At 46.4% G+C, this 230,686-nt stretch carries 202 protein-coding genes and 15 pseudogenes (1 of these 217 cut by a window edge); 99 read left to right on the top strand and 118 right to left on the bottom strand.

Annotated features, from left to right (window positions below):
* The 3 genes from ON05_RS31315 to ON05_RS31305 form a co-directional block, all read right to left on the bottom strand.
* Positions 1–195, bottom strand: the 5' portion of a protein-coding gene (locus tag ON05_RS31315) for a heavy-metal-associated domain-containing protein (protein ID WP_050857505.1). Its footprint begins 24 nt before the window's first position; 195 of the gene's 219 nt are visible here — the first part of the coding sequence; it begins with the start codon at positions 193–195; its stop codon lies beyond the left edge, outside the window.
* 57 nt (positions 196–252) lie between these two features.
* Positions 253–669: a hypothetical protein gene (locus ON05_RS31310; protein ID WP_010476427.1), complete on the bottom strand. Its 417-nt coding sequence runs from the start codon at positions 667–669 to the stop codon at positions 253–255.
* A gap of 294 nt (positions 670–963) precedes the next feature.
* On the bottom strand, positions 964–1,521 hold the full coding sequence (locus tag ON05_RS31305) for a DUF2808 domain-containing protein (RefSeq protein WP_236619039.1): 558 nt from the start codon (positions 1,519–1,521) through the stop codon (positions 964–966).
* A 519-nt stretch (positions 1,522–2,040) separates the two neighbouring features.
* On the opposite strand from ON05_RS31305, the gene ON05_RS31300 reads away from it, so the two are divergent.
* The 6 genes from ON05_RS31300 (at position 2,041) to ON05_RS31275 (ending at position 7,293) form a co-directional block, all read left to right on the top strand.
* Entirely contained in the window at positions 2,041–2,775 is a 735-nt protein-coding gene (locus tag ON05_RS31300) for a transposase (RefSeq protein ID WP_010476429.1), read from the top strand.
* Positions 2,721–3,137 carry a hypothetical protein gene (locus tag ON05_RS31295; protein WP_236619040.1) on the top strand — a complete coding sequence of 139 codons (417 nt, stop codon included), beginning with the start codon at positions 2,721–2,723 and terminating at the stop codon, positions 3,135–3,137. Before ON05_RS31300 ends, ON05_RS31295 begins: the two co-directional genes overlap by 55 nt.
* A gap of 150 nt (positions 3,138–3,287) precedes the next feature.
* Positions 3,288–3,623, top strand: coding sequence for a four-helix bundle copper-binding protein (locus ON05_RS31290; protein WP_071826374.1), 336 nt, complete (start codon positions 3,288–3,290; stop codon positions 3,621–3,623).
* A gap of 107 nt (positions 3,624–3,730) precedes the next feature.
* Positions 3,731–4,243, top strand: a complete 513-nt coding sequence (locus ON05_RS31285; protein WP_010476432.1) for a DUF305 domain-containing protein — start codon at positions 3,731–3,733, stop codon at positions 4,241–4,243.
* Between the two features lie 115 nt (positions 4,244–4,358).
* Positions 4,359–6,413: a heavy metal translocating P-type ATPase gene (locus tag ON05_RS31280; RefSeq protein WP_010476433.1), complete on the top strand. Its 2,055-nt coding sequence runs from the start codon at positions 4,359–4,361 to the stop codon at positions 6,411–6,413.
* Positions 6,414–6,498: 85 nt separating this feature from the next.
* Complete coding sequence (locus ON05_RS31275; protein WP_010476435.1) at positions 6,499–7,293, top strand: glutaredoxin; 795 nt, start codon at positions 6,499–6,501, stop codon at positions 7,291–7,293.
* 74 nt (positions 7,294–7,367) lie between these two features.
* Here the strand turns inward: ON05_RS31275 and ON05_RS31270 are convergent, their stop codons facing one another.
* Positions 7,368–7,769, bottom strand: a complete 402-nt coding sequence (locus tag ON05_RS31270) for a cell wall metabolism sensor histidine kinase WalK (protein ID WP_236619042.1) — start codon at positions 7,767–7,769, stop codon at positions 7,368–7,370.
* A 160-nt stretch (positions 7,770–7,929) separates the two neighbouring features.
* Positions 7,930–10,314: a Tn3 family transposase gene (locus ON05_RS31265; RefSeq protein WP_010476438.1), complete on the bottom strand. Its 2,385-nt coding sequence runs from the start codon at positions 10,312–10,314 to the stop codon at positions 7,930–7,932.
* 49 nt (positions 10,315–10,363) lie between these two features.
* Here ON05_RS31265 and ON05_RS31260 point away from each other — a divergent pair.
* Positions 10,364–11,237, top strand: a protein-coding gene (locus tag ON05_RS31260; protein ID WP_085945213.1) for an IS630 family transposase whose coding sequence is annotated in 2 segments (ribosomal slippage) — positions 10,364–10,693 and positions 10,695–11,237 — 873 coding nt in all. Because the reading frame shifts where the segments join, the coding sequence is not laid out codon by codon here.
* 15 nt (positions 11,238–11,252) lie between these two features.
* Here the strand turns inward: ON05_RS31260 and ON05_RS31255 are convergent.
* Together ON05_RS31255 and ON05_RS31250 are read right to left on the bottom strand one after the other, a co-directional pair.
* Entirely contained in the window at positions 11,253–11,834 is a 582-nt protein-coding gene (locus ON05_RS31255; RefSeq protein ID WP_010476441.1) for a DUF4158 domain-containing protein, read from the bottom strand.
* Between the two features lie 178 nt (positions 11,835–12,012).
* On the bottom strand, positions 12,013–16,335 hold the full coding sequence (locus tag ON05_RS31250; protein ID WP_010476442.1) for an SNF2-related protein: 4,323 nt from the start codon (positions 16,333–16,335) through the stop codon (positions 12,013–12,015).
* A 131-nt stretch (positions 16,336–16,466) separates the two neighbouring features.
* Between ON05_RS31250 and istA (ON05_RS31245) the strand changes: the two are divergent.
* The 3 genes and pseudogenes from istA (ON05_RS31245) to ON05_RS31235 all read left to right on the top strand — a co-directional run.
* Positions 16,467–17,552: pseudogene (gene istA / locus ON05_RS31245) on the top strand (IS21 family transposase); the annotation flags it as partial.
* Between the two features lie 535 nt (positions 17,553–18,087).
* On the top strand, positions 18,088–18,795 hold the full coding sequence (istB, locus tag ON05_RS31240) for an IS21-like element helper ATPase IstB (RefSeq protein ID WP_071826376.1): 708 nt from the start codon (positions 18,088–18,090) through the stop codon (positions 18,793–18,795).
* A 214-nt stretch (positions 18,796–19,009) separates the two neighbouring features.
* Positions 19,010–19,591 carry a hypothetical protein gene (locus tag ON05_RS31235; protein WP_029315386.1) on the top strand — a complete coding sequence of 194 codons (582 nt, stop codon included), beginning with the start codon at positions 19,010–19,012 and terminating at the stop codon, positions 19,589–19,591.
* A gap of 359 nt (positions 19,592–19,950) precedes the next feature.
* Here ON05_RS31235 and ON05_RS31230 read toward each other — a convergent pair whose 3' ends face one another.
* Positions 19,951–21,276, bottom strand: coding sequence for a class I SAM-dependent methyltransferase (locus tag ON05_RS31230; RefSeq protein WP_039781031.1), 1,326 nt, complete (start codon positions 21,274–21,276; stop codon positions 19,951–19,953).
* Positions 21,269–21,412, bottom strand: coding sequence for a hypothetical protein (locus ON05_RS31225; RefSeq protein ID WP_262562496.1), 144 nt, complete (start codon positions 21,410–21,412; stop codon positions 21,269–21,271). The genes ON05_RS31230 and ON05_RS31225 overlap by 8 nt, the downstream gene beginning before the upstream one ends.
* A 162-nt stretch (positions 21,413–21,574) precedes the next feature.
* Here ON05_RS31225 and ON05_RS31220 point away from each other — a divergent pair, with 162 nt between their 5' ends.
* Both ON05_RS31220 and ON05_RS31215 read left to right on the top strand, forming a co-directional pair.
* Entirely contained in the window at positions 21,575–21,871 is a 297-nt protein-coding gene (locus tag ON05_RS31220; RefSeq protein WP_262562495.1) for a hypothetical protein, read from the top strand.
* The gene (locus ON05_RS31215) at positions 21,784–22,857 is read left to right on the top strand and encodes a transposase (protein ID WP_316964652.1); all 1,074 of its coding nucleotides are present in this window, start codon (positions 21,784–21,786) and stop codon (positions 22,855–22,857) included. Before ON05_RS31220 ends, ON05_RS31215 begins: the two co-directional genes overlap by 88 nt.
* A gap of 9 nt (positions 22,858–22,866) precedes the next feature.
* Here ON05_RS31215 and ON05_RS31210 read toward each other — a convergent pair whose 3' ends face one another.
* Positions 22,867–23,016 carry a hypothetical protein gene (locus ON05_RS31210; RefSeq protein WP_175307314.1) on the bottom strand — a complete coding sequence of 50 codons (150 nt, stop codon included), beginning with the start codon at positions 23,014–23,016 and terminating at the stop codon, positions 22,867–22,869.
* Between the two features lie 299 nt (positions 23,017–23,315).
* Between ON05_RS31210 and ON05_RS31205 the strand changes: the two genes are divergently transcribed.
* Positions 23,316–23,705 carry a hypothetical protein gene (locus tag ON05_RS31205; protein WP_010482037.1) on the top strand — a complete coding sequence of 130 codons (390 nt, stop codon included), beginning with the start codon at positions 23,316–23,318 and terminating at the stop codon, positions 23,703–23,705.
* Between the two features lie 73 nt (positions 23,706–23,778).
* On the opposite strand, the gene ON05_RS31200 is transcribed toward ON05_RS31205, so the two are convergent.
* The 3 genes from ON05_RS31200 to ON05_RS31190 form a co-directional block, all read right to left on the bottom strand.
* Positions 23,779–24,066, bottom strand: a complete 288-nt coding sequence (locus ON05_RS31200; protein ID WP_010482039.1) for a ribbon-helix-helix domain-containing protein — start codon at positions 24,064–24,066, stop codon at positions 23,779–23,781.
* A 305-nt stretch (positions 24,067–24,371) separates the two neighbouring features.
* Positions 24,372–24,992: an AAA family ATPase gene (locus tag ON05_RS31195; RefSeq protein WP_010482041.1), complete on the bottom strand. Its 621-nt coding sequence runs from the start codon at positions 24,990–24,992 to the stop codon at positions 24,372–24,374.
* A gap of 679 nt (positions 24,993–25,671) precedes the next feature.
* Positions 25,672–27,885 (bottom strand): IS1096 element passenger TnpR family protein, encoded by a 2,214-nt coding sequence (locus tag ON05_RS31190; RefSeq protein WP_010482042.1) that lies wholly within the window; start codon positions 27,883–27,885, stop codon positions 25,672–25,674.
* 142 nt (positions 27,886–28,027) lie between these two features.
* On the opposite strand from ON05_RS31190, the gene ON05_RS31185 reads away from it, so the two are divergent.
* On the top strand, positions 28,028–28,651 hold the full coding sequence (locus ON05_RS31185) for an NACHT domain-containing NTPase (RefSeq protein WP_010482043.1): 624 nt from the start codon (positions 28,028–28,030) through the stop codon (positions 28,649–28,651).
* A 74-nt stretch (positions 28,652–28,725) separates the two neighbouring features.
* Positions 28,726–29,924 (top strand): annotated as a pseudogene (locus tag ON05_RS38840) (ISAzo13 family transposase).
* Between the two features lie 128 nt (positions 29,925–30,052).
* On the opposite strand, the gene ON05_RS38835 reads toward ON05_RS38840, so the two are convergent.
* The 3 genes and pseudogenes from ON05_RS38835 to istA (ON05_RS38830) all read right to left on the bottom strand — a co-directional run.
* Complete coding sequence (locus ON05_RS38835) at positions 30,053–30,244, bottom strand: transposase (protein WP_201768011.1); 192 nt, start codon at positions 30,242–30,244, stop codon at positions 30,053–30,055.
* Positions 30,245–30,380: 136 nt separating this feature from the next.
* Complete coding sequence (gene istB, locus ON05_RS31165; protein WP_071826405.1) at positions 30,381–31,091, bottom strand: IS21-like element helper ATPase IstB; 711 nt, start codon at positions 31,089–31,091, stop codon at positions 30,381–30,383.
* Between the two features lie 550 nt (positions 31,092–31,641).
* Positions 31,642–32,646, bottom strand: a pseudogene (gene istA / locus ON05_RS38830) (IS21 family transposase); the annotation flags it as partial.
* Between the two features lie 244 nt (positions 32,647–32,890).
* Between istA (ON05_RS38830) and ON05_RS31155 the strand changes: the two are divergent.
* From ON05_RS31155 to ON05_RS31135, 5 genes are all read left to right on the top strand, one after another.
* Positions 32,891–34,396 (top strand): NACHT domain-containing NTPase, encoded by a 1,506-nt coding sequence (locus ON05_RS31155; protein ID WP_010481423.1) that lies wholly within the window; start codon positions 32,891–32,893, stop codon positions 34,394–34,396.
* A gap of 196 nt (positions 34,397–34,592) precedes the next feature.
* The gene (locus tag ON05_RS31150) at positions 34,593–34,835 is read left to right on the top strand and encodes a hypothetical protein (RefSeq protein WP_010481424.1); all 243 of its coding nucleotides are present in this window, start codon (positions 34,593–34,595) and stop codon (positions 34,833–34,835) included.
* The gene (locus ON05_RS31145) at positions 34,832–35,242 is read left to right on the top strand and encodes a type II toxin-antitoxin system VapC family toxin (RefSeq protein WP_010481425.1); all 411 of its coding nucleotides are present in this window, start codon (positions 34,832–34,834) and stop codon (positions 35,240–35,242) included. The genes ON05_RS31150 and ON05_RS31145 overlap by 4 nt, the downstream gene beginning before the upstream one ends.
* A 1-nt stretch (position 35,243) precedes the next feature.
* Positions 35,244–35,774, top strand: a complete 531-nt coding sequence (locus ON05_RS31140; protein WP_262562559.1) for a hypothetical protein — start codon at positions 35,244–35,246, stop codon at positions 35,772–35,774.
* Positions 35,758–35,883, top strand: coding sequence for a hypothetical protein (locus ON05_RS31135; protein ID WP_255345124.1), 126 nt, complete (start codon positions 35,758–35,760; stop codon positions 35,881–35,883). Before ON05_RS31140 ends, ON05_RS31135 begins: the two co-directional genes overlap by 17 nt.
* 278 nt (positions 35,884–36,161) lie before the next feature.
* Here ON05_RS31135 and ON05_RS31130 read toward each other — a convergent pair whose 3' ends face one another.
* On the bottom strand, positions 36,162–37,604 hold the full coding sequence (locus tag ON05_RS31130; protein ID WP_139026201.1) for a hypothetical protein: 1,443 nt from the start codon (positions 37,602–37,604) through the stop codon (positions 36,162–36,164).
* Between the two features lie 320 nt (positions 37,605–37,924).
* Here ON05_RS31130 and ON05_RS31125 point away from each other — a divergent pair, with 320 nt between their 5' ends.
* The gene (locus ON05_RS31125) at positions 37,925–38,986 is read left to right on the top strand and encodes a WD40 repeat-containing protein (RefSeq protein ID WP_010481428.1); all 1,062 of its coding nucleotides are present in this window, start codon (positions 37,925–37,927) and stop codon (positions 38,984–38,986) included.
* 1,028 nt (positions 38,987–40,014) lie between these two features.
* Positions 40,015–40,596 (top strand): phospholipase D-like domain-containing protein, encoded by a 582-nt coding sequence (locus ON05_RS31120; protein WP_039782193.1) that lies wholly within the window; start codon positions 40,015–40,017, stop codon positions 40,594–40,596.
* 14 nt (positions 40,597–40,610) lie between these two features.
* Here ON05_RS31120 and ON05_RS31115 read toward each other — a convergent pair whose 3' ends face one another.
* Together ON05_RS31115 and ON05_RS31110 are read right to left on the bottom strand one after the other, a co-directional pair.
* Positions 40,611–41,279, bottom strand: coding sequence for an ISAzo13-like element transposase-related protein (locus tag ON05_RS31115; protein WP_010474323.1), 669 nt, complete (start codon positions 41,277–41,279; stop codon positions 40,611–40,613).
* Positions 41,266–41,807 (bottom strand): annotated as a pseudogene (locus ON05_RS31110) (transposase). Before ON05_RS31110 ends, ON05_RS31115 begins: the two are co-directional and overlap by 14 nt.
* Before the next feature lie 220 nt (positions 41,808–42,027).
* Here ON05_RS31110 and ON05_RS31105 point away from each other — a divergent pair.
* The 4 genes from ON05_RS31105 to ON05_RS31090 all read left to right on the top strand — a co-directional run bounded on the left by ON05_RS31105 (position 42,028) and on the right by ON05_RS31090 (position 45,929).
* Positions 42,028–43,392 (top strand): DEAD/DEAH box helicase family protein, encoded by a 1,365-nt coding sequence (locus ON05_RS31105; RefSeq protein ID WP_071826395.1) that lies wholly within the window; start codon positions 42,028–42,030, stop codon positions 43,390–43,392.
* A gap of 7 nt (positions 43,393–43,399) precedes the next feature.
* Positions 43,400–43,600, top strand: coding sequence for a hypothetical protein (locus tag ON05_RS31100; RefSeq protein WP_010479629.1), 201 nt, complete (start codon positions 43,400–43,402; stop codon positions 43,598–43,600).
* On the top strand, positions 43,600–45,531 hold the full coding sequence (locus ON05_RS31095) for an AAA family ATPase (RefSeq protein WP_010479627.1): 1,932 nt from the start codon (positions 43,600–43,602) through the stop codon (positions 45,529–45,531). The genes ON05_RS31100 and ON05_RS31095 overlap by 1 nt, the downstream gene beginning before the upstream one ends.
* 62 nt (positions 45,532–45,593) lie before the next feature.
* The gene (locus ON05_RS31090; RefSeq protein WP_139026111.1) at positions 45,594–45,929 is read left to right on the top strand and encodes a hypothetical protein; all 336 of its coding nucleotides are present in this window, start codon (positions 45,594–45,596) and stop codon (positions 45,927–45,929) included.
* A gap of 101 nt (positions 45,930–46,030) precedes the next feature.
* Here ON05_RS31090 and ON05_RS31085 read toward each other — a convergent pair whose 3' ends face one another.
* Entirely contained in the window at positions 46,031–47,830 is a 1,800-nt protein-coding gene (locus ON05_RS31085) for an ATP-binding protein (RefSeq protein WP_010479624.1), read from the bottom strand.
* Positions 47,831–48,096: 266 nt separating this feature from the next.
* On the opposite strand from ON05_RS31085, the gene dndB reads away from it, so the two are divergent.
* Genes dndB through dndE form a run of 4 tightly spaced genes read left to right on the top strand, consistent with a single transcriptional unit; the run spans position 48,097 to position 53,257 of the window.
* On the top strand, positions 48,097–49,176 hold the full coding sequence (gene dndB, locus ON05_RS31080) for a DNA sulfur modification protein DndB (RefSeq protein ID WP_039781824.1): 1,080 nt from the start codon (positions 48,097–48,099) through the stop codon (positions 49,174–49,176).
* A gap of 58 nt (positions 49,177–49,234) precedes the next feature.
* Complete coding sequence (gene dndC / locus ON05_RS31075; protein ID WP_010479619.1) at positions 49,235–50,884, top strand: DNA phosphorothioation system sulfurtransferase DndC; 1,650 nt, start codon at positions 49,235–49,237, stop codon at positions 50,882–50,884.
* A 5-nt stretch (positions 50,885–50,889) separates the two neighbouring features.
* A complete protein-coding gene (gene dndD / locus ON05_RS31070; RefSeq protein WP_010479618.1) occupies positions 50,890–52,863 on the top strand; it encodes a DNA sulfur modification protein DndD in 1,974 nt (657 codons plus the stop codon).
* Positions 52,864–52,870: 7 nt separating this feature from the next.
* On the top strand, positions 52,871–53,257 hold the full coding sequence (gene dndE, locus ON05_RS31065) for a DNA sulfur modification protein DndE (protein ID WP_029315624.1): 387 nt from the start codon (positions 52,871–52,873) through the stop codon (positions 53,255–53,257).
* Here dndE and ON05_RS38230 read toward each other — a convergent pair.
* The 5 genes from ON05_RS38230 to ON05_RS31045 form a co-directional block, all read right to left on the bottom strand.
* A complete protein-coding gene (locus ON05_RS38230) occupies positions 53,246–53,467 on the bottom strand; it encodes a hypothetical protein (RefSeq protein ID WP_316964651.1) in 222 nt (73 codons plus the stop codon). The two genes, dndE and ON05_RS38230, sit on opposite strands and share 12 nt — an antisense overlap.
* Before the next feature lie 210 nt (positions 53,468–53,677).
* Positions 53,678–54,331: a phosphoadenosine phosphosulfate reductase family protein gene (locus ON05_RS38225; protein ID WP_236619132.1), complete on the bottom strand. Its 654-nt coding sequence runs from the start codon at positions 54,329–54,331 to the stop codon at positions 53,678–53,680.
* Positions 54,332–54,522: 191 nt separating this feature from the next.
* Entirely contained in the window at positions 54,523–55,737 is a 1,215-nt protein-coding gene (locus tag ON05_RS31055) for a cysteine desulfurase family protein (protein ID WP_010479614.1), read from the bottom strand.
* A gap of 129 nt (positions 55,738–55,866) precedes the next feature.
* The gene (locus ON05_RS31050) at positions 55,867–57,957 is read right to left on the bottom strand and encodes a recombinase family protein (protein ID WP_010479611.1); all 2,091 of its coding nucleotides are present in this window, start codon (positions 57,955–57,957) and stop codon (positions 55,867–55,869) included.
* A complete protein-coding gene (locus ON05_RS31045) occupies positions 57,926–58,138 on the bottom strand; it encodes a hypothetical protein (protein ID WP_010479609.1) in 213 nt (70 codons plus the stop codon). The genes ON05_RS31050 and ON05_RS31045 overlap by 32 nt, the downstream gene beginning before the upstream one ends.
* A gap of 488 nt (positions 58,139–58,626) precedes the next feature.
* Between ON05_RS31045 and ON05_RS31040 the strand changes: the two genes are divergently transcribed.
* Complete coding sequence (locus ON05_RS31040) at positions 58,627–60,816, top strand: DNA phosphorothioation-associated putative methyltransferase (RefSeq protein WP_010479607.1); 2,190 nt, start codon at positions 58,627–58,629, stop codon at positions 60,814–60,816.
* Positions 60,817–60,982: 166 nt separating this feature from the next.
* On the opposite strand, the gene ON05_RS31035 is transcribed toward ON05_RS31040, so the two are convergent.
* The 7 genes and pseudogenes from ON05_RS31035 to ON05_RS30985 form a co-directional block, all read right to left on the bottom strand.
* Entirely contained in the window at positions 60,983–61,624 is a 642-nt protein-coding gene (locus ON05_RS31035; RefSeq protein WP_010479606.1) for an SAF domain-containing protein, read from the bottom strand.
* On the bottom strand, positions 61,617–62,687 hold the full coding sequence (locus ON05_RS31030; RefSeq protein WP_010479604.1) for a hypothetical protein: 1,071 nt from the start codon (positions 62,685–62,687) through the stop codon (positions 61,617–61,619). The genes ON05_RS31035 and ON05_RS31030 overlap by 8 nt, the downstream gene beginning before the upstream one ends.
* A 13-nt stretch (positions 62,688–62,700) precedes the next feature.
* Positions 62,701–63,333, bottom strand: a complete 633-nt coding sequence (locus ON05_RS31025; protein ID WP_010479601.1) for a hypothetical protein — start codon at positions 63,331–63,333, stop codon at positions 62,701–62,703.
* Positions 63,334–63,337: 4 nt separating this feature from the next.
* The gene (locus ON05_RS31020; RefSeq protein WP_010479599.1) at positions 63,338–64,612 is read right to left on the bottom strand and encodes a CHAT domain-containing protein; all 1,275 of its coding nucleotides are present in this window, start codon (positions 64,610–64,612) and stop codon (positions 63,338–63,340) included.
* 42 nt (positions 64,613–64,654) lie between these two features.
* Positions 64,655–66,364 (bottom strand): tetratricopeptide repeat protein, encoded by a 1,710-nt coding sequence (locus tag ON05_RS31015; protein ID WP_175307286.1) that lies wholly within the window; start codon positions 66,362–66,364, stop codon positions 64,655–64,657.
* Between the two features lie 158 nt (positions 66,365–66,522).
* Positions 66,523–69,465, bottom strand: a pseudogene (locus tag ON05_RS38825) (Tn3 family transposase).
* 382 nt (positions 69,466–69,847) lie between these two features.
* The gene (locus ON05_RS30985) at positions 69,848–70,897 is read right to left on the bottom strand and encodes a YhcG family protein (protein ID WP_010480481.1); all 1,050 of its coding nucleotides are present in this window, start codon (positions 70,895–70,897) and stop codon (positions 69,848–69,850) included.
* Positions 70,898–71,199: 302 nt separating this feature from the next.
* Here ON05_RS30985 and ON05_RS30980 point away from each other — a divergent pair, with 302 nt between their 5' ends.
* On the top strand, positions 71,200–72,189 hold the full coding sequence (locus ON05_RS30980; RefSeq protein ID WP_010480483.1) for a CBASS cGAMP-activated phospholipase: 990 nt from the start codon (positions 71,200–71,202) through the stop codon (positions 72,187–72,189).
* A complete protein-coding gene (locus ON05_RS30975; protein WP_010480485.1) occupies positions 72,186–73,619 on the top strand; it encodes an SMODS domain-containing nucleotidyltransferase in 1,434 nt (477 codons plus the stop codon). Before ON05_RS30980 ends, ON05_RS30975 begins: the two co-directional genes overlap by 4 nt.
* Positions 73,620–73,668: 49 nt before the next feature.
* On the opposite strand, the gene ON05_RS30970 is transcribed toward ON05_RS30975, so the two are convergent.
* Positions 73,669–74,268 (bottom strand): tyrosine-type recombinase/integrase, encoded by a 600-nt coding sequence (locus tag ON05_RS30970; protein WP_010480487.1) that lies wholly within the window; start codon positions 74,266–74,268, stop codon positions 73,669–73,671.
* A 234-nt stretch (positions 74,269–74,502) separates the two neighbouring features.
* Positions 74,503–77,511 (bottom strand): type I restriction endonuclease subunit R, encoded by a 3,009-nt coding sequence (locus tag ON05_RS30965; RefSeq protein ID WP_262562552.1) that lies wholly within the window; start codon positions 77,509–77,511, stop codon positions 74,503–74,505.
* Between the two features lie 32 nt (positions 77,512–77,543).
* On the opposite strand from ON05_RS30965, the gene ON05_RS30960 reads away from it, so the two are divergent.
* Positions 77,544–77,726 carry a hypothetical protein gene (locus ON05_RS30960; RefSeq protein WP_139026162.1) on the top strand — a complete coding sequence of 61 codons (183 nt, stop codon included), beginning with the start codon at positions 77,544–77,546 and terminating at the stop codon, positions 77,724–77,726.
* A 249-nt stretch (positions 77,727–77,975) separates the two neighbouring features.
* On the opposite strand, the gene ON05_RS30955 is transcribed toward ON05_RS30960, so the two are convergent.
* The 11 genes from ON05_RS30955 to ON05_RS30905 all read right to left on the bottom strand — a co-directional run bounded on the left by ON05_RS30955 (position 77,976) and on the right by ON05_RS30905 (position 90,399).
* On the bottom strand, positions 77,976–79,421 hold the full coding sequence (locus ON05_RS30955) for a restriction endonuclease subunit S (protein ID WP_010480490.1): 1,446 nt from the start codon (positions 79,419–79,421) through the stop codon (positions 77,976–77,978).
* Entirely contained in the window at positions 79,418–81,520 is a 2,103-nt protein-coding gene (locus ON05_RS30950; RefSeq protein ID WP_010480492.1) for a DUF262 domain-containing protein, read from the bottom strand. Before ON05_RS30950 ends, ON05_RS30955 begins: the two co-directional genes overlap by 4 nt.
* Positions 81,517–83,664, bottom strand: coding sequence for a class I SAM-dependent DNA methyltransferase (locus tag ON05_RS30945; RefSeq protein WP_010480494.1), 2,148 nt, complete (start codon positions 83,662–83,664; stop codon positions 81,517–81,519). The genes ON05_RS30950 and ON05_RS30945 overlap by 4 nt, the downstream gene beginning before the upstream one ends.
* 398 nt (positions 83,665–84,062) lie before the next feature.
* Complete coding sequence (locus tag ON05_RS30940; RefSeq protein WP_236619162.1) at positions 84,063–84,836, bottom strand: hypothetical protein; 774 nt, start codon at positions 84,834–84,836, stop codon at positions 84,063–84,065.
* Between the two features lie 340 nt (positions 84,837–85,176).
* A complete protein-coding gene (locus ON05_RS30935) occupies positions 85,177–85,770 on the bottom strand; it encodes a VWA domain-containing protein (protein ID WP_010480496.1) in 594 nt (197 codons plus the stop codon).
* A gap of 100 nt (positions 85,771–85,870) precedes the next feature.
* Positions 85,871–86,548 carry a hypothetical protein gene (locus ON05_RS30930; RefSeq protein WP_010480498.1) on the bottom strand — a complete coding sequence of 226 codons (678 nt, stop codon included), beginning with the start codon at positions 86,546–86,548 and terminating at the stop codon, positions 85,871–85,873.
* Positions 86,541–87,296, bottom strand: coding sequence for a TraM recognition domain-containing protein (locus ON05_RS30925; protein ID WP_139026166.1), 756 nt, complete (start codon positions 87,294–87,296; stop codon positions 86,541–86,543). The genes ON05_RS30930 and ON05_RS30925 overlap by 8 nt, the downstream gene beginning before the upstream one ends.
* 158 nt (positions 87,297–87,454) lie before the next feature.
* Positions 87,455–89,086 (bottom strand): Tn3 family transposase, encoded by a 1,632-nt coding sequence (locus tag ON05_RS30920; RefSeq protein WP_262562551.1) that lies wholly within the window; start codon positions 89,084–89,086, stop codon positions 87,455–87,457.
* On the bottom strand, positions 89,053–89,727 hold the full coding sequence (locus tag ON05_RS30915; RefSeq protein WP_262562550.1) for a hypothetical protein: 675 nt from the start codon (positions 89,725–89,727) through the stop codon (positions 89,053–89,055). Before ON05_RS30915 ends, ON05_RS30920 begins: the two co-directional genes overlap by 34 nt.
* 178 nt (positions 89,728–89,905) lie before the next feature.
* A complete protein-coding gene (locus ON05_RS30910) occupies positions 89,906–90,229 on the bottom strand; it encodes a DUF4158 domain-containing protein (RefSeq protein WP_262562549.1) in 324 nt (107 codons plus the stop codon).
* Positions 90,220–90,399 (bottom strand): DUF4158 domain-containing protein, encoded by a 180-nt coding sequence (locus ON05_RS30905; RefSeq protein ID WP_262562548.1) that lies wholly within the window; start codon positions 90,397–90,399, stop codon positions 90,220–90,222. The genes ON05_RS30910 and ON05_RS30905 overlap by 10 nt, the downstream gene beginning before the upstream one ends.
* A gap of 229 nt (positions 90,400–90,628) precedes the next feature.
* On the opposite strand from ON05_RS30905, the gene ON05_RS30900 reads away from it, so the two are divergent.
* Complete coding sequence (locus ON05_RS30900) at positions 90,629–92,020, top strand: tyrosine-type recombinase/integrase (RefSeq protein ID WP_010471853.1); 1,392 nt, start codon at positions 90,629–90,631, stop codon at positions 92,018–92,020.
* Positions 92,021–92,038: 18 nt separating this feature from the next.
* Complete coding sequence (locus ON05_RS30895) at positions 92,039–92,839, top strand: pentapeptide repeat-containing protein (RefSeq protein ID WP_050857448.1); 801 nt, start codon at positions 92,039–92,041, stop codon at positions 92,837–92,839.
* A 59-nt stretch (positions 92,840–92,898) separates the two neighbouring features.
* Here ON05_RS30895 and ON05_RS30890 read toward each other — a convergent pair whose 3' ends face one another.
* Positions 92,899–93,744, bottom strand: a complete 846-nt coding sequence (locus ON05_RS30890; protein ID WP_010471850.1) for an Rpn family recombination-promoting nuclease/putative transposase — start codon at positions 93,742–93,744, stop codon at positions 92,899–92,901.
* 986 nt (positions 93,745–94,730) lie between these two features.
* Between ON05_RS30890 and ON05_RS30885 the strand changes: the two genes are divergently transcribed.
* A complete protein-coding gene (locus ON05_RS30885; protein WP_010471848.1) occupies positions 94,731–95,201 on the top strand; it encodes a hypothetical protein in 471 nt (156 codons plus the stop codon).
* Between the two features lie 453 nt (positions 95,202–95,654).
* Here the strand turns inward: ON05_RS30885 and ON05_RS30880 are convergent, their stop codons facing one another.
* Positions 95,655–95,924 carry a hypothetical protein gene (locus ON05_RS30880; RefSeq protein WP_236618903.1) on the bottom strand — a complete coding sequence of 90 codons (270 nt, stop codon included), beginning with the start codon at positions 95,922–95,924 and terminating at the stop codon, positions 95,655–95,657.
* Between ON05_RS30880 and ON05_RS30875 the strand changes: the two genes are divergently transcribed.
* The 3 genes from ON05_RS30875 (at position 95,817) to ON05_RS30865 (ending at position 98,329) form a co-directional block, all read left to right on the top strand.
* On the top strand, positions 95,817–97,325 hold the full coding sequence (locus tag ON05_RS30875) for an IS1096 element passenger TnpR family protein (protein ID WP_010471846.1): 1,509 nt from the start codon (positions 95,817–95,819) through the stop codon (positions 97,323–97,325). The genes ON05_RS30880 and ON05_RS30875 overlap by 108 nt on opposite strands.
* A 238-nt stretch (positions 97,326–97,563) precedes the next feature.
* Positions 97,564–97,962 carry a hypothetical protein gene (locus ON05_RS30870; protein ID WP_262562547.1) on the top strand — a complete coding sequence of 133 codons (399 nt, stop codon included), beginning with the start codon at positions 97,564–97,566 and terminating at the stop codon, positions 97,960–97,962.
* A 139-nt stretch (positions 97,963–98,101) separates the two neighbouring features.
* Complete coding sequence (locus ON05_RS30865; protein WP_236618902.1) at positions 98,102–98,329, top strand: tyrosine-type recombinase/integrase; 228 nt, start codon at positions 98,102–98,104, stop codon at positions 98,327–98,329.
* Between the two features lie 103 nt (positions 98,330–98,432).
* Here ON05_RS30865 and ON05_RS30860 read toward each other — a convergent pair whose 3' ends face one another.
* The 3 genes and pseudogenes from ON05_RS30860 to ON05_RS30850 form a co-directional block, all read right to left on the bottom strand.
* Positions 98,433–99,797, bottom strand: coding sequence for an FG-GAP-like repeat-containing protein (locus ON05_RS30860; RefSeq protein ID WP_262562546.1), 1,365 nt, complete (start codon positions 99,795–99,797; stop codon positions 98,433–98,435).
* 33 nt (positions 99,798–99,830) lie between these two features.
* Positions 99,831–99,902: pseudogene (locus ON05_RS30855) on the bottom strand (hypothetical protein); the annotation flags it as partial.
* A gap of 300 nt (positions 99,903–100,202) precedes the next feature.
* Positions 100,203–101,096: a tyrosine-type recombinase/integrase gene (locus ON05_RS30850; protein ID WP_010473866.1), complete on the bottom strand. Its 894-nt coding sequence runs from the start codon at positions 101,094–101,096 to the stop codon at positions 100,203–100,205.
* Positions 101,097–101,166: 70 nt separating this feature from the next.
* On the opposite strand from ON05_RS30850, the gene ON05_RS30845 reads away from it, so the two are divergent.
* Together ON05_RS30845 and ON05_RS30840 are read left to right on the top strand one after the other, a co-directional pair.
* Positions 101,167–101,631 carry a helix-turn-helix domain-containing protein gene (locus ON05_RS30845; RefSeq protein WP_039780240.1) on the top strand — a complete coding sequence of 155 codons (465 nt, stop codon included), beginning with the start codon at positions 101,167–101,169 and terminating at the stop codon, positions 101,629–101,631.
* Positions 101,632–104,610: a Tn3 family transposase gene (locus tag ON05_RS30840; protein WP_010473870.1), complete on the top strand. Its 2,979-nt coding sequence runs from the start codon at positions 101,632–101,634 to the stop codon at positions 104,608–104,610.
* A gap of 523 nt (positions 104,611–105,133) precedes the next feature.
* Here ON05_RS30840 and ON05_RS30835 read toward each other — a convergent pair.
* The 4 genes from ON05_RS30835 to ON05_RS30820 all read right to left on the bottom strand — a co-directional run bounded on the left by ON05_RS30835 (position 105,134) and on the right by ON05_RS30820 (position 112,419).
* On the bottom strand, positions 105,134–108,394 hold the full coding sequence (locus ON05_RS30835; protein WP_010473872.1) for an efflux RND transporter permease subunit: 3,261 nt from the start codon (positions 108,392–108,394) through the stop codon (positions 105,134–105,136).
* A 59-nt stretch (positions 108,395–108,453) separates the two neighbouring features.
* A complete protein-coding gene (locus ON05_RS30830; protein WP_010473874.1) occupies positions 108,454–109,899 on the bottom strand; it encodes an efflux RND transporter periplasmic adaptor subunit in 1,446 nt (481 codons plus the stop codon).
* 267 nt (positions 109,900–110,166) lie between these two features.
* The gene (locus ON05_RS30825) at positions 110,167–111,549 is read right to left on the bottom strand and encodes a cation:proton antiporter (RefSeq protein WP_039780242.1); all 1,383 of its coding nucleotides are present in this window, start codon (positions 111,547–111,549) and stop codon (positions 110,167–110,169) included.
* Between the two features lie 264 nt (positions 111,550–111,813).
* The gene (locus tag ON05_RS30820; RefSeq protein WP_010473877.1) at positions 111,814–112,419 is read right to left on the bottom strand and encodes a Crp/Fnr family transcriptional regulator; all 606 of its coding nucleotides are present in this window, start codon (positions 112,417–112,419) and stop codon (positions 111,814–111,816) included.
* A 324-nt stretch (positions 112,420–112,743) separates the two neighbouring features.
* On the opposite strand from ON05_RS30820, the gene ON05_RS30815 reads away from it, so the two are divergent.
* The 3 genes from ON05_RS30815 to ON05_RS30800 all read left to right on the top strand — a co-directional run bounded on the left by ON05_RS30815 (position 112,744) and on the right by ON05_RS30800 (position 115,595).
* Complete coding sequence (locus ON05_RS30815; RefSeq protein ID WP_010473879.1) at positions 112,744–113,376, top strand: TetR/AcrR family transcriptional regulator; 633 nt, start codon at positions 112,744–112,746, stop codon at positions 113,374–113,376.
* 745 nt (positions 113,377–114,121) lie between these two features.
* The gene (locus ON05_RS30805; protein WP_010473881.1) at positions 114,122–114,736 is read left to right on the top strand and encodes an N-acetyltransferase; all 615 of its coding nucleotides are present in this window, start codon (positions 114,122–114,124) and stop codon (positions 114,734–114,736) included.
* A 130-nt stretch (positions 114,737–114,866) separates the two neighbouring features.
* Entirely contained in the window at positions 114,867–115,595 is a 729-nt protein-coding gene (locus tag ON05_RS30800) for an HAD family phosphatase (protein ID WP_050857477.1), read from the top strand.
* A 461-nt stretch (positions 115,596–116,056) separates the two neighbouring features.
* Here ON05_RS30800 and ON05_RS30795 read toward each other — a convergent pair whose 3' ends face one another.
* Entirely contained in the window at positions 116,057–116,941 is an 885-nt protein-coding gene (locus ON05_RS30795) for a hypothetical protein (protein ID WP_010473885.1), read from the bottom strand.
* Positions 116,942–117,046: 105 nt separating this feature from the next.
* On the opposite strand from ON05_RS30795, the gene ON05_RS30790 reads away from it, so the two are divergent.
* Positions 117,047–117,922 carry a LysR family transcriptional regulator gene (locus ON05_RS30790; RefSeq protein WP_010473887.1) on the top strand — a complete coding sequence of 292 codons (876 nt, stop codon included), beginning with the start codon at positions 117,047–117,049 and terminating at the stop codon, positions 117,920–117,922.
* Positions 117,923–118,066: 144 nt separating this feature from the next.
* On the opposite strand, the gene ON05_RS30785 is transcribed toward ON05_RS30790, so the two are convergent.
* From ON05_RS30785 to ON05_RS30770, 4 genes and pseudogenes are all read right to left on the bottom strand, one after another.
* Entirely contained in the window at positions 118,067–118,516 is a 450-nt protein-coding gene (locus tag ON05_RS30785) for an ISAzo13-like element transposase-related protein (RefSeq protein WP_262562545.1), read from the bottom strand.
* A pseudogene (locus tag ON05_RS30780) lies at positions 118,506–119,067 on the bottom strand (hypothetical protein). The gene ON05_RS30785 and the pseudogene ON05_RS30780 overlap by 11 nt, the downstream one beginning before the upstream one ends.
* 400 nt (positions 119,068–119,467) lie before the next feature.
* Positions 119,468–120,109 (bottom strand): HAD-IA family hydrolase, encoded by a 642-nt coding sequence (locus tag ON05_RS30775; protein ID WP_010473893.1) that lies wholly within the window; start codon positions 120,107–120,109, stop codon positions 119,468–119,470.
* 274 nt (positions 120,110–120,383) lie between these two features.
* Positions 120,384–121,283 (bottom strand): helix-turn-helix domain-containing protein, encoded by a 900-nt coding sequence (locus ON05_RS30770; RefSeq protein WP_010473894.1) that lies wholly within the window; start codon positions 121,281–121,283, stop codon positions 120,384–120,386.
* A 67-nt stretch (positions 121,284–121,350) separates the two neighbouring features.
* On the opposite strand from ON05_RS30770, the pseudogene ON05_RS30765 reads away from it, so the two are divergent.
* Positions 121,351–121,770, top strand: a pseudogene (locus tag ON05_RS30765) (Tn3 family transposase); the annotation flags it as partial.
* Here the strand turns inward: ON05_RS30765 and ON05_RS30760 are convergent.
* Complete coding sequence (locus tag ON05_RS30760) at positions 121,770–122,144, bottom strand: helix-turn-helix domain-containing protein (RefSeq protein ID WP_010473896.1); 375 nt, start codon at positions 122,142–122,144, stop codon at positions 121,770–121,772. The pseudogene ON05_RS30765 and the gene ON05_RS30760 overlap by 1 nt on opposite strands.
* Before the next feature lie 130 nt (positions 122,145–122,274).
* Here ON05_RS30760 and ON05_RS30755 point away from each other — a divergent pair, with 130 nt between their 5' ends.
* Complete coding sequence (locus ON05_RS30755) at positions 122,275–122,865, top strand: isochorismatase family protein (RefSeq protein WP_010473897.1); 591 nt, start codon at positions 122,275–122,277, stop codon at positions 122,863–122,865.
* Positions 122,866–123,074: 209 nt separating this feature from the next.
* On the opposite strand, the gene ON05_RS30750 is transcribed toward ON05_RS30755, so the two are convergent.
* A complete protein-coding gene (locus tag ON05_RS30750) occupies positions 123,075–124,328 on the bottom strand; it encodes a hypothetical protein (RefSeq protein WP_010473898.1) in 1,254 nt (417 codons plus the stop codon).
* Positions 124,329–124,460: 132 nt separating this feature from the next.
* Between ON05_RS30750 and ON05_RS30745 the strand changes: the two genes are divergently transcribed.
* The 3 genes from ON05_RS30745 to ON05_RS30735 all read left to right on the top strand — a co-directional run bounded on the left by ON05_RS30745 (position 124,461) and on the right by ON05_RS30735 (position 126,612).
* A complete protein-coding gene (locus ON05_RS30745; protein WP_010473899.1) occupies positions 124,461–124,763 on the top strand; it encodes a HigA family addiction module antitoxin in 303 nt (100 codons plus the stop codon).
* A 560-nt stretch (positions 124,764–125,323) separates the two neighbouring features.
* Positions 125,324–126,187, top strand: coding sequence for a ParA family protein (locus ON05_RS30740; RefSeq protein ID WP_010473900.1), 864 nt, complete (start codon positions 125,324–125,326; stop codon positions 126,185–126,187).
* Positions 126,184–126,612: a hypothetical protein gene (locus ON05_RS30735; RefSeq protein ID WP_010473901.1), complete on the top strand. Its 429-nt coding sequence runs from the start codon at positions 126,184–126,186 to the stop codon at positions 126,610–126,612. The genes ON05_RS30740 and ON05_RS30735 overlap by 4 nt, the downstream gene beginning before the upstream one ends.
* A 230-nt stretch (positions 126,613–126,842) precedes the next feature.
* On the opposite strand, the gene ON05_RS30730 is transcribed toward ON05_RS30735, so the two are convergent.
* Both ON05_RS30730 and ON05_RS30725 read right to left on the bottom strand, forming a co-directional pair.
* Positions 126,843–129,821, bottom strand: coding sequence for a Tn3 family transposase (locus tag ON05_RS30730; RefSeq protein WP_010473902.1), 2,979 nt, complete (start codon positions 129,819–129,821; stop codon positions 126,843–126,845).
* A 150-nt stretch (positions 129,822–129,971) separates the two neighbouring features.
* Positions 129,972–130,862 (bottom strand): site-specific integrase, encoded by an 891-nt coding sequence (locus ON05_RS30725; RefSeq protein ID WP_010473904.1) that lies wholly within the window; start codon positions 130,860–130,862, stop codon positions 129,972–129,974.
* Positions 130,863–130,943: 81 nt separating this feature from the next.
* Between ON05_RS30725 and ON05_RS30720 the strand changes: the two genes are divergently transcribed.
* The 7 genes from ON05_RS30720 (at position 130,944) to ON05_RS30690 (ending at position 136,792) form a co-directional block, all read left to right on the top strand.
* On the top strand, positions 130,944–131,411 hold the full coding sequence (locus ON05_RS30720) for a double zinc ribbon domain-containing protein (RefSeq protein ID WP_262562544.1): 468 nt from the start codon (positions 130,944–130,946) through the stop codon (positions 131,409–131,411).
* Positions 131,412–131,451: 40 nt separating this feature from the next.
* The gene (locus ON05_RS30715) at positions 131,452–131,742 is read left to right on the top strand and encodes a DUF5131 family protein (RefSeq protein ID WP_236618965.1); all 291 of its coding nucleotides are present in this window, start codon (positions 131,452–131,454) and stop codon (positions 131,740–131,742) included.
* Between the two features lie 15 nt (positions 131,743–131,757).
* Positions 131,758–132,672 (top strand): hypothetical protein, encoded by a 915-nt coding sequence (locus ON05_RS30710; RefSeq protein ID WP_010473910.1) that lies wholly within the window; start codon positions 131,758–131,760, stop codon positions 132,670–132,672.
* Between the two features lie 411 nt (positions 132,673–133,083).
* Positions 133,084–133,761, top strand: coding sequence for a hypothetical protein (locus ON05_RS30705; protein ID WP_010473912.1), 678 nt, complete (start codon positions 133,084–133,086; stop codon positions 133,759–133,761).
* A gap of 76 nt (positions 133,762–133,837) precedes the next feature.
* On the top strand, positions 133,838–134,242 hold the full coding sequence (locus tag ON05_RS30700) for a hypothetical protein (RefSeq protein WP_010473913.1): 405 nt from the start codon (positions 133,838–133,840) through the stop codon (positions 134,240–134,242).
* A 45-nt stretch (positions 134,243–134,287) separates the two neighbouring features.
* Positions 134,288–134,764 (top strand): tetratricopeptide repeat protein, encoded by a 477-nt coding sequence (locus ON05_RS30695; protein ID WP_010473914.1) that lies wholly within the window; start codon positions 134,288–134,290, stop codon positions 134,762–134,764.
* A gap of 300 nt (positions 134,765–135,064) precedes the next feature.
* The gene (locus ON05_RS30690) at positions 135,065–136,792 is read left to right on the top strand and encodes an AIPR family protein (protein ID WP_262562543.1); all 1,728 of its coding nucleotides are present in this window, start codon (positions 135,065–135,067) and stop codon (positions 136,790–136,792) included.
* Between the two features lie 101 nt (positions 136,793–136,893).
* On the opposite strand, the gene ON05_RS30685 is transcribed toward ON05_RS30690, so the two are convergent.
* The 7 genes and pseudogenes from ON05_RS30685 to ON05_RS30655 all read right to left on the bottom strand — a co-directional run.
* The gene (locus ON05_RS30685) at positions 136,894–137,133 is read right to left on the bottom strand and encodes a hypothetical protein (RefSeq protein ID WP_029315222.1); all 240 of its coding nucleotides are present in this window, start codon (positions 137,131–137,133) and stop codon (positions 136,894–136,896) included.
* A 199-nt stretch (positions 137,134–137,332) separates the two neighbouring features.
* Positions 137,333–138,422, bottom strand: a protein-coding gene (locus ON05_RS30680) for an ISAs1 family transposase (RefSeq protein ID WP_085945185.1) whose coding sequence is annotated in 2 segments (ribosomal slippage) — positions 137,333–137,881 and positions 137,883–138,422 — 1,089 coding nt in all. Because the reading frame shifts where the segments join, the coding sequence is not laid out codon by codon here.
* A 300-nt stretch (positions 138,423–138,722) separates the two neighbouring features.
* The gene (locus tag ON05_RS30675; RefSeq protein WP_010473919.1) at positions 138,723–138,989 is read right to left on the bottom strand and encodes a hypothetical protein; all 267 of its coding nucleotides are present in this window, start codon (positions 138,987–138,989) and stop codon (positions 138,723–138,725) included.
* Positions 138,986–145,486 (bottom strand): strawberry notch C-terminal domain-containing protein, encoded by a 6,501-nt coding sequence (locus ON05_RS30670; RefSeq protein WP_010473920.1) that lies wholly within the window; start codon positions 145,484–145,486, stop codon positions 138,986–138,988. Before ON05_RS30670 ends, ON05_RS30675 begins: the two co-directional genes overlap by 4 nt.
* A gap of 380 nt (positions 145,487–145,866) precedes the next feature.
* Positions 145,867–147,024 (bottom strand): annotated as a pseudogene (locus ON05_RS30665) (ISL3 family transposase); the annotation flags it as partial.
* A 14-nt stretch (positions 147,025–147,038) separates the two neighbouring features.
* Complete coding sequence (locus ON05_RS30660; protein WP_010482672.1) at positions 147,039–148,322, bottom strand: IS256 family transposase; 1,284 nt, start codon at positions 148,320–148,322, stop codon at positions 147,039–147,041.
* 76 nt (positions 148,323–148,398) lie between these two features.
* Positions 148,399–148,926 (bottom strand): annotated as a pseudogene (locus tag ON05_RS30655) (transposase family protein); the annotation flags it as partial.
* 217 nt (positions 148,927–149,143) lie between these two features.
* Here ON05_RS30655 and ON05_RS30650 point away from each other — a divergent pair.
* From ON05_RS30650 to ON05_RS30630, 5 genes are all read left to right on the top strand, one after another.
* Positions 149,144–149,392: a hypothetical protein gene (locus ON05_RS30650; protein ID WP_139026217.1), complete on the top strand. Its 249-nt coding sequence runs from the start codon at positions 149,144–149,146 to the stop codon at positions 149,390–149,392.
* Positions 149,393–149,500: 108 nt separating this feature from the next.
* Positions 149,501–150,313 carry a ParA family protein gene (locus ON05_RS30645; RefSeq protein WP_010482061.1) on the top strand — a complete coding sequence of 271 codons (813 nt, stop codon included), beginning with the start codon at positions 149,501–149,503 and terminating at the stop codon, positions 150,311–150,313.
* Positions 150,306–150,857: a hypothetical protein gene (locus ON05_RS30640; RefSeq protein WP_010482063.1), complete on the top strand. Its 552-nt coding sequence runs from the start codon at positions 150,306–150,308 to the stop codon at positions 150,855–150,857. Before ON05_RS30645 ends, ON05_RS30640 begins: the two co-directional genes overlap by 8 nt.
* A 111-nt stretch (positions 150,858–150,968) precedes the next feature.
* Complete coding sequence (locus ON05_RS30635; RefSeq protein ID WP_010482065.1) at positions 150,969–151,394, top strand: LexA family transcriptional regulator; 426 nt, start codon at positions 150,969–150,971, stop codon at positions 151,392–151,394.
* Between the two features lie 82 nt (positions 151,395–151,476).
* A complete protein-coding gene (locus ON05_RS30630) occupies positions 151,477–152,664 on the top strand; it encodes a Y-family DNA polymerase (RefSeq protein ID WP_396150642.1) in 1,188 nt (395 codons plus the stop codon).
* A gap of 165 nt (positions 152,665–152,829) precedes the next feature.
* Here ON05_RS30630 and ON05_RS30625 read toward each other — a convergent pair whose 3' ends face one another.
* Entirely contained in the window at positions 152,830–153,021 is a 192-nt protein-coding gene (locus ON05_RS30625; RefSeq protein ID WP_010482068.1) for a hypothetical protein, read from the bottom strand.
* A gap of 156 nt (positions 153,022–153,177) precedes the next feature.
* Between ON05_RS30625 and ON05_RS30620 the strand changes: the two genes are divergently transcribed.
* On the top strand, positions 153,178–153,720 hold the full coding sequence (locus ON05_RS30620) for a hypothetical protein (protein WP_010482070.1): 543 nt from the start codon (positions 153,178–153,180) through the stop codon (positions 153,718–153,720).
* A gap of 117 nt (positions 153,721–153,837) precedes the next feature.
* On the opposite strand, the pseudogene ON05_RS30615 reads toward ON05_RS30620, so the two are convergent.
* Together ON05_RS30615 and ON05_RS30610 are read right to left on the bottom strand one after the other, a co-directional pair.
* Positions 153,838–154,635, bottom strand: a pseudogene (locus ON05_RS30615) (IS4 family transposase); the annotation flags it as partial.
* Between the two features lie 652 nt (positions 154,636–155,287).
* The gene (locus ON05_RS30610; RefSeq protein WP_010468230.1) at positions 155,288–155,830 is read right to left on the bottom strand and encodes an S-layer family protein; all 543 of its coding nucleotides are present in this window, start codon (positions 155,828–155,830) and stop codon (positions 155,288–155,290) included.
* A 501-nt stretch (positions 155,831–156,331) separates the two neighbouring features.
* Here ON05_RS30610 and ON05_RS30605 point away from each other — a divergent pair.
* The 3 genes from ON05_RS30605 (at position 156,332) to ON05_RS30595 (ending at position 159,192) form a co-directional block, all read left to right on the top strand.
* Positions 156,332–156,853 carry a DUF411 domain-containing protein gene (locus ON05_RS30605; protein ID WP_010468229.1) on the top strand — a complete coding sequence of 174 codons (522 nt, stop codon included), beginning with the start codon at positions 156,332–156,334 and terminating at the stop codon, positions 156,851–156,853.
* 132 nt (positions 156,854–156,985) lie between these two features.
* Positions 156,986–158,464, top strand: a complete 1,479-nt coding sequence (locus ON05_RS30600; protein ID WP_010474391.1) for a multicopper oxidase family protein — start codon at positions 156,986–156,988, stop codon at positions 158,462–158,464.
* Positions 158,465–158,556: 92 nt separating this feature from the next.
* Positions 158,557–159,192 (top strand): TVP38/TMEM64 family protein, encoded by a 636-nt coding sequence (locus ON05_RS30595; RefSeq protein ID WP_236618981.1) that lies wholly within the window; start codon positions 158,557–158,559, stop codon positions 159,190–159,192.
* 8 nt (positions 159,193–159,200) lie between these two features.
* Here the strand turns inward: ON05_RS30595 and ON05_RS30590 are convergent, their stop codons facing one another.
* The 11 genes from ON05_RS30590 to ON05_RS30535 form a co-directional block, all read right to left on the bottom strand.
* Positions 159,201–159,485: a PepSY domain-containing protein gene (locus ON05_RS30590; RefSeq protein ID WP_010474389.1), complete on the bottom strand. Its 285-nt coding sequence runs from the start codon at positions 159,483–159,485 to the stop codon at positions 159,201–159,203.
* A 447-nt stretch (positions 159,486–159,932) separates the two neighbouring features.
* Positions 159,933–160,445: a copper resistance protein B gene (locus tag ON05_RS30585; protein WP_262562541.1), complete on the bottom strand. Its 513-nt coding sequence runs from the start codon at positions 160,443–160,445 to the stop codon at positions 159,933–159,935.
* Positions 160,352–161,098: a copper resistance protein B gene (locus ON05_RS30580; RefSeq protein WP_262562540.1), complete on the bottom strand. Its 747-nt coding sequence runs from the start codon at positions 161,096–161,098 to the stop codon at positions 160,352–160,354. The genes ON05_RS30585 and ON05_RS30580 overlap by 94 nt, the downstream gene beginning before the upstream one ends.
* Positions 161,099–161,218: 120 nt before the next feature.
* On the bottom strand, positions 161,219–161,605 hold the full coding sequence (locus ON05_RS30575; protein ID WP_010476457.1) for a hypothetical protein: 387 nt from the start codon (positions 161,603–161,605) through the stop codon (positions 161,219–161,221).
* Positions 161,602–163,404: a copper resistance system multicopper oxidase gene (locus tag ON05_RS30570; protein ID WP_010476458.1), complete on the bottom strand. Its 1,803-nt coding sequence runs from the start codon at positions 163,402–163,404 to the stop codon at positions 161,602–161,604. The genes ON05_RS30575 and ON05_RS30570 overlap by 4 nt, the downstream gene beginning before the upstream one ends.
* A gap of 182 nt (positions 163,405–163,586) precedes the next feature.
* Positions 163,587–164,063: a DUF2808 domain-containing protein gene (locus tag ON05_RS30565; protein WP_010476459.1), complete on the bottom strand. Its 477-nt coding sequence runs from the start codon at positions 164,061–164,063 to the stop codon at positions 163,587–163,589.
* A 486-nt stretch (positions 164,064–164,549) separates the two neighbouring features.
* Positions 164,550–165,911, bottom strand: coding sequence for a two-component system sensor histidine kinase RppB (gene rppB, locus ON05_RS30560; RefSeq protein ID WP_010476460.1), 1,362 nt, complete (start codon positions 165,909–165,911; stop codon positions 164,550–164,552).
* The gene (gene rppA, locus ON05_RS30555) at positions 165,904–166,602 is read right to left on the bottom strand and encodes a two-component system response regulator RppA (RefSeq protein WP_010476461.1); all 699 of its coding nucleotides are present in this window, start codon (positions 166,600–166,602) and stop codon (positions 165,904–165,906) included. The genes rppB and rppA overlap by 8 nt, the downstream gene beginning before the upstream one ends.
* A gap of 4 nt (positions 166,603–166,606) precedes the next feature.
* Entirely contained in the window at positions 166,607–167,023 is a 417-nt protein-coding gene (locus ON05_RS30550; protein WP_010476462.1) for a heavy metal-responsive transcriptional regulator, read from the bottom strand.
* Between the two features lie 522 nt (positions 167,024–167,545).
* Positions 167,546–167,755: a DUF2933 domain-containing protein gene (locus tag ON05_RS30540; protein ID WP_010476463.1), complete on the bottom strand. Its 210-nt coding sequence runs from the start codon at positions 167,753–167,755 to the stop codon at positions 167,546–167,548.
* Positions 167,756–167,777: 22 nt separating this feature from the next.
* The gene (locus ON05_RS30535) at positions 167,778–168,476 is read right to left on the bottom strand and encodes an MBL fold metallo-hydrolase (RefSeq protein ID WP_010476464.1); all 699 of its coding nucleotides are present in this window, start codon (positions 168,474–168,476) and stop codon (positions 167,778–167,780) included.
* Between the two features lie 358 nt (positions 168,477–168,834).
* Here ON05_RS30535 and ON05_RS30530 point away from each other — a divergent pair, with 358 nt between their 5' ends.
* Both ON05_RS30530 and ON05_RS30525 read left to right on the top strand, forming a co-directional pair.
* Positions 168,835–169,170, top strand: a complete 336-nt coding sequence (locus ON05_RS30530) for a four-helix bundle copper-binding protein (protein WP_010476465.1) — start codon at positions 168,835–168,837, stop codon at positions 169,168–169,170.
* 107 nt (positions 169,171–169,277) lie between these two features.
* Positions 169,278–169,799 carry a DUF305 domain-containing protein gene (locus ON05_RS30525; RefSeq protein WP_010476467.1) on the top strand — a complete coding sequence of 174 codons (522 nt, stop codon included), beginning with the start codon at positions 169,278–169,280 and terminating at the stop codon, positions 169,797–169,799.
* 26 nt (positions 169,800–169,825) lie between these two features.
* Here ON05_RS30525 and ON05_RS30520 read toward each other — a convergent pair whose 3' ends face one another.
* Positions 169,826–170,830: an IS630 family transposase gene (locus tag ON05_RS30520; protein ID WP_010476469.1), complete on the bottom strand. Its 1,005-nt coding sequence runs from the start codon at positions 170,828–170,830 to the stop codon at positions 169,826–169,828.
* Between the two features lie 493 nt (positions 170,831–171,323).
* On the opposite strand from ON05_RS30520, the gene ON05_RS30515 reads away from it, so the two are divergent.
* Both ON05_RS30515 and ON05_RS30510 read left to right on the top strand, forming a co-directional pair.
* Positions 171,324–172,133 carry a glutaredoxin gene (locus tag ON05_RS30515; protein WP_010476471.1) on the top strand — a complete coding sequence of 270 codons (810 nt, stop codon included), beginning with the start codon at positions 171,324–171,326 and terminating at the stop codon, positions 172,131–172,133.
* A 27-nt stretch (positions 172,134–172,160) separates the two neighbouring features.
* Positions 172,161–172,939: pseudogene (locus ON05_RS30510) on the top strand (permease); the annotation flags it as partial.
* A 27-nt stretch (positions 172,940–172,966) separates the two neighbouring features.
* On the opposite strand, the pseudogene ON05_RS30505 reads toward ON05_RS30510, so the two are convergent.
* Positions 172,967–173,230: pseudogene (locus ON05_RS30505) on the bottom strand (response regulator); the annotation flags it as partial.
* A 6-nt stretch (positions 173,231–173,236) separates the two neighbouring features.
* Complete coding sequence (locus tag ON05_RS30500; protein ID WP_010476473.1) at positions 173,237–173,653, bottom strand: heavy metal-responsive transcriptional regulator; 417 nt, start codon at positions 173,651–173,653, stop codon at positions 173,237–173,239.
* Positions 173,654–173,918: 265 nt separating this feature from the next.
* On the opposite strand from ON05_RS30500, the gene ON05_RS30495 reads away from it, so the two are divergent.
* Complete coding sequence (locus tag ON05_RS30495; protein ID WP_010476474.1) at positions 173,919–175,304, top strand: ISKra4-like element ISAcas3 family transposase; 1,386 nt, start codon at positions 173,919–173,921, stop codon at positions 175,302–175,304.
* 345 nt (positions 175,305–175,649) lie between these two features.
* Here ON05_RS30495 and ON05_RS30490 read toward each other — a convergent pair.
* The 12 genes and pseudogenes from ON05_RS30490 to ON05_RS30435 all read right to left on the bottom strand — a co-directional run.
* A pseudogene (locus ON05_RS30490) lies at positions 175,650–175,733 on the bottom strand (DNA-binding response regulator); the annotation flags it as partial.
* 86 nt (positions 175,734–175,819) lie between these two features.
* The gene (locus tag ON05_RS30485) at positions 175,820–177,031 is read right to left on the bottom strand and encodes an MFS transporter (RefSeq protein ID WP_071826378.1); all 1,212 of its coding nucleotides are present in this window, start codon (positions 177,029–177,031) and stop codon (positions 175,820–175,822) included.
* 166 nt (positions 177,032–177,197) lie between these two features.
* Complete coding sequence (locus tag ON05_RS30480; protein ID WP_029315392.1) at positions 177,198–177,848, bottom strand: DUF1326 domain-containing protein; 651 nt, start codon at positions 177,846–177,848, stop codon at positions 177,198–177,200.
* A gap of 256 nt (positions 177,849–178,104) precedes the next feature.
* Positions 178,105–178,764, bottom strand: a complete 660-nt coding sequence (locus ON05_RS30475; protein WP_010476477.1) for an isoprenylcysteine carboxylmethyltransferase family protein — start codon at positions 178,762–178,764, stop codon at positions 178,105–178,107.
* Entirely contained in the window at positions 178,761–179,033 is a 273-nt protein-coding gene (locus ON05_RS30470) for a DUF2933 domain-containing protein (RefSeq protein WP_010476478.1), read from the bottom strand. Before ON05_RS30470 ends, ON05_RS30475 begins: the two co-directional genes overlap by 4 nt.
* 31 nt (positions 179,034–179,064) lie before the next feature.
* Entirely contained in the window at positions 179,065–179,763 is a 699-nt protein-coding gene (locus tag ON05_RS30465) for an MBL fold metallo-hydrolase (RefSeq protein ID WP_010476480.1), read from the bottom strand.
* Between the two features lie 286 nt (positions 179,764–180,049).
* Positions 180,050–180,979: a cupredoxin domain-containing protein gene (locus ON05_RS30460; protein ID WP_010476482.1), complete on the bottom strand. Its 930-nt coding sequence runs from the start codon at positions 180,977–180,979 to the stop codon at positions 180,050–180,052.
* Positions 180,980–181,045: 66 nt separating this feature from the next.
* On the bottom strand, positions 181,046–181,507 hold the full coding sequence (locus ON05_RS30455) for a hypothetical protein (protein ID WP_010476485.1): 462 nt from the start codon (positions 181,505–181,507) through the stop codon (positions 181,046–181,048).
* Between the two features lie 35 nt (positions 181,508–181,542).
* Entirely contained in the window at positions 181,543–183,801 is a 2,259-nt protein-coding gene (locus ON05_RS30450) for a heavy metal translocating P-type ATPase (RefSeq protein WP_010476486.1), read from the bottom strand.
* Between the two features lie 60 nt (positions 183,802–183,861).
* Positions 183,862–184,101 carry a heavy-metal-associated domain-containing protein gene (locus tag ON05_RS30445; RefSeq protein WP_236619045.1) on the bottom strand — a complete coding sequence of 80 codons (240 nt, stop codon included), beginning with the start codon at positions 184,099–184,101 and terminating at the stop codon, positions 183,862–183,864.
* A 58-nt stretch (positions 184,102–184,159) separates the two neighbouring features.
* Complete coding sequence (locus ON05_RS30440; RefSeq protein WP_010476488.1) at positions 184,160–184,570, bottom strand: hypothetical protein; 411 nt, start codon at positions 184,568–184,570, stop codon at positions 184,160–184,162.
* Positions 184,571–184,777: 207 nt separating this feature from the next.
* A complete protein-coding gene (locus ON05_RS30435) occupies positions 184,778–185,296 on the bottom strand; it encodes a DUF2808 domain-containing protein (RefSeq protein WP_050857510.1) in 519 nt (172 codons plus the stop codon).
* Between the two features lie 778 nt (positions 185,297–186,074).
* On the opposite strand from ON05_RS30435, the gene ON05_RS30430 reads away from it, so the two are divergent.
* The 6 genes from ON05_RS30430 to ON05_RS30405 all read left to right on the top strand — a co-directional run bounded on the left by ON05_RS30430 (position 186,075) and on the right by ON05_RS30405 (position 197,309).
* Entirely contained in the window at positions 186,075–187,034 is a 960-nt protein-coding gene (locus ON05_RS30430; RefSeq protein ID WP_010476490.1) for a LysR family transcriptional regulator, read from the top strand.
* 562 nt (positions 187,035–187,596) lie between these two features.
* On the top strand, positions 187,597–187,938 hold the full coding sequence (locus ON05_RS30425) for a DUF1830 domain-containing protein (RefSeq protein ID WP_316964649.1): 342 nt from the start codon (positions 187,597–187,599) through the stop codon (positions 187,936–187,938).
* A gap of 1,154 nt (positions 187,939–189,092) precedes the next feature.
* Positions 189,093–191,114 (top strand): heavy metal translocating P-type ATPase, encoded by a 2,022-nt coding sequence (locus tag ON05_RS30420; protein WP_071826379.1) that lies wholly within the window; start codon positions 189,093–189,095, stop codon positions 191,112–191,114.
* A gap of 458 nt (positions 191,115–191,572) precedes the next feature.
* Entirely contained in the window at positions 191,573–194,002 is a 2,430-nt protein-coding gene (locus ON05_RS30415) for a phosphoketolase (protein WP_010476498.1), read from the top strand.
* A 116-nt stretch (positions 194,003–194,118) separates the two neighbouring features.
* The gene (locus tag ON05_RS30410) at positions 194,119–196,647 is read left to right on the top strand and encodes a glycogen/starch/alpha-glucan phosphorylase (RefSeq protein ID WP_010476500.1); all 2,529 of its coding nucleotides are present in this window, start codon (positions 194,119–194,121) and stop codon (positions 196,645–196,647) included.
* A gap of 23 nt (positions 196,648–196,670) precedes the next feature.
* The gene (locus ON05_RS30405; RefSeq protein ID WP_010476501.1) at positions 196,671–197,309 is read left to right on the top strand and encodes a histidine phosphatase family protein; all 639 of its coding nucleotides are present in this window, start codon (positions 196,671–196,673) and stop codon (positions 197,307–197,309) included.
* Positions 197,310–197,382: 73 nt separating this feature from the next.
* On the opposite strand, the gene ON05_RS30400 is transcribed toward ON05_RS30405, so the two are convergent.
* Entirely contained in the window at positions 197,383–198,423 is a 1,041-nt protein-coding gene (locus ON05_RS30400; RefSeq protein ID WP_010476502.1) for a class I fructose-bisphosphate aldolase, read from the bottom strand.
* Positions 198,424–200,197: 1,774 nt separating this feature from the next.
* On the opposite strand from ON05_RS30400, the gene ON05_RS30395 reads away from it, so the two are divergent.
* The 4 genes from ON05_RS30395 to glgP all read left to right on the top strand — a co-directional run bounded on the left by ON05_RS30395 (position 200,198) and on the right by glgP (position 205,665).
* Entirely contained in the window at positions 200,198–201,736 is a 1,539-nt protein-coding gene (locus ON05_RS30395) for an NAD(P)/FAD-dependent oxidoreductase (RefSeq protein WP_010476503.1), read from the top strand.
* A gap of 47 nt (positions 201,737–201,783) precedes the next feature.
* A complete protein-coding gene (locus tag ON05_RS30390) occupies positions 201,784–203,016 on the top strand; it encodes an FAD-dependent oxidoreductase (protein ID WP_010476504.1) in 1,233 nt (410 codons plus the stop codon).
* Positions 203,017–203,099: 83 nt separating this feature from the next.
* Positions 203,100–203,807, top strand: a complete 708-nt coding sequence (locus ON05_RS30385) for a class I SAM-dependent methyltransferase (protein ID WP_010476505.1) — start codon at positions 203,100–203,102, stop codon at positions 203,805–203,807.
* Positions 203,800–205,665 (top strand): alpha-glucan family phosphorylase, encoded by a 1,866-nt coding sequence (gene glgP, locus ON05_RS30380; protein ID WP_010476507.1) that lies wholly within the window; start codon positions 203,800–203,802, stop codon positions 205,663–205,665. Before ON05_RS30385 ends, glgP begins: the two co-directional genes overlap by 8 nt.
* A 517-nt stretch (positions 205,666–206,182) precedes the next feature.
* On the opposite strand, the gene ON05_RS30375 is transcribed toward glgP, so the two are convergent.
* On the bottom strand, positions 206,183–206,308 hold the full coding sequence (locus ON05_RS30375) for a hypothetical protein (protein WP_262562538.1): 126 nt from the start codon (positions 206,306–206,308) through the stop codon (positions 206,183–206,185).
* A gap of 568 nt (positions 206,309–206,876) precedes the next feature.
* On the opposite strand from ON05_RS30375, the gene ON05_RS30370 reads away from it, so the two are divergent.
* Positions 206,877–207,050: a hypothetical protein gene (locus ON05_RS30370; RefSeq protein ID WP_175307247.1), complete on the top strand. Its 174-nt coding sequence runs from the start codon at positions 206,877–206,879 to the stop codon at positions 207,048–207,050.
* 244 nt (positions 207,051–207,294) lie between these two features.
* On the opposite strand, the gene ON05_RS30365 is transcribed toward ON05_RS30370, so the two are convergent.
* From ON05_RS30365 to ON05_RS30350, 4 genes are read right to left on the bottom strand one after another with little or no spacing between them, the layout of a single operon-like run.
* Positions 207,295–207,765 (bottom strand): putative iron-sulfur cluster-binding metallochaperone, encoded by a 471-nt coding sequence (locus tag ON05_RS30365; RefSeq protein ID WP_010476508.1) that lies wholly within the window; start codon positions 207,763–207,765, stop codon positions 207,295–207,297.
* A gap of 20 nt (positions 207,766–207,785) precedes the next feature.
* Positions 207,786–208,004 carry a mercury resistance system transport protein MerF gene (merF, locus tag ON05_RS30360; RefSeq protein WP_010476511.1) on the bottom strand — a complete coding sequence of 73 codons (219 nt, stop codon included), beginning with the start codon at positions 208,002–208,004 and terminating at the stop codon, positions 207,786–207,788.
* Complete coding sequence (locus ON05_RS30355) at positions 207,994–208,473, bottom strand: MerR family transcriptional regulator (protein WP_010476513.1); 480 nt, start codon at positions 208,471–208,473, stop codon at positions 207,994–207,996. Before ON05_RS30355 ends, merF begins: the two co-directional genes overlap by 11 nt.
* Before the next feature lie 40 nt (positions 208,474–208,513).
* On the bottom strand, positions 208,514–208,789 hold the full coding sequence (locus ON05_RS30350) for a thioredoxin family protein (protein ID WP_010476514.1): 276 nt from the start codon (positions 208,787–208,789) through the stop codon (positions 208,514–208,516).
* Positions 208,790–209,356: 567 nt separating this feature from the next.
* Here ON05_RS30350 and ON05_RS30345 point away from each other — a divergent pair.
* The 4 genes from ON05_RS30345 (at position 209,357) to ON05_RS30330 (ending at position 215,634) form a co-directional block, all read left to right on the top strand.
* A complete protein-coding gene (locus ON05_RS30345; protein WP_010476515.1) occupies positions 209,357–209,578 on the top strand; it encodes a thioredoxin in 222 nt (73 codons plus the stop codon).
* 556 nt (positions 209,579–210,134) lie between these two features.
* Positions 210,135–211,913 (top strand): efflux RND transporter periplasmic adaptor subunit, encoded by a 1,779-nt coding sequence (locus ON05_RS30340; protein ID WP_010476516.1) that lies wholly within the window; start codon positions 210,135–210,137, stop codon positions 211,911–211,913.
* Positions 211,914–211,977: 64 nt separating this feature from the next.
* Entirely contained in the window at positions 211,978–212,433 is a 456-nt protein-coding gene (locus ON05_RS30335; RefSeq protein ID WP_010476517.1) for a FixH family protein, read from the top strand.
* A 21-nt stretch (positions 212,434–212,454) separates the two neighbouring features.
* Positions 212,455–215,634: an efflux RND transporter permease subunit gene (locus ON05_RS30330; RefSeq protein ID WP_010476518.1), complete on the top strand. Its 3,180-nt coding sequence runs from the start codon at positions 212,455–212,457 to the stop codon at positions 215,632–215,634.
* 355 nt (positions 215,635–215,989) lie between these two features.
* On the opposite strand, the gene ON05_RS30325 is transcribed toward ON05_RS30330, so the two are convergent.
* From ON05_RS30325 to ON05_RS30300, 6 genes are all read right to left on the bottom strand, one after another.
* Complete coding sequence (locus ON05_RS30325; protein WP_010476519.1) at positions 215,990–216,292, bottom strand: DUF6876 family protein; 303 nt, start codon at positions 216,290–216,292, stop codon at positions 215,990–215,992.
* Positions 216,293–216,351: 59 nt separating this feature from the next.
* The gene (locus ON05_RS30320; RefSeq protein ID WP_029315278.1) at positions 216,352–216,531 is read right to left on the bottom strand and encodes a hypothetical protein; all 180 of its coding nucleotides are present in this window, start codon (positions 216,529–216,531) and stop codon (positions 216,352–216,354) included.
* A gap of 344 nt (positions 216,532–216,875) precedes the next feature.
* Positions 216,876–217,142 carry a sigma factor-like helix-turn-helix DNA-binding protein gene (locus ON05_RS30315; RefSeq protein WP_139025943.1) on the bottom strand — a complete coding sequence of 89 codons (267 nt, stop codon included), beginning with the start codon at positions 217,140–217,142 and terminating at the stop codon, positions 216,876–216,878.
* Positions 217,139–217,594 carry a hypothetical protein gene (locus ON05_RS30310; RefSeq protein WP_262562537.1) on the bottom strand — a complete coding sequence of 152 codons (456 nt, stop codon included), beginning with the start codon at positions 217,592–217,594 and terminating at the stop codon, positions 217,139–217,141. The genes ON05_RS30315 and ON05_RS30310 overlap by 4 nt, the downstream gene beginning before the upstream one ends.
* Before the next feature lie 307 nt (positions 217,595–217,901).
* Positions 217,902–218,174 carry a hypothetical protein gene (locus tag ON05_RS30305; RefSeq protein WP_262562536.1) on the bottom strand — a complete coding sequence of 91 codons (273 nt, stop codon included), beginning with the start codon at positions 218,172–218,174 and terminating at the stop codon, positions 217,902–217,904.
* A gap of 354 nt (positions 218,175–218,528) precedes the next feature.
* Positions 218,529–218,735: a hypothetical protein gene (locus ON05_RS30300; protein WP_262562535.1), complete on the bottom strand. Its 207-nt coding sequence runs from the start codon at positions 218,733–218,735 to the stop codon at positions 218,529–218,531.
* A gap of 1,674 nt (positions 218,736–220,409) precedes the next feature.
* On the opposite strand from ON05_RS30300, the gene ON05_RS30295 reads away from it, so the two are divergent.
* From ON05_RS30295 to ON05_RS30280, 4 genes are read left to right on the top strand one after another with little or no spacing between them, the layout of a single operon-like run.
* Complete coding sequence (locus ON05_RS30295) at positions 220,410–221,876, top strand: Mu transposase C-terminal domain-containing protein (RefSeq protein ID WP_262562534.1); 1,467 nt, start codon at positions 220,410–220,412, stop codon at positions 221,874–221,876.
* A gap of 56 nt (positions 221,877–221,932) precedes the next feature.
* The gene (locus ON05_RS30290) at positions 221,933–222,076 is read left to right on the top strand and encodes a hypothetical protein (RefSeq protein WP_262562514.1); all 144 of its coding nucleotides are present in this window, start codon (positions 221,933–221,935) and stop codon (positions 222,074–222,076) included.
* 28 nt (positions 222,077–222,104) lie between these two features.
* Positions 222,105–222,506: a TniB family NTP-binding protein gene (locus ON05_RS30285; protein ID WP_262562533.1), complete on the top strand. Its 402-nt coding sequence runs from the start codon at positions 222,105–222,107 to the stop codon at positions 222,504–222,506.
* Positions 222,424–222,837: a TniB family NTP-binding protein gene (locus tag ON05_RS30280; protein ID WP_262562532.1), complete on the top strand. Its 414-nt coding sequence runs from the start codon at positions 222,424–222,426 to the stop codon at positions 222,835–222,837. The genes ON05_RS30285 and ON05_RS30280 overlap by 83 nt, the downstream gene beginning before the upstream one ends.
* Positions 222,838–223,547: 710 nt before the next feature.
* Here ON05_RS30280 and ON05_RS30275 read toward each other — a convergent pair.
* The 6 genes from ON05_RS30275 to ON05_RS30250 form a co-directional block, all read right to left on the bottom strand.
* On the bottom strand, positions 223,548–223,769 hold the full coding sequence (locus tag ON05_RS30275) for a type II toxin-antitoxin system Phd/YefM family antitoxin (protein ID WP_316964647.1): 222 nt from the start codon (positions 223,767–223,769) through the stop codon (positions 223,548–223,550).
* A 51-nt stretch (positions 223,770–223,820) separates the two neighbouring features.
* Complete coding sequence (locus tag ON05_RS30270) at positions 223,821–224,132, bottom strand: hypothetical protein (RefSeq protein ID WP_010469764.1); 312 nt, start codon at positions 224,130–224,132, stop codon at positions 223,821–223,823.
* Between the two features lie 568 nt (positions 224,133–224,700).
* Positions 224,701–224,913: a hypothetical protein gene (locus ON05_RS30265; protein ID WP_262562531.1), complete on the bottom strand. Its 213-nt coding sequence runs from the start codon at positions 224,911–224,913 to the stop codon at positions 224,701–224,703.
* Positions 224,914–225,181: 268 nt separating this feature from the next.
* Entirely contained in the window at positions 225,182–225,424 is a 243-nt protein-coding gene (locus tag ON05_RS30260) for a hypothetical protein (RefSeq protein WP_262562530.1), read from the bottom strand.
* A gap of 11 nt (positions 225,425–225,435) precedes the next feature.
* Entirely contained in the window at positions 225,436–225,654 is a 219-nt protein-coding gene (locus tag ON05_RS30255; RefSeq protein ID WP_262562529.1) for a hypothetical protein, read from the bottom strand.
* A complete protein-coding gene (locus ON05_RS30250; RefSeq protein WP_262562528.1) occupies positions 225,621–226,079 on the bottom strand; it encodes a telomere resolvase in 459 nt (152 codons plus the stop codon). Before ON05_RS30250 ends, ON05_RS30255 begins: the two co-directional genes overlap by 34 nt.
* Positions 226,080–226,641: 562 nt before the next feature.
* Here ON05_RS30250 and ON05_RS38820 point away from each other — a divergent pair.
* From ON05_RS38820 to ON05_RS38815, 4 genes and pseudogenes are all read left to right on the top strand, one after another.
* A complete protein-coding gene (locus ON05_RS38820; protein ID WP_396150613.1) occupies positions 226,642–226,770 on the top strand; it encodes a hypothetical protein in 129 nt (42 codons plus the stop codon).
* A gap of 529 nt (positions 226,771–227,299) precedes the next feature.
* Positions 227,300–227,566, top strand: coding sequence for a 3'-5' exonuclease (locus ON05_RS30245; RefSeq protein ID WP_262562527.1), 267 nt, complete (start codon positions 227,300–227,302; stop codon positions 227,564–227,566).
* Between the two features lie 676 nt (positions 227,567–228,242).
* Positions 228,243–228,536 carry a hypothetical protein gene (locus ON05_RS30240; protein ID WP_262562526.1) on the top strand — a complete coding sequence of 98 codons (294 nt, stop codon included), beginning with the start codon at positions 228,243–228,245 and terminating at the stop codon, positions 228,534–228,536.
* A gap of 95 nt (positions 228,537–228,631) precedes the next feature.
* A pseudogene (locus ON05_RS38815) lies at positions 228,632–228,727 on the top strand (hypothetical protein); the annotation flags it as partial.
* An 18-nt stretch (positions 228,728–228,745) separates the two neighbouring features.
* Here ON05_RS38815 and ON05_RS30235 read toward each other — a convergent pair.
* A complete protein-coding gene (locus ON05_RS30235; protein ID WP_262562525.1) occupies positions 228,746–228,871 on the bottom strand; it encodes a hypothetical protein in 126 nt (41 codons plus the stop codon).
* Between the two features lie 795 nt (positions 228,872–229,666).
* Between ON05_RS30235 and ON05_RS30230 the strand changes: the two genes are divergently transcribed.
* The 4 genes from ON05_RS30230 to ON05_RS30215 all read left to right on the top strand — a co-directional run bounded on the left by ON05_RS30230 (position 229,667) and on the right by ON05_RS30215 (position 230,582).
* Complete coding sequence (locus ON05_RS30230; protein ID WP_262562524.1) at positions 229,667–229,900, top strand: hypothetical protein; 234 nt, start codon at positions 229,667–229,669, stop codon at positions 229,898–229,900.
* Positions 229,901–229,946: 46 nt separating this feature from the next.
* A complete protein-coding gene (locus ON05_RS30225) occupies positions 229,947–230,177 on the top strand; it encodes a hypothetical protein (protein WP_262562523.1) in 231 nt (76 codons plus the stop codon).
* A gap of 115 nt (positions 230,178–230,292) precedes the next feature.
* Positions 230,293–230,433, top strand: a complete 141-nt coding sequence (locus ON05_RS30220; protein WP_262562522.1) for a hypothetical protein — start codon at positions 230,293–230,295, stop codon at positions 230,431–230,433.
* Positions 230,397–230,582 carry a hypothetical protein gene (locus tag ON05_RS30215; RefSeq protein ID WP_262562521.1) on the top strand — a complete coding sequence of 62 codons (186 nt, stop codon included), beginning with the start codon at positions 230,397–230,399 and terminating at the stop codon, positions 230,580–230,582. Before ON05_RS30220 ends, ON05_RS30215 begins: the two co-directional genes overlap by 37 nt.
* Positions 230,583–230,686 lie beyond the last annotated feature (104 nt).

Raw genomic sequence — 230,686 nt, 5'->3', positions numbered from 1 at the left:
ATACCCTGCTTTTACTAGAGCATTCTGAATCGCTTCTAACGTGATGTACTGAGGAGCGTACTGGACGGTGGCTTGCTTCAACTCCGTGCTTACCAAGCATTCATGAACACCGGGCAGACTGCAAACCGCCCGCTCAATAACATCAGCGCAAAAGTCACAGGCGATGTTCTTTAGTCGGAGATGGCTTATTGTCATAATGACCAACCTTTCTATCTGCTCCCGTAATAAAAGCCTGTTGTTCACGGAGAAAAACTACTGCCCTTGGGGAGGATTACTCATGCGTTGTCCCGGCTTGTAATTGTGGTTGTGCATCATTCCTGGTTCCCGATTTGCCCCAGCGTTATTCTGTTTCACTTGCCCCATCATCTGCTGCATCTGCTCCATCATCTTTTGGTGATTTGCCATCATCTGTTGATGATGCTGACGCATTTCCTCGGGGGTCATCTGTGCCATGCGTTGTTGCATCTGTCCCATCATTTGCTGCATCTTCCCCATCATTTCTTGATGGTGCTGACGCATCTGCTCAGGCGTCATTGGCTTCTCAGGTGTCATCATTGGCCCAGTCGAGGGATTGGTCTGGGCCAGAGCTGGCAAGACGACCAAGGGTGACAATACTGCACCCGCCACCATTGTGGTGGTCAGAATCTTGTAGTGAAGCATCTTAAACATGGTTCACGTCCTCTCAATGAGTTTTAGGTTAGACCCTCGGGTTAACCAGAGGGTCAAGTAATCATCACAAAAGTTCTTGAAGATAGATTCAGCTCTTGTTTGCAAGCATTAATCCGACATGACACTCTAGGATCTTCCCCAGGTATCTGATGATTGAGGTAAATAAAACACTGCTGGTGAAGCATGGGAAGACTGTGGGTCAAACCAGCAAGAGTACTGAAGTCTTCTATCTATCAGTCAGCTTCCTAGAAGCGCCTGCATTCTCCCCTGTTTCGTGGAATTCCTAACAGTACTCTAGTCAGCGTAAAAGCTCAGTCGGGCATAGCCAAGAAACTGCCCTATGCTCTTGTCTCCTGCTGGATAAGCAGTCACACCAAAATGGTAAATTCCACCAAATGTGGGATTATTCTTCGCCTTGAGGGCAACTGTAATCGTTTCTCCTGGCTGGACAGGTGAGTCAAATACCACGGTCATTGCCCCTGGCTCAGTCGATCCTCCGACCGGAGTCAAAGAGAACTGAGTCCCCCGCGCCCATCTGCTTCCTTGAAATGCACGGGTCGAATTACCTCCATAACTGATAGTTTCTACGTTTTCTCGCTGGGCAATCTTAATTGCCTTGAGCGGTTCTCCAGCATTGGCAGGAATTTTGAGGGTGAAGTAGTAAGTGGATGGCACATTTTGTTGAGTATAGCTGCTTTCAGCTTCGATCAAGCGTGGAGGCGAGTTAAACGCTGTTCTACCATCGGGAAACTGAACAGCGGTTGAAGGGCTGGCCAACATGATGGACGGAGCAACGACACCTAGGAGTAACAAACTAGTACCCATTAAGCGCTTATGAAGTGATTTAGACATTTTCATACCTCCAAGTTTTTTAAGAATGATTTTTTGGGAGGTCTCAGACCACATTTATAAACAGGAAAAATGTATTTGATTAGTTTTTTTACATGAGAATGAATATCGCTCTTGTTGAAAGAAAAGCGAATTTTTTCCATACAAAATGTGGCGAACAAGAGCTTCATATATTTTTACTGATTATTGTCAGATTAGGTTCCCACTAAGTTGAGTGTGCCAAGCAAAAATGAGATCAAGATGATCTGTACTTTACACTTAATAATTCGTAACTCAATGAGGTGCTGTGGCCTCATGCCAGAACTTTGGCCATTTCAGACATTGTTTATTGTTGAGTCTGCAGCATATGTTCTTTGCTTAGCCTAAATCCATCTTAAATATGACTCTTCTCAGAAGGATCATCTGCTTGTCATACAAATATGAAATCAGGATGAGATGGGCCTACTGGTGGAAACGTGAGATTATCTCATACCCCTAGGACGGAATAGCCTTTTAATAAAGGGTTGTAGACGAATCCCCCCGATGACCAACAGCCACAGACTCCCCCTTGAACACCTGGCTTGTGTCAATTCCGAGTGCATCAGTTACGGTATGCCTCAGCAGAGTAATTTGACCGTTCGCAAAGTGTATGGAAAGGACCAGATCCGCTATCTCAGATGCAGTCACTGTGGACAGGAGTTCAGCGAACGCAAAAATACAGCCCTGTGGAACTGCAAGCTCCCTGAAGCCCAAGTGATTTCCATAGCCGAACATTTAAGCGAGGGGAATTCCCTCAAAGGGACTGCTCGCTTGACGCGAACGACGCCTGGGACAGTGCGCCGACTCGCGCTCAAAAGTGGCCGACATGGCCAACGGTTCCATCAAGCTCAAGCTCAGGCCCTGGAGTGCAAGACACTGGAAATGGACGAACGTCATGGGTATGTGGAAGACAAACACCAGCAGTTATGGGACGCAGTCACGATTGACCCAGCGAGTAAGTTCATCGTTGCCCTCGAAGTGGGGGAGCGCAATGAGTCGCTGATGCTCAATCTGATGCAGCACAGCGCTGAACGCTTGAGCAATCCGCAGAATTTACTGCTGATGACCGATGGGGCTGCGACCTATGCCCAGAAGTTCCCAGAGGTCTTTGGCGAGGCATACCTCCCCCCCGTCAGGGCTCAACGGGACGCTTTCCCAAGCTTCGATATCGAGTGCCACGGACCTTGGCTCATGTTCAAGTCGTCAAGCATCGACAAGGCAAGAAGCTCGTTAAAGTAGACCTGCATAAAGCCCATGGGTCTTGGCGTCGGATTAACGAAGGTCTCGAAGCGCTCGGTTACAACCAGCCAAACACATCAGCTGTCGAGCGTTTTAATGCCACGGCACGGCGCATGAATCCCCATCAGGTGAGGCGATCGTTGGCGTTTGCTCATCGACCCAAAACGCGGGAGGCATTGGCTTGGTTGAGTGGCTGTGTCTATAACTGGGTGCGAGAACATCGGAGTTTGAGACAACGACTGGATGCTCCGCAAGGTAAGCGATTGTATCAGCCCCGCACCCCTGCGATGGCCATGAACTTGACAGATAAAATTTGGGATGTGGCTGAGTTACTTAGTTGTCCTGTCTACCTTCCAGCTTAAGGGGTATGAGATAATCTCACGTTTCTACCGGCCTACTACATTCGATAGATTCTGCCTTTCTAGCCTCTGGTAGACGCATCTGTACAGCTAGAAAACTACAGTGCTAATGACGACGATTTTTGCCCCAAACGTCGAGCAAGGGAGAAAATTATACTACTCAATCATACAGAGTATCACTCTAGCTTTGATGAAGCCATAAAGTGCATGGTGGAGTGCGAACACTGTGCCGAAGCCTGCGTCGGTAAAGCAGAGATGGCGAAGTGCGCCCGCATCTGTTTGGACTGCGCTGAGATCTGCCGCACAGCGGCAACATTCATGGTTCGCGGTTCCTACTTTGTTGCCCACCTCGCTAGAGCCTGCGCCGAAATTTGTGAAGCCTGCGCTCAAGAGTGTGAACAACACGAAATGGAACACTGCCAAAAGTGCGCTCAAGCTTGCCGCAGCGCCGTTGACGCTTACCGTCAAATTGCCAGTGTCGCTAAGTAAGATGCTGGACTTTCAGCCTTTTTGTCACATCACTGTTACTAGACAATCCAATGACTACCAGAGATAGCGCGATCGCAAGCCACACAGAAGCAAGCCATCACAAAGGAATGCAGGGGAACTACATCAAGTTCTTCGCCATGATTGGCACCTCAATTGTGACGATGTTCTTCTTGATGTACCTGCACTCCTACCAAATTCTCGATCATGCTCGGTTCAGCGAAACGCGGGTCTTTATGACCCTGATTATGGGTGCCGCCATGATGGTGATTATGTTGGCCTTCATGCTGAACATGTACAAAAACAAAAACAGGAACATCGCCATCTTTTCAATCGCGATTCTGCTGTTCGGAGCCGCACTGTGGCTGGTGCGTAGCCAGGTTACGGTGGGTGATGTGGACTATATGGAAGGCATGATTCCTCACCACTCGATTGCCATCCTGACGAGTGAACGTGCTCAGATTAAGGATGCGCGGGTTCGTGAATTGGCAGATGAAATTATCAAAGCGCAGCGCAGGGAAATTAAAGAGATGGATTGGTTGATTGCCGATATTCGAGATAATGGTGTGGTAGATACGCCTGCAACAAGGCCACTACCAGACTTTTCTTCAAGCCTTAAATAGGAATCCTTGACCCTCTAGTCAGCTAGAGCGTTTACGTTAATTTCAGGTCACTGTTTCTCGCGGAAGTCAGAACAGCAACCTCTGTTGTCATCGAATGCCGTACAGGAGCAATATTATGGCTCACTCTACTCGGGCACATCACCACAACGACGCATCAGAGCACACCCATCATCACGCCCATAACCATCATGGCCACGGGAGTCACGGAGGTCACGATAAACATGCAGGCCACAGTCCTGAAATTTTCAAGCGCCGCTTCTTCATCTGCTTAGTGCTGACGCTCCCCATTCTCTATTTCTCAGTGCAGCTCCAAAGCTGGCTTGGCTATCAGGCTATCAGTTTCCCTGGCTCAAACTGGATTAACCCAATCTTCGGGATTGCCATCTACTTCTACGGCGGCTGGGTGTTCCTAAAGGGAGCCTGGTCAGAACTGCGAAGTCAAATCGGCATGATGACGCTGATTGCGCTGGCGATTACGGTGGCGTTTGTCTACAGCCTCGCTGTCTCGCTGGGGCTGCAGGGCAAACCCTTCTACTGGGAGCTAGCCACTCTCGTAGACATCATGCTCCTGGGACACTGGGTAGAAATGGCTTCTGTGCAGGGAGCCAGCAAAGCGCTGGAGAACTTAGCAGAGCTAGTCCCGTCAGAGGCCCATCGGTGGCGGAACGGTCAGATTGAAGATATCCCAGTGAGTCAAATTCAAGCTGAGGATGTGATTTTGATTCGGCCTGGGGAACAGGTTCCCAATGATGGAGAGGTAATCGACGGCAAAACGGCGGTAGACGAATCATTCCTCACCGGAGAGTCACGCCCGGTCTCCAAGCAGGAAGGCGATGAAGTGGTAGCCGGGTCAGTAAATCGCGAAGGCTCCGTCAAGGTGCGGGTCACTCGCACTGGGGATGAAACAACCATCAGCCAAATGATGCGTTTAGTGGAAGAAGCTCAGTCGTCTCGCAGTCGCTATCAAGCCCTGGCAGATCGAGCGGCTTACTGGCTGACATTAATTGCGATCGCATCCGGCACCCTCACGTTCATTGTCTGGCTTAGCGTTAGCGATCTAGTCTTTGCGCTCAACCGCAGCGTCACAGTTTTGGTGATTACCTGTCTCCACGCGCTAGGTTTGGCGATTCCCTTGGTGATTGCCAACTCAACAGCACTGGCGGCTAAAAACGGCATCTTGGTCAGAAATCGGGATTCCCTAGAGCGGGCTAAGGATATCCAAACGATGGCCTTTGATAAAACTGGCACCCTCACCGAGGGGCACTTTGGCGTTCAGAATATCTATGCTGAGGGACTTGACGAACTGAAGGCACTGGCGATCGCAACCGCGCTAGAAAGATCTTCTGAGCATCCGCTGGCAAAGGCCATTGTTGAAGCCGCAGAGCAGAACAAGCTGGATATCCCTAGCATGAGCGACTTCGAGACCGTCACGGGTCAAGGGGTACAGGGGAATGTCAACGGCAAACTCTATCGCATTGGTCGTCCTGAATGGGTCAGTGAGCAGCAGGTGAGTCTCCCTGCGACTCTGAAAAGAGGACTAGACCGAGCGGATGAGCGGGGGGAAAGCGCTGTGGTCCTCATGGACGAACAGCAGGCCGTCGCCGTAATTGCAATGGCCGATCAGGTGCGCCAGCGGGCCAAGGAGACAGTCCACCAACTCAAGCAAATGGACATCCAGACGGTCATGATTACCGGCGATGCTGAAGCCGTGGCTCGGACGGTTGCTGAAGAAATCGGCATTGATCGCTACTATGCCCGCGTCCTTCCTGAAGATAAAGTCAACCGGATTCGAGAGCTTAAACACGAAGGTCCAACGGCCTTTGTTGGCGATGGCGTTAATGATGCTGCGGCCCTACTAGAAGCCAACATGGGTCTGGCGATAGGTGCTGGGACCAATGTCGCAATTGAGTCTGCCGATCTAGTGCTGATTGAAGACGATCCGCTTGATGCCGTTAAAGCGCTGAATTTAGCAAAGAAAACCTACAGCAAAATGATCCAGAACCTGTTTTGGGCCACCAGCTACAACGTTCTAGCAATTCCACTAGCGGCTGGAGTGCTTTATCGTTGGGGTTTTCTGCTCTCGCCTGCAGTGGGAGCATTACTCATGAGTCTATCGACGGTCATCGTTTCGATTAACGCCGTAATGCTGCGTAGAGCCAAGCTAGCTTGATCAGTGAGTGAAATTGACTCTCTAGTCAACTAGAGGGTTTAGGTTAGTGATCTGAGAAAAAGGTATCTGAACACGAGGAAAAATAATGCCAACTGCAACCAAGGAACCCGTCAGAGTCTACCGAATGTCCATGCCAGAGCATGAATGCCCTTGGGGACTCAAAGCGATCAACCTACTCAATGAGCAAGACATTGAGTTTGAAGACCACAAGCTGACATCCAAAGAAGAAGTCGAGACCTTCAAGGCCAAGCACAATGTTCCCACTACACCTCAAATTTTCTTCGGCGAGGAGCGCATTGGCGGCTACACCGACTTAGCTGAGCGCTTTGATGTTGAAGCAGAATCAGCCGACTATTCCTACGCGCCTGTCATCGCCGTTTTTTCGACTGCTGGACTGATTGCTCTAGCAGCTTCCTTGGGGATGACAGGTCTGATGGGCGTTTCACTTTCCATGCTGGCCTCACTGAAGCTAATGGATCTCGATTCCTTTGCCGAAAGCTTCGAGAAATATGACCTGATTACCAAACGATTCAAGCCCTATGCAAAAGCTTATCCTTTTGCTGAATTGATCATCGGTCTTGGTTTTCTATCTGGATTGGCCCCTCTCGCCACTGGAATTAGTTCCCTACTGATTGGCACCAGCGGCGGCATTTCAGTTTTCAAAGCTGTGTACATCGATAAATTAGCGTTGAACTGTGCCTGTGTAGGAGGGAATACCAAGACTCCACTTGGCATCATCAGTTTTGCTGAAAATGCAATTATGGCGGGGATGGGCGCATTCCTGATCTTCACGTCAGTGGGTGAAAGTCAGCCGGAAACTGCGAGAATGCCAGAGACATTACCGCCCGCCATTATTCAACTCCACAATAAAACAACTTAATTTGAAGATGGCACACTGGATCTTGTTCTAGGTGGCCTAACCTGTGCTGTCTTAGCTGTGAGGAAAGATCAGCGTTATACCGTTGCGAGAGGAAGAGACAGGATAAAAGTGCTACCTTGACCCACTTGGCTTTGAACCGTGATCTTGCCTTGATGCTTCAGTGCGATCGCACTTGCAATCGCTAATCCCAATCCTGAGCCACCTGTTTTGCGGTTGCGATCGCGATTCACCCGATAGAAGCGGGTAAACACATGGGCCTGTTGCTCGGCAGGGATGCCTATGCCTGTATCTCGAACCTCAACCAAAGCATATTTTTTATCTTGATTGAGTCGAATGACCACATCGCCCCCCCGAGGGGTGTACTGAATCGCGTTCATCACCAGATTGGCGATCATTCGGTAGAGTTGTTCTTCATCCCCCTGGACAATCAGGGGTTGCGTCGTGTCCAGTTGGGGTAATTGAAGGGTCGCTGACACCAGACGCAACCAAACTAAAGCTCTCCCTAAAACAGATCAAATTTGCTACTTATCAATAAGTTTATCTTAAGTGTTTTTTGTCGCTGTACTACTCTATATTGAAGTAAAGGTTGCCCCGCTGAGATGAGCCCCAACAGAGCAATCTCATTGCTGTCACACCCTACGCAGCCAAGTTTTCAATCACCAGACGCTCACTCATGTTTAGACGGAAACGTCCATAAGGATTGATATGGAGGTAGAACAACGGGGTTAACGCCCTCAAATCTTCTTCCTGCATACGATTCATCCATGTGGGCTCAGAAAGTACTTTTTGAATCATCAGAGTATTGATATAGACCAGGCTGATTTGCAGTAAGTGCAGGCAAAGCATGGATAGCTCTTGCATCGCCGTTTGATTACTAGCAAAGTCACCATTTTTGCCATAGAAGATGAAGTCATTGGCACTATTCCAATTCTCAACCACGTTTAGACCTTCATTGATCTCTTGCCGTAAGGCTTCATCATGCAAATACTGGCACAAGAAAATGGTCTTGATGGCTCGCCCTAATTCAGCCAAGGCAAGGTAAGTAGGGTGCTTAACGTTGTTGCGGGTGAATCGACTCAGAATGGCTTCAGGTTCGGCAGTGCCTTGCTTCATCGCGGTTGTGAACTGGATCATTGGCTCATATTGCTCCCGTACCAGATCCCAACGAATGGGTCGCTTCACAATCGCCTTGAGATGGACATACTTCTTCTTCTGCCCGGACATCGGCAGGTAGAGCTTCTGCTTGTTGATGCCCTTAAAGCGAGGCATCAGCTGGAAATTCAATAAATAGCAAAATGCAAACCCCACCTCGCTTTGGCCATGGGTATCCACATAGCTTTTATTCACGGACATCTCCGTGCAGTGGCGAAGCACACCCTTAACCATAAAGGCTACCTCCGAGGAAGAACACTTCTTCAGTTGCGAGTAGATACACACAGATTTTTTCTCGACATGCCAGTAGATCATCACCCCCCGGCCGCCATAGCGAACATGCCATTCCGTCATCAAATTCTGGTCCCAAGATTCAAAGTGCCGAGAATCAGATGCACAAGCCGTGGTGGCTTCTCCCCAGATATGAGAAAGGCGAATCCGGAAAATCGCATTGGCCACATCCGTAATCGCACAGCTGAGAGCTGTCTTGCTTAAAAACTTGCGTCGGACATAATGCAATTCAAAGTATCCTGCATCGGCTTCTGAATGAGCGATGCGCTTAATTCCTAAATTGGTGCCCAGTCCGTAAATACACAACAGCAAACGCTTGCGCAGGGACTGGGGGCTCAATATTTCACGACTAGCCGCACTCTTGAAATGCTGGGTGAAATCAATCCGAAAGTCTGCTTCTTTGAGGACATCCAACAAATGCGTTAAAGACCATCTTTGGTTGATCTCTTCCTTGAGCTTGTGAATGTTCATGGGTTCCGGTTGTGCCTCAAGCGGGGATACCTTAATTCGTCCTCCACGCTTACTCAAGATCTCAACTTTGGAGTTGTGAGGCATCCCCTGATTTAAACGGGTCAAGGCGTTTTCCATATCAGCTTGGATCTGAGTGATGAAGGTTTCCACCTCTAGGGGCTGTTGCAGATCCTGGTAGTATTCCTCTCGCCGCTCGTCAAAGTCTTGGGGTAAATCCAGGTCGGGGTTGCGATAGCGATTGGCACCGGCGACCCAAATTTCCTTACACCGTAGTTTCTCTCTCAGGGCCCTGAGGACGCACATCTCATAGGCGATGCGATCTACTTTGTCTGGCTGGTCCTCATCCTGACCTAACACCGTCTCTTGCCAGTCTGCACTGACGACCCCTTCAATGGGGACGTCATCTTCTGAGGCATAAGGTTTTCGGGGGGTGTCCACATAGGCTTTGAGTAAATCCACAGCCTGCAGGATGGGCTGGTATTGCTTGTTATTGCACCGAAAGTCAATCACTTCCAGTACCGCAGGAAGCATTTGCCGATAATGATGACCGTAGGAGGAACGGATTCTGGCGTGTAGGAGTTGTCGAAAGGTTTGACCGCCATCGTTATAGGAGTCTACAAATGCTTCCAGGGTTTGCTCACTGGCAACGGGGTAGATGACGTCTCTGACCAAGCCATCTGGTGTGGCTAGGGCTGCAGTGGCCACCTGATAAAACAGTTGGGTGTGAGAGTCCGTTTTTTTGACTTTAGCGATCACCTCTGACGTCACTTTGTTCTTGCTGCGGCTATCAATGCGATGGACGATCTGAATCAGCAGATCCATGATGTTGTCGATGATCTCTTGGCATCGCTGCCAGCAGAAACTCGCGAGTAAGGTGAGTCGGATGGTTTTGGGGTGATGCCTCAACTCGGATAAGGTTTCTGTCTCCACTCGGAGCCGATAACACTCCAGAACTCGTGGGGTCAGATGAGAAAATAAGGTATCTGGCAAAGCCACTTGGCGGAGGCGTTGGAGCTTGATGATTTCTGAAAGCAGGCTATTGAGACCCACGGGTCCAGGATCTTTTTTTAAGGCACTCAGGGGCGGATCTGGTATAGCAGTCGTCATATTGAGAAGGACGTAAACTAGAGAAGTCTTTCATTCCTTCTCCTGTGTGATGCCCAAAATTTATAGTTACGACCTACGTTGCAAAGTGATAGATGCGATTGAGCTCGATGGGATGCGCCCTTCTGAGGCGAGTGAGCTGTTCCATATCAGTCGTAACACGATTAACCAATGGCAACACCTCAAGGCGGAAACGGGTGATTTGCATCCCAAGCCAGTCCATCATCCTGGCCATAGCCATAAAATCACAGACTGGGACAAGTTCCGAGCGTTTGCCCATCAGCATCGGTATAAAACCCAAGCTCAGATGGCTCAACTATGGGATGGAGAGATTAGTGATCGAACCATCTCAAGAGCCCTCCAGAAAATCGGATTTACTCGAAAAAAAAACGTATGGGTACCGAGAACGAGATGAGCACAAACGGGCAGCGTTCATCGAACGCTTGAGTACCGTGGATCCAGAGGATATCGTCTATGCGGATGAGTCAGGCATGGACCATCGAGATGAGTATGACTACGCTTATGGCCCCAAAGGTGAGCGGGTTTATGCCTTGAAGACTGGCCGTAGAAGTGGTCGAGTCAATATGATTGCAGCTTTAAGGTCAAAGCAGTTGATGGCCCCGTTCACGATTGAAGGAGCTTGCAACCGGACGGTATTTGAAATTTGGCTAGAGCGTTGCTTGATACCGGTGCTTAAACCTGGGCAAAAGTTGGTGATAGATAATGCCACATTTCATAAGGGAGGACGAATACAGGAATTGGTGGAAGCAGCAGGTTGTGAGGTTTGGTATTTACCGCCTTATTCTCCTGACTTGAATAAGATTGAACGGTCTTGGTCTTGGATTAAAAGTCGCATCCGTCACCAATTAGACCATTTTGGGTCTCTCAGAGAAGCAATGGAGCATGTCCTTAATCTAGCGTCCTGAATAGTATGGCGACTGCTATATCTCTTTACCTGGGGTCACTTTGGGGTCTTGAATCAATTCATCAAGCTCAGTCTGAGTTTGCTTGGACAGCTGCTTGAGGGTTGAGGAAAAAAGCTGACGCTCAAACCGGCGTTGAGCGGACCGGATTAAGCGCTCAATCCTAGCAGGAGTAGGTGGTTCAATTTGAAGTGAGCGCAGTTGGTCATAGACTCTCAATTTCAGATGATGATAATCCTGCTCTTGACCCAGAACTGTATGCATTAACCAAGTGCATAGCTGATTTTGGTCTGCCACAGTTGCTTGTCGAAATCCTGAAAATTGGCGAATCTGGGCCCGGTGATTTTGAATACTCCTACCTTGCCAGTTATAGTCCTGAAACAGATCTGGCAGTAAGTCTAGCTGACTCGCTACAAAGGTTATGGCCATACGAGGAATCTCATACTTCTGTTCAGGGAAGCGACCTTCGTATTGAAAAAATTTAAGCAATAGGACAAATCCTAGGAGATTCGCTCCTTGACGTCTGGCTAACAAATGTTCTTCGTCAGGTTGAATGGACCAATGCTCAAGCAGCTCTTCTGGATGCCATTTCCGTTTCATGCGATTACGCTCCTATGAAAGTGAATTCATTAGAGCGTAAGGCAAGTCTTTGTACTATAAGTGTAGGTTATGAATTAAGGGTAATGGAAGTCAATGGGGTTTACAGTTCTTAACGCCCATAGTCCTTACTAAAAAAGGGTTTCAGCCTTCGTTGCGTCTGGTGTCAGCGACCCTTCAATTACCCCATATTCTGGGTAACCTGCTCAACCTCTGATTCGGGTTTCTCTTGAGCTTGGGACGGCTCTGGTGCATTGGTTTCTTCTGGCTTCTGATCCATAGCTAACTGCTCGTCATTCTCTATCTCAGATGCTATCTCTTCTTCATGTTGAGGAGAGTCGATGAGCAAAGACATCTGTTCATCCTCACCCTGGACAACAGGCGTTACCTTCACTTCTGGAGCTTCATCCGGTTCCTTGATCCACTCCTGGGCCTGCTCTGATATCTCCAACGGTGGCACATATCCCAAATCATTCAGAACTTGCTCAGCATCAACCCCCTTCTCCGGGCACATGGCCCGGAACTGAGAAATCGTCTCTTGGGCCTGGTGGATGGACGGGGAGCGATTCTCGAAAGACTCAAACTCATAGCGCCCCTGTCCTCCCTGCGTTTGATCTAGGTATCGACCCGCTTCAATCGCTTCATTGAATGATTCAATCTCTGAGATCGCACCCTTTAACCCTTCAATGATGGATTCAGGAATCTCCGGGGTGGATGCTTCCTCAACTGGGCTGTCAGGGGCTTGTGCTTGGGGTGCTTCAATGAGATCGGGTTCTGGCTCCACGGACGGTTCAAGCTCCGCTGTCTCCTGTTTGGGATCAGGGGCGAAGGTTCCCAGATTTTGCAATGCTGCTGTTAGTTCTGGTGTGGGTTCACTAGGGGCATAAACTTCCTCTTCGTCAACACCATCAAACCAATCCAGGTTGGCATCTAGGCTATCTAGATCATCGAGATCGATCAGCTGATCATTTTTCCCTGGGTCTTGTTCGCCTTCAGTCTGGGCCTTGTCCGGTTCTACCTCCGCACTCTCATCTTCCTCCGCAGTGATGGATTGCTCATCACTTTTATAGATGCCCAGCTCCGTATTGATTTCATGTTGTCGGGAAAGCTGCTGCTCAAGTTCAGTCTCATATTCAAAGGGTTTATCTAAGCCCTCCTCAAGTACAGATAACTCAGAATTTATTCTTGCTAGACTCTTCTTCTCTCCTTCAAGATTCTCAGGTAACTTACTGAGGCAGCTCTCCATTGACCGGATGATACCAAGAGGGGATTCACCTCCACTTATGTAGTAACTATTTCCATTTGGCGACCTCAAGTTCAGTGCAGTCTTATACCTATCTAAAATGAAAGCCATTAGGTCAAAGCCTGCGAACTCACCGATTTTTTGCTCACCCTTTTTATCTTTTTTATTGATAGTCCCCATAATATTCAGGAGCAATTGACCCGCATCCTGTCTTTTGTCCAGGGTCTTATTGCCGATCTTGATTTTGAACTTATCCCCACTCGTATCCTGTCGAATCGCAATATCTGAGGTTAAAGCATTGATTCGTTGGGTGACATTTTTAATTCGCTCTGGAATCAGATCCTTAATTTCTCGCTGGTTATCATACCGTTCATTCAAAAATGCTTGCTCATACCGCTGAAGCTCCGTCACCCGATTATCCACAGAGGCTTTCTCCATGATCAGAGGGTTGCCCGTCGCAATGGCTTTAATCTCATCAAAGCTCAACGCTGCACCAGAGATATCATCCACCGATCTCAAAGTTGGATCGCCATTCATCACCTGGCCCACCATCTCCGCTTTACGGGCTAGGGTTTGCCAACTATAAGAATCAAACCCTAGCTGCCCATTACGCCCTTGGGTGACGTAAGTCATCACAATGACTTTGCTGTTGCGGTTGCCCTGGCGAATGATCCGCCCTTCTCTTTGAGCAATGTCAGACGGTCGCCAAGGAGCATCTAAATGATGTTCTGCAATCAGCCGATCCTGAATATTCATCCCCACAGCACATTTTTCTGATGACCCGATCAGGACACGCACATCCCCCTTTCGCATCTTGCCGTAGAGTTCTTCTTTCTGTTGATTGTTGGCCGCATCGTGAATAAAAGCAATCTCCTCAGCGGGAATCCCCTTTGCCATCAGCCCAGCCTTGATATCGGCATAGAGACTAAAGCGCCCTTCCCCACCATCCTTTGCTTTTTTGGGAGTGCCCAAATCACAGAACACCATTTGGGTGAGCCGATTTTCAGCCGTGGATTCCCAGATTTTATGGATATTCGTGACGGCTTGGCTGGCCTTGCTCTGGGGGTGATTGGGGATGTCTGGAGAAACGAGGCGCATATCCAGCGAGGATCGACGGCCATCTGTAGTAATTAAGAGCATGTTGTCTTGAGTCGGCCTTACCCTACGGCTAGCGACCGCTTCCGCTCTACTGATCAACCGCTCCATATAGCTCAACTGCACCTGAGAGGCTTGAGTCGTGACGGTGATTCGCTCCACCTCGGGCACGGGCAGTTGAAGCTGTGCGGTCGTTTTGATGTCAGCGGTTTCCCGAAACAGGGTCATCAATTCCGGGACATTGGTAAACTTAGCCAGCCGGGTCTTAATCTTGAATCGTCCTGTGGCATCAATTTCAGGAGCCGTGACCTTCTCAGCAAAAGCCCCCACCCAAGCATCAAAGTTGCCAATCCCCTGTCGCTCCAATGCCTCTGGCTGCAAGAATCGCTGCATCGTGTACATCTCAGCAATGGAGTTTGAGATCGGGGTGCCTGTCGCAAACACCAAGCGCCCACCTTGTTTACGGATGAGCTGGCATTTCATAAACCCATCCATTGCCCGCTGAGAATTGGTATTGGAAAGACCTGTAATATTTTCTAGCTTGCTGGGGCGGCCTAGATTCTTCCAAAAATGGGCCTCATCTACAAACAGCGCATCTACCCCAAGCTGATCAAACAGCACCCCATCATCCCGCTTCTCACTTTTGGTGATCGCCTCGATGCGTTCTTGTAGCTTGCGCCGCTCTCGCGCCAATTGCTTGACGATGGCATTCCCCTTTCGATCTCCCTGCTCATTGATGACGGACTCGACTTCCGTCAACTGCTGCACATAGAAATCCTTCTCTTGTTCTTTCGAGATGGGCAACAGCTTAAATGCCGAATGGGTAACAATCACGGCATCCCAATCCCCCGTGGCAATTCGGGCCATCAATTCCTTACGCTTGGATGCTTTGGTATCCTTTTCCCCTGGTGCCAAAACCTTAGCATTGGGATAGAGCTGCTGAAACTCATTCGTGAACTGCTCCAGCATGTGATTGGGGACCACAATCATCGGTTTCTTGGCAATGCCCAGCCGTCGCATCTCAATGGCACTGGCAACCATCGTGAACGTCTTGCCCGCTCCAACTTCGTGCGCCAATAAGGTTGTGGGAGACTGGAGTGATCGCCAAACGGCATCTTTTTGATGGGGGCGCAGGGTGATACTGGGGCTTGACCCTGGCATCTCCAGGTTCGGGTTTCTGAATTCCCGGATCACCGTGCCGTTGAACAGGTCATTGTAGATTTTGCACAGGGTCTGGGACCGATCAAAATCTTTCCAAATCCACCCTTTGAACCGTTCCTTGATCTGCTCCTGCTTCATCCGTACAGACATGGTGGCTTGCTGATCCACCCGTGACTTCCCATCCGCATCTTTATAAAAAACAGATACATCTTTGAGGTTGAGGGATTTTTCGATCAGTTCTATCGCTGAGTAATAACCCGTGCCATAGGTTTTTAGATTATGTGAATTGCTCTGAATAGAAGGCTTAGCCTTGATGTTCCATACCGCAAAATTTGAGCTGTGGTTGACGGTGATGCCGCCGCTTTCTTTCGGGACTTGCAAAAGATCATGGGCAAAATCAGCGATGGTCTCTGGGGGTATCCAAGGAGAACCCAGGCGTACCTCAATTTCCCCTGGCCCCAGATCACGGGGTTGAACCTTTTGCAGTGCCTCTACATTAGCCTGAAATTCTGGATTTCCACCTTCTACGGCTGCTTGGGCAATCTTGAGCTTTTCACGGACGCCTCCTGAGAGATACTGATCCTCGGTTTGCCATTGTCCTGTCGTTGGCTCTTTGAAGATCAATCCCTGCTGTTGCAGATCTGCGAGGACAACCGCCTCATCCTCACCGACAAGCTGAGCCATATATCCCGGCACGACTTGGTTGTATTCATTGAGGGAGGTCACCAATGCTTCCTGGCTCGTCTCTGCTGATGCCCTCACTTCCTTGGGGCGCACGGTTCGACGAGAAAAGACGGCTGTCTTTTCAATTGCTTCCGTGTTCTTATTCTTCTGTTCGAGAGCCAAGATGAGTTGAGCATCGGGGTCTAGATTGAAAACCCGCTTATTGCCTGAGTCAGAGAGGTTGCCGTTCTTTGCAACAAACTGGTCATAAACCTGATTGAGTTTGGCTTGGGCAATTCCTAGCTCATCATCTAACCCCCCTCTGATTTGAACGTCGAACACGTCTTGGACAGCTGTCAGGCGACAATTACAACCAAGCTCAAGTCAATTACTTGACCGGTTATGAGATCGCCTCTTTAAAACATGATCACTGATTGAGTTGGCGTCAATTACCCCTGTATTGACCGAGCCACATGAAAAGCACTAGATCACTCCCAAGGATATCGACGGGAGGAGCGCTAGTGCGTGGTCAACTTATTGAACTATACAAAGTGGACGTTTTTAACCGAGCCAGAGACCAAGGCAATACCCAAGCTCAAGCTTCTGCAATCGCTGGTATTTCAGAGCGCAGTGGCCGACGCATAGAGAAAGGCCAACACCGTTCTAGTACTGGAGCAAAAAGGACATGGCGTACCCGCAAAGATCCACTTGCTGCTGTGTGGGGCAGTGAACTGGAGCCAATGCTGCAAAGGGAACCCAGGCTTGAACCCCTCACCTTATACGACTATCTTCAGGAGCAATATCCAGGTCAATATCAAACCGTCAAACGAACGCTGCAACGCCGAGTAGCGGATTGGAAAGCCCAAAACGGTCCATCCAAAGAAGTGATGTTCGAGCTTCGTCACATTCCTGGTGAAATCGGCCAGTCAGATTTTACTGAACTCAAAAAGATCAAAGTGACCATCGCAGGCAAGCCCTTTGAACACCTGCTTTATCACTACCGACTGGTCTACAGCGGTTGGCAGTATATCGAGATCATCCAGGGCGGTGAGAGTTTTATCGGCCTTTCCCAAGGTTTACAAAATGCCTTGAGAGTCTGTGGCGGTGTACCTAAGCAGCATCGTACCGATAGCCTTAGTGCAGCTTATAAGAATCTGAAAGGCAAACGTCGTAAACCTCTCACCCAGTTCTATGAAGACCTGTGTGCTCACTACCAGATGCAGCCCACTCGCAACAACACAGGGATAGCCCACGAGAACGGCTCCGTGGAAGGCTCTCATGGATATTTCAAGCGTCGTCTTCGTCAAGCCCTTTACCTCAGAGGCAGCTATGACTTTGCTTCAGTGAGTGACTATCAAACGTTCCTGGCAACAGTCGTCAGCAAACTGAATCAGCGCTGTAGTGACAAGTTTGAGCAAGAACTCCCCCATCTGCAACCCCTACCCCAGTATCGCTTTGCTGACTACAAGGAATACAGCGTCAAAGTCAGTTGTCACAGTGCGATTACCGTATGCCGGGTTCTTTACACCGTCCCTTCTCGGCTGATTGGCAAGCGGTTGACCATCCGGCTTTATCATGACCGTCTGGTTGGCTATGTGGGTACTCAGCGGGTGGTTGAACTCACCCGTAAGAGAATTCCCAAAGGCTCAAAGAAACGACGTGCCCGCAGTATCAATTACCGCCATGTCATTGAAGGGTTAAGAAAAAAGCCCAGAGCCTTCCTCTTCTGTACTTGGCAACAGGATCTACTTCCCAATGAATCCTGGCGAAGTATCTGGCATCAACTTGCTGCCCAGTTTGACCCCGATAGCAGCGCTCGTCTGATAGTGGAAGCCCTTTATATTGCTGCAACTCAAGACAATGAAGCCGCTGTTGAAGTCTATCTCCAACAGCAGCTAGAGCAAGAAAGCTTGACCCTTGCCAACCTTCAGCGTCATTTCCAGCTACTCAGTGACGCTGCTGTTCCCCCGATTGATGTCCAACAACATTCACTGTATCCCTATGACCAGCTCCTCCCCAGCGTCGTCGCCGACGACCATACTCAGCCCCTACGAGAATCTATCTCTGCATTTGAAACAACTCCGACTGTCCAACATGCTCAGCCATTGGGAGACAGTCGAAAACCAGGCTACCCAGGAACAGTGGTCCTACGCGCAGTTCTTGCTTGCCTTATGCGAATTGGAATTGCAGCGTCGGGTACAAGCCAGACAAACAAAGGCTCTAAGAGAAGCCCAACTACCAAGCGCAAAAAGTTTTACCAGCTTTGACTTCAGCCATTGTAAACAACTCAACCCAGCACCTCTGATGCAGTTGGCCGAAGATCCGACTTGGCTAGAGCGGGCAGAGAACTGCTTGATATTCGGGCCAAGCGGCGTAGGGAAGACACATCTTGGAATTTCAATGGCACGGGCCATGATCACTCTGGGGAAACGAGTGAGGTTCTTCAGTGCCATTACTTTGGTCCAGCAGCTTCAGGTAGCTAAGCAGCAGCTACAACTCCCTGCGACTTTGGCTAAACTGGACCGCTTTGACTTACTCATCCTGGATGATATTGGATATGTCAAAAAGACGGATGATGAAACCTCTGTGCTGTTTGAGCTGATTGCCCATCGGTATGAGCGGCGCTCATTACTGATTACAGCCAATCATCCCTTCTCACAATGGGATAGCATCTTCAGTGATTCAATGATGACAGTGGCAGCAGTAGATCGCCTCGTCCATCATGCGCTCATTATTGAGATCAAGGCTGAGAGTTATAGAAAGCAGGCAGCTGCGAATCGTGCCAAGGCAAATTCATCGTGAAGCTTGGTAATCAGCTTCCTTCTTATTCAAGCACCTATTCCATCTCATACTTGGAAACAGCATACATACACAATCCACACCACATACCAATTAGTCATCATCATCTGCTGTCATGGCTTACCTCAATCAAATCGAGATACGCGAAAGTAACACGACCTATAACAATCAACGCGATTGGTCTTTCCGCACTACGGCACACCATGTTTGTGAATTGATGCTTCACTTTCTTCCTCGCAACTATGTACTCGACGGCTCGGCAAAGTTCTCGGCAATTTTTGGCCCGAAATTGAATGATGATCTCCTCCACTCAACCGTTCTAGGCGTAACTTCATACTGCATAGAAGACTTCGACGTTGCAGATTACATGACCTTAGCTATCGAGGAACAGCAAGAGTATATCCTCACAGTACTTACGGATGCGATGATGGTTGCTGCAAAGTCTATTGGTAACTCCAGTATCATTCAACGGGCCGCCGATTCTATTCGGGCGAATGGCTATGCAGCAGAAATCGCTGTGCTAAAACTTTCCCGATTCTCTAGAGATAGAAAACTGCGTGTTGATGTGTTTCGATGTCTTGGTCCGCAAATTGGAGAAACGTGGGAGGCAAGGATATCTAAACCAGATTTTTCTCTGGTTGCTGTAGACCTAATCACGAAGAGTCCTGCTTACCTAGACCGTAGGACGCACTTCAGCAAGTCTCAATGGTCTGGAAATACATTTCAAATCGTCAATAATCGGCTTCAAAAAGTTGTCTATAACCTTGATATTTCCATATTTATCAGGCAGGGCCAATAACTATATAATTCATGTAGAGAAAGGATTTTTTACTTCAGCCAAGTAATTGTCGTGAGTCTGAAGGTAAGGCTTTGCTTAGGCTGTTTATGATAATGCCGCTAATCTGCTCAAAGCAAATTTGCTTGCAACGTGTATGAGGTTATCCTTTGGAAAAGCTGGATGCGCCCAAACTAAAAGATGACTTGTTGAACTATCTTCTGACACTAAATCGAATGTAATTCTGTGATATGGCTCTGAGAAATCTTTCCATGCAGTAAAGCGCTAATTTCAGAAACTTATACAGTGCTGGAATAAAGCATGAGATAGCGCCTTCATCTCAAGGTTCATTGTGATTAGAGTCAAAGTTGCTTATCGGCCAACTAATTGCACAAAGTATTTAAAGTAATTGACACCTGACAGACAGCATCGCGAATGTCCAGCATCCCCTTGATTCGCTCAGCTCGTTTGCCCTTGAAGTCTGTCGGCTCTAACCAATCCCCTCGGCGCTGCCAGATGATATCCCCTTGAGCGACATAACCAAAATTCTTGACCGTGGCATCGGGGGGTAGCTTTACTCTTAATGTATTCTCTGGTTCTGCCTGATACGTTCGCTTTTGGTAGATCTGCTGCGGGAATTGGGCAAACGTTTCCTGCATGGCCTGGGGCATATCCCGGCCATCCGCAACCAAGGCTAGGCGTCCCGGATGAAGTTTGTCGTCACTGATATCACCCAGCATTCGATCTGGATGCCGAACATAATATTCATTGGTTTGCAGACAGTTACCCTCAGCATCCTGCACCGGGGTATCTGCAACATCAATCCAGGGTTCATGATTGGGTTCAACGCCGGGTCCTAATTTTTGCAGGATGATGAGATCGGTTGTAACTTCAGTACCAGCATTCGATTTAAAGGCATTCCCCGGTAAGCGCATGGCTCCCACAAGGTTTGCTTGCTCAGATAAGTAGGCTCGAAACTCATGGCTTGATTTGGCCTGCATGGTACCAGAGCTGGTAAGGACAGTGACTAGTCCACCGGGCCTTACTCTATCGAGGGATCTAGCAATGAAATAGTTGTGAATCCTTAGATCCAGATGGTTGAATTCTGGATCATGGATTTTGTAATCCCCGAATGGAACGTTGGAAATCGCTAAATCAAAATAGTCCTTGGGTAGAGATGTGTCCTGAAATCCCTGAACATAAATCTCAGCATTGGGGTAAAGTTGACGGGCAATTCTCCCGGTAATGCTGTCCAGTTCTACTCCGGTGATAGTAGAGCGGTCGGCTATATCTTTGGGCATCAGGCCCAAAAAATTCCCCGTTCCCATTGATGGCTCAAGAATGCGTCCTCCGCTAAAACCCAATTGCTCAAGCCCTTGATAGATATTCTGAATGACTTGAGGGGAGGTGTAATGAGCGTTGAGGGTGCTTTCAAAGGCGTTGTTCCATTCCTCTGGTTCTAGAATTTCCTTCAGCTCAGCAGCTTCATTAGCCCAGTTTGGATCTGGTGTGGGATTAAATATCTGGGGGATGCCACCCCACCCAACATACTGAACTAGAATTTGCTGCTCGGCAGAGGTGGCTTGCCGTTCTTCTTGCTCGATTGTTTTTAGGAGCCTGATCGCCTGGATGTTATTACGAGTTTTGGTCTTAGGCCCACCCGCTGCGTAATCAAATCCCTCTTCAGGGAAGCGAAAATTGTCAGCCATCATCATCATCCTTCCTGTCGGAAAATACCATGTCTTCTTCGTCTATTCCCCCGTACATTTCATCCCAGTCTTCGATCTCGTCATCGTCATCGAATTCGTCCGGGGAAGGTTCAATGCAGATGTACTGACGCATCACATCACTATTAGCAAATGCTTCAGCCGAAGATGCATCTGAACCTGTACTTATGTAGTGCTTTACGAGCTGCTGATAAGCGGCCTCAGTTAGTGTCCTGATTTATTCGCCATGGGCTGAGATAGCTGAAATGCTTTGATAATAGAGAATTCAGAGCACTCCTTTATGAACATTGCCCAACGCGAGCAGCAGATTATCCGCATCCAATCTCAAAGTTCCTATGCTTCTATTAACGAAGCCCTAGAATCAACCCTTCGTCTTGAAGCTAACCGAGTCACCCAGATCGCAGTAGAGTCAGCTCTAGACGAAGAAGTTCAAGCTTATCTATCAGAGATTCAAGGGATCGACCTCGACGTTCAGGCTACTATCAACGGATCCTTGATACCCAGTACGGCAGGATTACTCAGCTGTCCGTTCCCAAACTACGGAAAGGGAATGCAGGCCGAGAGTGGCAGATTTTAGAGCGTTACCAACGAGCCCTTGGCAGCCTGCTAGAGTTTTGCCTAGGGCTGTATGTCATGGGCTTATCGCTTCGAGATCTGCAAGAAGCTCTCTATGAGATCCTGGGTGCAGTCTTATCCGTGAATGCCATTAACCGGATTACACTTAAAGCCCAGAAGCAGATGCTCCAAAGTCGTCAGACTCGTCTTGAGAAAACCCCTTTTATTTTGATTGTTGATGGGGTTTGGGCGAGTGTTCAATGTGCGTCTGAAGACTTTTGGGAAGACCAAGCTGGGCATATTCGGAAACTACGCCGTGCGGAAGACAGAGTCATCTTAGTGGCCATGGCGATATGGCCAAATGGGACACAAACTGTTCTCCATTATGAAATTGCTGTCCAAGAATCTGAGGCAGCTTGGCTACTGTTCTTTGAGCACCTGCGGCAACGAGGATTGCAAACCCATTTGGTGAAGCTGATTGTGAGTGATGGCACCACTGGGCTACCTAAGGTAATTCGCGCTCTGTTTCCCCTCGCGCAACATCAACGGTGCATTACCCATAAGGTTCGAGCGATGCTCCGGCATTTGGGCTATGAGCAATTGCCACACCTGGATGCTCAAGGACAAGAACTGTCCCACTCTGAAGCCAAGAAGCTGCGGTATTCACAAATTAAACACGATGCCTATGCTATCTATAAAGCGCCAGACTGGGAAGAAGCTATTGTTGCGTTGCTCGTGTTTGCACAGAAATGGACAGACCTTGAACCCGATGCGGTCAGAACCTTTACCAAAGATTTTGCCCTGACCTTGAGTTTCTATGATTTTGATGAATCCATTCATTCGCTGATTCGTACTTCCAATGCGCTAGAACGGTTGTTCCGAGAATTCCGAACCAAAGCTGATGAGATTGGTGCTTTCCCCAATGAGGAGAGCTGTTTAGCGATTTTCTTCCTCGTCTCACGCAGAGATCATGCCAAGCATGATCGTCTCAATAACCATGGCGAATAAATCGGGACACTAACCGGCCTCAGCACTCTCTTGGACGGACAAAGCGGTTTCTTCTAAGCCACCCTCCTCCATAAATTGGGCATAGGTTTTGGGCCGATGCTGCTTCATCTCTTTGATGTAAGCTTTGGCCCATCTGGGTAGGTTCTTGGATTCAGTCATGGGTATGTACCTGTGAATTGATCGACCTGATCATGGCACAAAGGAATTTGCTACCCAAGATGAACTTGGGTAAATCTGCCGAAGGATTCTCGGTAGCTATTGGAAATTTACCCAGCGCTTGAAGAGGTGAACGGGCTGGGGAGGAAAATTTTGCTGATTATTCACAGGGAATCAGTTGACTTCTCAATAAGAGAAGTACATTTTTACTAAAATCTACTGAGATTTAGGGATTTCTTTATTGCTTGCTGTCTTTCTCAATGTCAATGTGGAACTTAATCAGGTTTGATTGTGGGTGAGGTATGAAGAAATTACCTTTCTGTTTTCGAGCATTAATCGCTCTGTTGCTCCTTACTGGGTGCAGCCAGCAAATCGGCCCATCAAAGAATGAAATCGTTGAGAACTACGATGAATCTCTAGTTTATAGCGGAGCACATTTAAAAGTGTCTAAATTTGATATTGAAGACACTGAAAATCTTGGAACTAAAACCGAGCCTGAAATACACTCAAGATACAAAGCGACTTTTAAGCTTGAAACATCTTCGCTCCCTGACAGGATGAAAAAATCCTTTAAGGATCGTGGCTTAGACAAAAAAGATCTTCGTGAAATTCATGGCATCGCTATCTCTCGGAGATCAGGAGACGAATGGGTAACGACCTTTAATATTGAGTCAGAAAAGAGCTTGTATTAGAGCTTGTGCCAACTATGAGTCGCAAGTTTTTACACGTATATCGGCTTGACCTCGTATAGGGTGAATATTCGGACTATGCGATAGGCGGCTTTCCATAGTTCGCAAAAAGTAAATTGAGCGCTTCACCCAGTAGCTTTTGGTTTGTCGTATCATTTTCCAATGCAATCAGCTTGAGCTGTTTCAGAACTTCCGGTGCAAAGTGCCCTCCAATGGCACGAGTCCCCTCTCTCACAGGTGCCCTACTTGATGAGAGCTTGGGCTGTGATGCGGACTTTTGCTCGGTAGTTTCTTCTGGCAAGTTAGTGTCGTTACCTGCTGCAGCTTGCATTGAGCTTGTCAGAGATTTCTTTTTAGTAGGCATACTCTAGTTTTCCTCGGCTTATCTAGAATTGAACACTTATACATGTATACATTTAGATATTCTTATATGTACACATGTAGAAATAATTGCGACTCCCAAATGAATCTTCGTAGACGTGTAGACATGTCTATCTTGGTTGATTTGCTATTCTATTGCCTGCAAATTAGCCATGATTAATGCTCCGATGTTTTTAGCGTTACTCTCCCAAGGGGTGGAGAAGTAAATGAGAATATGCATTTAGCTAAGATATGGATGATTTAACTATGTATACAGTAAATATAGTCCACATGTATACATGTAGATAATTATTTTGATGACATCCATTGGTAAAGCAATCTTATTTCGTTAGCGGCTTTTGACTTTGGCTCATATTCACAAATACCCAGCCCACTGGTAAAGGCATGATTAAAGGGGGTGCGATCGCCAATTACTACATCGGCGATAGGTAAGCCATAAACTCCCAGAGCTGTTTGGGCGTCATATGCTAAGCCCTTGGTCTTGCAAGCATTAATCACGATCCCAGCAGGAATATTGGCTATTTTGATCAGATCAACAGTGCTCCTAATAGCTTTGATATCAGCTAGTGCAGCTCGGCATGGAATTAATCCAAAATCAGAATTCTTTGCAGCCTCTAAAGTTGCACCCTCTGAGTTAGGACTCGTATCAATTACAACGAACGTAGCCCCTCCTTTCTTAGCTGCTTTGAGTACATTTGGTAATCTTTTTGGCTGAGAGCTAATCACTGATATTTCAGGCAGCTCCTCCGTGTCCTCCCTCTCGTCATGCCATACACATGATGAGGCTTGACCATCTATATCTATAATTGCAACCGTCTCCCCCTGGCTCGCTGCGTAAGATGCCAAATTTACTGATAACAGCGTCTTACCTGCCCCACCTTTTTGTGAGAGTAAAGATATTGTCTTCATGTTAACTCCTCTAAATGTATACATTTATACCTAAAGAATTTTATAGGTGTATACATATTTGTTTTTCATTGGTTCATATTGAACTACTTTTAGATGTGCCGACATGTATACATTTCTAATCTTAGAAGTGTCGATAAAGATACACGTGGCTCATGCTTGGAAGTAAATTCAACTTTGGTAATGTTCTTTTTCTTATTTACCAATTGTGGCTGAAGGCCATACAGATGACGATAGTCAATATACAGGTAGATATGTATACATGTCTACCTGTGGCAGTGCAGATGTGAATATAAGTGTACTATCGTCGTTTTCTATACATGTATACATGTCTACAACAAAGAATCAATTGTCCATTTTGCTGATTCTACATGATGCGTCAATGCTCATAAAGTCGGGGCCATAGTCCCTGTTGCCTCATTTCAAATGCACCATAAAACAATCGATATATAAATGTCTACTTATCTAGTTGTCGATAAATATAAATGTATACATATAGACTTAATTTTTCTAAAATCCTACGGTATCTTTGGTTCAATCTGACTCCAGAAGTTGAGCATCTGTGATTGTGCCTTTCCCCTCTAGAAGTATACTTGTCTCTTTATCTAAGATTATAAATGTATACATGTAGCGCTATCTTCTTCGAAAATCCCAGGTCAAATTCCCCACCATCAACTGTTTTTTAATTGTCGTACCCCACTATCTCATCCTCAAGCTCCCTCAGTACTTGATTCACCCCCTCCAGATCAAACACTTTCGGGTCAAAATCGCTGCCAACCCATTCCATTCTTTCCTCATACTGTGAATGTCGGGGATTCTTCAGAACCCTCAGCAGATGGGCATATCCCCAGTCCCCACCACAGTCTTCCGGTGGACAGGCCCGCTTCCCGACCAGACACACTGGATAGTCTTGCCCAGGCTTACTTGCTAACCTTTTCTCCACCTCAATTTCGTGCTGCCACATATCTCCAAAATCGTATGTATAGCCGAATGAGAATAGGTCATCTCCGAGCAGTTCCACCAATGTGAGAGTTTCGTCTTCGCTCTCCGAGAACTGGTGCAGATGGTAACCTTCCCACCCCATCACGACTTGAATCACTGAATGAAGTTGGGTGAGTGTCATCGTCTCTGGGACTTGAAACCGCCGCCAGACTTGGGGCCGGACGCCCAACAGCGTGATTTTTAATTGATAGATGCTGGATACTGCATTCAATGGTGTCCCTGTCTCAGTAGCAATACCTTGTTGTCCCATCTCCCAAGGAACCTCGTCCAACCACTTCACCTCCACTGAACAGTCATCTAACTCAGCCAGTAGATCCATATCCCAGCGCATCTGGGCAACAATCTGCGATAGGTCATCCTCTTTATCAAAGACAAACATCAGCTCGTATTGAATTCCCCTGGGTTTTGGCTTAATCATCTGAAACTGATCGAGCACCCGCTCCTCAATCGCTTTCCTGACTTTGCCTTTTTTCTTACCCTTAACCCATAGCTTCATGCCCAAATGAACGACTTGAAGAGAACTCTCCACAAAGCTTACCTGGGGACAGTCTGAAGATTCTTCGACGACAGCATCTAGCCCTAGCGCTTCATCGGTGGGTATTTCGCCACGCAGAACCCGTTCTTCTAGCGATATCGACTGTCGTTCATTTGTCACAAAACCTGCCATTCCTAGCTTTTCTGGCAAAGCCCGCACATCAGCCACCAACCGCTCAAGTTCCCATAAGTTCTCCTGCCAGAGCTGAGCAAAATCAATCATCCCCTCATCCAAATCGTCTTGGTACAGGGGAGACTTCCCCGTCATCTCTGCTAATGCCTCCAGTAATTGACGCTGCTTCCGGTCCAACGACTGGGCATAGACTAAGGGTTGCCCCTCCGCTTCTGCCCGGTAAAACGCAGAGATTGCAGCCTCTTGTTCTGCCGCCACCGTATATCGCCGAAAGGTTCGCTCATCCGTATGGCCCGTTAATCGTCGGGCATGGGCTGGGTCTAACCCCATTCTCAGATATTCAGTCGCACTCGTATGTCGAAACTGATGGGGGTGAAGATCGGGGAGTTCCGCTAATCTGCCGATATCTTCCACGGCGAAATAGACCCCATGATAGCTGAGACGCTGCCCTTCCCAGCCTTGGTGGTGGGATAGAATCAACGGAGACTCAGCCGATAACGCTTCCCCTCGTTCCTGTCGCCAATCTAGATAATCCTGAACCACCCGCTGACCCTCTGCTGAAAGGGGTACGAGCCGAGGTTGGTTATTCTTTGTTTTGGTAATACTAATCAAGCGGCCATCAAAAGACCCCACATTGGCAGCTACCACTTCCCCCGCTCGAAGGTTATGACTGAGCAGTTGCACAAGGGCCAGGTCACGCAATTGGGTCTGTTCCCGCTGTGCGATCGCATCCCAGACTCGCGCCATTTCCTCCGGGGTTAGATTCTGGGCCGGGGGCAAAGGCACCTTTTCAAACTTCACCCCTTTGGTGGGATTGGTGGGGCATAGCTCCGGGTGAAACTGGGTCAGCCATTTGAAGAAACTTTTGAGGGCCGTCAATGCACTATTGAGACTATTTTTGGAAAGCGTCTTTCCTTCAGCGACCTTTAGCTCCATCAGGTAGGCTTTGTACTGGCCCAGGTGCCGAAGCGTCAGATCCGACCATCGAAAATGGGTCCAGCCCAAGAAACGTTTTAGCTCCCTCTCATAGAGCTTTTGGGAATTGGGAGATAAATTGCTGTTACGTAGGAACTCCTGAACCATCGGCCATCGGATATCCATCGGCGTGGGAATCTGTGGTGGTCTGCCTCTAGGGATGGATTTCGGAGGCGATGCTTGATCTGCTTCCGTCCTTGGAAAGGTGATGAGTTTGACTTCAGGAATATCTACCCCATAATTCTTGTTCATTAAACACCCTTCAGAAAATAGTTGGCTTGACTTCGGAGTAGCCATAAGCCGTTGCAGGCTGGAACTGTTGTCTTGATAGTCAGCAACATATCACCTATTCTCAAGACAAACCTACCTCCCGAAGGCCAAGCCCACCTTACCCATGCTTGAATTCTTGCTCCAAGAAGTACTCAAGATTGCAGTAAAAAAGGCTGGTGATGCCGCTCCTGAGAAATTGGAGGATCTAAAGCGCAAGTTCCATGATCCTACTAAGAAATACATGGAGACATATCTAAAGCGACATGGACAGATCCAGGTATTGGGCATGTCAAAAGCAATGTCCTTAGAAGATGTTTTTACAAAAGTGCGGATACTGGATGCTGAGACGGTTAAGCCATTTGTGTCCGTTGAGAATATGGAAAAAGCTCAACGTGAAGCTAATCGGCGTGGATTCTCTCAGGAATATTGTGAACCGGAAAACGGGATGGATGTGGCTAATGCTGAAGCATCCCTATGTGTCTTGGGAGGGCCAGGAATCGGCAAAACGACTTACCTTAGAAAGATAGGGCTTGAAGCCTTACACGGCAAGAATGGTCAATATAAACATGACAAAATTCCCGTTTTTCTGGAGCTAAAGAATTTTACCAGCGAAGAACTAAACCTTAAAGTCTCGATTGTCCAAGAATTTGAAACCTGTGGTTTTCCTGAAGCCTCAGAATTCACAGATACAGCTCTCAAAGCTGGTAGTCTGCTTATCCTCCTAGATGGCTTGGATGAAGTATATTAGGCGATTTCTAGGAAAGACCTCACATACTTCTGACCACAGAATGTAATAGTGATGCATTGAATCTAACTCTGAGCATGCGTGACCAATTAACCTGGAATCAACTTGAAGATCTGAAATTTGCCTCCTCGAAAATGACAGGAGCCCGCCGCCGGGCTTTCCAGGCAGACATCGCCCTCAAATACTGTGACGGGAACCCCAATCTCACAGAAATTATCTTTGGCTGGGGTCGAAATACGGTGGCAACAGGTTTAGGTGAGAAGCGAACAGGCATGATTTGTGTGGGTGCTCAGTCGGGTTTCTGTGGCAGGAAACGTTGGGAAGACCTTCACCCAGAGGTCGCAGCCGCCTTACGGGAGCTTGCAGAAGCCCATTGCCAACAAGACCCCACCTTTTCCAGCTCAACTGCCTATACCCGCTTAACAGCGGCTGCCGCTATCACCCACTTGAGGGCGCAAGGATTTCCCCCCAAGTCTGTACCGGCAAAGAGTACTATGGCCGTCGTCTTGAATCGGTTAGGCTATCGACTCCGCCCTGTCCTCAAAGCTAAACCCCAAAAAAACTGCCGGAAACCGATGCCATCTTTGCCAACCTCAAACACAAAGACTTGAAAGACCATGACGGTACCGTCAAACGATTGAGCATCGATTGCAAAGCCACAGTTGAACTAGGGGAGTCCTCTCGTCGGGGCAAGACTCGAACCCAAACGAAAGCCTGTGATCACGATATGGGGAGTGGGCCAAAATATATTCCCTGCGGCATCCTAGAGGAGGACACCGATACGTTACACATCATTTTTGGCCATTCTCACAAAACAAGCGATTTTATGGTCGATAATCTCCAGGATTGGTGGAACACCCTGGCCCCCACCGAACAGCAAACCCTGCAGCTCATCCAGATCAAGTTGGATAACGGTCCTGAGAATAGTGGGGTACGCACTCAGTTTCTCAATCGACTGGTGGCATTTAGCGATCACATCGGCACCGCTATTCAACTCCTGTACTATCCGCCTTATCACAGCAAGTACAACCCCATTGAGCGATGTTGGGGGATTTTGGAGCAACACTGGAACGGAACCTTATTAACCGATGTTGATACCCTGTTGGGATGGGCTAGAACCATGACTTGGAAGGGGAATCACCCCGTTGTAACTGTGACACAGAAGATTTATGAAACAGGAATTTCGCTCACTAAACAAGCAATGAAAGGGATTGAGAAACGATTGGAGAGACATCCTCAGTTACCCAAGTGGGACATCCTAATTCATCCAATTTAGTACGGGGCTTCTTTTCAGGAAATCACCTTAAATGTCAACCTAACTTGGCGGGTGGCGACAACCAAGTTGGTGGGTTGACACCAAATTTCAATCTGTGAAAACAACAAATATCCCACTTACAGCGGTTTTCAGATGAATAAGCCACAGTGAGCGAACCAGCCAAGGGCATCATCATCGGAAATGCACTCATTGATAATCTGGCTTAACGCTTGATCAAGTGCTCCTCTGGTTCGAGCTTTAGCTGATCGCAACAGTTGCTTGAGTTTTGACCAACATAGCTCAATGGGTGAAAGGTCGGGGGAGTAAGGGGGCAAAAACACCACTATTTAAGAACGCAATATCTCTGCCATCATGCCTGGTGACTCGTGCGCACTGTTTTGACGCCGCGACAACCCGTGATCAAAACGACAACATCAGATCGAAATGACAACTAGCGATCGCAAATTTTTGTAGAGGTCATTTGGCGGTTGCTTTAGTGCTCCGTTGGGCCGCAGCCTGCCGACGATAACTTTCTGCTTGCACCTCAATGATCACCCCATGGTGAACGAGCCTATCGATAGCGGCCACCGTCATCATCGAATCTGTGAAGATATGATCCCACTGGCTGAAGGGCTGATTGGCCGTAATCAACAAACTCTTACGTTCATAGCGGTGGGCAATCAACTCAAAGAGTACCGAGGTTTCCGCCTCCGACTTTTTGACATAGCCAATATCATCGAGCACCAGCAAGTCATAGCGGTCGAGCTTTTTAAGTAGCGGATGCAACTGTAGCTGTAATTTGGCATCCTGCAGCAGTTGCACGAGCGCAGTGGCAGCAAAGAATTTGGCCCGCTTGCCTAGCTCAATGCTGCGACGGGTCACACTAATCGCTAAATGCGTTTTCCCTGTCCCCGATGGCCCGAAGATCAGGCAGTTCTGGGCTCGCTCTAACCAAGCTGTATCCTCAACCAATTGCATTAACGGGGCCGGATTAAAGTCAGGGCAATGGTCAAACTCAAAGTTGGTAAAACTTTTTGCGCTTGGCAGTTGGGCTTCGGCGAGGGCTCTTTGGAGACGACCCTGCGCCCTTCTGTCGGCTTCCAGGTAGCACAATTCGAGCAAAAATCTGGCATAGGACCAGTGTTGTTGCACAGCTTGATGCTCGATAGCTTCCCAATGGTCGAGCATGTGAGCGAGTTTCAGCCGCTTGAGAAGTAGCGTCAAGCTTTGGTAGGGAGTCGGCTCTGATGTCTGGGGTTGAGCGGGGTGGCTCTCCCGTGGCTGGGTAGGGGATGATGAGTTGGTCATAACTGGATAAATCGTGTTGGGTAACGTTGAGTTCTGCCATATCCGGGTGGGCAGTGAAGGCAAACTGTTGCTGCAAACGCTGGAGGGTGAGGGTGCCCGCTGCGAGTTCGGTAGTGAGATACTGCGCCACGGCCTGTTCTTTATTCTCAGTTGCCGCAATGTAAAGGGCTTCCACTATCAGGTAAGCGGCATCTTCTAGGGGAAACTGAGCTTTCAACTGCTGCCACAACTGTTTGTATTCCGCATTCGGCAACAGATCTTGCTGCCAGGTACAGTGCAAGAAGGCGCGAGGCTTGCGATGGAGTCCACTAATCACATGGCGATAATCAATACTGCGTCCTCTACGCTTATCCGGGTCAGTGACCCGCACACGACGCAGTTCAACCACTTGCTGGGTACCGAAATATCCAACGATGCGGTTGTGATACAGGTGCAACTCCAGGTGTCGCCCGATGAGGCGTGACGGCACACTGTAGAGGATGCAGCGGACAATAATGGTGCTGTTGCGACTGACTTTGACAGTGTGGATCTCATAGTCAGGGGTGCGATATTTCGGCAGCCGTTGCAGATGAGGTTGCTCTTGAGCAAATTTAGCTTGGCACTGGCGGTTTAACCCCTCAACGGCCTCGTCTATCAAAGCTTGGTACTCAGCCACACTGCTGAAGTCTGCACTGCCGCGCAGATAGATGGCCTGCTTAATTCGGTTCTTCAGATGACCATGGGGAGACTCGATGGAGCCGTTTTCATGGGCTATCCCTGTATTGTTGCGCGTCGGCTGCAAATGATAGTGCGCACACACCTCGTCATATAAACGGGTCAATGGTTTGTTGCGTTTGCCCCCCGTGTTTCGATAGCAGGCTGAGAGACTATCGGTTCGATGCTGTTTGGGGGCTCCGCCACTGGCAGACAAGGCATTCTGCAACCCCTCTGAAAGGGCCACAAAGCTTTCCCCCCCTTCAATGATCTGAGCGTACTGCCAACCGCTATAGGCTAAACGGTAGTGGTAGAGCAAATGCTCATAGGGTTCTCCGGCAATGGTGATCGCTATGCCTTTGAGTTCAGTAAAATCCGAAAGCCCCATCATCCCTGGTTCATGACGCAACTCAAACATCACCTCTGGACTCGGACCATGCATTACCTTCCAGTTTTGAACCCGACGTTGGAGCGTCCGACGCACTTGCGGATATTGACCCGGATATTTGTCCTGGAGATATTCATATAGGGTGGTGGGTTGGAGTCGAGGGTCTTTGCGAAGCATGGGTTCGAGTTCACTGTCCCATACGTCTGCGAGTGGATCTGGGACCGTGCGACCCTTCTGAGGCTGACCCCGGTTAGGTTGGTGGGTTCCAGCTTCAATTCGTTGACCAGAGCGAATTGAAATCTCAGCAATCTCGGCTGAGGTGGTTTGGCTCAAGCCTTGCTCACGTGCATTCATATAGACCCGGCTATGATAGACATCAATAGTTTTTCCAGACACTAGGCGTGCTCCATCTTGTGAGGAGGGACTAGTGTCTTTTTTAAGGAATCAGACGGGTAAATACCATGCAGGTTGAAGGGAAAAGAGAGTGTGTGATTGTGTGATGTTCTTCAACACGCCAATGAGGTTGTCACTTGGTTGACCGTCATCCGCCAACCTTGATTGTCATCTAATAGAAGTACCAAGTGACAATGCCAATCGAGTGGTCCGAGCTATCAAAAATTTATCAGATCAATACGCTAAGAATCGATTTATTACCTCCTGCCGCATTGCCGCTTATCACAACTACTTCAAAGGATTTCGCAATGTTGCCATCGCAGAATTTAATGAAGAACAAATGCGCCAGTTCATTAGCAACTGGTTTATTGCAGACCCTAACCCTAGCCTTACTAGAAAGCAAAAACTAGACTATGGGGCTGACTGCTGGCAACAGTTGCAGGATGCAAGCTGTATTGGCACGAAAGAACTCTCACAAACACCACTCCTACTAACCTTTGTATGTCTTGTTTACCGTCAAAGCAGATCAATTACTAATGATCGCGCCCTACTTTATACTGAGGCACTCAATATTCTCCTAAAACAGTGGGCTGAGGAAAAGGTTCTGGAGAAAAGCTGGGAAATCTATAAAGACTTAAATCCTCGACTAGAAAAAGACTTGTTGGCTGAAATTGCCTATGTAGGCTTTGAAGACGATAGGCTGTACTTTAAAAAGGATGATTTAGCTCAGCAGATATCAACTTTTTTAACTGATAATCTCAAAGCCCCAACACATTTGGATGCAGATGCTGTAATTGATGCCATTGCTGAGCAGCAGGGTATTTTTGTCGAACGGGCCAGGGGTGTTTATTCCTTTTCTCATTTGACTCTTCAAGAATTTTTATGTGCTGAGCATGTTGTATATAACCTGGATAAATTAATTAGACATGCTACTGAAAGTCGATGGAGAGAAGTCTTTTTCTTAGCGACAGGGCTAATGGGACGGAATGCGATCGGACTCTTGGAAAAGTTGGAATTACAAACTCAAGAGCTATCTGAGCATCCCAAGTTAAAGGAACTACTAATCTTGGCTGAAGCTAAGACATCTCATGCAGCTAGTGACTATTCTGATGAAATTAAGCGAGTATTTACACTATTATTGATACTCGACATCGCCCGCGCCTGCGATCTTGCCAGCGACTTCGACAACGCCCACGCCTGTGCCAGCGACCTCGACATCGCCCGCGACATCACCCACGCCCGCGCCCTCGCCCGTGCCCGCAACATTGCCAACGACCTCACTTTTGCCCTCGCCCGCGATCTCGGCAGCGACCTCGACATCGCCTACACCCGTGCCCGCAACATTGCCCGTGACATCGAAAGCGACCTCGACATCGCCAGCGTCCTCGACCTCACCCGCACCAGCGCCCGAGCTACAGTTGCTCTGGACAAGCAGCTCATTGCAAATGTCAATCTTCAATCTCTTATCTCATATCTAGATGATTCATTAGACTCATCAACGGTTTCACCCGAAGGACTCACCTCAATAATCAGCTCATCTCTGGATATCTCTGCTGAATACCTTGATCTATCCCGTGATGAAGTGGAAGCTATCACCGAATACCTTTCAACCTGCCAGTTAATGATCGATTGCAGCAAGCAAGCCAGTGGACTGTCCGCTAAAGATTGGAATGCCATCCAACAGCGCATGTTCCTCCCCCCTCAGCACTGAACCCACTTGAATTCATCCTCTGTTTAAAGTGGAGAATCTGAACATAAAATATGCGTCTAATATCTTATTTACATTAAAGATTACATTAAAATACGTCATATCAGAGGGGCGACTTGTACACTAGTTCAGAGGCGGGTTTCACCCAAGACCTTCAGAGCCATCGCCTCATTGTTGTCTTTTGAGAACTAGGTGATCGATGAGTCAACCCATTTCGATTCGCTCCCATGTCGGTGCCGATGGCGTTCTTCGCTTAGAGGTGCCCACGGAGTTCGCGGATGCCGATCTAGAGGTGACGGTTCTATTGTCTCCGGCTGAATCCTCTGCCCCCACCACCATAGAATGGCAACCGGGTTTCTTTTCGGATGTGATCGGCAGTTGGGAGGGCGAGTTGACGCGATCCGATCAGGGCGAGTTTGAGATCCGTGAGGATTGGGCGTGACCTATTTACTGGATACTAATGCTTGTGTCCAACTGCTGAAAGCAAACCAGGATTCTGCAATTGCAAAGCGTCTAGCGCAACATACCCCTGCTGATATTCGCTTGTGCGCCCCGGTAAAGGGGGAACTGTTCTATGGGGCTGACAAAAGTGTCAAACGACGGGCCAATTTAGAACGTCTCAGGCTTTTCTGTCGCCAGTTCCAATCGATTCCGTTTAATGACGAGGTTGCCAAAGTCTGTGGCCAGATCCGGGCAGCTCTTGCAGCGAAGGGTACCCCCATCGGTCTTTATGATTTGCAGATTGCAGCCATTGCTCTGGTTCATGACCTCACCCTGGTTACAGATAATGTTCGGGAATTTTCACGGGTGGATGGTCTGGCCAGGGAAAACTGGCAGGAGGTGGGTTGAGGTGGGTCGCCCTATCAATAAGGTATGCCTAGAATGCTCAAAGCTTTCCCAAAAAGGTGCGATCTCACTCCACGGACCTGGTACGGAAACGGCTTGTTGGAATCCAAGGCGTTGCCCAAGGAAGAGATCTCATTATCGGCATCATAAGGACAACATCGAAAAACTACGAGCGCAGTACCAGGCAAAAAAACTAAAAAAAGCACTAGTTGTAACCACGGAAACCCTCTCGATTCCCATCCATGCACCACCTGTAGCTTTACTCTATCTCTACAAGGAGAAGCCCAAGGATGCCCATCTCCATGCTATTGCTGTGAGTGTCTGGCAATGCAGTGAGAAGTTAGCGGAAATTGAAGCGGTCCACTGTATGGGAATGACCAATACTCAAGTCAATCGGTATTTGAAAGAGGTGCTGAGAGTATTAAGAGAACGATTCGGAATTACGGAATTTGAACCCCCGATTCGCCTAGAACCGTCTGAGTGTGTGATCGCGGATTGTCCGCTGAAGGATAAACGCCATGTTCAAACAGCTTGAGCTAGATTTTGCTAGCACGTTGGCTTCTGCCTTAGATGAACCGGAGCAAGCGGACGTCCTCCAACTCTGGAATGGGATGTTGCCAGAATTGCAAGCCCTCTCTCAGTAGGAACGGCTCCAGATCGCTGGAGAGATGGCCCTTGGTATTGCAGAGGTGTTTAGTCAGCGGGCTGAGTTGCTGATCCAGGATTGGGAGGATCGGCATAAGACCCAAGGACCAATCTCGAATTCTGAATTCACCCTTAGTTCAAGACATCAGTTTAAAACATCTCTCTCTTAAACATATAGAGCAACTTTCGTTTTGAAAACCATCCCCTCCAAATTAAAAAGTCGTGGAGGGGAATTTTCTGTTTAATTGACCTTGATGTATGTCTAGCACTTAGGTTACTAAATTAAATCTTCAGGATTTGTCCAAGAAGGTTGAGCTTCATAGATCCTAAGCCATATTGTCACATTACCCATATTAATTTCATATCCATCACGACTAAGAGTTTGGCCAAACATGGGATCTAACCCCCAATTTCGACCTATTAATGAGCTACCTTCAGGATCTGAATCATGACGAAGCTTTATGTCTGTACCTGCCATGAAATCATCTTTGCTACTTTTTTCAATCTTGTCTTGTATTCGTTTGTGAAGGGGAGCCGTAAATTCTGGCAATGAATCAGGGCAATATTGTTCAATTCGGCAATAGGTAGCACTTGAAGCTTGCCAAAGTTTAGCGTTTATAAGTGCCAAATCATAGTTATCGTGATCAAATGCACTGATGCCAAGATCTAAACCTAAACCTACTTCACCATTGTAGATTCTCGTTTCATTTGGACGCCGCTCCGCATCTTTTGGTACATTTTTCCATACTCCCAACTGAGGAAGACTGGATGTGACTGGTTCTCTCTCTCGATCAATTATGGTTACTCCAGTGTTCACCTTGGCTTGGGTGATAACATAGATGTCCGCCCTCTTCTTAGATGGTTTAATGGGGTTTCGAACATCCCATTTTTTCCCTGAATTATTTCTTACTTTTGTTAAACGAATAACCACATCTGGGTTCTCTACTCGAAAAGTAAAGGTACGACGGGCTTTCAGTCCAGTCTTGGAATAAGCTATTGCATGAACCTTGACTTCGCTTCCCCCTAGCAGACGACCTGGGATCGTGAATGAAAGTGAATTATTTGACTCGTCACACTGTAGTTCACCACGAAAATTTGCATTTGATGAAAGTGGATGCTCAGAATCGGCGTACATCAGCTGAGTTCGCGACTTACCACCAGTAACATTTCGTTCTGTCTCTATACGAAAGACATTTGCTAGGTTAACCCCAGACGATTTTTGTGGTAAACGGCTACAATCAATCTGCTCTGCTGGAGAGGTTGGTAATGTACCATCTTTGTTACCAAAAAATACCGTGAAAACTTTTTGTTCAGTTGGCCCAAGGTATCTATCCTTACGTACAAGAATTGCTGGATCTGTATCAGATGTATTTGGGGTAATCGCTCTCGCAACAAATTGTGGACGATTCAATAAGGATAATTTTTGAATAAATTTTGATCTAGAGATATTGTTTACTTTTAAGTCAGGATCACGGAGATCAATAGGTAACCTTGCTAATTGTGTATTAAAAGGATGTCTTTTTTTAGCAGAAAATTCTAGTTTCTGTTGATTTACTATTTTGGGTCCGTATGCAGACTCAGCAGTTGATCCATCACTCATAGTTACTAGGGAAACAATTGTAGCTGCAAGTCCAAGAGAATAGAGCCGTACTTGATGAGTTATTGAAAATTTCATTCTAGCTTTCCTTGATACATTAAAGAATTCTTTTTCATGCTTCAAGCAAAGCTCATAAAAATAAGATCAACAACATACTTTTATTAGTTTAAGTCGAAGTATTATTATTTTCATTTGTTTCAATTTTCCTGATTTTAAGATATTCCTATGTCATTGAGAGATCAAATAGCAAGCCAATTTATATGTTTATTTCAAATAATATTTTAGTAAATTTTGTTTGTCTAATAAATTACTAACTATTGTTAGGCATAGATCATAGAATTCAATTATCGTTTGTTTCCTAATTTATAAAAATTGCTATACTGCTAATTAATAATTCAACCTTGTCATGTTGATTAGGGTTGCAAAAGGGGGAATACATTATTATGTCTACTGTTGAACTGTCTCTTGTTTGGGAGGACGCTGACAATTACTGGGACTTGCCTGTTTTATACAAAGATTTGGGTAAGTTCAATAGGGGTAGGCTTACTAAGCTTCATAAAGCTCTTCTTCGTGGAGCGCTTTGTGGCGTTTCATTATCAGAGGTTGCCAATAAGTTAGATCGAAAAATTAATGGTCTGCGAGCTGATTTAAGCGCAGGACTTTACAGTTTTGTAAGTCAACTCCTGTGTGAAAAAGAAATTCAATACGACGCAAAAGTTTGCTGGCAGCAAATTCCAAGACTCCTAGGTTTTGCAGGATACCGCTTACTTGGTAAGCTTGAACTAAATATCAGCTTGGAGTCTATATCTGAACCGATTGTTAAAGGTGGAAGTCTTAGGGCAGCAGATATTATTAAGTCCATTGAGGATAACCAAATTTCCGATAGGCTTAACAATTCAAACTCAAAGCTTGCGAAGGAAGTAGCTGATAGCTTAATTCAAAAGGGAGAATCGGTAGCAAATCTTGGGCAGTATGAGACAGCTATTCAGTTTTATCGAGTCCCTGTTGAGCAGGATTTAAGTTACAAACATTGTTTGGTCAAGATCGCGATTTGTTTCGATCAACTTCAACGTTATTCAGATGCAGTCACTATTGCGTTAGAAGCTCTTCCTTTATTTACAGACAAAGATAACGTTGGCAAATTATATGGTGTACTTGGTTCAGCATATCAAGAGCTTGCTATCAAGACCCGAGATGACCTAGTACTAAGACAAGCTGTAAGTTATTACCGAAGAGCCTTTGTTCGGTCTGACGGTCCAAACGTACTTGGTGTTTGGAACATTTTTGATCTTTTCAGCGAGTTCAGCCTTCTCAAGGAGTCTGAATCAGACATGTATATACGAAAAGCCAAACTCGCGCTTTGTGAGTTTAAAGATGCAATTAAAGATCCTAAATCCAACTTTCCTCGATATCGTCAGAAAATTGTGGCAGATGCTTTGAGAATACAGCTCAAGATTAATGATGAATGGCTTCGGACTGAACTTAGGACATTAAAGTCTCTGTAGCTTCAATTTTTTCCTATATCTAAGATTTATTTTTAAGCAATAGGTATAGGTTAGCTTTTAGTTTACCAATTTTAGGGAGAATTCAAGTGAAAAATTGCAACTTTATGCTTCTAGGAATCTTAATCTTTATGAGTGGATTATTTTGCTTTCCTTTAACCTCTCATAGTAAAGTCTCAGAGGAACCAACTGATACATCTAGCACAGAGAGTAAACTTATTCATGTAAAAGATGAAATGATTAGAACTTGTAAAAGATAAAAGTATTTGAGGTTTCAAATCACACCGGAACTACCTACGTTGTACAGAACCATAACATCATTCACCGCTGGATTGCTCTGCAACCGCTTTTCCTGTTTAAACCAAGCATTTTCCAGAAAGCGTATACAGATCCCTAGCTTAAGATCATTGAATCAAAATTTACAGGGATTTGTCAGAAAATAGATAATTATTCAGCATAGTCTAGTGATCTATTTACTTCCTACTCTTTAGGACAATTTGGAACGTCTTTGAAAACTCTTATCAAAGCTGACTTTCAACGATTCCAATCTAGTAAGGGTAGATTCCCCGATGTTTACAGCGAAGAAATGGGATTGCAATCCAAATCTATGGTTTGGGAGAAAATCGTATTCCATACCCCGTCTGCTTGCAGCGAGGTAGTTGGTTGAATCTATATTTGATAAGGATTCTGGAGAAGTTTTCAAACAGCCTCTTAAATAATTTAGCTATTCTAATCGATTCTCATTCCCACCTTGACATATGCTTATGTATGAGTAATGGAAATCAAAGAATTTAGGATCTATTCTAATAATTCAGGGTGAAATAACAGTGAATTTATTTTGTGAAAAGTTTAGCTTTCCTAAGTATAGAAAAGTGCTAGTTGAATTCATGGAGTCAAATCAATAGTTTTTATTTGGCCATTTTAGGATTATGAAAACTATCATTAACTTTTTACAGGGTTGACCCAAAAGTTATCATGAGCGATTAAACTAGCAATCTAGCTTTGTTGCCGTTGATTTATTAAAGATTCGCTTGGGCCTGAAAGATATTGATATTCAGGGGGAATATCGGAGTGATCGGTGTAACCTCCTTCAAGATTTTTACATCCCTTGCCTAGAAAAGGCTAAAGTCTACGATCGGGCGGTAGGATTCTTTTCAAGCTCGTCAATGGCATCTGTGGCTCAGGGATTGACCGCTTTTATTCGTTCAGGCGGTCGAATGCGGCTGGTGACCTCACCAAAGCTATCTGATGAAGATATTGAAGCCATCACGCGAGGATTACAAGAGAGAGAGCAAATTATTGAAAGGGCTCTAGTTCGCGAATTTGAGCAAGACTTTGAGCAAATAGTGAAAGACCGTCTTGCTTGTCTAGCGTGGCTGTTATCACAGGCAGTGCTGGATATCAAGTTAGCTATCCCAAAGAAGATCAGTAGCAGGGGTATCTATCACGAGAAACTAGGAATCTTCCTGGATAGTGAGCATGACTATGTTGCCTTTACAGGATCAGCAAATGAAAGTTCCAGTGCGCTCATAGCCAACTTTGAATGTTTGGATGTCTTCTCATCCTGGGACGAACGAGTGCAAGATCGTGCTTCAAATAAGGTGATTTCCTGAAAAGAAGCCCCGTACTAAATTGGATGAATTAGGATGTCCCACTTGGGTAACTGAGGATGTCTCTCCAATCGTTTCTCAATCCCTTTCATTGCTTGTTTAGTGAGCGAAATTCCTGTTTCATAAATCTTCTGTGTCACAGTTACAACGGGGTGATTCCCCTTCCAAGTCATGGTTCTAGCCCATCCCAACAGGGTATCAACATCGGTTAATAAGGTTCCGTTCCAGTGTTGCTCCAAAATCCCCCAACATCGCTCAATGGGGTTGTACTTGCTGTGATAAGGCGGATAGTACAGGAGTTGAATAGCGGTGCCGATGTGATCGCTAAATGCCACCAGTCGATTGAGAAACTGAGTGCGTACCCCACTATTCTCAGGACCGTTATCCAACTTGATCTGGATGAGCTGCAGGGTTTGCTGTTCGGTGGGGGCCAGGGTGTTCCACCAATCCTGGAGATTATCGACCATAAAATCGCTTGTTTTGTGAGAATGGCCAAAAATGATGTGTAACGTATCGGTGTCCTCCTCTAGGATGCCGCAGGGAATATATTTTGGCCCACTCCCCATATCGTGATCACAGGCTTTCGTTTGGGTTCGAGTCTTGCCCCGACGAGAGGACTCCCCTAGTTCAACTGTGGCTTTGCAATCGATGCTCAATCGTTTGACGGTACCGTCATGGTCTTTCAAGTCTTTGTGTTTGAGGTTGGCAAAGATGGCATCGGTTTCCGGCAGTTTTTTGGGGTTTAGCTTTGAGGACAGGGCGGAGTCGATAGCCTAACCGATTCAAGACGACGGCCATAGTACTCTTTGCCGGTACAGACTTGGGGGAAATCCTTGCGCCCTCAAGTGGGTGATAGCGGCAGCCGCTGTTAAGCGGGTATAGGCAGTTGAGCTGGAAAAGGTGGGGTCTTGTTGGCAATGGGCTTCTGCAAGCTCCCGTAAGGCGGCTGCGACCTCTGGGTGAAGGTCTTCCCAACGTTTCCTGCCACAGAAACCCGACTGAGCACCCACACAAATCATGCCTGTTCGCTTCTCACCTAAACCTGTTGCCACCGTATTTCGACCCCAGCCAAAGATAATTTCTGTGAGATTGGGGTTCCCGTCACAGTATTTGAGGGCGATGTCTGCCTGGAAAGCCCGGCGGCGGGCTCCTGTCATTTTCGAGGAGGCAAATTTCAGATCTTCAAGTTGATTCCAGGTTAATTGGTCACGCATGCTCAGAGTTAGATTCAATGCATCACTATTACATTCTGTGGTCAGAAGTATGTGAGGTCTTTCCTAGAAATCGCCTAAGTTAGAAAATTTCCAGAGACTCTGGGAGGATCAAACCCCGAATATAGAGGTTTTAAGCTTTCCAGAAGCGGCGGCAAAATCGCTACTCCAGTTTTGCCCAGGGAAGCGCCCAACTTGGGAACCAGGACTATCCAATAAGCAAGTGCTGTATGGTCCTAGTCGGAGAAAACATAGAAATTGCTCTAATAAGCCTTCCCAATGCTTTCTCAAAGTTGACCTCAGACCACGCCAGGTTGATGCTTTACTGGCATGGCAGGAAGCTAATTATCGTGGCATTCTAGCTATGGCAACAGGGACAGGGAAGACAATTACAGCGCTAGGAGGAGCAGCGAATCTTCAAAAGTTAAACCTCATTGTAATTGGCGCACCTACAAACGAAATTGTGCAGCAATGGATCAAGGAACTTAGGGTAAGAACTACATTTCATCCTCCTATTGTCGCAGTTGGTCGGTCAGAAGAGTGGCGAGAGGAATTATTTCGTAAGCTCTGGTTACTCAAGCATAAGAGGTATCCAATAGAGAAGTTGCCTATTATTATCGTAGGTAACTATGGTGAGCTTTCCAAATATACAGTGGCTCAGCTTTTTGAGGATGTTGGAGGTTTGCCAAAGAATTCGCTCTTCATTGGAGATGAGGTTCACACCACTGGGGCTAAAACCTACCAAAGACTGTTAAGAGAAGACTTTAACTATCGCTTAGGACTTTCAGCAACTCCTATTCGAAAATACGACGAAGAAGGAACCGAATTAGTCTTGGAATATTTTGGCGGAATCGTATATGAGTTCCTGCTAGAAAAGGCGATCGCAGTGGGTATTCTCTGTGAATACGAATATCACGTTTATGTGGCCGAACTATCGGATGATGAGTACGACGACTTTAAGGAATTGACTGCAAAGATTGGCCGTCTGTTGAACAGTAAGGATGAAGAAGAACATGAGCAAGGGAAACGTCTAGCCATCCGTCGAGCCAATATTCTTAAGTCAGCTTCATCGAAACTGTCAGTGTTGGACAGCATTATTAGGAAGCACCCTCCTCGAAAAGCTATGGTTTACTGTGCAGATATTGAGCAAGCAACTGAGGCGAGTCGGCTCCTAACTCATCAAGGCTTTCGAGCTGCACGCTACTCCTCAGATGACGTCAACCGCAAAGGATTGTTATCAGAATTTGCCAGCGGGCGTTTGGATGCATTAGTAGCAGTTAAGTGTTTGGACGAGGGTGTAGATATCCCAGAAACAGATTTAGCCATTATTCTGGCAAGTGACTCATCAGAACGCCAGTTTGTGCAACGAAGGGGACGCATCTTGAGGGCATCAGCCGGAAAATCTTTTGCAACACTCGTAGATGTTTTAGTCGTTCCACCTTCCACTGAATCAGCACAGAGCGTTTTAAAGAGCGAGGTTCGCAGATTTGCTGAGTTTGCAAATTCAGCTAGGAATCGTATGGTGGCTGTGAATAGATTGATCCATAAGTTGGAACCCTATGGTATTAGCCATTCCGATTTACTTTGAGGTATGTATGGACGACACCTTAAACCAGAAAATACATGAGCTTGCTGTTATGTATGAGATTCCCGAGAATATGCTTCGGGAAGCGATAGCCATTGAGCAAGAAAAGGTAGTACTTAAGAATCGTCCTGGAATAAAAACGCAGCTACTAAACATGGTTGAACGTTATGCAGCTCTTTATCCTGGAATTACCTCACAGGAGGATGAGTAATGGTTTTTGAGTTGAGAAGTATTCGGTTGCAAAACTGGCGTTGTTATCAAGACGAGCATATCGAGTTCCCTCGTAACCCAGACCAAAAAAAAATTTGGATTCTATTTGGAAATAACGGTTTTGGTAAAACATCCCTCCTAGAGGGTATTCAATGGTGTCTATATGGAAGCTCTGGAGTTCCAACTGCTAACTTGCGAGACTACTTCAATCGTGTTGCAGTTAGAACAAAGCCAGATCTGGAATTATCTGCTCAATTGACCTTTGAGCGAGATGCCAAGATTCATGAAATTAGCCGCCATGCAAAGCGAGTTGTTAAAGGTACATCAATCACTGCCCGAGTGAGTGAAGCAAGCTACCGCATTGATGGGGTCGAGCAAGGGGATTCCAGAGAGCGAATTGAAAACCTTTTACCTGAAGCGTGTAGTCAGTTCTTCTTCTTTGATGGGTTAGAAATTAAGCGTTATGCGCAATCTTTTTATAACCAACAGACCAAAGAGTCAATTGAACGCACATTAGGGCTGCCAGAACTAATGAATTTACGTGATGATGCGTCAAAAGCGTTGAGTTTATTGGATGATAAGCTGAGCGATCTTGATTCTGATGATCAAGAACTTAAAGCTCTCAACACTCAGATCATTGATAAGCAAGAGGAGATTACGACTGTCGAAGAACAACTGCAGTTTTACCAAGAACAGCACCAGGCCGCTATAAAAACTCTGGAATCACTGCAGTCAGAGGCAAGTCAGATCGATGCCTTACAAACCAAGATGAATGAGATTCTGCGGCTACAACGCGAAGAGTCTCGTTTCCGCGAAGACATCAGCATTCGAGAGGAAAAAATAGAAGAGGCATTAAGGCAGTCCCCTATCCCACTTCTGACAGATCTTATCCGAGAAGTTGCGGATGAGATGCAACGCAATACCGTAACAGTCGCTCGAAGAGCAGGGTCAGCTTCACAACTTAAGGCTCTACTCAATGCTGATATGTGTTTGTGTGGGCGTCCTATGGATGACCATACTCGAACTCATATTCAACAAGAGATAGATAAAAGTAACCTATCCGGCAGTATCGGTATGGATGCACTTCGGCAAGATAGCTTACGCATGGAACTCGAAAACCTTGCCAGCTTCGAGTTGCCTGATTTAGAGAAACTTTGTCTCGAACGAGATGGATTACGGGACAATTTACAAGAAATTCGACAAACTATCACTCGTCTCAAGGAAGAAACAGGTGATTTAGATTTTGAAAAATCCAAGGAGATTTGGCGACAAGTTATTGAAACAGAATATACTATCAAGGAAAAAAAAGAAGCAACTGAGCGAAATAGCAAAACCCTAGAGCGCCTTTTGCAAGAGGAAGAGCAGCTACGACGTAAGCGTGAAAAGTACGTCAGCCGCCGCAGCGAAAGTGATACCCTGGTGCGACAATCCCAGCTAGCAAGGGGTTTGCAACATGCAGCAAAAGAACTTATCGAGTGGCGTATCGAGGAAAGGAAGGCAACTATTGAGCAGATTACTTCTGAAATTCACCAGCGCGTTACCAATAAGCCTGATGAATATGTTGGGGTTGTCATCAAACCAGACTATTCCTTAGGACTGAAAAACGCAGCAGGAGATGTGCTAAAACCTGAAACATTAAGTGCGGGTGAAAAAGAAGCACTCGCTTTTTCGTTTATCACTGGCTTGAACTTAGCTTCAGGAACTGCTGCCCCTTTTGTAATGGATACACCATTTGGTCATTTGGACGTTGCACATCAAGAAAATTTGGTTGCCTCACTACCAGATTTACCTTCTCAGGTTATTGTCTTAGCAACGGATCGAGATTTCCCACGTGATTTACTCAGTACCATTCGTAGTGAGGTTGCTGAAATTCTTATAATAAAACGTTTAGGGGCTACTGAGGATTCTTCGACTGTGAGAGCTGCCGCATGATGAGATTTAATCCGAGACAAAAGTTTCGACCGAGTTCTGAAGCTAAGTCTTTTTTGCAGTATTTGAAAGAGCGTGCTGTTTTTGGCAGACAAATTGATGCTTATGCCTTTGCAGCAGCTTATGCTATGAAAAACAATCTTGATATCTCAGATATAAAAATGATAGATCGCAGTGACTTGGAGGAAGTTAGCACTTTGGATGATGAAGTGCGCTTAGCGTTGGAGGCTAGTCTTCATTCACTTCAGAAGCGAAATGGTCAACCCGAACCTGGCGATTCTCAGCAATTAATGGACTTGATATCAAGATATGCTGAAGTTGGCTTGGCCAGTTTACAAACCCAATGGACTGGCAAGACATCTATACAAATACAGGACAAAATTCGTTCAGAAATCAGTTAGGTTTAAGCAGGCAACTTAATAATTAACTTCAGGAACCAGATAATTTGAGCATATTCAATTCTCTACTATTGAAATACTTAGTCAACAGAATAAAACTCTTTTTAAGAAGGGCGAGTTCGATCTAGAAATGTTTTAAGCTCTATCACTGTTAGACTTTCTCCCGCCTGATATATACCTGGAAAGTAAAGAATGTGAGTTGAACCAAAATAATAAACTGATTCCTCTGGCACTAGTTCAACATCTATATTATTCTTTTCAAATTTACTCTTATTTAACTTCCAGCAAACAAGAAGATTTATATCTTGATATGTCTTCTTATTATCTAGTATATCTCTTAAAATATCTTCAGCTTTATGCTTAAATTCAATGATTATTTGATCTTCTAATAATTCTTCTCTTATACTATTTGCTTGAAACTTACCAATATGCTTTTTCGGTATTGAGTAATAAATAAAAGCATCATACTGATCAATAGTGTTATTTCTGAGAGTTTGATAGCCTTTTAAGATATTAGCTCCAACCAACTCATAAAACAATGCCACGACCATTTGCTCTCGCTGTGGCTCCTTTTTATATTGAATCGCGCCGAAGTTTAGGTCTTTCCACTCATGAGCTTTCTGAAACAATAATTGTAGTTTGCCTTGCTTCCTTCTAGTAACTGCTTCAGGATCTGCTGGTGTGAGAGATTGAAGATAACCAAGAATGTCCTTCCATATGGTTTTGGAAATATCTTGCATCATCGGCTTAGCTCTTCCTCTTAGTGTTTTTCTACCTACGTCAAAATTCATTTCATCGTCTTGAAGTAGCATAAAAACACGACGCCAATAGAAAGCAGAGCCAGTTATAGGGGGTTCAATAAATATTCCAGTTGGCATTCCACGAGTTGCAATATGAATTCCTACCCAGCTGGGTGGTGACCAGCCTTCTTCAGAACTCATGTCACTCGTGAGATCGTCAAAGGCTTTAGGAGCCATCGAAAATGAATAGCAATGAATAGAACGCCCACTTGCTGTAGTTAACGTATTTCTGTAGACTAGGGCTTTCCCTCTTGCTAGATGTAGCTTTCTCTTCTCTACATAATCTTGAAACTTTTCAAAAGAGATTTTGCTTTGTTCTGAGATTAATTCCTCAGGAGATTCATAGCAGTATGGGACTTGTTTTATTGTTTCTTCTCCTTCCACAGAAATATACTGAAGCGTAATTTCGATTTCAGGCTCAGGAGTTCTATTAGAAACGACTGGATCTGTATTACCCACTGCGGTTCTCGTTCTTAATGTCCACATTAACTCTGGTAGTGATATATCAAAAATATCTCGATCACAGTAGTCAACTGTGGAAACATCAGTCATCTCAAGTACTGTATATTTTGTAGAGCCAAGTTCGCGGCTAACTCCATCTGGCGTAGAATTCATAGGTTTGAGCATTGGGCGTTCCCCAGTTATACCCTTTACATAGTCATGTGCTCCTTCTACAACAACTTCAATTGTTTCAGTACCATTGCAAGTTTTTACTCTTATACGATTTGAAGTAAATGTTAAAAAAGAAAAACCAACTCCCTTTTCGCCTCTAGAACGACGCTGCTTTCCTGAAGATTTAGAGACTCTCTTGTATGTTACGTTTGGCTTTAATGCATTTTTAAGTACTGACCAAGGCATTCCTGTACCCGTATCAGTGACAGTAATAGTCCGCTTAGGAATATCAAATTTTAGTGATATTTTTGCGACTGCCGTTGTAGGTTCTTGATGGTATCTATCATCTACTGAATCGACAGCGTTTTGAAGACTTTCGGCTAAAACATCGTGGAATTGACTGTAGCTAGAGAGTAAATTCTCTGCTTCCAGTCGGATTTCTTCCTCAACTTCTTGTTTAAGAAAATCCACTTCTTCTAAGAAAGCAACCACAGCTTAGCCTCGCCAAACTTTATGAGTACATGCTCAAGCTTAGCGGAACACATATCAACACGCCAAAGCATCAGTAAGACACTGGCTCTTTAGATAGGCTGTTCGTAGACAGTACGTATGTAAAAAATAGCATAATGTTTGCTATTTTTTACATACGTGCCTTAAGATTGCTTGTAATCTAATCAGAATATTACGTAAAAAGTGATATTCCTGTGTTTAATTGTCCTGCGCAATTTTCTTTATTCCATTTTCAGGCTTCTAAAGCTATGACCCTACCATTCGAGTATGTTTTTCCAGCTATAAGAGGTATTCAGGCTGGGCATGAGTACTACGTCTCGATGTGTCCGGTAAGGCTGATTCCCAAACTTTTCTCGTTTGATGACGAGGAAATTCCAGCTGAGATGAGATCGCAGCGAATCCTTAATAAACACAGAGTTCCAGACATTGCTCGCTATATCCTCGACAACCCTAAGGACTATGTATTTTCAGCAATCACTGTCTCTGTGAACTCCAGCATCAACTTTGAAGCCCTTGCTGGAGAGGACATTGGACAACTAAAGATTCCAATGGATGCTCGGTTTGTAATCAATGACGGTCAACACCGCCGCGCAGCCTTTGAACAAGCTTTAAAGGATAACCCTGAGCTAGGGGATGAGACCATTGCGGTCGTCTTTTTCCGCGATCTAGGGCTTAAACGTTCGCAGCAGATGTTCACAGATCTAAACCGTTATGCTTCACGGCCTGACGCTTCCTTGAATATCCTTTACGATTATCGGGATCAGAAGGCAATCCTTTCTAAAGAGGTCGTCAAACGAGTTCCGGTTTTTAGCAAACTTACTAGCACTGAACGGAGCAATCTTCCTGTTCGCTCTAGCAAGCTTTTCACCCTGAGTTCTATCTACAGCGCCACTCAACATTTACTTGTGAACCACAAAGAGGTTGAGCTTGAGGCAAAAATCAATCTTGCAACCCGCTTCTGGGCTGCTGTGAGCCAAAATATTTTGGATTGGCATCAGGTAATGCTCAAAGAAGTCAGTGCAGGGGAAATTCGCCGAGAATATGTGCATAGCCATGCCGTTACCTTGGCAGGACTGGGGGGCGCAGGTGCAGCATTAACTACGATTTATCCTGATGGAGACTGGGCAGAGCTGCTTAGAGGATTACGAAAAATTGATTGGCGTCGCTCTAATCCAGATTGGGAAGGGCGCATTATGTCTGCGGGTCGGCTCTCAAAATCTAGAGCCAGTATAAATTTCTTAACAGCCTATGTGAAGAAGGCGTTAGGATTGCCTCTAACTACGGAGGAGGAAAACTTAGAGCGAGTCCATGCTTTAGCAGGAAGATAATCTTGATGTATTACTGACTGTACGTAATTAAAAACGTACTCGCACTCTAGGGATATTTATGATTGAAGCGAACTCGTCCAACATTACTAATAGCACTCAAAGAAATGTCTCCAACCTGATCGAAGATATTCAGGCATTAACTGCTGAAATTCAGCAACTCTATACCCAGGACGCTCTACCCTGGATTATCGGCTATTCAGGCGGGAAAGATTCAACAGTGATCTTGCAGCTGGTTTGGAATGCCATCGCCGCACTCCCCCTAGAAAAGCGCACAAAAACCGTTCACGTTATCACCACAGACACTCTGGTTGAGAACCCTGTCGTTGCTGCTTGGGTCAGCAAATCTCTCGATCAAATGCTAAAAGCAGCCCAAGCTCAGAATATGCCTGTCAAACCGGTACTCCTCAAACCAGCGGTTAAAGACACCTTTTGGGTCAATCTCATTGGCAAAGGTTATCCTGCTCCGCGCCAAGGCTTTCGCTGGTGCACAGAACGCCTCAAAATCCGCCCCTCCGACAACTACATTCGTGAGAAGATTCGAGAAAGTGGCGAAGTCATTCTAGTGCTGGGTACTCGCAAAGCCGAAAGTGCTAGTCGTTCAGCTTTAATGGCAGAACACCGTAAATGGCGTGTGTTTTCTCACCTCAACTACAACCCCAGTCGCCCTAATTCTCTTATTTACACTCCTATTGAAGATTGGCGCACGGATGAGGTTTGGATGTATCTTATGCAGTGGCCCAATCCTTGGGGTAATAGCAATAAAGAACTATTCACCATGTATCGAGGGGCAACTGCAGACAATGAATGCCCCCTTGTCATTGACACATCAACCCCAAGTTGCGGCAGTTCTCGATTTGGCTGTTGGGTCTGCACCCTGGTTTCCAAAGATAAATCAATGGAAGCCATGATTCAGAATGATGCTGAAAAGGAGTGGATGCAACCCTTGCTCAATCTTCGCAATGAGCTAGACGTAGAGAACGACCATGATAGGCGAGACTTTAGACGCAGGCAGGGGCATGTTCAATTGTATGAGCGGGCAGCTCAAGATTCAGGTACAACTGAAGTTGTCAATATACCAGGACCTTACACGAAGCATTGGCGTGAAGAATGGCTCCGGCGAGTTCTTTCCACTCAGGCTGCGGCTCGACGCAACGCTCCTGAAGCCATGCAAGATATTGAACTCATAACGGATGATGAACTCAGCGAAATACGCCGCATCTGGCTAGAAGAGTTCCATGAATTTGATGATTCACTGCCGCTAATATATGAAACTATTACCGGAGAACCCTTCCAGGATTCACGCCCGAACAGCGGTAATTCTCTTCTGGGCGAAGACGAATGGAGCACTTTAGAAGAAATTTGCGACAACTCGATGCAGTTTGAATTGATTGCTCGATTGCTGGACATCGAGCGGCAGTATCAAACTATGTCCCGTCGTAAAGGCATCATTGACGCTCTAGAAAAGCCCTTTACTACCAGCTCTCGCGAAAGGGATGAGGCGATGGCATATGCTCATAACCGTCGTCGTATTCAGCAGGCAGCAAGCGCTGGTGAAGCAGAAACCCTTAAAAAACTTTTTTCCCAAGGAGAAGTGGGCAACTCTAACTCAAATTCTTTAGAAGAGAGTACCCATGCACACAATGTAGACCCTAGCGCCGACAATCAATCTGAGTCTTGGGCTAATCTGAAATTTGGTGAGAGGAAGTAGCTCCTGTGATTTTTCAAGAACTGGTGCTCCAAAATTTTGGTCCTTATCGTGGACGACAGGTCATTCACTTAGCCCCTCTGGACAGTGCTCAACCCATTATTTTGTTTGGAGGTATGAACGGTGGAGGCAAAACCACGCTTATGGATGCTATCCGCCTAGCACTTTATGGGCATCGGGCTCCTTGTTCCACTCGGGGGAATCTGGCCTATAAAGATTTTCTGGTTCAAACTATCAATCAGCAAACCAATGGGGAACCCACGGCAGTTGAGCTATCACTTCAGCTGACTCTGAATAATGCAGTTCAGCCCACTACTTTTCAGATCTGTCGGAGCTGGACAAAAGACACTAAAAGTAGTCGAGATAAACTGGACATCCTTGTAGATGGAGAGCTAGATCCAGCATTAACGAAAACTTGGGACCAACGCATTGAGGACTTGTTGCCCTTAGGTATTGCCAATTTATTTCTATTTGACGGAGAGCAGGTAAAAGAACTAGCCGAACAGGATGAGTTACCTTCGGTAGTTGTAGGGGCCATGCGTTCGCTCCTAGGCTTAGAACTCCCTGACCGCCTATCGGCAGATTTAGGAATCTTGGCATCCCGAAAGAGTAAAGCCATCTCCAGTAATCAAGAAAGTCAAACGCTGGAAACAATCGAACAAAAGCTGGCGGAACTAGAAGCCCAACGCCTGTCAGCCAAGAAGCACAACACTTCCGTCTACTCTGAGCTGGATGAAGAGAAAAAAAATCTGAATGAAGCTCAAGAACGTTTTCTAGCTAAGGGTGGCAAGATTGCTGCCGAAAGGAGTCAATTGGAACGTCAACTTCAACAGGCAAAAGACGAGGCACAGGCGCAGCGGCGAGCGCTACGGGAATTTGCTGCTGGTGTTTTACCCTTAGCGCTGATTCAACCACTCCTCCAAGATGTGCAGGAACAACTTCAAACTGAAGTGCGATACGAGCAATTTCAAGGGGCAAAGGATTTGTTGCAAGAGCGCAATCAGCATCTGCTGAGCTTTGTTGAAACCCTACAGATTGATCAGACCAAAGTTCAGAAAATTCGTAACTTCCTTGATCAAGAAGATGAAGACTGGACACATCCCCAAACTCAGCCATGGCTTAATGCCACAGCAGATCATCTCCATCAGCTTACTCAAATCCTGAATCATTCATTACCCGCTCAACAGCAACTCGTCCAGGAACGTCTCAATGCTCTACAGGCCATTGAAGAGACCGCCGAAACCGCTGAACGCTATATGGCTACTGCAGCCTCTCCCGAAACCTATGAGAAGCTATCGCAGCAGGTAACCGAAGCCCAGAATAAGGTAGCAAAGCTCACAGTAAAACATGAGCAAACTCAGCGTGAATACGACAAAATTACTCAGAAAATCGCTCAAATCAAGAAAGAGTTACTGTCCTACAGCCAAACGACTCTTGAGCAGCTCGATGATGAGCATATTCTTAAGTCCATTTCAACGGTGCAGGAAAAGCTGCAGATCTTTAAGCAACGGTTGAAGCTACAAAAGCTGAACCAGCTCGAAACCCTTGTTACTCAATGCTTTTTACATCTATTGCACAAGTCGAATCTAGTGCATCGAGTCGAAATCGATACTGAGGCATTCACTTTGTCTCTTTTTGACCAAACGGGACAGTCCGTGCCTAAACATCGGCTCTCTGCTGGGGAAAAACAGCTTTTAGCCATTGCGCTTTTATGGGGATTGGCTCAGGCATCGGGGCGACAACTGCCTATAGCCATCGACACCCCTCTAGGCCGACTCGATTCCTCCCATCGCAAAAACATCGTGAAACGATATTTCCCGCAAGCCAGTCATCAAGTTTTACTACTCTCTACAGACACTGAAATTGGCAAACCCGAAATCAAGGAACTGAGGAAAAACAAGGCGATCAGCCGTGAATATTTGCTCCATTACGACGCAAAAATGAAGCAAACTCAAGTCCAAACAGGTTACTTTTGGAAATAAATCTATGTTGCCATCTCCTGTTGAACGGATAAGAATCTCTCAAGCTGGCAAAGACCAGCTAATCAAGTTAAAACGGGTAACAAAGATTGAACAATGGAATATTCTATGTCGTTGGGCATTGTGCCGATCCCTAGCAGAACCAACACCACCCTCCCCCGTTCCCATCCCCGCAGACAGCAATGTCGAGATGACCTGGCCAGTATTTGGGGGCGAGCTTGCAGATTTTCTCATTCTTGCTCTCAAACAGCGTTGTCACAACGATGGATTCCCCACGGACCCAGAAACATTAGCAGCTCAGTTTCGCTTGCATTTGCATCGGGGTATTGGCTATCTGGCGAGCGACCCTAAGGTCAAAGCCATTGATGGTTGTATCGCAATGGCCTTAAAACAATAGTGGCTGAATACTCCCATCCGGCAGAACCTCATTGAACCGTTCATCCCCATGTGGTTCGGTGCCATCCCATTTATCAGGGTATGTCTTTAATTCAATCAGCTCATGGATGCGAGCCAACTCTTCTGAATTGATCAGGCTAATAGGGGGTCTGCCCAGACGCTGGGCATCCTGATTCACTTGTTTTTGGATCACTAGAACCTGTTCAAGCATCCAGCATCGGGCATCCAGATATATTGGCCCTAGACGATTTCTACCAATATACTTTGTTGCTGATTTTCTGATTTCTCCAGGTTTTCGCAATCGATACTGAGGCTTTTTCATCTCCCAGTATAAGGATCTTAGCTGCTGTAAAGGAGCTAAATATTCCCAATCTGATTGAGCTACGACACGATCCAGGGCTGCATCTTTTTGCACTAATGGTCAACCGATACAACCCGTACGGGCATTGATCGGCTCTTCTCCCTCAGCAGTGTCTTGCCCATAGACTTTTAAGATCGCATCGGTTGAGAATCCACTCATTGGTGCTTCAAACATCAGCCAGTCCCAGACATGACAAACTCTCCAGTGAACAATGGGGGCAAGAGTATCAGCGATGGTTTTGGAAAAGCTTTGCTGAAACCAGCCTTGACCACATTCACCGCCATCCTTCGTACAACTCATCGCAATCCGTTGATCCCGTGCAGCGCTTTCACCAATACGCACCCCGGTCAACATCAAAAACTTCTCTCCCGCCTCTGCTCGGAGTTTCTCCAATTCCCGTTCCATACTCATGACTTTAAGCTTGGGCGTGCACCAGCGAAATGTGTTAGAGGGTGGAGGGACTCCTCGACCGAGCATGTATACAAAATACCGATGATCTAACTTGGGCAGAACCACTCGACAATCCATGCCATGGGTTTGGAGTTCTGCCATGATGTCCATTGCAGCGTTGTGAAGTGGAGGAAATTCTTGGCGAGTGTCAGCATATAAAACAGTGAGGGTTTCTGGTTTTGGGATGCGCCCAGTTTCAATCAGATGATCTACAAGCGTTACTGTGGCCGTACTGTCTTTCCCACCTGAAAAGGCAATGGCCAATGTCGATAGAGATAGCCATACTGCTGAAGTGACTCAACCGATAGCTCTATGCTTTTCAGGAGCGTTAATCGTTCTTCCTCAAATAAACTGAGAGTTTTCAATAGCGATAGCCCAAACTTTTATTTGTCCATCTTGGCATGATGGAAATTTTGATGACTCATTTCAATACCTTTTCAAGAATAGTAGCAACGTTAGTTTATTGATAGGGTGGTATTTCCTGAAGTCTTATCCAAATTAGGCTTGTCTTTGAATGATTGATGAGATTGGCGAAGGGCTTCAATGGTCTGACACACCGTTGACGCACAGCGGTCAATTTCATGCTCTGTATTGAACCGACCAATACAAAATCGTAAGGAAGCCGAGGCCAAATCACGCTCACGACCTAAAGCTAACAATACATGGGAAGGTTCAGTACGTCCTGAAGCACAGGCTGATCCAGAAGAGACAGCTATATCAGACCGTAGACCTAACAATAGTGCAGCCCCATCCACTCCCTCAACGCTCACATTCAGTGAACCGGGGAGCCGTTCTGTTTCATGTCCATTTAGGATAATTCCGTCTAGTTGTTTTAGGGACGACCAGAGGCGATTCCGAAGCCGTTTCTGGCGACCTGCTTCCCGATTTAGTTCGGTGAGAGCCAGTTCCACAGCAGTACTAAAACCGACAATTTGATGGGTGGGCATTGTCCCAGAGCGTAGTCCATGTTCCTGTCCCCCTCCATGTATTTGTGGTGCTAAATTTAGAGGAGGCCGCCGCCGAATATAGAGCGCACCAATACCTTTAGGGCCATAGAGCTTGTGTGCTGTCAAAGACATCAAGTCAATATTCATGGCTTTGACATCAAGCGGGATTTTACCAATAGCTTGAGCAGCATCAGTATGGAACAGTACTTTGTGATCATGGCAAATCCGACCAATGGCTGCTAAGGGCTGTAGTACTCCAATTTCATTATTGGCAGCCATCACTGATACCAGAATAGTATCGGGTCGAAGGGCGTCCTCTAGATCTTTCAACTGCAAGAGGCCATCTGACTGAATGGGTAGATAGGTGACCTCAAAACCTAAGCTCTCAAGATACCGACAAGGTTCAAGAACGGCTCGGTGCTCCGTTTTGACGGTAATGATATGCTTGCCCCGTTGGAAATACGCTTCGGCAACTCCTTTTAATGCGAGGTTATTCGCCTCGGACGCACCGCTAGTGAATATAATTTCTTCCGGTTGGGCACCAATAGCTTCTGCCAATGTTTCTCGCGATAGCTTCACAGCTGCTTCAGCTTCCCATCCATAAAGATGAGATTGACTAGAAGGGTTACCAAACTGTTCTTGAAGGTAAGGCATCATTGCTTTGACCACTCGTGAATCAGTGGGTGTTGTTCCATGACCATCAAGAAAGATTGGACGCTGCATTGTTTTCTTTGCTTAAATCACGACCTACTTTTAACACAAATTGCCTATCCGGCCCGTCAATTACTTTTCTAGAGGCATTGAAAAATATTAAACCTTGTTCATTACAATGCCCTCCTAGGCTTCAGATTTTCATTTTTCCTGACGAGTAGACTGTGTTGCACTTTTTAAGCGCTCAAACAGTTCTGGATCATCCTTTATAAGGTAATTGTCATGAGGTGGCCTACGAATAATATAAGATTCTGGCAACTTACCACCTCGAATAGAGCGATACAGCCAACTTCGGCTAACTCCTAGTTTGCGGGATAGGCCAAGAACAGTCCACATACCATCTACCTTCTCCGCCAAACAACATTTATGATAGGGACTAGTGAGCTGGTGTTGGTGACGAATTTTGAAGACAGTACCACTCGAAACTTTCAAGTTTCGAGCAGACCGAAATCCTTCGTTAGTTAGTATTTTGGCAATTTGATCATCGGTTTTGTTCTCCTGCCATAATTGCCTGGTTCGTTCCACCATGTCTTGATAGCCTGTGATGTCTGCTTGACGATGGATAGGAGGACGCACAATCCCTTCAGAGAAATGACCACTTACCCAAACAATTCTGACTTGAACTTGGTCTGCTTGAATGCGTTGGAGAATCACTTGAGAAATTAGACTCCGTAATAATTTTTTTCGATGTTCATTAGTGAGTTGCTCAGTAGACCATAGGTGAGGAAGATGCTGATTTATCTCACTTAATTGTTGGCGTAATGGGTTGCTAAGCTTAGGCTCTATAGGTTTTTGCTCAAAGCGTTCAACTATTTCTTGAGTCTCTTTAAGAGTAAGAAGTTTATCTTCCCATTGTTTTTCTAGTTCAGCTGCAACTAATCTATTCTCTGGGTCAACCTGCTCGTATCGGCGACGAGCTAGGGCGGCTTCATATTGTGCTTTTTGCATCTGCTGATGATGGTACTTTTTTAATTGCTGATACTCTTTTTTTTGCTGGGATAAGACTTCTTCCAGAGCACTGAGTTGGGCAGGTTGAATAGCTTCAAAAAAAGCGTTTACTACAAACTTTTCAACAGACGAACCCTCTAATTTTGCACATGTCGGAACCGCGAATTCTGTGGCCAATGCTGAACAGACATAGCGAACTTTTGGCTTATAGATTACTTGCATGCGCCGACCACAACACCCACAGATTGCTAGACCCTGCAATAATGCTGCGCCTTTGCGGGGAGTTCCTTTACTCTGTCCATGTGTTTGCCTAAAATGATTGATGTTGTCTGTCAATTGAGCCCGGTTGACTAAATATTGCTCCCAACTGATGTATGCCGGATAAGCATCATGGATAAGGCATTGCCAATTTTCCATGGACTGGCGAACCAAACCTGTAGTAGGACGCCCTGGTATTTGACGCTTTGGATCCTTTGCTTTGCGTCCATAGGCAAAAGCTCCAGCATAGGCCGGGTTAGTAAGAATTTGGAGAATAGCTGGATGGGAGGGTTGTTTCCAAGTAAGTTCTCGATTTCCGGGGCCACTGCGTCGCTGGCGTGGGATGAGAATTTGGTGCTGCTTGCAGTAGTGCAAAACTTTTTGACAGGTTCTTAATTCACTAAATTTTGCAAATACCAAATCGATTACATGACGAACCTGGGCGTCTGGGTCTTTGATTACCGTTTTGTCTGCTAAGCGAACTAATCCTGTTGGTAATCGTTGAACATATTCACCTCGTTGGACTTTACTCAAACGTCCGGCGTTTAAGCGTTGATGGATCATGTGAAGTTCAGCTTCACTCATGGTTCCTTTTAAACCCAATAACAAGCGATCGTTAAATTCTCTTGGGTCATAAATACCTTCGTTGTCCCCAATTAGTGTTCCAAATAGAGTGGCTAGGTCCAATAGCTGATACCAGTCAGCATTATTGCGAGCTAATCGAGATGCATCCCACCCAAACACAATACCAACATGACCTAATGCTACTTCTGCTGTTAGCGATTTGAAATCGTCACGACTTTTTGCGTGGCCGGCAGATTGGCCCAGATCGCCATCTAATACCTCTATACGCTCAGAGTGCCAGCCTAATATTTCAGCACGTTTCACCAATGCGCGTTGATTGAGTTGGCTATCCAAATGTTCTCGTACTTGTTTTGAACTCGACTGCCGAATATAGATGATGGCTTTGCGCTCCAGATGCGCAGATGTCAACTTACTTGATGTTGGGTTGATAGTCACAGTCATGCTCTTGTTCCTCAGGTAAAGTGGGGTCAGATGCCATCTTGAGCCAATGTTGGGAAACGGCAATAAGGGTGTGGTGTAGGTGTTGTTGTTGTCCTGTGGTGAGCTTGCTCCAAAGTTGATGGGGAGCAATTTCTCCTTCGTTTTCAACCAGCGGGGGCACTCGACTCCGTTGAATCTTCATCGCTGCGATTTCCTTGGTATGTGCGCTGTATGTTCTCCACTACACGTACCAATTCTTCAATCCCTTCAATGGATAGAGGAGAGGGACTGATTTTGTTCATCTGAAATTCAGAGGCAGTCACACTAAGCGGAACAAGACTCTCGAAGCCAGGTTGTAACCAAACCACGTAGCAGCGACCTAAGACAGGGTGATTGGTGCTCTTGATTAGCTGTAGAGTTCTGCCGTAGAAAGGATGCCGTGGATCTGTGACAGTGATAGTTTGGGTTGGCGACAAGCCTTTACTAATAGGGGTAGTCTGCTGGTCGAGATAAAGATATTTTTCAATGCCCCATTCTACAGCCTTAAACTCTTTCTAGAAAAAGATTAGAGTTGACTCACTCGCGGATTCAAACTCTCAAATCTCATCTTAATAACACAACTGGTCATCAAAGCAACAGGTCTACCGTAAGCTTGCTATAGATGTCCTAAGTCAATGGTCCTCACCAAGGATGCAAGCAGCACACTCAAAAACAAGTGGACCCATTTCCCTCTCTGAAGTAGTCACACTTTGCCAAAACAGCTTGTTGGGCAAGAAACTCCCTACTGCTCTCTATGTGCATAAATCAACAATAAACGAGTTAGATTCAACTCTACAGTTGTACGAACAACAAGCACACCGATTTCTAGGGGGACAAGTTCCTTTTACACTAATAAAGTTTCAATTCGATAAACCCAGTATTTCTTACCTTTACTATCCCGAGTTTGAACGCGACCCTCATCCAAAGCTGCACGCCAGTACCCAAGTAGATACAAGAACTGGCAAGCTGGACTATCAGGACTTTAGCCAAAGGTCAAATCCGCCTGTTCTACACCGTAAAGAAACCTTTCTAAGTCCTAATCACCCGTTATTCCAACAATTCGCTCTGTTAACCCGTCAACAGGAACTACTGGGGTTATTAGAGGATTCTCGCAAAATTGGTACTTTAATGAGTTGGCAACAACGGCTATCTCAATCTGGCATCGAAGTGCATGACCATGTTCTTGCCTGCCCTCTCAAAACATCTCATTCTACGACAGTAAAGAGGATGAAGAAAGAGTCATCTCAGCCTACTCCAACAATGGATCAGCGGCAAAATTCCTCGACACTATCTACCCGACAAATTGATCGACATAGAGCTGCTATAGTCCGTCATACGCTTTCTAAGCCCGTTCGACTAGCGCTTGAAGCAGGGTTATTCCAGGTTGAAACTACATTCTTTGATTATGGGTGCGGACATGGAGGCGATATACAGCAACTTGCTAACCAAGGTTATGCCACTGATGGATGGGATCCATACTACCGACCGAACCAGGATAAACATCAAGCTGACATCGTCAATCTAGGATATATCATCAATGTCATTGAGGATCAGCGAGAGCGCCGAGCAGCGCTGGTTGAAGCTTGGAATTTGACAAACAAGATCCTGATCGTATCTGCACAAGTGTTAGTGAATGATCGCAATCAGGATATGGTTGCCTATGAAGATGGCATCATTACTTCACGAAATACCTTTCAGAAATATTACGAACAAGAAGAACTCAAAGTCTATATCGATCAGATTCTCAATAGCGAAGGTCAGTCAGTAGATGCGATCCCTGTCGCACTAGGCATCTACTTCGTATTTCGAGATGAGGCTCAAGCCCAGATATTTCGGGCTTCTCGCTTTCGTTCCCGTACTAGCACTCCCCATGTTCGGCTTAGTATTCGCCGATTTGAAGAATGCAAAGAACTGTTAGCCCCCTTGATGGATTTTTTCACCGAGCGGGGACGACTTCCCATCAAAGAAGAAGTTGAAGAATTTGCAGCATTACAAGAACAGTTTGGCACTATAAAAAGGGCCTTTAAACTTGTCTATCAAGCTACTGATATTAATGAGTGGGATGCGATAACTGACACTCGACGAAATGATTTACTCGTATATCTCGCTCTTAGGCACTTTGATAAACGCCCAAAGTTTAAGGACCTTTCACCCGTTCTTCAACATGATATTAAAGGTCTCTTTGGTAGTTACCAGCAAGCTTGTGCTGCAGCTGATTTAATGTTGATGAGTATTGGTAATTTAGAACTCTTAAGCCAACGAGCCCAAATTAGTGGAATAGGTATTAAGCACCCTACTTCATTTTGGGTTCATGTTTCAGTTTTAGATCAACTCGATCCACTTCTACGCCTTTATGAGGGTTGCGCCTCCAGGACTTTAGGCCGTCCAGACCGAGCCAACATCATTAAATTCAGCTTGAATCGTCCCCGTATTTCTTATCTAGAGTTTCCAACCTTTGATACAGATCCTCATCCGCCTCTACTAACTAGTATGCAAATTGATCTTCAAGATCTTCATGTCCGATATCGTGACTTTGATGTATCTGACAATCCCTTCGTACTTAGTCAGAAAGATCAGCTACTCTCTACTGACTACCCTCATTACAAAAAATTTGCAAAGTTGACTAAACAGGAATCAGATTGGGGGCTGCTTGATAATCCCAGAAAGATTAGCGATCTTCGGAGCCTACATCAGTCTTTATATGAACATTGTGCGGAGCTAAAGGGGCATCGCTTAGTTTGGAGAAAGGATGCAGATCCATTAAAACTGAAGTATCGTAAATCACAAGCCCGCAAACGGCAAAAAGTCTTGCTCCCTTTGGATGGCTCAAATTCAACTTAATTTGAGCATATTTTTGTTTGCTTAGTATGGTCCTTGTCCAGCTTTATAAAACAAATGTGAACAACTAGGTTGTAACGCTAGTAGATATCAATAGTAAAATCCAATCGCTTTTTAACTAGCACAATTTAAGGGGTGCGATGTCGCAAGTATAGCCACGACAACGAACTTAGGGTTTCCTAAACAGCAACAACTTTTTACCAGCGATGCTGCGGGCAAATTCGGCTTGACGCTGGGCTGGAATAGCTAAAACTACGACCCGTTCTGGCGCTGAACTGGCTGTCGTAGTCGTTAGTGAACTGGATTTAATATCGAAGACAAAGGTATTGTCAAATTGAATTAATTTAGGATTCAGTTGCTTCTCCGTGGCTTCTTGTGCGATCGCAATATCTACCAAATTTCCCGCTTGCAGATTACCACCCAAAATCATTGCGGGTGTGGTTTTGATCCCAATCAAGACACTGTTTTGGAGCAACTTTTTCCGATCCGATGTGAGTTCTGGCCCCAGTTGATTTTTGCGTATGGGTTTATCTTCAGGAAGGGTTGTTATTGTGTAGCGATCGCGAATTTTATCAATTTCCTTCACGGTTTCTGCGGCAATCCTTCTAGTGGGAAAAGTTCTCTCAGTCAAATCGGTGGGCTGGATTAGTGCGTAGGCTGGTAACTCCCGGCTAGGCACCCAAATTTTGACTTGGCTTTGCCCCTCTGCCCATTGCAGGTAACTATAGCCTAAACTGCCTAATATAAGATAGCTCAGGAGAAAGAGGTGTCCCAGTGACAACGATACTCTGCGGTTCTTACGATTAACCATTCTGAGCACCCTCTGGTTTTGATTCTAAGTCTGTGTATTGCCAAGTAGTAGTGATCTTTCCTTCATAGAATAGCTCTCGGATTTCCTGCCATTGTTGATTCTCCAAATCAGGTGTTGTCGCTGGTTTAAGTCGAAGTTGCTTGACCAATTCATGGCGATAGAGATCGAAGCAGACTTTTACCTGTTCAGAATAGGCTACCGCATTCCCGAGAGCACTCTGATAGGCCAACCAGGCTGCCAGTGCTCCTCCCCAAAAACACAGCAGGAATAACCAGCCGGGAGCTTTCACCGCCAATAGCCAAAGGCCAGTCATGATGCTAAATAGTCCGCTGAGAGTGGCGATTGCTAAGCTAAAGTCAAGACTACTGCGAACTTCGGTGATCACTTGAATGTAGCGATCGGGCAGGGAATGGTATAAGCGTGGCCAAATCAAAACAGCATCAATGGTATAGCGTTCGAGAGGGTATAATTCAGAATTTTTCAGGATATTGCCTAGGCGGGTTGGCATGACTTGATCCGAGCGCTGGGGGTGAGGGTAATTGCGATAATTCAATTCTTTCAGGGAGAACTGCCGTTGATTTAATTCTCTTTCCTGAGAAATTAGACTCTTCATTTCACCTTGTAGAGATCGCTTCTGATCCAATGCTTGAGTCGTACTCAATTGAGCGTCTACTTGTTTCATTTGTTGTGCGAGTTCTTTCATTTGACCTGGCACATCTAGTTTTGCTAACTGTGCCTGATGCCAAGTTTTACCCAGTTGGGTGAATCGCTGAATCACTGGAAACTTCCAGTACCCTTCATAGAAGCGCAGAATGCTGGCCGAGTGGCTAGAAAGGACGCTAGCAGAGGACACTACAAGCGTAATTAACCCAATGATTTCCAGAGTTTGCAGGATGCCATCCTGCTGGTTCCAGTTTTGTAGGAGTTTTAAGGGTTCCCAGCCACTGCCCACGACACCCACAATACCTAGTAGTCCCCAGAAGATCAGGCAAGGGAAAAATGCATTCAGGAGAAAGCGGCGATCAAGGATTCCTGTAGCTTCTTTCAAAACCTCATTAAACATAAGTACCTCTGAGTCAACTCAACTTGATTAAATGTTGGGGGACATTAGGATCGGGATTTTGACAAGTTATGGGTGGTAGTGGATTAGCTTGAAGAGATTTCCACTGTTCAGCGGATAGTTCATTTACATACCAGCATTCATAGCAAATACAGTATGCTGTCAGTGGAGACAACGCTCCTTTTAATCCAGTTCCAGGAACATAGGGAAGAGCATCACTTCCTAACACTGCGCCCTTCTGTTGACTTGTACTACTCTGAATAAACTGGCGGACGGATTCGGCTGAAAGAACGCCAACGATTTGATTGGCATCATCCGTAACTATTGCTGCTTTTGAAATTTTGATTAGTGTTGCCAGTTGTACCGAGGTCTCGATAGTTAGCATTTCCACATCACAGCCTACTTTTAGCAGGGGTACTTTATATAAAAGTTGCTGCACAGGATTTGATTCATTGGTGGCGGTCGCCCCTTCCAAATCCGCCTTGGTTACCGCCCCGATTGCTTGCTGACTAGTATTCTCAATCACACCATAAGAACTATTTTCAAGTAAAGCGATTGATTCGAGTGGATTGATAGTGCCCTGGATCATCTTAAAATCATTGTTCATCCAGTCTTTGACAAATTTTATTGTCTTATCTTCAATTGCCATAGCCTTATCTCCAATCGCCAATTAAAACAAACGGTGCCCAGAAATATGGATGGGTATACGGGTATTTCTGTATTGGTTTGCTGCCCTCCTGTATCTCACACAGCAGGACCAAATTGTTGATTTTTTCGATTTCTGGACTATTGGGCCTAGTAGTCGGAAGAAGAGTCTGGTAAAGTTCCTTGGCACGACTGAAATCTTGAACGTTGTAATATAGGTTAGCCATATCCCATCGCAGTTGACGTTGGTCAATCAGATCCGGGGAGCGTTGTTGGATTTTGGTGTAATGGGCGATGGCAGTTTCAATATTCATCGTTCGCAATTCTATTTGGGCTTGTTGGAGGGCTTCAACTTTGGTTGCCCCATCAAGCAGTTCTTTGTAAAACTGTGTCATTAAGATGCTGGTAGAAATGGCATCAACTTCCCAAAGGCTGACGACGACGGAAGGAGTTCCGGCGTAGATCAGAGCACGGGTGAGACCAATCAATTCATCACCAGGTTTGTTTTCGTTAATCCCCGTCTCACAGGCACTCAGGATCACGAGATCGACATTCATTTTTAAGTTAAAGATATCCTCGGCAGTGAGCCTGCCATCTGGCAAAGTAATTCCAGACTGAAGAGCTTGCTCTGAATCAAAATCACCGTGGCAGGCAATGTGGAGAATATCGATGTCATCTTTGGCCTCGCTCAGCTTGCGTTTGAGTAAGTCTGTGGCGGCATCTTCGATGTGAAGTTCAGCCGCCCCAGGCGGAAAAAGCGATTGGATCTCGAGGGCTTGAGCTTTCGTATAAATCAACGGATCGCCCAAGATCAATGCTTTCTCCCGTTTACCTTTACGCTTTTGGTGGCAGTATTTCATCACCGAGGCACTGGGAGTATAGCAGACGGGATTGAGATCACTAAGATAGTCCTCCCCAAGCTTCACGGCGTGCAGCGGCAAGTAGTGCAAAAAGTCGTGGGGCACAAACCAGACAATATCACCCGGCTGGGTGATGGGATTCCCCGCTGGATCAGGTTCGAGCAAAGGGCTGACAAAATCATGCAGAAAGGCGTGAAATTCGGCTTCCGGGAGATTGTAAACTTTATCACTGGTGGATTTTCTAAGTTGGTGATCCGTCGCTGAATCCGCCTGAAAATATTGAGCTACAAAAGCCCGGATTTGTGCAGTGGACTTGGGAATTTCTTTGACGATCGGTTCTACAAAATCTTTTCGCACTAAAAAGAGTAGGGTACGGTCTTCGGCAGTGAAGTATTCGGCCAGGATGACGCGGCGTTGGAGCATAGGGCAAACATAGAGGCATTGGCACTATTTTGCAGGCTTTGTCTAGGGATAAAGGCAAGACAGTAATGCTTTTAAACAAATTGGTTCGGCCCGTCGCAGTGTCACGTACTCAGCTGCTGCAAGGTTTGTAGCCATCCGATCCCAAAGGAGGTTGAGCTGTTGCGAAAGGGTGATCACATCGGCTTGAGTGGTCGCCTGTTGTAGGGAAGTCAATATTGTCTGTTCCTGAGCTAGTAGATCTCCCTCCGCAATCGCGGGTGATCGCAGAGAGGTCAGCGCCAACCCATCCAGAAAGACTCGCCCCTTCAGGCGTTCCAGCCAATTGAAGGCTGCGGTATTGTCTTGCAGGTAGGTCTGGTGCAGTTTGATGGCAAAGGTATAGACTTTTTCCTTGTTGGACACTAATCCTAACCGTGCGGTTTCTTGGGAGATGGCATCGGCTGACATAAACTTCCCCCTGACAAGATCGATTTCAATGGCAGCGGTTTCCAGCCATTGAGCTGCAGATTGCCAGAGCGATCGCTGCTCTGCCTCCGTTGCTGCTTGAAACCCTCTCAGGTAATCAATATCAGCCAGATAGAAACAGACTTTCCAGGTCATGTCACGCATTTCGGTGGATTGGAAATACGCCAAGGCGCGTTTATAACATTGGCTGGCTTCAGCATAAAGTTCGGGGTAGCCTCGCCCACCCAGATTATGGCAGGTGAGACCCAGCAGACTATCAGTAATAGCGGTTTGCATACCCAGTTCCAGGGCAGCGTAGGTCTCGCGAGCTTGCTCTAGGTAGGGGAGGGCATTGAGGGAACGACCACTGGCAACGGCGGTTTGACCTTGGAGCTGGTAAGTGCCTGCTATCGCAGCGGTGGCTTGGCGATCACCAATGGATTCTAAACATACAATCGCTTCAGAATAATGTAGCATAGCGGTTTCATACGCCACGTCGGGGACTTTGGAGCCTCCCGGTTTGTGGTGCTGCATGACCATGGCTTGGGCGATGCATTTGAGTTTTTCGGCTTGGTCGAAGTGGTTCTTGAGTTCGACATCAACAGTGAGACCGGTCTGCCATCGGGAGATTGCCTCGGCCCACTGGCCTTGGGCACTCAAGACGTTGCCCAGGATGAAGTAGGCCAAGGAGAGCGATGGAGAGTTCCCAATTGGCAGGAGTAGGGTGATAGTCTGGTGGCAAATGGATTCAGCGCGATCGAGGAGGTTCATATGGATGTAAGCATTCACAAGAGCCAGCCCGTGCATAGTGCGAATACCGGGGAGATCGGTGAGAGCTTCGACTTGTTCGTAAGCAGCTAGGGCGTTAGCATAGTCGGAGGTGCGGAAGTAGTAGTCGCCGATGCCGAGGTAGGTGGTAGCTTGAGCGAGGAGAAAGCCCATTCGTTGGGCAATTTCTAGAGCTTCCTGGCGCAGATTAAAGCTTTCGTTGATTTGCCCTTGCTGGAGATACCAACTGCTCAGGTCAGTCAGTGCATTGTAGATGCCGAGCAGATTGTCTTGTTGACGATAGATTTTCAGGGCTTGATGAACGGAGTCGGTGCCGTCGAAGCCTGCCTTTATTAGACGGCTGCCCAAGCTAACAAGGACATCAGCTGGGCCAAGGGCATGATCGATGGTTTCGAAAAGGGCTAGGGCTTGCTGGTAGAGGGCTGAGTCAAGGGGAAAATTCTGTTCTGTGCCACGACAGACGAAGCAGGTATCCAGGTCGAGTTCGGCAAGACGGGGTAATTGAAGGGTTGCTGACACCAGACGCAACCAAACTAGATCACCCTTCAAAACAGGGCAAATTTACCCCTGAACAATAAGTTTTGCTTAAGTATTTTTTTGCTGTACTACTCGATATTCGAGCAAAGGTTGCCTTGCTGAGATGGGCCCTAACTCAACAACCTCATTACAGCTACTCCCTACGCAGCCAAGTTTTCAATCACCAGACGCTCATTCATGTTGAGGCGGAAACGTCCATAAGGATTGATATGGAGGTAAAACAACGGCGTTAACGCCCTCAAATCTTCTTCCTGCATACGATTCATCCACGTGGGTTCAGAAAGTACTTTTTGAATCATTAGAGTATTGATGTAAACCAGGCTGATTTGCAGTAGGTGCAGGCAAAGCATGGACAGTTCTTGCATCGCCGTTTGATTACTGGCAAAGTCACCATTCTTTCCATAGAAGATGAAGTCATTGGCACTATTCCAATTCTCAACGACATTCAAGCCTTCATTGATCTCTTGCCGTAAGGCTTCATCATGCAAATACTGGCACAGGAAGATGGTCTTAATGGCTCGCCCTAATTCAGCCAAAGCCAAGTAGGTGGGGTGCTTGATGTTGTTGCGAGTGAATCGACTCAGAATGGCTTCAGGTTCGGCAGTGCCTTGCTTCATCGCGGTTGTGAACTGGATCATGGGCTCATATTGCTCCCGAACCAGATCCCAACGAATGGGTCGCTTTAAAATCGCCTTAAGATGGAGATACTTCTTCTTCTGCCCGGACATCGGCAGGTAGAGCTTCTGCTTGTTGATGCCCTTAAAGCGAGGCATCAGCTGGAAATTCAATAAATAGCAAAAGGCAAACCCCACCTCGCTTTGGCCATGGGTATCCACATAGCTTTTATTCACGGACATCTCCGTGCAGTGGCGAAGCACACCCTTAACCATAAAGGCTACCTCCGAGGAAGAACACTTCTTCAGTTGCGAGTAGATACACACAGATTTTTCTCGACATGCCAGTAGATCATCACCCCCCGGCCGCCATAGCGAACATGCCATTCCGTCATCAAATTCTGGTCCCAAGATTCAAAGTGCCGAGAATCAGACGCACAAGCCGTGGTGGCTTCCCCCCAAATATGAGAAAGGCGAATCCGGAAAATCGCATTGGCCACATCCGTAATGGCACAGCTGAGGGCAGTCTTGTTTAAAAACTTGCGTCGGACATAATGCAATTCAAAGTATCCTGCATCGGCTTCTGAATGAGCGATGCGCTTAATTCCTAAATTGGTGCCCAGTCCGTAAATACACAACAGTAGGCGCTTTCGCAGGGACTGGGGGCTCAATATTTCACGACTAGCCGCACTCTTGAAATGCTGGGTGAAATCAATCCGAAAGTCCGCTTCTTTGAGGACGTCCAATAAATGCGTTAGGGACCACCGGTGGTTGATCTCTTCCTTGAGTTTTGAATGTTCATGGGTTCCGGTTGTGCCTCAAGCGGGGACACCTTAATTCGTCCTCCTCGCTTACTCAAGATCTCAACTTTGGAATTGTGGGGCATTCCCTGATTCAGTAGGGTCAAAGCGTTTTCCATATCAGCCTGGATTTGAGTGATGAAGGTCTCCACCTCTAGGGGCTGTTGCAGATCCTGGTAGTATTCTTCTCGTCGCTCGTCAAAGTCTTGGGGTAAATCCAGGTCGGGATTGCGATAGCGATTGGCACCGGCGACCCAAATTTCCTTACACCGTAGTTTCTCTCGCAAGGCCCTGAGGACGCACATCTCATAGGCGATGCGATCTACTTTGTCTGGCTGGTCTTCATCCTGATCCAATACCGTCTCTTGCCAGTCTGCACTGACGACCCCTTCGATGGGAACGTCGTCTGCTGAGGCATAAGGTTTTCGGGGGTGTCCACATAGGCTTTGAGTAAATCCACAGCCTGCAGGATGGGCTGGTATTGCTTGTTATTGCAGCGAAAATCAATCACTTCCAGTACCGCAGGAAGCATTTGCCGATAATGATGACCGTAGGAAGAACGGATCCTCGAGTGTAGAAGTTGTCGGTAAGTCTGACCGCCATCATTGTAGGAGTCAACAAATGCCTCCAGAGTTTGCTCACTGGCAACGGGGTAGATAACATCTCTGACCAAGCCATCTGGTGTGGCTAGGGCTGCGGTGGCCACCTGATAAAACAGCTGGGTATGAGAGTCGGTTTTTTGACTTTAGCGATCACCTCTGACGTCACTTTATTCTTGCTGCGTGTATCAATGCGATGAACGATCTGAATCAATAAATCCATGATGTTGTCGATGATCTCTTGGCACCGCTGCCAGCAGAAACTCGCGAGTAAGGTGAGTCGGATGGTTTTGGGGTGATGCCTCAACTCTGATAAGGTTTCTGTCTCCACTCGGAGCCGATAACACTCCAGAACTCGTGGGCTTAGATGAGAAAACAGGGTATCTGGCAAAGCCACTTGGCGGAGTCGTTGGAGTTTGATGACTTCTGAAAGCAGGCTATTGAGACCGACTGGTCCTGGGTCTTTTTCAATGCACTCAGGGGAGGATCTGGTATCTCTTTACCCGGCGTCACCTTGGGTTCTTGGATCAATTTATCGAGCTCAGTCTGAGTTTGCTTGGACAACTGCTTAAGGGTTAAGGAAAAAGCTGCCTCTCAAATAGGTGTTGAGCAGACCGAATTAAGCGCTTAATTCTAGCGGGGGTTGGTGGTTCAATCCGAAGAGAACGCAGTTGAGCATAGACTTTCAATTTCAGATGATGATAGTCCTGCTCTTGACTCAGAGCTGAATCGACTAACCAAGTGCGTAACTGATTTTGGTCTGTTACCGTGGCTTGTCGAAATCCAGTAAATTGGCGAATCTGGGCCCGGTGATTCTGAATGCTCCTACCTCGCCAGTTATAGTCTTGAAACTGCTCTGGCAATAAGTTTAGCTGGCTTGCTACAAAGGTTATGGCCATACGAGGAATCTCATACTTCTGTTCAGGGAAGCGTCCTTCGTATTGGAAAAATTTAAGCAGCAGGACAAATCCTAAGCGGTTTGCGCCTTGACGTCTGGACAACAGATGTTCCTCATCAGGCTGGATAGACCAATGCTCAAGTAGCTCTTCTGGATGCCATTTCCGTTTCATGCAATTACGCTCCTATGAAAGTGAATTCACTAGAGCGTAAGGCAAGTTTTTGTACTATAAGTACAGATTATAAATTGAGGGTGAGGTCAGTTAATGCAATTTACAGTTCTTAATGCCTATAGCCATTGATAGGAAAGGGTTTCAGTCTTGGTTGCGTCTGGTGTCAGCGACCCTTCAATTACCCCTTGTTGGAAGCGCGCCGCAGGCACTTTTGGAGCAAGCCCCCGAGGGGCTTAAATTGCGAGGGGGTAACGAGAATATCAAAGCGCCACTTGTGAAGCGCAACACCTGCTAACGCCTGTGGCTGGGAAGTGAGGACAGTCGTGTTTTCTCTTGGTCCCCAAGTAATTTGTGCAACAACCTGCTGCACAAATTGCACTATCTAGGCTTGATCCTGAGATTCCCCTTCATCCGATAAACGTACCGCTTCCAGTTCGGCTTCAAGTTGCTCAATAGTTGGAAGTTTTTCCGACAAATCATCTGGTAGCTTGTGAGTTGAAACCCCTATAGGAGTTTGAATATTTCGTAGAGCATATTCAGCCAAAGTGCGACTCTTAGATTTACATAAGATGAGTCCGATAGTCGGGTTATCCATTTCATGTCTGAGGGTGTCATCTACCACCGCAACGTAAAAATTCATTTTGCCGCTATCCTCAGGCTTGAAAGCCCCCATTTTGAGGTCGATCACTACAAAACATCTAAGCTGGAGATGGTAAAAAAGGAGATCCAAGCGGAACTCTGTACCATCAACTACCAGGGGATACTGACTGCCAACAAAGGCAAAGCCCAATCCGAGCTCAATCAAAAAATCTCTAATGTGGGTAACCAGACCCCTTTCTAGCTCAAGCTCATGAGCATCTTGACTGATTGTCAGAAATTCAAAATTATAGGGATCCTTTAAGAGCTGCTGAGCTAAGTCTGACTGAGTTTTTGGCAAGGCTTGTTCGAAATTTGTGATCGCACTCCCTTGGCGCTTATAGAGGCCACTCTCGATCTGAAGAACTAACACATTACGGCTCCAGCCGTTCTTTACGGTTTCTTGGGCATACCAAAGCCGCTGCTCCTTGGACTTCAGCTTCTCTAGCAAAGCGATGTTGTGGTACCAAGGAATTTGTCCAAGTACCTCTTGGACAATTGTCTCGTCTGGCCAGGTCTCAGCAAAAGCTCGCATATACATGAGGTTAGACCGGGAAAATCCTCTCATATCTGAGAACTCTTTCTTTAGGTCTTTGGCCAGCTGATCCACCACTTTTGAGCCCCAACCCTGGGCTACTTGCCGATTTATAATCTCCCGACCTATCTCCCAGTAAAGCAAGACCAGTTCGCGATTGACTGCCAGCGCTGCTTTCACCTGGGCAGTACGAATACGCTCCTTTAAGCCTCGAAGAAACTCATCATATCCATCATCAGCAAACGTAAGATTTTTTGCCACCCAAACTCCTGTACAACGCCTCTATTGTTAGCCATTATCCTGTACTACCAGCCGTTAGACTTCAACAACACAAGTGCCTTTCATTAGGAGTTGAGACACGACTAGAACACAGAATAGACAAACAACCAGCTTCATCTCAGTAGTTTTCCCACAATTTTCAATGTTGGTTATTGATAAATAGAAACCGGCCATTCCACGAAACCAATACACTTGAACTATAATAGACAGCGAACTGTTTTTCTTTATACCAATGCACTTTTGATAACGTTGCTAGTGCTCAACAGTGATGGGGGGAGAGAGATTTGACTAAAAAACGAAGGATTCTATCGATTGATGGAGGTGGAATCTTAGGTACGTTTCCAGCTGCATTCCTAGCTGGTATCGAAGAGCAGCTAGATAAGCCGATAGGCGAATATTTTGATCTAATCAGCGGCACTTCTACAGGAGGAATAATAGCGCTTGGTCTAGGTATGGGGCTACGTGCAGCTGAAATACTACAAATGTATGAGGAAAATGGACCCGAAATATTTGGTCAACAAGGAAGTGCGCTCCAGAGTTTTGTGACTAATAAACTAAGGTCAATACGCTGGCTTTATCGACGTAAATACAGCTCTGACAAGTTGCGTTCTACTCTCAATGGCCTTTTTGGTAATAAAAGAATTGGAGATGCAAAACACCGGATTGTAATTCCAGCTTGGAACCCTACAGCACAGTCTGTCTACATCTATAAGACTCCTCACCATTCACGCTTCAGAACCGATTACAAGTCTCTTATAGTTGATGCAGCACTGGCCACATCTGCCGCACCAACTTACTTTCAGCAGCATATGACTGAGGAAAGCGTTGGGCTTATTGATGGTGGTATTTGGGCAAATAATCCGATTGCAGTTGCCGTAACAGAAGCAATTGGAACTATGAAGTGGCCTGCTGAGGAAATCTATGTGCTGAGCTTGGGTTGTTTAGATGAAGCATATACATTACCAAAAGCAGCTGGAGTGGGACCGTTAGCAACCAAGTTAGTCTCGTTATTCATGAATGGTCAATCTCATGGAGCTATGGGTATTGCCAAGCTTCTCACCGGACACGAGCATGAACGAGACGCTATATTTAGAGTAAATCATACCGTTCCAGCGGGAGAATACACTATGGATGGCGTTTCAGAGATAAAGAATCTGAAAGGCCTAGGCTTCTCTTATTCACGGGAACGGTTTCCTAGCTTACAGCCAATCTTCTTCGACATAGCTGCTGAGCCATTTGTGCCTCTCTACAAAATCACTGAAAACGTACCATGAAGTTATCAGAGCATTTTGATTCGTTTATAGACGATATTGTCAATCTGAATCAGACTCGTATTGATAGACTCGAAGGCCATGTCAACGCAATACAAGACTTTTTGATAAATAGTGGTTACGACGCGAAGATTATCAGGTTTTCTGCACAAGGTTCATGGGCGCATGGAACTATTATTAAACCTCTTTCTGGAAGAGAGTTCGACGCAGATCTCGTCATGTTTATTGATCGTTTTGAAGCATGGTCGCCCAGGGACTATGTGAATAATCTCTACTACATATTCAAGAGCTCTGATCGATACAAGGATAAAATTTCTCGTGGTACGCGATGTGTTGCACTAGATTATGCAGGTGATTTTCATCTCGATATCGTACCGTGTATTACTGATAATAATGCCGTAGCAACATTTCAGGTATGCAATCGAACAGTTGATAAGTTTGAGCCAACAGCACCTGAAGCATATTCAAGTTGGCTATTGGAGAGGAATACTTGGACTGGGAATAATATGCTTCAGCACTCCATCCGCCTGCTCAAGTATCTAAGAGACATCAAGACAACTTTCTCGGTAAAGTCGATTCTTCTAACTACTCTTGTGGGAAATTGCGTTAATCAATTTGATCAGAGTTTCCAAAAGCAAATTTTTCCTGACCTACCTACTTCGTTGAAGGTTCTAGTAGGACGCCTTGATGACTATCTTCAGGTTAGATCTAGCATGCCTATAGTTACGAATCCTGTCCTGCCATCAGAAACATTTAATCGTCACTGGAACCAAGAGAAGTATGAGAATTTTAGGGAATGTATTCATAGGTATCGAGAGTGGATTGATGATGCCTATGAAGAAGATGATAGAGCCGAAAGTATACGAAAGTGGAGGAAAATATTCGGTAATGAGTTTGCTAAAAGGGAAGTTAATGACATAGCAGCTTTTTCAGAATCAACATCGCTAGTTAGAGATACAGGTTGTACAGATATTGTGCATGCGGTTTTAGTAAGAGGAGCTAATTTTCTAGAAAAACTTATATCACCAAGTTTGCCGCATGTGGAAAAGCTTTCCTGGCCTTTTCAGCAACGCCTTACAGTAGCTATTTCGGCAACTGAATACTTAGATCAATACGGTAATCAAAGAGTTAGAATTTTACAGTCTGGAGAAGTTGTTGAGAAGGATCGATGGATCCGATTTGAGGCAAGAAATTCCAATGGTATTTTGCATGCATCCTCAGACTTTGTTGTGAAATGGCAAGTCGTCAATACTGATAATGAGGCAGTACAAGCAAACCAATTGAGAGGTGGTTTTGAAAAATCCAACAAACCTGGAGTGCGTTGGGAGTCTACAAGCTATCATGGGGCACATTGGGTTGAGGCTTTCGTCATTTCCCGACGGACACGAAGTTGTTGGGGAAGGAGCGGTAGATTTTTTGTAGTAGTTAAGTAGCAATTTAGTATGAAACCCAGGTAATTCAGGATCCACACTCACTCCGAACTTACAACTCCATTTGATAGATTTCAGCGATCTCTGGAGCCTGAATACACAGGTAAGCAAGAGTCTGCTGTTGAGTCTGATGGCCATATGCCTCCATAAGAAGCGGAATTGGCGTCCGGTTCTGATACTGCCAATACCCCCAAGTCTTTCTAAGGGTATGGCTCCCATAGTTACCTTTGAGGCCTCCCCACCTACACCACTGTTTCACCATGGCGTTGACCGCTGGGACTTTGAGCACCGGATTCCTTTGACTGTAGAATAGCGGATCTTGGTCTTTATAAGCTCGTGAGTTCAGAAGCACTTGAATAGCTTTATGTGCTGAAGCATTCAAAGTCACTCGACGATACTGCTTGGTCTTAGACTGCTTAAGGTCAAAGCTGTCACCAATTGCAATGTGTCGCACCTGGCCAGCCCGTAAGCTCAATAGTTCATTCGCTCGAAAGGCAGTGTTGATACCAAGGATGAAGAGACAGAGATCGCGGGGCTTGTCATCGAGGAGTCGTTTGATGCGATCAATTCCAGCCTTCGTTCGAATTGGCTCAACCTTAGTGCTAGATCCTAGAGCTGGATGATGTGGATTTTCACCCTTTTCGAACGCCATACGAACTCACTAAGTTTCTATCTAAATCACAAAAACTTAGTGAAGTCTAAAGCCTTAATGACAATGGTGCAAGCCCCTAAGGGGGGTCAAAGCATTGAAAATATTAGCTTATAAGCTGGATCCCCACTGACTAATTTTTGTATAAAAGTTAGTCAGTGATGGTGCGGGTGAAAGGAGCGAATATTCCAAAATCTTCTCAGCTCCTAGCGTTATGCTTCTCCCAGTTTTCTATAACTACGCCGCATCCTTGTCATAGTAATTCATCGAGAATATCGTCTCCGTCAGCCACTTACGGAACGAATCATTATCACTGAACTGCTTAAACAGCTCCGTGTCATCCTTCATCGCATCAATGATGACCTTCCTCAAAACCTTTTCATGCTCAATACGAGCATTCTGCTCATCTGAGTTTTTCTTCGCATTTTGGAAGGAAGGATCAGCGGCAACCTTTGCGGGAATATCCTCGGTAATAAGCTTGTGAACTCGGTCTCTATCTGTCCACGTTATGTTGCCAAATTGGTCATTAAATACTTGGATAATTGAAGACAGGCGATCAAGCTCTGGTTCAGCACGATAACCTCCGCCAGAAACAGGAATAGGCTCAATCTCTGCATCAGTATCAGGGAGTTGAATACGGACAGTTGCTTGCTTTTCGCTACGGTAGCTATCGAGATCTATTGCTTCTAGGATCCCTCGTGAGAGATCCTCTTCTCGTGGTGCTGGAAGCTTAGGAACAAGGAAATTCAAAAATATTGAAAGTCGCTCCCAATCTGCATTTGTATACGGGAGTATTGAGGCAAGAAAGCCATAGGTTCTGCAAAATGCCTTGGCTTTTCCTTTGAAATCGACCTGACCATCCTCATCTAAACTTTCGTTATAAACTGCCACACCTGCATCAAGCAGCGGGTCTAACCTATCTCTTTCAGCTCCACCAAGATAGAGATTAGCTACCTCTGCGACCTCTTGTGGATCATAGACCTGATAGCCATCAAGCGTAGCTTTTAAGTCATGGAGTTTATTCGGATCAGTTTCATCGCTCAGAATAGTCGTGCGGTAAAAGTCAGCAAATGACCTTTGAATCGTGTCTACATCGTTCATAAAGTCGAGCACAAATACGTCATGCTTCTTCGGATGAGCTCTGTTCAAACGTGAAAGCGTTTGTACCGCTTTAATCCCTGAGAGTTGCTTATCGACATACATGGTGTGGAGCAGTGGCTGATCGTAGCCAGTCTGAAACTTATCTGCGCAGACGAGAAAGCGATACGGGTCCTCCTCGATTTTGTCTGCAATCTGACTGCTCGGAAAGCCATTCAAAGAGGCTTCAGTAACTTTTGATCCTCCATAATCGTGCTCTCCAGAGAAGGCAACAATAGCTTTGTAAGGGCTTTTGCGTTCTGCTAAATAATGCTGGAAAGCGTTATAGTAATGTATTGCACGTTCAATTCCATTGGTAACGATCATTGCACGAGCTTGTCCTCCAATCTTATTAAGCGCGATGACTTGCTCATGGAAGTGATCGATCATAATTTCAGCTTTGAGCCGAATGGCGTGATCATTACTTTCAACGTACTTTCTAAGTTTCTTCTTAGCCCGCTTCGTATCGAATTCAGGGTCATTTTCAATAGTTTTAATAAGGCGGTAATAGCTCTGAACAGGAGTGTAGTGTTTGAGAACATCTAAGATGAACCCCTCCTGGATAGCCTGCTTCATTGTGTAGCTATGGAAAGGTCTGTGCTTGGTATGACCTCCATCAGAATAGGGTTCACCAAAAATCTCTAGAGTTCGGTTCTTCGGAGTCGCCGTAAAGGCAAAATAGCTTGCATTTGGAAGCATCTTCCGTGCTTCCATTATCCGATTAATACGGTCTTCTGTTGTTTCATCCTCCTCAGAAGCACCTGACTCCGATAACGCCATAGAAAGAGCCGCAGAAGTCTTACCACCCTGACTAGAGTGCGCCTCATCAATCACAATGGCAAAGTTACTTCCTCGATGAGCAGCGCCTATTTCATCAAGAATAAATGGGAACTTCTGAACCGTCGAAATGATTATCTTCTTACCACTTTCAATAAATTCTCTGAGCTGCTTTGAACCTTCCGTAACAGCGCCAACAGTCGCACCAACCTGAGCAAACTGCTTGATAGTATCTCGAATCTGTTTATCAAGAATTCGGCGATCGGTAATAACCAGGATCGAGCTAAAAAGTGGTTCTTCATGCTCCTCTATTCCCATCAGTTGGTGGGCAAGCCATGCAATAGAATTTGACTTGCCACTACCCGCAGAATGTTGAATCAGATAGCGTGTTCCAGCACCCCGTTCAGCTACATCCGCAAGAAGCTTCCGCACAACATCGAGCTGATGATACCGGGGAAATATCTGTTTCTTTTCCTTTTTACCGGTCTTCTCGTTCTTCTCGTAAACAATCTGGGCATAGTTCTCAAGTATATTAGTGAAGCTCTGAGGAGCCAACACCTGCGTCCAAAGGTAGTCAGTCTTTATGCCTTGTGGATTGGGAGGATTTCCTGCACCGTCATTAAACCCTTTATTGAAGGGTAGAAACCACGAACTTTTACCTTTCAGATGTGTGCAAAATCGTACCTCTTGGTCATCAAGCGCAAAATGAGCAATACATCGTCCAAATTGAAAAAGAAGCTCCCGAGGATCACGGTCTCGCCTATATTGCTCAACAGCATCCTCTACTGTCTGTTTTGTCAGATTATTTTTCAGCTCAAACGTTGCAATAGGGAGTCCATTTATGAAGAGACAGAGATCAAGCGAAAGCTTTGTCTCATCTCGACTATAGTGAAGCTGTCGTGTCACACTAAATCGATTCTGAGCAAACCGTTCAGCAGCTTTCAGATTGCCGGGTGAAGGCGTCCCATAAAAAAGGTCTAAATCATGTGGACCGTGCTTTAAACCATTACGTAAAACATCGATCACACCTCGTCGCGTTATCTCACCTTGAAGACGGGAGAGAAACTTATGCCTGGTAGAACTTGTGATATCGAGGTCTGCGCTTGTTGAAAACTCAGGCTGCGTCTCGCAAAGAAATGCTCTAAGCTTTACCAGGTCAAGTGCATAGTCCCGGTCATAATCCTGAGATGAGCCTTGAATCCATCGTTTACTACCGTAAGGAACCGACTCTTCAGCTACCGTGCTACCTTCTACCAGGTCAGCACCTAACTGCCCCGTCATCGTTGCCACAATGAGGCTTTCTAAACCTTTTTCACTGGTATCGGTACTCACCAAACCACTCCCCTTCGCAGGCTAGAAGTATCATGGATTCCTCACGCCACGATAATGACGAAGGACGTAGAGGAGCCACCGGTTCCTTTCACCTTTACAAGGAAGTTAGCCCCTCCTCAGTAAAAAGCCCTACTCTTAGGCTACCCAGTTCACCTGATGCAGTCTATCCCAAGCTCACCGGATATGCCGAGGTTCAAACATCTGCATCACCTTAGAAGTATCAGCTTCATTAGACCATCATACCGGGCTGGTGAGAACCAACTAAGGTCTCCTCCTTACCTTTTCAGCGATTTTGCTGCTTATTGTCCCGATTTTCTAGATCAGCATCCAGGGGAAACTCTCAAACGCAAGGAATTCAGTGGCTATACGCTCCGCATCTGAAAACAGCTCCCCGCTTAATGCAATGACTGCAAGGTTATTCACATGGTTAATCTGTTAGACCATGGGACATTGAGACACCGGTGTCATGCCGCTTCATCCTCTATGGATTCGGAATCAAGGTCAGCTCCTAGTTCGATATCATCTTCGATTTCGTCTATTTCGAGTAGATCCACATAGTTAATTTCTTGGGGACGTTTTGCTGCTTCTTCACGAACGTCGAGCTTACCAGTGACGATATCGGAGATCAGGCGGGTGCGATATTCGCGAAAAAGAGCAATCTCATCTTTTATCTGCTCAATCACATCATTGATTTTCTTCGTAACGTGAGCTAGTTCCCCAGCTATTTGTTTTTGTTCATCTAAGTCTGGAAGTACTAACCGCCATGACTTAATATGCTTCTGCGCTATTTTTGGCATGGTTCCACTTGAACCACGCGCGTCCTGCTCTATTTGCCTACGACCAAAAGGAGATAAGAGTTGATACATCAGGAACAATGGCTCAACCAATGAACGATCAATTTTAAGCCTATAAATTAAGTCACAAAGAACAGTTTTTGATCGTACGTTTTCAACTACACATACATCCCCTACTAAACTCCTTGTGTTAGAACGAGTTAGCAGGAAGTCTCCTTCCTTAACTTCTATGCCCTCCGGTATTTTGGCTGACTTTGATATAGGTTTGATTGCCTCTGCATTAAAGAGACCCTGCTTAACGGAAGACAATGTCAACACCGCCCATTGATCATCAGCAAGTTCGCCTTCCGCTGCTACGGGGCTCCACCCTTGTTCAATATTCTTAAGACACCTTCCAAGAAGCACATTTTCCCAATGCTCTGGAATATCCCCCAACCATTCAAACCCTGAAGGCTTCATCGGAACATCGGGATTGATACCTCGGGTTACGGCCTCATTAATCACCACTTGCTTTTGTTCATCTAGAAGCTTGATGAGTTTTTGCTTGCTCCGAATATAGCGGCGAATTCGTCGATCGGTATAGTCGAGAAAGCTTGCGATTGCTGTTTGTTCTTTAATAGGAGGAACGAAAAACGGGATCTCTTTCATGCGATCTTGTGACAGATCCCACTGACCTATCCGTACACCATCAGATGCCTGTGTAAAAAATGAAACGTAGACTTGAGAACGAATTGCGTTGTGCAAGTACTTACCAAGTAATCCATTAATATCAAAGACAAAATATGCGGGACTAACAATCCCATTGTATGAGGAGACACCGTAGGATCCCTGCCATGCTTTCATTTTATTCATGGCAAATTGTCCCTTTTTAACAACTTTGTAATTAGTTAGATCGTCAGGGATAAAATTATGATTCTCTTCCTTACTTTCTAAGTTGCGCAGTATCACTCCTTTCTCACGCGTAATTGATAGCAGTGGAAGATTGGGGCGATTTCTCTTGGCGACTACGCGCAAAATATTTCGGAGTTTCTCCACCTCCCAATGATCTGGCACCTTACCCAACCATGGCACCCCAGACTCCTTGTAGGCTGAATAGGGCTTCAACTCACCAATCATTCTGTTCCCTCCCCATTGTCCATCTGCCTCTCAAATGCCTGCCGTATAAGGCCCATCACATAGGGCAACTCTTCCAACGTCTCTAGCCCGACCTCGACATCACCATTGCCCCACCTGCCAAGGTTGGTCACATCCTTACACAACCCCTTTGGATCATAGATTTCGGGATAACGCATATTGAGCGAAAGCCTCAGCCGCTTGGATTGCGGAACCACATCGACGAAATTTGTCTCCGCTTTGTAAGCGACGTATAGCTTCAGAAACTCCTCCGAGACGCATGGATCAAGCGCCAGCACCTGAGCACGGAAGTCCTCAAACACCTCCCGGATCGCCCCACCTTGCAAAAACGGATGGTCATCAATGGTATACCCATCATTTTTTTGAGGTTTAAAGCGATAAGCATCCAACACAGCTGCCTCAATCGTTGGACCATGCCAGACTTTTACAGCCTGATCTGAAAGACGCTCAGCTCGCTGCTTAATAGCCTCCTCATTCCAAACCTCTAACAAGCCCAAGCCATCATTGAGTTTCAACGGACTCTGCTTAAACCCACCTTGCATATCGCGTTTCTCAGGAAAGGGGCGATCGCTATACTCGGGGTTGTAACCAGTCAGCGTCAGATTCCCCAACGTGTGAAGCCACGTTTGCTGAACTGTCTGCCAGTCTGACCCAAGGGCTTCCTGCCAGTCTACTGAGAGGTTTTCGTTTTGTGGCAGGATATGTTCGATGGTGTACTCGTCTACCGGCACACGCTCCTTTCGACCATGATTCTCAATGCGGCGCAGCCAATAGGAACGACTGCGGAAATTATAGAGATCACGGCTCTTGATTTCACGCTTGAATTCCTCATCCTTCGGAAACCGACGATAGGACGGAAGCAGCATGAAATGAGCATGAATACTCTCTAAATACCGATCCTTCTTGAGCGCACGCCCAAAGGTGGCAAACGTCTTGTTAAGCGAATTGGTTGGAATCGCGCTGACTGCACGACGAAAGACATAGCTCTCAATCAGCCGAACCGCTTCAAGCAGTTGATCATGTATGAGTGTGCCGGTCTGATAGTCGTGGTACAGCTCAAGGAGGAAAGGATAGGCAACCTCGACTTTGAGTTCTCGTAGATCCTGAAACGCCTCTGCTAAAAACTTATCGGACTCCTTTCCAAGCGCCATTGCGCAATAGTATTTGGAAAAAGTATGGAGGTCAGCCACAAGACGATCAATATCAGACGGTTCAATCCCCTCGGACCGAAAAAGTGCCTTGAATGCCTGGTAGACCTCTTTCACATTAGGAATATCACCTGTCTTAACTGTAAGGTAGTGACGCATAAAGCTATCGAAGTAACTACTATAGGCTTCCTGACCAAATTCCATCTCCATTGGCCGCCAGTAATCCTGATAGAGTCTGGTTTGATGATCCGGCTCAAGCCCCATCAAAATAAAGTTACGAATCAGGTCTGCTTGGCTCAGCTCCTGACCTGTCGAATTCATGCTCTCAAAGATAAGCTGCGGGTTATCCTGATCACGGCTCAGTGCAATATCGACAATGACCAGCTTTGCAAGCCCCTTGCAGAGTGGCACAAGGTCATCTTTATAGCTTGCTATCTGCTGCTCAAAGAATCGAAAATTCTCCCGCACGCGAATAGAGTGCTCTTTAGGCATATCCTTCTGCTGTACCAGAGCGAGCAGGGTATCTTTATCAGTCTGGGTCAAGATCAGCTTGAAGCCGCGATCACCCTCCTCCAAGGTATTCAAGAGGTAGTAGCTGCGGATTTTTTTCGCAGAGAACCCCTCTAAGGGCTCCGTCCAATCTAGCTGTCTGGAAAGTGCTTCTAGGAGCAGAAATATAGTAGTCAACCGCTGCTGACCGTCAATGACGAGGAGAGGTGATTGGCTTGAAACCTGATAGAGCCCCTTCTCGATATAGACCACTGACCCGATAAAGTGAGCGGATATATCATCATTGAGACCAGCTCGCAGGATGTCATCCCACAACTGACGACATTGCTTTTCGGTCCAGGAATAGGTCCGCTGGTAAATCGGGATAATGAATTGGGGTGATCGCTGGAGAAATGCAAGGAGCTTTGCTTCGGTGGCCTTCATACTGCGCCTATCCCTCCGATAATCTCTTCAAGGAGTCCCTTATTGGCGTTTTCTAGCGCCACAATATCAGCACGAATTTCTGAGAGCTCTCGCAGTGGTTGAGGCTTATAAAAATAACGGGTAAAGCTGATTTCATAGCCAATTTTGATGCTGTTTTCGTCAACCCATGCATCTGCTGCATGAGGTAGTACTTCTCGCTGGATAAAGGCTTCAATTCCTCCCTCTTCTAAAAGAGGAATCTGTTCGGTATCACGCAGACCTGTATCTGTCTCATATTCAACTACACAGGCTTTTCCATCGACACTCGCCTCAAAGAGGCCATTAAGCGGATTAGCTTCTGCTTTCCCTGGCTTATACACCTTCTTAATGACAGGTTCAGCAGATTCATCTTGCTGGGCAAGCACAGACCGAATGAACTTTTCCCGCTTCGCCGTAAACTTCACACCCACCTTTACTGCAATTTTCTTGAGTTCAGTTAGAAATGTGTTGTAGTCCCTGTATGTTCCCTCCTCCAAAGCGACTCGTGCTTTATCGATGACATCTGCAAGCTGCTCATCTCCCGCTCCCTCACACGCTTTTCGAAAGGCAGCACACACCTCATCACTCAAGTTAACCTGAAGCCTGAGTGGCCGCTCAACCGTGACCTTCCAGTAGCCGAATGCTTGATTGGGGAATATCTTTGACTCTTCGCTTTCAGAAAACGCGAGGAAGGTATCACATACCTTCTGGATATCTTCCTCTGAAAGCTCGCAGTTCTTCTTACCTAAGTTCTTTCGCAACGGCTTAAACCACTTCGTCGCATCAATGAGCTGAACTTTGCCTTTTCGATGCTCAGGCTTGCGGTTACTCAAAACCCAAATGTAGGTAGCGATGCCGGTGTTATAGAACATGTTGAGTGGCAACGCCACTATCGCTTCAAGCCAGTCACTCTCGATAATCCATCGCCGAATATTGCTTTCTCCCTGACCGGCATCCCCAGTAAATAGAGATGAGCCGTTATGAACTTCAGCAATACGGCTTCCAAGTGGCGTGTTGTGCTTCATTTTCGAAAGCATATTCGCCAAAAACATCATCTGCCCGTCATTTGACCGGGTAATAAGCGAATACTCCGCATCACTTTTATGTTCTGTAATGAAGCGAGGATCTTTGATATCGCTTTTTCCGCCCATCCGTTCGAGGTCACTCTTCCAACTCTTCCCGTAGGGAGGATTGGAAAGCATGAAGTCAAACTCCCTGGAGGGAAAAGCATCATTAGACAAAGTCGAGTGTTCAGGTCCACCGACGATATTGTCAGCAGCCTCCCCTTCCCCTTTGAGAAGCAGATCTGCTTTGGCGATAGCGTAGGTCTCAGCGTTAATCTCCTGACCATAGAGGTAGGTTGATACCTGCTTATCATGTGCTTCTGCGAGCTCCTTGAGCGTTTCTTCCGCAACAGTCAGCATCCCACCCGTGCCACAAGCTCCGTCATAGAGAAGGTAGGTACCTGACTCAATATCATCAGCCATGGGGAGGAAGATGAGCTTTGCCATGAGCTTTACTGCATCACGGGGTGTCCAGTGCTCCCCCGCTTCCTCATTATTCTCCTCGTTGAAGCGGCGAACTAACTCCTCGAAAATCGTGCCCATTGCATGGTTATCAAGTCCAGGGTGTTTAACTGAGCCATCACCGTTAAGCACCGGATTATGGCTCAAGTTAATCACAGGGTCGAGAAACTTCTCGATAAGGGTGCCTAAAGCATCAGCTTTTGAGAGTCGAGGAATCTGATTTCGGAACTCAAAGTTTTCAAGAATATCCTGCACATTTGTTGAAAAGCCATCGAGGTAGTCCTCAAAGTCAGCCCGAAGCTGCTGCTGGCTTGCCCGGTTACGAAGGTCTCGCAACGTGTATTTCGAGGTATTGTAGAAAGCCTGTCTAGCTGACTGCCTAAGAGCGACCTCCTGATTGACAATACCAGCAGCATCCAAACTGGACTTCATCTCAAGCACTTCCCTCTTCGTAGCCTCTAACTCAGCGTCCAAACGACGAAGCACCGTCATTGGTAGAATAACGTCACGATATTTGCCTCGCACATAAAGGTCACGGAGAACATCGTCAGCTATCCCCCAAATGAAGTTGGTAATCCAATTCAGTTGGCCCTGTTCCATAAAATCACGCCCGTTTTTACGCTGTAATAGACTCAGAACCCTAGCCGCTCTGACGCCTCTATGTTTCTATACTGTTGCTAGTAGCCTCAACCATAAAAAATCCACTATCGTACCAGATCAGCGCCGATCCATCATCCTCAAATCGGATCGTAAAATACTCATCATTCCTTATTCCTGCTCCGCAGACTACGAGCAATGACAGGCTCAAAAAAGTGGCACTCACCCCTTCCCAGCTCAAGCGTGGATAACGTCATCTTTATAGCTTAAATGGTGAAGTGCTTCGATTCCCCGTAGAACTCTGCCTTTGCCACACAAGGGCCATAGACAACGGATAGGTATAGGCGTTATCTCCTAAAACCCTTGATTATCGATACTTCAATCTATCAATGGCTACCAGCCTAACAATCATCCGCATGTAACCAAACCCAGCGGCTAACATCACGCCTAAATCGAAACGTCTCCCACCTTGCTCGATTCCACTGTTTTTGGGCATCACGACGCGCTTGTCGCCTCTTATTGGCCAACCTTCTTAACGCATGTTGAGCAGTAGCAAGATCGCTGACAGCTTTCCGAATAGCCAAATTATAGGAATGCCTCATATTGTAAGCATCATGCAACGGAGAATCGTTCAAATAGGGAGATTGTTGTTCACGTTCCACCTCATCGTGAAGCTTTTTGTAGGCCTCACCCCAGGCTAGAGTTAGGTTCACTATTGCAAATAGTCCACAGCTACTGACTACAGTAAATTGCCAAGCCGGATTCGTTTGAAGACTCACTGGAAGCCTTTGAACAAGGCCAACTGAGGCATAGGCAACCTCAGTAATTACAAGGATTATACTGAGGGTAACTGGTGCATCTCCATGTTTAAGACGAAGCCAAAAAGGAATTGGCTTATAGTTACCGTTCACCAACCATCTGATTTCGTCCCGACGAAACATCATCACAAGCCTCTCGATCCCCTGTTGCTCAGCAGCAGTCAAAAAAAGTGATGCAATAAGGGCACAAACAACTAAAAGACTCTCCTCGCCGCGAATGTCGAGAATCTCAATCTGAAGCAGCTCCATAGTAGATAGAAACACAAGAAAGGCGAGGCCAATGGTTGTAACGTTCCATCGCCCCTTTTGCTGAGAAAGCCAAAGTAGGACAATCTCAATGAAGCCTTTAGGGCTCATACGCTCTGCTCTGATTGCTTGCAGAGTTGCTCGTGCTTCTACGACCCTCTGAGACATCACCATGTATGCCATATCAAGAGCCTGTAGTGTCTCCTGTGCTCGCTTTGCATCAAATGTGCTGTTTAGAACCCCATGGTAAAGTTCATGAAATCTAAGAGGGCTCCTATTTTTGAGAAGTGATGCTAGCTCCTTAGCATGAGGATCATCCATCAACGAGTTGGCCTCATTAAAGGTATGAAATCCCCACGGGGCTGATGGAAGTCCAAATCCAAGTGCTGTAAGGGGCTTTGTTAAAAGATCTTCTACAAACCAGATTCCTCGACGTAGGATCTTCATATCCTTAGAGTCTCCGCATGAGGGTTTTTAGGTCGGAATCAAGAGTTCCGATAACTGCTGCATTGGCAGGCATAGTGCTAAACACAGGGGTAAGAGCAGTGACGTTACTCGCTTGGACACCAGCAACATAGATAGTGACATTGCCACTAGCCGGTATAGTTGAAACAATCCTGGTTAGAGTTGAGATCGTGGCCGGGTTACGGGTGCCGTTTGTGAGAATTACCGCGACCAGGCGCTGGCCCTCTTTAAGGCCATTTGCATGATCCAAGACTCGACGGGCAGCCGCAATTAGAGCCTCATCAGTAGAGGGGGTAAGGTCGTTTAAGCGATGAAGCATAACATCTTCGACTACTTCCCTCGATGAAGCACCTGAATAATCAACCACTGTTGTCTCGCCTAGCAATCTGTCCAAGGACATTGTTTTGAAACGACGAGCCTTTCTAGCAAAACCGTCATAGAAAGCCGTGGCATAATCTTGCTCGTCCTGAGTACTTAGATCGGTGATTACCAAAACGTGAGTATCGGGGAGACTACCTCCAAAGTTTCCACATCCTGCAATGAGCACTGAACCTGCTACTAAAAGCCAAATATGGCGCATGAGAAATCTGTCCTTAATGTGAGAAGGATTGGTAAGAATTTGAGTTGGGTAAATCTCAGGGTAGTGCGTGGGGTAATTGCCCTCCCCTACCCTGAAATGCTTAAGGTTGGGACTCTGGAGGGGTATCTTCGTCTACTTCGATGGATTGAGGCATCTGATCGATAGTTTCTCCGGTCTGATCAATAGATGGAGCTTCCAAGGCCTCAACCTCACCATCTGACGGTTTTAGAATCAGTGATTCAGGAGTGCTGCTAACAATAGCCGGATCAGCCGGTGTATGCCTTACTTTGTAGTAGTCACGCAGCTTTGAAGAAAATGCTGCTCGTATTTGCCCACTCTCAGCAGCATTCGCTAATGCTCGGGCTGCGATGCCAGGTAGATTTTCAATAAAATCCATGACCCTCGCCTCAACAATCCCCGTCATGGCATCTTCAACACCCTGCCCTATCGCACTATCAACGACTGAAAAATCAGTAACAGGGGATGTCTGAGGCATCGGATCACCGTGCTCAAAATGGCCATTATTCTCTACAGAATTGGCCGTCTTCATATTGAGTTGCTGCTCAATCTCAGCCTTATCCATCCCGCTTTCAAACATAAGTCGCACAGGCACAAACCTATCGATCAGCTCCTGGCCTCGATACATCCTCTGACTTGTAGACAGCCCCGCAATCTTAAGGGCTTCATAAACAGTATTCTTCGAAAGGCCGGTATGGTTGACTAGATCAACCTTTGAGTAGTCGCACGTTGGGTCCAAATTATAGTTGTAGTTACTCATCTTTCTCTTGGTCCTTGTTGTGAGTTGATAAAAACTGTGAGAGATGTTGGATAACGTCGGCAGCTCCTAACTGCGCCAAGTCATCAAGACATCGCAAAACCTCTGCTTCAAATAGCCGTAAATTGTCGGCTATTGTGCTCGGTGAAGTCACATCCTGATTCACACGGCTTGGTTTACCTTTCAGCAACCTTTGCAAGTCCTTGGCATTCCATATCTCTGGGCGCTGAAACTGTTTCGGGAGTTCTGTTAGAATTGCTTTTTTCTTAGGGGCAGTTCGCTGCATCACCTGGTGCCACGGTATATGCTTGGCAAACTCCTGGCCCCATTGAGGCGTCTTCATATAGAACGTAAAACCGCTGTCCGGGGAAGGTGGCTTCAAGTTAAGGATGTCAGCACTTTTGATCAGACTCTCTACTGTTCGCCGCTTATCCTCTCGGCATTGCACCTGGCCACCACCGAAACTCCGACTAAAGACATCTTCATACCTTGCGGCATCGCCAAACGCTCCAGCACTCCACTTAGCAGTTCCAAGAGTATTAGCCCCTAGAAATATCTGGATAGGAAAATTCGTTAGTAAAGCCTCAGCTTCCTTCTCTCCATAGTCAGATTTTAGGCCTTCAAACGACTGCGATAGCGCTATGATTAATCCACCCGATCCCCTGACCATCTCACTTGTGGTAACCAACTGAGGGATTTTCTCCAGGAAACTCATGTCGTCAATAAGGGGTAATTGAAGGGTTGCTGACACCAGACGCAACCAAACTAGATCACCCTTCAAAACAGGGCAAATTTACCCCTGAACAATAAGTTTTGCTTAAGTATTTTTTTGCTGTACTACTCGATATTCGAGCAAAGGTTGCCTTGCTGAGATGGGCCCCAACTCAACAACCTCATTACAGCTACTCCCTACGCAGCCAAGTTTTCAATCACCAGACGCTCATTCATGTTGAGGCGGAAACGTCCATAAGGATTGATATGGAGGTAAAACAACGGCGTTAACGCCCTCAAATCTTCTTCCTGCATACGATTCATCCACGTGGGTTCAGAAAGTACTTTTTGAATCATTAGAGTATTGATGTAAACCAGGCTGATTTGCAGTAGGTGCAGGCAAAGCATGGACAGTTCTTGCATCGCCGTTTGATTACTGGCAAAGTCACCATTCTTTCCATAGAAGATGAAGTCATTGGCACTATTCCAATTCTCAACGACATTCAAGCCTTCATTGATCTCTTGCCGTAAGGCTTCATCATGCAAATACTGGCACAGGAAGATGGTCTTAATGGCTCGCCCTAATTCAGCCAAAGCCAAGTAGGTGGGGTGCTTGATGTTGTTGCGAGTGAATCGACTCAGAATGGCTTCAGGTTCGGCAGTGCCTTGCTTCATCGCGGTTGTGAACTGGATCATGGGCTCATATTGCTCCCGAACCAGATCCCAACGAATGGGTCGCTTTAAAATCGCCTTAAGATGGAGATACTTCTTCTTCTGCCCGGACATCGGCAGGTAGAGCTTCTGCTTGTTGATGCCCTTAAAGCGAGGCATCAGCTGGAAATTCAATAAATAGCAAAAGGCAAACCCCACCTCGCTTTGGCCATGGGTATCCACATAGCTTTTATTCACGGACATCTCCGTGCAGTGGCGAAGCACACCCTTAACCATAAAGGCTACCTCCGAGGAAGAACACTTCTTCAGTTGCGAGTAGATACACACAGATTTTTTCTCGACATGCCAGTAGATCATCACCCCCCGGCCGCCATAGCGAACATGCCATTCCGTCATCAAATTCTGGTCCCAAGATTCAAAGTGCCGAGAATCAGACGCACAAGCCGTGGTGGCTTCCCCCCAAATATGAGAAAGGCGAATCCGGAAAATCGCATTGGCCACATCCGTAATGGCACAGCTGAGGGCAGTCTTGTTTAAAAACTTGCGTCGGACATAATGCAATTCAAAGTATCCTGCATCGGCTTCTGAATGAGCGATGCGCTTAATTCCTAAATTGGTGCCCAGTCCGTAAATACACAACAGTAGGCGCTTTCGCAGGGACTGGGGGCTCAATATTTCACGACTAGCCGCACTCTTGAAATGCTGGGTGAAATCAATCCGAAAGTCCGCTTCTTTGAGGACGTCCAATAAATGCGTTAGGGACCACCGGTGGTTGATCTCTTCCTTGAGTTTTTGAATGTTCATGGGTTCCGGTTGTGCCTCAAGCGGGGACACCTTAATTCGTCCTCCTCGCTTACTCAAGATCTCAACTTTGGAATTGTGGGGCATTCCCTGATTCAGTAGGGTCAAAGCGTTTTCCATATCAGCCTGGATTTGAGTGATGAAGGTCTCCACCTCTAGGGGCTGTTGCAGATCCTGGTAGTATTCTTCTCGTCGCTCGTCAAAGTCTTGGGGTAAATCCAGGTCGGGATTGCGATAGCGATTGGCACCGGCGACCCAAATTTCCTTACACCGTAGTTTCTCTCGCAAGGCCCTGAGGACGCACATCTCATAGGCGATGCGATCTACTTTGTCTGGCTGGTCTTCATCCTGATCCAATACCGTCTCTTGCCAGTCTGCACTGACGACCCCTTCGATGGGAACGTCGTCTGCTGAGGCATAAGGTTTTCGGGGGTGTCCACATAGGCTTTGAGTAAATCCACAGCCTGCAGGATGGGCTGGTATTGCTTGTTATTGCAGCGAAAATCAATCACTTCCAGTACCGCAGGAAGCATTTGCCGATAATGATGACCGTAGGAAGAACGGATCCTCGAGTGTAGAAGTTGTCGGTAAGTCTGACCGCCATCATTGTAGGAGTCAACAAATGCCTCCAGAGTTTGCTCACTGGCAACGGGGTAGATAACATCTCTGACCAAGCCATCTGGTGTGGCTAGGGCTGCGGTGGCCACCTGATAAAACAGCTGGGTATGAGAGTCGGTTTTTTTGACTTTAGCGATCACCTCTGACGTCACTTTATTCTTGCTGCGTGTATCAATGCGATGAACGATCTGAATCAATAAATCCATGATGTTGTCGATGATCTCTTGGCACCGCTGCCAGCAGAAACTCGCGAGTAAGGTGAGTCGGATGGTTTTGGGGTGATGCCTCAACTCTGATAAGGTTTCTGTCTCCACTCGGAGCCGATAACACTCCAGAACTCGTGGGCTTAGATGAGAAAACAGGGTATCTGGCAAAGCCACTTGGCGGAGTCGTTGGAGTTTGATGACTTCTGAAAGCAGGCTATTGAGACCGACTGGTCCTGGGTCTTTTTCAATGCACTCAGGGGAGGATCTGGTATCTCTTTACCCGGCGTCACCTTGGGTTCTTGGATCAATTTATCGAGCTCAGTCTGAGTTTGCTTGGACAACTGCTTAAGGGTTAAGGAAAAAGCTGCCTCTCAAATAGGTGTTGAGCAGACCGAATTAAGCGCTTAATTCTAGCGGGGGTTGGTGGTTCAATCCGAAGAGAACGCAGTTGAGCATAGACTTTCAATTTCAGATGATGATAGTCCTGCTCTTGACTCAGAGCTGAATCGACTAACCAAGTGCGTAACTGATTTTGGTCTGTTACCGTGGCTTGTCGAAATCCAGTAAATTGGCGAATCTGGGCCCGGTGATTCTGAATGCTCCTACCTCGCCAGTTATAGTCTTGAAACTGCTCTGGCAATAAGTTTAGCTGGCTTGCTACAAAGGTTATGGCCATACGAGGAATCTCATACTTCTGTTCAGGGAAGCGTCCTTCGTATTGGAAAATTTAAGCAGCAGGACAAATCCTAAGCGGTTTGCGCCTTGACGTCTGGACAACAGATGTTCCTCATCAGGCTGGATAGACCAATGCTCAAGTAGCTCTTCTGGATGCCATTTCCGTTTCATGCAATTACGCTCCTATGAAAGTGAATTCACTAGAGCGTAAGGCAAGTTTTTGTACTATAAGTACAGATTATAAATTGAGGGTGAGGTCAGTTAATGCAATTTACAGTTCTTAATGCCTATAGCCATTGATAGGAAAGGGTTTCAGTCTTGGTTGCGTCTGGTGTCAGCGACCCTTCAATTACCCCATCTTATATATTGATCTCCAAGTGCTGATACAGTGGTGCAATTTATGTCACGTTTTGCTCAAACTCCCGACATCCAGTCTGTCCGTCTTATTGAGTTTGGCAAGGAGAAATCAGAGCCGAGTTCAATCCCATTGAAACCAGCTGTAGTTAATCTGCGATCGCAAAGAATCGAACAGTTCCTCACCCTGAAGAACCTGGCGGCCAATACCCGACGCAATTATGAACGACATCTACGACAGTTCAGCTTGTGGGTGAACAAGGACTGGCACCAGATCACCTTAAATGACTTGAAGCGCTATAAGACTTACCTAGAATCGGGTCGGCAGTTGAAGCAAGGTTCCGTGGGGGCTGTCCTGATTGCAATCAAGAGTTTCTTTTCCTGGTTGATCAAGGCTGGGTATATCGAGGATAACCCCAGTGCCGCCATCAGTATTCCGGTAACTCCGGAAACGGAAGGAAAGAACCTGGAATTGTTTCAGGTGGAGGCCCTGTTTGAAGCGCTGGAAGGTCGGAGTACTGAGATCCGGGACCGAGCGATTCTCTGTTTGATGATCTATGCCGGGTTAAGAGCTGAGGAAATCTCTCTGCTTAATGCCGGGGATTATAACGGTGTGGAGATCGCGATTCGGCAGGCTAAGCATGGGTCCGTTGGTAAGGTGCCTGTAGATGATCAAACTGATGCAGCACTGCGGGCCAATCTCCGAGTTCGGATGACAGACTGTGAGGGAGAGATGACGGCAGACGATCCAATGTTTGCCTCTACGAGTCATCGAAATAAAGGTCAACGGTTGGGGTATGAGGGCATCTATAAGATGGTCAAAGCCCTGGCCCAGGATGCAGGCTGGCCTGATATTCACCCCCATAAAGGACGGCATACCTATGCCAGTCAGTTGATTGAGAATGGCATGGATGCCTACCTGGCGATGACATTGATGCGCCAGAGATCCGTGAAGGCATTTGAGGTATATTCCCAGAAAGTCAGGTATCGGACGGCCAAAGGGGTGTTTCTGGAGAATAAAGGGGAAGTGGAGCGACAGCCTATGTCGTTGGAAGAGCTGGTGACTGCCGGTGAGGAATCCAATGTTGAAATGGTTCCGTTAAAGGCATTTGTTGTGGAGCCTGATTTAGTTACCTCGATCCGAGCGGTGGATATGCCTTTGAATACTATTCAGGTGGGGTTAGTCCTGAAGGTATCAGGGAAGAAAAAGGGCAAGGTCAGAAAAGAGATAGAGGATCGGGTGTTGAGTCCGCATCAGATGGTCAAGCTGAAACCACGAGGAAATGAGTACCAGCTGATTGTTGGGGTTGAGGAAGACGATGACTTGTCAGCGATCCTCTCTCAGATGAAGTGGGAGATGGAGGTTCTGGGAGAGTTGGATGAATGCTTGGTGAAAGTCGCGTGGGTTAGGGATGGTTTGATAGTTAAAAGAGCCTAATTTGTTATTGGAGAAACAGTGGCAAATCCTGAGCATCTAGCAGAGTTAATGAAGGGGGTTGAATCTTGGAATGAATGGAAATCGATCCACTTGATTAACCCGTCAACTTTTTCCGGAACTGAACTGCGTGAGGCGCTTCAGAATGGGATTGATGTTTATTCTTTGCCCTTTCGGGCTGACCTTCGTGGGGCTGATTTGGAGGGAATTGATCTAAATCATATTGACTTATGTTGGGCTGATTTGAGGGGCACTAATTTAGCAGGGGCCAATCTTCAAGCAGCCAATCTTATGAAGACTGATTTTTGCCAAGCCAATCTCAGTGGAGCCATATTGAGCGGAGCCTCCCTACAGGACGCAGTGATGACACAAGCAGACCTAAATGGAGCCATCCTAATCAAAACCAGCATGATTCAAACTCGATTGAGGGGGGCCATTTTGAGGGGAGCTAACTTGAAACAAGCCCGTATATTGGGGTCTTTTCTCGAAGACGTCAATCTGAAAAAGGGTGTTCTTGAAAAGGCTGATCTCAAGGGGTCGAAATTTAAAAATGCGAATCTAAATGGGGCAACCCTGGAAGGCGCTGATCTTAGAGCTTCCAACTTTTGTGGGGCTGACTTAGAGGAGGCTAGCTTAAGAGGAGCCAATGTGCGATCAGTGAAGCTTTGTGATGCCAACCTCAATAGGACTGACTTTAGAGACGCCCATCATCTCACCTGGTGGACTGTCAGAGACGCCAAAAACTGGAAAAAAGGGATTTATGACACAGCCTTCGGCAAAATGTTAGCGCAGATCATTCAATCGAACGAAGATGAAGATTAGAGCACAAACCGCTAACGTCGATAGTGCATAAAGTTGGATTATGCAGGGACAAGCGTAAACTACTCAGATCGATTGCCTCGCAACCACTGCACTAAGTCAGCAGGTTCTGAGAAGTCGAGTAGGGCTTCACCGAGGGATTCGATTTGGTCGAGGGAGAGGGCTTGGATCTGCGATCGCAACTCTGGAGCAACGTCACCGATTCGGCGGGTGAGCTGGCGAAGGACTAGTCTGGCTTCACCAGTCTGCTCTCCTTCATTCAAAGCCTCCTGATAGACTTTTGTCTGTTTGAGTTCGCTTAAGCCCAACATACTCTCTATCTCTTCCCGACTCAGTTGTGGAAATTTATAGACCACAATCGTTTCAATCAACTCCATTATCGCTGCAAACCTGGGATTTGTCTGTTCTTGCGATTGAGCCCTAGAGAGCAAAGCTTGGGCCTGGGTGACGGTTTTTGCTGAGTCAGCCACAATCAACTGCATCAGTCCCACACCAAGAGAATCAACGGCTTCTTCCAAGTCTTCCAAGTAAACGCGATGCACCTGATCGCTATTCAAATTGGCCCGGAATACATGGGGATAGTCCGGCTCAATGCTTCGTTTGGGATAGATAACAACGGCTTGCCAATCGATGGTATCGGGATGCAGATTGAGATACAGATAAATCTCCGAAAAGAAACGCTGATAGAAAACCGGGTCACGTTGAAACTGAACTTCGACAAACCAGACGGTCTGGTCTACAGCCTCCGGGGTGGGCAAGAACACCCCATCAAGGCGAAAGGCAACTTGTTTGATTTCAACTGACTTAAATTCATAGCCTTGGGCGGCTTCGGGGGATTGTCCTAGCAGCTCAAATAAGATGCCGGGGTCAGTCTTGAAGATGCGGTAGAAAATGGAGTCTGTTTTCAATGGGTGCGATCGCGCGGTTTCGTTCCAGATATTTTACTGGATGAAAGTGGCTCAAGAAGATTGGCAGCTTTTGGTGTAAGAAATAGTCAAATGCAGATAAGAGGGATTATTTGGAGTAGGTACAGCCACAAAAATACCCCTTCAGTCAGGAGAAGGGGTTTGAAACGTGGTTTTGAGATTATGGGGGAGCAACTGGGCCTAAAACAACGAAAGCTGCGATATGGGGTAATTTAGTATAAATGCACTATAGCACTTAACTAATTTCTGCCGTTACAGCGTTTGCGAGCTGACTAGATTTTCAATAAACAATATTTAATGAGAGTGCCCACAACCGTTGCTATTCATAGCTTTTAGGCTTAAGCTGCCCCAAAACGCAGCTTCGGTCGTTTGAGGTCAATTTGTATCTTCCGATTGTTTAGCAAAGAGATATGTGGCCATGTATTCACAAGATAACCATGATTCTCCCTGGAATCCCCCATTTGGACTTTAACAACAACGTGAAATTGTTGTTAAAGTTAAGGACGAATTTGGTAGGGAAGGAACCATGACTCTCCCCAGCAGTGGGTGGTTTCCTCAATCGGGTGATGCTTTTAATAATGGAATCATCAGAGGAAAAATAACAGACTACTGGATGAATTAACTCATTTTACTTAGTTTGAGTCTTTAAGTACAGACTATTTTTTAGAAATAACAACCTAGAAATTTGAGGGTATGAATAGTAAGAGTATTTATCATATTGCAGGAAGAAAAGCCTCGATAAACATGTAGATGTTTTTCGTGAGCTTCATGTCAATATAATAGAGGAATTAAGGCCAATGCATCGGTCCAGGGTGAATCTTCGTTGAGGATTCACCCTGGACCAACTCAATATTGTCTGTTTTGAGTTCGTACTCAATTTTAAGGAACTGAGGAAAGAGTAAGTTGAGAGACTATGATAGACCTTATCTATTTTGACTCCTTTAAATATACATTTCGTTGAATAATTTATGAAAGCTTTACCAGGTTTATTGGTCGAATATTTAGTAACAGGTACTGTATTTATTTTGTCCATCTTGATTCTAGAAAATCTATGCTTAAATGATAAACATCTAATAACTTTTTTCAAAGGTTTACCAGATTTTGGATCAGGAATAGTAATTGCTCTTCCAGTTATATATTGTTTGGGAATGATTATTGACATTTTAGCAAAGTACCTAACAGAAATGATTTCTGATTGCCTAGGAAGTTTTGGAATTTTGATCTATAGGAAAAGTAAAAATAAAATCAGGGAAATAAAAGGAAGACAGAGAAAAGAGTATCCTCTTTATTATCTAGACGAATTATTTATTTTTATATTTAATTGCATTATAAAAACAAAAAAAAGTACTAATAATTATCGAAACTCTAAAAAAAATTTATCGACAGCTGAGATAATGTTTAGATCAGATATTCTTGGCAGTGAATATGAGAAGCAGTAGAGATAGAATTGCACGTGGCTTATGTTTCTCCGCGATGCTATCTTCAGTTGTTTTGCTTTACTTTAAAGGGATTGGTTTCTATTTTTGGATCGCACTAAGTATTTCGATATTCACATTCTTAGTTTGGTGGCGATTTAACTATTTAACACTGCGCTGGAAACGTAAGTCTTCTATAGCTCTTCTTAAAGATTCAAAAAAAAATAGCTAGGTTTAGGAAGGTAGGGCTTAATTCTCTAACTCTATCGGGAGCAGCTTCACCAGCCGTCTTTACTGCTAAGCCAACCAGCCCATTAACAACTGCATTTAGTGCGACTTCACCTAGTGGCATTTACAGTGGCTCATTAGTAAAGGACTAAATCGAGCATATCCCAAGGAATTTGAATCTTCTTAGTGCTTTATACAAACTCCAGACTTCCAGCACCCATACAATTATTTGGAATAGAATTCTCATAGCTAATCTCCCCACACATCACCCCATCGCAACCTCAGCAATCTTCTCCAATGGCTATCCCCGAAGTAAAACTCATCGTACTGGCAGACCAGGCCGCCACCCCCATCGATACCGCCCGGTCCTGAACCCAACCCGCAACAACCCCACTGGCTGATCTCCGGTGGATGCGAGTCGAAGAATTCTTGAGATCCCGTGAAATCCGACCCAACACCCACAAAGCCTATGAGCGAGACTTGAAGCAGATCATGGACTGGACCCCAAAGGGATGGCATGAGATTACCTCCAGGGACTTGGATCGCTACAAGAACTATCTCAAGACTGAACCCAACCACCGGGGCAAACTCCGCAAGTCAGCGACCATTAACCGCAGCTTGGCGGCATTGCAGAGCTTCTTCAAATGGCTGACGCTTCGGGACCACATCACCAAAAACCCAGCGTTGCTCCTAGAAAAGCTGAAGGCTGATCCAGTGCTACCCCAGGAGTTCAGCCAGGATGAGGTGGATAATCTCTATCAGGCGATTTGCGATCGCGGCTTCCATGCCTTCCGGGATCGGGCCTTGCTGCACTTGATTGATCATGGGTTAAGGGCATCAGAGATTCACAGGCTGAACGTTGGGAATTATGACGGGCAGCGCATCACCATTCGAGTCGCTAAAGCAGATAGTGTGGGCACCGTGCCACTGCTGAAGAAAGCCCGAAAAGCGATTGACCAGTACAAGCAATGGCGAGAGCAGCAGGGGGATGTTCTGGAAAATGATTCACCGTTGTTCGTCTCCCACTCCAACAACAGTAAGGGTCAGCGATTACAGTACTGGGGCATCTACAAGATCTTTAAGGCGATAGCAGAGATTGCTGAGGTAGAGAATGCCCACCCGCACCGGGGACGGCATACCCTGGCCACTCGGTTGGTGATGAAGGATATGGATTCAGCTTTGGCTCGACGGATTACCCGTCATGCTTCGGAACAGTCGTTTGTCCGGTATTCAGATCGAGGAATTGAGTTGAAGGCAGAGCAGGAATTCTATGAAGTGCATGGAGAAGCACCAGGGGATGGAGTGGCTGAAGACCAACCGGAGAGTATCCAACTTGAGGCTATTGTTGATGAACCTTCGAACTGGCCCAAGATTACTTCGGTAGGGATGCCCTTGAATGAGGTATCCAGTGTTTATCAGTTGAAAATCACGTTGTTGGGAGTAAGACCTCAAGTCTGGCGGCGAATTCAAGTCCCAGAGACCACGACGCTGGCTCAACTCCATACGGTGTTGCAAGTTGTGATGGGGTGGGAAGATTACCACCTTCACAAGTTCACGATCAGTGAGGATGAAACCATCACGTTGGCAGAGTTGCTTGGAGATGACTTATTCCCATTTGGCTACCTTTACGATTTCGGAGATATGTGGCAACACGAAATCAAGGTTGAGAAAAAGTTAGCAAGTAAATTAGGGAAAACTTACCCCGTTTGCCTGACCGGGAAACGGGCCTGCCCACCGGAAGACTGTGGTGGAGACTGGGGGTATGTTCATCTACTGGGGGTTTTGAAGAATCCCTTACATCCAGAGTACGAGGAACGGATGGAATGGGTCAGCAGTGATTTTGACCCGAAAGTGTTTGACTTAGAGGAGGTGAATCAAGCCTTGAAGGAGATGGAGGTTAGAGAAGGTTACAGTCATTAAAACGGAAGCATAAAAGGGAACAATAAAGAAAAGGTAATTCCAGTTATGCTTTGGACTTTCGCAGTGGATGACTCCATCAATCAGTACTTTGTGAGACAGGGGATTGTCGTTTGTTTCTCAGCAGGTAATTGAGTCTATGCCAACCGTAAGAAGTCGGAGGCATCTCTATCGAATCCCCGAAATTCTGGTAACCAAGGTCCGCGATAGCCAGAAAGTTAGAGAACCAATCATCGTCAAGATGAAGAAAGCTCATGCCGACTTTTTGGGACTATCCCCTATTCCAAGCAATGACCCCATTTTTATAGGAACATTTACTAGTGGCCCAAATGCTGGGAAGAATTATCTGCGTAACATTGGTGGGTTTCGAGCTTTATCCTACACCTTAGTAGCGAAGAGAAAATTTAAACTCATTACAGATACAGATGATCCAAAGGTAAAAGAAGAAACTGAATGGAAGAGCATTAGTATTGGCTTTCCAGTAGGTGCAACTGTCCATCAGGTCTTCAAATGGATTAACACATTACCTATGAGAGACCAAGTGGAAAAGATTATTACACCTAAAGGCAGAGGGATACCTTATACGCCAAGCAGCAATAACTCGACAATCCGCGATTCTCAACAAGTTTCAGATATCTGAAAACTATAGGGCATATAGGGCAAGCGAGATACGCGAGAAGTGCCGATGCACACACAGCTACATGACTACTTAGTAGCTTATGCCCCTGACCTGACTCGCTCCTATCTTTTTCGGTCGGCATGGCCGTTCATATATCCGGGTGAGTTCAGCAGACCGAATCTTGAGGCAAGCTTTTGCTCGGGTGGGACTGGAAGGGTTTAGCACCCACAGCTTCAGACGCACGGCTTTGACTCGGATGCACAGCGCTGGTGTACCAACGAAGCATATTCAGCGGATTTCGGGGCATAGGACGTTGGCCGCATTGCCAGGGTACTTGGAAGTCACCGATGAGCAGGTTGAGGGGGCAATATCGACGTTGGAGTTTTAGGCAGGAGTGCAAAGGGCTTGACTGTACAAGATTTCTAAAAACCCTCCAGTCTTTAAACCAAGTCAGGGAATGAATCCCAGCTTTTCGCAGCCAAATCCTAGACTTACACCAGTGTGATGTGGGTATTGACATCAAACCCTGATGGATTCGTCAGAACCGCCAGGGTATTGTTGTACGTCCCTGCCACCGTCAGCTCACCCGTTGTGCTATTGAAGGTAATCTCACTCCCAAAAGCGGCTTGAGCAATCTCTAGGCGGTCTCCCTCGGCTGCATTAAAGTCCGTAATCTGATTCGTCCCACTCACTGCAGCATTGGCATCAAATACAAACGTATCTGCATCCGCCCCCCCTGTGAGTAGGTCACTGCCAGCACCACCGACTAAACGGTCATTGCCAGCATCGCCTGTGAGCACATCATCCACAATTAAGGAAGCAGCAACCCCAACCCCCGTGCTGCCAAAGCCCACAATATCCCCGCGGCCATTACCATCGATATCGGCAATCAGACGCAGTTGCTGGGCTTGACTGGTAAAGCCTTGCTGTGGCGAAAATTGCTGGGTAGCTAGGGTGACCGGACCAAAGGTGCCATCGGTTTGGCCGAGGGCAACATAGGTGCCATCACCGGCAAAGCCAACGATATCAGCTCGGTTATCGCCATTGACATCCGCGACTAAACGCAGCAGGGTATCGTTACTATTCCAGCCCGTGGCAGGGGTAAAGTTGGCGTTGGCTAAAGTGGCGGTGCTGAAGGTACCATCGGTTTGACCGAGGGCAACGAAGACACCGTTGTTGGAGAAGCCGACAATATCAGCGCGACCATCCCCATTGACATCAGCCACTTGGCGAGGCAGTCTATCGTTACTGTTCCAACCGGTGGCACGGGTAAAGTTGGCGTTGGCTGCAATAGCGGGGCCAAAGGTGCCATCCGTTTGACCAAGGGCAACAAACACACCGTTGTTGGAGAAGCCAATAATATCGGCGCGATTATCCCCATTCACATCCGCGACTTGACGAGGCAGACTGTCGTTACTATTCCAGCCGGTGGCAGGGGTAAAGTTGGCGTTGGCTGCAATAAGGGAACCAAAGGTGCCATCCGTTTGACCAAGGGCAACAAACACACCGTTATTGGAGAAGCCAATAATATCAGCGCGATTATCGCCGTTGACATCAGCCACGCGGCGAGGCAGGCTATCGTTACTGTTCCAGCCGGTGGCGCGGGTAAAGTTGGCGTTGGCTGCAATAAGGGAACCAAAGGTGCCATCCGTTTGACCGAGGGCAACAAACACACCGTTGTTGGAGAAGCCAATAATATCAGCGCGATTATCCCCATTCACATCCGCGACTTGGCGAGGCAGACTATCGTTACTGTTCCAGCCCGTTGAGGGGTTGAAGCTGGGATGGGCTGTTTGACTGGGGCCGAAGACGGCATTGGGAGTGGGGGTGCCGTTACTGGCTCCATCGGTGAGCACATCATTACCAGCTCCCCCGTTGAGGATATCGGCTCCGAGTCCCCCATTGAGGCTGTCGTTGCCGTTATTGCCGCTGAGGCTGGGGTTTAGGGTACATCGGAACAGAAAACAACGCTAAGGCTGTAATCCTTTGACAGTATGAGTTTCAGACGCTAATTTTCGCGCTTCTTAAAGCATCAAAATCGACGTATTCATTTCCAGGTATAGGTTTCAAAGAAATAACTTTTTTAATCTTTAACTAATCAGCAGCTAAAAGCCTTTCTGACAGGTGCTTTTGGGTATTTAACGTGCATCTGAGTTGCGTTTAGTCATAGTCAGCTGGTCCAGAGTAGGTCTACTACTCCAGGTCATATCGTAAGAATGCTAATTAATAATCCGTTTATGTCGTTACTACGAACAGAATACCTACCCACTCGTCAACTTCTTTAGTGCTTGCATTGCTACCTCCTCTGCCCGAGCTGATGTCACTTTCTGATAGCGCAAAGTGGTTTGAATATGCTGATGTCCCAGCAACGCCCGCAGCTCTTCAATCCCCATCAGACCCACGCGCTCAGTGGCGAAAGTATGACGCAAATCGTGAATTCGTACTCCTTTGAGCAGTGGTTCATCTCGCGTCATTTTTTTCCAAGCCTTGTACACAGTGGTATAGCTAAGGCGACTGATAGTCCTTGTCATGGGTTGCCGAGCAGTAAACAAGGCCCCATTACCAGAGTGCCGATAGTGATGAATGTACTTCTCTAAAATCTGTTCAGCATCCTGACTGTAAAAGCACCAGCGCTTTTTATTACCCTTGCCCAGTACTTGATACTTTCGACCTTTAAGATCGATCACTTCTAGATCTAACGACAGGATCTCAGAGATTCTGGCCCCACTGCGATGTAGAAGAGCGACAAGGGCATGGAGCCGAACATCTGGCCTCACCAACTGATATAACCGCTCCAACTGCTGAGGACTGAGATACCGAACCAACTCATCAGTGAGTGACTCTCCCTGTTGAGCATCTGGCCTGCGTTGTCGCAAATGAGCAATAGGATTACTTCTGAGATACCCCCGCTCAACGGCAAAATTCAGCAGAGATTGAAGAATTGACTGGTGCCGCCGATGGGTGGTGTAGGACAAGTGTTCCAGGCTGTTGAGGTAATCCTCCAAGACCCCACGAGAGAGCAATTCTATTGGTAAATGTCCCTGTTGCTCTAGCAAAGGTAAGAGGGTCAGTTCATAGGACTTGAGGGTACTCGTCGCATAGCCCGGACGGCTGAGAAACTCCGTCGCAACTGTTGCTAAAACTAACTCCGACATCCTGTCGAAAACATACTCTACAAAAAGATAATAATGTACTTTATCAATGTTGTTTTCTTGCCCACAAATTATGGCATCAGAATTGGTGACCTGTGCCCCCCATCCCCAAGAATCCCTCTGCGATTATGTCCGCCGTCTTCGCCAGCAGCGGAACTGGACTCAAGTGCAACTGAGTGAAGCGGCAGGGGTTCATCGTCAAACGATTGGCAAGATTGAAAGTGGTGATAGTCATCGACTGAATCGACGAGTCAGAAAAGGATTAGCCCTAGCCCTTTGCATTCCCCTGGAGTATTTGGAAGCTGTTTGTGACGGCACAGATGTCCCTTCAGTGATCCGTCTGAAGTTTTGTCCAAAATGCTGGGTACCCGGAACAGTACCCGAGTCAATGTGGACAGATCCACGCAGTCACTATTGCTTTGGCTGTGGGACTGAGCTGACCAGCCGCTGCCGGCAGTGTAAAGAGCCAATCTTGTCTTTGCAGTTTCGTTTTTGCCCTTACTGCGGCACGTCCTACAAACCTGCTGCAGTTGAATAAATGCCCGTCAACATACTGAGTGCCGCTGAGCGGAGTCGCCGAAGTCAATTTCCGGAAGATATCTCTGAATCAGATCTGATTCAATACTTCACCCTCACCCCAGAAGATCTTGCCCAGGTCAACCGTAAACGTCAGCCTGATAACCGATTGGGCTTTTCTCTACAACTGTGCGGACTTCGATATATGGGCTTTTGCCCTGAAGACCTACAGCAAACCCCCAAAGCAATTGCGACCTTTGTGAGTGGGCAGTTGGAGGTAGAAGCAGACGTCCTCTCAACCTATGGTCAGCGACATCAAACCCGCAGCCAACATTTTCAACAAGTTCAAGCTTACTTAGGATTTCGGACCCCTAAACCCATTGACCTAAAGCGGTTATCAAAATGGCTGGTCAATCGGGCCTTAGAGCATGATAAGCCTTCACTTCTCTTCCAGGTTGCTGCAGAGAAGCTCTTCAGGGACAAGCTCGTTCGTCCGGGTGTCACGGTCCTAGAGCGCATGGTCAGCACCGTGCGTAACCGAGCGATGCAAGAGACTCATAAACGGTTGAGGCCGTTACTGACTCTGCCTGTTCGCCGATTTCTCAATCAATTACTCGAACATGAACCTCAAATCCATGGCATTCGTTTTTCCTGGCTGAGACGGCCTGCGACAAGCAACTCACCCAAAGCCATTACCAGAACGATAAATAAGATTCGTTTCTTGCGGGACAACCAAGTCCATCTGTGGGATGTCTCAATGCTCAACCCCAATCGCCTCAAGTTCCTGGCCCGATTAGCGAAGAAAAGTAGCGTTCCGGGTCTCAAGCGGATGCCTATTGGCAAGCGCTATCCGTTGCTCATCGCCTTTGCCCATCAGTTATTGATTGAGGCAACTGATGAGGCGGTTGATCTGTTTATTCGCTGCTTGTCAGATACCCATGCCAGGGCTAGGAACGATCTCAAGGCATTCCGTCAGCGTGAAGCAGTGGCGATCAATGAAAAGGTCAGGCTACTGGAGCAGGTGGGCAGCGTGATCCTAGATCCACAAGTTGATGATCCACAGGTCAGGGCAGATATCTTTGAGCAAGTCACTCCAGAAGAATTAGCAGCCGCTATCACCGACTGTAATCGCTTAGCCAGACCCGCTCAAGATGAATCCTATGATTACTTCGCAGCCCGCTACAGCTATATCCGTCAATTTGCCCCAGCGTTCTTGGACACGTTTTCATTCCAATCCAACCGAGACAAGGATCCGCTGCTGGAGGCGATCACTATTTTGCATCAGCTCAATATGACGGGTAAACGCCAGGTGCCCGATTCTGCACCAATGGCGTTTGTGGGTGCGCCTTGGAAATCTTACATCCGGGATGAGAAGGGGAAGATACAGCGGCGTTACTATGAGATGTGTGTGCTTTGGGAACTCCGTCATGCCTTGCGTTCGGGCAATCTATGGGTGGAAGGGGCGCGGCGCTATGCCGATCCTGAAAGTTATTTGATTCCCAAAGAGCAATGGCCCTCCATGCGAGCTGAGTTTTGCCAAATGATGTCTCTACCAGAGCAGGGAGAACAACGGCTAGAAGATTTGAATCGACAGCTGGACACTGAGATAACTCGGTTCATGGGAACGCTTCAGCATAATCCTGATGTTCGTGTGGTCGATGAGCGCATTGTCCTATCTCCCCTAGAAGCCCAAGCGCAATCCAAGCAGCATAAGCATCTGAAGTCGTTAGTCAATCAATCTTTACCCGAGGTGGACCTCACGGATCTATTGATTGAGGTGGATATATTGACAGGCTTCAGTGACCATCTGGTTCATACGGGAGGTCATCAAACGCGTTCACAAGAAACCAAGCGCTACCTGTATGCAGCCCTACTATCCCAGGCGTGTAATCTAGGTCTAAAGGCCATGGCCAAGAGTGCCGATTTGTCCTATGAGCGCTTGCTGTGGCATAACAACTGGTTTATTGAAGAGAGCACACTGACCAAGGCCAATACAACCTTGGTGAACTATCATCACCAGTTACCCCTCACCCGATTCTGGGGAGGTGGAACCCTGTCATCATCTGATGGTCAGCGTTTTCCAGTTGCAGTGAAAAACACTCAAGCGGTCGCATTGCCAAAGTATTTTGGCTATGGCAAGGGGGTAACGTTCTACACCTGGCTCTCAGATCAGTTTTCGCAGTATGGCAGCAAGGTGATCCCTTCTACTCGTCGTGACTCAACCTATGTGTTCGATGGCATTAAAGATAACGAAACGGAGTTGAAAATTCTAGAGCACACCACCGATACGACTGGCTTTACGGAGGTGATCTTTTCCTTCTTCGATGTATGTGGTCTGCAGTTCTCCCCCCGAATTCGCGATCTGGGAAAACAGGTCCTTTATCGTTTTAAGACTCAACTGGATCTGTTGCTCAAGCCTCTGTTCAAAGGACGCATCAAGCCAAAGCGAATTGTAGATGACTGGGATGAGATGCTACGGGTAGCGGCATCTCTTCAGTACGGCTATGTGACTGCATCGCTATTGATGAGTAAGCTGAGTTCTTTCCCAGAACCTAATCGCTTGCTACAGGCATTTCAGGAGTATGGGCGGTTAGTGAAGACGATCTATATCCTCCGCTATTACAACAGTCTTGATCACCGTAGGCGGATCAATCGTCAATTAAATAAGGGAGAAGCGGTCCAGTCCCTGCGCGGTTTTTTGGTTGTGGCTCGGCAGGGAGAGCTGCGGCAGCGCTACCAAGAAGGGCTAGAAAATCAGGCTGGATGCTTGACGCTGGTGACCAATGCCATAGTGGTTTGGAATACGGTGTATCTGCAGGCAGTACTGGATTACATTGAGCGCCAAGGGTATGAGGTAACTGAGGAAAACCGGGCCCGGTTATCTCCAGCACGGTATGAACATATCAATCCCCATGGCAAGATCATCTTTGACATTGAGAAAACTCAGGCTCTCAAAGGACTGCGGCCTTTACGGAGTATTAAGAGAGCAAGTGACCAATAGATTTAAATTTTCTGAATACATCTACTTTGGTACTGCCTGACTTTTCCTGGTAAGTCTTCAAAAGCTTATTTGGAAAGGGCTGTAGAGCAACAAGCGAGGCTAAAAATGTTCTGAAATCGAGTCCTCAGCTAGCCAATGCTTTCTGAAACCCTCATTATTCCGTAGAGTATTTGCATTTGCCCTCTTCTATTGCGAACAAACGCTAAAAAACAGTCTTGGTTCATTCGCTAGAAGTATTGATACTGAAGAGTTATAGGAGATAACGGGAAAAGTCAGGGTACTGCCTGTCATGGAAACATAGGAAAGCGTCTCCAAGTAGTACTTATAGCAATCAATTAGGCAAAAACTAAAAAGCTATTGCCTTGAAACCTATATTTATAAAGGAATACAAGAATTCTGATGCTCTTAGAAAGGCAGAAAAAAGCTTGAGAACTATCTTGTCAGGGTACTTTAGCCTTAGCATTGTTTTCTGGTCTAATCTACCCTAAACCTCTGATGTCGCTATTTTGAAAGTTAGCTGTGTTTAGTCTTTTAAGAGAATATTTTTTGGGGTAAGTTGCAAATAAAGCCCTGGCACCACTAGCAATGCAATCAAAGTCGCTGCAACAAGGCCAAAAATAATTGCCATACACAGCGGGAACCATTTCGCCTCACTTAAAGCCAACGGGAATAGCCCAATCACAGTAGTGAGCGAAGTTGTCAAGATCGGACGAAGGCGATCGCTCGCCCCATATGCAGCCGCATGACGCACATCCATCCCTGCTTTACGCCGTTCATTCATGGTGTCCACCATGACAATGGCATTGTTGACCACAATTCCGGTCAGGGAAATCACCCCGATGGCTGCGGGGAACGAGAACGGTATGTTCAAACAGAAAAAGCCAATAAAGGTGCCCGTCAATGCAAAAGGAATGGTGAGAATGATGATCAAAGGTTGAGTATAGGATCCAAACTGGAGGACTAAAACTGCAAAGACCAAAAAGATCGCCACCACCAACATTTGACCTGCAGAACCAAAGGTTTCACCGCTGGTTTCAGCATCGCCCCCGAAACTATATTGATAGCCTTGAGGCCAAGTAGCCTGCATCTGATTGAGCCTTGGCGTCAACTCTGCCAAGATATCGGCATCATATACGCCAATCCCTGGTATGTTTTTGGCTAAGACCGTCACTGTTCGCTGGCTCTTGCGATGGGTAATTGAGAGTGGGACCGCGCCGGGTGAGGGTTCAAGGACTGCATCGGCGGGGACTGTTTTACCCTCAGGGGTGACAAACCGAATTGTTTGAAACTCGTCCTGGCGAGAGGGGCCACCCACCTCCCCCTGTCGCGACGGCCAGAGGGTACTGAGGCGAATTTCTAGATCTTCTTCACCGCTGCCAACGGGGAAATCACCGATGTCATCGTCGATCATCAGGATGCGACCTTGAGAAGCCGTATCCTGTGGACTGAGGCCATAAAAATCTAGAGCTTCCCGTTTGGGAATCAGCTTGTAATCTTCCCGGAGGTTACCGAGATTATCGCGGACATCCATCGTGCCCGGAATTTCGCGCAGGACTTCCTGCACCTGCACCGAAATCTCTCGGAGCGTTTGCATGTCATCACCACTAATCGCAACCTGAATGGGGTCTTCGCCGCCCCCAGGTCGCTCATACTGAACTGCTAGGGTCGATCCTGGATAATTGCGGAGAACCTTATCGTCCAGTTCCTGGCGCAGGTCACGAGCGTATGCAAAAGAGTCATGCTGACGTTGCTCGCGATCGACAAATATCCCGGAGAAGCCGACAAAATAATCTGCATCGCTAGGCTTCAGCTCACCAGAAGCCACCAGACCGCTGCGTCTTCCCACCAATTTGACGATGCTTTTAAACACCCGTTGCCCATCAAGATCACTGTAATGTTGCAGAATCTCTCCCAGCTGATCGGCGACTTCCTTAGACCGCGCCAGGGTAGCACTAGGGGCTAACTCGACATTGATACTGAGTTTCGTCCCATCATTTTGCGGGAATAAGTTAGAGGGGAGTGCTGTAAACAACACACAGGAAAAGACGAATAATCCAATAGCGCCTAGAGACCAGAGACGGGCCATAGACTTATTGGGCACCGTCATCCCTAAACTCCATTTAGCGAATCGGGCAGAAGCAGTCTCTGTAAGGCGATCTATAAAGGTTTTCTTGCCAATGCCTTTAGCATTGCCGAGCAAAAATTTTGCGAGGGGGACCACTACCAGTAAAGCGAGGACATAGCTCAAAACTAGACAGGTAATCGCACTCACGGGAATCAAGCGAACAAATTTTCCCATCGTCCCTGAAATCGCCATTAGGGGGGCGAGGGCTAAGATAGTGGTCAATTGCCCCGCGAAAGCTGGCCCAGCATATGTTTTTACCGTCTGCAAGGCTGCTTCAGAGAAACCTAAGCCCTGAACAAAGATCCCTTCATGTAACCCTTCTAGCATCAGGATAAAGACATCCACCAAGAGTCCTAACGCCAAGATCATCCCGATCAGGACCATAGAGTTTAGGGTTTGACCGCCGAGCCACAAGAAAAAAGTCGCCCCAATGAAAGTGAGTGGAATCGCCAAACCCGCAATTAAAGCTTCGCGCCAGGTTAAGGCAAAGAGCAGGATAATAAAAACAAAGAAAGACGCTTGACCCACGTTGGAGAATAAGTTGGACAGCTCATTATTAATAGCGTCAGCATCATTACTGAGCACACGATACTCCATACCACTGGGCCAAAGCTTAGGATCTTGACGAGCTTCCTCTAGCGCTTGGAGAGCGCCGTTGACGACTTGAATAGAATCACTGCCTGCCACCTTGACGATTTCCATCAAGATCGTCGGTTGAAAAGAGTCGCCTTCCCAACTCAGGGCAGCCCGGTTGCTCTCTCGCTCTAAATCCCGGCGAACATCTGCCACTTCGTCTAATCGGACAATGCGATTATCGGTTAAGCGGGCAACAGGCAGGGCTTTGAGATCGGCCAGTGTGCGGAATCGCCCAAACATGCGGACCTGGGCACCAATGGCATCATCTCGAACTCGGTCCCAAGAAGCATCCCTATTGCTCCCTTGAATGGCATCTCTAACCTGGGTGGAAGAAATGCCTAGGGTGGTCAGGCGGTTAGGAATGAGCTGGATATGAATAACTTCGTCACGACTACCAGAGAGATTTACTTCCCTCAGATTTTTGACGGATTCTAGAACGTCTTTTAAGTCTTCTGCGGTTCGACTTAAGGTGGCGGTATCGAGGTTAGGACCAAATAGTCCTACGGTCAGGATAGGTGCATCTTGTTGCGAGACCTGCTCAAAATCGGGTTGCTCTCGACCTTCTGACTCTGAGGGGAGTTCGGGGATGGCATCATCAACTTTTCCGCGTAGCTCCTGAATCGATCCGGCAACTGGAGCTTCGGCCCGAAATTCGACATCAATGATGGAATAGGAGTTGAAGGTGGCACTATCAACATCTTTAATGCCCTGTAAGGTCTTAATCTCTTTTTCAATTTTGTCAGTCACCCGATTTTCAATCGTTTCTGCATCTGTGCCAGGCCAAGGGGTGGTAATCATGGCGCGGGCAATTTTGATATCAGGATCTGATTCTTTGACCATGGAAACATAGCCCATTAACCCTCCCATAATTAGGAGAAAACAAAGGAGGATGCCAAAGATCTGTCGGGTAAAAAAGAAGCGGGCGAGGGGAGAAGCTTGCTCCAGCTCAGATGATGGATGGCCGTTCACAGTACTATCAAAATCTTGCTGGGAATTTTGGCTTCGGCGCTCATGCGTTTGCATCAAATCTGTCCTTGAGCTAGTGACGTGGCTACACAGAATTAAGATCTTGCAGGTGTGGACTAAAGCGGGGTATTCGCACTCACAACTTCAACGGGGGAATTGTGAACAAGACGGTTACTGCCTTCAGTGACCACTAGCTCTCCAGGTTTCAGCCCACTGGCAATGGAAATGCTATCTAAACCTTCAATATCGAGGACGACCGGGCGTTGTTCGACTCGCCCAGTTTCTTCATTGACGACAAAGACATAGGATTTGCGATCGCGAGTCGTCACCGCGCCAAAAGGAAGCGTGATTGCCTGGGACTTGGTTTGGGTCGCGATCCACGTTTGCACTCGCGCTCCAATCCGTAAATTTTTTCGGCCATCGTTGATTCTGATGCGTACCTGAACCGCTCTCCCTCCCGGCGTTACAGCAGGGGTAACAGAGAAAACGGTGCCTCTGGCCTTGGCAATCTTAACTAAGTTGCTCTCGCTGTTGCCTTTGACAAAAGCCTGACTGATATCTTCATCTAGAGCAATATAGGCAGGCTGTCCGGGACGAATGAGATTGCCTTCTGTAGCGGGCATTTCCATCGCAACTTCAAAGCTACTGGGGTCTACAACCACAATGGGGACAGACTCCACAGTACCTTGGTAGGTTGTGGCTGACTGCACTCGCGCAGAATTCCAATATTCACCTTCTCGAATATTCAAGTAGGCGACAATCCCGTTGATGGGTGACACGAGTTGAGTATCTTCTCTGGCAATGTTGGTGTTGAGCAGCTTTGCCTGATTGGCCTCAAAACTAGCTCGGGACACAACGATTTGATCCTTCGCCGATTTGACGTTTTCTTGGGCGACTTTGACCCCCACTTCAGCCTGGACAACTTTGTTGTTGAATGTGTCGCGCTCGGTGGCTGGAATCACGCCTTGAGTAAAGAGCTGTTGACGACGTTTGGCTTCAAGTTTGGCTAGGTCTAGATCGGCTTTGGCCTGCTGTAGATTCGCCTCTGCCTGGCGGAGACTTGCGATCGCTTGTCTTTCAGTCCGTTGCGCGACTTCTAGATCGGCTTTGGCAGCCCGAATGTTGGAGCGATACTCCCGATCATCAATGGTGGCCAGGAGTTGCCCTTTTCGAACAAAATCGCCTTCACGTAGATAACGACCGTCCATCTGGGCGAGGTAAGTTACCTCACCATTTGCTTCAAAGATAAGCTGTTTATAGCGCTCGACGCGCACATCTCCATCAGGGCTAGTGACCCAGCGTTTAATGGGAGCGACTTTGGTATGGACTGCCCGTACTGGTAAAGTGGCTTCAGATTTTTTGTCCTGCTCAATAGGGCTAGGTGAATTGCGTGTTGAGCTGTAGGTTTGCCACCCGAATAGCCCAGCCACTACGAGCATCACCAAAGTGACTATAGGCCACAGCGACTTCTTGCTAGATTTTTCTGGTTGCGGTGGTGGGAAATATTCAGTATCAGAGGACTGGATATCGAGTTCTAATTGGGTGGAGGACTCTGATGTCATTGGTGCAACTCCCTGTTATTGGCAATGGGATTATTTTGCTAATTCTTAAATAGAAATCTGTGTCTTTATGTTCGCCCTTAGTTTTATACCAATTACCTATCAAAATGACCTGTATTGAGCTGCTAAAGCATTGTAAATACGTCACTTCAGCATATTGATTAGCTCATCCCTACACGAAATTGGTATTAGGAGATTATTGCAAGAGCTTTAACGAAAAAAACGAAGAATGGGTTTGTTGATTCGCAGACTTCGGTTTTTCAATGGAAATCAACTTGATACTGTCACCTCTCTAGCAAATGCCCAGCGGAGCATGGGTGGAGCGACAAAGGTGGTGCCCATCACCATCAGCACGATGGCTACGTTGACTGAGGCTGATAGGGCACCTGTCGAGGCTCCTAGCCCGGCAAACACTAGACCCACCTCACCACGGGGAACCATGCCTGTCCCAATCGCTAAGCGGTTCACTTTATATGGGGTGAAGACAACGTAACCCGCCGCCATTTTGGTTGCGATCGCAACCAAAATCAGAAAGAGGGCAATACTTAATCCAACCTGACTGCTTGGGTTCGATAGATTGAGCACCGTCAAATCGGTCTTGGCACCAATAGTGACAAAAAAGATAGTGGCAAATAAGGCCACTAATGGATCGCAAGCCTTCTCTAATTCCTTAGTAGCAGAGGTATTCCCCAGGACAATGCCTGCTACGAAACACCCTAGAATGGACTCTAACCCAATGGCCTCAGCGACTGCAGCCATGAAGACTAAAAAGGTAATTGCCCCGATCAATATGCTGTAAGGATTACCAAACCGACTGAGGAAGTTAATATAGACGGGGCCAAAAGAACGGTTCAGGGTAATTGCAGTAGCAACGAACAGTACAGCACTTACCACCGTACCCAATACACCAGCTATATCTATAGTCCCGTGGTCCGCAATACCAACAGCCACCGCCAAAATAGCAATCCCTAAAATGTCATCTAGGACTGCCGCTCCCAAAATGATTTGCCCTTCCCGAGTATTGAGAACGCCCATGTCCTGCATGATCCGAGAAGTGATGCCAATGCTAGTGGCAGTCAGTGCTGCTGCCCCAAACATGGCGGGAATGGTCTCTAAGTGAAAGATTGCAGACAGGCCCCAAAATCCTAAAGCAAAGGGTAGAATCACCCCCGAAATGGCCACTGATGTCGCCTGGGAACCCACCCGAATCAGTTCTTTGAGATCAGCTTCTAGACCTATTTTGAAGAGCAATATTCCTACACCGTTCTGAGCATAATCATCAAATAAGATCTGCACAGGGCCATCAAAAATCTGCCGAGTACTGGCGGTGCTACTCCCCGCAATCCAGCTAACAGCAGCTACCATCCAGTCGGCAACCTGGGTTCCCTCATTCAACATCAGCACATGCAGTCCAGATATGCCAATGACTAGTCCGGCAATCAGCTCCCCTAAGACAGCTGGAAGACCAATGCGAATGGCTAATTCACCAAAGAGTTGTGCTGAAACGTACACAATGATCAGGGTTAGCGTTGCCGCTAAGGCTACTCCCTTGGCGTAGGTTTCACCCTCAGCGCCACTAGCAGAGGCAAGGAGCAGTGGTAGCTTATTCTCAAGCAGTGGGGATACTCCCCAGGGCAATGGTATTGACTGCAACAAACTGCTTGAGATATCTGCCCAAAAGGTTATGAGGGGAATTGTTGATGAATCAAACATTTCATCTAAGGGGGGCACGACAAATGGAGGGTCAACTAAGCCACAAAATCATCTAGAATTCACTCCTACCCTGAGCAAGCTCACAGTCAGGGAGATCTTAAAATGTGGCTGAAGAGAAAAATACGAGCATAATGTGAGTGGCTGCTAAGATTCGATGATTGTCATCATGCTTGCAACACTTTGCAAAATAGATACAGGATCGGTTTAGGAGCTAAGCCACTCTGCAAGAAGGGTGACGGAGCCTTTCTTGCGACTTAGAATTTGCTCAGACTCTAACTGACTGAAGGTGCGGGATAGCACTTCTGGGGACAGACCTAAGTTGGTTGCCAATACCTTGAGAGACGTCGTGAGCGGAATTGTAGATTGGCCAGGTTGGCATTGCTGAGTGAGATAGTGTAGAAGGCGATCGCGAGCAGAGCGAATACTTCTCAGTTCAAGTAGCTGCTTAACTGCTTCAAACCGTTGGGTTAAGTGACACACATATCGCTTACACAGATTGGATGATTGTTGCAATGCCTCTAAAAAATCATGCTTGGGAATAGCCAACACGCGAGATGGCTGTTCTGCCATGACGGTACAGCTATAAGTTTCAGTATTTAAAGCTGTTTCGGCAAAACTTTCGCCCGCTCCTACGGTGTAAAAGTTAATCATCTGTTGCTCAGTGAAGCTGACTAACTTCAATCGCCCCGATTCCACCCAGAACACATATTTGGCAGGGTCACCTTGCTGGAAAAGAATCTGCCCTGCCGTTAAGTCCCGCGCAATGACGCACTGCAGCAGCTCTGGTGATAGCTCTGTAATGGCAATCATAGCCAATGACCTCCTAAAATCAGATGTATTCGACCCTTCATGACAGCAAACCTCCATTTTTGACTGGGTTGTCAAACGTTCTTGTATGGACATCGTGAGCTACTCCAACAGCATGGAGAAGACATACGGTCGTAGCCCAAAGCTTTTGGAGCATGTCCTCTAATCGTTGGCAACAGCGCCTTTGAGAACAAAAATTTCTGTAGAAAATATGATTTCTTTTTTATGAGCAATACTCATATTCGTAATTTACGAGTATTGCTCATGTTTTGTCAAGTATAATGTGAGTAATATTCGTATTTCTATTGAGAGGGCTCAAAAACACGAATGGTCAAAAAGGTAGAACAAATACCAGGAATGCGTCGCCAGCCTAAGCAAGCCCGTAGTCGAGAGCGGGTGAATAGGATTTTGGATGTTGCGGAAGAAATGTTTATTGCTGAGGGCTGCAATACGGTTACGACGAATGCGATCGCAGCCAAAGCCGAAATTCCGATTGGCTCCCTTTACCAGTTTTTCCCTGATAAAGCCGCGATTCTTCAAGCTCTAGCGGCCCGTTATACAACCCTGCTCAACCAGCAATTTCTGGCGATAGACCCCAACGCCGAATCACTCTCTTTATCGGATGTTTTGGCGCTGGTGATTGATACCAACGATCAATTTTTTGCAGATTATCCTGGCTATCAGGCCATCTATATGGAGATGCAAGGAACTGTACCAGAACTAGTGGCGATTGAAGAGGCGGCTGATGTAGAGCTCATTGATGCAACGGCCAGCTTTCTGTCTCAACGTTCTCCTGGGTTGGATGCAGATCACTATCAGGTGATCGCTATGGTCATCGTTAAAAGTATTGGCACGTTTTTGTGGTTGTCTCGAAGCCAACCCCCAGACCGCCGACAGCAGTTGCTAGACGAGACGAAACGATTAGTGCAGGCTTATGCGCTCAGTTACTGGCCTGAATAAGGGACGTTTACATAACCCCCATATCTGTCGCGAACAGACAAAACTGGAATCGCCACCATACCATTTCCGCGCCTGACGCTACCGTACCAGTCATTCGGATCGAACACTTCTTCAACTTCCCCTAGGCTGGTCGCGACACAAGAACTCAAAAAGCCCCCTTCGCCCCACTGACATGATGGGTTGCATATTCAATCACAGCCTCAAGCATGGCTCGCACCGTTTGATGAATATCGGGTTCACTCGCTAAGGCAACTAGCAGCGCACAGGAGTCATTAGTGACATAGTGCTCAATCGCTTGTTTATAGAGATTGAGTTTATCGCCAAATATTGCTTATAGGCTTGGCGGCTTAATTCCCATGGCATCGGTCAGATCTTGAATGGACACTCCGTCATAGCCCTTGGCCCAAAAGAGGGATTGGCAACGTATCTATTGCAAACTAAAAGCCTGCCTCAGTTTTTGCTGTTGCTTGGAACTGGCCCTTTAAAGGCTTTTTCCATTCAATGAATATCGTCTTGACAAAAGTGAGTAATGCTCATAATCTAAATATATGAGCATTACTCACTTTTTGCTGTAGATCAAGTGTCTCCTCTAAAGTTCATTTGATTCGAGTCACTGATTTGTCGAATCACTTTTTGAGGTAGTTGAAAGGTAACTGCCAACAAATGCCGACAAGAAACACTATTTTCGATTACCGCTCAACGTTTCTGATTCGTTGATCTAAACTTAAAAACTCTGGAGAGCAATATGTATAACTACTCTGGTAACGCATTGACATCTGTTCAGCAAAAGACTGCTGCAGCAGCACTGGGGCAATCCTTTTCCCAAGACCCATTCATGACCTATTTACTGCCAAATGCTGCAACACGAGTGCAACAACTGACGAAATTATTTCTACCTTTAATTCGCTGTAGCCTTCGTTATGGGGGGGTTGAAATTGCTCCAGAAGGGGGCGGTGCGCTCCTGTGGATTTCTGGTGAATATTTCCCCTTCCGATTATCTCAAATTGCTCAAAGTTCTCTACGCTGGATCCCGTTTTTACTTGGCTTGTCTGCGTATAGACGTCTTCAGGTGCATGAGAAAGCCTTTGAACATGCACTTCAGGAAAAAGCCCCAGCTAGCTTTGCCTATCTATGGGTCGTTGGTGTTCATCCACACCATGCTGGACGTGGCCTCGGTAAGCAGATGATTCAATCAGCTCTAGACTCTATGCAGCATCATGGTCATTCAACTTGTGTACTGAGAACTGAGAATCCACAAAATGTTGGACTTTACGAACATCTTGGTTTTCAGCAAATTCATACCGATACTCCACCAGACAGTAAGCTCCAATATTGGTTGCTATCAAAAGAGCTAGTGTGAACTACTATCGGTACAAGTTTTACCAATCAGCTGAAACAAGATACGGATTTGATACAGCTTCTAGAAGCCGTTAGAACAAGAAATGGATTTTGCTACAACTAATCTGTTTTCACGGGTGTCTTCAAAAACGATGGAAAGACAATTCGCAAACGACACTGGTATTGATACATCATTACAAGCCTTGATTTTTGATATGGATGGTGTTCTCACGGATACATTGCCATATCACCTTAAAGCCTGGTTGCAATATAGTACGACGGTTCCTGAATTGGACGCTGCCAGACGAGAACAATTGGAGCAAAAAGATGGAGCGCTTAATAAACTGCTGGCGCAAATGAGCGGAAAGCGGAATGAGGAGCTGCTGCCAGAATTGCTGGGATATCCGGTAGCCGCTGCTGATATTCAACGCTGGAGTTCGGGAAAAGAAGCCGTCTATCGATCTTTGATTCAACATGAAATTCAGTGGATGCCGGGCCTGATTCCATTTTTACAACTGGCCAAAGCTGTTGGATTGAAGCTAGGATTGGGGACCTCTGCCTGTCGAGAGAATGTCAATTTATTGATGCAACAAGATGGCTTGGGAGACTTCTTTGCTGCTCAGGTAATTGAAACGGATGTCGAACGAGGTAAACCTGACCCGCAATGTTATCTCCTCGTGGCTGAGCGTTTGGGTGTTGAACCAGATCAGTGTTTAGTGTTTGAAGATGCGATCTCAGGTACCCAAGCTGCTCGTAATGCCGGAATGCGATGCTGGGGGCTCTTGACCAGTCACTCTGAAACTGAACTACAACAAGTAGGTGCTGAATACTGTATTCAAGACTTTACCGATCCAGCCCTCCAACAGTTAATAGGTCATTAGCCAGCATTTTTACTATCAGGATCGGAGTAGTAGACCTACTCTAGACCAGCAGACTACGACTAAACGCAGCTTAGATGCGTGTTAAATGCCTAAAAGTACCTATCAGAAAGGTTTTTAGCTGCTGATTGGATAAATATCAAAAAAATTATTTCTTTGAAACCTATACCTGGAAAGGAATACGTCGATTTTGATGCTTTTAAAAGTGTGAAAATTAGCGCTTGAAACCTATGCTGTCAGAGCATTACAGCCTTAGCGTTGTTTTCTGTTCCAATGTACCCTAAACCCCAAATCCCCATAGACCATAGCAAACAGCGCCGACCTTATAAAAAGGGATGCTAGCAATCCTTGCTTTGTCTGATTGAAACGCTGGATGGCTCATCATCAGTTCTCCGATTCGTTCAGCAAAAATGCAATTTCTTCGTTAACTTTATTGCAACGTTTTCTTTGATAAAGATGCTTAATTACGTTGCTGGTAAACCCATTACAAAAGCTGGATCAATCAGCCAGCAGTTTCTTAGACCAACCTCAGTTTCAGTCAGAATGCCAGAAGATCTCAGCTCAACTTGAGCAACGAATTCTCCCTCTGGGATACCTAAATCCGAAAGGTCAATAGCAATCACCCAAATTCGAAAATAATCGATCGCTGCTAATGGTTCAAAGTCTGCCTTCTCAAGTTCTTCGATACTAGCCACACGAATACCGTTCTGCGCCAGAGCCCTATTACCATGATTGGCGATTATACCTGCGGGGCCGAACTCACCAAAGGCAGTGTGTGGAATGGTCATGCTTCGCCCGTTGGGAATAGATACAGTGAGGCGATCTGCACCAGGTGCCTCAACTCCTGGACAACCGTTAGACTGTGCTCCTTTTGGTAAACCTAGCTCTGCCACTACAAAATCTGGACCAGGAGAATTCATTAGCAGTTCAGGAAAACTAAGAGCTAAACCGGGGATATCTTCTGCAATATTAAGCAAAGCAGAGTTTATATATTCATCTGTTAGCACCTTGATACGGTCTGCCCCTACTGGAGTTGAAGGTAACGCTGCACTAGTATCTTGAAAAAGCCCCGTCGATGTATTTGTGGGGGCGGGACTACCAAAGGCTACGGGAATTCGAGCCGGTGCTTGTGCATAAGCATCAACCGTGGGACGAATAAGTTGGTCAATTCGATACGATTGAATCTTACCTCCGCGTTCAAGAACGATTTGCTTAAAGGAACGTTCACCTGATAGGAGGTCAAGTTGAGTATCAAACGCCAGTGGTGGTCCCGTATTGGCAATCGCAGATGAAGACAAAGCTAGGAGGGAATAAAAGCATGTCGATAAGAATAGTCCCGCGAATTTCATACCCCTACTACCTCTAAAAGACGTTATTCAGAAGTTTAGACTGTTTCAATTTTGATGAGTAGTAGGTAAAAATGAGATACATCTTCTCAAATATGGAAAGATGTTATGGACTTTAACGCTGTAGCCTTATTTGTCAAAGTAGTTCAGTATGGCAGCTTTTCGGAGACATCTCGACGAACAAATACTCCAGTTGCAACCGTGAGTCGACGTATTCAAGCCCTAGAAAAAGATTTAGGTGTTCGCCTATTAGAACGATCAACCCGGCGTTTAAGGCTGACAGATGCAGGAACAAGTTTTTGGGAATACGCGAATCAAGGCGTTGAGGCATTTGAGACGGGACTATCCACGCTTGATCGCGATCAACTTGATCTTTCCGGTAAGCTGCGACTTTCGCTGCCACCAGGCTTTATCCCTTGGCGACAATTGCTACAAGATTTTCAAAGCTGCTATCCCAATGTCGAATTTGAAGTATTGGTGACTGATCGTCGTGTTGATTTGATTGGAGATGGAATCGATGTGGCGCTGAGAATTGGAGATCGTAAACATGAACATGCGATTGCCCACAGGTTAGGAGCATACCGTCACCTGCTTGTCGCAAGTCCCAGTTTGCTCGAAAGATTCGGTATTCCTCAAAGTCTTGAAGATCTTCTCAAAATACCGTGTGCCAACTGGCACACGCCAACCCATTCAAACACTTGGCAGCTAGGAGCCGAAACTATTGAAATTAACCCATTACTTCAGGTCAACGATTATCTTCATCTTCTTGATCTTGCTTTAGCTGGACTATACGTGACAGAACTTCCACCATTTCTAGCCCACACCCATGTTGAAAATGGCAATCTAATAGCTCTACTTAAAGATTATCCTTTCCCACTCTCCGAACTAAATTTATTGTATCCATCTCGTATGCATCTATCGCGTTTGGTTAAAACCTATATCAATTTTTGTTCTGACTGGGCTGTCAACTTGTTTCAAACCTAAATAGCGCGATGCTCAATACATTCTTTGTTATGATTTACGACGCTTATATATGCTGCCAATGCACAACTATCAGGAATTTCCTACAAATGGGTGTACCGGGACAATATCGAGTACTTAGGTGATTTCCTGAAAAGAAGCCCCGTACTAAATTGGATGAATTAGGATGTCCCACTTGGGTAACTGAGGATGTCTCTCCAATCGTTTCTCAATGCCTTTCATTGCTTGTTTAGTAAGCGAAATTCCTGTTTTATAAATCTTCTGTGTCAAGGTCACGACGGGGTGATTACCCTTCCAAGTCATGGTGCTAGCCCATCCCAACAGGGTATCAACATCGGTTAATAAGGTTCCGTTCCAGTGTTGCTCCAAAATCCCCCAACATCGCTCAATGGGGTTGTACTTGCTGTGATAAGGCGGATAGTACAGGAGTTGAATAGCGGTGCCGATGTGATCGCTAAATGCCACCAGTCGATTGAGGAACTGAGTGCGTACCCCACTATTCTCAGGACCGTTATCCAACTTGATCTGGATGAGCTGCAGGGTTTGCTGTTCGGTGGGGGCCAGGGTGTTCCACCAATCCTGGAGATTATCGACCATAAAATCGCTCGTTTGTGAGAATGGCCAAAATGATGTGTAATGTATCGGTGTCCTCCTCTAGGATGCCGCAGGGAATATATTTTGGCCCACTCCCCATATCGTGATCACAGGCTTTCGTTTGGGTTCGAGTCTTGCCCTGACGAGAGGACTCCCCTAGTTCAACGGTGGCTTTGCAATCGATGCTCAATCGTTTGACGGTACCGTCATGGTCTTTCAGGTCTTTGTGTTTGAGGTTGGCAAAGACGGCATCGGTTTCCGGCAGTTTTTTGGGGTTTAGCTTTGAGGACACGACGGAGTCGATAGCCTAACCGATTCAAGACGACGGCCATGGTACTCTTTGCCGGTACAGACTTGGGGGGAAATCCTTGCGCTCTCAAGTGGGTGATAGCGGCAGCCGCTGTTAAGCGGGTATAGGCAGTTGAGCTGGAAAAGGTGGGGTCTTGTTGGCAATGGGCTTCTGCAAGCTCCCGTAAGGCGGTTGCGACCTCTGGGTGAAGGTCTTCCCAACGTTTCCTGCCACAGAAACCCGACTGAGCACCCACACAAATCATGCCTGTTCGCTTCTCACCTAAACCTGTTGCCACCGTATTTCGACCCCAGCCAAAGATAATTTCTGTGAGATTGGGGTTCCCGTCACAGTATTTGAGGGCGATGTCTGCCTGGAAAGCCCGGCGGCGGGCTCCTGTCATTTTCGAGGAGGCAAATTTCAGATCTTCAAGTTGATTCCAGGTTAATTGGTCACGCATGCTCAGAGTTAGATTCAATGCATCACTATTACATTCTGTGGTCAGAAGTATGTGAGGTCTTTCCTAGAAATCGCCTTAGTTCAGAGCGAGAATGCGATGAATTTTACACCTGCTTAGCCACTGGCTTTATGTCTGGAGTCGGTAACCCTTCAATTAGGACGAAATCTATAGGATACAACTCTGCCTTTGCTATAAGTCAACAGCCTTAGATCTCGCATAGTTGTGTGATTGCAGCCAGTAATTGGCTAGGACTGTTAATCAAAATATCAGGGTTAGATGCTGATAAAACCTCTCGGTTGTTAAACCCCCAATCTACTGCGATGTTTGGTAGCCCTACAGATTTTGCTGCTCGTATATCACTCGTCTCATCTCCGACATACACCAATGATGGTGAGATAGGTTTATTTCGCTTAGATAATTTTTTTAGCACCTGAGCTTTACCAGATAAAACTTGTCCTCCGTAAATGAATTCAAATAAGTGTCGCATTTCGTGCAAATCAAGGAATAACTCAACATTTTGGCGAGAATTAGATGTGATTATGCCAAGTTGATAATGCTCCTGATAAATGCTGTACAGTGCTTGTTCCATGCCACTTACTAACTGAGCATCAACCATAAGACCACTCAATTCTTTCCGAAATCGGCGAATAAAAAAAGGAAATTTCCATTTAGGCATCCCAAGCTGACTAATCATTTCCCGTAAACTTAATTCCCTGAAAGAAGGTATTTGAGACAGAGAAAAGGGGGAATAACTAAAATCTTTTGCAAGGCGATTAGCCGCTTCTATAAAGATGTTTAAAGAGTCTACAACTGTACCATCAAAATCGAACATAATTAGTGCTGTCATTTTGACCTATTCGAGCCCTCATAGTTATTTGTCTGGGCAATGCCACAATAGGTAATGCTTTTTGTGCAACATCGTAGTGTTAAAGAATCAACCATGATAAACCTACTCGTAAGGAGTAGAAATCATACAATGCCAAATTAATGGAGATAAACAACCTATGATCAACTCATCATAGTTGTATGAACACGGACACCGTTTAACTATCAAGCAATTAACCTGGCATAATTTTATGTGGTTGGTACAGCATGATATAGCCAAATCTTGTTGCATTTGGTCAAATCTTGTGATCTCGATACTTCTTGGGAGTAACTCCAACTCGCTTTTTAAATGCACTCGTGAAACGGCTTTGGTCATGAAACCCGACTCGCTGAGCAATTTCAGCCAAAGGTACTTTTTCTTGACTCAATAACTGCTTCGCTTTCTCAATTCGACATCTGAGTAAATATTGATGAGGAGTTGTACCAGTAGACTGCTTAAACACCTTGACAAAGTGACAGGAACTCAAATCTACTAGTGCGGCTAGCTCCGCCAAGCTGGGGTTGCGCTCTAGATGAGCATGAATGTAGTCGATAACTTGATTCAATTTAACAGAAGCTAGTTTGTATTCAGCTAAGCAAATTAACTTCTGGTGAGTACTGTAGTACCGCAGCAGATGTGCAATAAGCATCGTCAGAGCAGATTCAATATAGAAGACGTTACAAATATCTTGCTCTACTTGCTCCTTTAGTGTCAGACCCAGATTGTAAATTAGGGCATCGTCTACAGCAAACTGTGGAATAAGTTCGTAGCGCTTGAAGGCCAGAGAAGGATCTACGTAATGAGCAATTCTTTCTGGTGTAAGGTACAAATCAATAAATTCAGCTCTCTCATTCCAACCGACGATCTGGGACTGTTCAGCAGGATAGATACCGAATGTGCCGCGAGTGCAGAACGCTTGCTGAAAGCCTTTTTCTGCTGTGATCTGATAAGTCTGAACCGACTGCCCAACACATAATGTGATGATATGCTGTTGGCAGTAGAAGCTTGGTGTTTCCCAGGCTGGTTGACAATAATAGTCAACTGGAACTAAAGCATCAGGACAGAAAACATTCGAAAAGCTGGGCGCAGCAGCAACCATTGCTTTCATTGTCTCTGGTTTAGTTACGTCAACTTGGTGGCAAGTTCCTTCTAACATAGTTAATCCACAAACCACAATCCAAAAGATGAAATTATCTTACTTGACACAAAGTTACTAATAACTGAAGCGTTGTAAGTTTTATCGCCTCAGCCAGAAGGCGAGCTATGACTATCTTGAGCCGCTGTTCAAAGCGGTCATTGATTGGAAGCTGATTGAAACCCATTGGCAAGATCTGATGCGGATGGTGCTCTCGATCAAGGCTGGGAAGCTGATGCCATCGACTCTTTTACGGAAGTTGAACAGCTACAGCAAGAAGAATCAGCTTCATCAGGCCCTACGGGAGTTGGGACGAGTGGGACGAACCATTTTTCTACTTCGGTTTATTTCTGAGCCAACTATTCGACGGCAGATCACGGCTTGCACCAATATTGTGGAAACCTATCACAATTTCATTGATTGGCTACATTTTGGTAAGCATGGGGTGATCGCTGAAAATGATCCTGATGAGCAAGAGAAACGACTCAAGTATTTAGACTTACAGGCTTAGGAAGACTCGGCCTGACCGTTATCATAGGCATCCCGTGCCGCTTCGACTTGGTTAAAGTTCTCCAAAGACCATTTGCATAAGGTGCGTAAAACGTCGTTTAAGGTACGACCCAGAGGCGTAATGGAGTACTCCACCTTCGGTGGCACCACTGGATACACTTCGCGATGAACCAAGCCGTTCCGTTCTAAATCTCGTAAGGTTCGGGTTAACATCCGTTGGGAAATATCACCAATGCCCCGCTGAAGTTCACCGTAGCGTTTGGTGCCGCTTGATAACACATACAGTGTCGCAACAACCCATTTATCGGCAATCAGATCGAGGGCCTGTCTTAGATAGGGTTGGGAATCAAGAATATTCGTTTTGGATTTCATTGCATGTTATACCTACATAAATGTGTGTATAGCACTTTTATGTCCCTACTTGTAATTCTGAATCTACCAACCCATGATGAGTAAACGTTGGCCCTCCTTGTATCTCAATCTTTAAGTTGAGGAGACTGAAATGATTACCCCCTTTACGTCTGAGAATTCTGCATTACTCTTGATTGATCATCAGGTGGGGACGATGAAGCTAATTCACAACCTGCCCTTAGCGGTTGTGCAGCGTAATACCTTAGCCCTGGCTAAAACCGCTAAAATTCTCAACTTGCCAGTGGTGTTGACCAGTAGTCAGGAAACCGATGTCCAAGGGCCGTTGATGCCGGAACTGGCAGATATCTTGCCTGACGCCTATCAACACCGGATTCAGCGGGCCGGGATTGTCAATACCTGGACAGATAAGAATTTCAAGGTCGCCGTTGAAGCCACGGGGCGTAATCATCTGATTATGGCGGGGGTGACGACAGATGTCTGTTTGGTCTTCCCGGCCATTAGTGCAGTGGAGGAAGGGTATCAAGTACAAGCGGTGATGGATGCTTCGGGCTCTCCCTATGAAGTATCGGAAGAGATGTCGCGGCAGCGCATGGAGAAGGCAGGGGTTGTCCTGACTGCCACCAATACAATGATGGCTGAATTGGCCCAGGACTGGAGCCGCATGGAAGGGGGACAGCTTCTGCAAGTCTTATTCGAAGATGTTTTACCCAGTATTGCTTAGGGGATAGGTGGGCAAAGGCTGTCTTAGAAATGGCGACAGGTCTATCGCATCAATATGGTTAATCCTGTATCAGCCTCCTGGCTTACGAATTCTGGGAGAACCCTCGATTTTTTCTATGAACTCAGTTCCATATCTAGAGGAGGATGGAATGACTGCGGCAAATTCTTCACGTCACTGGTTCTTTCGGATTTTGTGGAGTGACCTGAAAGTCACTGCCTGTAACCATTCATTGAGCCTGCAATCAGGAGATTCTGTAGCCAGTTGTCATGGTATTGAAAACCGTTGAGATCTTTAAATGGAGAACACCGCTCTGGATCTTTTGACACTGTTCTCTGGCCATAAGGGTGGAAATTCCAGATCAATGCCATAGACCTCAAGTACAATCGAGCCACATCCTTAGAACCGTGAAAGTATTGCATCGTCCGTAATAGACGGTCTTGATAATTCATCAATCTATCCACCATATTGCTGGTTCGAGCAGCGTCAGGATAATTGAAAGCAACCTGAAACTGCTTTGATTTTGCCCTCATACCCTCTAGCCGCTGGTGGATACTTTGCTGTTTGGTATGGTGTTTGGCCCATTCCCGTAATCGGCGTAAGCGTTGGGCGAAGTGGCGTTTACTCGGACTTTTGTAAGTGTGCCAAAGTCTTCCTGTGAGCTTCTTCCATAGCGTTTTCTTCTTTCTACAGCGTTTTTGAATATCCAAAACCGAGTGCAGGAAGCACAGGATGATCGCGACTCCCGAAAAGAGGATCCGCCAAGCACAATGGGATTGCTCCCAGCCATCCAAGGTGACTGTTTCAGTCTGATAGCCTGGATTAAGATTGAGGGCTTCATCTCTAAAAGTGCCGTATCCTTTCACCAAATCAGGGGTTTCCGCACTCTCGACAATATCCACTCCTAGAAAGCAGCCAGCGCCCACTGTCGTCGGAATGAAGACGCGATCACCTAACAGCCAGCTATGCTTTTCATCCGCAGTGAGGTTGACTGGAATTGCTTCTGGATCTTTGACAGTGGTCCCGACAATGGAGAGACGGCCAAGCCCTTGGTGGAGGCGATACCAGAAGTTCGGATCGTGTCCGAAGACATAGGCCAGTGCTTCAAAGGGGACGCCAAAGTGTCTGAGGTACATGGCTTTTTCAACCTCATCCGTCATGCCCACCATGTAGGGCAGCACAAAAGCGGGACGGATTTGATACACCGCTTGATTGGCAATCAATTTGATTCGACGAGTGGTGATGTCAAGCTTCTTGGAATGGATAGAATCATGAAGCCAGTAGCCTTCAGAAATCCCAGAGGGAAAGAGTTCAGGGTGCTTTGCAATGAGTTCGTCTAGTTTTTCCCGGAAAGTACTTCCCTTGGTGATCAGTTTCCGGTATTCCACTTCAGACTGAAAGGGAAGACAAATGGTTTTGTGTCCGGGACTGGTGATTTCCATGATGACCAAGGTTGAGGGCATCATGGACTCTATATCCTACAGAACGCAGTTGTGAAAAAGGGTTGAGCACTTCACTCCACAAAATCCGAAAGAACGAGTCACGTTTGAGTTCTCTGATGGCAACATTTACGTTCTCGATTATGAGGATTACCACTGATGCGGATGCATAACCCCCCTCATCCAGGAGAGGTGATTCAAGAAATCTACCTTGACCCCTTTGAAATGAGCGCCCGAAAAGTAGCAACTCATTTGGGTGTGCATCACTCAACGTTTGCTCGGGTTGTCTGCGGCGAGAGTGCCGTTACCCCTGATATGGCGATTCGCCTCTCAAGAGTATTAGGGGGTTCTCCAAAGAGTTGGCTAGATATGCAGGCTAATTATGATCTGTGGATGGCTGAGCAGGACGATCCTCACATGGAGTTAGTTGCTCTGGAGTTTGCCCGAACACCGATACCGTGATGCGTGTGCTGAGATTGCTGATCAGCATTTTGCCGCTGAGGAAGAGGCGTGATCTCAGAAACTCAATTTTTGGAGCCAGAGTGCTCCATTGATGCCGTGGGATTTTCGAAGGTCAAGGTAACTAATTTGGACAGAGCACCAGCATGATCTTAGATCGGATAAGCCAAATACAGTGAAGCACTATAGTGCTTTTCTGCTATTGCACTATAGTGTAATAGTTTATGGATTCAATGCATTGAGCTGATACCTCTATTGCACTATAGTGCTTTTTCACTACTGAACTATTCAGATAAACCAGAATAGTTAATCTCAGAATCAACAAAAAGGACTATTGCACTAAAGTACTTTAGTGCAATAAATTAAATGCCTGAAAGCGTTATAGGGAGTCCTTCTTAGCCAAAACAGCTTCTAACTTGCATCACTGAATCAATGGCACTATTCTTAATTAGCTGCAATATGGTATTGCACTTTTTTACTTTTGCACTATACTGCATTAGTTCACTATTGCTATTGAACTAAACAACTATCTTGCAACAGTACTATTCACCAAAAGCACAAAGATGACCTACAAAGCACCAACTCTTGTCCCACTTGCTTTGGCAGGAGGTCAAGGCAAAACGACAGTGGCACTTATGACTGGGAGAATTTTGGCAAGCTATGGTATTCCCGTTCTTTTTGTAGATGCCGATCCTCAAGCTAGTCTTACTGATTTCCTAGGAGTTGACCCGGAAGATCGTCCAACTCTTCTAGAAGTTCTGACGAGATCACCTGAGAAACTTCCATTGTTCAAAGCCATTCATGAAGTCCCAGATAACGAGAATCTTTTTCTCATTCCATCTACTGACGAACTAGAAAATGCGAACCACTCCCTAGCAGCCTCACCAGCAAGCATCAGCGTACTAAGAAATCGTATTCAACAAGCTGGTGAGACGGTTAAGGACAAAGACAAAATCACAGCTAATTTTGGAGTCATCATCATTGATCCACCTCCCGAACGCTCACACCTTACTCTCACGTCTCTTGGAAGTGGAGATCGCTGGGTTATCTGTGCCGAGGCAAATATTAAAGGCGTTAAATCCCTTAAGAGAACAAAGGGTCTAATTGAAACATGTCAGTCAATGGTTCCATTAGGTGAATTTATTGGAACAATTCCTTTTCGGGCAAAGTGGACAGGTTTAAATCCTACTAGGGTAACGAGGACCAACATTGAAGTCATGGAAGCACTCGTAGGAAAGGAATTAATGCTTCCACATATTCTAGAGAGCGACATTTATAAACGGGCTATTGACGAACTAACTCTACCTGGAGAACTGGGATATGAGGCCTTGGAATTCCCTTTACGAAGTCTCATCGAAAGGTTAAGACCCTTGCTCGGACAGTACGCTAAATCAGTTCCAGTCTTAAAAACAGAGGAAGAAGAATGAGCCTATTAGATAAGATTCGCCAGGAAACAGAAACTCCATCAGTGAAGGTCGAACAACGACAAGATTCACTCATCGATAAACTAGCTGAGGACAACCCCGAGAGCCAGAAGTCACAGATCGACATCCGTGAAGACATAGAAGCAAACTTGACAGCGGAGCTAGCTTCATTTCCACCGATCGCTCAAAAGAAGGTTGGTGTCAGATTAGAAGAGGATATACTCACTCAGCTAGAAATTACTTGCAAGGAAAATAAAATTACCATTGAGACTTTTCTTGAAGCTGCTTTTATAGCCTGCCAAGAAGATCCCTCCATAATGAATGCAACCGTTGAGGATGCACAAACGAGGTTAGCCAGGAGAAAGCGTGCAGGTACAATACGCTCGATTTTGACGAAATCACAGAACTTATACAAAAAAGCACTTTAGTACTATAGTGCAATAGTGCTATTGCAGATTAGAGATATGAGCATAAAGTGGGGCCATACCAAGAGATACGTAAAAACAGACTAGATGATTTCAAAAACTATATTTCACCCCATGCCGACATAAGCACAATTTTTACCACAGGATCGTCACACCGCTTTATTCAAGGGCCTTTCAAGACTTCAAAATTCTCTAAAAGCTTACAGAGCAGTAGACATAAAAATCACTATTTATCAGATAGTAATAGCCTCTAAGATCTTTATAGGAAGTGGGATTGCTAGTTCTAACGGATGTGGAATATCGTTGATATCGACCACGTAGTCACCATAGCGCCTGAGATTACGGGTAAGGTAGGGACTCATCGTCGCCAGGTCCTCTTGCTTGATCTCATACCCCTCCTCATGTAGCTTCTGGACTGCGGTAGAAATATCCACAGCATTTTGCAGAATGACTGCACTGGACACTAACTCAAGATATTTAAGCTGTTTCTCCTGCTGCTCTGGATCGTTGTCTGTGAGAACGCCTTCTTTGCCAAAGAACAACCAGTCCAGAAATTGGTGATATCTTTCCACTTTGTTGGTGCATTCACTCACCTGTCGTCTGAGCCCTTTATCAGAGATATAGCGCAACAAGAATTGGGTTCGCACCACATGCCCAAGCGCCTCAAAAGCATGGTAGAGCCTGTTTTTCTTGCTGTTGCTGTTCAGACGTCTGAGAATGGTTGAAGGTAGGAGCTTCCCCGCCCGGATAGAGAGCACAACTCTCATGAGATCTTGCCAATGCATTTCAATCAACCGCCAGTTGGCCTTCTTATCAAACAGCGGATCAATATATTCATAAACGGCATCGGAGCTAGGTCGAAAGAATGATAACCCTTGCCAATTCCGAATTCGGGGCATTAGCTGTATCCCCAGCAAATACGATAAGGCGAACGCTGGCGCACATTGACCTTGGGTATCGGCATGGAGGGTATCAGGTTGAATGTCAGATTGGTTGTTGATCAGCCCATCTAAAATGTAGACGGCCTCCCACACCCCACAGCTGATGAAGTGGGTGAACAAGGCAATATATTGATCCGATACGTGATGATAAGCAATGCCTCCATAGCCGCCATAGCGGATATGGTATTCAGAGATCAGATTGTTGTCGTAAATTTCAAACTTGCTGCCGTCCGCAGCAGCTTGCTTACCCGTCCCCCAACATCGAGGCAGTTTAAGGCTTGCGTAGGCATTGATGATGTCCCGAATGGCAGCCTCAATTTTCTGGGTGGTGAAATGGCGTCTGTGGACATAGGACAACATATGGGCAGTCATTTTCCCCCGAGTGTGGCGAGCTGTTTCATTTGGCCCCAAGTTGGTGGCATACCCGAAGGTGGTGAACAGATAGCGCTCAATAGGATTTCTGAGCTTAGGTTCAGCCCCCGATAGCGGACCAAAATGACGGGTCCAATTCACCCAATGTTGGACGTTGGAGAGAACATCCAGCACACTTCGTTCCGGTAGTTTTTCCAGAATCTTCTTTTCTAGCTGCACCGCGCTTTTGGACCTGGGTGCAGCCGTCAGGCGTTTGAGGCTGGGCTTGTTATCTGGATTGATGGTGATTTGAGGATCGTCTTTACAGATTTGGTCCACCTCCGTGGCCAGTTGGGTCAGTTGGTCCTTGAGGTGTTTGATAAAACCGCTAGGGGTGGAGGGTATCCCCAATTCTTGGCAATATTGCTCCAGTAAAGGCTGGCACTCTTCCCAAGTCAGGAGCTGGTCTCGAAAATCTGCATATTTCTCTGAACCTGGAACACAAGCATCGCCTGTATTCAGCTCCGTGGCCAGATAGCTAAATATACAGACTTCTAATTGACGCCGAACCAGAACTTCTTTTTCCCCATCATGGGCATAGACAAGCTGTCTCCATGGGTCACTGATAAAACTCAGGTCCAGATCTGCAGGCAAATATTGGCTCCGTCGGTCTTCATGCTCCAGGAGAAAGTGAAGGGCTTCTATCAAGGATTGATCTTGGCTGGTAGATTGAATATTCAACGACCGGACCATGCGGAAGATGGGCTTACGGTAGGTGACATAGAAAGACCACAGTAGTGGCAAATGATTCTTGGTGTTGTAGGGGGAGACTTGCTTGCATTGGTCCAATAAGGCTTGGGCACCCCCATGGGCATTCAAAATTCCTTGAACTTGTTTGCCAAGGGCAGTAGGACTGGGTTTTTGGGCTGATGCATCCAGCACTTCACCGAAGATACTCAACATAGATTCAGTGGTGGCCAGATGCTGTTCTCGCAGTTCAACCAATCGAGTCTTGGCCCGGTTATGGATACCGAGCATCCGTTTGAGGAACATATCTGCCAGGTGATCGCGAGATTTGACCTGGGCACGATAGATCAAACACACCAGAAAAGTGTATCGCTTAGAAGGATTGACCTTTGCCAATTCAGCAATATCAAGCACCTGAGCTTGGGCTGCAAAATACTTAATTTTGGCAGGGGGCAGATCCACCAGGATGCGCTGAGCATAAGCAAAGGACATCAAGGATTCATACTTGGCCTGGAGTTCTTTAAGATGGGTTAGGGAGGCTTTCTTGGGAGGAGCTTTCAGAAGATTGAGCGTCATCTCAGCGTCTTCCGATTGGGGGCGAAGGATCTGATCTAGATAAGCCTTATCCGTTTTGGACAGTTGTGCACAGACCTGCTCAAACAATTGCTGATGCGTGCGCAATCGAATGGTCATGGCCAAGTCATCTAGGGTGCGAAAAGCGGGTAGTTCATACCGGCTTTTAACCAATTCTTCGATGGCAATATTCACCAGATCTGCCGGATGATCCTTAATGAGAGCAGCGTTAGCAAGTGCGGTAGTTGCCAGTTTTTGAGCTTCAATTCCATAGGGTTGAACGTTTAGATAGGTGCGAATCAACTGCTGAAATCGATTTAGGGATGTTGTAGAAGGTGTCAGGTCTATCCGTTTACCTACATTAAGGCAAGATTTCAAATGCCCAATAATGGCTGACGGGATATCTGCTGGTGCAGGGAAATAGCCTAATCGTTGAAACGATTTCAACAGGACCACAAGGCTCAAGAAATTCGACGGGTTACGGGTATTGGCTCTAGCAAATTGAATTTCCGAAGGGGTCGGAGTATATAGCTCTGTAAGGGTTTTACGAGTGGGGCGGTCCTTAAACTGAGGATAGGCAGTCCGTTCAATCGCGGTCATCAGTGCAGATTACCCTCGTTTCAGCGCCACCATTGGTTTACTTACTCTCCAAACCTAGAGTATTGCTCATACTCCACCTTAACGAAGAAATTGAGGCTGTTGTATATCTTTAGGCTATAGATAGTGACAAAGACAGTGATGCCTATTAGTTCACCTTTGTAAAAGAGATTGAAAAGCTTGTTGAGCAGCTTGTTGGGCTTGAGCAGAGGTGACTTTCTGATACCGTAAGGTGGTTTGGATATTCTGATGCCCCATCAGGGCTCTCAATTCTTCGAGCCCCATCAGTCCTACTCGCTCTGTTGCAAAGGTATGGCGCAGATCATGGAGGCGAATCCCTTCTAGCTCTGGATACCCTGAGATTAACTGCTTAAAGGACTTGTAGGCCGTACCATAACTGAGGCGAGTAATCTGTTGGGTCAATCGATGCTGGGCTGTAAACAAGGCAGGGCTTTGAGCATGGCGATGATATTTGAGGTATTTCTGGAGGCTGTCATGGGCATCAGCACTAAAGAAACACCAGCGTTGTTTGTTGCCCTTGCCTAGGACCTGAAAACGACAGTCTTTGAAATCTACGTCTGATAGGTCCAATGCTAGAAGCTCTGAAATTCGGGCCCCACTTCGGTGAAGCAAACGGACCAAGGCTTCTGTTCTCCGGTCTTTAGCCACGGCTTGATAGAGGACATGAAGCTGGTCTGGAGTTAAGTAGCGAATGGCCTGGTCGCTGTTATGTTCTCCTCTTTGGGGGTTGGGTTTACGACGAGGTAACCGGGAGATGGGATTGGCACGAATATAATGGCGCTCAACCGCAAAATTCATCAATGCTTGCAGAATAGCTTGGTGGCGGTGGTGGGTGCTGTAACGTAGACCCGTAAGGCTATTGAGATAGGTCTCCAAGATCTCGCGATCTATCAATTCCGTTGGCCATCGGCCATACTGTTGCAGCAGGGGCATTAGAGTAAATTCATAGGAACGGATCGTTGCTTCACTCAGACCCGGACGGTCAATAAATTCTGTTGCGACCGTTGCCAAAGGAGGTGACATAAGGACTTTGGATGCTTACAATAAGCTGCTATCAGCAGCTTTATAAACACATCTAATAGCTAGCGTTAAAGTTATCACTCTATGCAGGCTTTAGAAACAGAACAGGCTCCAAAGCCCGGTGAATCCATCGCTGAATATGTTCGCAGATTGCGAGATGGGTTAGGGCTGACTCAGAAGCAAGTCGCCCTGAAAGCGGATCTGCATGTCCAAAGCCTAGGCAAGTTAGAACGGGGCAAGACAACCAAGCTAAATCGCAAAACGATCAATGGCTTGGCCTATGCGTTGCAGGTGCCTGGGGAGTATTTGGAGAGCGTGTATAAGGGCAGCTCACTTGAGGTGGCTCATGCCGTTAAATTCTGCCCAAAATGCTGGGTACCCGGAACGCCGCCTGATGCGCTGTGGACGAATGTCCGAGCAAAATTCTGCTTTGAGTGTGGCGAGCGTTTACGAAATCGCTGTGATAACTGCAATGAGCTAATTACGTCGCTTAAACATCGGTTCTGCCCCTTCTGTGGACAGGCGTATAAGCTCAAAAAACCTAAATTTTGAAGTCTGAAAAGTACTGATAAATATAGCTTGCAGCGATCCTGTGGTAAAAATTGTGCTTATGTCGGCATGGGGTGATGTAGACCTAAATCTGACAGCATCATCTTTGAGCTGGTGCATTACCGGGGGTGAGTCCGGTCCTGGCGCTCGGCCCTGTGATGTCACCTGGATTCGCTCGATTCGAGACCAATGCAAATCAGCAGAAATCCCCGTGTTTATCAAGCAGCTTGGGAGCAATCCGGTGGGAGTTCCCAAGCTCCGTTCAGCGAAGGGTGGGGATGCCGAAGAATGGCCGCAGGATCTTCGGGTGCGGGAGTTCCCAGAGTTTGGATGATGGAGGTGACAGTGGATGAAGAGAGAATATATCCAAGGTTGGCGAGTCGGCATTACAGATCATCCCGGTAGGCAAGAGCTGGAGATTCAGGGACCAGGGGAGCTGCATATTGTCATTCGCAAGTTCTCTGTCGATAACTTTTTCTACGACCACTACATTTCCTTTAATGATGATGGAAGTTTCACCGAAATGCTGGACTGCATCTACGTCAACCCAGGCGGGACTAGCCTCTACCAAGAAAATAGAAACGAAGAAAATAGCGACATCAACCTTGAAATTTTCTACCTAGATAATGAGCCGTATGCCCATCTGTACATCGGTTGCGCCTATTGGGACGTGCCCGTTGCTTTTGCAGACCATCTGTTCAGCGTTCTTCACCTGGGCAACTCTCGTACCTATGAACCGAGGGCATCGACCGATTTTGTTCATGGAAAAGCGATGTGGCTCTCTACCTACGTAGAACGCAAAGAAAGAATGGTGGATCGATACCTGGTGCGAAAGATGAACGACGAACTAAGGGAGTTTGCACAACGGATGCCCGTTACTTTGGTCGAACTATCGATTGAAGATGTGATTGCAGCAGTGGCTCCACACTTGCCCTACTTGATACTGGAATGTGAACATGGTCCGACCTTGCTAGAGCGAATCGGTCTAGCGGTCGTCGTAGATATGGGACAGGGGTTCGATCCGATGCGTATTTCTTGGTCTGCATCTAAGACAGCCGAAGATGCCGAGTATGATCAAAAACAGTATCAGCAACCAGAATACAAGGCTATCCGCAAAGCCTTGGGTATTGATTACCATTGGGTCTGTCAATTATTTGAAGGGTTTCTTGGGGATAGTGATAGTGTCGTGGCTGAGGGCATGGGTAACTTCATCGCGGCGGGGAAGCCTGAGTGCTGGGTCTTTGACATGCTAGCAGCAGGTTAAGGTTGAAGGTCCTAGTCGAGGAAAGTGATTTCTGCACTCTAGCATCTGCTTATGCTTTTCTCAGTATCAATAAGTAATTCCCGGCCATCATGCCTTGATTCTTAGTTTTCACTGGATTATGATGGCTTCATCGGTATGGTTCCTGATTATCCTAAAAATCAGCGAGAAGGCTCCTCAGTAAACGCCCGTCTCCGTGAACGTTAGATCGGGACGGAAAGGGACCACTCCCACCCAAAGTTTTTATCCAAATCCACCTCATGACGGCTCCCCATCGAGCCTGATTTTTCCCGAGGGTATATTCCCCAAGAGGCAAAGACCTCCCTTTTCGTTTTCCAAATATCCACATGGCCGACTTGGTTGCAAATGCCAGTCGTGCCCTATCTACTATTCGTTATTCAAAGGACAACACTTATGAAATTGATTACAAGCATCACCGTCAAACAAGCCGACCACACCGAAGTCATCGACACCGCCGCTACCCAAGTGGGCCTAGCCGCAAATAAAGCTTTCTTGTTCGTCATTCGCAAGGAAATCCAGGGCTGGAAAAACTTCGCTGCTCTCTGCTCCTGGGGCCTGTCCAAAGTGAGCCAGAAGCATGGACCCATCTTTGATGAGGTCAAAGGGCGTACTGTGGCTGTCTACCGCAAAGGCTGTCAGCAGGAGACGGCATTCGTCCAAGCGCTCATCAAGTCCCAGCTCATTGATCGGATCGATGCCCACTGGGAACTGCACGATAAGGCTATCGACTGGTTCAAGGACCAGACCCAGGCATTCCTGGCCGACAGCCCGACTGAGGATACTTCTGATGACGAGGCTGAGGATCTGGCTCCTGACATTACCGAAGATCTGGAGGAGACTGCACCCGTGGCTGAGGAGGAATCCATGACTATCCTTGATGAGGCTCCGGTCCCGGTCCTTGATCCACCTGTTGATCCTGACCCGTTGGATGATGAGTTGGCCGTACCTCAAGACCCGACTCCTGTTGGGGCTAGTGGTAGTGGGAAGCGTCGGACTGGGAGCAAGTCTAAAAAGCTTACACACTCCGAGATGATGAAAGAGATGATGCAAAACCAGGCGGCTAAATCCTAGGCAAGACCATTGACCTGGCCTCTGGGGTGACCTGGGGGCTGGGTTTGTTAGTATTTGACCAAAACGAGGATAGTGCATGGTCTTGATCCCTTCTTTAACTCAGGTGCAATTGGAAATCTTGCGACTGGCAAAAGAGAACCCTGATGAAACGCTTCAGCTATCTTTTGAATCTCCTGTGATGGGCAAAGGAGAGCCTCCTATCGATAACCCTCCCCTGATTCAGGAAATGATTGACCTGGGTTTGGTCGAAGTCCAACAGAGTCGTGTTCACTGTGAAATTTCACAATTCCAACAACAATGTTGGCTTGAGTATTGTTCAGACTTGGAGATGCCATCGATTTATGCCTGGGAGTTATGGCGTAAAGAGTTTATTGCTAGTCAGGATGGATCGACAACTCTGATATCACCTGGGGAAGAGTTTGAGGACTTCAGCTATGTCTGGGTACAAGAGATGGAATTCCAGGCAGTTCAACCAGACTAGGCTGATTGTAAGATAAAGGGCGCAAGTACAAAGGGGGCTAATAGAATGCGTCGGAAACTAGTAGGGGCTTATTTCACTTCGGGGATAGCTGCTTTCTGTCTAAGCCTTGCTTGCTGTAGCCCTCGACCCCTTTTTGCTCAAGAACCTTCCAATCCTCTAACGAACCCGCACTTTGCTGCAGCAACTTCTCTCCTTGAGCAAAAAGATTTTCAGGGAGCAATGAGAGAACTCAATCGGGCGATCCTGTTAGACCCATCTCTCGCAACTGCCTACTCATTTCGCGGAGTTCTCCACCTGGATGCCAAGAATTACCAGGAAGCTACCGCTGATTTTGCCCAAGTTACCCGACTACAGCCAAAGAGTGCAGATGCCCATCTCAATCTTGCTAAAAGCCAATTGATGCTCAAGGACTATCAATCGGCTTTGCAATCAGCCACCAAGGCGACTCAGCTTGATCCGCAGAATCAGGCTGCTGCTCTTCTGGTGAAAATGATTCCACATCTGTCTAAGCCTGCCCAGTAGTGCAGCATCTCCAAACAAATGCAGGAGGCTGATCAAAGGCACGGCTTTGTGATGGCGACCTGTGCCATGCTCTAGCGGTGGGGGGGGAATCTGCGACTCCACGATGCACACATACAGATCGTAAATTATGTGGCTATAGAAAAAGCTAAGACGACCGAACAAGTTTGAAAGTTTTGAAGCCTAAGTTAATAGAAGTGCAAAAAGCTGGGTATTCTCATGGAAAGATGAACAAGAAAACTAGGCTATCTATCAACACGGTCTATTGGTTAAGAAGGAATAATAATTAAAAAAATAAAGGATATGGATAGAATCACAAAAAGTTTAATCATAGAGTTACTAGAAAAACAAGAAATAGTATCCGAAGGTGATTCTAAGGATTTGGAAAAACTAGTGAATTATTGCATCTTGTCTAATGAGTACTCTAAAACTTTTGAAATAGATGTTATTACCGTTGGAGAGGGAGGAGATACAGGAATCGATGGCCTCGCAATTTTAGTTAATGGACAACTAATTGAACACAAAGAAGAAGTTGACGATTTACTTGAAAGAAATAACTCTTTAGAAGTTAGTTATATTTTTATTCAAACCAAAACATCATCAAGTTTCAGTAGCGGTGAAATCAATACTTTTATTTTTGGAATTAAAGACTTTTTTTCTGAGTCACCTTCTCTTGTAAGGAATTCAGATATTTCTAGACTTGCTGAAATTTCAGATTATATTTATGAAAAAGCACCTCACTTCAAAGAGAATCCAACAATCAAACTATATTATTGTACAACGGGTAAATGGGTCGATGACCAGAATTTATTAGCTGTTATCAATCAAGGTAAAACTGATCTTGAACAAGCAAATTTGTTTGAAGAAATATTTTTTAATCCATATGGCGCTAAAGAAGTTGCACGCTCATTTAGAAAAACAAAAGAGTCAATTCATACTACCTTAAACTTCAGAAATAGAGTTACACTTCCTTCAATAAAAGGTATTTCTGAAGCATATATTGGACTTTTGCCATTTGAAGAATTTAAAAAAATATTGCTAGACGAAGAAGATAATTTAGTTAGTGTATTTGAAGATAATGTTCGTGATTTTCAAGGAACAAATAATGATGTCAACAATGGAATAGAAAAAACATTAAAAAATGAAGATTCTGACTTATTTAGTGTATTAAATAATGGTGTTACCATTGTCGCTAGCTCAATCTCTACCACAGGAGACAATTTCACAATTCGTGATTATCAAATTGTGAATGGTTGTCAAACTAGTAATGTCTTATTTAATAACAGAAAAGGGGATTATATTAATAATGTAAATATTCCAATAAAAATAATAGCAACTGATGATGATGAAATAAAAAATAGAATCACATTAGCAACCAACAATCAAACACCAATAAAAAAAGAACAACTGGCATCTTTAACATCTTTTCAGAGAAGATTAGAGCAATACTATAACTCATATAGTGGAAATGAGCGTCTTTACTACGAAAGACGCTCAAAACAGTACAATTCTGATAATTCAGTATTAAAAACTAGAATTATTACGGTTCCATATCAAATAAAGTCTTTTTCGGCGATGTTTTTGAATAATCCTCATACAGTCACAAGCTTTTTCGGGACTATTGTAAACAGGCTTAATGAGGGTAAAGCTCAAATTTTTAATGCTGATCATAAATTTTCCCCGTATTACACTAGTGCCTATGCATACTATAAACTTGAAACTTGTTTCAGGAGAAAAAGTATTGATCCTTCTTATAAAAAGGTTAGATTCCATATTTTGATGCTATTCAGAATTATGTTTCAAGAAGATCGACTACCAGAATTTAATTCAAAAAAAATCGATGGATACTGTGCTGATCTTCTTAAGATTCTAAATGATGATAATAAGGCATTAACTTGTTTTAATGAATGTATTGATGTTATTGATAATGCCAAATTTGATAAGTCAGATAAACAAGACATAAAATTATTATCTAAAACTAAAGTTTTAATAGAAGAAGCAAATAATAGGTCTCTCGCAAGTTTTTTCTAAAACTAGAGATACTTATAAATCTTTTAGCAGAGATAGGATCATCCCCCATACTAATTCTCCGGTTTTTCCAATCTGGAGCAGTCACCATTGCTCTGATATAGCTATATCTTGAATTTCAAGGTGATAAATGGACCATGCTCTTCAAAAGCATCCCAAAGTTCTGATGGGCTTTGGAAACTACCTTGAATTACCTGAATCCCTTGCATAAATGTATTCATACTGTAGCTAAGATCATAGTTCTTCCGTACCAATTGCGATGTAACTTTAAGGTGACGACTAAAGTCTTTAATCCCAATAGTTGTAACAGTGTCAGTTGAGTCACCACAAGCAATAATTTGCAAAGAACTCTGTGAACCTAATGTTGAGCAATCTTCTGATATTTCTTGTGCAGCAATATTGAAAGCAGTTTCATAAGTTAACGATGGATCGTCGTTAAATCTAAGAAGTATGTATATTACTGGAAGAGATAATAGATCTCCAAAAACAACTTTAATGAGTCCCGGAATAAGGGTAATTATTGGGTCATTGCCCAGGGCTGTTTTAAGTTAACAGCGAAAAAATGATGTCGACCCGATTAGCAAGCTTAGTCATGGCGGTTTTGAGGGATTGATAGCCGTTTAGCCGCAGAATATTAATCACAATGGTTCTAAGCACTGACCAATTGAGCAGTGCTTGTTCATCCTCCAGTCGATAATCATCTTCACCAAAGACCACATCCTTCGGCCAATGCAACCGATTCTCGATGCCCCAATGCTCTCGGACCAGAGATTGCCAATGCTGGGGGGAGGTGGCTGCCGAACTGATGTAATAGGCGGTATTGTGATAATCCTTGCCTTGACGAGTGCCCCATCGTTGGACACAAAGCACCGAGCGAATGGCCTCCCACTCTTGTAGGGCTATGCCGACAGGCTCATAAACCTGGATACACCGATGTTCCTCTCGTCCTCTACTATGTATGGAGTGGGTATGCTCAGCCATGGGTTTAAGACACTCAAAGTAAGTCTGGAGGTGGTCGTAAAGACGGCCCTGATTGCGCTTAACGGCGATAAGATAGTCATTACCCGAAGCCACAACTTGCTGAAGTGTTTTTTTGGGCGTGTAAGGCATCCATGGTGATTAACAAGCCATCGAGTTGTAGTGTTTCCAATAGAGCCTGGACGACTTTGATTTCGCTATTATCCTCTTGAGTGAGGGCTTCGAGCTTGAGGGTGATGCCTGCTTCCACTGCGAATAAACTCACCAATCCTACAAAACGCTGCTTGCCGTTGTCATCGGTGAGCCCCTGACAAATCCGTTTGCCATCCATGGATGCTGCATAATTATCGGGAGAGTGAGTCTGGGCCTTCGAGAGCATCCAAGCTTCAAATTGGTGACTCAACGCTTGGAAGTCAAGCCCCATCATCACACGTCGAAAGGTACAGTGAGACGGAACTTCGAAGCTCTCAAGTCCCAATAGCTCACTTAAAGGTTGGCGATAATCGGTCACAAAGGTTTCTAACGGACGATACCCTTGATATCCAGCAAGCATACCCATCACCATCAATAGCAACAGCAGCCATAACGGATGAATACGGCCATGGGCACTGCGGAAATCAGGGACTTGCTTCAAAGTATCGATTAGGTGGCTCATTGGTCTCTCTACTGGTATTCAGTAGAACCATCCTATTTTTTCTAGGAGTAACGTAAAACAACCCTGGGTCATTGCCGATTTCAGCAATAGTTTCATCATCTTCACGAAGAATGAATGACATGTAGGGAGTTTCTATGCCCTCGGGAGATAGACCTGTGTTTATAGGGACAAGTTGCTGATAATCTAGCCTATTTGCAAAATTTCTCAAATTTTGAGGAACACGGCTATCCTCTTGTCGATAAGGTGGATTGTTGACCATGCCTAGACTCCACTGATAAAAACGAATGATTCAAAATTTTCTTAAAAAGGAACTTCCTCCTCAGCCGCCATCCATTCTTGTATGTGAGGATTCTTCAATTTCTCTCGCATGGCTTTGATATTGATAAGCAGTGATTGCATCTCAGTTACAATTTCAGTTCGATCTAGGGCCTCAGCATTAGTGATGGATTCTCTGGTTCGATTCTCAGCCGACTCCATCGCATTCTTGAGCTGAATGAGGGATTGACCCAGCCGAATAATGTTGCCCCCTTCAATAATTTCTGGTGTTAATTCAAATTCGTCATTCATCTTCCAAGTCCCTGATTACGATTAATTTCCTGTGATTGTTGTGGAGCAATAACTTTGGGTTGTTCTCTCTTCTTTAGCTTTAGTCCATCCAACATAATTGACCGTGAGTACTTCAGACTGGCTTGCTCTCCTTTTTGATAATGCATGGACTGGATATCTGGGTCCATTGATAAAGCTCCCATGATGCGTCGGTTAGTTAGCCCAGCCTTAGCTGCATTTGCCGCAAGTCTCACCAGAAATGCTTTTGGGTTGTCCCTGTTTAGCTTTGCGGAAAACTGATTGTAGTTTGCTTGATTGATATCTTGGCTTCGTATAGTACGCGCTCTGTAAGAGATTGGCTTACCCTGCTTGTAGCTATTGCCTACTTTCATAATTCGTTCAAGGTAGGCATCTCCGCGATTGAGTTCCTTGGCCGCTCGATACCAATCCCGGATCGAATTCAATTCCTGGGTAAACTCCCTAAAGTCCTTGCCCATCGAGATACTAGACCTCATATCAAGAGCGGTTCCTTGCTGGTGTGCTGCTACCACTTTCTTGATCCTTGCCTGAATCACATGGCCTCGACCAAGGGCTGAGGCATACTTAGGCCAGTCCTCCGGTTTAGCCTGGGGTTTTGGCTTCGGCTGCGGTCCTTGGTCCTGTTGAGCCATTGCACCTTGCTGAGGCTGTTCCACTTCTGCTTTGGGCTGGCTAGGCGTCTCCGGTGGGGTGACTTCCGGTTTTTCTGTAGCCGTGGGTTCAGTTCCTTGAATTGGTGGGGCCGTCTGCTCTGGTGGTGATTCCGTTGCTGATGGTGGCTCAACTTCTGTTGCAATCTCCTCAGTCGCCTTGGTTGGTGTCGGCTCAGCTTGGGTGGGTGCTTCAGATTGTACCGCTGCTGGCTCTTCGGCAATCACAGATTCAGCCTGATTCTGTTCTGCCTGTCGCTCCTGTAATAGCTCTGGTAACTGCTCAAGGGCTGCTTCTGCAAATCCTTGATTGACAATGTTCTGGGCGAATGTCGCTCCAAACTCCCGATCCAGTTCTCGTATCTCTCCTCCGGTAAGCGGGTTCTGAACAGCCACTTCTTCTAGGTTGAGTTTGCCCTGCTCATCAATCCCAAACACCATTTCAGAATCCAGGCATAAGTCTCCATTTTGCTCATAGTAGTGGGTCAGATAAAGTTGATCCGTAATCCGCTCCACCACCAAAGGCTCATAAGGGCCATTCTTGATCTTGAAGTGGAAATCATCACCCTTCAGAATTTCCTGGGATAATCCCCCCTCATGTAAGAACTGGGCCACAGACTTTTCAGCCTTGCCTATCTGGTTTGCGGGTGGGGCAATTTGCTTGGTGTTCTCCTCGGTAGGCTGTGCTGCGGCCTGGTCCGGTGCAGACTGAGGCTGCTCAATTTGCGGGGTTTCACTCGGCTCAACAGCCTCAGACTGGAGCAACAAATCTAGCTGAGCTGCGGTGTCTTTGGTCGGCTCCACGTAGGGTACAAAGTCAGCCCGTTGCTCAAACTGGTTCTCTTCGATCTGCTCCATCGTCGGCAGCATCTGTCCTAAGTAATCCCGTGCCATATCTTTGAAATCGAAGGCTGCGATTTGGATGCCTTCGTCCTTCATGATTACCTTGAGTGCTGCCTCTAAGTTTTCTGGAGCCACATGCATCTCCATTCGGTGGGCCACAGAGAAGAATTCACTTTGGGCAGCATCTAGCAAATCTTCATTCAAGAAGAACGTGCCGCCAACACGGGTGGAGCTGGGCACTGTGATCACAAAATGCTCGATGGGAGTCCCTTGCAGTTTGGCGGCTGCATCAGCCTTGATGGCTAAGTTCTTCTCCGGGTTGTCATGAACCACCCCCAGATTCTTCGTCACTTCTGTTAGGAATGCTTTTACTTGGTATGGCTCCTCAAAGATCACTGGGCGCTCTCGGAGCTGCTTTGTGATATCGAAGTCATCGGGCATGATCAGCCCCTGGCGCACCTGGCCTTGATTGGTGGTGAAGTTAATGAACTTGCCCTTGGGATGCTCCCCATACGCCTTGATCAGGTTGCCCGTGAAGATCTGCATCTCAGTGCGCTGATTTTGCTGCCTGGTATCAAAGTCCTCATAAATGCTCTCCCCTTTCCAAGTGGTTCCTTTTGGCCTGATCGTGACAGCAGATGGCTTACCTGAGTTGATCTTGGAAAAAGGTACTGAGATATTTTTGCCTTCAGTAGTGACGATCTGCATCTTCCAGTTCGTCGGTGCAGCGGGACTACCTAACGGCTTAGCCTTTTGTGCAAGGTTCGCAACCACCCCATAGGAAACCTTACCCTCTGCGGAATCTAGTTGAACGGTGCTGCCAATCCGAAAACGATTCGTGAGGGCTTGGAAATGCCCCATCTGTTTATCGAATTTGGTCTCCAAGTGGCCTGCCGCCTCCGGTGTTTTCGCATCTGCTATCGCTTTCCGGGCATAGGTTTCGAGTCGGCTCTCAACCTGATCTATCAAGCTCCGGTTCTGCACCTTGGCCTGGTCTTCAACAGCATTAAAATCATGGTCATCAACCGTCTTAACCCTAGGCTGGCCCAAGTTCTCACGGACTGTGTTGACAATTTCTAACTGCGTGGGAGGCTTAGTCGTCACCTTGGCATTGACCACCTCCAGCATCACAGGTCCGGTGAACTCACTCTTGATGGCAGCATCTTCCGGTACAACTTCCATCTTGGCGATTGTGCGGGCATCCAGGTCCAGCTTGTCAGCCTCTAAGACATTCTCGCCCATTGCCTCTTTTTGCTTGATCAAAGCTGTGGTTTCCGTCTCGATCAGGTCGTACAGTTCTGCTTGTTGCTGGATGGGGAGTAGAGGGATGCGGCCTGTTGTGCGGCTAATGAGTGGAAAATCAGATCCTCCCACAGACCCATGACTGGGGTAAGACAGCATGGCATCGATTTCGGGGTGTTCGTCCAATAATTCAGCTACAACTTCTTCCCCCGCTGCATTCATGAAATCGGTAACATTGCCAACGCTGAGATCCGAATCTCTCGCTGCTGTGGTGTTGGCATTTAACGAAGCCATCTTTTTGGCGAGTAAAGCCCCGAGTCGTTTTTCTGCGGGGACATCTGCCATCACCAGCGTAAATTTAGGTTCCACGACTTGCCCAAAGCGATTCGCACGGCCCAACATTTGGAATACTTGGTTGATATCGCGCTCAGCTTGGGCCATGATCATATGCCTGGGTCGCTGATCTGCAAACTTCTCTGACGCATGAAGGTTGATACCCGTCGCTCCAGAACGATTTAGAATCACGACATCAAGCTGCCCGCCGTTAAAGCGATTGACCACATTAATTTTGCCTTGAGTCTTGATCTCGCTCATAGGTCTTAGCCCATAGGTGAGATTGCCATCGGCTCCATAGTTGATGATGCTTTGTCTGCCTGTAATTTCGTCAGCACTATACCCTTCTTGGGCCAGTCGATGCTTGATGTAGTCGATACTGCTGAGTGGGATATTCGATAAATCTGTTTCGGCAATGAGTTCTTTGGCCTCTTCAAACGCAGCCAGTGCTAATCCTCCTAGCTCACCCTCCGTCATGGGTCGTCGCATAGATGTGCCTGAATAGTCCGTAATAGTCACATCCCGAGAGCGATTCAGATATCGCTCTAGCACATCACCAAAGGAAATGTTGATCGGATCACCTGCTTCAATCCCCCGATCCTTCGCAAAGTTGCCAATAAACGAATCCATTGTATTGGCGACGGCAATTAGGGGTTTCTCTCCCCGTTCCAAGGCAGAGATCGCTTCTTGGACTGTAGCCTCAGCTTTTTGAGAGAGGAGTCCTTGCTCAATCGAGTTGTGCATGAGCGAAGAAAAGCTTTTTGATTTTGCTCCAGATTTGCCAATAGAATTGTCTTCACTGACTTTTTTGGCTTCCTTGCGAACTTCTTTGCTAAGTTCTTTGATGGCTTCTACCTTGGCTTTGTCAAACCTATCAATGGCTCTCATGATGCCAGAAATCCCATCAGCAATCCCATGATCGACAGGAACTTGCTTGGCATCAAATGAAATATTCTCAAAGCTCCGTTCCCGTCTGAGCATATTGCCAGAGGCAACGAACTGAGTCGCCATCATTTGTTGTAGTGGAATGCCGCCAGCTTTCAGGGTATTTTCTAAATTCTCCATGCTGGAGACAGTATGCTTAGCGTCAGTACGTCGAGCGTACAAATCCATTACAGCCGGGTCTTTTGTGGCTGTGGCGCTCATAAAAACTGTCTCAGCAGAGCGATCTACTAATTGCCTGACAAAATCAGCTCGATTGGCTGGGGCATTTCTGTTGACCCAGCCTGCATCCCCGACGCTACCCCCTGCTTCATGAGCCTCATCGAAAATCAATGACGATGACGGGGCAATATTGGATAGGAACTCCCGTCTCAAAGTGCTTTTCTTATTTACCGTTTGCAGTTGGGCATAGGTCGTGAAAATCACATCGTACCCCCCTAGATCCTGTTGATCAGTAATCCGGTTCATCTCTGAGGCTTGGCTAGCTGCATTTCCCGTATTTAGGATGCGGCCATTGTTGAGGGTGATTTTCTCTTCATTGTTGGTAATAAAGGGGTTGATATCAGTAAAACCAATATCAGCTAAGTCTTCCAACATTGATTTGTAGAGTTGAGGATCTTTGGTGACAAATATAGGGATGTGGCCTCGCCTCTTGGCATCAATAATGCTGGCTGCTCCGAACCGTCCCTTGCCATTCCCAGTTTGATCGCCGTTGAGGAAGATTTTGCCTTGATCCTTTTGGTCAAACGACAAGGCTAACGAATCGATCTGCTCGGCGTATAGGCGTTCATAGAGATGGCCTCTGGAGTCATACCCCAGTCGATTCATCACAAACTCGTCCACATTGCCATGTTTGGCTTCTAACTTATCCAAAGCACGTTGAGCCGAAACAGCCATATTGGTTGGGATTAAGGTTCCAGGCGATCTCCCTTTGCTGCGAGGGATATAAGCGGTATTAAACTGCTCAGCCATCAGGTTGTCCTCAGAATGATGGTTTAGTTCAAGGGAATTTAGTCGAAGTCCGATCTCAGGTCGATCAGGAACTCCTCTAGGTTGATGCTGTCGTGCTTGTCCATCAGTTGGGCTTGGGGTAGTGGACTCTTCAGGGTTAGATCTATGGGGAATGTCACCTCTGGATTGATCAGTCTCAGCCACTGCATCCATTTCTCGTTGCACTCCAGCAGACTGTCTCCCCAGTCCGTGGCCCAAATCCACATCTGTTTCATCTCTCCCTCGTCGTCGTAGAGACTCGGGATTTCCTGGGTGGGGTGCATGTGTCGAAGGGTTTTGGACAGGAGAGCCTGTACTTCCTCCCTCGACTCCTGGTAATGTTTCAGCCAGTCTTGGATCATCCACTCCATGCGGCAATTCATCAGGTCGAGATACTCCTGATGTTCCATCTGCTGCATCTCGGAGGGGACTCTGACGATGAATAGGCGTTGATTCCCCTCTTCCTTGGGTATCCAAACCTTGTTGTAGGTCTGATAAGTTGTATAGCTGGGGATTTGCATTCAGTAGTCCTCGCAATTCATCAAAGGATTCATAGATTTTCGGTGGCTCTACTCCGGGTAGGGGTCGTTGAGAATATACCTTCCCTTCAATTACGATCATATCCAGCGGCCAACCTGCCCCTTGCTTCTTATACAAGTCTCCAGAAATCGTGAAATGCTGGGTCACTCCGTACTGTTGATATAAGGGATAGAAGAACCCCCGAGACTCCAAGGTGTTGTAGGCTTCGGCTCGTTCCCTTGGATCGGTTTCGGGTTTGCCACCAAGAATCAGGACGGCACGGCCATCAGGTTTCATCGCTCGGAGGGCTTGCAGTGCGATCGCATGATCGATCTGGCTCGTTCCCCTTGGATTGCCGGGGAGTTGGAACCGCTTGGCCCTGCCGTTGTCCCCCTTGACTCGGCCAAAGGGAGGGTTGGCAATCACCACATCATGGAGCTGGTCTGGGAGATAGGCCGAAGCATCCTGCTCAGTAACCGTGAATCCTTGGCGTCTTAGATCCTTGGCCCGGTCTGGGTTTAGCTCGTTGATCGTGCAGTTTTCCGGGGTGGCATTCAGGACCAATGCCCCATGTCCAGCACTCGGTTCGTAAACGGTGGACTCAGCCGTAATTCCTGCGAGGTTGGCCGCCAAATATGCAATAGGGAGAGGAGTGGAATAGGCTTGCTGTTTGACGCTGGTGGAGGATCGGACCCCGAGCCTGGGCTGGCGATTGGTGAGGTCAACAAGGTCGGTGTAGGTCTTAAGAGGATCTTCAGATTGTCCGATGATTTCCCTCGCAGCACGAACTAACCCAGCTTCAACGGACTCATCCACCAGCTTTGCTAGGGGACTGCCAGGGCGCACGGGTTGATTGAGCAACTGAGATGCCTGGTTCCGGGCTTCTACGATAGTGCTGTAGGATTTGCCCGCCAGAAACTCAGCCGCGAATAATTCGGCAAGGTCGTCTTGCTGCGACATCAGATTTAGTTAAATCGTCTAGTTTTTGATGCGATGTGCTGATTTAAACAAGAATGGCGGTTGAGGGCAAGCGATTGTAGGAATGTTTAAGAATGGGTGGAGTTGGTGAGAGACAGTACGTAAATACTGCTTGAGTCTGAAGTATTTCGATGAATCAGTGATACAAACGATGGGACTAAATCACGTTTTACTGGAATCACTGAATTTTTGACTCATTGATTTGTCGCAAAGACCAGCCCGACCAGAACCACCAGCGAACACCCAACTTCTCAAAGTCAATCCTGGAGAAAGTTCCAGTGTCGTAAACACCATAACCTGGGTCTTGTCCTCTTTTGGTGATGCTGTAGTAAATGGACTCAAAACCATAACTAGTAATTATTTCAGCTTGCAAGCACCAGGCGTTTATTCAAAAGGTCGAGGCCTGCCCTCCCGTACATTTGGCGCTTAATCATTTTCAGTTTGTTGTTAAATCCCTCCACTGGCCCATTGCTAACTTCTAATGTCAACCCTGCTTTGACTGCCTCATAGTCATCACTTAACCCTTTCGCAAAAGTCTGAAATGGCTTGAATGAGCTGTTCTTTGCAAGTTCCAACCAGTTGTCTAAGTGCTGGGGTAACCGCTTTCGGACTAAGAACAAAAAACTCTGTGTCAGCGTAATGGCATCGGATAGCTCAGGCTGTCCACTGAGTAGTACCAGAGTGTCTTCCTCTTCTTCGGTCAGTTGATCAAGGTGGCGCATCACCAACCATGACGCATTCCTGGGTGTCAAAGGTTTTGGCTCCGTTATCTTATCCTTAGACCCTTTCTCCGATACACGATTGGATGGCTCCCTTGGGGGGCGAGCTTTTGGTTTCGATGGGTTACGCGGGCTAAAGGGATGGAGTTTCCGAAGGTAATAAACAACTGTTCCATAGCAGCCTTTGAAGCCTTGCTGTTGAATCTCTTCAAACAGTTGTTGGGCATTGTGACGCCCTGCCATCCATTCTTGGTAAAGATAGGCTTTATAGGGATCGATAACTGTCTCTGCTAGTTGAGTACGAGTCTGACGTTCCGGGAAAACAGGAGCAGCCAAATACTTAGAGACCGTATGCCTGTTGATGTTGAGTTGATGAGCAATATCTATAATGAGAAATCCCTGTTTTTTCAAGGCGTGGATTTGCTCATACTGTTCCAATCGACGAGCACGACTTTGAGCCTTTTGCTCCTCACGAGCACTCTTAGTTTTACTAACGCTCTTCGGTGCTAGAGGTTCGGGGAAACGTTGCTTCAGCAGCGTTTCATCCACACTTTTGAGAACAGGGCAATGAGAGTGAAATACGTTCTCTAACACCTCTTGTAGATTATCCAGCAGGTGAAAGCGATCTGCGACCTGGATAGCATTGGGAGCACCTTCACTCATCGCTGACTTGTATGTCTTGGAGCGATCACGCGAAAAGATCTCGACACCAGGGTGTTCCTCCAACCAATCGACTAGCGTCTGAGCTTCGCGATCAGGCAGGAGTTCAACGATCCGATGCTGTTCTAGGTCCACCAAAATGTTAGTGTCCCGATTTATTCGCCATGGTTATTGAGACGATCATGCTTGGCATGATCTCTGCGTGAGACGAGGAAGAAAATCGCTAAACAGCTCTCCTCATTGGGGAAAGCACCAATCTCATCAGCTTTGGTTCGGAATTCTCGGAACAACCGTTCTAGCGCATTGGAAGTACGAATCAGCGAATGAATGGATTCATCAAAATCATAGAAACTCAAGGTCAGGGCAAAATCTTTGGTAAAGGTTCTGACCGCATCGGGTTCAAGGTCTGTCCATTTCTGTGCAAACACGAGCAACGCAACAATAGCTTCTTCCCAGTCTGGCGCTTTATAGATAGCATAGGCATCGTGTTTAATTTGTGAATACCGCAGCTTCTTGGCTTCAGAGTGGGACAGTTCTTGTCCTTGAGCATCCAGGTGTGGCAATTGCTCATAGCCCAAATGCCGGAGCATCGCTCGAACCTTATGGGTAATGCACCGTTGATGTTGCGCGAGGGGAAACAGAGCGCGAATTACCTTAGGTAGCCCAGTGGTGCCATCACTCACAATCAGCTTCACCAAATGGGTTTGCAATCCTCGTTGCCGCAGGTGCTCAAAGAACAGTAGCCAAGCTGCCTCAGATTCTTGGACAGCAATTTCATAATGGAGAACAGTTTGTGTCCCATTTGGCCATATCGCCATGGCCACTAAGATGACTCTGTCTTCCGCACGGCGTAGTTTCCGAATATGCCCAGCTTGGTCTTCCCAAAAGTCTTCAGACGCACATTGAACACTCGCCCAAACCCCATCAACAATCAAAATAAAAGGGGTTTTCTCAAGACGAGTCTGACGACTTTGGAGCATCTGCTTCTGGGCTTTAAGTGTAATCCGGTTAATGGCATTCACGGATAAGACTGCACCCAGGATCTCATAGAGAGCTTCTTGCAGATCTCGAAGCGATAAGCCCATGACATACAGCCCTAGGCAAAACTCTAGCAGGCTGCCAAGGGCTCGTTGGTAACGCTCTAAAATCTGCCACTCTCGGCCTGCATTCCCTTTCCGTAGTTTGGGAACGGACAGCTGAGTAATCCTGCCGTACTGGGTATCAAGGATCCGTTGATAGTAGCCTGAACGTCGAGGTCGATCCCCTTGAATCTCTGATAGATAAGCTTGAACTTCTTCGTCTAGAGCTGACTCTACTGCGATCTGGGTGACTCGGTTAGCTTCAAGACGAAGGGTTGATTCTAGGGCTTCGTTAATAGAAGCATAGGAACTTTGAGATTGGATGCGGATAATCTGCTGCTCGCGTTGGGCAATGTTCATAAAGGAGTGCTCTGAATTCTCTATTATCAAAGCATTTCAGCTATCTCAGCCCATGGCGAATAAATCAGGACACTAACACCAAAATTGTGCCGTAGATATGTCCCTTCCGCAGCGCAACATCATCCACCCCTAAAACCTTGGGGGTTGGAGTTGGGGGAATCTCAAGCTGGGCAATGGAGCGCAACATTGTATTGCGACTACTTCCGTAATTGATTTGATAGCTCAAACGGGCTGCTGCCGCACCCCCAAGGGCAAGGCCAATCGAGCTAAGGTGTTCTGCAAAGCGAATCGTTCGCCTGGCCCAAGGGACCGCTACCTGGGGTAATCGCTCAGTGAAGATGCGTCGTTTGCAAGCCTCGTTGCGGCAAAAGAACTTGCAAACTTGAAGCAGAATAGTCAGGCAGAAATCCACACAGGGAAGGTCTCTCAGGGTTCGCTCATAGCGACTGTGAACGCGGTGAGTGATTTGATTACAGACAGGACAACAGGCAAACACTTGAGTTGAGGACACATTCAAAGTCATCTGATGGTTTGTGGAGTCAAGTTCCCAGCTATCCAAGTGGAGGGTATCTTGGCACGGAAGGAAGTGTTGGAGGAGTTCCATAGCCATACCTGGTAATGGTTTACCCCTCTATCCTCTACTTCATTATCCGCATCACCAAAAGAGGACAAGAGCCAAGTTATGGTGTGAGCGACAAATCCACTCGTTCTAGCGACATCGTGTCGCGAAATGTAATTTTTAATGTAATACAGATTTTATATATAAATCTGGAATTAAAACCATCGATCTAATATAGTGATCTTCAAGTTCATACTCAGTGGTGCAATTTATATCGCGTTTCTCTCAAACTTCCGACATCCCACCAGTTCGTCTTGTTGAGTTTGGTGCGGAACAATCGAAGGAGAGCGCAGTCCCTGTGGTCATGCCAGCGGTGGTGAATCTGCGATCGCAACGCATCGAGCAGTGCCTAGTTCTGAAGTATCTGATAACCAACACCCAACTTGGAACACCTTATCTGGTGTTGATCAACGATAGACCCTTCATCTCCTTGGACCTCGAATCCTTGTAACTCTTTGCTGCTCTGATTTATAACTTCTTATAGACATAAACAAGAAAGTACGTTACATTCTTCTTGTTTACTAAAATCTTGTTTTCCAGATTCTTTTATTCATGAAACATGAAAAGCTCTAACAAGAAACCTAGAAAAGCTAAAGTGATTTCTGTTAGTTGTCTTAGCGGTGGCTCCGGTAAAACGACAACAGCTCTAAATCTGGCAACCATGCTGTCTGATCATGGGAAAACCTTAGCCGTCGATTTTGATCCACAAGGTAACCTCAGTCAGTGGATGGGTTGGTCAGATTTATCTGAGATAGCAACCATCGCTGAGACGATACTTAATGATGATGACCGCATCAGTATTACTGACATAATCCAAAAGCCACTAAATGAAGATCGTGGCGACAATCTGTATTTAGCTCCAAGTGACTACAGCTTGGCTAGAGCATCAGACGCGATTGCAATGAATCCTGGCAGGGAAAGAGTACTTCGTAGATCCCTTAAACAAATTTTGGATAAGTATGACTATGTAGTTATTGATAGCCCACCTGCAAAGGGGATGCTAACTTACAACGCTATCCTTGCGTCAGAATTATTGGTGATTCCCACAGAATGTACACATAAAGGTGTATCTGGAGCCATTAATACAATCGTTCTCGTCCGAGAATTGGAAGACCTTGAGTTTGATGTGCCAGATATTATTGGAATTTTACCAACTAGGGAACAGTGGGCTGGGTCAAATAAAACTCGAATGACTAAAGCTGCACTGGAGGCTCTTAACACCTCAGTTAATGGCACAAATATTTTTCAACCATTGAGACAAAGCACCTTTGTTCAGCAGACCAATAATATGGGCTGGTCATTAGATGAAGCAGGCCAGACAAAATTAGCCAAGCCATATAAAGAGATTATCGAGGTGATTCTGAGTGAGTAAGCCTAAGAAAAAACTGCCAACTGGCCCTATAAGCATTCCGTCTAAAACACTTGTTACCGCAGGCAAAGATAGTAATAATGTAAAGGAAAACAAGATTCTGGTAAACAAGAAACCTGATTCTACAAAAACTGATTCAAGTTTTACAGATTCTAAGAAACCTGAAAGCACTTTCTCGTTAGGCGAAGAGTCACCTTTAATTGCACAAGAAAAAACAATTCTAGATTCAAGTAGACTAGCTTCTAGAAAACAAGATTCTGGTAAACAAGAAAATAATAAAGTAGATTCAGGTTTGTCAGAAATAGAATACAAGAAAGTTGCAATGAGGCTTTCAGAAGAGTCTGTTGCGAAGCTGAGAACCTTGAAGATGTCAACGGGAATTCCTTATGAGGTCATAGTTGACTCGTTTATAAGGAATTGGGAGGTCTTACCAGAATCATTGATTAACCAAATTTTAATAGAAGCCAAGGAGGAACGGATAAAGAGGCTAGTTGCTGGACAAGAAAAGGCTGCAAAGACAGTCAGGAAAAGACTGGAAGAGATTTGAATTAGTTTGTTGCTGCCAGCAAAAATCACGTTTCAGTCAGAGAATAATCAATGGCCTAGAGAAAATAGCTGGAACTGTGCTAAATATTAATAGTACATATATATTGTTGTAATGCTTGTTCGATCAGTTTATCCTGTCGCTTGGGCAGATTCTGTCTGCCTGCCTATCTTTCCAACCCTTGTTTGGGCTAGCTTTCCCTCTCCCGCAGAAGATTTCCAGGAAAACTCATTAGACCTCAAACAATATCTCGTCAGCCATCCTACAGCTACTTTTTATATGAGGGTTGAGGGTCACTCAATGACTGAGGCAGGCATCCGATCAGGAGATCTGTTGATCGTTGACCGCTCAATTAATCCCACTGATGGGGCAATCGTGGTTGCTATCCTCGACGGTGGTTTTACGGTCAAGCGCTTGTCCTACAGAGGGAATAAGGTCTACTTGCTAGCTGCGAGTGCTTGCACTGCGCCCATAGAAATTTCAGAGGGTCGGGACTTTGAGGTTTGGGGGGTTGTTGCCCATGTCATCCATTCCTTCTAGTCCCTCAAAGATATACGGCATAGTTGATTGTGACTCTTTCTATAATTCAGTTGAAGTCAATTTTCAGCCTCAGTTTAGGGGATTGCCTTGTCTTTCACTGAGTAATAACGACGGATGTGTTGTATCGAGAAACAAGGCAGCGAAGGAACTGGGCATCCAGATGGGAGTGCCAATATTTAAAATTAGGGACAAGATAGCGAAATATGGGATCGTAACATTCAGCGCCAATTATGTCCTTTATGGAGACATGTCATCGAGAGTGATGGATTCGCTGGCAATGTTTGCGCCAGATATCGAGGTCTACAGCATTGATGAAGCTTGGCTAGACCTAACTCCCTTCAGCCATCAAAACGTTACGGAATACGCCCATCACATCAAGGATACTGTAAGCCAGTGGACAGGTATACCCGTTTCATTGGGGGTGGCAACTACGAAGACTCTAGCCAAGGTGTCTTTGCAGGTGGCAAAGGAAACATCAAGATATAATAGCGTTTTCAATCTAGATGACTCCCCTGAAGCAGAGAGCATCCTAGCCACATTTCCAGTCGCAGACATCTGGGGGATTGGCCGCCAATACAACAAGTGGCTGAACGCTCAGGGAATTGAGACAGCGAAGGAACTCCGGGATGCTAACGAGGGGCTGATCCGCAAAAAAATGGGGGTGGTGGGAGTGAGGATGATCCACGAGCTGCGGGGTATCTCCTGTTTACCCCTGAAGCTGGTTGCTAAACCGAAAAAGGAAACCTGCGTGTCCCGATCCTTCGGCCAACCTGTGACGAAGTTGGCGGATTTGCAGGAAGCGATCGCAGCCTACGCTTCCAGGGCGGCGGAAAAGTTACGGGAACAAGGGCAGGTGGCAGAGGCAATGGTTGTCTTCGCGCGGACAAGCCCCTTTAAGCCGGGGTATTTTCGTCAATCGGTGACGGTCACGTTCTCCATAGCCACCAACTACACCCCAGCAATTGTGGAGGCTGCCCGGAAAGCGATGGAGCGTATCTATGAACCGGGGCGAGAATTTCAGAAGGCGGGTGTCTTGATGGTGGGTTTAGCCTCAGAGACGACCATACAAGGGCACCTCTGGGAGAAGGATGAGGATTGGGAGAAACGCAAGCGGCTGATGTCAATCATGGATAAGGTCAACGAACGATTCGGGCGAGGGACGCTGGAGATTGCGGCGTCGGGGGTTCGGCAGATCTGGCGGATGCAGTCGAAGTGGCAGTCACCGAGGTATACGACGTGTTGGGCGGAACTGCCGGTGGCGAGTTGTTGAGTGATCCGAAGTATCCAGCCCAGCGAGTGCAGCAGGTGAGTCAAAAGACAACATCATGGCCGCAGTGGAAAAGGCTGGGGCCACTCCCCCGATCTTGCTCCTAGTTGAGAAGTTTATGGATCGGTAAGTCGGTGGATGATCGTTGGATTCTCGATGGAAACTAAGCTAGTGGACTCTTTGGGCATTTTCCAGCGCGTCTCGCAAGCTTCCAATCGCGTTGATGAAATCATATGCCTGCTCAATATCTCTTACTCCATCCGTCCGTCTTAAGCAGTCTTCAAAGGTAAGGCGCTGAGCAATTAATAGCAGCGCTGCCACATGAGTTTGGGAAATTTCGACCGTGATTGTATTTTCCATAGTTATCGCCTTTTGGTAATGACTTTAGGTATTACAGCTATTAAAGACTGCGATCGCAGAATCGATACCTGAACTTTCCCAAAATTTTCCGTGAACGTGTCGAACTTTGGCCGACTCGCTCGGAAATAGATATAGATTGTCCTTGAAAGCAAAGCAATGCGGACTACTAATCTAGACACAAAACTCACCCCGGCAAAAGCAGCGAGAGCCTGGGCTAGGCAGAACCCGGATCGAACAACTCAAATGCAGATGTTTTCGACGACGCACAGGCCACGAAGCAGACATCAATTGACAACTCGCTGGAATTATTTTTGGACTAAAGCCGGAAATGCCTATCAAGAGTCACGGACCAAAGGGGCTATTGGCGTCTGCTGTCTATCGGGGCGGATCATTGTAGAGTATGGAGAACTAATCGATGCTCTGGTCCCCAATCCCCATGCCGGGGAGCCTGAACCTAGATTTGGAAAATCAACTCAAGATGCCTATGCCAAGGTGTTGGGTGCCAGCAGAGAGGCACTTGCTCAAATTGAGGGCGCAATCCCCGCCAATGAGGACAAATTCTGGGAGGTACAGAAGTACGTAGAGCCAGGGAAGGTGCAACCTATCCTACAGAATGTTGCACCTGAGTTAGTGCCCCAATACAGTTCGGATAGCGCTAAGCCGTGTTGGGTATGGCAAAAGCTAATCTTTGCACGTTAGTTCCACTGCCTCTGTGCGCTGGTTTTCTTGAGCGGAACTTTGACCTTGGCTTTTTGACAACTCTGGGATTGCTTCTTCCCAGTCGAGGGGGAAGGGTCTGTTCTAAAATCTCGTGGGCTAGCCAACTGAGAAAAAAGGGAGGTCTTGAGCTGATGTGGATTGAAAGGTGGGAACTGCTCTGCGTACAACTTTGAGGGTGCCCGTGAAACCGATACTCAACGGTGAAATCTCACCTTGTTGTGCGGCTTGGAACATTAGGCACCGAATCGCCCAATGCGCCAGTAACCATCCATACACTTCTTGAATCACTTCACGCGGATTCTTGGAACGAATCGGGGTTTTGCGGCCATTGAGGTGGGTCTTCAATTCATCCAGTGTGTTTTCGACCTCCCATCTTTGGTGGTATTCTTTCGCCAACAATAAAGCTGGGAATAGGGCAATATCCAGCAAGTCCGTGATCAATCGGTAGACCTGGGGGTCGGCCTCGTCCTCAATGGTGTATTCAATGACTCGCACTTGAATGCGGGTGCCTCCTTTTTTCTTGGATTTACGGTCTGGGGCAATCCAACTCAGATAAGACCCGTCTGCAAGGTCTTCGACCCGCTCAAATTTCACATTGGCAGGCACCCGTCCGAGTAGGTGACACTTCTGCTTGAGCGTTGCGTTAACCATCTTGTACGAATGCAGTCCCCGGTCCCACATCAGCAGCATCCCTTCGCTCACAGAACGCAGCAGTTTAATCGCCCTAACTCGTTCTCCCATCCGATAGGGACACATCAGCGCATCCGTGATCAGATGCGTCCCCGCTTCCACCAGAATCACTAACCGAGCTTTAGGAAAAGCTGATTGCTGCTGCCCTCTTGTGAGACACCAACAATCTTTCGTCAAAACCGTAACTTTCTGTTCAAATGCCCCCGCTGGTCCATCCCCAATCTGACTCCGAAAAGCTGTGGCAATCCCCGTCTCTTCATCAATGGCGAAGAAAAAGTAATCCCTAGTCTTGATCATGAGTTGCAATACCGTTTTCGCGATCGCATTATTGGGATTGATCAGAACATTGAAGGTCTGAAAACCATAGAATTCAAAGGCAAAGTGGATCACTTCATATTTGCTGGTTCCGTAAAGGGTATGCCCAAAATTGAAACCCAGATCCGTCACACCTGTTGGAATCATTGGCTCCGGTCGTAGGGCCACAAACCCACATTGCTGATCCTCAACTTCTACCATGCCCAAGGCACAGCAGGGCTTCTCAGCCTGAAGAAGCTCTGTGAGAAATGAGCGATTGACAATCAGGGAGGGCAGGGCTGGACTCATGGTTATCCTGGGAAGGGTGGAGGTGCAACTCCGAGATTGGCAGTAAGTGTAGACTGGGACAACCTTGCTGGAGTAGTATCTATCTAGCCTCAGGTTCCAAACTTGATTCCTGGCTATACAGGCTTGACGACAGTTTTTCCGCCTATTCTCCTCCTTTAGCCTTGCGTTTATATCAGCATACCGTTCGATAGCTATGCTTCGCACTCATAACAGATTAAAGCTGATTGTCAAACCTATCAAGTAGCGTTGTAATCTATTGTGTGTCTTTACAAGCAATAAGGGGTTGTGCAGAATCAGTTGAATACAGTTCAGGTAAATTTGCAGTGAGAATGATTTGACCCTCAGCATTTCGCACCCACCCTTTAGCTTCAACAAGGCTAGTATTCTTGTGGGAAGGTAACGTTGGGGCTTGATTAGGACTTTTAGATGTTATAGCTGGGGGAGATTGAGTATAAGGTGTACGCAAATCTTGCCATACTGTTTGTGCCGTTTGAAGTTCATGTGGTCCGGGAGGTACCCCCCCTCTCCCAACAAAGACAAAACTACTGGTCTTCGAGACATCACGAATATTACAACCCCGCGCAATTTCTTGAGGGGGATCTACGGCTTCCGGTAATTCCGTAAGGCTTGCACTGGGGTCAATTTCAGGGTTAATGATTTCGACTACACCATCAATACCTTTTTCAGAACTTGCGGTAATCTCGCTATCGGGGGATAGAAACAAACCGCGAGTTCTGATAAGGATATTCCCCCCTTTTCCGGTAAAAGCATTGGCTGTGATATCACTATTTTCCAAAGCTACTAACAGGTCAGTATTGATGGTGATATTCCCACCGTCCCCGCCGTTACCAGCAATGCCAGCAGAAGCAGAAATTGTACTATTGCGACGCAGAAGTAATAGATTATCGATATTCAGAAAAATATTACCTCCCTGACCACTAGTAGCGGTTCCTGAGATAAGGCGATTTCTGGGAAAGAACTCACGGAACTTTCGGTCATTTGATGCAAAAGTGATGCATTGAATCTAACTCTGAGCATGCGTGAACAATTAACTCGGAATCACATTAAAGATCTCAGTCATGCCTCCTCGAAAATTTTGGCAAAACATTATGAAATCAGGATGAGATCAGAGAAATCGCTAGTGTTTGGGGTACTAAATCTCCTGAAAACCATAGCAGGAATATGTCCTAGTCAATGACCCTTGACACTCTAGTGGGTGGGTATGGCTATACTGGAGCCAACAGACATCGCAACTAATTCACGCTCGATGTCAATCTAATATTCAGCAAACTGAACAATGATAAAAACTCTTTTCCAACACCCTTGGTTGCGTATCGGAGCTGCAATTCTAGTGACGGGTGGCGTCGGTATAGGCATCTATGCTGCGGTTGCCCCCAAACAGATGCATCACCCTGCAATCGCAGAAAACCTTCCCCCTGAAGCATTGAAAATTACGGCCTTCCGTAGCCCCACCTGCGGTTGTTGCGGGGTTTGGATAGAGCATATGAAGGCTCACGGATTCCAGGTTGAAGATAATATCACTGAGGATCTAGAAGGGGTTAAGCGGGAGCATAATGTACCGGATGATTTAGCGTCTTGCCATACTGCGATCGCAAATGGTTACGTGATTGAAGGCCATATTCCCGCTGCTGATGTTAAACGATTACTGGCTGAGAAGCCTGATGTCGCAGGTATAGCCGTCCCTGGCATGCCAATTGGATCACCGGGGATGGAATCGGGGAATATCAAAGAACCCTATTCTGTATTCACGTTTGATGAGGCAGGGCAGACTACCGTATTTGCAGAACATCATTCCTAAGGCTACTATCCACCCTGGCTTGGCACAAAGTGCTTGCCGCACGAAGAGATATCATCCTAATCTCATAATCTTGTGCCCTAATTGAGAGTAAGGGGGCTGCTAGGACAGCCCCAACATTAGGAGGGGACAGGGATGCAACGTAGGCAATTTCTAGCCTTGTGCGCCAGTAGTGCGGGTTCTGTACTGCTTTCAAGATGCGGTCGTGGTCAAACCCAAACAGCCCCTGAGCCTCAGGTCAAGCGTCCAAAGCTGCACACCAGCCGCAATGGGGTATTGGAACTTGACCTCGAAGCCAGCGCTCGGGAGATTAATTTAGGGGACGAAACCGTGGATTTACTGGCCTATAACGGTCAGATTCCTGGCCCACGGCTGGAAGCAAAACTCGGTGATACCGTGCGGATCCGGTTTCAGAATAATCTGCCAGACCCGACCAACCTGCATTACCATGGCCTGCATATTCCACCCACAGGCAATGCAGACAACGTTTTTCTCAGCGTTGGCAGTGGGGAACAGGTCACCTACGAGTTCTCAATTCCTCAGACGCATTCCGGGGGATTAGCCTACTACCATCCCCATTTACATGGCTATGTTGCGGACCAAATTCTAGGAGGGTTAGGCGGTATTTTCGTCGTCCGAGGCCCGCTGGATGAGATACCTGAAATTCAGGCAGCAGAAGAGATTTTTCTGTTTTTAAAAGACTTTGTGGTTGAACAAGATCGACCCATGATGGGTCGCATGGCGGGTCGGGAGGGGGATCTTGTGACGGTCAATGGTCAGGTCAATCCTTCATTTTCAATTCCCGCAGGTGGGTTGGCGCGGCTGAGGTTGGTCAACGCGTCCAATGCCCGATTTTATCGTTTAGCGCTGGAAAAGCATCCGTTTTATCTGATTGCGACCGATGGTCATCCCTTATCAGTTCCTGTTGAGATGTCGGAACTCCTTTTATCGCCGGGTGAACGAGCTGAAGTCCTTGTGCGTGGGGAGCAAGAACCCGGCGAGTATCGATTATTGGATCTGCCCTACAGCCGAGGGCAGATGGGGATGATGGGCGGCATGATGGGTCAAAATCGCAGGAGACCCGGCATGATGGGTCGGGAACATATGGGGCCAGGAATGATGCACCAAAATGATCAAGACTCCCCTCAGACCTTGGCAACATTGTCCTACTCAGGCCAGGTTGAACCGCAATCTTTACCCCAAAAACTGCTTCCCGTAGATGACCTGGCAAGCCCAACGACTGAACGCAAATTTGCCCTCAATCATGGCATGGTGCCGGGACAGGGAATGGTGTTTTTAATCAATGGCAAGTCTTTTGATCCGCAGCGCATTGATACGGAAGTAGCACTGGACACCATAGAAGATTGGGACATCTCAAATACTGGGGTCATGGATCATCCCTTCCATCTCCACACTAATCCCTTTCAGGTGATTGCCCGAAATGGTAAACCTGAGCCGTATCAAACTTGGAAGGATACGGTCTTAATCCCAACTGGTGAGACGGTGCGGATTCGGATTCCATTCAAAGACTATCCAGGCAAAACTGTTTACCACTGTCATATTCTCGATCATGAGGAACTAGGAATGATGGGCACGATTGAGATGCAAGCTTAGGGATCTGGGAATTAGGCGTGGGTAGATTGAGAAGGAGAAGCCAAATCAGACGATTGCGGGCTCTATTCACCCGCCCAAATGCGATTGCATTTTTGCTGCTCATCGGGTGCTTGCTAGCCTGCTGGTGGATTTATTCTCCGCCCGATCTATCTAGCCCTGAAACCTTCAGGCAAACGGTCATCAACGCAGGCTGGCTAGGTCCATTCGTCTACATAGGCATCGTGGCTCTATCCGTGGTGATTAGTCCGATTCCAGGTGCCCCCATTGCAGTTGCTGCCGGAGCAATATGGGGGTCTCTAGTGGCGGGAATCTACAGCGTCATGGGTGGATTTATTGGTAGCTTGGTTGCTTACTACATTGGCTGTACCTTAGGGCGTTCCACTGTTTACGCTCTCACTGGGAAACTCATCTACTTCTCAAAGGAGCGAGGAGAGCTATATCTTGGCTGGTTGATATTCCTGACTCGTTTACTTCCGGTCTTGTCGTTTGACTTAATGAGCTATGGCGCAGGTATTACCGGACTTTCGCTCCCCATCTACGCCAGCGCTACCTTGTTGGGCATGATTCCTTCAACCCTTCTCCTAACCTACATGGGGTCAGCATTTACAATAGGTCTACCTGCCGGAATTGCCCTGTCTGCTATTTTTCTGATTCTGTTGGTTGGCCTGCCCTGGGGCATTCGGCGCTACAACTGGTTTGGGATGCAAAACATCATCAGAGTTGAATGAGTTGGGAGTTACCGTCTTACCCGAGGTTGACGCTGCTTCAACCACATCAACGTTCCCGTAATGATCAGTACCAGTAGGCCAAGCGCGTTGAGGAATGGGTAGACCAGCTCTAGATTAAATCGACCAAACTTTCCTCGATGAAGGTCCAGCAGCCAGAGAAACTGATCTCCCTTGCCGCTGACAGCCGCCATTTGAAACCCAACGCCAGTGAGTAACGTTAGCAGCAGGGGAACACACATCAATGGGGCAGTTGCTTTGTGTAGGCGGCGGAGGTTCAAGCGAGCGGAACTCATGACTGCAGCCACCGTCTTACAGCAGACAAGCAGACTGGGCCAACTAGAATCAAACCTAAGGAGAGTTCACCCAAACCGAAGGGAAAGCCCATTATGGAACTTGCAAGCGTTGTCTGATCACTTACCACTGACGCTGTAGAAGGTTCTACAGGGATAGGCGACGGCTTGGCAATCTCGGCAGGCTCAGTATGCTGAGACTTTGGCACAGTCTCCGATCCATGAGATGTTGAAGTTTCAGTTTTCTGGCTTTTACTTGAGCGAACGTGACTTTCGCCACTGTGAGCCAAAAGAAAAGCTGCAGTATTTGGCTCTGCCTTTGTGAAACGGTGAAGAGTCATCGATATTCCCTCGTGACGTATTAGTGTTCAAATTAGCTAACGTAAATTTAGGATCGCAGAATAAAGTTCCTATCTCAGAATGATATCCAATCTCCAATCGTACTCAACTCTAGAATAAAAGCCTTACGCCCGCTAGGGCCGAGAAGTCCCCGACGCTTTCTCCTTCTTCTCTAGCCAAGTCAGCGGTTTCAAAGAACTTGCGCTGCCAGTTGATGCCAACGTAAGGAGCAAACTTACGGCTAATCTCATAGCGGAGTCGCAGCCCCAGCTCAATATCATTAAGACCTGAGCCAACACCAAAGTTTTCAACCCTCTGGGCGGCAAGATTGATCTCAGCCTTGGGCTGTAAGATCAAGCGCTGGGTCAGCAACATCTCATATTCTCCCGTGAGTCTGGCTGAAACATCGCCATCCTCGCTAATGAATAGGGAAGCATCCACCTCAAGTAGGTAGGGCGCTAATCCCTGGATGCCGACCACTGCAAAGGCCCGCCCTCGGTCTGGGCCAGGACCATACAAGCGGTCATACCTTAGGCCCGCCTGAAAGTCCCAAAAAGGTGCAACCAGTTGACCGTATAGAGCCTGTACCTCTGCCTCACCGCCAGTGTCCGCCGAGAGGCCCACATCACCTTCTGTTTTGAACCAGAAGCGTCTGATGTCGCCCCCACCCAGCCAATCGCATCCCAGTTCAGCGTCGTTGGGCCATCAACGGTGCGAACCTCCAACTGATCGATTAAGACAAAGGAGAAGGTTTGATTGTCTTTAACGGGCGATGGCCAGTCTTCCTTATCAGTTGTCTGTGGAGTCTCAGATGAGGACTGCGGAGTTTCAGGTGGTTTCTGCGTCAGAGTCTGTGCCAGAGGGCCGTTTGTAAAAGAGGGCTGGGGGGCCTGCCTGCTGGTCTCAAGGAAAAGTGTGGGCGGCTGTATTTTGCTTTCCTCTGTCCTCTCAAATTCTTGGGCGTGAGTGGGCAGCAACGCTCCTGAATTGGAGGTTTCTGCAATTGTCGGTTTTAGGGCGTCTGCGGTAGCGCTAGGCTTCGATGTAAGGGGTGCCAGTTGATCGCCTTCCTCTGCAGAAAGTTCTGCTTCACTAGGGACTTCCAACAGATCGGCTATAGGCAGGTCAGGATTTGCTGAGATTTCAACCTCCTGATGCATTGGCTGTGTTTTAGTCCCCGTTTGCGTCTCCTCAGCCTGTGCTGGTAGAAGACCACTCCCTAGCGTCATCGAGACCAACGTTCCAGAAAGCGCAGTGGCCCAATAACGATGTTGCATCCTCACTCACAATTACCTCTGCAAATTTTCCAACGATAAAGACAGCACGAATCTGCAAGACTGCATCATTCGCTGTCAAAAAGCACATTGTTTTGTGCGAGTTACAGGTACATAGCCAACCTAATTCGCGGGACTCTGCTCAGTGGGGTTATCCGATGTTGTCGAATTCGTTCCCGACTTGTCGTGCTGCATATTGCCCATATCGTGCTGCGTGTTGTTCATGTCTCCAGAACTCACTCCCGGCATGTTGTGCTGCATATCACCCATGTCATGCTGCATGTCTCCAGACTTCATACCCGGCATATCGTGGGGCATATTATGCTGCATCCCATTTCCCATTGGTTGATCTGGGGCTGGAGATTCTGAACCCGTGGTAGCAGGTGCTTCAGTGCCTGTTTGGGTCTTGTTGAGCTGCTGTTCTTCTGCCTGTACCCGAGGGGGAAACACGGCTAGGGCTGCAGCCAACAACAATCCAGCAGTTGCATAGCTTACTTTTTGAACGGTCATGAATTTACCTCTGCAATTTGGTTAGTGACAGAAACGACGCGAAACATTCCCACTTCCATGTGGTAGAGCAAGTGGCAGTGGAAGGCCCAACTACCGGGAGCATCCACCGTGACATCCACCGATACTTTCTCGGCGGGTTTGACATTGAGGGTATGCTTTCGGGGCTGATGAGTCCCAGCCCCATTGACCAGCTCCATCCACATGCCGTGTAGATGAATGGGGTGCTCCATCATGGTGTCGTTGATAAAGGTGAGCCGGAGCCGTTCTCCGTTACGGAAGGGAATTGGCTCCTTCGCTTGTGAATACTTTTTCCCATCAAAGGACCACATGTAGCGCTCCATGTTGCCTGTGAGATGGAGTTCAATTTCTCGCTCAGGCTGTCGCTGGTCCTCTCTGGGGGCAAGACTGCGTAGGTCGCTGTAAAGCAGGACACGGGTTCCCGTATTCTCCAAGCCAATGCCAGGGTCATCGAGGCGACTTTGAAGCATCATCGGCACACCTGCATTACCGGGGCCGTGACCATCAGGACCATGTGGGGTCATATTGCCAGAATTCATACCCGACATGTCATGCTGCATGTTGCCCATATCACCTGATTTCATGCCTGACATGTCGTGCTGCATATGGTTCATGCCGCCTGAACCGTTCCCTGGCATATCGTGCTGCATGTTACCCGTTTCACGTGAGTCCATACCCGACATATCGTGCACCATGCCCATGTCGGCCATTGAGCGCAGGACACGGGGGCGCTGCTCAGGGATAGGAGCCGTCATCCCTTGACGAGGAGCCAAAGTACCACGGGCGTAGCCGCTGCGATCCATTGTCTCGGCAAAAATGGTGTAGGCTTGCTCGTCCTGTGGCTCCACAATTACGTCGTAGGTTTCGGCGACAGCGATGCGAAATTCATCCACAGGGACGGGCTGGATATTCTGACCATCGGCCTGCACAACGGTCATCTTTAGGCCAGGAATCCGCACATCAAAAAAGGTCATGGCGGAAGCATTAATGAACCGCAGACGTACTTTTTCTCCAGGCTGAAACAGTCCCGTCCAGTTTGAACCAGGAGCCATGCCGTTCATCAGATAGGTGTAGGTGGCCCCCGTCACATCCGCGATGTCTGTCGGATCCATTCGCATCCGTTTCCAGGGCAAGTCTTTGAATAGCGTTGCCACTGTGCGCCGATTGTAGTTGTAGTAAGCGCTCATCTTTTTGAGATTAGCCAGAACGCTGTGAGGATTCTCGAAGGTCCAGTCAGAGAGCATTACCACATAGTCTCGCTGATAGTCAAAGGGTTCTGGCTCCAGAGGGTCCACAATCAGGGGACCAAAATGTCCCATTTGCTCCTGTACACCGCTGTGGCTGTGATACCAGTAGGTACCACTTTGCTGAACAGGGAAGCGATAGGTAAACGTCTCTCCTGGCTTGATGCCAGCAAAACTTACTCCCGGTACACCATCCATCTCAGGCGGCAGCAGAATGCCGTGCCAGTGAATTGACGTGTCTTCCTTGAGCCGATTGGTCACTTGGATGGTGGCAGTTTGACCTTCCCGTAGCCGCACTAGAGGACCAGGGATAGAGCCATTTGAAGTGATAGCGGGCGTCTCCTTCTCGGCGATCGCCAGCCTAGTTTTCTGTACTTGAAGGTTGATGATATCGGGATAGGTGCGGCCCTCCCCTACCTCGCGGGCTGTTGCAGCCCGCATCTTGGGTACAAGAGTATCAAGCCCCAATGCAAGGCCCATTCCGGCTGAAAACCGAATAAAGTTGCGCCGGGTAAGGGTTTTGGCAATATAACCCATGACGTTTCGCGACGAATGATAGCTGAATGAACAACGGCTGAAGCTGTAGAAGAAGTAAACATCAGAAAGCCTTTCAACATCTCTCTGATGTTTACAGCAATTTATGGTGTGAGGTTATGAGGAAATATCCTCTCTACTACTGTGAAGCATAAAAATGAAATCAGAATGAGATGCCAGCTACGTTAGTCATAGGTTGCGATTCGAGCCATCCCCAAAGGAATATCTGCTGTCATCTCTACACCTCGCCATGCAATGGGGAAGAGCCACACCTGATTGCTAAACGTTGACGTGCGGACAGCATTTAAGGTGACCTTCAGATTTGTGTCTGGCACAACGGGTTGAGTGAAGGTGACAATTGCTTTGTTCCCCTCAAATGTCGTGCTTGACTCAATTCTTTGACCTGATTGATCCGTGACGGTAATATTTTCGCTGATCTGAATCTGTTCGGGAATATTTACGGTTAGTTGAGATAGAGAATATCCAGAAACATGGATGCCAAAGCGATATTTAGCGGAGGGAACGCGAGGATTCTGAGGAATGGCAGCAGTGGTTGTTAGATGGGGAACCTTGGCATCTTTAAGGACGCCCGCTGCTCGGGCTGCTGTCATAGATATTGTGAGAAATAGGCCAACAGCAGAAGCATAAATAAGAGGTTTCACTATTAATTCTCCTAACTTTTAGAAATAAATTTAGGCTAGTCAAACATGGCATGGTAGCAAGAAAATTCTCAAAAACAAATGAAGAATTCCCTTGAGGAGAAAAAGAGGCATTTGGGAGGCCAATCGCCTCCCAAATCCTGATAGATATGTGTAAATCTTGTCTGAAATCGAGACCTATGAGGCTCTAGCTGGCGGAGTATTAGCTTTGAGGACATGGCAGCCGATAGGAACTTTCTCCACAACTCTTGCTGCCCCATTTGGACCACACACAACTAGCGTTTTGGCAGAGGCATGATCGACTAGGCCAATGCTAAAGAGAGGCACAGTAATTATGACTGCGCCAATTAAAACCTTGATAAATTTCATGGATCTAAGGCTGAATAATGAACTATTTTTAATGTAGATTCCAAAGATGAGATCAGAATGATATTTGATCCTAATTCTGATGTTTTAACAATACTTAAATGATAAAAAGTCTACTCCTTGCTAGAGAGTTGATGTAGCTTGCCTAACGGAACTAGTAGGCAGAGAAAGAATAAAAGTACTACCCTGATCAAGTTGACTTTGCACCGAGATTTTGCCGCCATGTGTTTGGGCGATCGCCTGAACAATCGCCAGCCCCAACCCTGAACCGCCCGTTTGTCGGTTGCGATCGCTATTCACGCGATAAAAGCGGTCAAAGATTTTTGATTGGTATTCAGGGGCAATCCCAATCCCTGTATCCTGCACCCGAATCACCGCCTGCTGCTCCTGCTGATCTAATACGAGGGTGATCTTTCCACCCGCAGGGGTGTACTGAATCGCATTGGTAACTAGATTAAACACGAGCCGATAGAGTTGTGCTTCGTCTCCACTGATCCGCAATGGCTGATCCACTTGAACGTCAGTTAGAAGCTGGATCTTTTTGCTTAAGGCCAGAGCTGCTAACTCTTCAGCAATGTCGTTGACTAAATCTTGCAGGCAGCAAGCTTCATTTTGTATCAGATGTACTTGACGGTCTAATCGAGTCAGCAACAGCAAGTCCTGAATCAGTCGGGACAAGCGCTGATGTTGGCGATCTAGCGTTTGGAGCGTTTCGCGGGCATCAGCTTCCGATAGACAAGGTGTATCTAGAACCGATTCCACCGTGGCTTGGGCTGCAGCAATCGGAGTGCGTAACTCGTGGGCTGCGTCTGCCGTGAACTGCTGCATCTGCTGATATGACTGATGAATCGGTCGCATGGCTCGTCCAGCAAGCCACCAACTAGCGATTCCAACAAAGCCCAGAGCCAAAGGTAAGCCAGTAAATAAAGTCAGTTTGACTAAGGAAACATACCGATCTGAGTCTTTGAGAGAACTACCAACCTGCAGATATCCCCATAGTTGTTCATTGGGGTTTTGCAAGGGCAACGTAACTTGGCGATAGCGAGTCTTGTCTTTGTCCTTGAGGAACTGCCACTCAGACACAGACGAAGCGGATATGAGGCCAGATGGTTTAAGTCCAGCAAGAGCAACAAGATCTTGTGAGGGATCTAGTAGTCGAATGTAGTAGTTGCCCTGGAACATTGCCCCAGGGTTATGATCGGCAGCTCTAGCGGTTTTCGTGCATTGACTGGGGCTATTACAGGGATCAGGTAGGAAACGCTGAGCGCTGGTTGGAATTTCTCCAGGTTGCTGTAGGATTGGCTCTAAGTTGTTGTGAAGTCGGCCTGCGATCGCTAGCAATTCTCGATCTGCTGCCGTCCGGTGGGCATGGTCAATGGCTTCATAGACCCCAAAGCCGCTCAGCGCCAGGATAATACCCATAACCCCGGCATACCAGCTTGCTAGCCGCCAGCGGGTCTGACGAAATAGCTGCTGCTCATTCATGGTCTAAATTCAGACGATAGCCAATCCCGTAGATCGTCTCAATGGCATCGTCACAGCCCCGTTCAGAAAGCTTGCGCCGCAGTTGACGCATCAGCGCAGCCACCACATTACTAACAGCATCAGCATCAGCCCCCCAAAGTTGATTGAGAATCTGATCTCGGCTGACTATTTGCCTCGGATGCTGCATGAAATATTCCAAAAGCTGAAATTCTTTATGGGTTAACAATACATTTTGTGGGTCTTGTCCTTCATTGGTAATCGAGACGTTGTGAGTGCCATAGTCTAGGGTTAGCTGACCGACCTGGAGCTGCTGAGGTTGGAAATGGGGCGATCGCCGCTGCAGCGCCCGCAGTCGGGCCAATAGCTCAATTTTACGAAAGGGTTTGATGAGATAGTCGTCAGCGCCCGCATCTAATCCTGCTGCTGTGTCCTCAGGACGGTCTTTTGCCGTCAGCATCAGCACCGGTAGGGGGCTGTTCTGGGCGCGAAGCCGCTGACACAGTTCAACCCCAGAAAGACCAGGCAATAACCAATCGAAAATGGCTAGCGTGTATTGAGTCCACTGACTTTCGAGATAGCCCCAAGCTTCTAAGCCATCTTGTGCCCAGTCCACGATGTAGGCTTCCTGGGTAAGGGTGCGCTCAATAGCTGCTCCCAGATCGGGTTCATCTTCGACCAATAAGACTCGCATACGGTTACAGCAGAATAGTTGAAATCAAAGGGCAGATATCACCCGGTTGAAGAGAGGGTTGGCTAGTAGACCAGCGATCTCGATATTGTTCCATCTCTGATTTAAATGCCATCATCTTCTGGATCTGAACCTCAAGTTGTTCGATCTTGTCTTGAAGGAGAGATTGAACAAATTCACAAGGTACATCTCCCTGCTGATGCATAGTCAACACCTCATGGATATCCTCCAGAGAAAATCCAAGAGCCTGTGCCTTCTTGATAAACAGCACCTGCTGCACCGCTTCCTGGGGATAATAGCGGTAGCCGTTCTCGCCTCGCTCTGATTCTAGTAAGCCAAGGCTCTCGTAGTAGCGCAACGCCCCCACAGAGGTACTGGTCTGCTTGGAGACCTCACCAATTTTTAAGCGTGTCGCAACAACCATTGAACGGTCCTCTCAGAGTAGCTAACTCAACCTTAAACCCTCTGGTCAGCTATAGGATCAAGGCGGCTCGCATTCCTGTGCGAATATCCCACTATTCTAGGTTGGCAGGACATGATGAGATCAGGATGAGATGAAGGCTTCAGTCCTGTCCAATGCCAGATGCAATGAGTGATTCACGGGAAATGGGCCTTTGGTTTTGGCAACATTCTGCCAGTTGACCGTCAATGACTACTGCTGGAAGGCGGTGGATTCCGTACTGCGCTGCTTTGTCTCGACATTCATTAGCTGCACAGCCTTTGTGTAGATCCCAAACCTGTACCTGGAAATTCAGACGCGGCTAGCCCTCTAACTAGCTCAACGGTAGAATCGCATAGTGGGCACCCAGCGGTAAAAATTTCAATAGAGCGCTCGGCCATATCAATATCCTCAATGGTTCTAGGCTCAGCCTAAACGCTCTACCTGACTTCAAGGTCAAGTCTTTTTCTCGTTAGTGACAGCAGAAACTGTAGATTAGAGTATTCATCAATCCCTATCGCTCTCTTCCTGGTTGCCCTGCCCACTGTGACCTCCATGTCCCCCATGCATAAACAGATGCATCAAAGGACAAACCAGCAGAAACAGCCAGGATAGGGCAGGCGCTTTGGTGACGACCAGGAAGGTCGCCACCCCCAGACAGACTAACAGCGCGATGCCAACTGGCGATCGCCAGCGCCAACGAAAATGCTGAGCCATATTCAGTCTCCTTGTCATCAACTTATGCCGCCACCGATGTCCGGCCACATTGCTCATTGGCAGGAACCGCCTCCATCATTTTCTTGGGATCAGGGAGGTCTAGATGGTTCATAAAGTCAATGAAACCGTTGCGGTCTCGGCCTGCAAACCGAGGATTCCATCGCAGCTCTTCACCCATCGTCGAAACAGTACATCCTCGGTAGTCGTGGGCCGGATAAACGAGCGTGGGGGCCGGTAGCGTAAACAGCTGCTGGGTGACGGAATCGTACAGAATACCTGCATCACCACTCTGGAAATCGGTGCGCCCACACCCCCTGATAAAAAGAGAATCGCCAGTGAGAACTGCGTTGTTGTTGAGGTGATAAGCCATGTGGCTGTCAGTGTGCCCTGGGGTTGCGATCGCCTGAATCACAATCTCACCGAGTTCCAAAATCTCCAGATCCTGAATCTGTCGATCCGCGCAGCTTGCCTGAGCCTGATCGGGGACAATGCCTCGGCAACCCGTCAGTTCCCGCAGCTTGCCAGTGCCAGTGATGTGGTCTGCATGAATATGGGTTTCTAGGCAATAGCGGAGAGTCAGGTCCAGTTCTTTCAGCAATCGGCAGTCTCTCTCTACCTGCTCCAGGACCGGATCAACAAGTATGGCTTCCTTAAGCTTAGGATCTGCAATCAGGTAGGTGTAGGTACTTGATTCACTATCAAACAATTGACGAAACAGCATCGTTTAGCCCTTCAGTTAATTAGATATCTAGGGAACTGCCTTATACCTCGGCTGACCCTTATTTCAAGAACCGGGGTAGACAGCCTCCTTATTGATTAGGCCACATAATTATGAGATAGAAATGAAGTTCTGCTACTGTTTCTTATTGCAAAGTATTACTGTTTTAATCAGCCCAACAGGACTGGGTTGAGAGACATTAAATCGATCAGCATACAAATATGAAATCAGGATGAGATCGCCCTACTGCATTCGATAGATTTTGCCTTTCTAACCTCTGGTAGACGCATCTGCAAAGTGAGAAAACTATGGTGCGGATAACGACAAATTTTGCTACAAACGTCATACCAAGGAAAGAATTATGCTGCTTAATCACGAAGAATATCAGTCTAGCTTTGATGAGGCCATGAAGTGCATGGTGGAGTGTGAACACTGTACCGAAGCCTGCATCGGTAAACCAGAGATGGCCAAGTGTGCCCGCACTTGTTTAGATTGCGCTGAAATCTGCCGTACAGCGGCGACCTTTATGGTTCGTGGCTCCTACTTTGTTGCCCACCTCGCGAGAGCTTGTGCCGAAATTTGTGAAGCTTGCGCTCAAGAGTGTGAACAGCACGAGATGGAACACTGCAAAAAGTGTGCTCAGGCTTGTCGTAGAGCAGTTGACGCCTACCGTCAAATCGCAAGCGTAGCCAAGTAAGGTGCTAGACCTTCAGCTTTCTTGTCACAGTCCTTTTACCGGAAAATTCTATGACTACCAGAGATAGCGAGATCGCAAGCCATACAGGGATCCAGAATCACAGCAGAATGCAGGGAAGCTACGTCAAGTTCTTTGCCATGATTGGCACCTCAATCGTGACCATGTTCTTCTTGATGTACCTGCACTCTTACCAAATTCTCGATCACGCTTGGTTCAGCGAAACACGAGTGTTCATGGCCCTGATTATGGGAGCCGCCATGATGGTGATCATGTTGGGATTTATGCTGAACATGTATAAGAGCAGAAAGATGAACATCGCCATCTTTTCGCTCGCCATTCTACTGTTTGGGGTAGCGTTATGGCTGGTGCGTAGCCAAATTACGGTCAGTGATGTGGACTACATGGAAGGTATGATTCCCCACCACTCCATTGCAATTTTGACGAGTGAACGTGCTCGGATAAAGGACGCGCGGGTTCGTGAATTGGCAGATGAAATTATCAAAGCCCAACGCCGAGAAATTAAAGAGATGGAGTGGTTGATTGCTGATATCAGAGACAATGGCGCGGCAAATACACCAGCCGAGGTAGAGGTGAGACCACTGCCAGACTTTTCCTTAAGCCCCGAATAGAGATTCTTGAACCTCTTGTTAAGTACCTATCCAAAATCAATTACATAATCTTTTCCAAAGCCCTTAAGGATTTTGTCAATGTACAGGCTCAGGCTACCTAAACACTTGTAGGCAGCAAATTCAATCCACTCATATTTCATAAAACGCCAGAAAATCTCAATCAAATTCAGATGTGGTGAATAGGTGGGTAGCCAGAAAATTTCGATATTCTTGGTTTTCCAGTCCTCAATTTTTTCTTCGATTTCGGCGTTTTTATGGACGCTGGCTTGATCCATCACCACGATCGTGCGTTGATTACAGGTCCGACTAAAATCATCGATACAGGCCACCACCACTGCACTGGTAATACTCTTGTCAAACACATAGGAGGTTAGGTCATTGTGCCGATTCATCAGCCCCAACACATTGAATCGACTACTGCGTTGACTGGGAAGTCCTAGCGTCTCCCCCTTTTCTTGCCAAGCGTAGGGAACGTACGGTACTAAGCAAAACCCGCTTTCATCGAGATATCTCAGGTCCAGCTCACCTTTTTCCTCTTGATACTTCAAGACCTCTAACTGTTGACGTTTGGTTTCATACTCCACTGGATCTGGCTGGCCCGCAACGACTCGCCTGAGACGACGCCAGCTCATGGAACATGCTTTGAGGATGCGCTTGAGGGTGGTTTTGCTCACCTTGATGTTCCAGGCTTCTTTGATCTTTGCCAACACGGTATTGAGGTTATGCGGAGTCATCTTTGCCCACTCTCGGATTTGCTCCTTCTGCACGTCGTTCAACTTAGGTTTACGGCCCCGGCCCGGCTGATCATACAGACCCACCAAGCAGTGGTTATCCCAAGCATCTAACCAGGTATAAACCGTTTTTCGGGTGACGGCAAAGATACTCATTAACTCCGTGACATTGAACCCTTCAAAACTCAACAAAATGCAATGGGCACGTTGACGGACTTGGTGGTGATGACTTTGGCGATGAATCCGGCTGAGTAAATGGATGGTTTCTGGGCTCAATCCCTGGATAAAACGTTGTTTCATTGGGCTACAAGCTATTCGCTATCAACTTAACTGAAACCACTTATTATGATGTAAATATTTCTGGCTATCTACTTAACTAGAGCATTTAGGTTGACTTCAGGTCACTGTCTTTCACGTCAGTTCAGTTACAGCAGTGACCTCTTTTAACACAGAAATCTGCCGTCAAGGAGCAACGCCATGGCTCACTATTCAAAAGCACATCATCACCATACCCATGCACCAGAGCCATTCCGCTATGACTCTCATGACCATCGCTTTCCCTAGATCGAACTGGATTAACCCAGTTTTTGGGATTCCTCTGTCGCTGGGACTTTTACCCTAGCCTGTAGTGGGGCGTTACTGGTGAGTCCGTCTACAGTCATCGTTTCGATTAACACCGTGATGCTACGTCGAGCCAAGCTAGCTTGATCTGCGAATGACGTTGACTCTCAAGTCAACTAGAGAGTTTAGGTTAGTGATCTGAGAAAAAGGTATCTGAATACGAGGAAGAACTATGCCAAATCAAACTGCAACCCAGGAACCCGTCAAAGTCTACCGAATGTCCCTGCCAGAGCATGAATGTCCCTGGGGGCTCAAAATGATCAACCTACTCAACGAGCAAGGCATTGAGTTTGAAGACCACAAGTTGACCTCTAAAGAGGAAGTTGAGACCTTCAAAGCCAAGCACAACGTTCCCACGACACCTCAGATTTTCTTCGGGGAGGAGCGCGTCGGCGGCTACACCGACTTAGCTGAGCGTTTTGATGTTGAAGCAGAATCAGCCGAGTATTCCTATGCGCCCGTTATTGCCGTTTTTTCAACGGCTGGACTGATCACTCTAGCGGCTTCTTTAGGAGTGACGGGTCTGATGGGCGTTTCGCTCTCCATGCTGGCATCGCTGAAGCTCATGGATATTGATGCTTTCGTTGAAGGGTTCCAGAAGTATGACCTAATTACACAGCGCTTCAAGCCATACGCTAAGGCATACCCTTTTGCAGAACTGCTAATTGGTCTGGGGTTCTTGTCCGGTGTGGCACCACTTGTGACTGGCATCAGCTCGTTACTGATTGGCACCAGCGGCGGTATTTCAGTTTTCAAGGCAGTTTATATTGACAAGCTGGATTTGAATTGTGCTTGTGTTGGCGGCAACACAAGGACTCCACTTGGCATCATCAGTTTTGCTGAAAATGCAATCATGGCTGGGATGGGTGCATTCCTGATTTTCACGGCGGCTGGTGAAGGTAAGCCGGAAGCAGCGCGGTCTCTAGAATCACTACCGCCTACTGTCATTCAGGTACACGACGACTTCAAGCCAGTGGTATAGCCCTTAACGACAACAAGATTTTGATGCATGAACTTTTGGCAACTCTACGGTGAGGCGGCCCTCACCAGCATCGGCTTTTTTTGGAAAGTATTGTGGGCTTTCATTTTGGGCTACATCGTCAGTAGCGCCATTCAGGTGTTTGTCACCCGAGATCGCATGGAGCAGGCGATGGGGGAAGCTGGCCAGGGTAGTATCACCCTGGCCGCTTTTTTCGGGTTTATCTCCAGCTCCTGTAGCTTTTCAGCTCTAGCCACCACCAAAGCGCTGTTTTAGAAAAGGGCGGGCTTCGTACCTACCCTAGCGTTCATGCTGGCCTCCACCAACCTAGTGATGAGCTGGGCATCATCATTGCTGTCTTCCTAAGCTGGCAGCTAGTGGCTGGGGAATATATCGGTGGACTGCTGCTGATTTTGTTCACGTAGTTAGTGGTAAACCTGACCCGCCCGAATAAGCTGCTGAAGAAGGTCCAGCGAAGGCTTCGAGAGCAGGACGGCAACAATCAGGAGGATAGTGAACAAGACGACTGGCTCCAAAAACTTCAAAGCAAAAAGGGCTGGCGGCAGGTGGCGCGTCAGTACTTCATGGAATGGGGAATGGTCTGGAAAGATGTAACGGTCGGCTTTACCGTTGCGGGTATCATTGCCGCCTTCGTCCCAAAATCTTTTTTCCAAGCACTCTTCATTGGGGTAGGGCAAGGCACCAATCCAGGGTTCTTTGCTGTTCTAGAAAATATTTTGGTCGGTCCAGTGGCGGCCTTTGCCACTTTCAATGGCTCGATGGGCAATATTCCGCTGGCATCGATCCACTAATCAAACGGTGTCAGCTTCGGCGGTGTCTTCTGGGTGATCCTTTTCCGTCAACATCAATACAGGTAGGGGGCTATTCTGAGTGCGGAGGCGTTGACACAGCTCAACACCAGAGAGTCCCGGCAATAGCCAATCGAAAATAGCGAGGGTATATTGTGTCCACTGGCTCTCCAGGTGGCCCCAAGCGTCTAAACTATCTTGAGCCCAATCTACAATGTAAGCCTAATGGGTGAGGGTACGCTTGATGGCAGCGCCTAAATCTGGTTCATCTTCGACCAATAACACCCGCATCGTCTTCTATATCGATACCGATTGAATGAGGGGACAAATATCGCCTGGTTGGGGATGCAGTTGAGCGGTAGACCAGCTATCTCGATATTGTTCCAGCTCTGATTTAAATGCCATCATCTTCTGGATCTGCGCCTCAAGTTGTTCGATCTTGTCCTGCAGCAGTGACTGGACAAATTCACAAGGCACATCTCCCTGCTGATGCCCAGTCAGCACCTCATGGATATCCTCCAGAGAAAAGCCTAAAGCCTGTACTTTCTTAATAAACAGCACCTGTTGCACTGCTTCCTGTGAGTAATAGCGGTAGCCGTTTGCGCCTCGCTCTGATTCCAGCAAACCAAGGCTCTCGTAATAGCGCAACGCCCCCACAGAGGTACTGGTTTGCTTGGAGACCTCACCAATTTTTAAGCGTGTTGCAACAACCATTGAACGGTCCTCTCAGAGCAGCTATCTCACCCTTAAATCCTCTGGTCAGCTATAGGATCAAGGCGGCTCGCATTCCTGTGCGAACATCTCACTATTTCTAGGTTTGCAGGACAAGATGAGATCAGGATGATATCGAAGAATTTATCCTTTCAAAATTGTCTCTAGAAAACGTTGGACAGGGCGTAGCCACTAGTTGGGGGAGTCCAAATACTCTATAAGAAAGAAGGATGGCATCACACCATCCCTACCAAATAAAAAAGCTCCTTTGACTATAGATCCCATCACCTCCCTTTGCCTAGAGCCTGAACAGTGGCAACGCTATCACCAACGCCTCAATGACTCCTCTAGCCTGAGTGCCATGGTTTGGGCAGCTCTGGCCCTAGGTTTGTGGCTTGCCCGCAATCTTGTTGAACAAGCACTAGAGCACCGCGCCCAAGCCCACACTCAATGGCCTGATTGCCCCGGATGTGGCCGACGTCTTCGGTCTAAAGGGTTCAGATCCAGACAGATGCTCACCTGCTTGGGGATGATCCATTGGCGTCGTCGCGTCGGGCGTTGCCCAGGGCATTGTCACGGCTGCGAGGTAATTCCCTTGGATACTGCATTGGGCATCAGCGCCCATCAACGGACTAGTGTTGAGTTAGAGCGGCTCGGGTGTTTACTCAGCTTATTTGTTCCCTTTGAGTTAGCCGCTGAGCTGCTCGGGCAAATCAGTGGGCATTCCCTCTGCTCGTCAACCTTGTGGAACTGGGTGCAACAGCGAGGTCAACAGGCCAAAACGCGACTAGAAGCTCAAGTCCAGGCCCTGAGGTTAGGGGAGGCAGTGATCCCTGAGGAGATGGAGGCATTCATTTGCCAGATGCTGATGGTGATTGGTGCGGATGGGGTGATGGTGCCGATGCGCCCCAGCGGTGGTCAGCCCAAGGGTAAGATTGTGTGGCAGGAGGTCAAGGTGGCTGTGGTGGCCCGTTTAGGTGAGCATTGGACGCGCACAGGCAACCGGGTCAAACGTCTGTATCAACGTCGGCTGGTAGCACGGTTGGGGACGATTGATGAGTTTGCACCGTGGTTGCAGATGGAGGCGCTACGTCAAGGTTTACTGAGCGCTCCCAAAGTAGTGTGGATCAGTGATGGGGGCAAGGGCTTTTGGCGGCTCTATCATCAATACTTTGCCCGATATGGACAGGGCATTCTCGATTTTTACCATGCGGCTGGGCAATTGTGGCGAGCCGCCGCCGCTTGGCTCGACGGTCGCACGGCTGATGCACGATGGTGCTTCGAGCGATGGCGACATTTATTGCGTCATGGCGGGGAACAACGGCTGTTGACTGAGTTGACCCAACTGATCAATCGGGATGATCTCTCAGACCCTGCGCTGGAGACGTTGATGCAAGTGCAGCGCTACCTACAATGCCATCGTCAGCACATTCGCTATCAACGCTGTGACAAGCAAGACTTTCCCCTCGGATCTGGCTTGGTCGAAAGTGCTTGTAAGTGGCTGATTCAGCAACGATTTAAGGGGGTCGGGATGCGATGGAGTGAAGATGGACTCAACCACTTACTTCATCTGAGGCTTAACTGGGTTAATCATAGGTTTGATGAGCTATTTCCTGAGGAAGCGCTCAGACCCAATCTGTACTCCCCCAACTAGTGGCTACGCCCCGTTGGACATTGCTCAGGAAACAATGACCTTGGAAATTATTCACTTCACACCCGAAACTTTGAGCGTTAACCTGGGCCTTAATTTCAGAAATTGGTTGACTGTTATAATTTTCACTGCGTCTTCAATCCATTGTTAGCTCTAGCGGAAGCAATAGTATACGGGGATATCTCTCCCTAGATCCTTTTGAAATAGGGGGAGTGCCCCACAAGTAATGATATTTGCTGCTGAAAGCTCTATCTTGCCATTCATTAGACCTTACATCTGGACCACTCCCCCCTGGGTATACTGTACCCATTGGTTCTCTAAGCAAGCCCAAGCCTCCGATCCATTTTATACACAGTCTACGGTGTAAGCTTCTTGAGAAAAGGTTCGCTGAATAGCAGCACCAAGGTCTGGTTCATCTTCAACGAGTAGCACCGCATAATTTTACACCTCTGAGCAGCATCTTTCTTCATCCATAAGGTTGGCATATCCCGATGAGATCAGTAGGAGATGGCATCAAATTATATGGTCAGTTTTTTTGTCATACTAAGTGTTAAACCAACTCCAATTAGAATGGCACCAGCAAATAAATAAGGTGCTCCTACTTGCCAGGCAAATAGCATTCCTCCCAAGGCTGGACCACCTACCTGTCCCAAGCTATTAGCAGAATTTTGCATCCCCAAAGCTTTGCCAGTATGTTGACCTCCCCGCTTTGAAATTAAGGCCGAGAGATTGGGAGCGATTAAGGACACGCCAAATGCTAACAACCCAACGGTGCTTAAGACATAGGGTAATGTTCGAACTATGATCAGCAGGACACTAGCAACTCCCATCAAACTAAAACCTAGAGCAATTTGACTAGGTACACAAAGCCACCTTGAAAAAAAGCTGATAGAAACTGTTTGCAAAACCGCCATGACTAACCCGCAAATCATGAAAACAAGCCCAGTTTCTACCGGTCCATAGCTCAACTGTTCTTGGGCATAAAGCGCGAATGTTCCTTCAAATATTGCTAATCCTAGCTGCCCAATGGCCGTCAGGCTCAACAGGACTAGCAATTTATTACCTAGGTTTTGCCATCTGATGGATGATTGAGTGGTGGAGGTAGAAACATACTGAGATGATAGGGATTCCGGCAGCCAAAGCTTAGCTGCAAAGAACATAATTAGCATTAACACTGCCGAAATTAAGAACGGTAGCGAAAAACTATCAATTTCGATATGTCTAAAAATGACATTAAAGTGGAGATCTCTACGGGTTGATAACCCTCCTACTACTGGTCCAGCAACAACACCTAAACTGGTTGCAGTACCAAACCAGGCCATCCCACGACTACGATCCCGTTCTGTGGTGATGTCAGACACATAAGCTGTCGAAGCAGGTAAAGCGGCTGAAGACAAGAGTCCATCAATTCCCCGCACAAGGTAAAGCATCCCCAAGGAGGTCGTAATGCCAAATAGCACTTGTGCGATCGCAGAACCACCAAGTCCCAATAGCAACAATGGTTTTCTCCCAAATCGGTCTGACAACTTTCCCCATAGCGGTGCAAAAATAAACTGCATCAAGGCATAAATGCTGGTCAAGAGACTGACGTGGACGACCATGGTTTCTCGGGATACCCTATCTGCTGAGTTAAGACGCTCGGCATAATAGGGCAGCACTGGCAAAGTGATGCCAAAGCCCACCATCAGGACAAATATACAGACTAGCAATAGCAATAGGTTTTTGTTCACAACAAGCCTAAGAGTAAAGCAGCTATTTAGAAGATAAGAAGGGTCTTGTCCTCTTTTTTTGTTCACTCCCTGATTTGGCATAATTTAGAGGGAAAGGTCGAGCTGTGTCTAATGCTAAATAAAGCCTCAACAGTTTGTAATGGCTTGTCGAACGTCCCCATCAAAACTATGACGGCACTTTCCAATCAAAGGGAATATGTTTGCTCGACTGCCCTTCAAAAGGATGGGAATAATCAAAACCAGAAGCTGAACTTTCCTTGACAATACCCCAGGTTGCAATTTGTCCTGGTCCTGTTTCCGAACCAGGGGGATTAAATAACTGCACCCGTTGATTTGGGTCTGCTGTCGGACCAGTAAGAGCTTCGACCGCTGCAACTACTTTGCCTGGAATCTCAGCCCGCCAGTAGCTCAGGTCTTCAGCAATTACAACTTCAATCGGTACATATGAAATCCCGCGAATATCGCTAAAGAGTTTGCTAAATTCATGCGGCCAACCTCCAGCTTGACCAGTAAATAGCTTTTCGAGAGCCTGACGCTGAGAATCGTTAGCCCGTTTGTCAATGTAAAATAACAATTTCATGGAGGGAATAAGATCCTCTACCCACTGATTTCCCTCAACTTCACCAATTGCAACTACATTTAAATTATCAAGCCTGACATCGCCATATTGACCTTGATGTATTTGCCACACCAGGGTAAACAAGCAATCGCCATAAGTTGGTTCCTGTGCAAATGTACATGGACAAGGTAGTTTGCAACTACATATGTCAAACCACTCGCCCTTCAAATACCACTGAACATCAGTTTTTGATTTCACAGTTACAGTCATAATCAAACTCCTTGTAAAAAGAGAATTGCTCTAAGTCTAAACTCTCAAGTCAACTGTAGAGTCAAGAGTACTTAAGCTAAAAAATTTCAAACACCCTCATTACTCTTAGCTCGACTTTATCCATTAGCTTCCTCTGTTCTTTTCAGCTAGTGTCTGAGAAGCAGCAGTCGTGCTCATCATCGGCACAATCCTAGCTCCCGGTAGCGCCATTTTGAGAACAAGGGAGTCACAGTTATATGCCGATTTATTGAGGTGTTTTATGGCGATTTTGTTTCGCTCTGCCAAATCGAGGGAAAAAAGCAGGTGTTTGGGCCGCGTAGCGACGATAAACATCACCAAACTCTTTGCGCATTTCGTGCTCTTCTAGAACCGCTAACCGGGTATACATCCACACCAAGACTGGAAACATCAGCAAGGTTAGAATGGTAGGCCACTGCAAAAGGAAGCCCAACATAATCAGCACAAACCCGTCGTACTGAGGATGGCGTACTCTTTCATAGAGGCCCGTGATGGCTAATTGGTGACGCTGTTGGGCTGCATAGAGAACTCTCCAGGCTAAAGCAATGAGAATAAATCCAGCAAAAATAAGAACGTTACTAAGGATGTGGAGGGGGTCGAAGTGCGGATTCCCCTTCAAGCCCAACAACGTATGCCAAAGATGTCCTGCTTCGTGAGAAAGGAGATCTAGCTGTGGAAAGCGGCTTTGTAACCAACCTGAAAGCAGATAGATCGTTAGGGGAAAACCATACATTTCTGTAAACAAAGCCACGATGAAAGCTGAGAATGCCCCAAAAGAGCGCCAATCACGGGGATTATTTGGTTTGGTAAAGCTGAAAGCAAAAAAAATAAAGACGAGAGAGTTAATAATCACCAAGGACCACAGACCATAAGCAGAATATTTCATCTTGGCCCTCCTTCTAAGCTATCTTTGTTGTCATTGCCATGTACGCCATGTTCACTATGCCCACCATGTCCACTATGTCCACTGTGCCCACCGTGTCCGCTATGCATAAATAAATGAATGAACGGGCAAGCAAGGAGCAAAAGCCAGGGTAAGACAGGAATGACATGTGCTAAATGTTCAGTCACCAGAAAAAAGGTGATAATGCCGAGAAATATCAATAGGGCGATTCCAGCGGGCGATCGCCAACGGATTGCATGATGCTTAGCCATGACTGTCTCCTAAGATAAGGGAAATCAATACTTATACAACAACTGACACGCGACCACATTCCTCATTTGCAGGAATAGCCTCCATCATTTTCTTGGGGTCGGGGAGGTCAAGATGGCTCATGAACTGGACAAAGCTGTCTCGATCCCGACCGACAATGCGGAGGTTCCACTGCTTTTCTTCACCAATCGTAGAAGCAGTAAATCCTCTATAGTCATGGCCAGGGTAAACGAGTGTGGTATCTGGCAGGGTGAACAGGCGTTGTGTGATTGTGTCGTAGAGAGTTCCAGCATCCCCACCTTGGAAATCCGTTCGCCCACACCCTCGAATTAAGAGAGCATCACCTGTGAGAATAAGGTTCCCGTTAACCATGTAGGCCATGTGGTTGTCAGTATGTCCTGGCGTAGCGAGCGCCTGAATGATGACCTTGCCCAGTTCAAGCAATTCAAGGTCTTGAATGTATCGATCCGCGCAGGATGCCTGTGCGCCTTGGGGCACAATTCCCAAGCACCCTGCGATATCTCGCAACTTACCTGTTCCTGTGACATGGTCTGCATGTATATGGGTCTCTAGGCAAAACTGCAGTGTTAATCCCAACTCATCCAGAAGTTTGAGGTCACGATCTACTTGTTCTAGAACTGGATCAACTAAAATAGCAGCGTTGATTACAGGATCAGCAATCAAGTATGTATATGTACACGATGCATGGTCAAATAACTGGCGAAACATCAACTGTTGACTCCTGATTTGAGAACATCATTAAGTATGTGAATGCTTGAAAAAGTAGCTTTGAAAATGTTGATTTATTAATGTTCTCTTGTGTACACAACCTACCTAAAGAGGTCGATATCGGCACTAGCCTCTCATTACAACAACATCCATCATTCCTAAATCTTCATGATCAGTAATGCAGGAGTAGTAGATGGTTTGCCCTAGAAAGTCTATTTATTGAACTCGAATCTGAATTGTTTGGTTTGCGCATTGTGATGGTAGTCATTGATCGTTGAGTCTAGCTCTTTTAACTGTTATTGACGCTTGGGCCTCCACAACACCCTTTCATTCGAGATGCCTGAACTTCCACAACACCTTGAAACATCCCCATACCACAGGTAAACTGATATTCTCCGGGGTGCTGAGGAATAAAATCCACAGGAGTGGTCTGATCAAGCGGTAGTTCCACAACCAGATCAAAGTCTTGTAGCACAACCTTTTGCAAACAGGAATTGGCATCCTTGCGCAAAAACTTGAGCTTTACAGGGAGACCCGCTTGAACAATCACACGGTCAGGTATATACCCTTTATCAACGGTAATACTCGCTTCCTGAACCCCTTGATAGAGTTGAGCTAACTGCACGACTGCGGTTGGCTTTGTCAAGGTAGCGGATGCCAAACCCTCTTGATCCACCTGGGAATTCTCTGAGGGAACTGTTTGTTTTCCCCCTTGCACATTTAAGGTTCCTCGAAACATATTCATACCGCAGTGGAAGGTATAGGTTCCTGGTTGTTGTGGGGTGAATTCTACTGTAGTTGTATTATTCAAGATTAAATCTACTGATTTGTGGAAATCTGGTAATATCACTTTCTCAAGGCAGCTGCTGGGATCCTTGCGTAAAAAATTAAGTCGAACGGGCCGACCAGCCTGAAGCATAATTCGGTTTGGATCATAACCACCATCGACGATGACGTCGATTTCCTGAAAACCTTGGTGTACTTCAGCTCGTTGAGCTTTAGTTTTACTAAATTGAAACCACCACAGTTCCAAGCCAATCAACGCTAAGCCTCCTAGAGTGACACCCACTTTTAGTGATAGAGGTTGCTCAATGCGGCGAAATTGACTGGTCTGTTGCGAGTTTGAGTCTGTTGGTTGGGCAACGGCTGTACTGGTCAGAATTCCTAGCAATAATCCCAAACCAAAGAGATTGTTCAACAGCTTGTCTTTCGGCAACATAATTAATGTTCCTCAATTGTCAATAGGCTACAGTCCGACTTAATGGTGTCATGCCGATGGAAAGTATCATGATCTTGGTACGCCAGGGCGTGACAAGATATTCCAAAAGCCTCGATCTAAGAATTGGCTGCCTGTAGACGTAAACACAAGCCATGTATACATAAGGCTCCCCAGGATTGCCCCTACTACACCCCCCATTAAAAACCACTGGGGATGAGTTGCCGCCCCCCAATAATTCGATTGCTGATCCATCAGAAAGCAATTAATAGCGCAAAAGATGAAAATGCCAAAAGCAACCGCAAATCCAGTAACAACTGCCTGCCAACCTCTGAACCGATCTATCAATACTAGACAGGTAAGGGTACCCACAACTGATCCCATACCAAAGCCACAGACCAACGACCACTTAAAGGTGATCCAGGGGTGGCTTGGAAACAAAATGAGTCCCCAGATCACCCAGTAAATCAGTTCACCCAATAAACTGAGTGCCAAACCCACTGATAAGGCCCGTTGATACTGTTTGGTCATTGAGTCGTTCACCACGATTTTTTATTTCTCCTTTCTCAGCGAGTAGTAGGCTGAAAGTGTCGCAACCGCAGGGCGTTGGTCACGACCGAAACTGAACTAAAGGCCATTGCTGCCCCAGCAATCATCGGACTGAGAAGCCAGCCGAAGAAGGGATACAGAATCCCTGCCGCAATGGGAATGCCCGAGACGTTGTAAATGTACGCAAAGAAGAGATTTTGGCGAATGTTGCGCATTGTGGCGTGGCTCAGTTGTATGGCAGTCACGATACCCCCGAGATCACCAGAAATGAGTGTGATGTCACTGGCGGCAATCGCCACATCCGTCCCCGTGCCAATCGCAATCCCCACATCAGCTTGAGCCAGGGCCGGGGCATCATTGATCCCGTCCCCAACCATAGCAACTCGTTTTCCCTCAGCTTGCAACGCTTTTACCTGAGCTGCCTTTTGGTCAGGGCGAACTTCAGCAAATACTCGTTTAATACCAACCTCACGAGCAATTGCTTCAGCTGTCTGCTGGTTGTCTCCCGTCAGCATCACCACTTCTAAGTACATTCTTTGCAGGGTTCGGACTGCTTCTACTGAGGTGGGCTTCAGGGCATCAGCAATCCCCATCAGTCCTTCAACTTGACCATCGACAACAATCCAGGCCGTGGTCTTGGCGTTGGCTTCCCAAGCTTGACGTTGTGTTTGCAACGGTTGCGTATCGAATCCTAAGGCATCCATCCAGCGCTGTGTTCCGATTTGGACAAAACGATTAAACACAACTCCTTGAGCACCCATCCCCGCTACAGCCTCAAACTGATGAACGTCCGGTAAGGGCCACTGAATACCTTGGGCTTTGGCATACTGAACTACGGCATCTGCCAGAGGATGTTCCGAGTTTCGTTCCACCGCTGCTGCCATTTGCAGAAGGGTTAGCTCTTGACCATTAGCCGTCCCTTTCAACGTGGCATAGTTAGTGACAGTGGGTTTTCCCTGGGTGAGCGTTCCCGTCTTATCCAGGATAATGGCTTGCAATTGATGGGCCAGTTCCAAACTTTCTGCATCCTTGATCAAGATGCCATTTTCAGCTCCTTTGCCCGTTCCCACCATGATCGATGTGGGTGTGGCCAACCCCAAGGCACAGGGACAGGCAATAATCAACACACCAACTGTGGTCAATAGGGCCAGCGTCAGGTTGCCCATCGTATCAAACCAGATCACAAAGGTGGCGATGGCGATTGCCATGACCACGGGCACAAACCAGCCCGTGACCTGATCGGCCAATTGTTGAATGGGGGCTTTTGAGCCTTGAGCATCTTGCACGAGCTGGACAATCTGCGCGAGTACCGTATCCTTCCCTACTCTTGACGCTCGAAACTTGAAGCTGCCCGTCTTGTTGATCGTAGCCCCTATCACTTCGTCTCCACTTTTCTTGGATACAGGCATGGGTTCCCCAGTCACCATTGCCTCATCCACGCTTGAAGCGCCTTCGATCACATTGCCATCTACCGGAATTTTTTCGCCTGGACGCACGACAATCACATCATCAACAACTACAGCTTCTAGCGGCAGATCAATTTCTTCTCCAGCCCGAATGACCCGAGCGGTTTTTGCTTGTAGTCCCATAAGCTTGCGAATGGCTTCTGAGGTTTGGCCCCTAGCGCGATTTTCTAACAACCGCCCCAACAAAACTAGCGTGACAACGACGGCTGCCACTTCGTAGTAAACATCCGGTCTAATTCCCTGAGCCAGCAGAACCCTGGGAAAAGCAGTGACAAATAGTGAATAGAGGTATGCCACACCTGTTCCCAAGGCGACCAGCGTATTCATATCAGCGGCATGACGCTTGAAGGCTTTCCAAGCGCCGACAAAGAAAGCTTTACCCACCCAGAACTGAACAGGTGTGGCTAGCACCAACTGCGTCCAGGAATTCCGCAACCATAGCGGAATCCAGGGTAAAGCTAGTCCGGTCATATTGGGCAGGACAGCTATCACGAGTAGGACACTGAGGATGCTACCAACCATCAACTTACGGGAAAGTTCCCGCTGCTCCGCTTCACGGGCGACTTTCTCTGCATCCTCGGCATCATGAGCAATGTCTTGGACGGGTTGAGCTGCATATCCAGCATCAGCCACTGCCTGCTGGACCGCTTCTAGATTAGTGGTTAGGGGATTGTACTGAACGGTGGCTTGTTCCATCGCGAAATTGACGTTGCAGTCTTCAACACCCCGAACAGCACGAATAGCTTGCTCAATGGTATTGGCGCAGGAAGCACAGCTCATGCCTCTCAAGCGTAGATGTCTTGTTTCCATAGATCACTCGCACTAACCTTCATATCAAGATCTGTTGCACCCAGATGGGCAGGGTGATTTTTAACTCGTTAACGGATTGGTATGCTCAGTAAGCAGCTCAACCTCATACCCTGCCTTAGCGAGAGCGCTCTGAATGGTCGCCAACATGATGAGTTGAGGATTATATTGAACCATGGCCTGCTTCAGGTCAACATTCACCTGGCACTCAATTACACCCGACAGACTGTTAACGGCCCGTTCGATCGTGTCAGCGCAAAAGTCACAATTAATATTCTTTAAGTGGAGAAGACGAGTTTTCATAGGGCAAGATTTCACGAATTTCATGATTTGCTAGGTGATACGCAAGAAGGTAAAAAACCTACGGAGTCGGTATGGGGTTACTCATTGGGTGCTCAGGCTGATGATTAGGGTTCTGCATCATTTCAGTCCCTTGATGCGCTTCAGTTTTGCCTTGCCCCATTTGTTTCTTCATCATCTGCATCTGCCCCATCATCTTCTGGTGATGCGTCATCATCTGCTCATGGTGCAGGCGTATTTGCTCTGGGGTCATCTGAGAGACCCGCTGTTGCATCTGCTCCATCATCTTCTGCATCTTCCCTAACATCCTTTGATGGTGCTGACGCATTTGCTCTGGAGTCGTTGGTTTCTCAGTCTTCGCCTTGGTTTGGTTAGATGAGGGCTCTGAGACGGTCTGAGCTAGTAATGGTGAAACAGTCAAGGCTAATAGCGCTGTGCCCGTCACCACAGTTTTGGTTAAAATTTTGAACATGGTTCTTCTCCTTGCCTTATAAATTTCAGGTTAAACTCTCTATTTAACTGGAGAGTCTAGTGACAGCAACAAAAGTTCTTGAAGGCTAATTTTGTGCATGGCTGACAGTATCTATAGAGTTTGGAAGACTCAGCAGTATTCCTGAGATAACTGATAAAGATCAACCGCCTGATTAACGCTTGCCTCTTGGCACTTTCAAACAACACTTTAGTCGCTGTAAAAGTTAAGTCGGCCATAGCCGAGGAACTGACCAATGCTCCTCTCTCCTGCTGGATAAGCGGTCACACCAAACTGATAAACACCACCAAATGTGGGGTTTTGCTTGGCCTTGAGCGCAACTGTCACAGTCTTGCCTGGTTGTACAGGTGGATCAAACACAACCATCATTTCCCCTGGTTTAGTAGGTCCTCCAATTGCAGCCAGGGAGAGTTGAGGCCCTCGTGCCCACCTATTTCCTCGAAACGCTCGCGTAGCATTGCCTTTGTAACGAATGGTTTCTCGGTTTTTACGCTGAACGATCTTTACTGCTTTAAGCGGTTCCCCAGCATTGTCGGGGATTTTCAAAGTGAAGAAATACGTTGACGGCAAATTGCTGCTGCTGTAGCTACTTGCGGCTTTAATCAAGTTCGGAGGAGAGTTAAAGGCAGTTTGGCCATTAGGCAGCGGAACAGCAGATGAAGACTTAGCCAGCAGTGTAGTCGGTACTAGAGCAGTGAGTATAAGCATACTCATACTCAGAAAGTGTTTTTGAGGTGAATAGTGTGAATGCGCTATCAGTGATTTAGACATTTTCTTACCTCTGAATTATTAAGGATTAAACATTAGGGAAGTTCCTTACCATTTGCTCCACCCTGAATAAAAGAAAGAGAATACTCAATTGACTTGAGATTGATGTACACCAATGATCAGAAACTCATCCGTTGATACATTTCGGAACGAATCTTGCAACAGATAGCTTAGAACGTTAGCTAATTTGTACAGACATCCAAAAGAGGTACCAAGATTCCCTTTCACCCTAGAATGCGGCTCTAGTTACTCTTAATTTGTCAAACAAAAATGAAATCAGGATGATATTTTCTCAGTGCGTAACAAATAGAAAGATTTTTAGTCTTAGATAATTGCTATTTACTACAAATGCTTCTATCTCATTCCTATTTCATAATTTGCTGCTAAGGTCATTAACAATTGCTGCTATGTCCTTGATAGCTGGCCCCACTCTCTAATTCGCTGGAATCTCTATGCTCAGACTATTGCGAAATTAATCACTGATGAGCTTCCCTTCTCAGACCATGATGTTAGGCAGTTTAAACACAATTAGCAAGGCTTTGACTTGGCTTCAGTAGAAAGTTCGGAAAATATCGAAGTTACATAGCTGGTGGGCTTACTCGTCATGATTGACGTGATAGGGGGGGTATGACTTCAAAGCAGCCTTAGTTGGCCAAATCAACCTAAATCAAGGTAGTTTTGCAAGATTTGATTAGCTCAGATGTTGTAGGAAAAGGTTATGACGATTGAACTTCGCCAGCTTGAATACTTTGTAGTAGTTGCAGAAGAGTTAAATTTTCGTCGGGCTGCTGAGCGCCTTCACATCGCTCAACCTCCTCTTAGCCGAAAGATTCGCCAATTAGAGCAAGAAATTGGAGTCGAGTTATTACACCGGACAACACGAAAAACAGAGTTGACTGCGGCAGGTCAAATGTATCTACCAGAAGCTAAACGGGTACTGGCCCAGGTTAAACAAGCCTCTGCTGTAGCAAAACTGGCAGAGCAAGGTAAGTTTGGCCATCTCAGAATTGGATTTGAAGGATCTTCGGCTTACGATATTGTCCCGGAATCAGTCAGAGCATTCAAGGAGAGATGCCCTGATGTTACTGTGTTTGCACACGAGATGGCCACAGGTGATCAGGTTCAGGCAATTCGTGAGGGGAGAGTTGGAGTGGGGTTTATGGTACCACTAGGCTTTTACGGGCCTGACCTTAAGACCAAGACTATTTTGCAGGAACCTTTGGTTGCTGTTTTACCCCGAGATCACGTATCCGCGAGTCAGCCTGTTGTCAATTTGAGTACTCTAAGAGATGAAACATTTATTATTTGTCCTCGCCAGTATCAGTGCGGGTTGTATGACCATACCATCACAGTTTGCCATGAGGCTGGATTTAGTCCCAAGTTGATTCAGGAAACTCACGAAGTACAGAGCATTCTAGGTTTTGTAGCAGCAGGTTTAGGGGTTGCACTGTTGCCAGCTTCTGTACAACGATTGCAACGATCTCATATCACTTACCGTCCCTTCAATCCGCCTTTGGAGAAGCTTAACTTAGTTATTGCATGGCGCTCAAAAAATGCGCCACCGATGTTGCCTGCATTCTTGGATGTGGTACAAAAGGTTGTTCATCAAATATTAGGGGATAAAGCAATGCCAGAAACCAATATTTCTCAGCTTGTAGAAGTGGCAACACATTATTGATACCTTTTAAACAATAATTTGCCTCATAACTGGTACGAGTCATCAAGAAAAATCCATATAGGATATTAGATAAGGAACTCATATTTTGCAATCAACATTAATTCAAGCTATTGTCAAAAGTTAGGCTGTCAGGATATTAGATTTAGTCTAGAGATTGACTAGTAATAAAGGGAAATTATTGCCTAAGCTACAAGGATGATAAGAAAGCCTCAGATCGAGCGATATTTACCTCTAATTGAAATATAATCTAAGGTGACTTTATTTATAAGAAAAAGTGTATGACTACCAAATAATATTTTTTGGAATGAACACTTGAGTCTTTGCCTACTTCCACTGAATGTCGCTTAGGTCATTTGATAGTTCTATAAACCCAGTTATATCCAGTAATGACTTCACTTAAAAATAGAATTTATCCTGCTATATAAGATAAAAAATAGCAGAAAGAGTAATAGATCAAAAGCCCTCTATCTGAGAAAAATATCGAAACGTAGCTTGAATATTTACTCAAACTACATCTCTATAAAATCTAAAATGATGACCATAATAAAATTTGAAGAAAGCGATGATAATGATTAAAACGAATCAGATTAATTTTCTAAAGAAAAATTACAATGGATCTTCTTCTCAAAAGTTTTCGAAAGAAATCTCGCAACTACGATGTTCACAGCAAAGCAGCCGAGTTCGGTGTTGTTACATTAACCCCACCACTCAAACTCAGATTGTTCGGATTGATAACGTTGCAAGTGGCTTCCTCGAACGGGTTGTGCTGCCCCACAAGAAAATTATCTTTGAGGCAAGTCCAGATGACTACTTAGAAGTTCATACAGGTAACCCAATTAGTTCAATTTTGTCAGACAAAATTTTGTGTCATCGTTTAATCTACAGGGAGTTCTATCCCCCATAAAAGTGGATGTCTGTCCAAAGCCTACCGCATATTCACAAGCTGACATCAAATCCGTTGTGGTCTCTAAAACCCCTGTCTATCAAAGTTTTTGAAATTTGGAATTGATTATCAATAAATGGTTATTAGTGATATTCCTTGAGATTGGTATAGACGCATCAAGCGGTTGAACTGATTAGACTTTCCCTAGAGCGACTCAATTAACCAATTGAGTATAAACGTTAGCTATCCCAAGCTGTTCGGACTTTGCAAGATGATCTTGTTTTAACTTAAGTATCCATCAAATTAGCTTTATGCCATGGCGTTAAAAACGCCAGCCTATTCTATTGTTCATGAACTTGTGGCATTTTGGCCAGATTATAATAATGCTGGACCAATCTAACCTATGACTGGCTACCATCAGTTTTTACCCGAAAGGAACCAGTAGTTTTTTAAAAAGATGTATTGAGGTTTAAAAGCTGTTTGATCTGGCCTGAAGAGCCTATGGAGAATGATTAATACTGATTAAGTATCAATTTATCTCAAAACTGGTAAGAGTCATCAACACTTAACCCTCTATGATATTACATAGACAACTTTATTTTTATATAGACAATAGGAATTTAGTGCCAACTTAAACATCAACGTATTTCTTCCTTTTCTTCAGATCCAATGATAGAGAAATGGCAAGAAGCTAAGCATATTTTCTAAAGTTTCGACAATAAGACTAGTAACTCAAATTCACCTGTCTACCTTTTCTGGATTAACACAATTAAAATGAAATTTTTTTCAGTTTAAATAAAATTCATCTGCAATAATCAAATTTAGAGAAATGAGGTCTTCTGATCTCTAGAATATCCATTTTATACCTCTCTGTTGCCCTAAAAAATCTTAAAAACGCTTGAAATAGCCATTTATTATCTAGCCTAAGGTCCAAAAATTTATTCAAGAAAAATATTATCGTTTTGAATTGTAGGCTATTTGAGAATGCAAGAAAAATCGTTAATATTAAGCGTTCCAAAAATCTCCTGAATCACGTGGAACAAAGGAATATTGGTACAGTATGAAGCTAAAAACCTTCCAGCTCAGGGGAGCAGTTGATTTAGCAGAATGCTTTCAGAATAGGATCTTTAACTTTCAATACGTCCAGATTGAACAGATCACTACCAGTTATAGATATGCAACATCTACATAGCCAGGGACATACACAACACCATCATTCACACAAAAATCATGGAGGGCATGATAAACATGCAGGGCATAGTCCCGAGATGTTCAAAAATCGCTTTTTTGTCTGTTTAATACTCACTTTCCCCGTTCTTTATTTTTCACCATCTTTTCAATCTTGGTTTAACTATCAGGCGATACAGTTTCCTGCATCAAACTGGGTAAACCCAATCCTAGCAATTGTCGTTTTCTTTTACGGAGGTTGGGTCTTTCTCCAAGGTGCTCAGCGAGAGATAAAGGGGAAGGTGGGCATGATGACCCTAATCTCCCTGGCCATCACTGTTGCTTTTATCTATAGTTTGGCCGTAACTTTCGGCTTGGAAGGTGAGCCATTTTTCTGGGAATTGGTCACGTTAATCGATGTTATGCTACTGGGTCACTGGATTGAAATGGCCTCTGTTCAAGGAGCTAGCCGTGCCTTAGAACAACTCGCTAAACTCATGCCATCAGTAGCTCATCGGCTAGTAGGAGGGCAGCTTGAAGATGTTTCCTTAGAGCAACTCCGAGAAGGTGACCTGATCTTGATTCGGCCTGGTGAGCAAGTCCCCATTGACGGAGTTGTTGTTGAAGGAACTTCAAGTGCCAACGAATCTTTCCTCACGGGTGAATCACGTCCTGTGACTAAACAGGAAGGAGATGAAGTTGTGACTGGAGCAGTCAATGGTGAAGGAGCCTTAAAGGCCCAAGTGACTCGAACGGGAGAAAATACTACCCTCAGCCAGATGATGCGCCTGGTCGAAGAGGCCCAAAATTCGAGAAGTAAGTATCAGGTTTTGGCCGACAAAGCAGCATATTGGTTGACTTTGATTGCTATTGGTATTGGAACATTGACATTCATTGTCTGGATTTCACTGAGCGATCTAGTATTTGCTATTGGTCGTACGGTGACTGTATTAGTTATTGCATGTCCCCATGCCTTGGGACTGGCAATCCCTCTAGTGATTGTTAATGGAACTGCGATCGCTGCAAAAAATGGAATTCTCGTCCGTAATCGTGAAGCTTTCGAGCGAGCAAAAACTATTAAATCAGCTGCTTTTGACAAAACTGGTACATTAACAGAGGGAAGATTTGGCGTTCAGCAAATTTATACTGAAGGCTTGAGTGATGAGAATGCTTTGGCTATTGCAACTGCTTTAGAGTCCCTCTCAGAACACCCTTTAGCACAGGCTATAGTAGAAGCAGCAAAACGACAAAGAGTGAACCCTCCTACCGTTAGTGGGTTTAAGGCAGTCCCAGGTAAAGGTGTAGAGGGAACCATTGATGGTAGAACTTACCGAGTAGGACGACCAGAGTGGTCAAAAGAGCTGGGTTATTACTTCTCTCCCAAACTTGAACATGGATTAGCAAAAGCTGAAGCAAGGGGAGAAAGTGTCATTGCTTTAATGGTTGAAGGAAAAACCCTGGCACTTTTTGCTTTGGCAGATCAAGTTCGTGAAAGTGCTAGAAAAGCAGTCCGAAGCTTAGAAGCAATTGGCGTCCAAGTTGTGATGATTACTGGTGATGCAAAAGCTGTAGCCCAAGCTGTTGCCAGTGACTTGGGTATTCAACGTTACTATGCTCGCGTATTGCCTCAAGACAAAGTCCGAATTGTGAAAGAACTAAAAATTGAAGGGGCTACAGCCTTCACAGGGGATGGGATCAATGACGCTCCTGCGCTATTAGAGGCCAACCTAGGAATTGCCATTGGTGCCGGAACGAACGTTGCGATTGAATCTGCCGACCTAGTGTTGGTTGAGGATGACCCCTTGGATGTCGGACGTGCCATAAAGCTGGGCAAAGCGACCAACAACAAGATGATGCAGAATTTGTTCTGGGCAACTGGTTATAACGTTGTGGCAATCCCTCTGGCCGCTGGTGTGGCCTATCCTTTCGGCTTTGTGCTTTCTCCAGCTGTAGGAGCGGTGTTTATGAGCCTTTCCACAGTGATTGTGGCTCTTAATGCCATAACCCTGCGCCGGGTGAGGTTGAACTAGATCACAGAACACTAGGGATAACTTCGCAGCATTAATTGTTTGAATTGGATCAAAAAAATAATTGCCTTAAGAGGAGTGTTGTAATGAGGTTCAAAACCCGATTACAGCTTATAGGCTCGGGATTAACTTCTGGATTCTTAATAGGAATTTTCTATTCTGTTCTCATTCTGCTAATTATCCTTGTTGCCCAAGGTCTAAACAGGTTTCTCCAGTTTTCCTTTCACCTCGATTTAGTAAGTAAAGCTCAACTAGCAACTTGGAAAGGAATTATTCCCAGCTTTATTCTGTTTTTTGTGGCAACATTACTGGTTATCACTTTGATGCTTCAGCTTTATGAGCTTCTAATCCACCCCAAAAGGGTCAGGTGATTTTCATCAAAGATTTTGGAAGAGCAATGATTTTCAGTAAAAAATCAACAAAATTTGACGCTTTCAGTCGAGATTAGGGAGAGACAAAAGATGGTTCAAGCCTCTGTCCAACAAACACCATTGGAGTCAGAACCGCTGGCTGAAGATGAGTTAAACAACATTAATGCTTATTGGCGAGCCTGCAATTATCTCGCCGTTGGGATGATTTATTTATGTGATAACCCACTGCTCAAAGAGCCCCTCCAGGCTAAGCATGTGAAGCATCGACTGCTAGGGCATTGGGGAGCTTCTCCAGCCTTGAGTTTCACTTATGTTCACTGCAACCGACTAATCAAGAAATATGATCTAGACATGATTTTTATGGCAGGTCCGGGGCATGGTGCGCCCGGTGTCCTTGGTCCAGTGTATCTAGAAGGCACCTACTCCGAAATCTACCCGGACAAGAGTGAGGACGCTGAGGGGATGCAACGATTTTTCAAGCAGTTCTCCTTCCCTGGTTTTATAGGTAGCCACGTTACCCCTGAAACACCAGGTTCAATCCATGAAGGGGGAGAACTGGGATACAGCATTTCCCATGCCTACGGAGCTATCTTGGATAACCCAGACTTGATTGTAACCTGTGTGGTGGGGGACGGTGAATCGGAAACAGGGCCGCTGTCAACTTCCTGGCATTCCAACAAGTTCATAAACCCTGCTCGCGATGGTGCAGTGCTTCCGGTTTTGAACCTGAATGGATATAAAATTGCGAATCCCACGATTCTGGCTCGTATCTCCCGCCAAGAGCTGGATTATCTGTTTCAAGGCTATGGCTATACGCCCTATTTTGTGGAGGGACGAGATCCGGCGCAGATGCACCAGAAAATGGCTAAAACTATGGAGGAATGTATTCTCAAGATTCGAGAAGTTCAGCATGAAGCACGGGCCACGGGCAAAATTGAGCGACCCCGCTGGCCGATGATTGTACTACGAACACCGAAAGGCTGGACTGGCCCTCAGGAAGTGGATGGCAAAAAAGTTGAGGACTTTTGGCGATCTCACCAAGTCCCGATGGGCAGTATACACAACAACCCTGATCACCTACGCAAGCTCGAAGAATGGATGAGTGGCTACAAGCCAGAAGAACTGTTTGACGAAACCGGGGCACTGATCCCCGAACTAAAGGACCTATCGCCTGCTGGTACACGCCGTATGGGCTCCAATCCCCATGCCAATGGTGGCCTATTGCGTAAGGCGCTAAAGCTACCTAACTTCCATGATCTTGCGATTGATATTGGAGATCAACGCGGCTTCGTAGAGTTTGAGAATACGAAAGTGCTAGGCTTATTCATACGGGATATCATGCGGGATAATCCCAACAACTTCCGCTTGATGGGGCCGGATGAAACCGCCTCAAACCGTCTACAAGATGTTTACCAGGTCACGAAGAAGGTCTGGATGGCAGAACTCTTCCCAGAAGACGAGGGAGGCTCAGAATTAGCTCGCGACGGCCGGGTTATGGAGATGCTGAGTGAGCACACTTTGCAGGGTTGGCTCGAAACTTACCTACTCACCGGACGTCACGGCCTATTTCACACCTACGAAGCTTTTGCCCATGTCGTGGATTCGATGTTTAATCAGCATGCCAAGTGGCTAGACATTTGTCGAAATCATGTGCCTTGGCGACGCTCTGTCTCGTCATTGAATATCCTGTTGTCGTCGTTAGTGTGGCGACAAGACCATAATGGGTTTAGTCATCAAGATCCGGGCTATGTGGATCTGGTGACAAATAAGAGCCCAGATGTAGTGCGGGTTTACTTCCCACCGGATGCCAATTGCTTGCTTTCAGTTGCGGACCACTGCTTCCGAAGTGTTGACTATGTCAACGTGATCATTGCGGATAAACAAAAACACTTGCAATATTTATCGATGGAAGAGGCCGTTGCCCACTGTACAAAGGGGGTTGGCATTTGGGACTGGGCCAGCAATGATGACTGCGGTACAGTGCCGGATGAGCCGGACGTGGTAATGGCTTGTTGTGGTGACATTCCCACAATGGAATCGCTGGCAGCAACGGCAATTTTACGGGAGGAGTTTCCCCAGCTCAAGGTGCGCTTTGTCAATGTGGTGGATTTGTTCAAGATGGTGTCCGAAGGAGAACATCCTCATGGTCTGTCTGATTGGGATTTCGACTCTCTATTTACACCAGATAAGCCTATTATCTTCAACTTCCACGGCTATCCTTGGTTGATCCACAAGTTAGTGTATCGTCGTTCTAATCAAGAGCGCATCCATGTGCGAGGCTACAAGGAACAGGGCAATATTAATACTCCACTGGAGCTGGCAATTAAAAACGAAGTTGACCGCTTTAACTTGGTGATTGACGTGATTGATCGGGTGCCCAAATTGGGCTCAGCGGCAGGCCATGCGAAGGAGCGGATGAAGAACAAAATCATTGAGTGCTTGGCCTACGCTCATGAGTATGGCAAGGACCAAGATGAGATAGTGAATTGGCAATGGCCCTATTCAGAACTGTCTGGATAAACCCTGAAGAGTGCTTAACCATGTGCCTTTACAGGAGCCTTTTATTACTGAGAGACATAGGAACATTAAGACTTGAGAACAGTGTGAGCCAGCCTAAAAGATATGGAGGACTTCCTATGACAGTCACAGATTTATCAGCAACTCAGGCGGTACAGTTTGAGGATAACCGGACTGGGCGGAGTGTGGAGACGATCAAGCGAGCATTCGCGGACAATTTGTTCTATGTTCAGGGTAAGATCCCCGCTACTGCAAGTCAGAATGACTACTATATGGCGTTGGCCTACACTGTTCGAGATCGCCTGTTGCAGCGTTGGCTGGCCACAGCAGAAACCTGTATGCAACCCCAGGTGAAGGTGGTGGCCTACCTTTCTGCAGAATTTCTGGAGGGGCCTCATCTAGGAAATAACTTGATTAACCTGGGAATATACGACGAAGTGAAACAGGCCATGACCGAATCGGGACTTGATCTGGATGTACTCCTTGAGCAGGAAGAGGAACCGGGATTGGGGAATGGGGGCCTTGGGCGACTGGTGGCTTGCTATATGGACTCTCTAGCGACGCAGGAGATCCCGGCTATAGGTTACGGCATCCGCTACGACTTCGGCATATTTGAGCAGGAAATTTGTGATGGGTGGCAGGTGGAGATCACTAATAAGTGGTTAAAATTTGGAAATCCATGGGAGATATCCCGGCCAGAAGAATCGGTATTAATTGGTTTTGGTGGTCATACAGATACGTTTACAGATTCTGAGGAACGCTACCATATTCGCTGGGTGCCACATAAGGTTGTTAAGGGTATTCCCTATGACACACCTATTCTGGGCTATCGGGTCAATACAGCCAACACACTGCGCCTTTGGAAGGCAGAAGCCCCTGAATCCTTTGAGTTTGATGCGTTTAATGTTGGGAATTATTACGATGCAGTTAACCAAAAGGTAGTGTCTGAAAGCCTCACAAAAGTCCTCTATCCTGATGACGAGCCAATTCAGGGTAAGCAATTGCGGTTAGAGCAGCAGTACTTTTTTGTGTCATGTGCGCTTCAAGATATGATACGCATTCACCTTGCAACAGGGAAGCGTTTGGAGTGCTTTTCTGAAAAATTTGCTGTTCAACTCAATGGCACCCATCCTTCTATTGGAATTGCTGAACTAATGCGCTTGTTGGTAGATGAGCATCATCTGGACTGGAACAAGGCTTGGGATATTACCCAAAAAACCTTCGCATATACCAGCCATACTCTTCTACCTGAAGCATTAGAGAAATGGTCTCTCAGCCTTTTCGAGAGTCTATTACCCCGACATCTGGAAATCATTTATGAAATCAATCAACGATTTCTGGATGTATTGCGGTTAAAGTACTTCAATGATGGGAAAAAGCTTTCTCAGCTATCCCTCATTGATGAGAGCGGTGAAAAGTTCGTACGTATGGCTCACTTGGCCTGTGTCGGCAGCCATACCGTTAACGGTGTGGCTGCACTCCAAAGTAACTTGCTCAAGCAAACGGTTCTGCAGGACTTCCATGAACTCTGGCCTGAGAAGCTCACCCACGTAACCAACGGAGTTACACCACGACGCTGGATGGCTTTGAGCAACCCACAGCTCACTGATCTGATTAGCCAAAAAATTGGAGATCGCTGGATCACTCATTTACAGGACTTGAAACAGCTAGAACCCCTGGCTGAGGACCCAACTTTTCGGGCTGCGTGGCAGCAGGTCAAACGACTGAAAAAGCAAGCCCTTGCCCAGCGAATCCTAGATCGAACTGGAATCACCGTCAACCCTGACTCGATGTTTGATATTCAGGTGAAGCGCATCCGCGAGTGCAATCGTCAGCATCTTAATGTCCTGCACATCATCACGCTCTACAACCGCCTCAAACAGAACTCAGATCTGGATCTTCCTGAGCGGACTTTTATTTTTGCTGGTAAGGCTGCACCTGACAATTTTTTGGCGAAGCTAATTATTAAACTGATTACATCTGTGGGGGATGTGGTTAACAATGATCCAGATATTCAAGATCGAATCAAGGTGGTATTTCTACCAGACTTTAATGTCACCAATAGCCAGCCTGTCTACCCCGCTGCTGACCTATCTGAGCAGATATCCACTGCCGGAAAGGAAGCCTCGGGGACAGGCAACATGAAGTTGTCTCTGAATGGAGCACTCACCATTGGAACGCTTGGCGGTGCTAACGTCGAAATTCGTGAGGCGGTTGGGGTAGAGAATTTCTTCCTCTTTGGACTCGCAGTTGACGAAGTAGTTCAGATAGAAGCCCAAGGGTATTCTCCCCGTGAGTATTGTGAGCACAATCCTGATCTTCTTCTGGCCATGCATCGGATTGAATCTGGTTTTTTTTCTCACGGTGATCGCAACTTATTTCGACCGCTCGTTGATGCGCTACTCTGCCATGACCCATATCTTCTTTGCGCCGATTATCAGTCCTACATCGAATGCCAAGAGCAGGTAAGTCAAGCCTATCTTGACCCAGATCATTGGGTTCGCATGTCTATCCTGAATACAGCTCGCGTGGGCTACTTCTCATCAGATCGTTCCATTCGGGAGTACGCCGAAAATATCTGGCATGTTCCGTCTATTCCAATTGAAATGAATTACTACACTCAGGACGATACTGCCTTATTTAATTGATTGATATTGACTGACACCCACATATGAGTTTAAACCTCTATTTTCTACGGCATGGTGAAACGTCCCACAGCCAGACTGGAGGGTATTGTGGAGAACTAGACCCAGAACTAACCCCCTCGGGTTTACAAATGGCGCAAGCCTTCAGGAATACTTACCAAAGGATCTTATGGGCTGCTGTTTATACAAGTCCCATGAAACGTACCATCGCCACAGCTATGCCTTTATGTGAGGCTACGGGGGTTGATCTGCAGCTTCGGGACGGTCTCAAAGAGATTAGCTATGGGGAATGGGAAGATCGATCTCCTGATTATGTACAGGCAAACTACGCTGAGGATTACGTCCGCTGGCTCACTGAACCAGCCTGGAATCCGCTTACAGGGGGAGAGACAGCAGTTCAAGTTGCCAGTCGTGCTTCGTTGGTGATTGCAGAAATCGAAGAGACTTTCCCTGCAGGCAATGTGCTAGTTGTTGGCCACAAAGCAACGATTCGCATTATGCTCTGTAGCCTTCTTGGGATTGACCTGGGTCGCTATCGTGATCGCATTGAGATGCTAGTCGCCTCTGTCAGTTTGGTAGAGTTTGATCGCCATGGTCCTATGTTGAAGCGCTTAGGAGATCGAGATCATTTACCATACCAGCTTCGTAACCGAATAGGCACATGATTATCCATGAAGATTCTCATCCATAATGTAGGTTTCAGTTGATAACATGGTAGTCCCATCGTACTTTTTTAACTTATCCGTAACCTAGTTCTCGTTCGACATCTGGATTATATTTACCTAAACTAGCTAGGCTATTGCATTTTGCTCGGTGAAGCAGCCGTTTTTGAGCTTCGGCAACTCGATTGCTATCCCCCTGCCAATAGTCGAGAGCGGGTTGCTGAATGGCACGTCCGTAGGAGAAGGTTATTGGCCAAGGGCATTGATCGTAAAACCGTTCATTCATAAGGTTTAAATGAGCTGAAGCTTGTTCATTGCTTTGACCCCCTGAAAGGAAGGCTATGCCAGTGACGGTTGCAGGCACATTCTTTAACAGACATTTAACGGTTGCCTCTGCAACTGCATCAATACTTGACTGATGACTACTTTCTTGGCCTGCAATGACCATGCTAGGTTTGAGCACCATTTGATCATACTCAATCCCTTGAGTATGAAGTTGATTAAAGACTGAATGCAGTGTCTGATCAGTAACCTCAAAAGACTGCTCTAGGGTGTGTTCCCCATCAATAAGGACCTCAGGCTCAACGATTGGAACTAGGCCACCTTCCTGACATAAAACAGCATACCGAGCTAGGGCATGAGCATTTGCTAACATGCAAGCATCACTTGGAATCTTATTCCCGATGGTAATCACAGCACGCCACTTAGCAAATCGGGCTCCCATCTTGTAGTACTCAGCAATGCGATCTCGCAAATTATCTAACCCTTCGGTCACCTTCTCGCCTTGATGGCCTGCCAAATCTTTTGCCCCTGTATCAACCTTTATGCCAGGGATCATACCCAAATTAGCAATCACTTGGGCAAAGGGCTTCCCCTCCTTAGTCGTTTGACGAATCGTCTCGTCAAAGAGAATAAGTCCACTTATATAATTTGCAAGATTGGGAGTGGTCAGAAGTAGCTCACGATAGGCTCTGCGATTTTCCTCAGTGGTTGGTATGCCCAGTTTTTCAAAGCGATTATTACAAGTGCCATTACTTTCATCAATTGCTAACAGACCTTTACCTCGGGTGACCATGGATTGGGCTATGGCTTTTAGCTCTTGAGCATAGACAGTCATTGCATGTCTCCTACTACGTATAAAAATCTTAGAGCTGATTTCTAAAGTAAATCTTAAAATACCTACATCCCCTGTGTGGTAATGACTATGACAGTTGCAAGCCCGATTAAAGTGAGTTCTTAAATTCTTGTTTCTAGAGGGTTTCAGCGACTTAATAAATCAGCTCTTAGGCTAAGGATTATTAATATAGTTTGCTACAAGATATCTTATATAGATTAGGAACAAAAGAGACAAAAAATCTATATTTTTTATCTAGAATAGGTTGCATAACTTTCCTCACAGGATATTAATGCCTTTTAATTACTAGAGATTCTAATTATTCACTCCATGTCGTTGATCTTAAACTTTATAAGTAAAAGCAATGTCAGATAGCAATACAACTTAGATTGTGAGCATGGTAAATAAGTTATTGATACTTTCCAAGTATCAATTCGCCTCAAAAATGGTATGAGTAATCAAGGCTAAATCTTTTAAGATATTATATAGGTACTATATTTTCTTTTTCGATGGCAACAGCCCATACTTAGGTCAGCAAATTTTAGGTGCTAGATGTAGCTCAAAGAATACCAAGAAATAGAGAAAATCAAAAATGTTTTTAGAGCTGATTTCTAAAGTAAATCTTAAAACGCCTGCGTTCTTTGTGATGCAATGATTATGGTGAGCTGCAAGTCTGACTCAAACTGATTTCTTAGATCCCTGTTTCTATAGGGTTTCAGCGACTTAAGAAATCAGCTCTTAAAGGATTGCAATAATTAAGGCTTATGATTCAAGTCTATAAATTATGCCGAATACTTCAGAAAATTTACTCAAACGGCTTTGTTGCATGAATCGATCCTTGCTGTGAGAAGGTTTCAGCGATCCAGATTGTCCAAAATGAATAAAAATCGAAGATTTTCCCCAGCTCTAAGCTCTGAAACCAATACTGTGACTAGCTTTATTTATGCAACAACGCCTACTCAAACTGTTTGTTGCAACCCTGAGAAAATTTTATAAAAGTAAGCTAAAAAAAACGAGTTTTGTAAGCTTCTGACCTAGAAATTTTGACCTCTATGATATATCTAAAAAACCTTAAATAAAAATAAATACCTGTTTTTTTAGATTGAGATTTTAATCATTTACTCAAAAGGTTTTTTGATTTACAGTTGAGTTAGATTCGCAATTTAGATAAAAATATGAAGTTAATTTGATGATTAAAAATCGTACTTAAAGGGTATAATTTATGGTTTTCTAACACTCTCAATCACAATCGATTACTACTGATTTTAGTTATGCAATATCTACATAGATAGAAATATACAATACCAGCACTTATACAAAAGCTATGGAGAGCAGAATTAGCATGCATAGTAAAGCCCCATGATATTTAGCGAACACTTTTCATTATTCTAATAATCACCATTTTCTTGCGGCAATTTTCGTTATCTCATTAAGCTTACTTTATCTGCTAAATATACAATTTTTTAAATAAATTTTGTTCTTTTAGTTTGTGTAGTATAGGGGTAATTAAGATAATTACTGAATTACATCTTCAACACATACTATTCAAAGTAATCGCAATAAATAGATTTCTTGGAGGTTAGTCAAAATTAACATTTACCCTGAAAAAAGATTGGGAATATTCTTTAAGATTTCTAAGTAATTAAAAGTCTTAAAGAATTGGCTCAATATTGCAATTTAGAACCTATAGAAACGGTTATAGTTCATCATTCCAATAATAGTTATGGTTTCCCTTCTACTATCACTACTACTCACTATCAAGTAAGGATCCACAAGCATGCAAACAGATTACCTAATCGTAGGCAGTGGCTTGTCAGCATTGGTTTTTGGTTCTCTAATAGCAAAAAGTGGCAAAACTGTTCGAATGTTAGAGGCCCATGAGCATCCAGGAGGTTTTGGGCATACATTTACAATGGCTAAAAAATATAGATTTAATGCCCAACTCCATTATGTATGGGACTGTGGTGAAGGGCAAACGGTGAATCGAGTACTCAAAAAATTAGGGTTGGCTCAGGAAGTAACCTTTGAGCGTTATGACCCAGATGGCTTTGACCATATGCGAATGCCGGGATATGCATTGGACATTCCCTCGGACTCAGACAAATTGATCCAGCGATTATCTAAGTTGTTTCCTGCCCATAGTGATTGTATTCGCCAATTCATCAACGAAGTTGAAAAAGCTGGTGCAGGCTTAAAAAAACTTGCGCCTCCTGTTAAGCCAATTGAACTGTTAAAGCATATAGAAGAGGTATCTTGTGCCGTCCAATACCTCAACAGCACACTTCAGGATGTATTTGATAGGTTCAAGCTGCCTCAAGCTGCTCAAACTCTATTAGCACTGCAATGGCCAGATTTTTTGCTACCTCCAAATCAACTGTCATTCTACGCCTGGGTTGCGTTATTCAGAGGTTACCAAGCAGGTGCATTTTACCCAACCCAGCATTTTGAGTATGTCATCACTTCGTTAGTCAAAGTACTTGAATCACACGGAGGACAGTTACTACTCAATCATGAAGTTACAAATTTCAGGGTCGTAGACCGAACAGTCACTGGCGTTGAGGTAATGGATCTAACTACCCATCAAACCCATGAATTCACGGGCAATAATGTGATTTGTAATATTGATCCCCAACAAGCCGCCAAGATGATTGGAGAATCACAATTTGCCCCATCTATTCGCCGAAAGCTGAGGTATGACTATTCAGCATCGAATTACATGGCATATTGTGTCATCAAAGATCTTGACCTGAGAGACTACGGATTTGGAAAATGGAATTTCTCTCATACGGGGCATGTAGATCTCAATGAAGCCTTTGCTCAAATGTATGAGTATAGCGACTATTCCAATCCCAGCTTCGCTATTACCACACCCACTTTGTTAACAGAAGAGAATCATGATTGCCCAGAGGACTGCCAGATTGTTGAATTTCTCACCGTTGCTAATTACAACTACTTCAAGCAATTACGAGAAAACGATCACAAAGCCTACAACCGCAAAAAGCAAGAAATTTTTGATTCCATCCTGAATGTTGTGGAAGAACACTATGTCCCAAATTTTAGGAAGCATATGGTTTTTCACATCACAGGCAGTCCTACAACCAATGAACGCTTTTGTTGGAGTCCTGCAGGTAATTCCTATGGCTCAAGCTTGACACCACAAAATATGGGGCTGGGGCGGCTGAACCATAAAACGTCCCTGAATCACTTTTACTTCTGCAATGCCTCGTCTGGATATCCAGGTTTTGCTCCTACCTTTTGGACGGGAGCATTACTGTATCAGCGCTTATCTGGTGACGTGTTTCTCGGCAACGGTTAAAGACGCTTTAGTAATATCCGCTCAATCAGTTAATTTAGGAGTTCGTGATGAGAATTGCAGTTATTGGCGGCGGCGCTGCTGGAATGGCCACAGCTTATCTACTCGATAAACTAGATCATCACATTACCGTATTTGAGCGGCAGCCCATACTAGGGGGACATATTCGGACTCTAAACAAAAACGTGAAACCCAGCCAATTTGAGTGCAATGAAATTTTGTGCAATGAAATTTTGGAAAGTGGACCTCTCGAATTTCCCGACGCATTTCATAACTTCGTCGCTCTCATGCAAGAACTAGAAGTGGAATTGGTACCTGTAAATGTTGGTTCAGAGTTGTTTCTCAAAGATAGCAGTAACTTTTTGTCAGATGTTGCGATTGAGAAAAACTTCAAAGGCATCCAACGTCTAATTGAATATCTTCGATTTAATAGTCTCCATGTTCGTTCAGCTGGATTATGGTTGAAAACTCGATTTACTGACATGGATGATTTCTACGATCAGTCACTATCTCGCTACCTGAAAGACGATAGTACCAGCAACCTCTGGCTCAAGTTGTTGACGATGTATAGCTACTCGATTCCCTTTAAACTCATCAATGACTTCCCTGCAGAATTAGCAATTCCTATGTTACGCGATTACCTCGCAGTCAACTGGCTGAGGGTTGAAGGAGGCGTATATACCTACATTGAAAAGATTCTAAAACGGTTTAAAGGCGAGGTTTTGCTCGATGTTCAAATTGCTAATATTTCCAGAAATCCAGATATTATCAGTATTGAGCAATCCCAGGGTGAAATTCAGGAATTTGATAAAGTTGTATTTGCCACACCACCTGACCAAGTAATGTCGCTGCTCTCAGATCCAACTGATGCTGAGCTTAGACGATTTTCAGCTTGGCAAGCCAATTTTGTAACCACTACAGTTCATACAGATACTTCAATGTATGACAAGTACGGCATCCGTCAACCTTCAGAATTTGATTTCTTTCAGACAGATACCCGATGGGGATATAACGGCTGCCTGAATCAACTTTGTGGTCTCCCTGCATCAGCAGAGCATTATTTCTTATCATTTCAGTTAGAAGAAATTATTGCCAAAGATAAGATTGTTCATATCCAGAAACATCACACCCCATTGTATACAACAGAGTCATTCCGATATCGAGATGAAATCGCTGCCACTAATGGGGAAAATAGTACCTACTATGTAGGAGCTTATCTTGGGGATGGTTTACATGAAGGTGCCATAACTTCTGCAATGAAAGTTGCCGATATGATTGGATAATCTTCGCTACAGTGATGAGCTTTTCATGATTTATGAATACTCTAAATTATTAAGAATTTAGAGTCACTATAGAGGAAATATAAATGACTTATTCCCCACACCATCAACAGAAAATATCAGAGCAGGACAATATTGCCAAGACCTATCAAAGATTAGCTAAAAGTTATGACTTTCTTGGGGAAAGACTTCTGGGCCTGATTTTAAGCCCCTTCGGCTACTTTAACTATCGAAAGCAAGCGATCTCGTCCATGCAGCTTCAACCTGGTGATACTGTGATCGATCTATGCTGTGGCACAGGTCTAAACTTCCCTCTGTTGGAAAAAGCGATTGGCTCTGAAGGCAAAATTATTGGTGTTGATCTAACAGCCGAAATGCTGGCCCAAGCTCACCAACGAGTAGAAGAAAATCACTGGAACAATGTAGAGCTTGTTCAAGCTAATGCAGCAGAGTATTCATTCCCTAAAGGAGTTGATGGGATTCTCTCGACATGGGCAATCACCCTCGTTCCTGAATTTGATCATGTGATTCAAAATGGTTGTCAAGCACTCTCTCCCGGAAAAAGGTGGTGCATTTTAGATTTCAAAAAGCCAAAAAATTGGTTGTCATTGTCGGCTCCATTGTTGTCTTACCCCTTTCTTCGACCCTTTGGTGCAAATTTGAAGGTGACAGATCGCCACCCCTGGGAACCGATCCAACAATATCTGCCAAAGTCTATCTTCACTGAGCTATTGATGGGCTTTGCATATATAGCTGTGGGCGAGAAAAGCCAAAAGGGAGAAAATTATGAATAGTACTTTAAAAGACCCAGTGTGTGGAATGTCTCTACAGGCGGACAGAGCACTAAGTGCGTTCTACCAGGAACAGGAAATCCACTTCTGCTCAGAATTTTGTCGCTACAAGTTTTTTGAGCATCCAGAGATCTACACTACGGCACTGGTGACGAGCAGCGATGAAGGCAATAGGGAGAATCGGAAAATTGCCTATTTCTCAATGGAAGTAGCAGTGGGTTCTGCTATCCCTAGTTATAGCGGTGGTTTAGGTGTTCTTGCTGGGGATACTCTAAAATCCTGTGCCGATTTGCAAGTCCCTATTGTTGGTGTGAGTTTACTTTATCACCAGGGCTATTTTGAACAGGTATTAGATGACTGGGGGGCTCAGGAGGAAAAGCCTGTGCAATGGGAGCCAGAGCGTTTTTTACGCCTCTTAACTGAAAGTATCACAGTCACGATCGAGCAACGATTAGTTCGAGTTCGAGCTTGGCAATATGATATCGTCGGCCTCAGTGGCTATACTGTCCCCCTTATCTTCTTGGACACTAGGGTTGAAGAAAATGCAGAGTTCGACCGTACACTGACTGACACTCTATACGGCGGTGATGAAACATATCGATTCGCCCAGGAAACCCTTCTAGGAATCGGTGGGATTAGAATGCTTGAGACTCTTGGTTATCAAGGCATTGAGCGATTCCATATGAACGAGGGACATGCCAGTTTGCTGGTTTTAGAACTCTTAAGCAAACAGCATAAGGGACAAACGTCAGAGTGGGACTATAACAGTATCAGAAGCCAATGTGTCTTCACTACCCATACCCCAGTTCCAGCAGGACATGATCAATTTCAATACGATTTGGTCCAGTCTGTTGGGGAGGAAATTGTGCCTTTAAATGTACTACAAATGCTGGCTGGTGACGATTGCTTAAATATGACGGTATTAGGGCTCAATCTGAGTCATTACGTTAACGGCGTAGCTAAGCGTCACGAAGAAGTCTCCCAAATAATGTTCCCCGCTCAGCCCATTCACCACATTACTAACGGTGTTCATTCATGGACTTGGACTTGTGATAGTTTTAGAATTCTTTTTGATCGTTATATTCCTGGTTGGAGTAAAGACCCTGCAATGCTCAGGCATGCGATCGATATTCCTAAAACTGAAATTTGGCAAGCCCATATTGATGCAAAAACTGAGCTACTTGAATTGATTAAAGTACGAACGAACTGTTCTCTGGAGATGAATGTTATGACAGTTGGGTTTGCTCGCAGATCCACTTCTTATAAACGAGTAGATTTAATTTTCTCTGATATTAATCGACTGAGAGAGATTACTGACAAAATAGGTCGCCTCCAATTTGTGTTTGCTGGTAAAGCCCATCCTAAAGATGATCCTGGTAAGGAATTGATTCGCCGAATCTTTAGGGTGGCTAACCAATTAAAGGGTGAAATCTCTGTAGTTTTTTTGCAGAACTACGATCTGGATCTAGCCAGAATACTCGTGTCAGGTGTTGACCTCTGGCTCAATACTCCACAGCGACCTTTAGAAGCCTCTGGTACCTCTGGCATGAAAGCAGCACACAATGGTGTTCCCAGTTTCAGCGTCCCGGATGGTTGGTGGATTGAAGGATATATCGATGGCGTGACGGGTTGGTCAGTTGGTTCACGGGAACAAGATGCCTCTGATTTGGAATCTCTAAACCAAGCGGATGGAGAGGACTTGTATTGGAAGATAGAGAACCTAATCGCACCCATGTTTTATCGTGAGCGGAAGCGATGGATCGATGTAATGCGGCAATCTATTGCTCTGAATGCTTCCTTTTTTAATACCCATCGTATGGTGCAGCAGTATGTGACAAATGCGTATCTATCTCGATCGTGAGCAATTTTTCTGATTGGGCTTGGTATTTTACAATCTGGAAGAAGTATATCTATAATAAATGCTAAAAATTGAGAATAAAGAGATGGTAGCATTACCAGGTCAAGTCATTTCTACTATCTTGAGCAATCGATTTCCCTGTCCAGTTTTCGCTGCCGGAAAAATTTCTAGAGAGCAAAATAATTATCGCCAGAAATTCAACAGCAAGGAGTGTTTCAAAATAATATTCTCAAAACGACTAAAGTTGCAGCAATCGGTAATGATCTCATCCTTAATAAAGGTGCATTGTTGAGAGGCTTTATGAATTTTTCTAAAAGACTCATTTTATAAGCCTTTCTCTGTATGGGTTTTATGCATTATTCAAAAATCTGCTCTACAATCTGCTGAATGGGGGCCATATTTCAGCAATACCTAGTTCCTTGTTTTTTTAGGAATGGTTTAATTTGTAGCTCCAGTGAAGTTGAAACCAATACTACTCGGCTCAAAGGTAGCGACGCCGCAACGAAGTGCCACGCAACGGCTAGAAGTTATACTCAGCAAGGGTTTTAAAAATATTTTTGTGGTTTTTGTTAACTTGCCCATAAATAGTGGTTGGCTCTTCGACAAAAACAACGGCAGAATAGGCATTCCAGGGCTTTTTTCTCATAAAACTTGCCCATAAATGACTGTTCTCGCGCAAGTTTGTAAAAATTTTTCTGGGATCACAGCCTAGTAAAGGTTACAACGATCGCGTGGCACTTTGTTGCAGCGTCGCTACCTTTGGGCCTACTCAATTCAAGTGTGGCTGAGTTCATCAAAGATTTAAAACATTGAAATTTAAATAATAAAATTCAATGTTTAACCAAAATATGGTTGTCGAACAATCAGTAATTTTTCTATGCCTTCTCATACTGGGAGGCTCCTCATCTCGACAGCCGCGATCACAGGAGAAATCTATGCAACCTACTTCCTATTTCTTGCTCTAAACCCCCAGATGACAGTAGTTTTTTAAGTTGTATCTCCCATCTCAATTGAACTAACGTTGCCCGAGTTGTGAATTGGAAAAGCTTTGTTTCTATTCTTCTTTTTTAGTCTTTAGGAATGGCTTCGTATATGACTCTAATAACTAAACTATATACAAAGCTGTTCACTCTAGGCGAGAGTTCAGGATTTGCAGTCAAACTGTTTAATTCAGAGTTTCACCTAAACTAATTCATTCTCTTTGGAGAAATTCTATGGACAAACAAATCCCTGCAATTAATGAACCTCAGAGTTCTCAAAGCGATATCTCAAATATCAAAAAGCGAGCCAAAGCAGCTATTGGATTGATGGTTATGTTTTTTGCCTGCCTGCTCGTTTGCCATTCTCCAAAATTAATTCACGAAGCCTTTAGCTATTTCTCTCGCTAACTGTTACGATCCGCAAACAGAATATCGGACCTATATTAAATGCGAATAAGCTGTAGTCTTTACTCAATAAGCATTTGAGATAATCTAAAGTGAGAGGTGTTTGATTTAAACCTCCACTTAATCTGAACGGATATGCCCGGTTATTTGGGTTTAATACTAGACATATCCGTCCGAATAAATACTGAATACCGTTTTTCTCGGAAACGATTGTCGTTAGGGGTTGTGTATGCCCATTTGCGCATCGTTAGTGACTATCAGGATGTCGATAATCAACAATCACATGGCGTACATTGGCTAGACAGCAACTGCCCTGGGGGTTATTTACTTCACAACCACAACGTTTTGTTTTGATGTGGGCCGTGATGATCTTGACGACTTGAGGATTTTCTGACCATTCCATTTCAGACTGAATCCGTTGTCTAGTCCACCCAAAGCAGTAGCAAACCGGGACATCATCTCTATTATCTTTTTGGAATACAGATACCTTCAAATCTTGCACGGTATAGGCACTGCCTTGATTGGAAAAGTAAACAACCGGGCATGCTGGCGTATCACAGAAGCGATAATCACTGCGTGGCTCTAAGCGCTCTAGGGCAGCGGGTTTAAGTAAACTTTTTAAGGTAATGAGTTGAATTGGCTTCCCTCGGCAGTTCCCCTGAGGACAGGTGAACGATGTCTTGGTAGAGGATGAAGGTGGACAACAACATTGGCTCATATAATCCTTATTCCCAGTCGTTAGTTTTGCTTGCGGCAATGGCAACGATAACGCCTGTAGGACCAGAAGGTCAGTCCTATCAAGGCTCCTAAAGCAGGCAGCAGAACATAATCGAGATAGCCGACCCACGCTCCCAAGCCCAACACACCCAGCCCAATGACCAAGATCGGCGTAAAACAGCAAAGCGCAACAACAACCGTTCCTGTCAAACTTGCAATCAGTGCATTTTTAGGCTTCATGTGGTTCTGCCTTAAGGAGATGGTTGTCATCATCGTGCTCAATGAAACCACAGACGCTGCCATTACACAGCTCTTCGGGGAACTCCTCTAAATCATCATCGGGGAGTACTGTCCTAATGCGTTGATATCGATTGGCTAGCTCTTGGCGCAAAACCACCATTTCCTGTATGTGCTGATCTAATGCAACCAGGTGTTGCTTTAGCATCTGACTAACGCGCTTGCACGGAGCTATGCCCTGCTCACTGAGGGCCAGGATCTGTTTGATTTCTTCTAAGGAAAGCCTAAAGCGCTTGGCTTTTTGAATAAACTGCAAACGTTCCTTAGCTTCTTGCGAATAGACTCGATACTGGGAACGGGTGCGCTCAGGAGCCTTAAGGAGTCCCTGGCTCTCGTAGTAGCGAATGGTTGATACTGGGACATCTGCCTGACGACTCAGTTCGCCGATCAATAATCCTTGATTCACGCTCATTAACCTCCTTGATGCCAGGGGAGCAGATTCCACTCTAGAGTTAACTTTGTCCAATACCAGCAGCAATCAGAGCATCTCGCGAGATTAACTGCTGGTTCTGACAACATTCCGTCAATTTGCCATCCACAACTACGGTTGGAACCCGGTGAATCCCGTACTGCGTAACCTTGTCTCGGCAAACATTGGTTGCACAGTCGTCTCGCAAGTCGTAAACCTGAACCTCGCAGTTGTTACAGGCCAGCTCCCGTATTAATTGAACCGCAGGGTCGCAGAGGGGGCATCCGGCAGTAAACACTTCAACTTGACGCTTGGCCATTGTTATTGCTCCTTTTTAAGCTATATATCCCTAACTTAGACCTTGAAGTTGGGTTTAAGGTCAAGGGTGCTTACAAATAGCCTATCTATGACAAAGCCTGCTCCAAAAGCATTAAGTTGGCGTTGTTCGTTCGTTTTTGCATAAGATGCTACTCCCAGTCCGCACTCAAGACCTCAAAAGGCAGATGCTTTAGATAGGCATTCCGGTCAATATGGGGGGTAAGATACCCCTGCCTCAATTAAAGCGGCGATCGCTACCGCTGTCTAAGTAGCCAACTCGCCATACTTCAACGCTGATATAGTGGAGTGTACTTCTTGAGCTTTCGTGATCTGGCTCATTCTCACCACACTTTTGATAACTGCATTGTTTCTAACCTAAACTCTCAAGCTAACTTGAGAGTTTAGGTGTAGCATGAATCTGCAAACGATGAAATCCTATCTATCGCAGACTCAATTTCCAAGGAAACTACCCCATTCAAGAAAAATATGCATTTTTACACCTAAGGCTTGACTCTCAAGTTAGCTGCAGGGTTTAAGCTATTTCACAACGGTTATAGAGGCTTAAAAAATGACTCAGCATTCAAAAGAAGTCTTTAAAGAGGATTGCCCCATTTGCGATGGTACGGTCCAGTCTGTAGAAGAGTTAGCTTGCCCCTCCTGTAAGATCCAGATTTGGCACCTTGGTGCAGATGATACCGCTCAGCGTCTTGAGCAAGCTACTCAGTATGGCATTCATCGGGTTCCAGCGATGGTGGTAAACAGCAAACTGTCGGGCTGCTGTCAGAATTAGAAGCCTGTTTCCTGTAAGTCATACCAAATCCGGCTTGCTAAACCCCGAAACGATTATCTCCGTAGCTTTCACTATCATTGTTCTTGAAACTTTCTAGCGTTTTAGGATATCGGGGGTATCAAAGTCGGATTTGGTATCACCCCTCTTTTGTCACTCTGGCCAGATAAAATCTGTAATAACGATTTCCCGTTATTGTTAAAAATTGTTCTTCGGCGCAAAAATACGGAAATAGACGAGAAACAATCAAGAATTTATCCTCCCCCTAAAGTGACAGAAGAGGGATCACTCATCCAGACAGGTGTCGGACAGGGGTAAAGTTCTCAGACTCAACCTCCTACTCCTTGAGTTAACTGATACTCGACTCTAGACTCTCAAGTTAGATTGAGAGTCTAGACCGTGCATATCATTCAAAGAGCTGCTCTGCTCCAGCAATCACTGTTTTCCAAATCCTCTCTCTCTTGGCTTCCATCTCATCCTGATTTCATAATTGGTATTTATGCTTGTGTAAGCAAACGTCTTATCAGTTCAGCCTTACAAATTTAGTAACGACAAAAGAATGACCCAAGATCGTGTCGAGTCTAACCCTGCTGAATCAGAAATATCTGTTTCTCCATTAGCCAAAGTTGAGGAGGCCGAAGGCGATGCGTGCGAGGATAATGACTCCCAGGTCGCCTCTATCAGTCATTCCCCTGGCTTTCGTCCGTTCCAAAGTTTATTTGCCTTGGGCATTTTCATGGTCCTCTCAGGTGGCATCTGGTTTGCTGTCAAGCAGTTCGGTGAGATGGCGATGGCAGATACAGAGCAGGGGACAATGGATCATGGGGGTATGTCTCATGATGAGATGATGGCCGTGGATGGGGCTTTCAATGCAATACCCGTTCAGGTAGAGGAAATCCGCCCCGGTTTGGTTCAGGAAACGATTCAGTATACGGGATCGGTGTATCCCTACCTAGAAGTCACGGTGTACCCGCGCGTCGCGGGACAACTCAGAGATTACTCAATTTACCCAGGCGATCGCGTTACCAAGGGCCAAGTGATTGCCCAACTTGATGCCTTAGAACGACGAACTGAACTGGTCGAAGCGAAGGCTGAGAGGGACGTCATGCGTGAGATTCTAGTCGCTAACAGCATGCAGTTGGAGGAGCAACAGCGCGAGATTGACCGTATGGCTGCTGAACTGGATTACATGAAGCTCAAGGCCAAACGCTTTAAGGCTCTGGCTGCAGGCGGGGCCATTTCCCAAAACGACTATGACCTCGTCGCATCAGAGGTGGCAGCCAAGGAGTCAGCGATCTCTGGAGCAAAAACCAAGTGGGTGCGAATGAAGGCAGAGCTAGGGCGAGACCGTGCCAAGATCAATCAATTCCAAGCAAAGGCGAACACGGCGGTTGTCATGGAGCGCTACACCAATCTCACCGCCCCCATTAGCGGGATTGTGCAGTCTCGGATGGCCGATCCGGGGGTAGTGGTTCAGCCCGGAATGGGGGTGCTCAAAATTGGGGACTATAGCCGGGTGAGGTTACGGGCAAATGTCGCTCAGGCCGATGCGGTCGGAATTGGTAAAGGAACCCGCGTCAAAGCCCTGATTCCGGGTACGAAGATGCCACCGATCACTGGTGAAATCACCAGCATTTTCCCCAGCGCCGATCCTCGAACGCGCACAGTCACTGTAGAGGCAGTGGTGAATAACCCCAGCGATCAGCTACTGTCGGGTCAGTTTCTAGAAATGCAGATCATCAAGGCCAGTAAACCCGCAACACTGTCCGTCCCCCAGACGGCTCTGCATCAGTTTCAGGGGCAGCCAGCGGTGTGGGTGGTGCAGGGTAATGGCGAAGAGGCAGTCGCAGTGAGGCGCAGGGTAAAACGGGGGCTCGTGAGTGGTGATCGTGTTGAAATAGTGAAGGGCTTGAAGTCCGGCGATCATGTCATTACAACGGGCACTTCGCGATTGTTAGAAGACTCAAAGGTTGCGGTCGTCAACGCGGCTGGTGAGCCCGTAGCTTCATTGTCCACGCCGACTGCGGGAAATGTCTCAATTCAGCTGGTCCGTCCCAAGACGAAAACAGTGAAAGCCGGGACCGAGGAGTTGATTTTGCAAGTGGTCGATGCGGACACTCTATCCCCCTTGGCCATTAAGCAGCTTGAAGTGGATGTGACTATGCCGATGAAAAATATGGCTCCCATGACGGCCATGGTAGACCTCAAAGCTTTACCGGAACCGGGTAAGTTTCGGGTAAAGACCCATTTTGGGATGAAGGGAGACTGGGTGATTAAGGCCCAGGTCAAGGATGCCGAGCATCTAGGACGCGCCCAGTTCAAGCTAACGGCTCAATAGAACGCCTTTCGAGGGATTGAATTGACCTCAAACAATATCAACATCATTCATTGTGAGGACTGATATGAAGAAAATCTTTTTGGCGATCGCTCTTGTGAGCACCTTTCTATTTTCCTGTAGTGCCCAATCAGGAGAACAAGCTGCAGAGACATCGGACAGCGCAGAAGCTCCCACAGAGCAGGCAAAATCCAAGCCTGATGGTGACAAGGAAGGCATGGACCCCAGCAACACATCTAAGGATATTCATTTAGTGAGTCCTAAATCCGCCGAAGTGCCCATGGGCGATGCCGAACTGGTGGTTCGCGTTGAGAAGGAGAATCTCACGCCCGAGGATGTCTCTGTCCAAGTCTCAATGCCCATGGAAGGCGAAGCGGATATGACCTCTCTGGCCATTGTGGAACCCGGAGATAAAGCCCAGGAGTTCAAAATTAAAACCAACTTTGGGATGGCTGGTCCTTGGACAGTGCAGGTAAAGGCCAAGGATGCTGAACCTGCAACCCTAGCCTTTGAGGTGAAGTAGGTCAATGAAGGCGTAAGCCCGATGAAAGAATTTCTCACCCGCTGGTCTATCAAGCATCCAGTTCTAGTAACTGCACTCTATATCGGTATCTTGATCCTGTCACTATTGGTGTTGCTGGGGTTGCCCGTGAGGATGATGCCCTACGTGGAAAGTCCGCTGGTGGCCGTCATTACTCAAGCCCCTGGCTCGTCACCGGAGGAGGTGGAAGCCTATATTACCAAGCCCTTGGAACAGCGCATGACGGTATTGGAAGATGTCCGGTTTGTGCGCTCAACCTCCCAGCAAAATCTATCCCTGATAACGATCCAGTTTGGCTGGGGCGGCAACATTAATCGGGCTGTTCAATCTGTCCAAAGCCTTATGAATGCAGCGGAGGGAGATACTGAACTACAAGGACTCAACGCCCGGTCCTACTGGGTGTTGCCCATTGACCCTTTAAACCGCCCCGTGTTGACCTTGGCCCTGACGGGGGATCAATGGGACCCGGTGCAGTTGCGGGAGTTTGCCGATAATACCCTAGTGGATCGGCTCACCCAAGTGGACCATGTTCAGGCCGTCTCGATCTTTGGTGGTTACCGACGACAGCTACAAGTGATTGTCGATCGCCAAAAGCTGGGAGCCTATGGGCTGTCTATTGTGGAGGTGCGCGATGCCTTGGATCGGAATAATTTGAGCCAAGGCTCTGGCATCCTAACGCGGGAGGATACAGAAATTCTCGTGCGCACTGATGAGCGGGTGCAAAATGCAGCGGCGCTGCTAGACTATCCACTCCTAGAGCGCGATGGCCAAGTGGTCTATCTTCGAGATGTGGCGACAGTTGAGGATACCTTTGAAGAACGCCGCAGCAGTTACCGCTACAACAGCCAAGCGGCCCTGGCTGTGAATATTATTCAAAAGCCGGACTCTAGCTCTCCAGCGGTGATTAAGCGGGTGCGAGCAGAAGTAGAGAAGATTAAACAGGAATATCCAGGATTGGAATTTCAAGAAGCTTATGACAACTCCTTCCTGGTCAATATCATTTTGCAGAGCACGTTTAAGGAACTGCTCATCAGTGTTCTCCTAGCCGGGGGAGTGATTTTACTCTTCCTACAGGACTTCCGCGCCACAGCACTGATCATGATTTCTATTCCCATGTCGCTGGCGCTTTCAACGTTGCCCTTTGGTCCCATGCAGATGTCCCTCAACTCTTCGACGTTGATTGGCATGATGATGGCGATTGGGAAACTGGTGGATGACTCCATCATTGTGATTGATTCCATTGAGCAAAAGATCCGTCAGGGGTTCCGTCCACTGGCAGCGGCAATTCGGGGAACTGGCGAAGTCTTTTTAGCCAGTGTCGCAGCCAGTTGTGTGATGGTGGCTGCGTTGCTGCCGAGCATGCTGTCTGGCGGTCTAACAGGACTCATGTTTGTGGGGCTTGTGTGGCCGATGATTTTTGCATTTGTGGCGTCGGTCCTAGTGTCGGTCACGCTGGTACCACTGCTGGCGGCATTCTTTTATCGCACCTGGTCTCCAACCCACCGCAAAACTTGGCTGCAAAAATTACTGACTCCCATTAGCTATAGTTTCCAACAATTAGAGCGCAGTTACAGATGGCTCTTGCAGCTAACGCTTCGCAACCGAGAAGTGACTTTGGCCGTCATCGCTTCTACGGTGGTTTTGGCCATCTCGCTCTATCCGCTCGTACCTCAGGAAATGATGCCCTTAGGCGATTCTGGGCAGTTTATGGCCACACTAGAAATGGAGGCAGGCAGTTCCTTCGCTAAAACCGATACCAGTACTGCCCAGCTAGAAGCATTGTTGCTTCAACAGCCGGAGGTGGAAAAAGTCTCCTCCCAAGTAGGCTTTGAACTTACCCGGAATAGCACTTACTTTACGGGCTACAGTATGGGCAATGCTAATACCGCCTCGCTCACCGTGACGCTGAAGCTGAATCGTGAGCGTGACATCTGGCAAGTGATGGATGAGGTTCACGCCGAGGCAATGGCAACGATCTCCGGTATCCGACGGTTGGCCCTCAAAGAAATGGGTGTGGATGTCATGGCCACCTCCGCCGCCCCCGTTCAGCTGGCGATCTATGGTGATGATCTCGATATCCTCCACCCGCTGGCGAACGATGTATTGCGGATTGCTGAAGAGACGCCGGGGCTAATGATGGCTCACACTAGTGCAGCCATGACACAGCCAGAGCTAATGCTAAATATTGATCGCCGCCGTGCCCAAGAGTTGGGCTTGAATGTAGAAGCCATTGCCACCCAAGCCCGATTTGCCCTCAATGGCGGCATGACCCAGCGTTCTTACAACCGACCAAATCTAAGGCAGAATTCAATTTTGGTGCGCTATGACGAAGTAGATCGGGGAACAGTCCAAGATTTAGAAAGTACCTACCTGACAACACCCAACGGTCAACAGGTTCCCCTGAATACGCTCGTGCAGCTCGACTATCGTCAAGGACCAACATTGATTGAACATGTCAACAGCAAGCGGGTGGTTTATGTCAATGGCTACTACCGCCGCCAGGGTCCTGCTTCAATGGATTTGAGCATGGCGATCGCCATGCACGCTGGAGCTGAGTTAGAGATTCCACCTGGCTATGGGATTGACTCCATGGGCGATATGACCGACATGATGACTGAGTTCACACGCCTGCTCAATGGTCTAGCCATTTCACTAATGCTGATCTATATCATCCTGGTCATCCAGTTCAATTCCTTTATTCACCCCTTGGTGATGATGTTATCGGTACCGTTGCAACTCGTGGGTGTCTTTGGTGGGTTGATTCTCGCCAATCAAACACTGTCCACGGTTTCAATTCTGGGGATTATCATTCTTTCGGGCCTGTCTATGTCAGCTGCAATTTTGCTATTGGAGCTGATTTTAACCAAGCGAAGGGAAGGTATTTCCAGAGAAGAGGCGATTTCACAGGCTGGACCAGTACGGCTAAAAGCAATTGTGATGACTACACTAACTACACTAATTGTTGTAGTGCGGCTGGCCTTCTTTCCTGAAATTGGCTCAGATGCCTATTCATCCATTGCAACGGTAATTTTGGGAGGGTTGGTGATTTCGACCCTGCTAACGCTGATTGTGGTGCCGATTGTCTATACGTTTGTGGATGATGCTATGGAGTTCATCAAGGGCTTCATGCAAAGAAGATCTCAGGGGAAGCAACGAAAAGCACTACAATCGAATCAACCTTAGAAGCTCTACAGGAACTCCTGTGAACCAGCCCTGTACGCATAAGTTGAGTGTAACTAAGACTTGCTCTCATCCGATTTTTTCAAACCCAACTCAACGAGACGAACTGGTGGAATGTCGGAAATTTGAGCGAAACGCGACATAATTTTGACCACTGAATCAGCACTTGCGGATCACTATATAAGATTGGTGATTTTAATTCCAGGTTTTTGACCAAAATCAGAATTTAAAATTAGCTAAGCTGTCAAAATATTGCTATATATGGTTTTTGATAATTTAGAATGTATCTGGCTTACTGAAATTTAGTGTAATAAGAACCTGCTTGCCTGAAGATCTGGCACTAGTCTCTTAGCAGGATCTACAAAGTCACAACCCTTTTTGTTCTATGGGTTTCGGGACTATCTTCGTAGCAAGCCAAGAGCGCACTTTTGTCAGGATTGACCGTTAACATCCAGCGCTGGAACTCTAAGAGCGTGGGATTAGCGCGAATGACTTTTCCAGGTTGATAACTCGCGATCGCATCGATGAGCCAGTAGCATTCCCCACCCATAGCCAGTGCCTTAACGCCATCGGTATAGAGAAGGCCAAAGGGGTGTTTGTAATGTTGTGTAGTGCAATAGTAATGATCAAGATCAGCAAGCAGTTCAGAAGCAGTTAGCATAAATGTTTCCTCTGAAATTTGTAGCGAGAGGGTTGAAGCAGTTAAGTAAGGTGCTTCGTTTACAGTCTTTGAAACTTGTTGAGAGCGTTTTGAGCGAGATGATGGATATGTAGTTGTCGTTTATTGAGGTTAGTGATCGCGTTTTCGGCATCGTCAAGAGCTTGGTTTGCATCCTGGATCGCGAGATTGATAGCGCTGATTAAATTGCCCTTGGCAAGTTCATAATCGAAAGGAGTCATGGTGAGCCCTCCAAGGCGTAATTATTGGCTATACGAGGGGTATTGCCTCATCAGAGATAGCGCCCACAGTCGTGGCAGATGCCATCTTGGTCAAGCTCCAGTGTTCTGTACCACAGTCCACAGGAAGCGCATTGTTGCAGCTTGAAATGGTCCTTGAGTCGTTGAAGGACACGGGAGAAAGAGAGAGTGAATCTTTTCATAGATCGTCTCTTTGATTGGGATATTGATTTGTAGAAAGAGGTTTTGCGATCGCAGGCTATATCCCCGGCAGTAGGGGTTTGTGATCGCACAGGGGTTAGCATTCCAGCTAGGCGGATAGGGTTTTCCCCTGGCCAAAGGAAAGTTCAGTACAGCCTTACCCATTCTTGGATCTGGGGATTGCCCCTGAGTTGTTTTCGGGCTTCGTAGAGATAGGCTTTGACACTGCCAACCGTCAGTTCCAGGCTGAGGGCAATCTGCTGAGTGGTTTCACCGTCCAGGTAAAAGGCCCGGAATGCATGGATTTGCTTTTTGAACGATAGCGTCTTGGAGAGGGGCTTGAGCAGTTGCTTCAACTCTTCGAGGATGGCGAAGTCTTGAGGGGTGTCATGATTGCATAGAGGAGCATTCATCCTGAGCTGCCCATACAGTGTTTTGCGTTTGTGCTCATATCCCAGCTCTTGCTTGAAGAGGTTGCGGAACTTCTGTCTGAGGAGGAAAAGACCCAGCTTGAGAATCTTCTATATCGTCCAGGCCGAGTGGGGTTGTAGTAGTTAGCGGCCTTTTCAATGGTGATGATGCCGATTTGGAACAGCTCATCTGTGGTCAGACGATCGGAAAAGTTGAAGCGATGGATCATCAACCAAATCATTTTGTGATGTCCCTCCACGAGTGCTTTGAGTGCGCGTTCACCGCGAAGGCAAATCCTTGTTTCTTCGAGGGTTAGCCCTGCTTTCTTCTGTTTGAGGAGTAGGGTACGGGCCTGAACTTGAGAGACTAAGGCTAATTGTTCATCAGTGGTTAGATATCGTCGATCAGAGAGTTGTTTTCCCTGATGAGTTGGGAAAGGAGTGGTATAGGTCATGGTGAAATACCCTCTATGAATGTGTCGTTAGGAGTAGCTGAGAACTATACTCAATAGCTGTTTTAAGAGACAAGTACTGCCTTTAGGAAAAACAACGAATTTATAGGTATTCCAGCGATGGGTTGGCCGAGGGACTGGGGGCAGCTCGCGGGGATATAGCTATTGACTCCATTCTCAACATTGTGGAGATAGGCTATTGTTGCTGTCGTGTCTCACGCAATTTGTCCTTTTGTCTCACGCAATTTGTCCTTGCGATCGCAGGTAGTATCCCCAACGATGAGCATCTGCGATCGCAGTTACAGAACAGTTAGAAGTATTGGGAAGCGATTACCCAGGCTTGTCCAAGGAACTCTAGGTGTGTATTCCGCTCGTTTAATTGATTAGCAGAGAGCCATTCACGGGAGCGGGCAGTCATATAGGGATCAAAATCCGAGTCAGGGCAGGTTTCGGTATATGTCCAAATGCAATCTTGACAGGGCTCCATCGAGCACAGGTCATCCTCATCCTGCTCCAGGAATTGTTCAGCAGCCAGTCGATCCATGACATTGAACGGCACATCATGTTTAACCACCTGATACATGGGGTATTGGCAACAGCAGGCGTTACCCGCTCCCAAACTTCTTGGGTATGTTGTCGCGTTGAATTATATTTCTCCAGTTCAGTCATAGTCAGCCACTCACGGGAGAGAATGGCGACCGATCCATCCTCTCGGGTGCTGCCATCCGTCAAGAAGCAATCAAAACAGGGTAGAACTTCTCCCCCGTATTCCTCTTGTTGGCCGTGGGCACATTGGCAATCCATTGGAGTTGAGTAGAGGTTTTGGGTTGGGAAAGTGAGTTTATACATTTGCATGATGCAGCCCTCATTGTGGCGTGGTCTTATCATCGGTTAGTGATCACCCCCATCCGTTTGGGGGCGATCTCAGCATTCAAAGTCAACCTTGCGGTTGCAGGGGAGCGACATTATCGATAGCTTTCTTGGCAACATCGCGCCAATGGGTTGTTTCATCCCACCGTTGGAAGACCTTTTGAGTGCCCAACCAGACCCGGCAGAACAGCACCTTGTCATCTTGATCTGAAGGGACGGCCTCGATGGTGATGGGCTGAAGGAGCTGTTTCGTATTGAGATTCGCGATCGCCATCAATAAGCCTTTAGCGAAGACGGACTCAGCACCAGCTTCCAGGGTGCAGGGACGATGCGCCTGAAGCTTGACTCTGATTTACAGGTGGGTTTCCTTTTGTATTCCCCTTTGATGAACTCCAGGCTTTGAGGAAGCCAGTGAGAGCAGGATGAGGGATTTCTTGGGTTGGGAATTAGAATCGAGGGTATACCAAGTATGAGTGTTAGCTCGATTGCAGAATATGGCAATAGCGCTAGGACTTTCACCAAATCCTAGCGGTCTGTCGAGAAGTTGTTCCTGGGCAGTATTTGAGTGGCTGTCATGATGGCCTCCGATTGCGATCGCAAAGAACAGATGGCTAGTGATGGATTAGAACAGCGTGGAAGGTATGACTGAAGGGAAATGGTTTTGAGGCTGTGATCTGGCCTGTGAACAAATGTCGAGCACAATGATCACCAAGACCAGGAGTAAGAGCAAGCGGTAGTCAGAGGGTTTGGGCATTGCGGCGGGCCTCCGTATGACTTTCTTATGTAAAAATAAGTTCAAATTACATAAGAAAGAAAAGAGCTATAATCCTTATTCTGTAGTAGCTTCAAATAATTTAGACTCTATAGCGGCATCAATATTTGCTTTCAGTTCGATCAGTTCAATAGGGTCAAGGTATCGCATAAATGAGACGCATCAACAGGGGAATTTCCAGGTCGAAGCCTAGTTTTTATTGAGCGAGATCCAGGCTTTAGAACGTTGGGTAAGCGTGGGGTGTACCATACGGTCATCGTCCTTTGTAGGGTGCAAATTGTGGGGGTAATAGAACCCTCTACTGATCCTTCGAGGTGCGGTGCAATCCTTATAGGTACGGCTAGGAGCGGCAGTCTATAAGCCTTCTGCATTCGTCGCAGTTCTATTTAGTTGTGGAAGTAATGAGTGGAGCAGGAACGGCCTGTCTCTCAACCTGTACCTAATATAGCAATATTCACACCTAAAGTCAAGTATTTAAGATATGAGAATTAATAAATAGGTACGAGAAGCATATAGGTATAAGAAAGAGGCAAGGGTAGAATTGGAAATTGTAGCGCAACTTTACAAAGTCTATAAGCTATACACAGTAAGGAGCACAGGCGATAACACAGGGGAAGATTTTTGAATGAGCGCTGTGATCACACGATCCGATCCGAGATCCTGCGTCACACAGAGTAGATCTGCGATCGCTTATATGATTTTTAGGTGTAAGTTCATAGGTGTGATATAAAATAGTATCAGTGTCATGTCTCACGCTATTTGTCCTATCGTCTCACGCTATTTGTCCAGATATAGCTAAAAGATTTTACAGTAAGCATTACAGCGACATCTTTAATTGATTGATCTGTTCATTTCTTATCAAAAGTATTCTTCTTTAATCAAGCTTTACTTTGCTGTATTTATTTCTGGGTAAAGGCTATAGGAATTGTGGACAAATAGCGTGAGACACTTTGCTTAACTATTTCGGACAAATAGCGTGAGACGTTTTATACTTTGTCTGAGCTGCATCTATTTCTTTTTCGATGAAGGTTTCACCGCTTTTGTCTCGTAGTCTTAAAATGAGTTTCGGACAAATAGCGTGAGACGTGCTCGGGCTAAAAATGTTTGAAAATTGTCAGTGGTTTAGTGCGACGTGTCTGACTTTTACCAACTATAGAACAAACATCGGAGACTCCTTTGTCAGAAGGATTAGCTGACGGGGTAGAACAGAAGATTCTGAACAATACAGAACCGCTTCCGTATCACTTGCAGCGCCGTCTAGAGGTATTGCAACGGTTAAAGAGTTACGAAGGGTGCAAGAGATATGTCCAAGAGCGAAAAAAGGCCGCTCAAGAGTTAAGCCTCAGTGATCGTAGTCTGCGTCGCCTGATACACCAATTCCGTGAGCAAGGTATAGAAGGAATCATTCGTCAGTCTCGTTCAGATCAAGGGCAACTCAAAGTGAGTGAAGATTGGCATCAGTTTATTGTGCAAACCTACCGTAAAGGAAACCGTGGGATGCGTCATACAGCTCCTGCTCAAATTGCTAATCTTGTGCAAAGTAGGGCTGCAAAACTCGGTCAGTCGGAATATCCCAGTCGAGCTACTGTCTACCGTATTCTAGAGCCAGAAGTGAAGTCACGATCGCTCAAGAAGAAACGTCGAGCGATTGGTTGGAATGGAGAAACCTTAAAGCTCACCACTCGTAAAGGGATAGAGCTGAACATCGAATATAGCAATCAGGTGTGGCAATGCGACCATACCCCTGCCGACATCCTAGTTGTGGATCAGCAAGGTGATATCCTGGGTCGTCCCACCCTGACTACCATTGTTGATACCTATTCCCGGTGCATCATGGGCATTCACTTAGGTCTGTCCTACCCTAGTGCCGCCGTCACCTGCTTGGCCCTGCGCCACGCCATCTTACCCAAGCAGTACGGAGCTGAGTATGAGCTAATGAACCTCTGGGGCACCTATGGCGTCCCCCAATACCTCTATACCGATGGCGGCAGTGACTTTACGTCCCATCATATTGATCAAGTCGCTGCCAGCTTAGGCATCGTTTTATGTTTACGTCGGAAACCCTCAGATGGCGGGATCGTTGAGCGGCCTTTTGGCACCTTAAATAGTGAGTTTTTCTCAACCCTTCCCGGCTACACCACTAATTGCCTCAAGAACCACCGCAAACGGGCTGAAAGTGAAGCCCGTCTGACCCTCCATCAACTAGAGCGTTTACTCGTGCGCTACATCGTGGATCGGTATAACCAACTCCCAGATCCGCGTCTAGGTAAACAAAGTCGTTTAGCCCGTTGGGAAGAAGGCCGTATTGCCCAACCCCCGTTGATTGAAGAGCGAGACTTAGACCTTCTCTTGATGCGTCAGGATCGTCGCCGAGTCTATCGAGGTGGGTATATTCGCTTCTCCAACCTTATTTATCGAGGTGAATATCTAGCAGGCTATGCCGGACAACAAGTCGTTCTTCGTTATGACCCGCGTGATATCACCAGCTTGCTGATTTATCGGCAAGAAGGCCCCAGAGACGTTTTTCTGACCCGAGCCCGCGCTCAAAACTTAGAAACGGAGCGTCTGTCTTATCCGAAGCGAAAGCTATCAGTCGTCGTCTGCGCCAAGCCTCAGAAGAAGTCACCAATAAATCCGTCTTAGCTGAGGTACGAGATCGCACCCAGTTTATCGACAACTTGCTAGAGCAACCTTTCCCCATGCCTGAAGAGCAACCTGACCTGCTCCCTCAACCATCGACCGAAAATGAAGAGGAAGCGCCTGATGAACCCGTTGTTACCCAGCCATTGCCTAAGATTCAGGTGTATGACTACGACACACTACGTCGGGAACATGGCCTCTAAGTCCACTGAACATATGGAGTGACCCCCTATGGCATCAGAGCATCTGAATGAGTCGTCCACTAAAGCGCTCCCTATCGAAGAGCAAGCTGAACCCATCGATGTGGAAGAGCAAATTAGGCAATTAGGTAAACGCCGTATTCTTGAGCTGCCTCAGATGACGCGATTTCATACCTGGCTAGATGCCAAGCGTTTGACCCGTCAATCCTGCCGAGTGGTTGGAGAATCACGAACGGGAAAAACGATTAGCTGTGATACCTACCACTTGAAACATACCGTCACGCAGAACCCAGGCTATGCGCCCATCATTCCAGTCGCCTATTGGCATTGTCCAGAAAACTTGTCAGTGAGTGGCTTTTTACAGGTCTGTTGCAACTCCTCCAATATCGGGCAACAGGGGCCGGATTCCAGAATTACGAGAACGGCTGTATAACGTTCTCTCCAACTGTGGTGTTGAGATGCTGATTCTGGATGAAGCGCAACGTCTGACAGAACGGGCCATATCTGAGGCCCGTGATATTTCCGACAAGTTGGAAATATCAGTTGTGTTAGTGGGAACCGATCGTCTTAATGCTGTACTGAGCTGGGATGAGCAAGTTAAATATCGATTTCTGTTGACCTATCATATGCCTCGTCTAAATTCAGAAGAGTTACGAGAGACCACGGCCCTTTGGAAGAGCATATCCTGCAACTACCTGAACCCTCAAAACTCACCAGTGCTAAAGCTCAAGATCTGCTCCTTCAGAAAACCCAAGGATATATAGGGCTCTTAGATCAAATTCTCCGAGAAGCAGCCATTCAAACTTTACTGATGGGGCGAACTCGCATTGAATATAGCCTCCTGAGGCAAGTGGTCAAATCCTGTTCATTATGATGGCCTTCGCTGTGGTTCGAGTGTGATGCCCCCATCGATTGCCTCATTACAACCTTGGATGTTTCAGGTTCAACCCTATCCAGACGAAAGCTTTGGACATTTTTGGGCCGCTTTCGTCGAGCCAATTGTCTGAGTAGTGGTCACCTGTCTACCATGCTGAGACTTAGATCCTATATGGTTGCCTATTGGGAAACGCCTTCTCGTCGTCGAATACCGAATGCTGCTGCGCTCAATATCCTGTCTGATTTGACGGGGTGGAAGTAGCTCGGCTGTGCCTAATGCTGTTTCAGAGGAGACCCAGCTTTATTTCAGACCCGCCTTTGTGCGCTATGTTATGCCGAAATTCCATCCCATCAATTGACTTGGCAAATGGCTGAAATATCGCATTGCGATCGTCATCAACGTCAACTGTTGTCTGCTTGTCCCCGATGTGGAACGCTTTCCAATTGCCAGTGCATTGGCAGGTTGGTGAGTGTGAATACTGTCATTTACCGTTTGCAGAAATGGCTTCTGATCAGCTACCGGTAGCGGCAAAATCGCCTTGATTGGCCCAGCGACGTTCAATATTGATCTGCCCAAGCTAAAGTATCGGAGCAGTCTTTAAGGGAGTCTGGATGCCCACTTCAATAGAATCCCACACCCCTGGAATGGAGTTGAGATAGAGGGTTCTTGCAATGCGTTCCAAATCTGTTCACTGACTAAAACGGCATTGCCTTGCGCGCTTGCGATCATAATCGGTTCATGAGACTCGTTCACTTGATCGACGAGATCGGAGAGCGTTTGGCTTGCTTCAGTGATGGATAGGATTGTGGCGTCTGGCATATCAATTGGTTCCAGTGTTATTGGATAAAACGCATAGATCAAAGGGAGGTTCTAGAGGAATTTGATGCTCCAAATAATCTCCCTGCCTGCTGTGGGTTCGTGGGTTTGCCGAAACTCTTCCTTGAGAATTTTGAGCTGTCTCTCTTGGACAGTGATGTGGTTAGGATATATCCATTTGCCAGGTGTGAGTCGTCGCGCGATAATTGCCCCTTCTTGCTCAAACTTGTCGTCTCCTTGTGTTGCACAGGCTGCAAAGAAAGCCGGTTTGAGGGCTTCGATTTGGTCTTCTAGTTCGGCGAGTTGAATCCGTAAATCAATCATCTGCTGAATGACTTCGGTCGGTTTGGGGATATCTGTCGCCATGAATGCTGCTCCAGAAATGATGGTTCTGAAGCCACCTTACGACATGAGGGGTGGAGAGCATGGGAGGCTTCACTGAGATCGCATCTGCCCTCAACAACGTACTAGAGGTCTGGAGGGTATTGGAGATAAACATTAGGTGCTCTTTGCCCTCTGTTTATGAATTCACAGGAGCTTTGATAACCTCATCGATCATTATGCCTGCATGTCCATGGGGAGATTATGGTACTTTCCTAAATTATGCTTCTCATGATGGGCATCAATATCTTTTTCCCTTTGCTTATGTACTCTTTGAATGACAGATTGTGACGAATGAGTCAGCCTTTTAAGTGAAGAAATCCCAATGCGCCACATTTCCTCATGAGACCGGTTGGGAGTGTTGTTGAAGGCCATAATGGCATCTATGGCGCGGTGAATCTTGGCGTTTGCTTCTTCGGGATCTAGACGCCCCCTGCCTCGCTTTTGATAGGGGGTGCAACTTGTGGCGGTGAAGGGCTGGATACGCGCTTAGAAATTTGCTGTTGCTGAAGCAAAACGAGACATAGCTGAGTGAGAGCAGCGATTAAGGTATCTATTTCTGCTCTAAGGGGCTGGGCACGATATTGTCATGAGACTGTTGTGGTTGGAGCAAAGTCTGACATAACTCAGAGAGAGTATGGGAAATGGTGTCTAAGCTCTGATTCGCGGTGGTGGGTGTAGTGTGGCTTTTTAGAGGTGGAGTTGAAACCGGATGAGGTGGAGATGGCGTTGCAATAGGTATGTCTGGGTTCGTTAAAAAGACCAAGGCATAATGTTGTCGTTCCTCGTAACTTATCCTTCTTTGGTGTAACGCTTCCAGGATGCAGTCTTACTGTCAATTAGAGGTAAATCACCAGAGTGGACTGCTGCTTGAATGGCACTTGATAAACGCCAAAAAATCAGAGTAATGCTTGAATTTGAAATCTCGCCTTTGACTAATTCTCTGATATCTTCAGGAGTTTCAAGCGTTGCAAGTGCAGAAAGGAAGTGTTGGATGGCTGCTTGGAGGTTCGGAGACGGTTCGATCCTTTGTTCTAGATCTGGAAAATCTGATGCTTGGTCACTCGGGAGTGATTGGGTGGAGGTCCATCATCCGGGTGTAAGCCTACTAGCACACTTACATTTGGATCGTGCAAACGAATCCCTTGTTGTCTATTGATTTTGCCTATTTCATTGCCAATGAAGTAATCAAAATAATGCCGCTTCTTAGCGAGGGATTTCTTCGTTTCCACGTCTTTCGTTTGCAGGATGATGAAGTGTCCCTGAATGGCGGCCATAAAGTCAATGTCTAGAATTTGGGAGGGGCATACCAATGGGTTGCAATGCGAGCATAGATGGTTCTGGAGAGCTGGGTGTATAAGTTTCCCTCTACTGATTGGTAATCGATGAGATCGGCGAAATTGAGATCGCAAGCTAGAGCAACATCATTTCCATAATGACGATTGATCTCCCGGTTATCCATAAACTTTGTATCTAACAGATCTCGGATCTGTGTAATTGAGTCCATGACCTGTTCAGCAGGTACAGAGTCGGCAACTCGAAAGCAGGATGAGGTTTAGTTGGATGAAGTTTTGGTGTCCCTGTAAACCAAAGACTGAAAGGAGATTGGTAAGAAAAGGTGGCTGTTTTGAGCAGTTCGGCGCATCTGCGGCCTGTAATGACTGTAAGTCCCGCGATGATATTTGCCCATTGGCAGCTCTTGAGCAGTTGTGATGCCTTAGCAACGATGGCATCAGGATTGGTGATGAGATGGATGCTGCCTTCACGAGGTTGAGAGCCTGCCTGAAGGTTGATCTCCGTCCACTCGTCAGTGGTGAAGCGCATATGCTCAAAATGACGTGATTCTCTGCAAGCTCTTCCTTTAGAGCTTGTCGGACCTCGACCATCAGATTCTTTTGCTGATTCAAGGTTTCCAACCCATGGGTTTTCCATTGCTGTTTCATCCAGGCTGTCCAATGGTCAGCTATTTCATGGTCCTTTGGTGTGTCCTGTAGGGATGCGATCGCAGGAAAAACGTAGTGTTGTAGATCTTTTCAAGCCATAAACGCATAGCTATAACGTACTAGCAATTAGCACTATGAGCTGTGGAAGTAGGAAGGTGTAGATAGTCTTTGTGTTCATCTTGATTAACCACTTAGGGCCATAGTGATCCTTGGGAGACCATTAAGACTGCAACATAATATTTGTTTTTGAGGAAGATATTAACTTATTCTTTCTTTCACTTTTTCGATGGAATAAGTTGTTGATAAGTAATTTAGAGGGAATCCTTTGGAAGAAATAGCCTGTGTGGTGACGTATCTTGATTGCTAGTGCTAGAGTTTTCCTAATTCCCAACAGCAAAAATTATTGGCCATACAAATGGTCCGGTTTAGTTTTAGCTCCAGCGGGAACTGGGAAAACTTCTGTTTAGCAGCACGAGTCGATCAGGCTATCCGAATGGGAGTGCATCCCAACATTGCTGTGCCTGACTTTTACAAACCGTGCAGCGCAGCAAATGCAAGATGGTCTCAAAGCTTGTGATCAACTGAACCAATTGACGGTCAAAACCTTTCATGGATTATGTGCTCATATCTTCGTCAAGAAGCATCAAAATAGGTTTAAGCCAGGAATTCGTTATTTATGATGAGCAAGATTCATTAGATCTACTCAAAGAACTATCAGGAATTCAGATAGTAAAGACTCTCCCCACTCACTCAGAAATCCAAGCCTGTAAACTGAGCTTACCTCTGGAGAATATGGAGCGCTCTTAGAACGGCCTCAGGATTACGAGTCTTATTGATGAGAGGATGACTGAAAAAGGCTTTAAAATTGCCTGCCAATATCAGTATGAATTGCAACAACGGCAGGCGATGATTTGATGATTAGTCTACTACGTGCGTGCCCTGTTGGTCTGTGAACCTGAAGCTAGAGAGCGATGGTGTAAGTGTTTGAGTTCATTCAAGTCGATGAAGTTCAGGATACTCATTGGTCGGAGTATGAAGTGATATGGATGCTGGCCAACATTCGAGAAATCTGGCCATGATTGGCGATTTGGATCAACCATCTATGAGTGGCGAGGATCTGAACCCATCAAGTTAAAGGAGTCCTTGAGAGTTGCTTCTCCCTCAACCTATCATTTGACGAAAACTACCGGGCAACGCAGATCCTGGTTAATGCTGCCTCCGCTTTTGCTGACTGTTTCTTGCAGCGTTATACGCATTCTCAACCTGCCAAGATCGCCCGTTAGGTACCCAATTCAGGTTTATGAAGGCTATACAGAAAGAGACGAGGGCCAATGGATTGCCCAGAGAATTCAGGACTTAGCCGCTGTAGATCCTGACTTCGCCTATTACCGAGTTGCAGTCCTTGCCCGTACCCATAGAAGAGCGAGTGCCGTGTTAGGTGTCTTAGCCAAGCACAGGTGCTTGCGTCACGGTTGAGGAATTGCATTTTCCGACGTCAGGAAGTGAAAGATGCGATCTCATATCTAAAACTCCTAAGCAACCCATTGATACTGGTAGTTTGCGACGAATATTACTTCGCTTGTCGAGAAGGTTGGATCGGCAACCGTGGGCAAAATTATTGCGTCTGGCAGCTCTTGTGGCTTGAGACTCACGGATTTATCCAATGTCATACGTTGCAGGATGGAGACCCATTTGCGCCGTTATGAAGGCATGGTCCTCTGGCACAGTTATCGTCTTTGATGTTGAGACGACAGGATTGTTGGCTAGTAGTGATGAGGTGATTGAGTTAGCTGCATTAAGTTGGAGAATGGCCAGTCTTCGCCACAGTGTTTCATGCTTACCTCAAAATACAGTACCCATAGAGAATCAGAGCGCATCCATGGCATTAGTGAGCAGGACTAGCGCTTAAAGGACGTTCCGCAGTGGTTGTGTTCGAAGATTTATCGACTTTGCACAAGATGCTGTGTGGGTGGGACATAATGTCGGCTTCGATATCAAAATGTTGAGGTCTCATGCTCGACGTTTGGATATTGATATTCCTATCCCTCCGTATGCTGACACCTGCGAGATTGCCGACGGTTTGTTAAAGGAACAAGAAATTTCAAGTTAGAAACCTTAGCGAAGTTTTTGAGCTGCAAAAAGGCGGCTCATAGTGCGCTTGAAGATACGAAAACTACAACCGATTACTCGTTCGTTGATTCCCTTGGTGCAGCATGATATTGCAGAACGTTGCCAAGTTGTTCAAGCCTATGCGCCTTTGTTTGATGACTTGGCCTTAGACATGAATCGATGGAAAAGTGCATTGTCGGTCACTCGCCCTCCTGAATTCTACGACAAATCATTAGGGAGGCTGGATAGATGCGTATTATCAGCGAGAACCTCACCGAATCGTAAATTTATGGAAGTTAGTGAAATTCTTTCGCGATCACGATCCAATCACTCTTGATTCTGAGACAGCCTTGAGAGAGTTATTGGTGCTTTCGGCCTGCTCCACTAATGTTGACATGATGTCTGAAGAGGATAATTTGGTCCGATCATACAGTGCATCAATCTAAAGGGCTGGAATTTGATACCGTTTCATTGCTGAGCAGTAGAAGGAGAGTTCCCCGATTTCGAAATTTAAAGGGCCAAATTAGAGGAAGAAAAGCGTGCCTTCTATGTGGCAATGACGAAGCTAAGAAGGCGTTGTATCTCTCCGGCTACCAAGTTGCGATCGCGGATATCCGAAATCACCAAGCCGCTTTCTGGATGCATTCCCAAAGCTATAAACTTCAGAGCCATCAGAGGCTGAAGCCTCTATGAGTACTTCTGACTGAATAGATAAAATAGAGTGAATAATCTATTTGTGGCGAATAGCTGTGTATTTGTGTCCAAGCTTTTGAAGTAAATAAATAGTTCAAAATAGCTGAATCTGAGTGCAAGGGGTAATATGGTTGAGGCTGTACAGAAATCGTATTTTCTAGTCAAGCGAATCCTCGACAACTTGAGGCGATCAGAAAACGGATGGGCCACTTTGATTATGCTGGCCTGGTTCTGGGAAACCTTCACCCTGGTTGAACGCATTGTTACCTGATACTCATCGGCAGGTTGCACCTGAAATCTTTTGTGTCACGTTCACGGATAAGGCTGCTCAAGAACTAACTACTCGAATGCGAGTCGCTTATTGAAGCTGAATATCGCTTCAATCTCAATGAGATGTATTAGGCACCTTCCACTCATCTGTTTACGTTGGCTAGAAGAATACGAGAGTTACTCGTCTCAACGGAACTCACGTGATGGATCAGTTGATCACAGTATTCTCTATCAACGTGTTTCGCACTATCAGAATTTACTGGTATTGAACATATCATTGACCTGACTCCAGACAGAAAACTTGGGATAGAACAGCTCACTTTGCGATGGCTGAATGTAGTCAGTGAAGAGGCGCTTGATCTCAAACTCTAGTGCAGGCTGAACATAGTGAGATCAAAGCGTTGGGCCATGCCTATACTCTTTACCAACAGCAGCTGATGAAGAAACGCTCTGGATTTTCAACTATCAATATGAAGCTTTAAAACTCTGAAGAGCCATCCGCAGGTGTTAGCAAAGCTGCGTCAGACCATTACCTATCTCATGGTGATGATATCAAGATACCATACGGTTCAAGAGCAATTGCTCATCTTTAGCTGGGATCAGCCGAATCTGCGTTGTTGGGATGATGATCAAGGGCTGTATCGCTTAGAGGAGCTACTATTCGCATATCTTGCAGTCAAAAATAGTTCTCCTGGCAGTGTGAACAGTACGCTCAAACCAATTATCGTTCCACCCTGATATTGTCCGTTCTATAACACTGGATGAATGATCAGGTTGGAGTGTGATGGCCAGGATTTTTCGCTTTGATAAGCAAATAGAGGCTCGTGATGATGATTTTACTGATGTCCCTTGTGTGATTAAGGTTGCGGGTCCCACACCAGAAGACTGGCATCGAGAATGCTGGACTTTCTATCTCATCTTCGCAATCAAGGGCATCTTACTGACTGGAACCAAGTTGCATTTCTTTTCCGGTCGGTCAAGAATGACAAAGTTGTTGCCCTGGCCCAGTTCCTAGAGGCCAATGGTATTCCCGTCTATTCACCGCGCTCGAATCAGTTCTTTGATCGTGAAGAGATTAGGTTAATGATAGGGGCGCTTACTTTCTATTCCCCAATTCCCCAGGCCAGAAAGTGGCTGAAGATGCTCAGCTAGGTATTTGGCAATACTATGACCAAGAATGTGTTCCCCTATTTGCCCAAGAACTGCGCAAGCCGGAGAATGAAGACTTGCTCAAATGGGCGAGATCGCTGGCCAACAACACCTGTATTTAACGGACAACACTAACTATGCCTTCTCTGGGCTGTTTTATCAGTTATTACGCTTTCCGTTATTTAGCCGCTATTTAGATGAGAGTTTGATGGTGGGTGGGGTCCAGGATGGCCGTTCCATGAGAAACCTGGCGATTTTTCTCAGCTTTTAGTTAAGTTGAGTATTGCAGCATCTTAGTGTTCTGTCTCCTCAGTCCCTTGATAAGAGTCTTCGTAATCTGTTCAACCAATTTTTTCGATTCCTGTCAGAGGGGGG

Origin of the sequence: Acaryochloris sp. CCMEE 5410, from assembly GCF_000238775.2 — a bacterium.
In the GTDB taxonomy this organism is placed as follows: Bacteria; Cyanobacteriota; Cyanobacteriia; order Thermosynechococcales; family Thermosynechococcaceae; genus Acaryochloris.
The sequence above is the reverse complement of the archived record's forward strand: the minus strand, read 5'-3'. Positions and strand labels throughout refer to the sequence as shown.

Excerpts from the sequence above, each read along its gene's own strand:
- ON05_RS31135 (WP_255345124.1), top strand. The coding sequence starts at position 35,758 with ATGTTCAAACAGCTTGAGCTAGATTTTGCTAGCACGTTGGCTTCTGCC.
- ON05_RS30530 (WP_010476465.1), top strand. The coding sequence starts at position 168,835 with ATGCTGCTTAATCACGAAGAATATCAGTCTAGCTTTGATGAGGCCATG.
- ON05_RS30720 (WP_262562544.1), top strand. The coding sequence starts at position 130,944 with ATGCAGGCTTTAGAAACAGAACAGGCTCCAAAGCCCGGTGAATCCATC.
- ON05_RS30430 (WP_010476490.1), top strand. The coding sequence starts at position 186,075 with ATGACGATTGAACTTCGCCAGCTTGAATACTTTGTAGTAGTTGCAGAA.
- ON05_RS30390 (WP_010476504.1), top strand. The coding sequence starts at position 201,784 with ATGAGAATTGCAGTTATTGGCGGCGGCGCTGCTGGAATGGCCACAGCT.
- ON05_RS31190 (WP_010482042.1), bottom strand. The coding sequence starts at position 27,885 with ATGAACAAGAATTATGGGGTAGATATTCCTGAAGTCAAACTCATCACC.
- ON05_RS30345 (WP_010476515.1), top strand. The coding sequence starts at position 209,357 with ATGACTCAGCATTCAAAAGAAGTCTTTAAAGAGGATTGCCCCATTTGC.
- ON05_RS31265 (WP_010476438.1), bottom strand. The coding sequence starts at position 10,314 with ATGACGACTGCTATACCAGATCCGCCCCTGAGTGCCTTAAAAAAAGAT.
- istB (WP_071826376.1), top strand. The coding sequence starts at position 18,088 with ATGCTCAGCCATTGGGAGACAGTCGAAAACCAGGCTACCCAGGAACAG.
- ON05_RS30375 (WP_262562538.1), bottom strand. The coding sequence starts at position 206,308 with ATGAGAAAAAAGCCCTGGAATGCCTATTCTGCCGTTGTTTTTGTCGAA.
- ON05_RS30525 (WP_010476467.1), top strand. The coding sequence starts at position 169,278 with ATGCAGGGAAGCTACGTCAAGTTCTTTGCCATGATTGGCACCTCAATC.
- ON05_RS30975 (WP_010480485.1), top strand. The coding sequence starts at position 72,186 with ATGAAGTTATCAGAGCATTTTGATTCGTTTATAGACGATATTGTCAAT.
- ON05_RS30370 (WP_175307247.1), top strand. The coding sequence starts at position 206,877 with ATGGACAAACAAATCCCTGCAATTAATGAACCTCAGAGTTCTCAAAGC.
- ON05_RS30785 (WP_262562545.1), bottom strand. The coding sequence starts at position 118,516 with ATGGTCGATAATCTCCAGGATTGGTGGAACACCCTGGCCCCCACCGAA.
- ON05_RS30880 (WP_236618903.1), bottom strand. The coding sequence starts at position 95,924 with ATGCCATCCCTTTGGGGTCCAGTCCATGATCTGCTTCAAGTCTCGCTC.
- ON05_RS30670 (WP_010473920.1), bottom strand. The coding sequence starts at position 145,486 with ATGTCGCAGCAAGACGACCTTGCCGAATTATTCGCGGCTGAGTTTCTG.
- ON05_RS31255 (WP_010476441.1), bottom strand. The coding sequence starts at position 11,834 with ATGAAACGGAAATGGCATCCAGAAGAGCTGCTTGAGCATTGGTCCATT.
- ON05_RS30805 (WP_010473881.1), top strand. The coding sequence starts at position 114,122 with ATGTATAACTACTCTGGTAACGCATTGACATCTGTTCAGCAAAAGACT.
- ON05_RS30320 (WP_029315278.1), bottom strand. The coding sequence starts at position 216,531 with ATGACTCCTTTCGATTATGAACTTGCCAAGGGCAATTTAATCAGCGCT.
- ON05_RS30385 (WP_010476505.1), top strand. The coding sequence starts at position 203,100 with ATGACTTATTCCCCACACCATCAACAGAAAATATCAGAGCAGGACAAT.
- ON05_RS30590 (WP_010474389.1), bottom strand. The coding sequence starts at position 159,485 with ATGAGTTCCGCTCGCTTGAACCTCCGCCGCCTACACAAAGCAACTGCC.
- ON05_RS30330 (WP_010476518.1), top strand. The coding sequence starts at position 212,455 with ATGAAAGAATTTCTCACCCGCTGGTCTATCAAGCATCCAGTTCTAGTA.
- ON05_RS30755 (WP_010473897.1), top strand. The coding sequence starts at position 122,275 with ATGATTACCCCCTTTACGTCTGAGAATTCTGCATTACTCTTGATTGAT.
- ON05_RS30300 (WP_262562535.1), bottom strand. The coding sequence starts at position 218,735 with ATGGCGATCGCGAATCTCAATACGAAACAGCTCCTTCAGCCCATCACC.
- ON05_RS31205 (WP_010482037.1), top strand. The coding sequence starts at position 23,316 with ATGAAGAAATTACCTTTCTGTTTTCGAGCATTAATCGCTCTGTTGCTC.
- ON05_RS30625 (WP_010482068.1), bottom strand. The coding sequence starts at position 153,021 with ATGGAAAATACAATCACGGTCGAAATTTCCCAAACTCATGTGGCAGCG.
- ON05_RS30945 (WP_010480494.1), bottom strand. The coding sequence starts at position 83,664 with ATGGAACAGGGCCAACTGAATTGGATTACCAACTTCATTTGGGGGATA.
- ON05_RS30690 (WP_262562543.1), top strand. The coding sequence starts at position 135,065 with ATGGATAGAATCACAAAAAGTTTAATCATAGAGTTACTAGAAAAACAA.
- ON05_RS30575 (WP_010476457.1), bottom strand. The coding sequence starts at position 161,605 with ATGACCGTTCAAAAAGTAAGCTATGCAACTGCTGGATTGTTGTTGGCT.
- ON05_RS30515 (WP_010476471.1), top strand. The coding sequence starts at position 171,324 with ATGCCAAATCAAACTGCAACCCAGGAACCCGTCAAAGTCTACCGAATG.
- ON05_RS30500 (WP_010476473.1), bottom strand. The coding sequence starts at position 173,653 with ATGGTTGTTGCAACACGCTTAAAAATTGGTGAGGTCTCCAAGCAAACC.
- ON05_RS30540 (WP_010476463.1), bottom strand. The coding sequence starts at position 167,755 with ATGGCTCAGCATTTTCGTTGGCGCTGGCGATCGCCAGTTGGCATCGCG.
- ON05_RS31275 (WP_010476435.1), top strand. The coding sequence starts at position 6,499 with ATGCCAACTGCAACCAAGGAACCCGTCAGAGTCTACCGAATGTCCATG.
- ON05_RS31195 (WP_010482041.1), bottom strand. The coding sequence starts at position 24,992 with ATGAAGACAATATCTTTACTCTCACAAAAAGGTGGGGCAGGTAAGACG.
- ON05_RS30795 (WP_010473885.1), bottom strand. The coding sequence starts at position 116,941 with ATGAAATTCGCGGGACTATTCTTATCGACATGCTTTTATTCCCTCCTA.
- ON05_RS30695 (WP_010473914.1), top strand. The coding sequence starts at position 134,288 with ATGCGTCGGAAACTAGTAGGGGCTTATTTCACTTCGGGGATAGCTGCT.
- ON05_RS30710 (WP_010473910.1), top strand. The coding sequence starts at position 131,758 with ATGAAGAGAGAATATATCCAAGGTTGGCGAGTCGGCATTACAGATCAT.
- ON05_RS30735 (WP_010473901.1), top strand. The coding sequence starts at position 126,184 with ATGAGCCTATTAGATAAGATTCGCCAGGAAACAGAAACTCCATCAGTG.
- ON05_RS30410 (WP_010476500.1), top strand. The coding sequence starts at position 194,119 with ATGACAGTCACAGATTTATCAGCAACTCAGGCGGTACAGTTTGAGGAT.
- ON05_RS31045 (WP_010479609.1), bottom strand. The coding sequence starts at position 58,138 with ATGAAGATTCAACGGAGTCGAGTGCCCCCGCTGGTTGAAAACGAAGGA.
- ON05_RS31200 (WP_010482039.1), bottom strand. The coding sequence starts at position 24,066 with ATGCCTACTAAAAAGAAATCTCTGACAAGCTCAATGCAAGCTGCAGCA.
- ON05_RS30970 (WP_010480487.1), bottom strand. The coding sequence starts at position 74,268 with ATGGCGTTCGAAAAGGGTGAAAATCCACATCATCCAGCTCTAGGATCT.
- ON05_RS30675 (WP_010473919.1), bottom strand. The coding sequence starts at position 138,989 with ATGAATGACGAATTTGAATTAACACCAGAAATTATTGAAGGGGGCAAC.
- ON05_RS30900 (WP_010471853.1), top strand. The coding sequence starts at position 90,629 with ATGTCACGTTTTGCTCAAACTCCCGACATCCAGTCTGTCCGTCTTATT.
- ON05_RS30310 (WP_262562537.1), bottom strand. The coding sequence starts at position 217,594 with ATGACCTATACCACTCCTTTCCCAACTCATCAGGGAAAACAACTCTCT.
- ON05_RS30815 (WP_010473879.1), top strand. The coding sequence starts at position 112,744 with ATGGTCAAAAAGGTAGAACAAATACCAGGAATGCGTCGCCAGCCTAAG.
- ON05_RS30450 (WP_010476486.1), bottom strand. The coding sequence starts at position 183,801 with ATGGAAACAAGACATCTACGCTTGAGAGGCATGAGCTGTGCTTCCTGC.
- ON05_RS30435 (WP_050857510.1), bottom strand. The coding sequence starts at position 185,296 with ATGCTTATACTCACTGCTCTAGTACCGACTACACTGCTGGCTAAGTCT.
- ON05_RS30950 (WP_010480492.1), bottom strand. The coding sequence starts at position 81,520 with ATGAAGGCCACCGAAGCAAAGCTCCTTGCATTTCTCCAGCGATCACCC.
- ON05_RS30460 (WP_010476482.1), bottom strand. The coding sequence starts at position 180,979 with ATGTTGCCGAAAGACAAGCTGTTGAACAATCTCTTTGGTTTGGGATTA.
- ON05_RS30740 (WP_010473900.1), top strand. The coding sequence starts at position 125,324 with ATGACCTACAAAGCACCAACTCTTGTCCCACTTGCTTTGGCAGGAGGT.
- ON05_RS30470 (WP_010476478.1), bottom strand. The coding sequence starts at position 179,033 with ATGGCTAAGCATCATGCAATCCGTTGGCGATCGCCCGCTGGAATCGCC.
- ON05_RS30520 (WP_010476469.1), bottom strand. The coding sequence starts at position 170,830 with ATGAAACAACGTTTTATCCAGGGATTGAGCCCAGAAACCATCCATTTA.
- ON05_RS30475 (WP_010476477.1), bottom strand. The coding sequence starts at position 178,764 with ATGAAATATTCTGCTTATGGTCTGTGGTCCTTGGTGATTATTAACTCT.
- ON05_RS30955 (WP_010480490.1), bottom strand. The coding sequence starts at position 79,421 with ATGATTGGTGAGTTGAAGCCCTATTCAGCCTACAAGGAGTCTGGGGTG.
- ON05_RS30255 (WP_262562529.1), bottom strand. The coding sequence starts at position 225,654 with ATGGACTCAATTACACAGATCCGAGATCTGTTAGATACAAAGTTTATG.
- ON05_RS30790 (WP_010473887.1), top strand. The coding sequence starts at position 117,047 with ATGGACTTTAACGCTGTAGCCTTATTTGTCAAAGTAGTTCAGTATGGC.
- ON05_RS30645 (WP_010482061.1), top strand. The coding sequence starts at position 149,501 with ATGAAAAGCTCTAACAAGAAACCTAGAAAAGCTAAAGTGATTTCTGTT.
- ON05_RS30800 (WP_050857477.1), top strand. The coding sequence starts at position 114,867 with ATGGAAAGACAATTCGCAAACGACACTGGTATTGATACATCATTACAA.
- ON05_RS30730 (WP_010473902.1), bottom strand. The coding sequence starts at position 129,821 with ATGACCGCGATTGAACGGACTGCCTATCCTCAGTTTAAGGACCGCCCC.
- ON05_RS30620 (WP_010482070.1), top strand. The coding sequence starts at position 153,178 with ATGCGGACTACTAATCTAGACACAAAACTCACCCCGGCAAAAGCAGCG.
- ON05_RS30930 (WP_010480498.1), bottom strand. The coding sequence starts at position 86,548 with ATGAGTAACTACAACTATAATTTGGACCCAACGTGCGACTACTCAAAG.
- ON05_RS30905 (WP_262562548.1), bottom strand. The coding sequence starts at position 90,399 with ATGAAACGGAAATGGCATCCAGAAGAGCTACTTGAGCATTGGTCTATC.
- ON05_RS30425 (WP_316964649.1), top strand. The coding sequence starts at position 187,597 with ATGATAATGATTAAAACGAATCAGATTAATTTTCTAAAGAAAAATTAC.
- ON05_RS30215 (WP_262562521.1), top strand. The coding sequence starts at position 230,397 with ATGGGCGAGATCGCTGGCCAACAACACCTGTATTTAACGGACAACACT.
- ON05_RS30775 (WP_010473893.1), bottom strand. The coding sequence starts at position 120,109 with ATGACAGCACTAATTATGTTCGATTTTGATGGTACAGTTGTAGACTCT.
- ON05_RS30705 (WP_010473912.1), top strand. The coding sequence starts at position 133,084 with ATGAAATTGATTACAAGCATCACCGTCAAACAAGCCGACCACACCGAA.
- ON05_RS30725 (WP_010473904.1), bottom strand. The coding sequence starts at position 130,862 with ATGTCACCTCCTTTGGCAACGGTCGCAACAGAATTTATTGACCGTCCG.
- ON05_RS30745 (WP_010473899.1), top strand. The coding sequence starts at position 124,461 with ATGCGGATGCATAACCCCCCTCATCCAGGAGAGGTGATTCAAGAAATC.
- ON05_RS30405 (WP_010476501.1), top strand. The coding sequence starts at position 196,671 with ATGAGTTTAAACCTCTATTTTCTACGGCATGGTGAAACGTCCCACAGC.
- ON05_RS31300 (WP_010476429.1), top strand. The coding sequence starts at position 2,041 with ATGACCAACAGCCACAGACTCCCCCTTGAACACCTGGCTTGTGTCAAT.
- ON05_RS30550 (WP_010476462.1), bottom strand. The coding sequence starts at position 167,023 with ATGGTTGTTGCGACACGCTTAAAAATTGGTGAGGTCTCCAAGCAGACC.
- glgP (WP_010476507.1), top strand. The coding sequence starts at position 203,800 with ATGAATAGTACTTTAAAAGACCCAGTGTGTGGAATGTCTCTACAGGCG.
- ON05_RS30420 (WP_071826379.1), top strand. The coding sequence starts at position 189,093 with ATGCAACATCTACATAGCCAGGGACATACACAACACCATCATTCACAC.
- ON05_RS31100 (WP_010479629.1), top strand. The coding sequence starts at position 43,400 with ATGGACGACACCTTAAACCAGAAAATACATGAGCTTGCTGTTATGTAT.
- ON05_RS30830 (WP_010473874.1), bottom strand. The coding sequence starts at position 109,899 with ATGACATCAGAGTCCTCCACCCAATTAGAACTCGATATCCAGTCCTCT.
- ON05_RS30840 (WP_010473870.1), top strand. The coding sequence starts at position 101,632 with ATGCCCGTCAACATACTGAGTGCCGCTGAGCGGAGTCGCCGAAGTCAA.
- ON05_RS30570 (WP_010476458.1), bottom strand. The coding sequence starts at position 163,404 with ATGGGTTATATTGCCAAAACCCTTACCCGGCGCAACTTTATTCGGTTT.
- ON05_RS30455 (WP_010476485.1), bottom strand. The coding sequence starts at position 181,507 with ATGACCAAACAGTATCAACGGGCCTTATCAGTGGGTTTGGCACTCAGT.
- merF (WP_010476511.1), bottom strand. The coding sequence starts at position 208,004 with ATGAAGCCTAAAAATGCACTGATTGCAAGTTTGACAGGAACGGTTGTT.
- ON05_RS30910 (WP_262562549.1), bottom strand. The coding sequence starts at position 90,229 with ATGGCCATAACCTTTGTAGCAAGCCAGCTAAACTTATTGCCAGAGCAG.
- ON05_RS30535 (WP_010476464.1), bottom strand. The coding sequence starts at position 168,476 with ATGCTGTTTCGTCAATTGTTTGATAGTGAATCAAGTACCTACACCTAC.
- ON05_RS30835 (WP_010473872.1), bottom strand. The coding sequence starts at position 108,394 with ATGCAAACGCATGAGCGCCGAAGCCAAAATTCCCAGCAAGATTTTGAT.
- ON05_RS31035 (WP_010479606.1), bottom strand. The coding sequence starts at position 61,624 with ATGGTTAATCGTAAGAACCGCAGAGTATCGTTGTCACTGGGACACCTC.
- ON05_RS30940 (WP_236619162.1), bottom strand. The coding sequence starts at position 84,836 with ATGAGCCCTAAAGGCTTCATTGAGATTGTCCTACTTTGGCTTTCTCAG.
- ON05_RS38820 (WP_396150613.1), top strand. The coding sequence starts at position 226,642 with ATGCAAGATGGTCTCAAAGCTTGTGATCAACTGAACCAATTGACGGTC.
- ON05_RS30225 (WP_262562523.1), top strand. The coding sequence starts at position 229,947 with ATGGCCAGGATTTTTCGCTTTGATAAGCAAATAGAGGCTCGTGATGAT.
- ON05_RS31230 (WP_039781031.1), bottom strand. The coding sequence starts at position 21,276 with ATGGCTGACAATTTTCGCTTCCCTGAAGAGGGATTTGATTACGCAGCG.
- ON05_RS30290 (WP_262562514.1), top strand. The coding sequence starts at position 221,933 with ATGCCTGAAGAGCAACCTGACCTGCTCCCTCAACCATCGACCGAAAAT.
- ON05_RS30275 (WP_316964647.1), bottom strand. The coding sequence starts at position 223,769 with ATGCCAGACGCCACAATCCTATCCATCACTGAAGCAAGCCAAACGCTC.
- ON05_RS31220 (WP_262562495.1), top strand. The coding sequence starts at position 21,575 with ATGAACATTGCCCAACGCGAGCAGCAGATTATCCGCATCCAATCTCAA.
- ON05_RS31050 (WP_010479611.1), bottom strand. The coding sequence starts at position 57,957 with ATGACTGTGACTATCAACCCAACATCAAGTAAGTTGACATCTGCGCAT.
- ON05_RS31125 (WP_010481428.1), top strand. The coding sequence starts at position 37,925 with ATGTCTACTGTTGAACTGTCTCTTGTTTGGGAGGACGCTGACAATTAC.
- ON05_RS31305 (WP_236619039.1), bottom strand. The coding sequence starts at position 1,521 with ATGTCTAAATCACTTCATAAGCGCTTAATGGGTACTAGTTTGTTACTC.
- ON05_RS30760 (WP_010473896.1), bottom strand. The coding sequence starts at position 122,144 with ATGAAATCCAAAACGAATATTCTTGATTCCCAACCCTATCTAAGACAG.
- ON05_RS30885 (WP_010471848.1), top strand. The coding sequence starts at position 94,731 with ATGAAAGCTTTACCAGGTTTATTGGTCGAATATTTAGTAACAGGTACT.
- istB (WP_071826405.1), bottom strand. The coding sequence starts at position 31,091 with ATGCTCGACCATTGGGAAGCTATCGAGCATCAAGCTGTGCAACAACAC.
- ON05_RS30305 (WP_262562536.1), bottom strand. The coding sequence starts at position 218,174 with ATGTATCAGGTGGTTAAACATGATGTGCCGTTCAATGTCATGGATCGA.
- ON05_RS30350 (WP_010476514.1), bottom strand. The coding sequence starts at position 208,789 with ATGGCCAAGCGTCAAGTTGAAGTGTTTACTGCCGGATGCCCCCTCTGC.
- ON05_RS31095 (WP_010479627.1), top strand. The coding sequence starts at position 43,600 with ATGGTTTTTGAGTTGAGAAGTATTCGGTTGCAAAACTGGCGTTGTTAT.
- ON05_RS30285 (WP_262562533.1), top strand. The coding sequence starts at position 222,105 with ATGGCATCAGAGCATCTGAATGAGTCGTCCACTAAAGCGCTCCCTATC.
- dndC (WP_010479619.1), top strand. The coding sequence starts at position 49,235 with ATGATTGAAGCGAACTCGTCCAACATTACTAATAGCACTCAAAGAAAT.
- ON05_RS31150 (WP_010481424.1), top strand. The coding sequence starts at position 34,593 with ATGAGTCAACCCATTTCGATTCGCTCCCATGTCGGTGCCGATGGCGTT.
- ON05_RS30870 (WP_262562547.1), top strand. The coding sequence starts at position 97,564 with ATGAAGAAAGCTCATGCCGACTTTTTGGGACTATCCCCTATTCCAAGC.
- ON05_RS31285 (WP_010476432.1), top strand. The coding sequence starts at position 3,731 with ATGCAGGGGAACTACATCAAGTTCTTCGCCATGATTGGCACCTCAATT.
- ON05_RS31185 (WP_010482043.1), top strand. The coding sequence starts at position 28,028 with ATGCTTGAATTCTTGCTCCAAGAAGTACTCAAGATTGCAGTAAAAAAG.
- ON05_RS30635 (WP_010482065.1), top strand. The coding sequence starts at position 150,969 with ATGCTTGTTCGATCAGTTTATCCTGTCGCTTGGGCAGATTCTGTCTGC.
- ON05_RS30600 (WP_010474391.1), top strand. The coding sequence starts at position 156,986 with ATGCAACGTAGGCAATTTCTAGCCTTGTGCGCCAGTAGTGCGGGTTCT.
- ON05_RS31310 (WP_010476427.1), bottom strand. The coding sequence starts at position 669 with ATGTTTAAGATGCTTCACTACAAGATTCTGACCACCACAATGGTGGCG.
- ON05_RS30605 (WP_010468229.1), top strand. The coding sequence starts at position 156,332 with ATGATAAAAACTCTTTTCCAACACCCTTGGTTGCGTATCGGAGCTGCA.
- ON05_RS31235 (WP_029315386.1), top strand. The coding sequence starts at position 19,010 with ATGCTTCACTTTCTTCCTCGCAACTATGTACTCGACGGCTCGGCAAAG.
- ON05_RS30335 (WP_010476517.1), top strand. The coding sequence starts at position 211,978 with ATGAAGAAAATCTTTTTGGCGATCGCTCTTGTGAGCACCTTTCTATTT.
- rppB (WP_010476460.1), bottom strand. The coding sequence starts at position 165,911 with ATGAATGAGCAGCAGCTATTTCGTCAGACCCGCTGGCGGCTAGCAAGC.
- ON05_RS30365 (WP_010476508.1), bottom strand. The coding sequence starts at position 207,765 with ATGAGCCAATGTTGTTGTCCACCTTCATCCTCTACCAAGACATCGTTC.
- ON05_RS30660 (WP_010482672.1), bottom strand. The coding sequence starts at position 148,322 with ATGAACATTGCCCAACGCGAGCAGCAGATTATCCGCATCCAATCTCAA.
- ON05_RS30235 (WP_262562525.1), bottom strand. The coding sequence starts at position 228,871 with ATGGCTCTGAAGTTTATAGCTTTGGGAATGCATCCAGAAAGCGGCTTG.
- ON05_RS30250 (WP_262562528.1), bottom strand. The coding sequence starts at position 226,079 with ATGGAAAACCCATGGGTTGGAAACCTTGAATCAGCAAAAGAATCTGAT.
- ON05_RS30700 (WP_010473913.1), top strand. The coding sequence starts at position 133,838 with ATGGTCTTGATCCCTTCTTTAACTCAGGTGCAATTGGAAATCTTGCGA.
- ON05_RS30845 (WP_039780240.1), top strand. The coding sequence starts at position 101,167 with ATGGCATCAGAATTGGTGACCTGTGCCCCCCATCCCCAAGAATCCCTC.
- ON05_RS30355 (WP_010476513.1), bottom strand. The coding sequence starts at position 208,473 with ATGAGCGTGAATCAAGGATTATTGATCGGCGAACTGAGTCGTCAGGCA.
- ON05_RS30580 (WP_262562540.1), bottom strand. The coding sequence starts at position 161,098 with ATGCAACATCGTTATTGGGCCACTGCGCTTTCTGGAACGTTGGTCTCG.
- dndB (WP_039781824.1), top strand. The coding sequence starts at position 48,097 with ATGACCCTACCATTCGAGTATGTTTTTCCAGCTATAAGAGGTATTCAG.
- ON05_RS31055 (WP_010479614.1), bottom strand. The coding sequence starts at position 55,737 with ATGCAGCGTCCAATCTTTCTTGATGGTCATGGAACAACACCCACTGAT.
- ON05_RS30750 (WP_010473898.1), bottom strand. The coding sequence starts at position 124,328 with ATGATGCCCTCAACCTTGGTCATCATGGAAATCACCAGTCCCGGACAC.
- ON05_RS31280 (WP_010476433.1), top strand. The coding sequence starts at position 4,359 with ATGGCTCACTCTACTCGGGCACATCACCACAACGACGCATCAGAGCAC.
- ON05_RS38230 (WP_316964651.1), bottom strand. The coding sequence starts at position 53,467 with ATGCTTGAACAGGTTCTAGTGATCCAAAAACAAGTGAATCAGGATGCC.
- ON05_RS30415 (WP_010476498.1), top strand. The coding sequence starts at position 191,573 with ATGGTTCAAGCCTCTGTCCAACAAACACCATTGGAGTCAGAACCGCTG.
- ON05_RS30445 (WP_236619045.1), bottom strand. The coding sequence starts at position 184,101 with ATGAAAACTCGTCTTCTCCACTTAAAGAATATTAATTGTGACTTTTGC.
- rppA (WP_010476461.1), bottom strand. The coding sequence starts at position 166,602 with ATGCGAGTCTTATTGGTCGAAGATGAACCCGATCTGGGAGCAGCTATT.
- ON05_RS30960 (WP_139026162.1), top strand. The coding sequence starts at position 77,544 with ATGGATTCCTCACGCCACGATAATGACGAAGGACGTAGAGGAGCCACC.
- ON05_RS31025 (WP_010479601.1), bottom strand. The coding sequence starts at position 63,333 with ATGGCAATTGAAGATAAGACAATAAAATTTGTCAAAGACTGGATGAAC.
- ON05_RS31030 (WP_010479604.1), bottom strand. The coding sequence starts at position 62,687 with ATGTTTAATGAGGTTTTGAAAGAAGCTACAGGAATCCTTGATCGCCGC.
- ON05_RS30875 (WP_010471846.1), top strand. The coding sequence starts at position 95,817 with ATGCGAGTCGAAGAATTCTTGAGATCCCGTGAAATCCGACCCAACACC.
- ON05_RS31210 (WP_175307314.1), bottom strand. The coding sequence starts at position 23,016 with ATGACTGAATCCAAGAACCTACCCAGATGGGCCAAAGCTTACATCAAA.
- ON05_RS30270 (WP_010469764.1), bottom strand. The coding sequence starts at position 224,132 with ATGGCGACAGATATCCCCAAACCGACCGAAGTCATTCAGCAGATGATT.
- ON05_RS30440 (WP_010476488.1), bottom strand. The coding sequence starts at position 184,570 with ATGTTCAAAATTTTAACCAAAACTGTGGTGACGGGCACAGCGCTATTA.
- ON05_RS30260 (WP_262562530.1), bottom strand. The coding sequence starts at position 225,424 with ATGGCCGCCATTCAGGGACACTTCATCATCCTGCAAACGAAAGACGTG.
- ON05_RS30245 (WP_262562527.1), top strand. The coding sequence starts at position 227,300 with ATGCTGCCTCCGCTTTTGCTGACTGTTTCTTGCAGCGTTATACGCATT.
- ON05_RS30315 (WP_139025943.1), bottom strand. The coding sequence starts at position 217,142 with ATGAATGCTCCTCTATGCAATCATGACACCCCTCAAGACTTCGCCATC.
- ON05_RS30935 (WP_010480496.1), bottom strand. The coding sequence starts at position 85,770 with ATGCGCCATATTTGGCTTTTAGTAGCAGGTTCAGTGCTCATTGCAGGA.
- ON05_RS30820 (WP_010473877.1), bottom strand. The coding sequence starts at position 112,419 with ATGATTGCCATTACAGAGCTATCACCAGAGCTGCTGCAGTGCGTCATT.
- ON05_RS30770 (WP_010473894.1), bottom strand. The coding sequence starts at position 121,283 with ATGTTAGAAGGAACTTGCCACCAAGTTGACGTAACTAAACCAGAGACA.
- ON05_RS31040 (WP_010479607.1), top strand. The coding sequence starts at position 58,627 with ATGCAAGCAGCACACTCAAAAACAAGTGGACCCATTTCCCTCTCTGAA.
- ON05_RS30340 (WP_010476516.1), top strand. The coding sequence starts at position 210,135 with ATGACCCAAGATCGTGTCGAGTCTAACCCTGCTGAATCAGAAATATCT.
- ON05_RS31020 (WP_010479599.1), bottom strand. The coding sequence starts at position 64,612 with ATGCTCCAACGCCGCGTCATCCTGGCCGAATACTTCACTGCCGAAGAC.
- ON05_RS30400 (WP_010476502.1), bottom strand. The coding sequence starts at position 198,423 with ATGACTGTCTATGCTCAAGAGCTAAAAGCCATAGCCCAATCCATGGTC.
- ON05_RS30850 (WP_010473866.1), bottom strand. The coding sequence starts at position 101,096 with ATGTCGGAGTTAGTTTTAGCAACAGTTGCGACGGAGTTTCTCAGCCGT.
- ON05_RS30325 (WP_010476519.1), bottom strand. The coding sequence starts at position 216,292 with ATGCTAACTGCTTCTGAACTGCTTGCTGATCTTGATCATTACTATTGC.
- ON05_RS30395 (WP_010476503.1), top strand. The coding sequence starts at position 200,198 with ATGCAAACAGATTACCTAATCGTAGGCAGTGGCTTGTCAGCATTGGTT.